Raw genomic sequence first — 177,028 nt, forward strand, 5'->3', positions numbered from 1 at the left:
CGTCGCGGCAGATGAATTTCAGCCGCGCGTTGCGCATCAGGACACCCGGCAGCAGGCCGGACTCGCAGAGGATCTGAAAACCGTTGCAGACGCCGAGCACGAGGCCGCCCTTGGCCGCATAGTCGCGCACCGCGTCCATCACCGGCGCCCGTGCCGCAATGGCGCCACAGCGTAAATAATCGCCGTAGGAGAAGCCGCCGGGCACCACCACGAGATCGGTGCCAGAAGGCAGTGACGTCTCGGCGTGCCACACCATCGCCGGCTCGCTGCCGGAGATCAGCCTCAGCGCACGCGCCATGTCGCGCTCGCGGTTGATTCCGGGAAAGACGAGGATGGCGGCTTTCATGGCAGAGGTTCCGACGGTGGCGGGAATCGGGCTGGCCAACAGGCCATTTCGCGAAGAGACATAACCATTTGACGGGGATTTTACCAGTGCTAGCCTCGGCAGAGGGCCTTGTACACAGGCCATGCACATCGGTCGGCGACAGCGCCGTTTGCCGATCAATCGCCCGGGATTGAAGCCATGAACGTCCCGTCGCTGCCCACCTCCCCCGCCGAGCCGGTCTCCGCCGAGGGTGTCGTCGCGGCCGGCGCCTATGTCGACGGCCGGCGCGTTGCCAATATCGCGATCAGCGAGGCCTCGAGCTGGCGGGGCAAGCCCGGCCACGTGGTCTGGATCGGCCTGCATGAGCCGGACATGGCGCTGCTCAGCGCGGTGCAGAAGCAGTTCGACCTGCACGAGCTCGCGATCGAGGACGCCAACCACGCCCATCAGCGTCCGAAGATCGAGCAATATGGCGAAGCGCTGTTCATCGTGGCGCGCACCGCGCAATTGATCGAGGGCCGCATCGCCTTCGGCGAGACCCATATCTTCGTCGGCGAAGGTTATCTGGTCTCGGTGCGCCACGGCGCTTCGACGTCGTACACGCCGGTGCGCGAGCGCTGCGAGAGCTGCCCGCGGGCGCTGGCCCGCGGCGAGGACTACATCCTCTACGCCATCCTCGATTTCATCGTCGACAATTACTCGCCCGTGCTCGAGAGCATTCACGACGAGGTCGAGGGCATCGAGGATGACGTGCTGTCCAAGCCGCTCAGCAAGGCGCAGATCGAGCGGCTCTACATGCTGCGCCGCGACCTGCTGCGGCTGCGTAACGCGATCGGACCGCTGGTGGAGGTCTGCCGCCGGCTGGAGCACGACGAGCTGGCGATGGTGCGGCAGGCCATGCAGCCGCTGTTCCGCGACGTCACCGACCACGTCCGCAACATTCAGGAGCGCATCGATTCCATGCGCGAGGTGCTGGCCTTCGCCTTCGAGGCGAGCCTGCTCGTCGGCCAGGCGCAGGAGACCGCGGTGTCCAAGAAGCTCGCCTCCTGGCTCGCGATCATCGCCATCCCGACCGCGCTCGCCGGCATCTACGGCATGAACTTCAAGCACATGCCGGAGCTGGAATGGGAGTACGGCTATTACATGCTGCTCGGCTTGATGCTGACGGCGTGCACCACGCTGTACTTGCGTTTTCGCAGCGTCGGATGGCTGTGAGCAGTCCTGCTCACCCGAGCAGTTCCACGCGATAGTTCTCGATCACGGTGTTCGCCAGCAGCTTGTCCGCGGCGTCCTTCAGCGCGGCTTCCGCCTTGGCCTTGTCTGCGCCGGCGAGCTCGATGTCGAACACCTTGCCCTGGCGGACGCTGGCGACGCCGTCGACGCCGAGCGACTTCAGCGCGCCTTCGATGGCCTTGCCCTGCGGATCGAGGATGCCCGTCTTCAGGGTAACGGTGACACGTGCCTTCACGTCAAGATTCCTCTTCAGCTCTTCACCAGCACCGGGCCGGAGCCCTGCGGACGCTCGTTCTCCATCAGGATGCCGAGGCGCTTTGCAACTTCCGTATAGGCTTCCAACAGACCGCCGAGGTCGCGGCGGAAGCGGTCCTTGTCGAGCTTCTCGTTCGACTTGATGTCCCACAGCCGGCAGCTATCCGGCGAGATCTCGTCGGCGACGATGATGCGCATCATCTCGTTCTCGAACAGGCGGCCGCACTCCATCTTGAAGTCGACGAGGCGGATGCCGATGCCGAGGAAGAGGCCGGTGAGGAAGTCGTTGACGCGGATGGCGAGCGCCATGATGTCGTCGATCTCCTGCGGCGTCGCCCAGCCGAAGGCGGTGATGTGCTCTTCCGACACCATGGGATCGTTGAGCTGGTCGTTCTTGTAGTAGAATTCAATGATCGACCGGGGCAGCTGGGTGCCCTCCTCGATGCCAAGGCGCTGCGACAGCGAGCCGGCGGCGACGTTCCGAACCACCACCTCGAGCGGCACAATCTCGACCTCGCGAATCAACTGCTCGCGCATGTTGAGGCGGCGGATGAAATGGGTCGGCACCCCGATGTCGTTGAGGTGCTGAAACAGGTACTCCGAGATCCGGTTGTTGAGGACACCCTTGCCCTCGATCACCTGATGCTTTTTCGCATTGAACGCGGTGGCGTCGTCCTTGAAGTGCTGGATCAGGGTACCAGGCTCCGGGCCTTCATAGAGAACCTTTGCCTTGCCTTCATAAATGCGACGCCGACGGCTCATGGGGATGTACCGTGTTTTGTTGAAATCCATGTATTTGGTGTGCTCCGATTACCAGGATTTATGACCCACAGCGGAGCTGCCGTGAACGGCCCGGAACCCATCCATAAACCCTTGGAAACAGAACGGGAACCAAGCATTCAGGCAACCTATCCGATTGGCTGTCCGAGCACAATCGATCCGGCCGTCCGGCGCCAACTTATACCGTCTTGCCTGCGGCTTAACGGCCCGTTGTTTTGCCGATTCGTGCTATCTATGTAGGCATGCACCCGGGGCGCCGCAACGGAAGGCTCCCGCACCATTCAGCAGGGGATTTGGAACAAGGCATGAGCGAGTTCGACAAGCGCCAGGAAGGCTTCGAGAAGAAATACGCCCTCGACGAGGAGCAGAAGTTCAGGGCGGAGGCCCGCCGCAACCGGCTGCTCGGGCTGTGGGCGGCTGAAAAGCTCGGCATGTCCGGCGATGCCGCCACGGCCTATGCCAAGGAAGTGGTCGCGTCCGACTTCGAGGAGGCCGGCGATGCCGACGTCGTGCGCAAGCTGGCGGCCGATTTCGCCGCCAAGAACGTCGCCGTCACCGAGCAGGCGATTCGCGCCAAGATGAGCGAGCTGCTGGCGGTCGCGGCCGCCGAGGTGAAGGCGGGGAAATAAGCGCCCGCGCATCCCCCCACACACACCGTCATTCCGGGGCGGCTCGCAGAGCCGAACCCGGAATCTCGAGATTCCGGATCGCCGCTGACGCGGCGTCCGGAATGACCCCAAACCTCACTCTTCCTTGAAACCGTACTCCGGCACATTGCCGCTGGCGCCGTAATATTTGTACGGCAGGAACTTGCCGCTCATGGTGATCTTGACGCGGTCGCCCTTCGGGTTGGCGACGCGCTCGATCCCCATGTCGAAGTCGATCGCGGACATGATGCCGTCGCCGAACTCCTCCTCGATCAGCGCCTTCCAGGCCGGGCCGTTCACCATCACCATCTCGTAAAAGCGGTAGATCAGCGGATCGGTCGGCGGCATCGGCGTGCCGGTGCCGCGCATCGGTACCTCGTTGAGCATCGCGACTTCCGCCTTCGACAGGCCGAACAGCTCGCCGGCATTGGCGGCCTGAGGCTTGGTCAATTTCATCTGGCCGAGGATCGCGCCCGTGATCAGCACCTCGGAATAGCCGCCGATCTTGTCGCAGATGTACTTCCAGCTCCAGCCCTTCTCGCGCTTGATGTCGAGCAGCTTCTCGGTGAGGTCTTCGCGTTTCATGTCTGGGTCTCCTCTTCAGGCAGTGAGTCCGGGACTGGGCCCGGGTATCCAGGTCTGTCTTTGCTCCTCGCCGTTCGAGGCGATCGTCAGCCCGGGCTTGCCGATGTGCACCACCGGCACGTTGCGCGGATCGTGACCGGGTGTCTCGGCCGTGAAGGTCTTGCTGCGCGTCACCAGGAAATCGATGATGTGGTTGCGCAGCGCGTAGTAGAGCGGATGGCGGTGCAGATCGGTGCGGCCGCGATCCCGCGGCAGCGGGTTCTGGACCACCTCGGCGAGCACCGCGCCGGGCCCATTGGTCATCAGGAAGATCTTGTCGGCGAGATAGATCGCCTCGTCGACGTCGTGGGTGATCATGAACGCGGTCTGCCCGGTCTCCAGGCAAATGCGCCGGACCTCGTCCTGCAGCGTGCCGCGCGTCAACGCGTCCAGCGCCGAGAACGGCTCGTCCATCAGCATCATCTTCGGCGTGATCGACAGCGCCCGCGCGATGCCGACACGCTGCTTCATGCCACCCGACAGTTCCGAGGGCCGCTTGTGCTCGGAGCCGGTGAGACCGACGAGATCGATGAAGCTCTGCGCGTGCGCCTTGACCTTGGCACGGTCCCAGCTCCGCCATTTCGAGCTGACGGCGTAGGCGACGTTGCCGAGCACGGTGCGCCAGGGCAGCAGCGCATGGCTTTGGAAAATCACGGCGCGGTCGAGGCTGGTGCCGGAGATCGCCTGGCCGTCGACGATGACCGCGCCCTCGCTCGGCGCATCGAGGCCGGCGAGGATGTTGAGCACCGTGGTCTTGCCGCAGCCGGAATGGCCGATCACGCAAGCGAACTCGCCGCGCGCCATCGACAGCCACAGATTTTCGAACACGGTGGTCGTGGCGCCGCCTGCGCCGGGATAGCGCTTGGCGATCGCTTCGATGGAGATGAACTTGTCGGACACCACGCCTACTCCGGAAACGTGACCATGCGCGTGAAGCGCGCCAGGATCTGGTCGAGCAGCATGCCGACGATCCCGATCAGCAGGATCGCGATGATGACGTTGGTGATCGAGAGGTTATTCCACTCGTTCCAGACGAAATACCCGATGCCGGTGCCGCCGACGAGCATCTCGGCGGCGACGATCACGAGCCAGGCGATACCGATCGAGATGCGCATGCCGGTCAGGATCGTCGGCGCGGCTGCGGGCAGGATCACGGTGAAGGCGCGCCTGACGGTGCCGACCTCGAGCGTGCGCGCGACGTTGATCCATTCCTTGCGCACGCTGGCGACGCCGAACACGGTGTTGAGCAGCATCGGCCAGATCGAGCAGATGAAGATGACGAAGATCGCGGAGATCGAGGAATCCTTGATGGTGTAGAGCGCGAGCGGCATCCAGGCCAGCGGCGAGATCGGCTTCAGCACCTGGATGAAGGGATCGAGCGCCTTGCTGAGCAGCGGCGACATACCGATCAGGAAACCGAGCGGGATCGCGACCAGCACGGCCAGCAGATAGCCGGTGCCGACGCGCGCGATGGAATAAGCGAGCTGGATGCCGAGGCCCTTGTCGTTCGGTCCGTTGTCGTAGAACGGCCGCTTCAGATGCTCCCACAGCTTGGCGCCGACATCGAGCGGCCCGGGCATGGCGGACTTGCCTTGCGTCGCGGTCAGACCCATCAGCTTGGCATATTCGGGGCTCATCGTCGCCGCGGTTCCGGTCGAGCGCGTGGCGAGATGCCAGATCCCGAGAAACGCGGCGAGCAGCGCGATCGAGACGAGGCCCGCGCGGAGACGGAGGGACGATGTGGTCATCTCCCTCTCCCCGCTTGCGGGGAGAGGGTTGGGGTGAGGGGGGCTCTCCGCGAAGGAGGTGAGAATTGGACTCGCGGAGAGCCCCCCTCACCCGATCGCTTCGCGATCGACCTCTCCCCGCAAGCGGGGCGAGGTGAAGAAAGAACGACACAGCTTCTCACGACGCCTTCCTGATCTTGAAGCTCGCCACGTAATCCTCCGGCTTGGCCGGATCGAAAGTCTTGCCCATCACCGCGAACGATTTGTAGGCGCTCGCCGGTGGCGACAGGCCCATCTCGGTCATCAGCTTCTTGGTATCGGTTGCCAGATACACCTGCTCGGCCACGGCCTTGTAGTCGACGTCGCCCTTGATCTGGCCCCAGCGCTTCATCTGCGTCAGCATCCAGACCGCAAAGGACTGCCAGGGGAACGGATCGAAATCGACGCGCTTGGCGTCGGTCTTCACCCCGCCGAGGCCGTCGGCATAGGTGCCGGTCAGGACCTGCTCCAGCACCGTGACCGGCGCGTTGATGTAATTGGCCGGCGCGATCGCTTCCGCGATCTGCTTGCGGTTCTCCGCCTTGGAGGCGTAGGCCGTGGCATCGACGATGGCCCGCGTCAGCGCCGCAAAGCTGTTCGGCGCACTCGTGATGAACTCGCGGCTGGCGGCAAAGCTGCAGCAAGGGTGGCCGTCCCAGATCTCCTTCGACAACAGGTGCATGAAGCCGACGCCGTCATAGATCGCGCGCTGGCAGATGTTGTCGGGCGCCAGGAAACCGTCGATGTTGTCGGCGCGCAAATTCGCCACCATCTCCGGCGGCGGCACCGAGCGCAGCTGCACGTCGGTATCGGGGTCGAGACCGTGTTCGGCGAGATAATAGCGCAAGAGGTAATTGTGCATGGAATAGTCGAAGGGGATGGCGAACTTCATGCCCTTCCAGTCCTTCGGATCGCGCTTGTCCTTGTGCTTGGTCGCGAGCACGATGCCCTGCCCGTTGATGTTCTCGATCGCAGGCACCGCGAACGGAATGGCGTTGGCACCCAGACCGAGCGAGATCGCGATCGGCATCGGCGCCAGCATGTGGGCGGCGTCGTATTCCTTGTTGATGGTCTTGTCGCGGATCACGGCCCAGCCGGCGGTCTTGACCACCTCGACGTTGAGACCGTGCTTGGAATAGAAGCCCATCGGCGCCGCCATGATGATGGGCGTGGCGCAGGTGATCGGGATGAAGCCGACCTTGAGATCCTTCTTCTCGGGGGCGCCTCCTTGCGCAAACACCTCGGTCGCCGTCTTGAGCGGGAAGAACTGCGACAGTGCCGCGAGCGCAGTCGATGCACCGACCGATTTCAGGAAAGCACGCCGCGCCACGTCCTGGGGAAACATCGCGCGCATCACGGCGGAGGCGACCACGCCCTCGTAGCGCTTTTCCTCGCTCTCCACCGGCTCGCAGCGTAGCGCTGCCGCCTGCTCGTGCTCTGCAGCAGAACGATGCTGGCCGCAGGCGCAGCCGGCTCGAAGGTTGCGATCGGGATCAAACGGATTGTCGAACGTGGACATCGGCCCTCCTGCGCGTCGTTGCAGGTGTAATTACGCAAGGAGCATGCCACGGCCATCACAGCGGCCAGTGCCTTGAGGACGCAGCATTTTCAGTCACGCTTGGCCGCTACGAAAACTCGTGATAAACGAGATTTCGTAGTTCAATTACGAGATTTCGCAATGGCAACGACGCCAATGCCGGCCCATGACGATACCGCCGAGGCCCTCGACCCGCGCGTGGCGGCCTTCGAATCCTCGGTCGAGGCCACGCTTCTGGTCGATCCCTATGATGACCTTATCGTTGACGCCAATCCGGCTGCCTGCACCCTGCTCGGTTATGACCGCGTCCTGTTGCGACAGACCAAAGCCAGCGCCCTGCACGCCGGCCAGCTTCCTGCACTCACCGTGTTCACCCAGGCCGTGCTGCACAAGCGCGCCTACTGGACCACGGCGCTGACGCCGCGTCACGCCACGGGCCAGGAGCTCCGCCTCGAATATTCAGGTTGCCTCGTCAGCCATGGCGACCGCACGCTCGTGCTGCTCACCCTGACCGATCTCGAAACGCGCCGCCGCCGCAATGTCGATGCCGCGGCCGAAGACCACATGCGCGGCGGGATCGCCACCTGGCAGCGGGTCGAGCGGGTGTTCCAGGACATCGAGCGCGAGAACCAGCTGATCCTGCGCGCCGCCGGCGAAGGCATCTACGGCGTGAACGCGGAAGGCAAGACCACCTTCGTGAACCCGGCGGCCGAGCGGATGCTGGGCTGGACCGCCGAGGAGCTGGTCGGCAAGGAAATCCACCCGATCGTGCATCATACCCATCACGACGGCCGGCACTATCACAACCATGACTGCCCGATCTACGCGGCGTTCCGCGACGGCGCCGTGCATCAGGTCGACGGCGAGGTGTTTTGGCGCAAGGACGGCTCGCCGGCCTGGGTCGAATACACCTCGACCCCGATCCGCGATCGCGGCGTCGTGGTCGGCGCCGTCGTCGTGTTTCGCGATGTCAGCCAGCGGCGCGAGTCCGACGAGAAGCTGCACGCAGCCCTTGCGGAGGTCGATCGCCTGCGAGAGCGGCTCGAGCTGGAAAATGCCTATCTCCAGGAGGAAATCCGCATCGAGACCAATCCCCGCGGCATCATCGGTGGAAGCGAGGCGATCCAGAAGACGCTGCGCCAGGTCAAGCTGGTGGCGCCGACCACCGCGGCGGTGATGATCACCGGCGAGTCCGGCACCGGCAAGGAGCTGATCGCGCGCGCCATCCACGAGGCTTCGGGCCGCAGCGACCGGCCGCTGATCCGGGTCAATTGCGCCGCGATCCCGCGCGAATTGTTCGAGAGCGAGTTCTTCGGCCATGTCCGCGGCGCCTTCACCGGCGCGACGCGCGATCGCATCGGCCGGTTCGAGCTCGCCGACGGCGGCACGCTGTTCCTCGACGAGGTCGGCGAGATCCCGCTCGAATTGCAGGGCAAGCTGCTGCGCGTGCTGCAGGAGGGCCATTTCGAGCGTGTCGGCCAGGAGCGCACGCGCGCCGTCGACGTCCGCGTCATCGCCGCGACCAACCGGGACCTCAAACAGGAGGTGCAGCGCGGCCGCTTCCGCGAGGACCTCTATTTCCGCCTCAACGTGTTCCCGATCGAGACGGTGCCGTTGCGCGAACGGCGCGAGGACATTCCCCTGCTCGCCCAGCATTTCCTGACGCGCGAGAGCAAGGCATTGAAGTCCAACCTGCGCCTGTCGGAAGGCGATGCACGCCGCCTGATGCGCTACGACTGGCCCGGCAACGTCCGCGAATTGCAGAACGTGATCGAGCGCGCCGCGATCCTGTCGCAGAACGGCCGCTTGCGAATCGATCTGCCGGACTCCTCCGGCGCGCAGCCTCGGACCGGCGCGGCACGCCAGACGACCGATGCGCGCCCCGCGATCATGACCTCGTCCGAAATGCGCGATCACGAACGCGCCAACATCCTGGCCGCGCTCGATGCCTGCGCCGGCAAAGTGTTCGGCCCCGGCGGGGCGGCGGAGATGCTGGATATCAAACCGACGACGCTGGCCTCGCGGATCAAGGCGCTTGGGATCGCGCCTCGTCCGCCGCATGCGGCCCATCCTTCGAGACGCCCGCCTTAGGCGGGCGCCTCAGGATGAGGACAGAGTGCGCGGCAACGGAAGCAACAGACACCGATGCCACTTAGCCTCTTCCCGAGGAGACCGCGAAGCGGTCGTCTCGAAGGACGAGGCGCGCGCTCAGGCCGCCTTGGTCGTGACGCCGGATGCAATCGGCAAGCCCTGCTCGATCGGCAGCGACGGATCGCGTGACCATTCGTTCCAGGAGCCGAAATACATCCGTACGTCCTTCACGCCCGCGTTCTTCAGCGCCAGGAACGTGTTCGAGGCACGCGCCCCCTTGAAGCAGTAGAGATAGACCGGTGTCGCCGGCGTGATGCCGACGGTGGCACATTCCGCCAGGATCTCGTCCTTGGACTTGAAGCGCGGGCCTTCGGCAGTCGGCTTCATCATGCGGTACCATTCCAGCCACACCGCACCGGGGATGCGGCCTTTGCGCGGGCAGAAATCCTTGCCGTACGGAGACGAGCTGTCGCCGATCCATTCGTCGACGTCGCGCACGTCGAGGATGGCGATGCCGGGCTTGCCGACTGCGGCGAGCATGGTCTTGGCGTCGATCAGGATCTCGCCGGCCTCCGGCACGATCGCGAACGAGGCCTTCGCCGGCGCCGGCACATCCTTCGTCACCGGTAGACCCGCGGCGGCCCACGCGTCGAAGCCGCCGTGCAGCACCTTCACCTTGGGATAGCCGAGCATGGTGAGCAGATAATAGCCGCGGCAGGACTGGCCGAAGCCGGAATTCATCGACTGCTCGTAGACCACGGCCGTCTCCTTGCCGGAGAGGCCGGCGGCACCGAAGGCGTCGGCGAACTTGGTCTTCAGCTCGCTGATGCCCTCGGGCGTCGAGGTCGCAAGAAAGGTGAAAATCTCATGCACGTTCACGGCACCCGGCAGGTGCCCGGCGGCATAGGCGTCGGGATTGCGGGTGTCGATCACGACACACGGCTCCGTCTTCAAGAGATCGGCAAGTTCGCTGGCAGAGATCAGAACGTCCGTCATTGGCAGCCTCTCCGTTGAGGTTAAGTGGTCTTCTGGGGTGGACTCGTGAAGCTCAGGAATCAGCGAGCATCTTGCGCAGCTGCTTGGTGGCCGGCGTGACGATCGCGACGAAATAGGCCTCGCGCAGGCGCCGCTGCGCGCGGTGGCTCTTCAAATAGCCGCGCGCGCCACAATGCAGCATCGCCGCATGCGCCGCCGCGACGCTGGCTTCGCCGGCGCGCAAGCGCAGCGCGATCACCTTGCGCCAGTAGGTCTCCTCCTCGTTGTAAGGATCGCGAGCCAGCGCCATGGTCTCGGCCTCGATCTCGGCGGCGAGATCGCCGAAATGCACCGGCTGCTGCGGCAGAAAACGGTTGATATGGCCGAGGGGACCATCAACCTCGCCCATGATGTTGATGCAGTCCTTGATGAGGCCGAGCGCCATGCCGGCCTGCAGCAGGATGAAGCCGGCGCGGATCTTCTTGACGAAGGGCCCGGCGGGATCGGCGAGAATCAGCTCGTCCGGCACGAAGACGTCGCGGAACTGAACGCCATAGGTGCCGGTGCCATCCATGGCGAGGAACGGCTTGCACGGCGTCAGCGTGATCGCAGGATCCGAGCAGTCGGCCAGGAACATCACGGTGCCGGGCTCGCCGCTTGCGATGCCGGGCTCGCCGTTTGCGGTGCCCTGATCGTCCTCACGCTCGAAGATGGTGCCGAAATAATGGTCCGGGCCGAGATTGGAGACCCAGGGCAGCGCACCGCGCACGATATAGCCGCCCTCGACCTTGCGCCCCTTCAGCTTGAGCTTCTCGATGCCGAAGAAGCTTTTCATCGGGTTGGAGAGCCCGGTGCCGCCGAGGACGCGGCCGGTCGAGAAGGCATCGCCGAAGCGTTTCGCCAATTTCATATTGGTCGAGTTGGCGGCGTACCAGACCAGCGTGTTCTGGCACCAGGCCATGAAGGCGGTCGCCCCGCAGACCTCGCCGATCGCCGCCATCGCCTGGATGGCGCAGCGCAGATCGGCAGGACCTTCGTGGGGCACGTGACTGCCCCAGGCGCCGACCTCGCCGAACTTCCGCAGCACCTCGACCGGATAGACCGAACCGTCGTCGATGCCGGCGGCGAGCGGGGCGAGCTGCTCCCGCGCGATCCGCGCCACCTCGCCTGCAATGGACGGTGCGGGCTGATCCAGAACGTCGACCCGCGATAAAGCCAGTGAACCCATGATCGTCTCCCGCACCTTGTCCTGATTGCCGCCTGCTAGATGCCGACCTCGAGATTGACCGGCCGGGTGAAGGTGTTGGCGACCGGCGACCATTTCTTCACATGGGCGACCAGGGCGTTGATCTCGTCCTGCGCGATGCCCTCGCATTCCATGTCGACCTTGACGCGCACGTCGGTGAAGCCGACCGGCTTGTCCGAGGTGTCGCCGGTGCCCCAGACCGCGGTGATGTTGAGGTCGCCTTCGAGTTCGAGCTCGAGCTTGTTTACGATCCAGCCGCGGTGCACGGCGTTGGCGTGCAGGCCGACGGCAAGGCAGGAGCCGAGCGCGGCAAGCGAGGCTTCCGATGGATTGGGCGCGGTGTCGTCGCCGAGCAGGCCCGGCGGCTCGTCGACGATGTAGGGCGGCAGGTTGCGGATGTAGTTGGCGTGGCGGAATTTTCCTTCGGCGACCGTCTTGCATTTCAAGGTCTTGACGACCTTCGGGTTGGCCTTGCCGCTCGCAATCAGTTGCTCGAGGCCATTCTTGTCGATGGGCGCAAGGCACCCCGTCAGCACTGTCTTTTGAACGACGGCAGTCATCATCTTCTCCCTGGCAGAAGTGGAAATCGGCAGGATACCGAACGGTCTGTTTCCTTGCATAGGCCGTGCCAAAGGCGGCCGAAAACGAAATGCGAAGCATTGGAGCCGCTTAGCGACGACTGCCTGCGGATTGATCAGCCCCCTCCTGCTCAAAGCCGGAGCAGATGACTGAGCGGATGCGAATCTTTTCAGCGCTGAACAGATGCGGCTTGCTGATGCGATGCAGCTGCGATTAAGTTGCAGCCCATGGCAAAGACGTCATCGAAGAAGAACGCGAACTCGCCCCACGCCGGCGCAGGCGACGACGAATCCGCGCGTGGGCGCCTGCTCAGTGCCGCGACGCATCTGTTCTGCAAGAACGGCATCAACGCCACCGGCATCGATGCGATCATCGAAGAAGCCGGCACCGCGAAGACCACGCTCTACAAATTGTTCGGCTCCAAGACCAATCTCGTCAACGCGGTGCTGGAGAGCGAAGGCAAGCAGTGGCGCGAATGGTTCATCGCCGCCATGGAAGAAGGCGGCGGCGACGCGCAGGCCAAGCTCACGCGCATCTTCCCGGCGCTGAAGAGCTGGTTCGCGGAGGAGCGCTTCTACGGCTGCCCCTTCATCAACGCGGTCGGCGAGCACGACAAGGACGCCAAGCAGTTCCGCAACATCGCGCTGAAGCACAAGAAGATCGTGCTCGGCCACATCGAGAAGCTCGCCGGCGAGCTCGGCTCGAGCGAGCCCGCCGTGCTCGCCCATCAGCTCGGCCTCCTGATCGATGGCGCGATCGTCGCGGCGATGATCTCGCGCGATCCGGGCGTGGCCGACACGGCGGCGCTCACGGCAGGCCCGCTGCTTGGCCAGTCCAAGGCGAAGAAGAAGCGCGCGGCGGATCAGCTGGAGGCGGTGTGATCGCCCCCCATGTAGCCCGCATGAAGCGCAGCGGGATACAGGAGTCCGATTGGGCTCCACTCGCTCACGGGCTACCAAGATTTTGTAGGATGGGCAAAGGCGCATAGCGCCGTGCCCACCATTCCTCCGTGACGGATAGAGATCGTGGGCACGCTCCGCTTTGCCCACCCACCGAAACCTTCGCGCGACGAAACCTACGCGCTCTCCGCCATCATCCCCGCAAGCCGCACCAGCTCCGCCTCGAGATCCCGCTCCACATCGGCCGCCCTGATCTCCAGCACGCGATAGTCCCGTGCCTCCAGCCACGTCCGCCGTCCCGCTCGGTCGGCCGCGATCGCCTCGCCCTCGCCCGGGTTGACCAGCTCGATCGCGATCCGGTGCGGGAAGGAGACGAAGTCCGGGATGTGGCGGCCGACCGGGGTCTGGCGCTTGAACCCGCCTGCGAAGCGGCGGTCGCGGGTCAGCGCCTGCCAGAGCAGGCGTTCGGCGTCGGTCGGATTGCGCCGGAGCAGGCGGGCAAGGCCGCGCACGGTCGAGGCGCTGTCGGAGACGCCGCCGCCCTGCCCGTGCTCGGCGAGAAGCGCGCGCAGTCGCGTCGCCTGCGCGCCGTCGAGCACGCCGCCCTTGGCCGGGCCCTTGCGCCCCTCCGCGATCGCCATCACCACCCCATGCAGGGTGTGCATGTCCTGCTTGGTCGGCTCCATCCGGGCGAAGATGTTGCGCAGGTTCACCAGCATGGTGTCGCGCTTCTCGGCCGGACGCAAAAACTCCACCTTGTCGAGTTCGCGCACGAGGTTGTCGAAGAAGGCCTGCATCTGGTGCTGCGAGGCGCGCTCGGAGCGCTCCGGCATGGCGTGCGGCAGCTCGCCCGACGTTATCCGCTTGAACCATTCATAGCCGACCAGCAGCACGGCCTGGGCGAGGTTGAGCGAGGCAAAGCCCGGATTGACCGGGAAGGTGATGATACGGTTGGAGAGTCCGACCTCCTCGTTGGTCAGCCCCCAGCGCTCGCGGCCGAACAGGATACCGGCCTTGCCTCCCGTGGCGATGTGCCCGGATATTTCGGCGGCTGCCGCTTCCGGCCCGACCACGGGCTTGGCCTGGTCGTGGGGGCGCGCGGTGGTGGCGAACAGCAGATCGAGGTCGGCGACCGCCTCTTCCACCGTGCCGAACAATTCGACCTTCTCCAGAATGTGGTCCGCGCCGGCGGCGGCGCGCTGGGCGGCGATATTGGGCCAGCCGTCCCTGGGGTTGACGATGCGCAGGCGGCTCAGGGCAAAATTGCCCATGGCGCGCGCGGCCATGCCGATGTTTTCGCCGAGCTGCGGCTCGACCAGGATCACGATGGGACCGTCGAGGGAAAGTCCCGCCTTGCTCTTGTCAGTCCCCGACATCTCGCTTCGCTTTCACTCTTGGTCTCAAGGCCTTGGCAAGGCGCTCTCAGGAATTGATTCAAGCCGGCCTTTCAGGCTCGCGTCGGGCCGGCCGGGTTGTCCGCCTGTCGTTTGCCTGTCCTGACAAAATTCTCAAGGGAAATAACGGGTTGGATTCGACTTTTGAATCTCGCCTGAAACCTCACCCCTGCCCGTCCGGCGCGGCCCGGCGCGCTCCCCATCTGTGGGGGCCGGATCGGCTAAAAGTGCATAATCCCTTGGCTTTCGCCCGTCGCGGTCCGGTGCTAAGAGGCGGCGGATATTCACGTTGGCGCCGACGGCGCCGTTCCCAAGAGGGCTTCCCCGATCATGGCAAAAATCAAGGTATCCAATCCCGTCGTCGAGCTCGATGGCGACGAGATGACCCGGATCATCTGGCAGTACATCAAGGACAAGCTGATCAACCCGTTCCTGGATGTCGAACTGCTCTATTTCGACCTGGGCATGGAGCACCGCGACCACACCAACGATCAAGTCACGATCGACGCGGCCGAGGCCATCAAGAAGGTCGGCGTCGGCGTCAAGTGCGCCACCATCACCCCCGATGAAGCCCGGGTGAAGGAGTTCAACCTCAAGCAGATGTGGAAGTCGCCGAACGGCACCATCCGCAACATCCTCGGCGGCGTGATCTTCCGCGAGCCGATCATCTGCAAGAACGTGCCGCGCCTGGTTCCCGGCTGGACCAAGCCGATCATCATCGGCCGCCACGCCTATGGCGACCAGTACCGCGCCACCGACTTCAAGTTCCCGGGCAAGGGCACGCTGTCGATGAAGTTCGTCGGCGAGGACGGCACCGTGATCGAGAAGGAAGTGTTCAAGGCGCCCGGCGCCGGCGTCGCCATGGAGATGTACAATCTCGACGATTCCATCATCGACTTCGCCCGCGCCTCGCTGAACTACGGCCTGCTGCGCAACTACCCGGTCTATCTCTCGACCAAGAACACGATTCTGAAGGTCTATGACGGCCGCTTCAAGGACATCTTCCAGGACATCTACGACCGCGAGTTCAAGAAGGAATTCGAGGCGAAGGGCCTGACCTACGAGCACCGCCTGATCGACGACATGGTGGCCTCGGCGCTGAAATGGTCCGGCGGCTATGTCTGGGCCTGCAAGAACTACGACGGCGACGTGCAGTCCGACACGGTCGCGCAGGGCTACGGCTCGCTCGGTCTGATGACCTCGGTGCTGCTCACCCCCGACGGCAAGACCGTTGAGGCCGAAGCTGCCCACGGCACGGTGACCCGGCACTACCGCGAGCACCAGAAGGGCAAGGAGACCTCGACCAACTCCATCGCCTCGATCTTCGCCTGGACGCGCGGCCTCGCCCACCGCGCCAAGCTCGACAACAATGCCGAACTCGCCAAGTTCGCCAACACGCTGGAGAAGGTCTGCGTCGACACCGTCGAGGCCGGCTACATGACCAAGGACCTCGCGCTCCTGGTCGGCGCCGACCAGCGCTGGCTCTCGACCACCGGCTTCCTCGACAAGGTCGCCGAGAACCTGACGAAAGAGCTGGCGTAAGCCGCCAGCAACTCCGCCCGTCCGGGCCGGAATCACCACGGGCCGCGCCTCAAAGCGCGGCCCGTTTGCTGTTCAGGCCACTCAGCGGTCCGTGTCTTCCTGCTCCGCCTGCGCCAGCTCCGCCAGCGCGAGATCGCCGGTGTCGGCGAGCCTGGCCTTGGCGGTGGTGTGGACGTGGTCGGCGAGCGTCGGCATGCGCGCGATCAGCGCGTGGAAATCCTGGGCGTCGAGCACCAGCAGGCGCGTCTTGCGCGTCGCCGTCACCGTGCCGCTGCGCTTGGTCTTGTGCAATAGCGCGATCTCGCCGAAGAAAGTGCCGTCGCTGAGCCGCACATGCTGGCTCGGCAGCGCGATCTCGACCTCGCCGGCGGTGATGAAATACATCGACGACGCCGCGTCGCCCCGCCGCACCAGGACCTCGCCCTGCTCGACGGTGCGCGCGCGGAGCAGCCGCATGATGTCGGCGATCTCCGCGGCCGACAGATGCGAGAACAGCGGCACCCGCGCCAGCATGCCCCAGGTGACGACGAAGTCGCGCCGCTTCACCTCCTCGGCGAAGGCGGTGGAGATGATCGCGACCGGCAGCGCGATCATGGCGAAGCCGCTGATGATGGCGAAGGTGGAGACGAACTTGCCGAGCGGCGTCACCGGCACGACGTCGCCATAGCCGACGGTGCCGAGCGTCACGATCGCCCACCACATCGCCTGCGGGATGGTGCCGAGCTTGTCCGGCTGCACGTCGCGCTCGATGGCGTAGAGCAGCGAGGCGAAGGTCAAGACCGCGCCGATCAGGATCACGATGCAGCCGATCAGCGCCCGCCGCTCGGCATGCACGGCGGCGAGCAGCGAGCGCATCGCCGGCGAATAGCGGACCAGCTTGAAAAACGGCAGCACGCCGAGCGCCGCCAGCGTCGCGTGCCGGCCGGTGGCCAGAGCGATGGCCGCGGGCAGGAACGCCATGAGGTCGATGATGCCGAGCGCCGAGAAGGCATAGCCAAGCCGGTCGGACAGCGCGGACCCCTTGCGCTGGGTATGGCCGGCCACGGTCCACATCCGCGCGACATATTCCAGCGCGAACACGATCACGGACAGGATGGTGATGGCTTCGAACAGCGTGCCGAACCGCGCGTCCAGCTCCGGCACCGAGGCGAGGACCATCGCGATCACATTGAGCACGATGACGCCGATGATGATCTGGATGAAGCGCGACCCGGCCGAATAGGCCAGCGGGTCGTGCTCCAGCAATTCGTAGAGGCGATCCCTCATGTTGGGATCGCCAAGCCCACGTCCTCGCGGAACGGGGCTCATGGCTTCACGCGCCTGCCATCGCTTTTTCGATGGCCGCCAGCGCCTCGGTCGCCCTCGCCCCGTCGGGGCCGCCGGCCTGCGCCATGTCGGGCCGGCCGCCGCCGCCCTTGCCGCCGAGTGCCTCGGAGGCGACGCGCACCAGGTTGACGGCGTTGAAGCGCGCGGTGAGGTCGGGCGTGACGCCGACCACCACACCGGCCTTGCCGTCCTCGGTGACGCCGACGATCGCGACGACGCCGGAGCCGATCTGCTTCTTGCCGTCGTCGGCAAGGCTCTTGAGATCCTTCATCTCGATGCCCTCGACCGCGCGGGCCATCAGCTTGACGTCGCCGACCTCGCGCACGCCCGAAGCCGCGCCATTGCTGCCGATGGATGCACCGCCGCCCATCGCCAGCTTCTTGCGCGCATCCGACAGCTCGCGCTCGAGCTTCTTGCGCTCCTCCATCAGCGCGGCGATGCGCGCCGGCACGTCGTCGAGGGAGGTGCGCAGCTCGTTCGCCGCGCTCTTCGCCAGCGCCATGGTGTCGTTGGCATGCCTGCGCGCATAATTGCCGGTCAGCGCCTCGATGCGGCGCACGCCGGACGCCACCGCGCTCTCGCTCGTCAGCGTGATCAGGCCGATGTCGCCGGTGCGCTTGACATGGGTGCCGCCGCAGAGCTCGACCGACCAGCCGAGCGCGTTGGCGCCGCGCTCGCGCGCCGTCCTGCCCATCGAGACGACGCGGACCTCGTCGCCGTATTTCTCGCCGAACAGGGCGCGGGCCCCCGCCTCGCGGGCCTCGTCGACGCCCATCACGCGCGTGGTGACCTCGTCGTTCTCCAGCACCACCTCGTTGGCGATGTCCTCGACACGGGCGAGCTCCTCCGCCGTGATCGGCTTCGGATGCACGAAGTCGAAGCGCAGGCGGTCCGGCGCAACCATCGAGCCGCGCTGGGCGATGTGGTCGCCGAGCACCTGGCGCAACGCCTCGTGAATGAGATGCGTCGCCGAGTGATGCGCGCGGATCGAGGAGCGGCGGGAATGATCGACCTCGAGCTGCAGCGCGGTGCCGAGCTTCACTTCGCCCTGCTCGACCTTGCCGATATGGACGAAGAAATCGCCGAGCTTCTTCTGCGTGTCGGTGACGCGGAACTTGATGCCGCCCTCGCCCGTCAGCACGCCGGTGTCGCCGACCTGGCCGCCTGACTCCGCGTAGAACGGCGTCTGGTTCAGCACGATCGCGCCGGTCTCGCCGGCCTTCAGGCTGGTGACCTCGGCGCCGTCCTTGACCAGCGCCGACACCACGCCCTCGGCGCTCTCGGTCTCGTAACCCAGGAATTCGGTGGCCCCGAGCTTCTCGCGCAGCGGGAACCAGATCGCCTCGGAAGCCGCCTCGCCCGAGCCCTTCCAGGACTCGCGCGCCTTGGCCTTCTGGCGCTCCATCGCATCGGTGAACGCGGCCTGGTCGACGCCGATGCCGCGCGACTTCAGCGCGTCCTGCGTCAGGTCGAGCGGGAAGCCGTAGGTGTCGTAGAGCGTGAAGGCGACATCGCCGTCGAACATGTCGCCCTTCTTCAGGCTCGCGCTCTTCTCATCCAGAATGGCGAGGCCGCGCGAAAGCGTCTTGCGGAAGCGGGTTTCTTCCAGCCGCAGCGTTTCCTCGATCAGATTCTCCGCGCGCATCAGGTCGGGATAGGCCTGGCCCATCTCACGCACCAGCGCCCAGACCAGCCGATGCATCAGCGGCTCTTTCGCACCCAGCAGCTGCGCATGGCGCATCGCACGGCGCATGATCCGGCGCAGCACGTAGCCGCGGCCCTCGTTCGAGGGCAGCACGCCGTCCGCGACCAGGAAGGCCGAGGAGCGCAGATGGTCGGCGATGACGCGGAACGAGGCGACATTCTGCTCGGTCGGCCCGCTGCCGAGCGCGGACGAGGTCGCGTCGACCAGATGGCGGAACAGGTCGGTCTCGAACACGCTCTCGACGCCCTGCAGAATGCAGGCCATGCGCTCCAGGCCCATGCCGGTGTCGATCGAGGGACGCGGCAAGCCGACCCGCTCCTCCTTCGTCACCTGCTCGTATTGCATGAACACGAGGTTCCAGAATTCGAGGAAGCGGTCGCCGTCTTCCTCCGGAGAACCGGGAGGCCCGCCCCAGATGTGCTCGCCGCGGTCGATGAAGATCTCCGAGCACGGGCCGCACGGGCCGGTGTCGCCCATCGCCCAGAAATTGTCCGAGGTCGGAATGCGGATGATGCGGTCGTCGGAGAAACCGGCGATCTTCTTCCACAGGCCCGCCGCCTCGTCGTCGGTGTGGTAGACGGTGACGAGCAGCTTGTCCTTCTTGAGCCCGAACTCCTTGGTGATCAGCTTCCAGGCGAGCTCGATCGCCCGCTCCTTGAAGTAGTCGCCGAACGAGAAGTTGCCGAGCATCTCGAAGAAGGTGAGATGGCGCGCGGTGTAGCCGACATTGTCGAGGTCGTTGTGCTTGCCGCCGGCGCGCACGCATTTCTGCGAGGTCGTGGCGCGCTGGTAAGGCCGCTTCTCGACGCCGGTGAAGACGTTCTTGAACTGCACCATGCCGGCATTGGTGAACATCAACGTCGGATCGTTGCGCGGCACGAGTGGCGAGGAGGCCACGATCTCGTGGCCGTTCTCGGCAAAGAAGTTCAGAAAGGTCGACCTGATCTCGTTGACGCCGCTCATGTTCATCCAATCGGGTGTGCTTGGACCCGCTTCTCGCCATCCAAACCGTAACGTTAAGGCTGATATCTGCGGGCCAAAGCGCTTTTAGACAAGGCCAGCTTTCCTGTCCAGAAACTGTGCAAGCAGATCAGAGGGTTGCCGCATCCGCTCAATTCCCGTTGCAATCCCGTTGATAGGACATGCGGACGCGTTGACAGGCTTGGCCGCCCTGTGGTCTGTACCCATCTGTATCGACGGCCACGTCGGGAGAGACCGGCTTTAGGCAGCCGGCGCCGAAGGAGCAACCGCCCCGGAAACTCTCAGGCAAAAGGACCGCGTGGCTTTGACAGCATCTGGAAAGAGGCGCCGACGGGTCTAGGCCCGGACTGCGCCCGCCGACGGGATAATACTCTCAGGCACAGCGACAGATGGGGCTTCGACTGGTTTGTCTCGGGGAATCGTCCCCGGGGAACCGCCGAGGGCCCCTGTGATGCCAGTACCCGACGACCAGAAATCTCTCCGACATACGCCCCTCCACGCCCTGCATGTGTCCCTCGGCGGCAAGATGGTGCCGTTCGCTGGCTATGACATGCCCGTACAGTACCCTGCGGGCGTGCTGAAGGAGCACCTCCATACCCGAGCCTCCGCCGGCCTGTTCGATGTCTCCCATATGGGTCAGATCGCGCTGCGCCCGAAATCGGGCAAGGTCGAGGACGCCGCCCGCGCGCTGGAACGGCTGGTGCCGCAGGACATCGTGGCGATCGCGCCCAACCGGCAGCGCTACGCCCAGTTCACCAATGAAGACGGCGGTATCCTCGACGATCTCATGGTCGCCAATTTCGGCGATCACCTGTTCCTGGTCGTCAATGCCGCCTGCAAGGACGCGGACGAGGCGCATCTGCGGGCGAATCTCTCGGGCGACTGCGTCATCGACCCCCTCGCCGACCGCGCGCTGATCGCGCTGCAGGGCCCGAAGGCCGAAACGGCGCTGGCGACATTATGTGCAGCGGCGCCGTCCATGAAATTCATGGACGCCGGTCCGCATGAGGTCGCCGGCATCAAGTGCTTCGTCTCGCGCTCCGGCTATACCGGCGAGGACGGGTTCGAGATCTCGGCTCCCGCCAGCGATGTCGAACGCCTCGCCAAGATGCTGCTGGACAATCCCGACGTGCTGCCGATCGGCCTCGGGGCCCGCGACAGCCTGCGGCTGGAAGCCGGCCTCTGCCTCTACGGCCACGACATCGACACCGCCACCACGCCGGTCGAGGCCGCCCTGGAATGGTCGGTGCAGAAGAGCCGCCGCAGCGGCGGCGCGCGCGCCGGCGGCTTTCCCGGCGCGGAGAAAATCCTGGCGCATTTCGACAACGGCGCGACCCGCCGCCGCGTCGGCCTGCGTGCCGAGGGCCGTGCGCCGGTGCGCGAGGGCGCGCTGCTGTTTGCCGACGCCGATGCGCGCGAGCCGATCGGACAAGTCACATCGGGCGGCTTCGGCCCGAGCCTGAATGCGCCGGTGGCGATGGGCTACGTGCCCACCAATCTGAGCGCGCTCGGCACCAAGCTGTTCGCCGAGGTGCGCGGCCAGCGACTGCCGCTCGCCGTCGCCGCCATGCCCTTCGTCAAAAACACCTACAAACGCTGAGGACTCGAAATGACCACGACGCTGTACACCTCCGACCACGAATGGCTGGCGATCGACGGCGATGTCGCCACCGTCGGCATCACCGACTACGCCCAGCAGCAGCTCGGCGACGTCGTGTTCGTCGAGCTGCCCAAGATCGGCCGGAGCTTGAAGAAGGCCGAAGCCGCTGCCGTGGTGGAATCGGTGAAGGCAGCCTCCGACGTCTATGCGCCTGTTACAGGCGAAGTGCTCGAGGCCAACGAGGCGCTTGCCGCCGAGCCGGCGCTGGTGAACTCGGATGCGCAGGGCGCGGCCTGGTTCTTCAAGATCAAGATTGCCGACAAGAGCGAGCTCGGCAGCCTCATGGATGAAGCCGCCTACAAGGCGCATACGGCTTAAGATGAAGAGAACGGCCGCCCCATACTCGGTGTCATCGCCCGCGCAGGCGGGCGATCCAGTACGTCGCGGCCCATCGGCTCTATCACGAACGCCTGCGTTTACTGGGTGCCCCGCCTTCGCGGGGCATGACAGCAACTCCTAGCGAGGACCCATGATGACCGCGCACCGCAAGACCAACGGCGACACCGCCGCCAGTTTCGTTCGCCGCCATATCGGCCCCTCGGCGCGCGATGTCACCGCCATGCTCGAAACCGTCAGCGCCAAGAGCGTCGACGCCCTGATGGCGGAAACGCTGCCCGCTTCGATCCGGCAGGCCGCCCCGCTCGATCTCGGCAAGCCGCTCAGCGAGACCGAGGCGATCGCGCATATGGCCGAGCTGGCGCGACAGAACCAGGTCTTCACCTCGCTGATCGGCCAGGGCTATTCCGGCACGATCCTGCCCGCGGTGATCCAGCGCAACATTCTGGAGAATCCGGCCTGGTACACCGCCTACACACCCTACCAGCCCGAGATCAGCCAGGGCCGGCTCGAGGCGCTGCTCAACTTCCAGACCATGATCTGCGACCTCACCGGGCTCGATGTCGCCAACGCCTCGCTGCTCGATGAAGCCACCGCGGCGGCCGAAGCCATGGCGCTGGCGGAGCGGCACTCGCAGGTCAAGGCAAAGGCGTTCTTCGTCGACAAGGACGTGCACCCGCAGACGCTCGCGGTGATGCGCACCCGTGCCGAGCCGCTCGGCTGGAGCCTGATCGTCGGCGACCCCCTCACCGATCTCGACAAGGCGGACGTGCTCGGCGCGCTGCTGCAATATCCGGGCTCATCGGGCGCATTGCGCGACCTCAGGCCTGCGATATCGGCGCTGAAGGCCAAGGGCGCGCTCGCGATTCTCGCCGCCGATCTCTTGGCACTGACGCTGATCGCCTCGCCCGGTGAGCTCGGGGCCGATATCGCGATCGGCTCGGCGCAGCGCTTTGGCGTGCCGATGGGCTATGGCGGACCGCACGCGGCCTATATGGCGGTGCGCGATGCACTGAAGCGCTCGCTGCCCGGCCGCATCGTCGGCCTCTCCGTGGATTCGCGTGGGGCACCGGCCTATCGCCTCGCGCTGCAGACCCGCGAGCAGCACATCCGCCGCGAGAAGGCGACCTCCAACATCTGTACCGCCCAGGTACTGCTCGCCGTGATCGCCTCGATGTACGCGGTCTATCACGGCCCCGAGGGCCTCTCGCAGATCGCGCGCAACGTGCACCGCCGTGCCGCCGTGCTGGCGAGCGGTCTGCGCAAGCTCGGCTTTGCGCCGCAGTCGGAGGCCTTCTTCGACACGCTGAGCGTCGATGCCGGCGCCAGGCGCGCCGAGATCATCGCGCGCGCGGCCGCCGAGAAGATCAATCTCGGCGTCGGTGAAACTGCCTTGCGCATTGCGCTCGACGAGACCACCACGCCGGCGACGGTCGAAGCGGTCTGGCGCGCCTTCGGCGGAACGCTTGCCTATGCCGAGATCGACGCGACCACGCGCGAGGCGCTGCCGGAGACGCTGAAGCGCACCACCGCGTTCCTCACCCATCCGGTGTTCCACGCGCATCGCTCCGAGACCGAGATGCTGCGCTACATGCGCAAGCTCAGCGATCGCGACCTCGCGCTCGACCGCGCGATGATCCCGCTCGGCTCCTGCACCATGAAGCTGAACGCGACCACCGAGATGATGCCGCTGACCTGGCCGGAATTTGCGACGCTGCACCCGTTCGTGCCGCGCGAGCAGGCGAGCGGCTATCACGCGCTGTTCGCGCGGCTGGAGAAGTGGCTGTGCGACATCACCGGCTATGACGCGATCTCGCTGCAGCCGAACTCGGGCGCGCAAGGCGAATATGCCGGGCTTTTGGCAATCCGCGGTTACCATGCCGCGCGCGGAGAGACGCACCGCAAGATCTGCCTGATCCCCTCCTCCGCCCACGGCACCAACCCGGCTTCGGCCGCGATGGTCGGCATGGACGTGGTGGTTGTGTCTTGCGAGAAGAACGGCGACGTCGATGTCAATGACTTGCGCGCCAAGGCCGAGAAGCATTCCAAGGATCTCGCCGCGGTCATGATCACCTATCCCTCGACCCATGGCGTGTTCGAGGAGCATATCCGCGAGATCTGCGACATCGTGCACGGCCATGGCGGCCAGGTCTATCTCGACGGTGCCAACCTCAACGCGCAGGTCGGCCTTTCCAGACCCGGCGATTACGGCGCCGATGTCAGCCATCTCAACCTGCACAAGACCTTTTGCATCCCGCATGGCGGCGGCGGCCCCGGCATGGGCCCGATCGGCGTGAAGGCCCATCTTGCGCCGTTCCTGCCCGGCCATCCCGCGACGAATGCTGAAGCGCCTGTCGGGCCGGTCTCGGCCGCGCCGTTCGGCTCGGCATCGATCCTGACCATCTCCTACATCTACATCCTGATGATGGGCGGCGAAGGCCTGAAGCGCGCGACCGAGATCGCGATCCTCAACGCCAACTACATCGCAGCGCGCCTCGATCCGCACTTCCCGGTGCTCTACAAGAACGCCAAGGGCCGTGTCGCCCATGAGTGCATCGTCGATCCCCGTCCGCTGAAGGTGACGTCCGGCGTCACCGTGGACGACATCGCAAAGCGCCTGATCGATTACGGCTTCCACGCCCCGACCATGAGCTTCCCGGTGCCGGGCACGCTGATGATCGAGCCGACCGAGTCGGAATCGAAGGCCGAGCTGGACCGCTTCTGCGATGCCATGATCGCGATCCGCAAGGAGATCGCCGAGGTCGAGGCCGGCCGCTTCAAGATCGAAGCCTCGCCCTTGCGTCACGCCCCGCACACCGTGCACGACATCGCGGATGACGATTGGAAGCGCGCCTACACCCGCGCTGAAGGCTGCTTCCCCCAGGGCGTCTCGCGCACCGACAAATACTGGAGCCCGGTGGGCCGCGTCGACAACGTCTACGGCGACCGCAACCTGGTGTGCTCCTGCCCGCCGGTGAGCGACTACGCGCAAGCTGCGGAGTGAGCTTCGTAGGGTGGGTTAGCAGGCGGCGGCGCGAAGCGCCGTCCGTCGGCGTAACCCGCCACGTCTGCTTCCGCGGAGACAATGTGGTGGATTACGCCTGCGGCTAATCCACCCTACAACCTGACATAAGGCTCAATCAACAACCGGCTTTCGCGATCCCATCGCCAAAGCCGTTCGTTGGTGAGAAGCGTGCCACCCCACCAGCGACGAATCGGATTATGACGCGGGAAGTCCTCTTGTCCCGCCAGCACCGCCGTCCCGAAATCGGTGAGTGACATCACGGATTGCTTATATTGCGCGAAACGGCGCGCATCGTCATGCATGTCGAGCGTGAATGGCCCCTCGTCGAGCCCGGCTACGGCCGGTACCGGGCATCGCGCGAGCCCGTCGAGCAGGACTCCGACTTCCCAGTAATCGTACACGCGCCGCTCGTTGCGCTTCTGATGACCCGGGAAGACATCGAAGGGCTGCACGCCGCCAGGCGCGATCAACTCCAGCATTCGCATCTCAGTCGCTCCAAGACCGGTGGTCACGCCCGGGAGTTCCTCGAGCAGGTCGAGGGCGCAACGCTCGAGTTGCGGAAGCAGGCTCAAATCCATCTCGATGAGCTCGAACCAAGTCTGCGGCGTGGACGCGCAATAGGCTCGCCATGCCCGACCGGCCAGTTCAACGTGATCCTGCGTAATTCTTGCAATTGGAGGATTCAGCTTCGCAAGTTGCTCCGGCGCGAGATCACCCACGGCAAAGTCCAGACGACGTATCGAGAGCTTGGAAACTGCCGCTTCCTCGGTGCCGCAATAATCGAGCAGCCAGAGCAGAAGCAATTGTGCGTTCGGCTCTGGTCCCATCCACAGTTCGGCCGTGTCGCATTCGGACAACAGATCGATCAGTCCGCGCCCCCTCACCCCAGACCTTTCCAGGAGCCAAACCGGCGTATCGTCGAGCCAGTGCAGGCCATTTGGATGAGCCACGCGCGGGGCGAAGAATGCCTCGCATTCCGTTTCGGAGAGTAGCGGTCCCCCGACCATGCGACGCTCGATCGCAATGACCAGGTCGGCAAGGCCGGCCCGTTGTATGGCGCCGGCGGCGGACGAGTCTGTCGTCACAATAAGCCGCGTCACGTCGGCCTCCTCAGGGCTTCGTCAGGACAGGGCCGTAGCGCCACAGCCGATCGTTGGTCAGATGTGTGCCGCCCCACCAGCGATCGATTGGATTATAACGGCTGAAATCCTCCTGATGGGCCAGTACAGCCTTACCGAATTCGGTCAGCGACAACCGGCTGCGGAGGTAAACCTTGTGCCGGGCTCCGAGATTGCCAAGGTCGATGATGCGTAATTCTTCGCCGAGCCCGGCCACAGCTGGCTTGGGGCCGAGGGCGAGGCCTTCGAGCAAATATCCCAGTTCGACCTCACCCCACACGTAAGTGCCCCGTAGCGAGCGTAGATGGAACAACGCATTCGTGTTTGCATACCAATGGAGCATCTCCAGAAATCGAATCTCGGTCGCACCTAGTCCGGTCAAAGGAGACGGGAGCTCTGCCAGAAGCTCGAGCAAGGCTGGCCGCAGCATCAGCAACGCGCTCAGATCGCGGTGAAGCAGATCGATGCAGGCCTCCGGGGTCGGCCCGCGGTAGGCCGACCATGCCAACTGCGCGATCTCGAACTCCTCCGCACCGACGTCCCCGACGGAAATATGGCGTTCGCCCTCAACGAAATCATAATCGGGACCAAATATCAGGTCGGAGTTCAGCAATCGCAGCCTGAGCTTCAGCGCCAATGCAGGATAGCTGCCGAGGTAATCAAGCAACCAGACCAGTTGCAGCTGGTCGCGGGCAGTCGCTCCAAACCAGAGTTCGATCTCGTCGTAAAGCTCGCAAAATTCAGCCAGCGACAATTTGCGACGCTTGGCGTCGCGGGGCCAGCGGACCCAGTCCGACCAATGTTCGGCATGGCCAAGCTCTGCGGTGTAGGCAGCCAAATAAGCTGAGAGCTTTTCCACCTGCGGGAGCGGTCCCCACTCAAAACTAAAATGGAACGGGATGACGATCTCGGCCAACCCCGATCGAACGAGATCACTCCCGCCGCCCCACCCGGTCAAGATCAGCCGCTTCATCGCACCACCTGATAAACGCAAGGCAAAACGAAAACGGGCACCGAAGACGTCGGCAACTCAACGTCTTCAGCGCCCGCTCCTCGCGAAAAACCTGGCTGTCTAAGATTTACTCGTCCGTCGGCTCCTCGCCGTCGGCGTCGCGCTCGGGCGTGCCGGCCAGGATCTGCTCGGCGATCAGGCCGGAGTTCTGGCGGATCGCGGTTTCGATCTTGGCGGTGATGTCGGGGTTGGCCTTCAAGAACGCTTTCGAGTTCTCGCGGCCCTGGCCGAGCCGCTGGCTGTCATAGGAGAACCAGGCGCCCGATTTCTCGACGATGCCGGCCTTGACGCCGAGGTCGAGGATCTCGCCCATCTTGGAGACGCCCTCGCCGTACATGATGTCGAACTCGACCTGCTTGAACGGGGGGGCCAGCTTGTTCTTGACCACCTTGACGCGCGTGGTGTTGCCGACCACCTCGTCGCGCTCCTTGATCGCGCCGATGCGGCGGATGTCGAGGCGGACGGAGGCGTAGAATTTCAGCGCGTTGCCGCCGGTGGTGGTCTCAGGCGAGCCGTACATCACACCGATCTTCATGCGGATCTGGTTGATGAAGATGACCATGGTGTTGGACTTGTTGATCGAGGCCGTGAGCTTGCGCAGCGCCTGGCTCATCAGACGGGCCTGCAGGCCCGGCAGCGCATCGCCCATCTCGCCTTCGAGCTCGGCCTTCGGCACCAGCGCCGCGACCGAATCGATCACCAGCACGTCCACCGCACCGGAGCGCACCAGCGTGTCGCAGATCTCCAGCGCCTGCTCGCCGGTGTCGGGTTGCGAGATCAGGAGCTCGTCGATGTTGACGCCAAGCTTGCGGGCATAGACCGGGTCGAGCGCGTGCTCGGCGTCGATGAAGGCGCAGATGCCGCCCTTCTTCTGCGCTTCCGCCACCGTATGCAGCGCCAGCGTGGTCTTGCCCGAGGATTCCGGCCCGTAGATCTCGACGATGCGCCCCTTGGGCAGGCCGCCGATGCCGAGCGCGATATCGAGCCCGAGCGAGCCCGACGACACCGCCTCGATGTCCATGGACCGGTCGTTCTTGCCGAGCTTCATCACCGAGCCCTTGCCGAACTGGCGCTCGATCTGGGAGAGCGCGGCAGCCAGAGCTTTACTCTTGTCCATGGAAGATCCTTCGACGATACGCAGGGCAGTGGCGGACATTGGGTCGTGCTCCTTATGGCGAGGATTCGCGTGAGGGACAAACAGTTGCGAGGCGGCGCGGCGATAAAAGCAATGTACCCTATTTGTTCCAGGTTCGCAATATGTTCTTTTTGGAATTTGGCGGCTGGCCGCGCTTCTGCCCCTACCCCCAGGTTGAATTCGGGACGTCCTAATTCCCGGTGGTGGCTCGTCGCAAGCCAGCAGCCCCACAACGTAGATCCTGCATTCTGGCCGGAACGGTGAACGTTCCGCGGACGCGGTTGCGGCCCGATCCTGGTCGACCTTCATCAGCCGGCTCGTGCCTGCGCGTTGTGCGCACAACTGAACAGACGCCGTTCCGTTTATGGATCCTAATCGATCATCACCACGCGCGGGACCGCGGCGACGATCGATGATGAAACCCCGATTGCGCTGCCGCCTTCCGCGCACGGACAGGATCGTGCCATGCTCAAGCGGCGACGCTTCAAGCAACAACTGACCCTTCAAGACCGGCTCTCCGCATGGGTGAAGCAGATCAAGGAGGACGCCGCCAGCCTGCCTCCCGGCCCCGAACGGGACGCCCTCCTCAAGAAGGCGCGCCAGGCCGAGTTGGCAAATCATCTGCACGACTGGGTCAAATCGCCCGGGCTGCAACCGCCGAAATAGCGGCGCGGCCGCAACATCCCGCCCCGACCGAAGCTGACGCGCATCGAAGACGCATGCCTGGTCGTCATAAATTCGCAATCCTGCGGCACCGAACCTTTTCGCGGTCTCAGGCCTTCTCCAGGGCGAGACCGTAACTCTGGGGATCTCAGTCATGACGGACAACGAGCATCGCGAAACAATCGGGCGCAAACCTCTGCCGCAGGCGGCGCATGAGGAGATGATGAAGTTCGAGCGCAAGGAAAACGAGTTCCGCAGGAAGGACCGCGAAGAGCGCGCCAGCGAACTCCATCTTCCCCTGAATGAAATCAAGATCCATTAGAGCCTGAAGGGGGCCGGCTTCGAAACCGACAACGTCCCGCCGGCTGACGCTTTGGTCGCCGGTCGGGATCGACCGACCCGCGCGACGGCGCGACATCGCGGGGAACGGCCCGCATGGCCCCTAGCGAGTCGCGAGCTATAACGGTATCTAAACACCGCACTCAAGCCACTGAAAGAACAACAGAATTTCCATGCGGCCTACTGTGCATGGGGTTGTTTTCCAGTTTTGAGATTGGCGGCAGGCCGTGCCCGCGATCGCCGCAGGACACGAGCACCGGCAGTGCCTGCCTTACAGCAGCGCCAGCAGCACGAGGCCGATCACCAGCACCACGAAGCCAGCCGCTGTCGCGGCGGCGAACGACCGCTCTACGTTATCCATGATGCCACCCCGTAGTCGGCGTGCCACGTTTCCCCCATGACTGCGCCGAACGGTCTGAAATCTTGCCGACCTGTGTGACCGCAGTTGTGCGAACGGATGTCGAAATTGGGACCGGTGCGGGGCCAGTCTGCGGCCTCGGCCACCGGGCGTGGAAACCTGCCGCCTGTCAGGCTGCCGTAAGCGGAGCCGGCTAGGATGATGCGGCTCTGGTGTTGCAGCCCAGCACCTCGGCCTCCAACAACTCTCTGCCCCGCTTGGCTCTCCCCAGGCGGGGCTTTTTCATACCTGGCTGCCGGCTCGCGGATCCCTCTCCTCGCGGGTCAGGCGCAGCGCGAAGGCGCGGATCGCAGGCGCCGCCAGGAGCACGATCGGCAGCATCGCGGCCCAGGCGATCAGCCACGACGCCATCCAGTGACCGACGAAGATCGCCGCGCTGCCCGCGGGCCAGCTGGCGATCCCGGCCGCGATCAGCGAAGTCAGTCCGGACTGGATGATCCCGAAGACGAAATGACTGTAGCGGCGGGGAATGCCGAGCATGACGGACCCATGTTGCTTGCCGTCATCAGGGCAAGCAAGGCACATGCCGCCGCGCGCATCGGCAACGTTGGCAGGAGCCGGTCTGCGTCGCGTATCGCGCGGCGCAACACCCGCAAACGGATGCAGCCCAGGAACTCTGTTCTTGGTCGGAGAACCACGGGGTAACTGTCCGTCAACCAACAGATTTTCCTTGCCGTGGGAATATGATGACGACCAACTTGTTTGCGATCTTGGAAGTGAATCGTGGGAGGTCACCATGAATCACAGGGGCATCGAATTCACCGTCGCCAAGACGGCGATTCCCGGAATCTGGCAATGGCAGTTCCGCATCGGCGATCAGATCAAGACGGGCAAGACCGAGACGAAAATCGATCTGCTCGCGATCCGGCGCGTGCAGCTGCGGATCGATCGGGAGCTGAAGCGATCGGCGGGGCAACGGCCTGAACCGGCCGGATAGCGCCGCGCTGATCGCGCGTGGGGCGTCTGCACTGCACCGGCGGGGGGCTGGCAGGCCCCTCGCCCCGGAATCATCCGTAGCCGCCCGGAATTGATCTGACGCTGGTTTGGGATTGGACTGCGCGCGCCCGTGGCCTTGGGGGCGAGGCCGTCACGCGCGATCGGTGCCAGCCATGCCGCTCTATTTCTTTCGTATCCGGAATGGCCGTTATTCCGGCTGCGCCGACCAGGCGACGGAATTCGCCGATCGCGATTCGGCCTGGAAAGAGATGACCAATGTCTGCGCCGACATGACCGCCGGCATTGCCCGCAAGCTCCAGGAAAATTCCGAATGGCACATGGAGCTGCTGGACGAGGCCAAGGAGCCGATATTCCGGATCCGCATCGTCGCCGAAACGCTCGACTAAAGCGCGATGCGATTAGGATGAATCGTCATCGCGCTTTAGGTTGTTGTTTAAGCATGATCTTTTCGGAAAACCGCTGCGCACTTTTCCGGATCATGCTTTAGCAAGAGCCCCTCGGGCAGGCCGGCTTCAGTCCGCGCTGGGCAGCCGCCGCATGGTGAATTCGATGTCGCCGCCGGGCAGTTCGCGCCAGGTCTCGACCGCGCTCATATAGCCGGCCTTGGGGTAGCGGGCGAAGAAGGCCTGCGCCCGTTCCCGCGCCGCCGCGCGCGGCAGCGTGAAGGTCTCGCGCAGAAAGCCGTCGCCGATCGTTTGGACGGGCTTGCCGGGCGCCTTGCGCCGGCGCGCCATCCGCTCGGCGAGATCCCGCGGACGATCGGCCATGTCCTGCCCTCCTCTACGCGCTACGCTCAGAGGCAAATGTAGGGCGTGGGCCCGCCGAAGAGGAGTCCTGTCCGAAGGCCTGTGCCGCCCCCGGACGAAGCTGTCGTCAGTTGGCGGCCGTGCCGCTCTTGGTCTTCTTCGGCGCGCTGGTTGCGGCCGATGCCTTCGGCGCCGCCGGCTGCTTCGGCGGATCGGCGCGCATGCCGCCCCAGGGATCACTGGACGACTTGGAATCCGGGATTTTCTTCAGCGTTTCCTTGTAGGCCTTCTCGCGCTCGGCCTCGAGCGCCTTCTCCTCCGGCGTCTTGCTCGGGCCGTCCTGCATCAAATTGATATTGGGCAATTGCGCATAGGCAGGTCCCGCCAGCGCTGCCAGCAGCACCGCCGCCATACGGAAAAGCTTCATCGTCTACTCCTTGATCATCCATGAGGCAGGGATCGCCCGCGCCGGGGCCGTTCGGGGCCGCTAGAGCCGATCCGACCGGCAAGATTTGGGCCCATGCAGCCAATCGTCCCAGATCGGGCCGCATCTGGTGCACCCGCTCAGCGCGAGGCCGAGCGCGATCATACAAAAGACGAGGACACACCGACGCAACATCATCCACCCGTTCCCAAGCGAGGCATCATACCGGGCCAAGTCAGGCATTTTCAAGCCGACGGGACCGCCGCGAGACCGGGTGACTTTGCTGCGCCGATGCGCTCACAATGGGACGAAACATCCGGCAATACAGGAGAGCGCGACAGCAATGCAAAGGCAGCCAGACGCCGAATTCGGCCTCCCCGACGCCAGACGCATCCTCGGCGAGGTTTTTGCGCCCTGGGTCCAGGATCTCAACCTCGCGGTCGAGCGCCTCGAGCACGCTCAGCCGGCGGACCAGCCGGACTGGCAGCCGGGCGCGCTTCTGCGCATGCCGTTTTCGGAGCGGTTGTGCCGCAACGGCGGCGTGGTCTGCGGCCAGGCCCTGATGGCGCTTGCCGACACCGCGATGGTGATCGCGATCCTTGCAGCCAATCGCGGCTATCGTCCGATGACGACGGTCGACCAGACCACGCATTTCATGCGCGCGGTGTCCTCGTCGGACGTACTGGCGGACGCGCGCGTGGTGCGGCTCGGGCGCACCATGAGCTTTGGCCGCGTCACGCTGCTCTCGGCGAGCGACAACAAGCCGGCCGCGATGGTGTCCAGCGCGTTCGCGATGCTGCCGGGCTGATCGAAAAAGCGAGAGCCGCGTGAGCGCCAAGCGCAGCGCGGCTCTCCATCACGATCGCATCGAGGCAGCAGACATCGAGGCAGGAGACATGGAGGCAGCAGACCCAGGCGCGACCGCAATCGCGCTTCGGTCCGCGCGCTTCGCGTTACTTGCCGAGCACTTCGTCAGCCGCCGTGACGATGCTGGCTGTCGGATTCTTTCCGCAATAGGCACCAAATTTCTTGGCGTTCGCGATGAACACGTCGGTGTCGATGATCGCGTTGTCCTCGTCGCCCTTGTACCAGCCGTCCATCCAGGTCAGCACGACCTGGATGTTGTCTTCGCCGCTCTCGAGGAACTGCTTGCAGCTCATGGTCGAAAGGTCCCATTTGACGGCGTGGGCGGGCATCGACGACAGCGAGAGCGCAGCGGCGAACAGAAGCGAAAGCGTGGTCTTCATCGGAATCTCCATCGGCGCCGTAACGCCATAAAAGAAAGGCTTGCGGGGGAAATCGGCGGAGAGGCTCTCCGCTCGAACGTCGTAAACGAAGTCTGAAGCGCCGTGCGAGCAGCGCCGATATTGAGTTTAGTTCAAAGTAATTTCTATGCATTACTCCATAATCATCGTGATGGACCGACGCCGATGATCGAGAAACGTACAGCGCAGCGTCACCGTGTTTTCAAGGGTGGAACGATCACCTTCGAAAACAACGGCATCGCCTGCACGGTGCGGAACATGTCGGCCGGCGGCGCGGCGATCGACCTCGACGCTCCCGTCACGTTGCCGCAATCGTTCACGCTCTCGATCGCGCGCGACGAGTTCGTACGGAATTGTCGCACAGTTTGGCGCAGTGACAAGCGCGTCGGCCTCGCCTTTGTGCAATAGCGCGCGCGATGTGAACGAGCGTTCGCATCGCATCCACAAGGCGATGATGATTGCGCGGCACGACGACGGCAACGCCAGCGCGGGCTTGCGGTCGCGGCCGCCTCGTCGTCGATCCCGCAAGTGAGGCGGCGCCGCCGGGCGCCCCGCCTGTTCTATCTCACCTTCTTGGCCGGCTCGCTGGGGCGAGCCCCACCCCAAGGGTCGTATTTGTCCTTCGGCTCGGGAATGCGCTCGAGCGCAGCCTTGTAGGCTTTCTCGTCGACCTTGGGCCCGTTGTCCACCGGCTTGGCCGCGTCCTGGGACGGCCGCCGGCCCTGCGCCTGCGCCGAGGCAGCCGTCAGTGCCAGCACGGCGGCCGCGATGACCAAAATCCTCATCGGTGCAATCCCCTTCGTCTGGGGTACAAACTAGCCCGCAAACGCGGAATAGCAAATGCCGCGGGTTCTAGGGCTTGTGGAGGCCTCAGCAAATCTTGATCGGCAAGGACTTCGCCGGACCGCATTCGTGCCTATCTGTTGGCCCGCAGGGGACTTTCACGGATGTTACGGATCATTGCTCATGCCGCGCTGCTCGCCGGCGCGCTCGCGCTTGGTGCCTGCGGCTTTGCCGACAGCCGCGCGCCGGTGCCTGAGTTCATGCGCATGAAGGAGGCCGAGCAACCGCCACCCGAAGCGCCTCCCGACGTCAAGCGTGTGGTGCGAAGAGATCGATGTGGTTTTCCTCGCCACCTCCTATCCGCGCGAGGTGCACGTCGCCCCGCCCCATCGCGAGCTGCGCGGACCGGGCTGGACCGCCTGCGTCCGCGCGCAGCTCACCTCCGCAACCGGCACCTCGCTGGGCGCCCAGACCTACATCGTGACGATCAACGGCGGGAAGGTCGTGGACCGCCGGCGGGCGGAAGCCGACGACATCTGCGGGACCGAGACATACGAGCCGGTCTAGCGCATGATCCGGAAAAGTGCGCAGCGGTTTTCCGAAAAGAGCATGCTCAAACAACAACCTAAAGCACGATGACGAATCATCCTAATCGCATCGCGCTTCAGGAACCGTCGCCACCCGCCGGTTCCGGGAAAAACGGGCATCGCGGCGGGGAACGATCGCCGCCTCCCCTTCTTGTTACCGCCGAGGGCAGTTTCGAGGAGGACATGATGAAGACATTTGCGATTGCGCTGTTGGCGGGCGTGGGCGCCTTGGCAGCCGTCTCGGGGGCGAAGGCTTCCGATATCTACACGACCAGCGAATACACCAATCCGGATCTCGTTCAGCAGGTGCGGCTCGTCTGCGACGACGCCGGCCGTTGCTATCGCACGCGCAGCGGTTCGCGCGTGATCGTGCGCGATTCCTACAACTACATGCCGCGCGAACGCTATTACGAGCGCCGCACCTATCATCGCGACTGGGATGACGGTCCGCGCGCCGGCGTCGGCATTCGCGCGCCTGGCGTCAGCGTCGGCGTTGGCGTCGACGACCGCTGGTAATCCGCGAAGGCTTGATGGTTCGGGACCGGACGAGACTATTCGCCCGGTCCCGTTCGTATGCCTCTACGAGGTGACCGCCGTCATGCGACGGTCGATTGCTGCTGGAACTGCTCGTACGCCGCGATCGCATCCGCAGCGTACATCAGCGAGGGGCCGCCGCCCATGTAGACGGCCATGCCGAGCGTCTCCTCGATCTCTTCGCGGCTCGCGCCGAGCTTGACCAGCGCCTCGACGTGAAAGCCGATGCAGCCGTCGCAATGTGCGGCGACGCCGAGCGCCAGCGCCATCAGTTCCTTGGTCTTCTTGTCCAGCGCGCCGTCACGCGTGGCGGCCTGGGCGAGTGCGGAAAATCCCTTCATCGTATCGGGAATGTCGCTGCGCAGCTTCTTCAGGTTGGCGGAGATGTTTCTGGTGATGTCGACGTAGTTCTTGTCCATCGGACCCTCGTTAGCTGGATTTGGCGGTGGTCGGAGCCTCGCGCGGCGCGCGCAAGGCGATGTAGATCGCGGGAATCACCAGCACGGTGAGCAGCGTTGACGAGGCCAGCCCGAACAGCAGCGAGATCGCCAATCCCTGGAAGATCGGATCGAGCAGGATGGTCGCGGCCCCGATCATGGCCGCAAGCGCGGTGAGCAGGATCGGCTTGAAGCGGACCGCGCCGGCCTCGAGCACCACCTCGCGCAACGACTTGCCGTCCCCGCCGCTGTGCCTGATGAAGTCGACCAGCAGGATCGAGTTGCGCACGATGATGCCGGCGAGCGCGATGAAGCCAATCATCGAGGTCGCGGTGAACGGCGCACCCAGCAGCCAGTGCCCGATCAGGATGCCGATCAGCGTCAGCGGAATCGGCGTCAGGATGACGAGCGGCAGACGGAAGCTCCTGAACTGGGCGACGACCAGCACGTAGATGCCGAGGATGGCCGCACCGAAGGCGGCACCCATGTCGCGGAAGGTCACCCAGGTGATCTCCCATTCGCCGTCCCACAGCAGCGTCGGGCGCGACTCGTCCGATGGCTGGCCGTGCAGGCTGATCGCAGGCTTCGGCAGCTTGCCCCAGTCATGGGCATCGACACGATCGGCAACCGCGAGCATGCCGTAGAGCGGCGCCTCGAAGCGTCCGGCGAGCTCGGCCATCACCATGTCGGCGAAGCGGCCGTCGCGGCGGAAGATGGTCGGCGAGCCCTCCTCCATGGTCGCCTTGACGACCTGACCGAGCTCGACCACCGTCTTGCTGCCGGGCAAGGTGTTGGCCGGCACCGGCGTCGAGGCCAGCGCCTCGTCCCAGACCAGATCGCGCTTTCCGAGATGCACCGCGATCTCGATCGGGTTGCGGTCCTCGCCGCGATGCGAATAGCCGATCGAGGTGCCGCCGAACAGCGCCTGGATGGTGTCGTAGACGTCGCGCTGCTCGACGCCGAAGAATTCGAGCCGGTCCTGGTCGATCGAGAGCCGCAGCCGTGGCCGCTTCTCGCCGATGGAATCGTCGATGTCGACGATGAAAGGCACTTCCGCGAAGACCTTCTTGAGTTCCGCCGCGACCGCACGGCGCGTGGTCGCATCGGGACCGTAGACCTCGGCGAGCAGCGTCGACAGCACCGGCGGCCCGGGCGGCACTTCGACCACCTTGATGCTGGTGCCCGCGGGCGGATCGAGCGCCTTCAGCTTCTCGCGCAGCTCGAGCGCGATCTCATGGCTGGCGCGCTTGCGCTCGCCGCGCGCAGCCAGGTTGACCTGCACTTCGCCGAGCTCGGGCCTCTGGCGCAAATAATAGTGCCGCACCAGACCGTTGAAATTGAACGGCGCCGGCGTGCCGGCATAGGATTGCAGCGAGGTGACCTCCGGCAATTGCCGCGCGATCGCGGCCGCGCCGAACAGCGTACGCTCGGTCGCCTCCAGGCTCGCGCCTTCCGGCAGGTCGACGACCACGGCGATCTCGGACTTGTTGTCGAACGGCAGAAGCTTGACCGTCACCGACTTGGTCGCAAACAGCGTCATCGACAGCAGCGTCGCGATGCCGACGCCGAGCAGGAAGATCCAGGCCGACCGCTTGCTCCGCACGATCGGCGTGGCGAAACGCCGGTAGAGCCGGCCGAGCCGGCCTTCGTCGTGCTCCGCGTGCGCTGAGACAACCTCGCCCCTCGGCGCGAGCTTGAGCATCAGCCAGGGCGCGACCACCATCGCGACGAAGAACGAGAACAGCATGGCGGCCGACGCGTTCGCCGGGATCGGCGCCATATAGGGGCCCATCAGGCCCGACACGAACAACATCGGCAGCAGCGCGGCGACCACGGTCAGCGTCGCGACGATGGTGGGGTTGCCGACCTCCGCCACCGCCTCGATGGTGGCCTGCAGGCGCGGCCGGCCGTCGCGCATGCCCCAGTGCCGCGCGATGTTCTCGACGACGACGATGGCGTCGTCGACGAGAATGCCGATGGAGAAGATCAGCGCGAACAGGCTGACGCGGTTGATGGTGTAGCCCATGAGGTTGGCGGCGAACATCGTCAGCAGGATCGTCGTGGGAATCACGACGAACGTCACCAGCGCCTCGCGCCAGCCGATCGCGATCGCGATCAGGACGACGATCGAGACGGTCGCAAGGCCGAGGTGGAACAGCAGCTCGTTGGCCTTCTCGTTGGCGGTCTCGCCGTAATCGCGCGTCACCGTCACCCGGACGTCCTCGGGGATCAGGCGCGACTTCAATCCTTCGAGGCGCCCCGCGATATTCTCGGACACGACGACCGCATTGGCGCCGGCCCGCTTGGCCAGCGCCAGGCTGACGGCGGGCGTGCGCGCCCACTGCCCGGCGGCCCCGCGCGAATCCGTCCAGACGCGATGCTCGATGGTGCTCGGACCGACGACGACAGAGGCGACGTCCTTGACGTAGACCGGCCGGCCGTCGCGGCTCGTGATCAGCAATAGTCCGATGTCGGGAATGCCGGACAGCGTCTGCCCCGCCGCGACGCCTCGCACGATGCCGGCATCGCGAACCTGACCGGCCAGGAACGAGCGGTTGGCGTCCTTGACCTTGGCCACGAGCTGCTGAAGCGTGACGCCGAACAGCGACAGCTTCTCCGGATCGGGCTCGACCCGGATCTGTTGCGCGGCGCCGCCGGATATGTAGGTCAGACCGATATCGTCGACCTTCATCAGCTCCGCGCGCAGCTTGTCGGCGAGCTCGTACAGATCCTTGTCGGTCCAGCGGCTGGCAACCTCCGGCTTCGGCGACAGCGTCAACACCGTCACCGCGACGTCATTGATGCCCCGGCCGACGATCAGCGGTTCGGGGATGCCGACGGGAATGCGGTCGAGGTTGGCGCGGATCTTCTCGTGCACCCGCAGGATGGCATCCTCGAACTTGGTGCCGACCAGGAAACGCGCGGTGACCATCACGCGGTCGTCCTCGGTCTGGCTGTAGACGTGTTCGACGCCGTCGATGCCCTTGACGATCGATTCGAGCGGCTTGCTCACCAGCTCCACCGCGTCGGGCGCGCGCAGGCCGTCGGCATTGACGCGGATATCCACCATGGGAACGCTGATCTGCGGCTCCTCCTCGCGGGGGATCGCCACGACGGCGATCAGCCCCACGACCAGCGCCCCGATCAGGAACAGCGGGGTCAGCGGCGAAGCGATGGTCGACCGGGTCAACCGTCCTGACAGTCCGAGATTCACGGCTTCACCAATTGGTCGCCGGCCTGGATGCCCGACAGGATTTCGAGGCCGTCGGGAAGCGAAGGCGTCGGCATGTCGCGGCCGCGCTGCACCGGCACGTCGACCGTCACGTCGCCTTTCCGGAGCCGGACATAGTCGATGCCGAACCGGGTCGTCACATAGCCCGAAGGGATGACCAAAGCCGTCCGCGTTCCCGCGGCGACCCAGACCCGCAAGCGGTCGCCGACGAAATATTCGCCGAGCCCCTCGACGGTCGCATCCGCGATAACGCGCCCCTCCTCGATCTGAGGATAGACGAGGTCGATCACGCCCCATTTCGAGGCCTCTCCCGCCAGCTCCGCGCCATCGACGCGGACCTTGTCGCCGGCCTTGAGGAAGCGCGCGTGGCGCTCCGGCACGCGCAGCCGCAGCTTAAAGTTCTGCTGGGCGACGGTCACGATCGGATCGCCCGCGAGCACGACGGATCCCACGGTGATCAGCCGTTTCAGCACACGCCCGTCCGCCGGCGCGAGCACCTGTCCCTGGTTGAGCTGCTCGTTGATGACGGCACGCTCCGCGGACCTGGCGCGCAGGCCGTTGTCGGCGACGTTGAGCGCGGTGCGCTGCTCGTCCAGCTTGATCCGCGGCAGGATACCGCGCTCGACCAGCCCCTCGGTTCGGGTGAAGTCGAGTTGCGCCTGGTTGGCCTGCGCCTGCAACGCCTCGATCTGGGCGTCCAGCGATTTCATCTGCAGCACGAGTTTCTCGTCACCGATGGTCGCGATCGCCTGGCCGGCGGCGACGCGATCCCCTTCACGGACCTTGAGCTGAGCCACCGTGCCGCCGATGCGTCCGCGCGCGGGCACCACGCTGGTGCTTTCGACCGTGGCGAATACCGCCTTCTCGTCCGCGATCGATTGCCGCGCGACCACGAGTGTTTCGGCTGCCGTCGCGGGTGTTGCAGACCAGCCTATCGCCGCGAAAGCAGCCAGCAGGCCCAAATATCTCGCCATATATCGCATGGGACTCTTCCGTATCACGACCAAAGCATCACCACGCCGCGGCGCAGCTCATTTCATCCGCATCGGAGAGAAGCGTGTTGATCCTGGTCAAGGCGCCCTTCCCCGAACTCTCGTAGGTCTGCTCCTGGCGGACTTCGGTGCGCAGAACGCTTGGTAGAGCGTCTTCAAGACCTCACGCGCCGGTTCGCTGGCGATCGAATAAAAGATCGTCTGCGCCTCGCGTCTGGATGCGACCAGGCCATCCTTGCGAAGGAGCGCAAGATGCTGGGAGACCGTGGAGTCGCGCAGGCTGAGGAACTCGGCCAGCTCGCCGACCGACCGCTCGCCGTCGATCAGCTGACAGATGATGAGCAGACGGTGACGGTTCGAGAGCGCCTTGAGCAGCTCGCTCGCCTGATCCGCCGCCCGCTCCATGACATCGCTATTTATTTTCATACTTGCGTATATACGAAATTACGAATATATAGTCAAGCGCTGCACGACGGCCGGAACTAAATCGGCGGAGCGGCCTGGTCCAACGGAGGATACCCATGGCGGAAGTTGTCGTAATCGGAGCCGGTCTGAGCGGAACGCTGATGGCCTATGAATTGCTGCCCCAGTTGCGAAAGGAGGACCGCCTCAGCGTCATCTCGCAAGGCACGGTCTATCATTTCGTGCCCTCGAATCCGTGGGTGGCCGTCGGCTGGCGCAAGCGCGAAGAGATCGAGATCGATCTCGCCGACGTCATGAAACGCAAGGGCGTGCGGCTGCTGACGCAGGGCGCAAAGCGCGTCCAACCCGGGGAGAACCGTGTCGAGCTCGGTGACGGCACGTCGATCGACTATGATTATCTGGTCGTCGCGACCGGTCCCGAGCTGGCGTTCGACGAGATTCCGGGTCTCGGGCCGCTGGGCCATACCCAGTCGATCTGCCACGTCGATCACGCCGCGCATGCCCGTGACGCCCTGGAGAAGCTCGCGGCCAATCCTGGCCCGGTCGTGATCGGCGCTGTCCAGGGCGCCTCCTGCTTCGGGCCGGCCTACGAGTTCTTGTTCATCCTGGAAACGGAGCTACGCCGGCGGAAGCTGCGCGACCGGGTGCCGATGACGTTCGTCACCTCGGAGCCCTATATCGGCCATCTCGGTCTCGACGGCGTCGGTGATACCAAGGGGCTCCTGGAAAGCGAGATGCGCGAGAAGCACATCAAATGGATCACCAACGCCCGCGTCGACAATGTCGCCCCCGGCGTGATGTCGGTGGAGGAATTTGCCGACGACGGCACGTCTCGCAAGGCTCATGAGCTGCCATTCGCCTATTCGATGATGTTGCCCGCCTTTCGCGGCGTCGAAGCGGTGCGCGGCATCGAGAAGCTGACCAATCCGCGCGGCTTCGTCATCGTCGACAAGCATCAGCAGAACCCGGCCTTTCCCAATATCTTTGCAGTCGGCGTCTGCGTTGCGATCGCGCCGGTCGGCGCGACGCCCGTGCCGGTGGGCGTGCCCAAGACCGGCTTCATGATCGAATCCATGGTGACGGCGACCGCGATCAACATCGGCGCCCTGCTCCACGGCAAGGCGCCGACGGCGCAGCCAACCTGGAACGCGATCTGCCTCGCCGACTTCGGCGATTCCGGCGTCGCCTTCCTCGCGCAGCCGCAGATCCCGCCGCGCAACGTCAATTGGTCCTCCAAGGGCGAATGGGTGCACTTCGCCAAGGTCGCCTTCGAGAAATACTTCCTGCGCAAGATGCGGCGCGGCGAGAGCGAGCCGTTCTACGAGCGATTCCTGCTCGACAGGCTGAACATCGCCAAGATCAAGGAGGTACGAACCGGCACATGAGCACGACACGCCAGATCGTCTGCGGACATTGCGGGCGCATCAACCGCCTGCCCGCCGAGCGCGCACCGGACGGTGCGCGCTGCGGCGCCTGTCACCAGCCGATGTTCACCGGCCAGCCGATCGAGGTGGACGAAGCCGCCTTCGGCCGTCACGTCGCCAGCAACGACATTCCCGTGCTCGTCGACGTCTGGGCACCATGGTGCGGACCCTGCCGCGCCATGGCCCCGATGTTCGCGCGCGCGGCGCAACAGCTCGAGCCCGGCGTGCGACTGTTGAAGCTGAATTCAGACAACTCACCCGCCTTGTCGTCGCAGTTGAGCATCAGCGGCATTCCGACGCTGCTGCTGATGCACGGCGGCCGCGAGATCGCCCGCCATTCCGGCGCGATGGATGCGCGCAGCATCGTCGCCTGGACCGAAGCCAACCTGAACCGTTCGTAACGTCGCAAGATCAAAAAAGGAGCCTGCCATGAATGTCGATAAAGCCGTTCTCGCGTTTGCGGGATTCGTCGTCCTGCTCGGTCTCGCACTGGGCACCTATGTGAATGCGTATTGGTATCTGCTGACGGCGTTTGCCGGACTGAACATGCTGCAGGCCTCGTTCACGGGCTTCTGCCCGGCCGCGATCGTGTTCAGGAAGCTGGGCCTGAGCAGCGGCTGCGCGTTCTCCTGAACGCGCGCGGATGCAGCCTGTAATGCGGGGGAATTTGCCATGACCGACGACACCTTCATCGAGGGGCCTCTCTACGAGAAGCGTAGAAAGGTCTATCCGCAGTCGGTCCACGGGCCGTTCCGCCGCATCAAATGGGCGATCCTCTGCGTCACGCTCGGGATCTATTATCTCCTGCCGTTCGTGCGCTGGAATCGCGGGCCCGGCCTGCCCGATCAGGCCGTGCTGATCGATCTGCCGCATCGCCGCTTCTATTTCTTCTTCATCGAGCTGTGGCCGCAGGAGGTGTATTACTTCACCGGCCTGCTCATCCTCGCGGCGATGATGCTGTTTCTGATGAACGCGGTCGCGGGGCGATTGTGGTGCGGTTATCTGTGCCCACAGACGGTGTGGACCGACCTGTTCTATGCGGTCGAGCGCTGGGTCGAGGGCGACCGGCGCGAGCGCATGCAGGGCGACAAGCGCTACTGGACGTTCGACCACATCCGAAAGGTCGCGCTGAAGCATTTTCTCTGGATCATGATCGCCTGGTGGACCGGCGGCGCATGGGTGCTCTATTTCGACGATGCGCCGACGCTGGTGAAGGAGCTCGCGACCTTCCAGGCTCCGTTCATCGCCTATCTCTGGATCGGGATCCTGACTGCAACGACCTATGTTTTCGCCGGCCACGCCCGTGAGCAGATGTGCATCTACATGTGCCCGTGGCCGCGCATCCAGGCGGCCTTGACCGACGAATGGGCGCTCAACGTCACCTATCGCCGCGACCGCGGCGAGCCGCGCATGTCGGTGAAGAAGGCAGAAGCTGCCCGCGCCCATGGCGATTTCGCCGGCGATTGCGTCGATTGCCACCAGTGCATCAATGTCTGCCCAACAGGCGTCGACATCCGACACGGCATCCAGCTCGGCTGCATCCAGTGCGGCCTGTGCATCGACGCCTGCGACAACGTCATGAGCGAGATTGGCCGGCCCAAAGGTCTGATCGGCTATGACACCGACATCAACATGCAGCGCCGTCGCGAGGGCAAGCCGCCGATCTATCGCATCGTCCGCGCGCGGACGGTGATCTACGCCGCGGCGATCGCCATCGTCGGCAGCATCATGCTGTACACGCTGGCCACGCGCGCGACCATGGACGTCAACGTGCTGCACGAGCGCAATCCGCTGTTCGTCCAGCTGTCGGACGGCGGGGTCCGCAACGATTACACCGTGCGCATTCTCAACAAGGGCGCGCAGCGATCGTTCGCGATCGAGGTCTTCGGGCTGCCCGGCGCGGCCATTCGCGTTGCCGGCATCGAGGCCGCGCCCGACGGCAAGCCCGTCGTCGAGGTCGGGCAGGACCAGACCCGCGAGGTCCGGCTGTCGGTGCAGGTCGGGCCCGCCGACCTGCCGAAAGCCTCGCGCGATCTCGAGGTCACGATCACCGATACCGCCGGCGGTGGCCGGGCGAGCGCCCGCGACCATTTCTTGCCCGGTGACAAGTAGGGTCTGGATTGAGCATCCGGCAACGGATGCTCAATGAGACGTTAACATTACCGTTCGAATTGAGACGGCGCGCCAACGGTATTTTCCAATCTTTGCGCTAAGCATGGCCCCGTGACGCAGGCTTTGCCCGCGCATGAACGGGACGAGGGGACGTGGTCGACATCGCGCAGCAGGCAGCGATTCATCCGGCATCCGCAAAGGACGCCGCGGCCGCGCGCGTCCCGCTCACTACGATCGACCCCGGCCAGTGGCGCGCCCTCGCCCAGCGCGCGGTCGAGCCGAACGGTTATTACCTGCCCGCCTGGGCGCTTGCCGTCAGCGCCACCGCGCGGAGCCGCACCAACGCCTCTGCACTGCCTGCATTCGACAAGACTTCGTCGCGGCTGATCGGACTGATGCCGGTGATCTCGCTGTGGCGGGCCTGCAAGATTCCCCTGCCCGCCCTGGTGAGCGCGCACCCCTACGGCACGTTGTGCAGCCCGCTGATCGATCGCGACGCTCCGATCGAGGCAGCCACGCAAGTGTTGCAGGATGCGCGCAAGGCCGGCGCACATGCGCTCGTGCTGAACGACGTCGCGCTCGACGGCGCTGCGATGCATGCGCTCAAGCAGGCCTTGAGCCGCGACGGACTGAAGCCGCGCATCCTGTCCTCCTACCTCCGCGCCAGCCTCGACGCGACCCAGGACGACGAAACGCTGCTGCGCGACGCGCTCGGCAGCAAGAAGCTCAAGGAGCTGCGCCGCCTGCGCCATCGCCTCGAAGAGCACGGCCCCGTTGCGTTCGACGTCGCACGCCGGCCCGACGAGATCGGGCCCGCGCTTGAAACGTTCCTGCAGCTCGAAGCCAGCGGCTGGAAGGGCAAGCGCGGCACCGCGCTGGTCCAGCATGCCGGCGATGCGGCCTTCATCCGCCGCGCCGTGCCGGCGTTGGCGGAAACCGCGCAGTGCGAGATCATCACGCTTCGCGCCGGCACGAGGCCGGTGGCGGCCGGCATCGTGCTGCGCCACCAGGATCGCGCCTTCTTCTTCAAGCTCGGCATCGACGAGCGCTTTGCCAGATATTCGCCGGGCGTGCAGCTCACACTCGAGCTCACCCGCCATCTCTGCGCCGATCCCGCCATCGCCAGCGCGGATTCCACCGCAAGCGCCGACCATCCCATGATCAACCCGATCTGGCGGGGACGTTTCGCGATCGGCGACGTGCTGATCCCGCTGCGGCGGCACGATCCGGTCGTGGCGCTCATTCACGGAGCACTGGTGGGCTTCAACACCGCGCACGAGACCGCGCGACGCCTGGTTCGCCGCCTCCGCAGATAAGCGAACGCTATTCCGCCGCCTGCGCGTTGATCTCCGCCGAGACCTGGCGGATGGCGCGCGCGAGCAGGTTCGGATCCTGCGCGCCGGAGACCGCGTATTTCTGCGCGAAGACATAGGTCGGCACGCCGGAGATACCCTTCTCGGCGGCCTCCTGGGCGTCCGCCGAGACGCGCGCGACGTCCTCGTCGGTGGCAAGGCGCTTGCGCACGTCCTCGGCATCGAGGCCGATATCGGCGGCCGCCTGCACCAGCACGTTCACATCGGTGAGATCGCCGCCGTCGCGGAAATACAGCTCCATCAGGCGCTGCTTCATCTCCGGCGCCTTGCCGATCGCCTCCGCCCACAGGATCAGACGATGGCAGTCGGTGGTGTTGGGCTGACGCGCGACGAGCTCGGGCTTGTAGACGAGGCCCTCCTCGCTTGCGGCCGCAACGACACGCCCCGCAATGCCCTTATAGGCCTCGACCGAGCCGAACTTCTGGGTGAGATAGGCCTCGCGGCTGATGCCCTCGCGCGGCACCCACGGATTGAGGAAGAAGGGGCGGAAATTGAGCTTGACCGGGACATCAGGAACGAGCGCCAGCGCGCTCTCGATCCGGTGCTTGCCGATATAGCACCAGGGGCACACCACGTCGGAGACGACGTCGATCTGGAGCGGTTTCAGCGTGCTCATGTCAGGCGCCTCCTTCGGGCGGGTCACGGGTTCGCCGGAAGATAAGCCGAACCGGAGGAGGCGCAAGGCACCCCTCCTGCATGGCTCACGACTGCACCTCTGCGGTTATTGTGACGGCTCCGGCCCGCCGGGATACTCGCGGTCACGATCAAGCCCCGGGATCAGGAAGGAGACCGCGATGAGCGCCATTTTCAAGCCGGACGGCCGTCGGTTCCGGGCCACGGAGCACGCCGGCGGGCCGTGGTCGCCGGACATGTTGCAGGGTAGCGCCACGACTGCCCTGATGGCCCGCGAGGTCGAGCGTCTTGCCGTCGATTCCGGCTTTGCGGTGCGGCGCCTGACCTTCGATTTGTGGCGACCGGCGGGCCTGTGTGCCTTCACGACCGTCGCCGAATTGCTGCGCGACGGCCGCAAGGCGAAGACCTTGCAGGTGCGGCTGATGGACGGCGAAACCGAGATCGGCCGCTGTACGGCGCTGCTGACCGCGCCGAGCGGAGAATCGCCCGCCGATCCTTTCGCAAGGGCCGCGGCGGTCGACAAGGCGCCCGAGGCGGGTGTGCCGCCGCCGGCCTTCGCACAGAAATGGAGCCGCTATTTCCAGAACGTCACGGTCCGGCTGATCGAGGGCGCGCTGGAGAAGCCGGGACCGGCGGCCGCCTGGATGCGGCTTGATGCCCCGCTGGTCGAGGGCGAGCCGAACACGCCGCTGCTGCAGGCGGTGCAGGCCGCGGACTTTTCCAGCGGCGTGGCGCAGATCGTCGACATGCGCGACTGGACCTTCATCAATCCCGAGATCAGCCTCTATTTTTTCCGCCCGCCGGAGGGCGAATGGATCCTGATCCGCGCCGCCACGCGCGTCGGCGCCAACGGTGCGGGCCTCACCTCGGCGACATTGAGCGACCGCAAGGGGCCGTTTGCCGAGGTGATGCAGGCCATGAGCTTCGAGCGGCGCGACGCCGCGCAAGCTCAGGCGTCCTGAGCCGCGAGCGCGACCAGGGTGGCCTCGGACCCGGCGTCCGCCGGCATGAACATCTCGACGCGAAGCTCCTGCAGCGTCACGTCCTGCGGCGTGCCGAGCGTCAGGACCGCGCCGATCAGGCCGATGCCGACATCGCCCTTGCGCAAGCGCACCTCGCAGAGCGGCCCTGGAACGGCGTGATCCCCGATCCCGACTGCGGGAAGCTCCGGCAGCCGCATCAATTCACGCCAGGTCGATTGCAAGGCCTCATCGAGCGGCGCGGCCATCGCTTCATGGCGCGCCCGCGCCAGCAGCGCCGCCGCGACGCCCGGCCAGTTCTCGACGAACGGCTTGATCTCGTCCGGCGCGAGGAACATCCGCATGTGGTTGAGCGGCCGCTGCATGCGCTCGGCGCCAAGCAGCATGGTCATCAGGCGCGATGCGGCGGCATTGGCCTGCTTCACGTTCCAGCGCCGATCGGTAACGATCGCGGGAAACGGCTCGTGCCGCCGGAGCAGAAGATCGATGGCACGTCGCGCGTCGGCAAGCTCGGGCGCGGCGAGATCGCGCTCGCCAAATTGCCGGGCGAAGCCGCCGGCCTCGAGCAGAGCATTGCGGTCGCGCAGCGACAAATCGAGAGCGGATGCAAGCTGCAGCAGAATGTCCCGGCTTGCTGCCGCCTTGCCGGTCTCGACATAGCTCAGATGCTTGATCGAGATGCCGGCCTCGAACGCCAGGTCCGCCTGGCTCAAGCTGCGTCGCGTGCGCCAGCCGCGCAGGAGATCGCCGACAGGGTTGGCCGGCCGCAAGCGCCGGAACGCGCGTGTATCCATCCCGGGGATTATGCGGGGGCGGCTACCGTCTGTAAACGCCGCTATGACAGCCTGGCCGCCATCTGCTTGAGCCGTTCGGCGGTGCGCTCGTCCGCCGGGAAGAAGGTTTCCAACGCCAGCTCCGACAGCGTGATGTCGACCGGCGTGCCGAATACCATGGTGGTGGAGAAGAAGCTCAGGATCTCGCCCTCGTGGCGCAGCTTGAAGGGGATCGCGACATTGTCGCTCGACAATGGCCCCGCTCGCGCCGGAATCGGATAGCTCTTGAGGTCGTTGTAGAGCTTGATCAGCTCGGGGTCCGCGGTCGCCTCGCATTGCCGGTGCAGCCGCTCCAGGAGGTGCCCGCACCACTCCGCGAGGTTGACCGTACGCGATGCCAGCGCCTCGGGATGGAAGGCGAGCCGCAGCACGTTGACGGGCTGGCCGAGCAACCGCTTGGGAATGCCGTCGAGCAGCGGCGCCACCATGCGGTTGGCCGACACCAGGTTCCAGTGCCGGTCCACTGCGAGCGCGGGATTGGGCTCATGGGCTTTGAGCACGAGATCGATGGCCTGGCGGGCTGATTTCAAGGCAGGATCCTCCAGGGGCCGCTGCTGGAATGCCGGCGCATAGCCGGCCGCGACCAGCAGCACGTTGCGCTCGCGCAAGGGTACGTCGAGGCGTTCGGCGAGCCTCAGCACCATGTCGCGCGAGGGCGCGGCGCGGCCGGTCTCGACGAAGCTTAAGTGACGCGCCGAGATTTCGGCTTCGCCCGCGAGATCGAGCTGGCTCATGCGGCGGCGCTGCCGCCATTCGCGCAAATGGTCGCCGATATGGACCGGTTGGCTGCGTTCGGTACGTGCCGTGGATGCATGTGCGTTCATGACTGAAAATCTAGCATGCAGGTGCCGGCCCTTCCATTACCTGCGAGGTCATGATTTCCGTCCCCTCTTGACTGCGGACGCGCGCACACTCTCTAAACTAATTTCAGGTGCCGGGCGCCGGCGAGCCCGCCGCCGGTCGGGCTTGCGGCAGGCCGGCGCGGTCGACGATCAAATCAGTGAGACCCGCCCCCAGCCACATGCCGCCGAGCACGAGCCAGGCGGTGAGCGCGAAGACCGAGGCGCCGGTCACGCCGGCGCCGACCGCGCAGCCGCCGGCGAGCATCGCGCCGAACCCCATCAGCACCGCGCCGAGCAGGTAACGGCGCATGCCGAGCCCGTCCGAAAATCCTTCCAGCTTCAGCTCACCCGCATGCGCCGCTGCGGCGAATGAGCCGAGGAACACGCCCGGAACAATGCCGAGGTCGAAGCCGAGCCGGAGCTGCGAGCTGTTCAGGACCAGCATCAGCAATTCGGCCGACGGTCCGCTGAAGGTGAGGCTCTTCAACGTCACCGGCGCGAACGAGGCCTGCGACAGCTGGTAGGTGAAGAGCCAGCCGGCCACGACGGCCGCTCCGGCCGCGAGCGCGGCGAGGATCAGCCGGCGCGGCAGCCGGCTGCGAAAGGCGAAGGACAGCCCCGCAATCAGCCACACGCCTCCGAAGGCGAGCTTCTCGGGCGTGCCGGCGCCGAACATCGCCATGATGTCGCGCGACGGGCCGCCGTCGACCAGCCACAGATTGGTCACCCACTCGCGCGCAGGCGACAACAAGCCGCGATAGGAAGCCTGAGCCGTGACCGCGAACACCAGGCCCGACAGCAGCGCCCTGAGATTGCCGTTGGCCGAGAGCACGAGCAGTCGGCTGGCGCAACCGCGCGCCAGGATCATGCCGCAACCGAACATCACCCCACCGGCCAGCGCACCGGAGATGCTGCCCTGCTGCGCAAGCTGGCGCGCCTCGGACACGTCGAGCCAGCCGAGCGCGACCAAACCTTGCGTGCCCACCAGCGCGGCGGCGAAGGTCAACAGCCACACTGCAAGGCGCGGCCCGCCCGCGCCGCGGGAGAATTCGACGGCGGCTGCGCGCAGGCAGAAGCGGCTGCGCTGGGCGAAGAATCCAAAGAGACCTCCGACCAGGAGGCCGCCCAGCCATGAAAGACGGTCTTCCCCCATGAGATCGATGAGTGTCGTCAGCACGGCCGCCTCGGCATTCCCTGGACTTGCCAATCTATCGCGAGGCGCGGCCGTGCTGTATGAGCGAGATCAAGCCCGGCGCGCCGCCCCACGCCCGTTCAGGGACGCAGATCGGCATGTCCCTGCTGTTGCGGCTCGGCGAGCCGCACCACGCGCTACGTGGTCCCGCCTAGCGTGTCTGCTTGATGAACTCGGCGATGCGGTCGGCGACGTCTTCCGCGAACAGGTCGCGGAAGAAATGATCGGCATCCTCGATTGTGTCGAGCTGCACCCTGCCGCCGCTCGAACCGGCCAGCGGCGCGAAGGATGCGGCCACATCCGGCACGACACTATCCTTGGTCGCGGCGAGCACCAGCACTGGCAGCTTCGCGCGCACCACGAGCGCCGCGGTGTCCTGGCCGGCGTCGGCACTGTAGAACGAGGCAAAGGACCGCGCCGTGACCACGGCATTGCGGCAATAGATGAAGCCGGGTACGTCCATCCACTCGCCGCCGCGCCCGGCCGCGACCGCCTTGGTCGCCTGCTCCAGCAACGGCTCGAGCGGCTTGCCATAGGTCTTGGCGTAGGAGGCGCGTAAATCGGCCTCCGCCTTTGCGGTCACCGGCGCCAGCAGCACCGCACCCGCCGCCGCAGGCGTTTCGTTCCCCGCCAGATAGCGTGCAACCTGGTTGCCGCCGCGCGAATGACCGAGCGCGAAGACGAGCCGCGACATGCCTTTCGCACGTGTCACCCAGGCGCCAATCTCGGCAACCGCATCGTCGGTGAGGTAGTCGTGCCGCACCGCACAATCATACATGCCGTTGCGGCGATCGAGCCCCAGCGACAGCGTATGCGCAAGCGAAGCAATACCGCGCTGCTCCAGCGCCTTGGCGAGGACCTGGATGACCTCCATGTCCTTGTGCGCGAGCGTGCCATGGGTCATCACGACGAGCGGTGTGTCCGGCGTCATCGCGTCAGGTGTCCGGAGCGTCGCGAGCGTCGAACGACCGGCGACCGACAGTTCAAGCTCCTGCTCGGCAGCGCTCGCAGGCCCCGCGAGCGCGAGCAAGACCGTCAGCCCCATCAACCATCGCATCGGCGGCGTCTCCTCATGGCCGGACAATTGTCCAGTTCTTTTCGGCAAGATCCATCAGCGCGGCAACCCCGACCTGGGCGACGCTGACGCCTTCGAGCAGCGGAGGCCGCCTGCCCTCCTTCGCCGCCAGCGTCTCCAGCGTGTTGCCGCAGGCGATGAAGCTCACATTGGGCATCGATTTCAGAAAATTCACCAGGCGCTCCTTCACCGGCGAACGGTCGTCGAGCAGCATGTCGAGGCCGCCATTGAAGGCGACCACCGCGATTTCGACGTCCTCGCCCTGCCCGGAATAATGCCGCGAGACGTTGGCCGCAACATCGAGGACCGCGCGCATCTTGACCGGGTCGTCGTCGCTGATCTGCAGCGCGAGCCTGTGAGGCTCAGGAGCCTGGGCCGCGGCCGGCGAGATTGTGATCAGCGAGCCGACAGCGAGAGCCGCATGCAGAAGTGTGCGGCGGCTCGCCCGGCCGCGTCTCACTCCACGCCCCGCGACTTCTTTTCCTTGCCGTCCTCAGGCGTCACGTCGATGGCGGCAGCACGCCCGGTAATCTTCACCGGGGCGATGCAATTCTTCATGCAGGGGTCTTTCTGCCAGAACGACTTCTCGCTGCTGGCGCGGTCGTCCATCACGAAACCCTGCTCGTTCGGCATCTTGATCGTGGCAAGGGTCTTCTTGTTCAGCTCGAAGTTCTGATCGGTGACGACGTCGTTGAGATAGAGGACGTAGGCGACCAGCGCATAATATTCGTCGACGGACAAGGAGCCCGTATTGCCGTAAGGCATGGCGTGCCTGATATAGTCGAACACAGTGGAGGCGTAGGGCCAGTACGAGCCCACCGTCTTGACCGGATTGTCCGAGGTCAGCGAGCCCTTGCCGCCCGCCAGCACCGGCCAGCGGCCGTTGCCCTCGCCGAACTCGCCGTGGCAGCTCGCGCAATTGTCCATGAACAGCTTCTCGCCCTGGGCGGCGGTGCCCTTGCCTTCCGGCAGGCCTTGGCCGTCGGGCCGCACGTCGATATCCCAGCCACGGATCTCCTCCGCGGTCGGCGCGCGGCCGATGTGGTAGCGCGGACCACTCTTGGCATCCGCCTTCTGCTGCGCAAACGCTGGGGCGCTCAGCGCGCAGGCGAGCAGCGCAGCTGCAATGAGCTCAAGCGACTTCGACATTCTCGACCTCACCATTGGCCTGCACATGCCAGGTCTGGATGCCATTGTTGTGATAGATGGAGTCGACGCCGCGGATCTTGCGCAGCTCGGCCTTGCTCGGCTGCACGTATCCGGTCTCGTCCTGGACGCGCGATTGCAGCAGCAGCGGCTCGCCGTTCCAATCGAATTCGTAGTAGAAGCGCGTCAACGCCTTGTCGAGAACCGGGCCATCGAGCCGCGCCGGCCACCAGTTGCGGCCACCGTCGAGCGAGACGTCCACGCGCTTGACCTTGCCGGCGCCGCTCCAGGCGAGCCCCGAAACGATGGTGAAGCCCTTGCCGTGCCTGATCGGCGCCTGCGGGCTCGGGCTCGTGATCACGGACTTCGCGTCCATCGACCAGGTGAAGCGACGCGCCTTGCCGTTCGGCATGAGGTCCGTGTATTTCGACGTCTCCTCCCGGGTGTGCCAGGGCTGGTCGCCGACCTTGATGCGGCGCAGCCACTTGACCCAGAGATTGCCCTGCCAGCCCGGCACCACGAGGCGCATCGGATAGCCCTGCTCGGGATAGAGCGCCTCGCCGTTCATCTTGTAGGCGATGATGCAGTCGTCGAGGGCCTTCTCGATCGGAAGGCTGCGATCCATCGCGGCAGCATCTGCACCCTCGACCAGCAGCCACTTGCCGTTGGTCTTGACGCCGGCTTCTTCCAGCAGCGTGCGCAGCGATACGCCGGTGTACTGCACGCAGTGGATCATGCCGTGGGTGAACTGGCAGCCATTGAGCTGGGCACCGCGCCATTCCATGCCCGAATTCGCCGCGCATTCCATGAAGTGGATGCGATTGACGCGCGGGTAGCGCTTCAGCTCCTCCAGCGTGAGGATCAACGGGCGCTCCACGAGCCCATGGATCATCAGGCGATGATCGGCCGGATCGACCTCGGCGATGCCGCCGTGATGCCGCTCGAAGCAGAGACCGTTCGGGGTGATGATGCCTTCGAGCTCGTGCAGCGGCGTGAAGCTCACCGAGGATTCGCGCGAGGCGGTCAGCCATTCGACGTCGCGCCGGACCACGTCCTTCTCGAATTTCGACGGCTTGCCGTACGGGCGCACGGCGACGCCCTCGCCGAGCGACTTGGTCCATTCAGGAACGTTGGGCGGCTGGTTGGCGGGATTGCCGGCTCCCGCCGCGGCGGGCTTGGCGAGCACCGACGCCGCGACGCCGGCACCAGCGGCGAGGAAACTGCGTCGGGATTGCCGGGAACTGTCCATCTTCGACATCGCTTCTCACGCTCCGGTAACTTTGACGGCCCGGTTGGGTTCGAGCCGAACGGTTTTCTGTCGCATCAGGTAGTTCGCGACGACGTCCCAGATCGGCGGCCCTTCGGTTCCTTCGTTGACGCTGGCCCAGCCCGCGACCTGGTATTCCCTCGCGGGATCGATCGGCGCGCCGGTCTTGACCATCTGCATGTCCGAGATGCGCTGCCCCTGCGGCTTGGTGACATCGATCGCGTAAGCAAGTCCGCCGATCCGCACCATGTCGCCGCCCTGCTGGTAGTAGGGATCGACGTTGAAGAGATTGTCGGCGACGTCCTCGATGATCTCCTTCAGCCGCGCGCCGGTCATGCCCATGCGGTAGACCGCGGGATAGGTGATCGCGGTTGCGTTGGTGACGTCCTCGAAGGTGATGTCCTGCCCCGGCAGCACGCTGGTCCCCCAGCGGAAGCCGGGCGACAACGCGATCTCGGCGTCGCGCTCCTGCAGCAGCGCCTGGCAGATCAGATCGTCGAACGTGCCGTTGAAATTGCCGCGCCGGTAGAGCAGCGAGTCGGTCTTGCCGAGCACCTTGGCGAGATCGGACGCGAACGGCTTGCGCACCTCGGCGATCTTCGCCGCCATCTCGGCGTCCGCCGCGATCACGTCGGAGAACAGCGGAATGAGCTTGTACCTGTAAGCCTTGACCTCGCCGTCGCGGACATCGAGATCGAGCCGCGAGACGAACTTGCCGGAGGAGCCCGACGCGATCAGCAGGGTCTTGCCGACCTTGACGGCCTCCGGCAGCGCGTCATGAGTATGTCCGGTCAGGATGACGTCGATGCCCTTGACGCGGCTTGCGAGCTTGCGGTCGACGTCGAAGCCGTTGTGGGAGAGCAGCACGACGAGCTGCGCGCCGCCCTTGCGCGCCTTGTCGACCTGCGCCTGCACATCCTCCTCGCGCACGCCGAACGACCAGGTCGGAACCATCCAGCGCGGATTGGCGACCGGCGTATAGGGGAAGGCCTGGCCCAGCACCGCGATCTTGACGCCGCCGCGCTCGATCATGGTCGAGGCCTCGAACGCCGCCTCGTTCCATTCGGTGTCGCGGATGTTGAGGCCGAGGAACGGAAAGCCGAGGCCTTCGATGGCCTGCTTGACCCGCTCGGTGCCGTAGGTGAATTCCCAATGTCCGGTCATGGCGTCGGGCTTGAGCAGCGCCATGCAGTCGATCATGTCCTGGCCGCGCGTCTTCAGCGAGGACCACGAGCCCTGCCAGGTGTCGCCGCCGTCGAGCAGCGCGACCTTGTCGCCGCGCTCGGCGCGGATTGCCTTGATCACGGTCGCGGCGCGATCGAGGCCGCCGATCCGGCCATAGCTTTTGGCCAGTGCCTCGAAATCCTCGGAGGTCAGGGCGTAGGCCGCCGACGAGCCGGGCGCGATCCCGAAGCGCGTCAAGAACTCCTTGCCGGTGACGTGCGGCGGAAGCCCCTTGGCCTCGCCCACCCCGAGATTGGTCGAGGGCTCGCGGAAATAGAGCGGCATCAGCTGGCCGTGGATATCGGTCACATGCACCAGCGTGACGTTGCCGAGCGGCTCGAACGCCAGCAATTCCTTCTCGGTCAGGCGCTGCTGGGCGACCGCCCGGGTCAGGCCGGAGCCGACACCGCCCGAGAGTGCCGCCGTTGCCGCGGCGACCTGAATGAACTCGCGGCGAGAGATCATGCGCAAGACTCCTGCAAGCTCATCGTTTCAGTTGCGCACCGAGGGCGTCTCGACCGGCAACCCGATGCCGCGCCAGGCCACATAGAGCTCGAGCGCGAGGAACTCGTCCGAAAGCGGCTTGAACGGCTCGGCGCGCACGTCGAACATGCAGCCTTCGAAACGCTCATGCAACGGCACCAGGCGCTGATCGCGCAGCCGATAGGTCGGAAAGCCGTTGGTCTGCCCCTGGCTCAGGAAATCGGCGCGCATGAACTTGCCATTGTTGCGCTCGTGGCAGGATTCGCAGGCCAGATCGAGCTGGCCGTAGCGCGTGTAATAGATCTGCTTGCCGCGCTCGAACCAGGACGACATCGGCCCGTCGGTCTTCACCGAGACCTTCATGCCGTGCGACTGATAGCGCACGAAGGCGGTCATGTCGGTCAGCTCCCGGGATTTGAATTTCCAGGGCTCCGCCTTCATGTGCTCGCTGCGGCAGATGTTGATGCGCTGCTCGATATTGACCGGCTTCTTCAGCTTGTCGTCCCATTTCGGCATGGCGGCGCCGACGCCCTTCATGCCGGTCTCGGCCTCGCCGTGGCAGCTCACGCAGGACTTGCCCTCGCTCCCCTCGACCTTCTTCCAGGCCTCCGCCGCGCGCTCCACGGCGAGGAATCCGGGATTTTCCAGATCGTCGTCCTGCAGCGCGCGGGTCTCCTTGCTGCGGAACTCGTAGCCGGAGATGATGGTCTTGAAGACGTGGCCGGGCGGCGCCGCGATGCCCTTGCGCTCGGCCTCCTCCGCGGACGCGAGCGTCGCAACCGATGCGGCGGCCACGATCGCAGCGGCCAACCCAATATATCGTGGCGCCATTCGAGCCTCCCTCAATGCGCGATGCGCATCATGCCTTGAGCGCGATCTTCTCTTCGGCCGTGATCACCGTGCCGTCGTCGTCCGTCCAGGAGAATTTGAACGTGCCGGCCTCGTCGATCCTGGCGTCGAACTGGATGTAGGGATTGGCCGAGATCGCCGGCTCCAGCGCGCAGGCGAACACCGGCTTGCCGTTGAACTCGCAGGCGAACTTGTTGATGATCTTGCGCGGAATGGCCTTGCCCTGCGCATCCTTGCGCTGGCCCGATTCCATCACGTGCGAAACCAGGGTCTTGATCTGGATGACCTCGCCCTTGGCGGCTTCCTTCGGAAGCTTGATGCGCGGTTTGTCTGCCATCTGTCTTCTCCTAAGCCCTTAGCCGCCGCAGCCGCCGATGGTGACCTTCACGGTCTTCTGCTCCGTGAACAGCGAACCGTCGCTCATCTTCGCGATCGCAACCACGTTCTGCGTGGATGCGAGCCGGATCCGGATCGAGGCTTCCGCCTTGCCCGACAACGACGTGAACGACAGCGTCGCCACGCCCGCATTCGGGTTGCCGTCCGCGACGATCAGAACGTCCTTGACGTAGGAGTCCGCGGTCATCGGGCTCTCGATGTTGATCGAGAGCGGCACGGTGTTGCCGTTCTCGGCAATTTCCGGCAGGTCGAGCGAAATCTTGCCCTTGGCCGGCTGCTTGCCGCCGGTGAACTTCTCGATCCACTTCGCCGCGTCGTTCGAGACCTCGGCATCGGCCGCCATCGGCATCAGGGTCAGCATGACGAAGCCGCCCCCGAGCGCAAATGCCTGCCGTCGATTGATGGCCTTCATTTCTAATCCTCCTCGCCGTCAGTTCAGCGTCTTGAGAAAAGCGATGACGTCCTCGACCTGCGCGGCCGTCAGAATGGACTTGCCGACGAATTCCGGTCGCACCCGGCTGAGGCCCTCGTTCCTGAAGAACGCGGGCATGACCGTGTTGGTGAAGATGCGCTTGGGGTCGGCGATGATGAGGCGCAATTGGGCCTCGCTGTAGCGGCCGGCGACACCGTCGAGCGACGGGCCGAACTCGCCGTGAAATTCCTGGGATTTCAGGCTGGTGACCTGATGGCAGGCCAGGCAATTGCCGAGCGTGCGCGTCAGGAACACCTTCTTGCCGGCGGCGGCATCGCCAGGCGCGCCGGTCAGGGATTTCGGCAGAGAATCATCGACGACGTCGAGCTTGATCGGCTCCTGCGCACAAGCGCTTCCGATCGTGAGACACCAGGCAAACGCAGCTGCAAGCGAGCGCCGCATGTTTCCTACCCCAGGGATGGCGAGGTGACGCCCGCCTCGTTCGTGACGGACCCGACGATCCATCACATTCATTTATTATGATATGTTGATGTCTTTGATCGCGTCAAGACATATTTGCGCGCGGCGTCGGACTAGCCGCTGGTGGCGAGGAAGTCCTTGAACGAGCCGCGCTCATAGGCGCGATCCCGCACGAAACGAAACATCGCGAGAAAATGCGGCGGCTTCAGATAGCCGGGCGCCCGAGCGACCTCTCGCGCCATCGGCTCCCGCTTTTCGATGCCGCTGGACGATGGCGGAAAGAACTGGAACGTCGGGGTGAACCTGATCCCGTATTTCTGGGCAAGGTCCTTCTCGGACAATTCCTGGCGGTCGAAGTCCGTCACCTTGCGGGATCCGACCAGATTGAGCTGGAGAACCTCGAAATTGTCGCGGATGTAGGTCGCAATGCCGGCATCTGCGAAATTCACCAGATGCGTTTCACGGCAATAGGGACAACCGCGCAACTCCCACATGATGGCGAGGCGCTTGCCGTTGGCGGCAGAGCTGTCGAGGTCCTCGCGCAGATCGAGAAAGCTCTGCAGAAACCAGGGCTCGTGATAGAGCCCGTCATCTCCGAGCGCGGGTTCGGCCACGGCCTCCCCGCGGCTCGCGGCGAGTGCGGCGCCCGAAGCCAATGCCAGAACATCTCGCCGCGTCGGCCTGAAGAGGTGCATCGGGAATTTCAACCTTGGACAATATTGCGGGTCGAGGCAGCTCTATTATAATATTCGAATACTCGAATGTAACAAGGATTTCCGATCTTGCGCTGCATCATGGTGCTGTTGGCGTGGTTGATCTCCGGAACGCTCGCGCTGGGCGCCGAGGGCGACAGCGCGAAGGATTTCGCAGCGGCGATGGAGCCGATCATGGCCAATCTGCGCACCGCCGCGAGCTATGCACGGACCGGAAACATTGCGCTGGCGCAGATGGAAATCGAAGAGGCCACAGCTACCTGGAAGCAGCTCGCGACACATACGCCCTTTCCCCACCCTCCTTACGCGCCTGTCGCGCTGACGGAATTTCTCGGTCGAGGCGGCGAGCGTCTTGGCGCGGCCGCGCGCGCGCTCGACGGCGGGGACGTGGTCGCCGCCGGACGAGAGTTGCTCCTGCTCCGCCGGTCGTTTCACGAGCTCAGGCGTCGATCCGGCCTCTACGGCCTTGCCGATTGCGTCTTCGAAATCGCACCCGCGATGGACAAGCTGCGCGTTGCGGCCACGCATTATGGCGAGCATCCCGCCCCGGCACGGGCCGAGGATACCATCGCCAGCGCAAGCGCATTCCGCGACCGTCTGCAACGCTGCAACGATTGGGCCCGGGCGGACGTGGCGGATACAAGTGAATTCCGCCGGCTGATCGACGGCGCGATCGCCAGCAGCACCGAGATCTCCCATGCGGCGATGGCCGGAGACGGGCCGCTCGTCCATCGCTACCTGATCGAGCTGCAGTCTTACGCGCAGCTTCTCGATTTCCGCTTCGGCTGAAGCGTGATGGTCAACCGATGCTGGTCAATGCAGGGAAATGCTCCAGCAGCCATTCCGAGACGGCCGGCATCAGCCCGGTCAGGAACATCAATCCGGTCGCGACCAGAAAGGCGCCCATCGTCTTCTCCACCATGGCCAGGTGCCGGCGGGCGCGCCCGAGCGCGGCGACGAAGCGACCGGTGAAAGCGGCAGCGATCAGGAAGGGAATGCCGGTCCCTGCCGAATAAGACAACAGCAGCAGAGCCCCCCTGGCAGTGGTGTCCTCGGACCCCGCCATGAACAGGACGGCCGCGAGAATCGGACCTGCACAGGGTGTCCAGCCGAACGCGAACGCCAGCCCCATGACGAAGGCGCCTGCAACGCCGGCGGGCCGGCTCTCGACCTGCAGCGTTGCGCTGCGATAGAGCAGCGGAATCCTGAGCACACCGAGAAAGTGCAGACCCATCAAGACGATCAGGAGGCCCGCGACGATGCCGAGCGTCGAGATATGGGCGGAGATGAAGCGCCCCGCAATCGAGGCGGTCGAACCCAGCGCCACGAAGACCAGGGAGAAGCCGGCTACGAAAGCCAAGGCAGAGACCAGGATGCGCGACCGCAATGCGGGCTGCCCATCGGAGAGATCCGAGACCGAGACCCCGGCCATGTAGCACAGGAACGGCGGGACCAGCGGCAGGATGCAGGGCGACAGAAACGACAACAGGCCAGCGACAAAGGCCGCACCAAGCGTGACATCCAAGGTCATTGTCCCCACCTATTACATATGCGAATTTAATGATATAAAGAACCAGGGAAGTCCAGAGGTCCGGAGGTCAAGGCGCGGGATGAGCCGACACGTCGCATTGCTCTTGGCATTGCTCCTGGCCGGCATCACGCTGGCGCTGCCGGCGACGGGATCCCGCGCGGCCGAACTGGTCATGTTCGAGCGGGCCGGTTGCGTCTGGTGCGCCCGCTTCGACTCCGAGATCGCGCCGATCTACGGCAAGACCGAGGAAAGCCAGGCCGCGCCGCTGCGCCGCGTCGACCTCGGCCGCCCCCTGCCCGCCGATCTCTCCGGAATTGATCCGGGTGCCTTCACGCCGACCTTCGTCGTGGTAAAAGAGGGTCGGGAGATCGGCCGCATTCGCGGCTATCCGGGCGATGCCTTCTTCTTCGGCCTGCTGAACCGCATCCTGACAGGTTCGGGATCGACGCCGGGCAGGTCGTGACCAGTGATGCCTATGAGGAACTTGACGCGATGCCGTTGCCAAAGCTGAAGGAGATCGAGGGCTCCGCCGAACTCGAGCAGATGATCGAGAAGGCGCGCGAGGCGAGCGACATGCTCAAGGCGCTGTCGCATGAATCCCGCTTGCTGCTGCTCTGCATCCTCGCCGAGGGCGAGAAGTCCGTGACCGAGCTCGAGCAATTCCTCGGCGAGCGGCAGTCGACGGTATCCCAGCAGCTCGCACGGTTGAGGCTCGACCGTCTGGTCACCACCCGCCGCGACGGCAAGACCATTTACTACAGCCTCGCCAGCGAGGACGTCCGCAAGATACTGACCGCCGTCTACGACGTGTTCTGCGAGCCGGTGCGCCGGCGGCGCCGGTAATTATCCGCTCTGGCTTTCCGCAAACCCTCCGGCGCAAGCTGCCCGGAACGGCAACAAACATCTCCGGGAGGAATGCTGAACCCGTCGACCATAGCGTTTGCATGCGGGCTTGCAGCCGGCGCCGTGCTCGGTGTCGCGGGTCGCGCGGGACGATTTTGCACTCTGGCGATGCTCGAGGATGCGTTCTTCGGGTCGGATTTGCGTCGGCTGAAGTCCTTTGCGCTGGCTGCGGCCGTGGCGCTGCTGGCGACCCAGGCGCTCGCCGAGTTCGGCATCGTCGATCTGTCGCGGTCGATCTACCTGACGCCGTCGCTCGGGCTTGGCGGCGCGATTCTGGGCGGGTTGACGTTCGGCATCGGCATGGCGCTGGTCGGCACCTGCGGCTTCGGCACGTTGGTCCGTGTCGGCGGCGGAGATCTGCGCGCCATCGTGGTCTTTCTTGTGCTCGGCCTCTCGGCGCTCGCAACCATGCGCGGCATCACGGGCGTGCTGCGCATGATGCTGATCGAGCCGTTGTCCCTGCGGCTCTCCGAGGGCAGCGACCAGACGCTGACCTCGCTTCTCGGTGCGGGAGGCGCGCTGCGCGCGTTCCTCGTCGTCTCGATCGCCACGGCGCTCGCCGTCTGGGCTCTCGCGGACGGCAGGCTGGTGCGATCGCCGCGACTGCTGGCCTCCGGCCTTGCCGTCGGCGGCGCGATCGCATTCGGCTGGTTCGCGACCGGCTGGCTTGCCGATGACGAATTCGACTCGGTCCGCGTCTCCTCGCTCAGCTTCGTCGCGCCGCTCGGCGACACCATCCTCTACATCGCCACCTTCTCCGGGGCGCGGCTGAATTTTGGGATCGGTTCCGTCGCCGGCGTCGTGGCAGGCTCATTCGCCGCAGCGATGCTGGCGCGCGGCTTCCGTTGGGAGGCCTGCGACGACGCACGCGAATTGAAGCGTCACATGACCGGCGCGCTCCTGATGGGCATCGGGGGCGTCATGTCGATGGGATGCACGATCGGCCAGGGATTGACCGCGTTCTCGACCCTCGCCGTCTCGGCGCCGATCACCCTACTGGCGATCGCCTGCGGAGCCCGACTCGGGCTCGAGTTCACGATGACCGGCGAATGGTTGCCGGCTCTGCGCAGGCTGTTTGGCGTCTCGACGTAGCCGGGACCACCGGGATTTCTCGCGAATTGCGAGCAGCGTCGAACATCCCAAGACTGTCCTGAATAGCGATCTGCCTTACCCCTGAGGTAATCGAATTGGCCCGCGGGCCGGCGCATCTTCGGTTCTACAGGAGATGACCATGATCGCGCTGCTGCTCTACCGGACCATCGCAGACCACCTTGTTCCCTGGGCCCTGGCGCTCGCGACCCGCATGCTGGCGCGCAGCCTCAACATGCCCGAGCCGCTGGTGCATTCGACCGGCGATTACGTGGTCGCACAGGTCATCGCCTTCGAGCACGGCGTCGGCAGAAGCCTCTGCCCCTACCGTCTCGCCCGCCGGCTCCGCGCCTGGTGGCGCGGACGGCCGTGAACTCGACCTCACCCCACAAGCAAGGAGACCGACCATGATCGTTGCATCCACTTTCCTCCGCCGCGCCCTGCTGGCCGATGCCGTCTTCAGCGGCGTCGCCGCCCTCGGCTTCGCCTTCGGCGCGAGCACCTTCGCTGCGCTGTTCAACCTGCCCGAGGCGCTGCTGCGCGAGACCGGTCTGTTCCTGATCGCCTACGCCGCGCTGGTCGGCTGGCTCGCTTCGCGCGCCGCGGTGGCGAGGGCGCTCGTGCTGCTGGTCGTGGTCGGCAACGCGGCCTGGACCGTCGGCAGCATCGCGCTGCTGCTCTCCGGCGCGGTGTCGCCGAACCTCGCCGGCGAGCTCATGGTCGTCGCGCAGGCAATCGCCACGGGCGTGTTCGCAGAGTTGCAATATGTGGGCTTGCGAAGGAGCGGGAGCGTGGCGGCGGCGTGAGGCCAAGTCACCGTCAAGTCACCGTCATTCCGGGCTGGTGCGCGAGCACCAGACCCGGAATCTCGAAATTCCGGGCTCGATGCTGCGCATCGCCCCGGAATGACACCTGACGATGCGCTCCTTACGTAGCATGCCAGCGGAGCTGGAAGCGCAGGCTACGCCGGCGCGCGGGCCTTGCCGACGGCGTGACCGTTGAGCTTCTTGTTGGCGGCCTTGTTCTTGAGGCCCTTCGCGCCCGACTTCTCGGCCTTGCGCTCGCTGCGCGCCTTCACCTTGGCACGTTCGGCCCGCGCCTCGGCGCGCAGCTTCTTGCGCTTCTTCTCGCAGGAATCGCACTTGCAGCCGATCGGCTTCAGATAGGCTTTGAAATAATCGGTGCCGTAATCGTAGTTGATCTCGTCGCCCGGCTCGATGTTCTTGATGGCGCGGATGAACACCTTGCGCTCGCGCGGCCGGACGTCGGACTCGGCGTTGGGCCGGCAGGAATGATTGATGTAGCGGGCAAGATTCTTGCGCACCGACCCGTCGATGGTCCAGCGGCCGTTGAGCTCGAACAGGTACTTGTTCTCGATCTCGTCGTGCGCTGGAATCCGCGAATCCAGGATCGGTCCGAAATAGCGGATGATCCTTGTGCCCTTCTTGATCGGCTTGGTGGCGAAGAGGCCGAGTCCGGTCTTGGAGCGGCCGACACGATAAGGTTTGTTCGAGATGGCTGGCATGATCGAGAGAATGAGGACGCGAACGAGGCTGGAGAAGCCCAAGCGAAGCCGCTCTTCTAGAACGATTCCGCGGCGCTGTCAGGTATATCCCGTCGCAGTTTGAACCTTGCCCACAATCAAGACGTCTGATGGGACGAAGTTCCCACGCCCTCGAGGCCTCATGATGAACCACGCCAGCATAGGTCTTGCCGTCTTGATGACCTGCATCGGCCTGAACAGTGCCGACGCCCAATCCGTGGGCAGCATCTACACCTCGACGGCGCCAAAAGATTGCCGCCAGATCGGTAGAGCCAGCGAGCTCGACGGCAGTACCGCGCGGGCATGTCCGGGCAAGAGCGGCCTCCTGGTGCTGGTTGCCGAGGACGATCTTCGCGAAATCGTCTCGGTCGGCCGCAATCGCAAGCAAGCCGCCGAGGAACCGGCCGCCAAGGCCTGGTTCGCGCCGTTCAATTGGTCGGAGAACACGATCGAATGGCGCGCGGTGGGCGCAAAGCCGTTTGCGATCATCCAGCGTTGGCACATTGCCGACAACAGCGATCCCGACAAGCAGGGACGGCCGAATACCAAAGCCATGCTGGTCGTGACCCGGCTGCCGCCCGGCCCGGTCTGCCACGTCGCCTATGTCGATGCGATCGCCAATCCCACCGCCAATGAGCTTGCGCGCAAGGCCGCGGACGATTCCGCCCGTGGCTTCGCTTGCGGCAAGGACGAGGTGAAGATCATCGGCACGCGCGGCCGCGCCGTCGAGCTTGCGACGATGCGCTAAAGCATGATCCGGAAAAGTGCGCAGCGGTTTTCCGAAAAGATCATGCTTAAACAACAACCTAAAGCGCGATGACGATTCATCCTAATCGCATCGCGCTTTAGGCGCCCCAAACGGCGCTATACAGGATGCTTCGGGGACACGGGCGCGGTCAGCATCGCCTCGAGCAGGCGCTCGGCCGTGGTCCCCTCGGGCAACCGCCCGAGGATGTCCTCGAGCCGTCCGTCGAGCAGCAGCATGGTGAAGCCGTGCACCATCGACCAGGCGCGTGCGATGGCGGCGCCCTGGTTCAGCGTCAGCGTGTCGCCGCTGATCTGCTCCTGCCGCATCGCGCCGATGGCATTCGCGAGCCCGGCAAAGGAGGCTTCGGCGGCCTCGTGCAGCGAGGGCCTGGAATAATCCAGCCGCTCGGAGCGGAACATGATGCCGTACATGCCGGGATGAGTCTGCGCATAGGCGACATAAGCCTTCGGCCGCGCCAGCGCGGCTTCGAGCGGCGTGGCGGCGGCATCGCAGGACGCGGTCATCGCCGCGTTGAACTGCCGGAAGCCCACGGCCGCGAGCTCGCTGAGGAGGCCGGTGAGATCGCCGAAATGGTGGGTGGGCGCGGCGTGCGAAACGCCCGCCTCGCGTGCCACCGCGCGTAGTGTGAGGCCCGCGAGCCCGTCGCGTTCCAGCACCCGTTCGGCGGCCTGGAGCAGCGCCTCGCGCAAGGCGCCGTGATGGTATGGCGCCTCAGTTTTCGCGCTCGTGGTACGGCGTGCCGGACGCGATGCCGCGGTCGACGTCGTTTTTCTGGAGGCACGCGGCCTTCGTGCGGCTTCGCTCTTGGTGTCGGTCTTGATCATTTGCAAGCTATATGACGCAATATTGACAGTGTAAAGATTTCGCTTGACCGGATTGGCAATCGACGCTATTTGATCTTTACGATGTAAAGATACGGAGGATATGCCCGTGCAGCACGACGCCATTGCCGAGCGCCGGAACAATATCGCGCCGATCCCGTTCGAGGCGGACGCGCCATTCCTGACGATCATCGGCGAATTGCCGCGGGATCTGAACGGCACGCTCTATCGCAACGGTCCCAATCCGCAGTTCTCTTCGCCCGGCGCGCATTGGTTCGTCGGCGACGGCATGCTGCACGCCTTCCACCTCGAGAACGGCCGCGCCAGCTACCGCAACCGCTGGGTCCGCACGCCGAAATGGCTTGCCGAGCACGACGCCGGCCGCGCTTTGTTCGGCGGCTTCGGCCGCAAGCTTCCGGATGCCCCGGCTGATCTCACCGACGGCGGCGTCGCCAACACCAACATCATCTTCCATGCCGGCAAGCTGCTTGCGCTGGAAGAGGCGCATCTGCCGACCGAGATCGAACCGGGCACGCTGGCGACCCGCGGCTATCACAACTATCAGGGCCGCCTCGCCGGCAGTTTCACCGCACATCCGAAGATCGATCCCATCACCGGCGAACTGGTGTTCTTCGGCTACAACGCCGCCGGGCCGTTGACCTCTGCCCTCTCCTACGGCTCGATCGATGCTTCCGGCAAGGCGATTCGCTTCGAGCGGTTCGAGGCGCCCTATGCCAGCATGGTGCACGACTTCATCGTCACCGCGAACCATGTGCTGTTTCCGATCCTCCCCATTACCGGCAGCATGGAGCGCGCAATGAGCGGGCGGCCGCCCTACGCCTGGGAGCCGGACAAGGGCGCCTATGTCGGCGTGATGAAGCGCAGCGGCGCGGCAAAGGACATCGTCTGGTTCCGTGCCGAAGCCTGCTACGTCTTCCACGTCATGAACGCGTGGGAGGATGACAATCGCATCGTCGCGGACGTCATGCAGTTCGAGGAAGCGCCGCTGTTTCCGCATCCCGACGGTCGGCCGACCGATCCGGAGAAGTCGCGCGCCCGGCACTGCCGCTGGACGTTCGACCTCTCAGGCAATACCGACCGCTTCCAGCAGACGTATCTTGACGATCTCACCGGCGAATTCCCCCGCATCGACGACCGCCGCGCCGGGCTGAAGAACCGTCACGGCTGGTACGCCTGCGCCAATCCGAAACTGCCGATGTTCGGCGCGCTTTCCGGCGTCGTCCATGTCGACGGCAATGGAAGGCGGCTCGGCCATTATCTGCTGCCCGCCGGCGACACCATTTCCGAACCTGTGTTCGTCGAGCGATCGAAGGATGCGACTGAGGGCGACGGCTGGCTGCTCGCGGTGATCTGGCGGGCGCGAGAGAACCGCAGCGACCTCGCGGTGTTCAACGCCACCGATGTCGAGGCGGGTCCCGTCGCGCTGGTGCAGCTCGGCCACCGCGTGCCCGATGGCTTTCACGGCAATTGGGTGGGCGCGCAGTAGCGCCCGTCACTCCGGGGCGTCCCAAAGCCACAGCACGACGTGTCACCAAGGAAGCACCGCATGCAGATGCCCGCAATCGCCGCCCACTTCCTGGCCGTGATCGCCCTGATCTGCGCCGTCGCTGCCCTCCATATGATCCAGCTGCGGCGGAGCGGCCAGGTCATCTTCAACGGCGGCATCCTGTTCGCCCTCGGCCTCGCGATCGCCTGCGCGCTGCCGGTTTTGTCACACCTGCCCTGGGCCGAAATCGCCGCAGAGGTGTCCGACCAAACGACTGCGGCCATTCAGCTTTTATACGCCGCCTACGTTATTTTGACACTGTAAAGATTTGACTTGACCCGGCGCCGCTCCTGAACTATCGATCTTTACATCGTAAAGATTCACCTGACCGAGGTGGCCCATGGCGATCTTCCTGATCCTCGCGCCCTACGGCGTTTTCACCTTTCTGATGCTGGTGACGTCGGCCGCCTCGAGCGTGTTCGCGGCCTCCGCGATCTGCCTCGCAACCGTCGCGATCGATGTCGTGCGTGGCCGCTCGGTGAAGACCCTGGCCGCAGGCTCGGCGGTCGTGTTCGCCGCCATCGGGCTCTACCTCGCGCTGGTCGATCCGCAGTTCGGCGCGCTCGGCGTCAAGCTGTCGGTCGACATCGGCATCCTCGTCATCTCGCTCGGCTCGATGCTGCTCCGCCGTCCTTTCACGCTGCAATATGCGCTGGAAGCGGTGCCGGCCGAGACCGCGGCGATGCCCGGCTTTCTCCATGCCAATTACGTCATCACCGGCGCCTGGACCGCGGCCGCGCTGTTGATGGCGGCCGCCAATCTCGTGCTGATCTACGTCCCCGGCCTGCCGCTCTGGTCGAGCCTTGCAGTCGCCTTCGCCGCTCGGAACAGCGCGGTTTACTTCACAAAATGGTATCCCGAGTATCGCCAGATCAAGTACGGTACGCCGGCCCGCGCATTGCCGAACGCCCGCTGAACAGGACTGCCGATGAAGGTCGTATTCGCCCGCCTCGCCTCCGATCTCTTCTCCGCCATCCTCTTCCTGGTCATCTATCTCGTCACCGACAACGTCATCCTGGCAACGTCGGTGGCGATCGCCGGCGCGGTCGCGCAGGTGATCCACGCGCGCATCAGGGGGCAGCACCTCAATTACATGACGTATGCGAGCCTCGCGCTCGTCGTCGGCCTCGGCACGATCACGCTGCTGACCAACGATCCCCGCTTCATGATGGCCAAGCCTTCGATCGCGCATTTCGCGATCGGCTTCATCATGCTCAAGCGCGGCTGGATGCTGCGCTACATGCCGCCGATGGTCGTCGAGGCCGTTCCGGAATATGTGACGGCTGCGGGCTATGCCTGGGCCGCGCTGATGTTCGTGCTCGGCGCCGGCATGATCGTCGTCGCATCGACCGGCGATTTGAAGCTGTGGGCGTTCTACCTCACGGTGGTCGCAGGCGGCGGCAAGATCCTGGCCTTTGCCGTTCAATACGTCGTTCTGCGCCTCATCGTCACCAGCCGCCGGCGCGCCGCCGCCCGCGCCTAAATGCCCTATTCGGGCGTTAGGCAGGAGCTGCGAGTTGGGTTATAGGCTCGCTCGGGACTGACCGCGGATCGTCGCGGTCCGCCGGGATTTGTTCGGGAGACGGGAATGGCCGTAGACGGCAACTGGAATCTGACCATGACGACGCCGATGGGCGAGCGCCAGGCGACGCTGACCCTGCTGAGTTCCGGCGGCACGCTGACGGGCACGCAGGGCGCAGAGGGCAACACCGCAGAGATCTTCGACGGCACCATCAGTGGCGACGCCGTCAACTGGAAGGTTTCCATCACCAATCCGATGCCGTTGACACTCGAGTTTATCGGAAAGGTCTCCGGCGACAGCATGAGCGGCGAGATGGGCATCGGCCCGATGGGCAGCTTTCCGTTTACGGGCGTACGGGCGTAACGCCGCGGCTTCGGCACATGCCCAACATCCGCCTCGTCGCGGCGACGTTGCTGTGTGTCGCAGCATCGGTGGCGGCGCACGCGGAAGACACCGAACCGGCGTGGCGCGCAAGCGCGCTCGCCATGGTGCCGGCAGGCTACGTCGCCGGCCTCGCCTATCGCACGGAAAGTGCGACCGGTTATCTCGCCGTCTATCCCGCGACATCGAACGATCCGAAGACGCCGGCCAGCGTGTTTGCCGCGCGTCAGAGCCTCGTCGTCACGCTGACGCCGGATGCGACGCGCGCGGTCTCAGCCGAATTGAAGCCGCGCCCCGAGCCCGATGACGACGACAGCGATTTCGCAAAACTGCACGCCGAGCTCGCCGAAAAGCGCTCATCGCTGCCCGAGGGCGCCGAGCCCTGCGCTCTCGGCGCCTGGTCCATCGACCAGGATCCCAAAGGCCTCAACGTGCGCGCCGAACCGTCGGTGCAAGGGCGCGTGCTCGGCACGCTGCCGCCGCCCTACCGGCTCAAGCTCGGCGGCGCCGAGAACACGCCCGACGGCGGCTGGCTCACCGAATTCCGCATCATCGGCTTCAAGAACGGCTGGTTCCTGATCGAAGGGGCCAAGCCACCGGGCAAGGACTACGAGGACGAGAAGCGATACCCACGCAGCGCGCCAAAGCCCTATGCCGGGCGTGGCTGGGTCGCCTCCAACAAGGTCGGCGCCAACTACGCCAATGGCGGCACGCGCGCGGGCGGCCTGTTCCAGGCGCCCTTCGTCGACGCCAAATGGATGCCGGCGCAGCGCGAACTCGGCGGCCCGATCGACGCCGACGGCGGGCCGAAGCGGCTCTTGGCCTGCAGTGGCTTCTGGGGTCTGGTCGAGAGTCACGATGGCGTGCGCGGCTGGTGGCGCGCGCTGTGCTCCAACCAGGTCACGAATTGCAGTTGAGTGTTCTCCCTCGCCCCGCTTGCGGGGAGAGGGTTGGGGTGAGGGGGAGTCTCCGCAAGGACGGAGACAGTCGGACTCGTGGAGAGTCCCCTCACCCGGACTTTGCGCCACGCGCAAAGTCCGACCTCTCCCCGCAACCGGGGCGAGGTGAACTAGCCTCAGCCCAAGTTCAGTTCCTTGAAGAAGTCATTCCCCTTGTCGTCGATGATGATGAAGGCGGGGAAGTCGACGACCTCGATGCGCCAGATCGCTTCCATGCCGAGTTCGGGATATTCGAGCACCTCGACCTTCTTGATGCAGTGTTCGGCGAGATTGGCCGCCGCGCCGCCGATCGAGCCGAGATAGAAGCCGCCATACTTCTTGCAGGCCTCGCGCACGGCGGGGGCGCGGTTGCCCTTGGCCACCATCACCATCGAGCCGCCGGCGGCCTGGAACTGGTCGACGAAGGAATCCATGCGGCCGGCGGTGGTCGGACCGAACGCGCCGGAGGCGTAGCCTTCGGGCGTCTTGGCGGGCCCGGCGTAATAGACCGGATGGTTCTTGAAGTAATCCGGCAGCGGCTCGCCCTTCTCCAGCCGCTCACGCAGCTTGGCATGGGCGCTATCGCGCGCGACGATCATGGTGCCGGTCATCGAGACGCGGGTCTTGATCGGATATTTCGAGAACGTCGCCAGAATGTCCTTCATCGGCTGGTTGAGGTCGATCTTGACCACCTCGCCGCCGAGCGACTGCTCGACCTGCGGCAGGTATTGTGCCGGGTTGTGCTCGAGCTCCTCGAGATAGATGCCGTCCTTGGTGATCTTACCGAGCACCTGGCGGTCGGCCGAGCAGGACACGCCGAGCCCGATGGGAAGCGATGCGCCGTGACGCGGCATGCGGATCACGCGCACATCGTGGCAGAAATATTTGCCGCCGAACTGCGCGCCGACGCCGAGCGACTGCGTCATCTTGTGGATTTCCTTCTCCATCTCGACGTCGCGGAAGGCGTTGCCGTCAGGCGAGCCGTGGGTCGGCAGCGCATCGAGATAGCGCGCCGAGGCAAGCTTCACCGTCTTCATGCAGAGCTCGGCCGAGGTGCCGCCGATCACGATGGCGAGGTGATAGGGCGGGCATGCGGCGGTGCCGAGGGTCAGGATCTTTTCCTTCAGGAACGCGAGCAGCCGGTCCTTGGTCAGCACCGAGGGCGTTGCCTGGAACAAAAAGCTCTTGTTGGCGGAGCCGCCGCCTTTCGCCATGAACATGAACTTGTAGGCATCGTCGCCCTCGGCGTAGATCTCGCACTGCGCCGGCATGTTGTTGGCGGTGTTCTTCTCCTCGTACATCGAGAGCGGCGCGACCTGCGAGTAGCGCAGATTGCGGCGCAGGTACGCATCGCGCGCGCCTTCCGAAAGCGCCGCCTCGTCGTCGCCGTCGGTGATGACGTTGCAGCCCTTCTTGCCCATGATGATCGCGGTGCCGGTGTCCTGACACATCGGCAGCACGCCGCCGGCCGCGATGTTGGCATTCTTCAGGAAGTCCAGCGCGACGAACTTGTCGTTGGGGCTGGCCTCATTGTCCTCCAGGATGGCACGGAGCTGCTTCAGATGGCCGGGGCGCAGGTAATGGTTGATGTCGCCGAAAGCCGCCTCCGACAGCGCCCGCAGCGCCTCGCGCGACACCACCAGCATGTCTTTCCCCAGGACCTTCTCCACCCGGACGCCCTCGGACGAAATCTTCTTGTAGGGGGTTTCGTCCTTGCCCAGCGGGAACAGGGGGGTGTGCTTGTAGGGAGGAACGGGCTTGGACTGGTCGGGGAAGGCGGTCGGGGCGTTCATGGGCGAATCCGGGGTTTGGGGCCACGCACGGGCCCTCGCATAGAAGCGTTCTAAGCCCATTTTGGATGGAAAAGGAAGGGACCGGGACGCATGAGAGGGGACGGCGCGGGCGTTTGGGAAGGCGTAGCGCAGCACGTGGAAAGGCCGGACCCCACCCTTGCGCTTCGCGTCCGCCGACGCTTGAATGCGCGCCCTAAGGGGCTTTTCATCATGACATTGAAACTAGACGTCCGCGGCGCGATCCTGGTCGCCGCCGCCATCACCGGCCTTGTGACCCTCACCTCGCCGGCCCGGGCCGACCGCTGCGATGACAGCGCCAAGGAACTGGCGAACCAGGTCGACCGCCTGAAGGTGAATTTCCGGGCACGCAACGTCGTTTACCTCTCGCACCCGGCGGCCAAGGAGCTGTCGGTCGCCTGCCGCGGCGACAAATATTCCATCGAGCTCTATGCCAAGGGCGATCGCAAGCCCAAGCCGGAATTCTACGGGCTGGTGGGGTCGATGGCGGCAATCGTCTTCACCGTGACCAAGGACGACACCACGACCGGCGCGACACGCTGCCTGAAGCGCATGGGCCTGCTCCGCGGCGACAAGGTCAGCATGCGCTATCGCCGGCTCAACATGGAATGCACCCGCACCAAGACGGAGGCTTCCATCGCGATCACCCGCGGCAAGGACGAATAGGCGGCGGCTTTCTCCCTCTGCACTTGCTGCGCACACAGTGCACATGTTGCGCGTCGCTGCTCGCCACGGACTCCGTCATTGCGAGCGAAGCAATCCAGAAATCTCTCCGCGGAAACAGTCTGGATTGCTTCGTCGCATCAGCGCAAGATTGCTACGCAATTTTGTCGCGAGCTCCTCGCAATGACGAGGAGAGATTTGTCATCGCCCTCATCCAGCTAGATGAAGCGCGAGAACAGCCCATCCCCACGCAATCCCTCGCATTTTAACGATTGCCTTGAAGGAATTTTCGCGCCTCGCAGGGCAGGCTCAATTGTTTCCATATGTGAGGATTTGCGGATGAAGGTTTCTACCGTAGCACCGCCGCCGATCGCGATCGTGGTTCCCAGCTACGACACGACCAAGCAGCAGGACGACCAGACCAAGGTCAAGGACGAGGATCCGACCTTCAAGCCGCAACCGCCCGCGCCGCTGCCGCCGGGTCAGGGCACGCGGATCGATCAGCTCGCCTGATCAGGCTTGCCACGGACGGGCCCGATCCGGTTGATCGGGCCTTTCGCACGTCCGGCCGCATCTTTGCCGGATAGCTGCACCAACATCGTGCGCCGCTCACCCGGGACCTGCGCATGATCGCACGCCTGCTGTTGCAGAACACGGTCTTCGTCGTCGCCATGGGCGCGGTGCTGTTCGTATCCGCGGGAACACTGCATTGGCCGTCGGCCTGGACGTTCCTCGCCACCTCCGCGCTCCTCGGCCCGCTCTGCGGCTGGTGGCTCTACCGGATCGATCCGGCGCTGCTGGCCGAACGTTTGCGGCCGGTGCTGCAAAAGGATCAGCCCGCCGCCGACAAGATGTTCATGACGGCCTTCGTCTTCGTGATGCTGGCCTGGCTGGTCGTAATGGGGCTTGACCGGCGCTTTCAATCCTCCGACATGTCGACTGCGTTGCAGGCGCTCGGCCTCGTGCTGTTCCTGGCCTCGACACTGTTCACCATGTGGGTCTTCCGCGAGAACTCATTCGCCGCCCCCGTGGTGAAGCTGCAGACCGAGCGTGCGCAGCACGTGATCTCGACCGGTCCCTATGCCCATGTCCGCCACCCCATGTACAGCGGCATGGTGCTGTTCTTCGCCGGCCTCCCGCTGCTGCTGGGGTCGTGGTGGGGACTTGCGATGCTGCCGCTCTTCGTCGCCTTGTTCGCGGTCCGCATCTCCATCGAGGAGCGCACGCTGCGCGAGGGCCTGCCGGGCTATACCGACTATGCGGCGCGGGTGCGCTATCGCCTCATGCCCGGCGTCTGGTGAGGGCTGATCCTTTTCCCGTCCGAACCGCTAGCCGTCCAGCTCGCGGTAGCGGCGGAAGATGCCCTGCTCGTTGAAGGGAATGCGGCGCGGGCTTGCGAGATAGGCCTTGATGTTCGGCCGCGCGGCAATGCGGTCGTGCAGACCGACAAGGCCCGGGACATCCGCTTCGAATGCCTTCATGCGCTTGGGAAAGGCATAGCGCAGCCCCGCGACGAGCTGGAACAGCGAGAGATCGACATAGGTCAGGCGGCGACCGCTGACATAGGTGCCGCCGCTCCCGTCGAGAAGCCGCTCGAAATAGCCAAGATATTTCGGTACGCGCTCGTCCCAGAAGTCGGCCGTGCGCTTCTTCGCCGGTGCCTTCTGGTCCTCATAATAGAGCGAGGGTCCGAGCGGATGATGGGTGTCGTGGATCTCGACGACGAAGTCCGTGATCGTGAGCTGAAGCTGGTGCACCCAGAGCTTTCCGGCCTCCGTCTTCGGCGCAAGCCCATGGCGGGCGCCGAGATAGAGCAGGATGTTGGCGGTCTGGCCGATGACGAGCTTGCCCGCTTTCAGGAACGGCGGCGCAAAGGGCGGCGTGCCCTTCTGCGCGTCCATCATCTTCATCATCGCCGCCGTCCCGCGTGCTCCGCGCGCGACATCGACGTAAGCCGCGCCTGCCTCCTCCAGCGCCAGCCGCACATATTCGCCGCGGCCCTGGATCTCGGGCCAGTAATAGAGCTCGTATTTCATGGGAAGGGTCCGTGCACGTGGGAGCGATCGGACCAATGTAGCATGCGGCTGGAGGTTCCGGCAGGGCGAGACGGATGTGCGACATCCTCCGTCATTTGCGCGTAGCGACTTGCCCGCCGAAGCGTTGGCGACGGCGGAAGCAATCCAGATTGCCTCTGCGGAAAGACGCTGGATTGCCTCGTCGCTTCAGCGCAAAATTGCTACGCAATTTTGTCGCGAGCGCCTCGCAATGACGGAGGCTCGCAATGACGGAGGAAAGAGCTCCGCCCGTCAGTTCAATTCGCAGCGAAACAATACAGCAGCCCGTCGCCGCCGGTGCTCCTCAGATCGGCCTGCGAGCAGCCACCATCGGGACCGCGCGAGGGGTGCGAGCTGTTCCAGGACTTTGACGGTTCGTCGTCGCGCAGGCCCTTGCGATCGGCGTGGCCGACCACCGCCGCACCTTGCGTGCTCGACGTCCAGTTCTTGCAGGTCTTGTCGTCCCCGGCGGCGAACGCGGTGCCGTCGGGTTGAGTCCCCGTCAGGATGTCGTGCCGGTTCGGCGTGTCACCGCTGCCGTTGATGACCTCACCCTTCTCGCTGAGGGCCGTCTGCTTGGTGAGGTTGTTGGCGGGACCGTGCAGCTCGGCGACGTCCTTGGCAATCACCGCACCCTTGGCATTCTGCCACGGTCCCTTGCCGATGCGGTCGCGGGCGTTGACGGCCGGCTTGCCGTCGGCGGCCTGCGTCGAGAGATAGGCGCGCCAGGTCTTGGCGCCGGCGCCGGAGGCCTGAGCCAGCTTCTGGCACTGCGCGTCGGCTCCCTCCAGGCCGCCGAGATCGGCGCCCTTGCCCGGGCCGCTGGAGGTCACGAAGAAGGTCATGTCGGCCGACTGCGCCTGCGCCGACGGTGCCGCAAGCCATGCGAGCGGGACCGCGGCGAGCGCGGAAATAGCCAGGGATCTCTTGATACGGATCATCTTGTCCTCCCGTTCTGTTTGTCGTTGGCCGCCAGATTTCAACCCGGTGCGCCCGCACTTATTCCGATGCCGCGATGCAGGGGGCACAAAAGAAAAGGCGCCGTGCCGAAGCACGACGCCCTTGTCTTCAATCGCGTTGCGATCAGTTGGTCTGCTGGATCGCCGACAATTCCCAGCCGCTGCCGGGCCGGCGGGCGAACGTCCAGACCTCGGTGACTTCGCCCGGCTGCTCGCTGCCGGCGACGAGCGTGCCGCTGTTGCGGTCCAGCGTCTTGTCGGTGAGCGCGAAGCGCAGCGCCACCGTGGCGTAGTCGGTCTCGCCTTCGCGCCAGGCTTCGGCGAGGTCGCCCTGCAGCAGCTTGACGTTGGTGACCTTGTTGACGACGTTGCGCGCACGGTTCTGGGCGAGGTCCTGGTCGAAATAGGAGACCATCTCAGGCGTCGCGAGCGTGTGCAGCTTGGCCACGTCCTCGTTCGACCAGGCCGTCTGAACCTCGCCGAGCAAGCGCTCGAACGACTCGTAATCGTCCGGCTTGATCTCGAGCGGCGCGTTGTTGGCATTGGCGCCGAAACCGAAGCCGCCAAGACCACCGCCAAGACCGCTGCGCTGGTTCGCCTGCGGTCCGGGAGCTGCGCCCGCATCGGCATTGGCATAGGCCGCCTGCGGCGAGTGACGGCGCTGCCACCAGGACATCGCCAGCCGCACCACCAGCACCACGAGCACGATCTGGATGATCAGGCCCAGGATCGAGGACAGGCCGCCGAGACCGCCGAACAGGCCGCCGCCGAATAGCATGCCGAGCAGGCCGGCGCCGAGGAAGCCGGCCGCAAGGCCGCCCATGAAACCGCCGGCGCGGCCGAACAGGCCGCCGCGCGCGGGCGCGGCAGCAGCCGAGTTCATGCCTGCGCCCGGTTGGGTGTAGGTCCGGTTGAACTGCGAGGCCGAGCCCGGCGCCGTCGTGGTCGGGGGCGGAGCGGAATAGGTGCGCGAGCCGCGTGACCCCGACGAGGAGCCGCCGCCGACGCGCGCGTCCGCGGACGAGATCGCCAGTGCAGTCGGCAGCGCAAGCGCCAGCACGACAGCGATCGTCTTGAAGAGACTGCGGGAGCGTAGCGAGAAATTCATGTTCGTTTCCCAAATCCCCGGCATGGGGATGTGCGCTTAAGATGGGCAGACTTGCCGAAAAGTGAAGCCGGTTTCGGAACTTGTGGCTGCGGCCCTCAGTCGCGGGGATGTGGCAAAAGCCCATATTGGACGGGGATTTGGCCGTGGAAGGGAACCGTGGTCACCAGTTACCGGCGGGGGTGGGGATGCGCACCGAGCGCGCGCCCTCACCCCTGCTTCGTCATTGTCTCCTTCACCGCCGCCACGAGCTGGCTGAGCGTGAACGGTTTCGGCAGGAAGTCGAACTGCTGGCCTTCGGGCAGGCTCTTCTCGAAGGCGTCCTCGGCGTAGCCGGAGACGAAGATGAACTTGATGTCGGGGTTCTTCTCCCGCATCGCCTTCAGCAGCGTCGGGCCGTCCATCTCGGGCATGACGACGTCGGAGACGACGAGATCGATGGCCCCGCTCTGCTCCTCCAGCATCTCCATGGCTTCGACGCCGTTCTCGGCCTCGACCACGGTATAGCCGCGCGAGCGCAGGCCGCGGGCATTGAGCGCGCGCAGGCCCTCCTCGTCCTCGACCAGTAGGATGGTGCCCTGCCCCGTGAGATCGGTGCGCGGCTTGGCCTCGACGGAAGCGGCTTCCTTCGCGGCGCCATTGGTCGCGCTGGCGACAGCCGGCTGCTCGACCTGCACCTCCGGCTCGGCGTGATGGCGCGGCAGGAAGATGTGGAACGAGGTGCCCTGCCCCGGCTCGGAGTCCACGTAGATGAAACCACCGGTCTGCTTGACGATGCCGTAGACCGTCGACAGGCCGAGGCCGGTGCCTTTGCCCACTTCCTTGGTCGAGAAGAACGGCTCGAAGATCTTGTCGCGGATGTCGGCGGGAATGCCGGTGCCGGTGTCGGCGACCTCGATCCGGACATAATCCGCCGCCGGCATGCCCTTGTAAGCAAGCTTGCCAGCGTCCTCGGTGGTGACGTTGGCGGTACGGATGATCAGCTTGCCGCCGTCGGGCATGGCGTCGCGCGCGTTCACCGCGAGGTTCACGATCACCTGCTCGAACTGGGAGACGTCGACCTTCACCGGCCAGAGATCGCGGCCGTGGACGAGGTCGAGCTTGACCTTCTCGCCGATCAGCCGGCGCAGCAGCATGGTGAGATCGCTCAGGGCGTCGCCGAGATCGAGCACCTGCGGCCGCAGCGTCTGGCGCCGCGAGAACGCGAGCAGCTGCCGCACCAGGGTCGCGGCCCGCGTCGCATTCTGCTTGATCTGCATGATGTCCTGGAACGACGGGTCGGTCGGCTTGTGCGCGTTCAGCAGGAAGTCGTTCGCCATCATGATGGCGGACAGCACGTTGTTGAAGTCGTGGGCGATGCCGCCGGCGAGCTGGCCGACCGTCTCCATCTTCTGCGACTGGTTAATCTGGTTCTCCAACGCGCGCCGCTCGGTGGTCTCGAGCATGTGCACGATGGCGGTTTCCGCGTCGTTCTCGGCCGAATCGACCGGCGTGACGAAGAACTGGCCCCAGCGTTCCTTGGCCCCTTCCAGCGCCACCTCGACCGGCGCGATGTCGGCCTGGCCTTCGGCGGCCTGGTTGATGGCCGCGATCAGGAGGTGGCGGTCGCGCGCATTGACCGCGCGGAAGATCGACTTGGAGGCGCTGTCGAGCCCCAGCGCCTGACCGAGCTTGGCGTAGCGGGCATTGGCGCGCACGACGTTGCCGCCGCGGTCGACGGTCGCGATCGCCATCGGCGTATGGTCGAAGAAGCGCATGAAGCGCACTTCGGCGGCGCGGTCGGGATCGCTGCGCTCGTCGCGGGCGCGGCTGATCACGAGCGTGCGCGACGGCCCCGGCGCGCCGTCGGCGCCGAAGGCGAGCTTGTGATAGAGCCGCACCGGCATGGTCTTGCCGGTGCGCATGCGCAGGTCGATGTCGAAGACTTCCGTCTTCACCTCGCCCGGCACCGCCACGATCGACGTCAGCAGCGAGGCGCCGTCGCCGGAGACGATGTCGGTCAGCTTGAGGCCGCCCGAACCGATCTCGGCGAGGTCGTAGTCGAGCCAGTTCGCCAGCGTCGCGTTGACATAAGCGAGCTCGCCGGCCGGATTGACCGAGAAGAAGCCGCACGGCGCGTGATCGAGATATTCGATGGCGTGCTGGAGCTCCTGGAACACGTCCTCCTGGCGCTCGCGGTCGCGGGTGATGTCGGCGATCGACCATACCGCGTATTTGGCTTCGCGCTTTTCAGTGCCGAGCGGGCGAACGCGCATGCGCAGCCAGCGGCCCTGGCTGCCGTCATGGCCGGAGATGCGCACCTCCTCCTGCTGGCGCTTGCCCTCGCGCGCGGCCTTCAGCAGCCGGAACACGGCTTCGGAGACATCGGGATTGCCGATGAAGACGCGTTCCACCGGGCGCACGTCCTGGGGGCCGCTGGCACCGGTCAGCGTCAGATAGGCGGCATTGGAATAGACCACGTGGCCGCGGGCATCGGTGACCGCGAGCCCGTCGAAGGCATGATCGGAGATGCGGCGAATGATGGGATCGTCGAGATTGCGGTCGGCGAAGCGGATGATGCCGGCGGCGAAGGCGAACAGGTTGAACAGGCCGACCATCGCCAGCACGGCGAGGACACCGAGGATATAGGGCTGCGCCTGCACCCGTCCGAGCGTCATCAGTCCGACGGCGACGGCGACGAGGCCGGCGGCCACCAGCAGCACCAGCGCAATGCTGCCCGACCGCGGCGACGGCTCGTGCGCCGCAACGGGCTCGCGTGTGAGGTCGTGGTCGGTCTCGGCGGTCATCTCAAGCTGGCGCGGCCTGTCGGCAGAGAATCAACGCGCCACGGGGCGCGTGGGGTCCTCCCTGCCTGAATCGGACCCTGAGGTGCAAGGGCAGCAAGGCCGAAAGGTACGCTGATTCCCAGATTACGGCCACTTCCGGTACTTTTCGGGTGCTTTATCCCCGCCCCGCGCCAAATCCGCGTTTCAGCCGCATGACGTAGCCGATCACTTCGGCGACCGCGTGGTAGTGCTCGGTCGGGATTTCCTGGTCGATCTCGACGGTGGCGTAGAGCGCGCGGGCCAGCGGCACGTTCTCCACGATCGGGATGTCGTGCTCGCGCGCGATCTCCCGGATCTTGAAGGCGAGGTTGTCGACGCCCTTGGCGACGCAGATCGGCGCCGACATGCCGCGCTCGTAGGACAGCGCCACCGAATAGTGGGTCGGGTTGGTGATGATCACCGAGGCCTTGGGAACCGCCGCCATCATGCGCTTCTTGGCGCGCTGCTGCCGCAATTGCCGGATCTTGCCCTTGATGTGCGGGTCGCCTTCGGACTGCTTGAACTCTTCCTTGATCTCCTGGAGCGACATCTTCTGCCGCTGGAACCAGCTGCGATACTGGAAGAAATAATCGGCGATGGCGATGACCGCGAGCGCTGCGACCACCGCGCCGAGCAGATGAATGGTCATGCTGGTGCTGGCGTCGAGCATGGCGGCCGGGTCGAGCTTGACCATCGCCTCCATGCGATGCCGCTCCGGCCACAGGATCATGGTCATGACGACGCCGAGCGCGATCAGCTTGCCGAGACCCTTCAGGAAATTCGCCGCCGCCTGCTTGCCGAAGATGCGCTTGAAGCCGGCGCCGGGCGAGATCTTGCTGAATTTGGGTTTGAGGGATTCGGCCGACCACACCAGGCGGTGCTGGAGCATGTTGCCGGCGATCGCCGCCAGCACCAGCATCAGCAGGGGTACGCCGACAGCGGCCAGCAAGGCGAATTCGATCTGCTGCATCAGCGCGAGCAGAGCCTTGCCGTCGGTCTTGATCATCCAGGAATTGGCGAGCAAATTGCGCATCGGCGTCAGCAAGCCGCTGCCCACCGAGCCCGAGAAGGTCGACACCACGAGCGTGCCGCCCGCCATCATGAACCAGGTGTTGATCTCCTGGCTCTTGGCGACGTCGCCGCGTTCGAGCGCATCGTCCAGACGCTTTTGCGTCGGGTCTTCTGTTTGACTCTCTGGATCGTTGTCTTCTGCCATCGATCTATCGCGACCTGAGCGGCATCAATTGGTGCATGACACCGATGAAGTAGTCCAGAAAGGTGCCCATCATCGCGGTGAGCACCACGGCGAGCACCAGGAAGCCCGCGAAGATCGAGAGCGGCACGCCGACGAAATAGACCTGCATCTGCGGCATCAGCCGCGCCAGCACGCCGAGGCCGATGTTGAAGACGAGGCCGAACACCAGAAACGGCCCCGAGAGCTGCAAGCCCAGGCGAAACGCGGCGGCAAAGGCACGCGTGGCCAGCGAGGCGACGTCGCCGCTCGACACGGTCTCGCCCGGCGAGAAGATGGTATAGCTGTCGTTCAGCGCCGCGATCACCAGGTGATGGCTGTCGGTGGCAAACAGCAGCGTCACCCCCAGGATGGTCAGGAAGTTGCCGACCAGCACCCCCTGCTGCCCCAGGGTCGGATCGACCGATGTGACGAAACCGAGCCCCATCTGCTGCGCGATCACCGATCCCGCGACCTGCAGCGCCGACAGCGTCACGCGCGCGGTCGCGCCCAGCACGATGCCGATCGCGATCTCATGCAGCATCAGGACCAGGAGCGGCGCCAGCGAGCCCATGTCGACCTGGTAGGCGTTGCGATGCAGCGGCAGGATGATCAGCGTGAGCATCAGCGCGATCGACAATTTGATCCGCGTCGGAATATTGGTCTCGCCAAGCCCCGGCAGCAGCATCACCATCGCGCCGACCCGGGCGAAGGCGAGCATGAAGGAAGCGGCGAGCGCCGGCAGCAACGAGACGTCGATGCGCATAATTGCTGCATCTTGCCTCAGCCGCCGATGATTCGCGACGAGATCCGCAGCATGTGGGAATGAAGCGCGTCGGCCATGAACGGCAGCGCCAGCAGCATCGTGGCAAAGATGGCCAGGATCTTCGGCACGTAGATCAGGGTCTGCTCCTGGATCTGCGTCAGCGCCTGGAACAGCGACACGACGACGCCGACCACCAGACCGACCACCATCAAGGGGGAGGACACGATCACGATCGTCCAGATGGCATCGCGCGCGACGTCGAGGGTTTCGGGGCCGGTCATCTTCGATTCTCACTTCCGGTATTTTCGTCATTCCGGGGCTCGCGAAGCGAGAACCCGGAATCTCGAGATTCCGGGCCCGGTGCTTCGCGCCGTCCCGGAATGACAACGGTGATCAGATCGGCATCTTCATGATGTCTTCGTAGGCCGCGATGACGCGGTCGCGGACCGACACCAGCGTGGACACCGCGACGTCGGTGTCGGCGACCGCGGTCACCACGTCCATCACGTTGGCCTTGCCGGAGGCCATCGCGACCGTCTGTGCATCCGACTTGCGGCCGGATTCCATGACGCTGCCGACGGCGTCCTTCAGCAGCGAGGCAAAGGATTGCCCGCTGGCCTCGCTGCCTTTGCCGGCACCGGCGCCGCTGTTTTCGAGCACCCGGGCAAGGTTGGCGTAAGCATTGGCGGCGATTGTCGGTGATGCCATGGCTCAATTGTCCTGTTCAGCTCTTGAGGATGTCGAGCGTGCGCTGGATCATCCGGCGCGTCGCACTGATGATGTTGAGATTGGCCTCGTAGGACCGCTGCGCGTCGCGCATGTCGGTCATCTCGACCACCGAGTTCACATTGGGGTATTTGACGTTGCCGGTGGCGTCCGCGACCGGATTGTTCGGCTCGTATTTGACGCGGAAGTTCGACTGGTCGGGCTTGATCCTGCCGAGGGTGACGACCTGCGCGTCGAGCGTGCGGTCGAGCGCGGAGGAGAAGGTCGGAACCTTGCGCCGGTAGGGGTCGCCGCCGGGGGTCTGCGCGGTCGAATCCGCATTCGCGATGTTTTCCGAGATCACCCGCATGCGGCCGGCTTGCGCCCGCAGACCGGAGGTCGCGATCGCCATCGAGCGGGCAAAGTCGCTGCTGTCATTGGCCATGATGCGCCTCCTCTAGCTGTTCTGTTCCCGGATCATGCGGCTAGGCCTTGCCGATCGCGGTCTTGAGCAGGTGCAGGCTCTTCGAATAGAGCGAGGTCGCCGCCGCGTAGTCCATCTGGTTGCTGGCGGCCTTCATCATCTCCTCTTCGAGATTGACGGCGTTGCCGGCAGGGCGGGTTTCGAAGCCCGCGTTCTTGTTCTGGTCGAATACGGAAACCGCGCCTGACGGCGTCATGTGCGAGCCGCTGGTGCGGGTCAGCGCGAGGGGGCCCATCGAGCCCGTGACGGCCCCGCTCTTGTCGAGCTTCGGCTCGACCAGGTCGCGCGGCCGGAATTTGGGCGTGTCGGAATTGGAGACGTTCTCGGACAGGACGCGCTGGCGTTCCTGGTGCCACTGCATCTTGGTGCGAAGCGCCGACAGTACCGGGAGGTCGTTGATGGACATCGTCGCGGCTCCTTCCGCCTGGTACGGACCTCGAGGTCCGCAGCTAGGCAGAATTTGCCGCGTGTATGGTTAACAGCCGGTTAAGGGACCCTCGCCGGATGTCCCCGGGCGGGACACGATTCCGTCGCTCCCGTGATTCGACGCCGCCAAAAGCAGCATTAACCCAACCGTTTGGCGGGCCGTGCACAGCCCAAGAAGTCGTTTTGGATCGAGCGATTCATGGGTTATTAAGAGTTGGGGACGGCAAAACTTGCCGTGGGACGTTAAGAAATCGCAGTTTGGGGCATCGTAGGCCGGTGGTTGGCGTATCCGACCATGGGCACGAGAGCAGCGCCATTTGTCGGGGACTAGTATGCAAGGCAGCCCTATCACCTTCATCGTCGCGTTCATCGTCGTTCTGGCGTTGATCGGCGTCGCTGCCTGGCTGGTTCGCCGATTCGCCACCAGCCGGCTCGGCGCCAACACCCAGCGCGGCAGGATGCCCCGGCTTGCCGTGATCGATGCCGCCGCGGTCGACGGCCGGCGCCGCCTGGTGCTGGTCCGGCGTGACAATGTCGAGCACCTCCTGATGATCGGCGGCCCCACCGATATCGTGGTCGAGCCCAACATCGTTCGTGCCGCGCATGGCCGCGATCAGCTCCCCCAGCGTCCCAACGCCGCCGAGCCGCCGCGCCTTGCCCCGATGCCGGACTCCGGCGGCTGGGCCGACGAGGCGCCGCGGCCCGAGCTGCTCGATCATCCCGAGCCGCAAATGCCCGAGCCGCCGCCGCGGCCTTCGCGCCCGTCCTTCGCCGACGAGGTGCGCCGGCCCGCCCCCGCGCTGGCCGAACGCCGCAGCGATCCCCTCGCCGGCTTCACCGCCGATGCGATCCCGCCGCGCCCCGAGCGCGAACCGCGGCCCGAGCCGCTGCCGCCGCGCGTTCCGCGCAGCGAGCCGCCGCTGATGCCGAGGCCGCCGCGCCAGAGCGAGCCGATGAAAATGCCGCCCGTGCGGGCCGAGCGCGCCGCTGCACCGCCGCCTCCTCCGCCGGCTCCGCCCGTTCCGCCGCCGGCACCCGCCGCGGGTCCGTCCAGCGCCGAGCAGAACCTCGCGGAAATGGCACAGCGGTTAGAGGCCGCGCTGCGCCGCCCCGCCGGCGAAACGGTCGCGCCGCCCGTCGCGCCGGAGCCGCCGGCCGCTCCCCCGCGGGCCGCTCGCAGCGAGCCGGCGGCGCCGCCGGCCCCGCCGCCGAAGCCGGCCGCGGAGAAGACCAGCTTTGAAAATCTCGAAGACGAGATGGCCTCGCTGCTCGGCCGTCCGAAGCCATCTTCGTGAGGCTGCCGTCCCTCCCGCGTAGAGTTGTTTTCCTTTCTGTCCTGTTAGTCGCGGCCTCGCTCGCAGGCCTTGCGCATGCGCAGGACATCAGCATCAATCTCGGCGGCGGCGCCGGCGGTGGCGGCGTCACCGAGCGCGCGATCCAGCTCATCGCGCTGCTCACCGTGCTGTCGATCGCACCGTCGATCCTGATCATGATGACGTCGTTCACGCGCATCGTGGTCGTGCTGTCGCTGCTGCGCACCGCGCTGGGCACGGCGACCGCGCCGCCGAACTCGGTGATCATCGCGCTGGCCATGTTCCTCACCTTCTTCGTGATGGGCCCGGTGCTGCAGAAATCCTACGACGACGGCATCCGCCCGCTGGTCGCCAACCAGATCGGCGTCGAGGACGCGCTGCAGCGCGCCTCCGTCCCGCTGCGCGGCTTCATGCAGAAGAACGTGCGCGAGAAGGACCTCAGGCTGTTTCTGGATCTGTCGGGCGAACCGGCGCCGGCCACCCCCGACGACCTCGCGCTTCGCATCCTCGTCCCCGCCTTCATGATCTCCGAGCTGAAGCGCGCCTTCGAGATCGGCTTCCTGTTGTTCCTGCCCTTCCTGATCATCGACCTCGTCGTCGCCTCGGTGCTGATGTCGATGGGCATGATGATGCTGCCGCCGGCAACGATCTCACTGCCGTTCAAGCTGATCTTCTTCGTGCTGGTCGATGGCTGGTCGCTGGTGGCGGGAAGCCTGGTGCAGAGCTACGGGGGGTGACGGCGAGCTCGGCACCACGTCGCCGCCGCATCCTCTCCGCCACCGGGATTCACTTCCGGCCCCTCCCGTCATTGCGAGGAGCCCTTGCGACGAAGCAATCCAGGCTGCGCCGCGGGAAGATTCTGGATTGCTTCGCTTCGCTCGCAATGACGGAGAATGTCGAGCCGTCACGGGCCGCGCTTCGCGCGGACGGCGCCTACCGCGTCATCCTGATCTGCCGCACCACGGGAATCGTGGGCAGTGAGCCGGTGTGCTCGGCTTCGTCCTTGGCATGGGGTGGGGCTGGTGCGCGGGCGGAGGCGTCGGGGAAGCGCTGCTTCATCTCGCGCAGGAAGCCGTCGAGCGTGTCGACGCTGGCGGCGAGCTTGGCGATCTCGGCGAATTCGGCGCTGGAGGCCGCGGCCGGCTTGCTGGCGATGTCGAAGGCGAGACGGTCGGCGCTCTCGCTCATCAGCGGCGCGTATTTCTCGCGGAAGCGCGACAGGCCGATCGAGTCGTCGGCGAGCGCATAGCCGACGGCGGCGCGGATGATGTCGCTCTTCTCCACCGCGTTGAGCGGCTTGAAGTCGCGGAAGCGCTCGCCGTAATAGAGCTCGATCTGCTCGGCGGCCTCGCGCCAGCGCCGTGCCGCCCAGAAGATGTCGGAGCGCAGGCGGAGCACTTCGCGCCCGGCGACGTTGGAGACGATGTCGAGCGCCAGATCGTGACGACCGACGTCGCTCTGCGCGCGCGCTTCCAAGAGCAGGCGCTGCTGCCTGAGTTCGCCGGAGAGATCGCTGATACGGCTTGCACGCAGTGCGGTGATCGCCATGTCGGGCTTGCGGTTGGCGAGATAGATCATGGCAAGACGCGCGGCGACCTGGGCACGCGCGGCGCCTTCGAGGCGATGGTCGACCTGATATTGCAAGAGCTCGGCGGCCTGGTCGAGCAGATCGATCGAGGCAAGACGGTCGGCGAGCCGGCGGATCAGCTCGTCGCCGCGGCGGCCGATCGGCGTCAGCTCGCGGAACTCGTAGAACATGCCGAGGGCTTCGACCGGCGGCAGCTCGTCACCTTTCGGTCCCAGGAAGATCTGCGTGAACAGCTCGGAGGCGAGGTCCTGCGCCTGGCGGGAGGCTTCCGCGTTGGGCTGGAGCCTCGTCGCGGTGCGCGCCGCGGTGAGCGCGTCGCGGTAGCGACCGCTCTCGGCATACATCCGCGACAGCATCTGGAGCGTCTTGACCTCGATCGAGTCGCCGCGCCAGGTCATGGAAAGGGTCTCGAGTTCGCGCAGCGCGTCTTCCTTGCCGATCTCGTCGCGCTTCTGACGCAGCGCGATCTCGAGCTGCTTGGCTTCCGCCGCCGCCGGCCGGTCGGCCGAGGCGGCTGCGAACTTGTAGTCGTCGAGCGCGTCCTTGTCGTGGCCGAGCGCCTCGGCGAGCCGGCCGCGCAGCACGGCGAAGCCGGGCGCGGCCTCGGGCGAGACGCCGACCACCTCGAGCTCGCTGCGGCGCTTGGAGGCGCCGGCATAATCCTTCACCTCGAGGGACGCGCGCATCGCGTCCATCGTCACGATACGCTGGATGTCGAGCGGCAGCGAGGCGATGGCGAATTCGACGTTCTTGAACTTCTCGCGCGCGTCCGCCCATTTGCCCTGGCGCGCGAAGGCGAGCGCCTTCCAGAGCTGGGAATCGTGGCTGTTGCCGATCACGGGATTGGCGAGGTCCTTCAGGCCCTGCGCCGGCCGGCCGATCAGGATGCTGGCGATCGCATGCATGATCAGCGCGCCGCTCTCCTCCTTGTTGAGGGGATCGGCCAGCATCACGTCGGTGACGGCCTTGGCCTCGTAATACATCGCACGCGACATGTAGAACTGCGCGAGATCGAGCCGCGGCAGCGAGCGCAGCGCCGGCTCGACCGCCGCGATCGCCGACATCAGTTCGCTCTGGCGCGCCATGAAGTTTTCCGACTGGCCCCTGCGCCAGCCTTCGGGGCTGAAGACCGGGCGCACCGCGGTCGGCGCCCGCTCGGCCGCGATGTCGACCGGCGACAGCGTCAATCCGCCCTTCTTGCCGAGGATCACCTTGTCGGCGCCGACCTCGACGCCGATCTCGTCGAAGTTCGGCCGGATCGCGATGCCGTGCGCGGATTCCAGCAGCGAGAGATCGACGAGGTCCTGCCGCTTGATGAAGCCGCGCACCGGCCGCTGCGCGGTGACGACATAGAGCGTGTCGCCGGCGTCGGGGTCGGTGAGCTTGTGCAACTGGCCCGGGTTGGCGAAGGGGATCGCGATGTTGGCAAGCGCGGGGTCGGTGATGTTGCGCGATATCATCAGCGGCAGCGGCGTCGACTGGATCTTGTCGGCCAGCGTCAGAAGCCAGTTGGTCTCCTTGCCGACCTCCTCGCTCGCCAGCGAGTAGACCAGCGGACGGGTGAGACGGATGCGCACCGCCTGCCCCTTGTCGAGAGGGACGCGCCCGACCTCGCCGATCATCGCGCCGCCCTTGGTGCGGATCGCCTCGACGTCGATCGGCTTCGGCGTATCGAACACCAGCCAGACGGTATCGCCGCGGCGGAACGCGGCCGCTGCCGTTGCGACCTGAATCGGGAACGTCACGCGCAAGCCGTCGCTGTCGCGACGCGCATCGACGCCGGCGACCGTGGGCTGCGGCGCAGGCTTGACAGTTTCCTTGGCCGTTTCTTTGGCGGCTTCCTTGACCGGCTCCTTTGCGGCCTCCTCGGCCGGCGCGGGCCTGGCCGGTACGGTCGCAGCTTCGGCAGCTAGGGGCGCCGGTTTCGCAATTTCCTTCGCGACCTCCTTGGCCGCCTCCGGAGCGCGCGCCGCCTCGGTCGCGGGAGCCGGCGCCGGTTTCGGCGCTTCGGCCGGCGGCATCGCCGCCGGCGCCTCCGGCTTCACCTCGGGCCTCACGTCGATCTTGGCTTCGCGCGCGATCGTCTCGGAGGTCGGCGGCACGATCTCGCGATGAGCGTCCTTCGGCTTCTCAGCCGCCGGCTTGTCGGGCGACGGCTGAGGTCCGTGACCTCCAGGCTTCATCTGCGTGAGCGCCGCCTCGGGCGTCGCGGCAATCTTGCCCTTGTCGGGCTGGAAAGACACGTCGACGATGTAGTTCTTCTCGTCGCGGAACGAATGCACGTCGGAATCGCCGATCAGCGCGATCTCGACATTGGTCTGGTCGATGTCGGCCTTCTGCTTGATCGAGGCAACGTTTGGCGGCGCCGCGACGACCGCGTCCGCCAGGTCGAAATTGAGGTTGGCATTGAAAGCCAGCGTGAGCTTCTGCTCGTTGAGCACGGAGGAGACGCCGACACCGTCGGGCATCTCGAACACGAAGCGCACGAAGGTCGGCTGCACCGAGGCACGCACGCGGATCGCCGGACGCTTCTTGGTCTCGGCCGCGGCGCGCTGGGCGCGCAGCGCGCGCTCGGCGATGCGCGCACGCTCGGCGAGTTCCTTGACGACGTCCATCGGCAGGCTCGGCGGCGGCCCCTTCCAGCCCTCGGGCAAAAGGTCGATGAAGGTGCGCTCGCCGGCGTTCATGGTGTTGACCGTGACGCGCCGCGCCAGCGACAGGCGGATGGCGGTGCCATCGGGATCGCGGCGCGCGGAATTGATGTAATCGGGGGCGCCTTCCGGCACGCGGTCGACGGGAACCTCGACGGGCCGGTCGAAGCGGATGATGAGGATGGAACCCGCGGTCGCCACCTCGGAGGGAACGTCCTCGCCGAGCTTGATGACGAGGCGGGCAAAGCCGCCGCCGGCCGAAAAAGTCGCCTCGCCCCTGACGGGATCGGCCGCCCGGACCGGCGCACCGAGGCCGATCAGCAGGCAGACCGCCAGCATGCCCGCCGCGCGGACATGACGCGACAGGCCCGGCGCGAAAGCGCGGGCTCGCGACACAAATCCAGCGGCAGCCTCTCGCGCCATTGGCGGCATTTCTTCCGTTTCGACGGTCGACGCCGGTCCTGACGCCGGCCCCTGCCCTCGACTGTAGGTCTCGCCAATTAAGGACTTGTTAATGCTAAATCTTGATCTGCTCTGGGGGCTGCACGCCGTGCCGCATCGAGCGTCGACGGATCCGCTGGATCTGAATTTGAGACGCCGATGGTTAAGGACTTGTTAACGCCTACACGACGGTGCTGTCGCGGATGGTCAGTCCCTTCGCGGCACCCCATAGCGGACAAAGGCTTCGTCAATTGCAGCATCGATCCTCTTGGCCGCGGAGATGTCGCTATGGCCACCGTCTGTGTCGCCCAGCTTGAATCGGGCAAGCCCTCGGCCGTACAGCGCGCTGGCAAGCTTGGGCACCAACCGCAGCGCCGAGTTGTAGTCATCTATAGCCGCGGAGAATTGCCCCATTTTCAGATTTATAAGAGCTCGCGAGTCGTATGCTGCCGCGTTGTTTGTTTCCGATCGAAGCACAATATCGCAGTCTTCCAGCGCAGCCTGTAAGGCGCCAAGGACGGCGCGGGTCCAACAGCGGCCGCTCCGCGCCGCCTCCAGCTTCGGATCAAGGCGAATTGCCTCGTCATAGTCCCGCGCCGCACGGTCGAACGCGTTCGTCTTCAAGTAGGCTGCCGCGCGGTTGGCATAGGCAGCGCCATAGTTCGGGTTGAGCTTGAGCGCCTCCTCAAGAGCGCCGATCGCTAGATCGTTCGCGCCAGTTCTCAGATAGGCCACGCCGAGGTTGTTGAAGGCTTTCGCATAGTTCGGGTCAAGCCTGGCCGCTTCGAGGAAATCCTTGATCGCGCGTTCGTAGTCGGCTTTAGCGCTATAGGCATTCCCCCGGTTGTTGTAGGCGATAACGAAGCCGTTCACCGCTCCCTCGCCCGCTTCGATGAACGCCGTGCAGCCATCGATCCGAGCTTCGGGCGACACGCGGTCTGAGCTGTTACACAGTTCGACGTTCTTGAGGGAGCTGCCCTTCTTCGGCTTCTGCGCCCAGCCAGCCGAACTGGACAGCACAATGATAAGAACGAGCATCACCGCGTTGACGAAACCGGCTCTTGCGGTCATTGCCACACCAAAATCCCACTCCGACAGCGAGCGAAGCACCGATCTTGATTTCTGCCCGGCCGGCGCTGCGGCATCAAGACGGCTTCGGACCAGGCCAGTTTCTCAGCATCCCCGACAGATGTTGAGCCTGCGATTGCTGCTTCGATCGGGCTCCGGCGCCGCGGATGTCGGCGGCTTCTTCAGGAGCTTGCTCTTGCCCTCTTCGATCAAGGTAGAGAATCTGACCGACCCATCATCCGAAATCTCGATATGCGGCGTCGTGCCCCGGATCCCGAGCGTGGCGACGGGGGTATCGACCTTCATGTCGCCTGTCTTTGCGACGCCGCCTGCAACAAAAGTGAACGTTCCCTTGGCGAGATTGAATAGGCTCGCATTGGACTTGCCGGCCGGCTCATATACATAATGATCCAGCACCATGCGGGCGTTGCTCGATAGATTGAACGAGCTGCCGTCGGTAAAATTGATGCCGACTCGGCCGTCGGCCCCGGTCTGCACCACATCACCAAGATATACGGGGTCACCGGTGTTGGCCCGGCCGGGGTCGCTCGCAACATTTGCCTGAACGATCACTGCGCCCGCATGTTCGATGGTGACCGAGCCTGTGGCCGCTACCACCTTCCCAATCGGTTTCGGTGACGCGGTAGCGACGGCGGGCTTGGCGGAATCGATTTGCGCTCGAGCCGCACTCGGCAAGAAGCAGGCAAGCGCCACAACAAAGACGGTCGCCAGAGCGGCTATCGCAGGTCTGCACATGATCCCCCCTTTCTGAGAAGATCTTGCCGCTATCGGCGGTCCATTTTTTGAACCGCGCAACGCCGTCGCAATAAATATAATTATTGTTTAATCTTATTAACCGGACTACCTTATATCCAGCGTCAAGCGAGTGCCACAAATTAAATACATCTCGTTTGTCCATTTAATCACATTGGCGGGAGGGGCACGGCGGGGAATGGCGGTACGCTTCGTTGTCCCCGGCACAATGCGTCTCTCCCTCTCAGACTTGATTTTTCGGCGGGCAAGCCTTCGGGGCTGCCGGCGCTAGGAAATTTTGTGCCTTGGCGAGGAACCCCGAGCAAGGCGGCACGCCGAGCCTGAAACGATCACCCAGGCGAGGGCGAGCCATGTTAGTTGCTTCCGGCATCCAGGCTGATAACGGGGCCGCCATGGCCCTGCCCGCCGAATTCATCGGCCATATTCATACGGTGATCGGTCGCTGTACGCTTACGCGAGCGAGTGGCATCGCCACACAAGCGGTAGCTGGTGCGCCGATCTACAGGGGCGACGTGCTGGAGAGCGATGCCGACGGACAGATCACAATTCGCTTCATCGACGGTACTTTTTTCAGCATCGACTGCGGCACTCACGTTGAGCTGAGCGAGTTCGTCCTCGACGTCGAAGGCATGCCACTCGCAGCCCTGTTCGACGTGACACGAGGGAGCTTCAGTTTCGTCCCGGGCCGGCTGGCAAAAGGCGGGGCGCTCCAGGTGAATACGCCCATTGCAGGCATTCGCGCCCGGAGCCACGCGGGGGGGTTCGGGATGCTGACGCTGGCAGCATTGACTTTCTCGACCGCGCAAGATGCCGAAGCCGCGGATCCGGATGTCACTTTCCTGGATGACGATTCCATTACCTACAAGGACCTTGCGCACGGCGCATTCGAGCTCGTGACCAAGGAGCGGATCCCGCGACACATCATCGTCGAAGATCCCGGCGAGACGATCGTCCTCAAGAAGGTGGGCTCCACCATCAGTATCAACCAAGTCGCGAACACGGCCGCTCGCATGGACGAGTTGCGCGCCGCTCAGCAGGACGTGCTCGCCAATCTCACAGACGGGCAAGGTCCACGCGGATCGAGCACACCACCCTTTGTCAAATCGCTGTCACTGCAGCCAATCAATTTCATTCCATCCGATGCGCCTGCGCCGCAGAACCTGCTGGCCCCCGTGTCACCATTCGCTATTCCCATTCTCGACCCTGTGCCGCCGACGCTCAGCACCGGAGCGGGGCCAACCGAGCTCGATACGGTGGTGTTTGATACATTCGCTCCGACGAGCGGAGTTTTCACCGCCAGCAGCACCAGCAGCGGCGCCAAGCTGACCTTTGGGGTCATTGGGGCGGCCGCCAACGAGACGATCCTCGAAGGAGTGACATACGATCTGTCAAAGCCAGGTCCGTACGGGACGCTCTACGTCAACAGTACGAGCGGCGCCTACACGTTCGTGCCCAACAGCGTCGCGATCAACGCGCTGAAATCGCCCTCGACCGACGGTTTCGTTATCACGGTTTCCGACGGCCTCACCTCCGCGAGCAAGACGTTCACAATCACCGTCAACGGTGTCAACGACGCTGCAATCATCTCCGGCAATACGACCGGTTCGGTCGTCGAGGCCGGCGGCATAGACAATGCCGCGCTTGGCACGCCGATTGCGACCGGCACCCTTTCTGACACCGACGTCGACGATCCGCCCAATACGTTCACGGCAGTGAGTTCGCCAACCACGAGCACCGGTGGCTATGGCACCTTCACGATGACGACGTCCGGCGTGTGGACATACACCTTGGACAATGCCGATCTCACAGTGCAGCGGCTCAACGCCGGCGACACGCTCACCGACACCTTTACGGTGACCACGATCGGCGGCACCGCCCAAGTGGTGACGATCACGATCCACGGAGCCAGTGACGCCGCGATCATCTCCGGCGCGACGACCGGTGCAGTGATCGAGGCTGGCGGTCTCGCCAATGCTAACCCTGGCACGCCGACCGCGACCGGCATCCTCACCGACACAGACGTCGACACGACTGCAAATGCTTTCACGGCAGTCGCCTCGCCAACGGCGAGCACCGCCGGCTATGGCACCTTCACCATGACGACAGCCGGCGCTTGGACCTACACGCTCGACAATGCCAACGCCGCGGTGCAGGCGCTCAATACCGGCGAGACACTGACCGATACGTTCACAGTCACCACACTGGACGGAACTCCCCAAGTCGTGACGGTCACCATCCATGGCACCAACGATGCGGCCATCGTTTCAGGAACCACGGCCGGTTCGGTGACTGAGGCGGGCGGCATTGCCAATGCGTCACCCGGCAGCCCGAGCGCAACTGGCACGCTCTCTGCCGCCGACGTCGACAATGCGCCTAACACCTTCGCCGTGGTGAGTTCACCCAGGGCGAGCACGAATGGTTATGGCACTTTTACGTTAACCGCCACGGGCGTGTGGACCTACACGCTCGACAACGCCAATGGCGCGGTGCAGGCGCTCAATGTCGGCGGCACGCTCACCGACAGTTTCACGGTCACGACCCTCGACGGCACGCCGCAGGTGGTGACGATCACCATTCAGGGCAGCAACGACGCGGCCCTCATTTTTGGCACCACGACCGGCTCAGTGACCGAGGCAGGAACCTTCTCATCTGGCGCTCCGATCGCGACGGGCACGCTCGCCGATACAGACGTCGACAACGCGCCGAACACGTTCACCGCAGTCTCTTCGACAGCAAGTGACGGCGGGTACGGTACCTTCACGATGACCGCGGCCGGCGTATGGACTTACACTCTTGATAATAACAACAGCGTGGTTCAGGCGCTCGATGTCGGCGACATGTTGACCGACACATTCACGGTAACTGCCATCGACGGTACGACGCAGACGGTCACCGTCGCCATTCATGGCGCCAGCGACGCTGACCCCAACGATTTTGATAATTTGGCCACCGGATCTGCAGTGATCTCCGATCCACCCAACGTGTATGGAACGCCCGGGAGCGAAACCATTGCCGGCGGCGGCGATGAAGGTCAGATCATCTACGCAGGGGCCAGCAGCGACACCGTCAACGGGACCGGCAAAGCCGACGTCCTCTATAGCGGCTCGGGAAATGACACGATCAAAGGCAATGATGGGGATGACACCATCTACGGCGGCTCGGGCAGCGATACAATCAACGGCAATAACGGCAGCGACACCATAACCGGTGGATTTGGTGCGGATCAACTCACCGGCAGCAATGGGAACGACCGCTTCGCTTATTTGTTCGTAGCCGATTCCAACGCAAGCCAGTTCGACACCATCACCGACTTCGCCTCGGGGGCCGACAAGATCGACTTGACTGCTCTTGGCGCGCTTGGGTTTGTCATATTGGCCTTGAGCTCAACCAGCACGGCCGTGCCGCCACATACGATCGCCTGGCTCTATGACAGCGCGGCGAATGAAACGATCGTGTACGTCAATCCAACCGACGAGACCCTGCACATCGGCGATTCCGCTCTGCTCGAAATTCATTTGCAGGGGATTGCAACGATCGACGCGTCGGACTTCATCATGGCGCCGGCGGCGGCACCTGTGATGGCGGTTTCCGGCGAACTGCTCGACCTCACCGCAACCGCGCAGAGTGACGCAAGCGCTGAGGCGACGACCGCCTCCGGAGTCTCGTCCGATTTCGGCAGCATCGACGGCACGCTTCTCGCGGCGGAGAGTTCGACGATCCAATCGACCGAGGCGGTCTACAGCCTCGATTCGAGCTGGGACCAGATCGGACGGACCGAATATTCCAGCTTCTCCAGTTCAGACGAAGTGCAAACGCTCGCGATCGAGCCGCTGCGCAGCGACGCGGCACCTCCCTCGGCCGGCGCACTGGCGGTGATCGTGCAGCAGATCGTCACACACACGGAGACCGGCTTTATATTCGACAACCTGACCGGGCTCGACGCGGCCTCAATGGCTGGCAAAAGCGGCGCGATTGCAGCGAGCGGCCAGGTGCCCGGCATTCCGGTCGCCATGCTGAATTCCGTCCATGACGCTGCCGAACACCACGCCGGAGGCAGGTTTGCACCGGGGAGCGATGCTGACGACGGCACCTTGCCACCGGGAAGCGCCGCCAAGGCGGCTCATGCCCATGATCATGCCAACGATGAAACGGCAGACACGACGCTCAACCCAAGCCTCCTGAAGTCAGCGAGCGGCGGCGCCAACCATTTGCCGTCAAGCGAGGCGGAGCAGCACACCCCGTCCCAGGGAGCGTCCGGATCCAAGCCCGCCAATCCGCAGCAGCTCGGCGGCTCGTTCCAGTTTACAGATGACGCTTCGCCGGGCTCGCTGCACAGCGCAGTGTTGGAGCATCCCTCGGACTTCGTCGGTCAGCACGGGCAGGCTGAGGGATTCCATGGGTCCGAGCTGGCGTTCATGCCTGAAACGTCGCCATCCGATGCTGACCCACCTCACGGGGCAGGAACAGTTCACGGCCATGTGTTGCACGATCTAATCCTATGACGCTCAAGTCGATTGCCTCTTCAGTGTTGCATGTCAGCGCCTTCCGGCGCCGAGGAGTTCTGTTCGTCGAGAGAAGAGTCTTCCTCGTAGCCGTCGTCAACTTCTGGCGGAGCTGAATGCTGATGGCTCAGGGCGGATGTCCACGCGGATGTCATCGCCGCTATGAGCAGCCGGTTGACGGCCTCAATGACGCGTTCTGCTGCGGACGAGTAGTTCATGGCCTTCTCCTGCGCTGCCGATTGCGAATGGCCGAAGCGTAGGACCGCGCCTTGAGCGCCACTGTACGCCAGTTCACACCTGCGCGCGTCAACTCATCGCAGTCTCAGAGGGTGCCCCCTGGTTCGACTGCATCCGCCGCGGGAGTTCGATCTGTCGGCTGATGAGTTGCCGGGCGCGCGCTCACAACCTGCGGGAGGTTGCGGTCCGCGCGCGACTCTGAATCAGATGTGACCTCGGCGATGCGAATCGCATTGGTTAGCTTCGGGGGTAATCAATGAACGGAGAAGCCGGTTGCATTGTGTGTAGCAGGGCAAGAGCCGTCGTCGCGATCGTTCCGATTGCCAGAGGATATGCCCTGAAAACATTTGAGTGCTCCTGTTGCCATAGCACGCTGCAGCTCGTGACTCGCGTCACGGAGGCGCCGCCGATCAAGCAGCAGGTAGATATTCTTCCTCGGGTGGAGAAGCAGTGGCGCCCGCCTGCTCGGAGGGGGCAACAGGTCTTCGTGAATTAGGCACGCAAGGCGTCTCGCTGGGATTCAGTCGAACGACCACGCCACAACGCGACCGGCCACGATAGCACTGTTCGCCTCGCGCCCTCAATTCGGCTTTTGCGTCGGCTTGCCGTCGATCTTGGGCAGCTCCGCGGCCGAGGCCGATTGATCGCCGCCGCCGTTGGCGCGGCGCGCCATCTCGACCGTCAGCTTCTCGGCGGCCTCCGACGACATCAGTCCGAGGATGTCCGACATCTTCCGCGGCGCGATGGCCGAGGCGATCTCGATCAGCACGCCCATCTCCAGCCGGTCGAACACCCGTGCGGCGTCCTTCGGCTTCATGCCCTCGTACATGGTGACGAGGCCCTTCATGCGCTGGGCTTCGGCGGCCTTCTGCTCGGCCTGCGTCGCGGAGATGCGGGTTTCCACCGCCTTCATCTCCTCGACCTTGCCTTCGATGCGCTTCTCGGCCGATTTGAGCAGGCTTTCGCGGATGTCGATCTCGCGTTGGCGAGCCTCGATCTCCTGGCGGCGCGCCTGCAACCGCTCGAGGATCGCGCGCTCGGAGGCCGAGACCTGCGGCTGGGCTTCGTCGACCTTGACCACGGTGCCTTCCGGCTTGGTCTCGGGCGCGGCCGGCTTGGGCGCCTCCTTCGGCGCGCCATGGGTCGAGCCGGTGATGATCTCCGGCTCCTCGCGGCCGGTCGGGAAGTTCAGATTCTCCTGCGCCCAGGATTTCTGGTTCGGCTTGTAGTCGAACACATAGCCGCCATTGATCGCGAGGCCCGCCACCTTCAGCGTGGCGAGGCCTGCGACGGCAACCAGGACGACTGGAATGACGCGGATGTTACGAAAGGATTTCATACCCTGACTTCATGCGGCAAGACCGTTGGACCGTCGGCGCTCGGAGAAGGCTTCGGCCGCGGCCGCCACCGCCTTCGCGGTCGAGGGCTTGGCGATGGGCGCGGCAACCGCTTCCGGATTGGTGACGGGGCGCGCGGCGATCGCGATTTTGGACAGGCGCCGCACCACGTTGTCGGCTTCGCCGAGCTGCTTGTAGAGCTGGTCCGACATCTGCGTCGCCGCGGCGAGCTGACTGCCGAGATTCTCGTTGACGTCGCGCACGGCGAGCTTCAGCCCGCCGATCGCGCGTTCGGCGATCTCGGTCGCGGTGATCAGCTCGCCGATCACCGCCTTCAGCGAATGCTCGTCCGCCTTCAGCCGCGTCAGCCGCTTGTTGAGCATGACGCAGTAGACGATCGTCAGCATCAGCAGGATAGCCACCAGCGTCTCGATCGCCATTCCCAGGGAGTGGTTCATGGGGCCTCCATCATCTTGTTCTGCTCGTCCACCTTCTCGAACATCGCCAGTGTCGTACTTGGCTTGCGCAAGGGTTTCGTCACGCGGATCGCGACGCGGTCGCCGACCCGGCCCATCCGCCCCTCGGTCAGCGTGACGTCGCCGCAGCGTACGGTGACGTTGGCGTCGGCGCGCATGTCCAGCGGCAGTGTGTCGCCGACCTTGAGCCGCATCAGCTGCTTGAGCGGGATCTCGGCCTCGTAGAGCACGGCATCGACGGCGATCTCGGCCTGCACGATCTCGGTGGCGAAATGACCTTCCCAGACCGGGTCGCGGCCGAACTTTTCGCCCATGAACATCTGGAGCAGCACGCCCCGGATCGGTTCGATGGTCGCATAAGGCAGCAGCAGCTCGATGTTGCCGCCGCGGTCTTCCATGTCGATGCGCAGGCGCACCAGGATCGCGGCATTGGCGGGACGGCTGATCGCGGCGAAACGCGGGTTGGTCTCGAGCCGGTCGATCGTGAAGGTCACCGGCGACAGCGGCCGGAACGCCTGCTCGGCGTCGGCCAGCACCACCTCGACCAGCCGCTTGACCAGCTCGGTCTCGATCGTGGTGTAGGGCCGGCCCTCGATGCGGAGCTGGCTGGTGCCGCGGCGGCCGCCGAGCAGCACGTCGATCATCGAATAGATCAGGTTGGAATCGACCGTCGCCATGCCGAAGTTTTCCCACTCCTCGGCCTTGAAGACGGTGAGGACGGCGGGCAGCGGGATCGAGTTCATGTAGTCGCCGAAGCGCACCGAGGTGATGCGGTCGAGCGAGACTTCGACGTTGTCGGAGGTGAAATTGCGCAAGGACGTCGTCATCAACCGCACCAGGCGGTCGAAGACGATTTCGAGCATCGGCAGACGCTCGTAGGAGACCATCGCCGAATCGATGATGGCGCGAATGCCGGAATGGTCGTCGAGCGTGACGTCGCCGACGGTGAAGCCGAGGAGATTGTCGATCTCCTCCTGCGACAGCACCCGCTCGCCGGAGTTCTTGCCGGTTCCGAGATCGCGGCTGCCGTCCTCGACCATGGCCGCCCATTGCAGGGCCATGGTCTCCGACAGCTCGTTTTCGGCGGCAGCCTTTGCGGCCTCCGCGGGATCCTCGGAATCGAGCGACGCCTCCCATTGGGCGGCAATCGCATCCTGGTCCATTTGCTCGTTGCCGGCCATGACGCTAGCCCGTTGCCTTCCGCAGCGCCATCACTGGACCACGACTTCCTTGAACAGCACCGCGCTGACCTGGATCGGGGCGACCGCGGCGTTGACGCGCTTGGTCAGCTCCTCCTTGAGGCGGAAGATGCCGGCGGACCCGTTGAGGTCGGAGGGGCGCAGCTCGCGCACATAGGTCTGGAAGATGTCGGTGACGCGCGGCATCGTCGGCTTGATCGCCTCGATCTGCTTCTCTTCCTTCAGCTCCAGCACGATCTTCAGCCGTAGATATTGCACGCGCTCGCCCGGCGCGCCGGCGAGATTGACCGTCATGTCGGGGACGTCGACGAAGGCCGGCGGCTTCGGCGGCGGCGCGACCTCGGCATGATGCTCGGCGTCGCCGTGGCGGAAGAAGAAGAACCAGGTCGCAGCACCGCCGCCGAGGATGGCGAGCAGGCCGACGGCCATGATGATGAGCTTCAGCTTGTTCTTCGGCGGAGCGCCTTCCGCGCCCTCGGTGGCTGCGCCGCCTTCCGCTTCATTCTCTGCCATGGTCGCCGCGCCCGGATCTCTCAAAGGGGTCGAAAGAGCGAAGGCTCAAGACAGTGACGCGATACAAATGCCCCGGCGCAATGCGCTCCTTTTCATGGCAAACGCTACGGTAATAATGGTTAACGGAATCTTTCGATCGGGCTTCCGCTAGGAAAAATCTGCCGGGCAGACATGGCTAACAGAACCTTTCTGCCGCCCTTCCGCGCCCCTCGAAAATCACCAACACATTGAAATCGCGAATCTTTTCAGGTTGGCACGGCTTTCGCTGAGAGAGGGCCGAGACCCACCGGTTTGGGAGAACCTGAAGGTCTCGTTCACGGGGTCCGCCAAGGCGCTTGGGAGAGCGAAATGGCAGATCCCCCTCAGGGGAGATTTCCGATGCAGAACGCGCTTCTGGTCGGCCTGTCACGGCAGATGACGTTGGAACGGCAGATGGATGTCATCGCCAACAACGTCGCCAATGCCAACACCAACGGCTTCAAGGCCGACCATTCGCTGTTCGAGGAGTTCCTCAACTCGAACGCGCGTGAGGACAATTTCATCGGTGCCGACCGCCGTGTCTCCTATGTGCAGGACCGCGGCACCTTCCGCGATGTCGGCCCGGGGCCGATGGAGATGACCAAGAACCCGCTCGACATGGCGATCAGCGGCGACGCCTATTTCGCCGTGCAGGTCAATGGCGGCGAGCGCTACACCCGCGACGGCAAGTTCTCGCTCAACTCTACCGGCCAGCTCGTCACCTCCGACGGCAACCTCGTGCTCGGCACCGGCGGCCCGATCACCTTCCAGCCGACCGACCACGACATCAACATCGCGCCGGACGGCACCATCACGGTGCTCGAGGGCACCGCCAGGACCGATTCGATCCGCGGCAAGATCCGCATGGTCTCGTTCGACGATCCGGCCAAGCTGACCAAGCTCGGCGCCAATCTCTATGACACCGGCTCCGCGACCCCGCTGCCCGCCACCAAGTCCACTGTGGAGCAGGGCTACATCGAGAAGTCGAACGTGAATTCGGTCGGCGAGATGACCCGCATGGTCGAGGTCATGCGCAGCTACACCGCCATCGCCAACCTGCTCCAGCAGCAGAGCGACCTTCACAAATCGGCGATCGAGAAGCTCGCCGACGTTCCGGCCTGATTGAGGGAGAACTGAGATGCAGGCACTTCACACCGCAGCGACCGGAATGGCGGCACAGGAACTCAACGTTCAGGTGATCTCCAACAACATCGCCAACCTGCGCACCACCGGCTTCAAGAAGCAGACCGCGGCGTTCCAGGATCTGATCTACGAGCACGTGCGCCGCGTCGGCGCGCAGGCCTCGGACCAGGGCACCATCCTGCCCGTCGGCGTCGACATCGGCGGCGGCGTCAAGACCGTCGGCACGCCGCGCAGCATGACGCAGGGCACGCTGTCGCAGACCGGCAACGATCTCGACCTCGCGATCTCCGGCGAAGGCTTCTTCAAGATCCTGATGCCCGACGGCACCTACCAGTACACCCGCGACGGCACCTTCCAGATGGACAATCAGGGCCGCGTCGTCACCGCCCAGGGCAACCCGGTGCAGCCGACCATCACGATCCCGAACAACGCCTCCGGCATCAGCGTGAGCGAGCAGGGCCAGGTCTCGGTGACGCTGCCGGGCTCCTCGACCTCCTCGATCGTCGGCCAGATCGGCGTGACCCGCTTCATCAACAAAGCGGGCCTGCAGCCGGTCGGCAGCAACCAGTTCACCGAGACCCCCTCGTCCGGCCCGCCGCAGGACGGCACCGCGAACGGCGAGGGCTACGGCAAGATCACGCAAGGCAGCCTCGAGCAGGCCAATGTCGACGTCGTCTCGGAGATGAGCGACCTGATCGCCGCCCAGCGCGCCTACGAGATGAACGCCAAGGTGATCAGCGCCGCCGACCAGATGATGCAATCGACCACGGCGCTGTTCCGCTGAGGCCAAGACTGAAGCAATGACGATGATCCGCGCCACTCTCGCCACCATCTCCGCCCTGCTCGCGCTGGCCTTGCCGGCCGCGGCGGCGGACGATTTCATCGCCGCCCCGGCGCTGCGCGCAAGCGTCACCGTGACCTCGGACGTGGTGCGGGTCGGCGATCTCATCGACAATGCCGGCTCGGCCGCGACGATCCCGGTCTACCGCTCGCCCGATCTCGGCACCACCGGCACGCTGACCGTCGGCCAGGTGCTGTCGGTGCTCCGCGCCAAGCAGGTGATCGGCGTGATGACAGGCGACATCAAGGAGGTCCAGGTCACCCGCCTCGCCCGCACGCTCGCGGGCAAGGACCTGGAGAACGCCGTCGCCTCGGCGCTCGAGCGCCGCTTCGGCCTCGGCGATGCCGCCAACATCACCGTCACGTTCGACCGCGGCGTCACCGAAATGCGGTTGGACGCCGCCAACAGCGGCGCGCTGCAGCCGGTCACAACCCGCTACGATGCCCGCAGCGGCCGCTTCGACGTCGCATTCGAGATCGCCAACGACAACAATCCGACCCCGACCAAGCTGCGCTTCGCCGGTACCGCGATCGAGACGGTCGAAGTGGCCGTGCTGACGCGCGACATCGACCGTGCCGACACGCTGAAGTCCTCCGACGTCGCGCTGGAGCGCCGGCCGAAGGCCGAGATCACCGGCGAGCCAGCCTCGCGCGAGCGCAGCGTCGGCATGCAGCTGCGTCGGGCGATGCGGGCAGGCATGCCGCTTCGTGCCGCCGACATCGTCAAGCCCGACTTCGTGGTGCGCGATCAGAGCGTGACCATCATCTACCAGGCGCCCGGCCTCTATCTCACCACGCGCGGCAAGGCGATCGAGAGCGGTGCCGAAGGCGACACCGTCGGCGTGCTCAATCTGCATTCCAAGCGCACGCTGACCGGGGTAGTCACCGGCCGCGGCCAGGTGACGATCCAGGGCGCGAGCCAGTCCGCGCCGATGACCCCCGCGGTCGAGCAGACCTCCTCGCTCCAGCGCGAAACGCCCGCTCCCGCGGCTGCGGCCGCAGCCCTCGCCCGGAGCCTGGTCGAGGCGCCGACCTCACCGGCCCAGATCGCCCAAGTCCAGATGAACCAAGCCCAGCTTCCACAAGTTCGCCTCTCGCAGGCTCCAGCCAAGTCAGAGTAAATCATGTCCACGTTCAGTCCGGCTCTCCGTCTTCGTCGCATCGCGATCTCTGCCCTGCTGCTGGCCTCTTGCGCGCTGGGCGGCTGCTCGTCGATCGACCGCCTGTCGCAGATCGGCGAGCAACCGAAGCTGTCGGCCATCGAGAATCCGACGGCACAGCCCGGCTACAAGCCGGTGCAGATGCCGATGCCGAAGCCGGAAGTCGCCTCCTACAATCCCAACTCGCTGTGGCGCAACGGCAGCCGCGCCTTCTTCAAGGACCAGCGCGCCCGCCAGGTCGGCGACATCCTGACCGTGACCGTGAACATCACGGACAAGGCCAACATCGAGAACGACACCTCGCGCAGCCGCACCAACAAGGAAGATTCCGGAATCACGGACTTCATTGGCTCGCAAACGATCACCCAGGCCAACAAGATCCTGCCCGGCCGCATCCTGACCGCCGACTCGACCTCGTCCAGCGAGGGCAAGGGCAGCGTCGACCGCAAGGAGGCCCTGCAAACCAACGTCGCCGCCGTGGTCACCCAGGTGCTGCCGAACGGCAACCTGGTCGTCGAAGGCAAGCAGGAGATCCGCGTCAACTTCGAAATTCGCGAGCTGATCGTGGCCGGCATCGTGCGCCCTGAGGACATCCAGAGCGACAACACCATCGACTCCACCAAGATTGCCCAGGCCCGCATCGCCTATGGCGGCCGCGGCCAGATCATGGACGTGCAGCAGCCGCGCTACGGCCAGCAGGTCATGGACGTGCTGCTGCCCTTCTAAGCCTCTCCCGAGCTCCCACATCGTGTTCGCGAACCTAGGCGCGAACGACGATGTACGACGCGGCCTCCGGTAGCTCCCCTGCCGGAGGCCGCATGTCTTTTGAGCGGTGTGCCGTAGCGGCCGCGGGAGGTCGCACCATTGCAGCAAGATCGCTGCTCAACCACTGTCATTGCGAGCGAAGCGGTGCAATCCAGCATCTCTCCGCGGAGAGATTCTGGATTGCTTCGTCGCAACGACTCCTCGCAATGACGGCGGAGAGACCCTCCACCCTCACGTAAACTCCACCTCCACCACGCCCAGCCCGTCCAGCTCCATCCGCACCTTGTCGCCGGCCTTGAGCCACAGCGTCTTGACTAGGCTGCCCGTCAGCACGAGCTGCCCCGCATGAAGACCCTTGCCTTCGGCCGCGAGATGGTTGGCGAGCCAGGCGAGCGCGTTATGGGGGTGACCGAGCACGTCGGCGCCGGTGCCCTGGCTGACCTCCTCGCCGTTGACGATGGCGCGGCCCTTGACCGCTTTCAGATCCGGCACCGACGAGCGGGGCACGGACGGCCCCAGCACGCAGCCGGCGGCGAAGAAATCGTCCGCGATCAGCGTCGGGGCGCCCATCGTCTCCCACTTCACGTAACGGTCGTCGACGATCTCGATGGCGGGATGATAGGCCTCGACCGCCTCGCCGACCCATTCGGCCGTGAACGGCGCTTCGCTGGCGGCGAGGTCGCGCTTCAGCCGCACCGCGATCTCGCATTCGACCCCGACCCGGACATAGTTGGAGGCGGCCAGCTTGGCGCCGCTGTCATGCACGCCCTTCTGGAACACGCCGCCGCCGCAAGGATGCGGGATGCCGATATAGTCCTGCATCACCTGGCTGGTGCAGCCGATCTTGTAGCCGACCAAAGGCCCGGCATGCGCCAGCAGCAGATCGTGCAGCGCGCGCTGGACCTGATAGCCCTCGGCCTCATCCATGGGCGGACGCTCCAGCGCCGCGAGCGGCGCGTGGTTGCGGCGCGCCAGCGCGATCGCCTTCGCGGCTTGGAGAATCCTGTCCATCGGCGCCGCCTCCCACGCTACGCATTCAAGGGCGGCACTTCAGCATTCCCGCCCGGGCGTGACAAGCGCCGGTCGGCGCTCGTCCGGGTCGATTACGGGATCTCCCGCCCGCTTAAGGAAATATTGAGTTGGTCCGGTATTTATGGAGCCACGCGCCAGCCCTACGCGCCCGCGCGGCACGAGACCCTGATTGCAGCGATGCGTGAAGCCGCTGCGCCGCCGTCTCAAGTTGCCGGCCGATCTCCTTGATGCGACTCGCAAAACGTCCCGCACCTGAAGTGAAGCCTGTTTCTCATGCGAATTCACGTGAGCACGGAGGATTCGACTCTAGCCCATTGATCGCGATTCATTTTTCGCGGTCCCTGCAATCGGTCTCGCACGACAATCGCGTTGTGGCGCAGGAACGCGCCACAACGCCGAGTACAACGGCATCGCGTCCGTTAATTGCGTCCAAGCGCGATGCGGATGGCGACCTCGACCGGCGAGTAATCGCCCTCCCTCCGCTCCAACCGGTATGGCTCGGCGAGATGCAGCGGCGGCTGCGCCAGGAAGCGCGGTCGCGTTCCCCGATGCTTCTGCGCGGCATGAACCAGGAAGGGATGACAGAGATAGACTGTCCCGGCCGCGCCGGTCGCAACCGCAACCGGGCAATCGGCTCCCATCCGCTCCAGCATCATGTGCGCCCGACCCGCATCGCCGGCGGGCGCCAGATAACGCGCCATCGGCAGATGCGAACCGACCCGGATCCGCGTCGGCGCATCGTCGTCACCGACATCGGAGAACAGGAACAGCAGCAGCAGCGCCCGCCCCCGCGAGGTGACGTTGACGCGCCAGGCCGAGAAATCCTGCGCCGCGTCCGGGTTGCAGCCCTCGCCGGGAAAGCTGAGATCGACGTGCCAGCCATCGTCGCCCGGATCGTCCGGATGGGGAAAGCGCACCGGAAAGGTGCCGATATCGCGTCGCGGCCGCCATCGTCCCTGCCCGACGATCTGGTCGAACGCGGCATGCAGCACTGCGGTGTTGATGGCATCCCGGAACGGCGGGTCGCCATAGTACGGCAACCGCACCACAGGCCGGGTCCAGCTTGCGGGGTCGTGCTCGCTGCATGGCAGATCGCGCCACATGATGGCACGCGCCGCCTCGGCCAGGTCGGGCGGAAAGGCGTTGTCGATCCGAATGAAGCCGTCACGAATGAATTGGTCGATCTGCGCGTCGTCCAACACGCGGGGATTGGTCGTCATGATGATCTCTCGATGTCTCGCCCAGCCCGCGTCGTCCGCTCGCTGCGGAACCGGCCGGGTCGATCGCTGGGGAATCCGCAAGTCGCGCTCGCGGGACGCAATGCCTCCGCGGCGGAGGCGCCTGCGCTCAACCCAGGAAGAAGATCGATGCGATGTTGGAAGTGCAAATCATCATGGCGGCGCCAAACTACGCGCCGGATGGGCAACATTCAAGCGGCAGGCAAACGCCGGACGCGGTGCGAAACCGCGCACCTTCCGCCACAAAACAAAAGAGCCGCATCGCTGCGGCTCCGCCTTTATTCGTCGCGATAAACCTTCTCGCGTTTCTCGTGGCGCTCCTGCGCTTCCACCGACAGCGTCGCGATGGGCCGGGCCTCGAGCCGCTTCAACGAGATCGGCTCTCCGGTTTCCTCGCAATAGCCGTAGGTGTTGTCCTCGATGCGCTGGAGCGCGGCGTCGATCTTGGCGATCAACTTGCGCTGGCGGTCGCGGGCACGCAGCTCGATGGCACGGTCGGTTTCGGACGATGCCCGATCGGCAAGATCGGGGTGGTTGACGTTCTCCTCCTGCAAAGCTTGCAGCGTCAGCTTGGACTCTTTGAGGATCTCATCCTTCCAGGCGAGGAGCTTCAAACGGAAGTACTCCTTCTGCCGGTCGTTCATGAAAGGCTCTTTTTCGGTCGGTCGGTAGTTTTTCAACTTTTCCAAGGGCGGCCTATCTGTCTAAGCAACGACTCGCAACGGAAACAGGGTCCGTTGAACCGCGCCTTATATAGTGGCCTCATGTGACAGACAATATTTCCCTGAGAGTCTGGCCGCCACCCCCAAGTCCTTGCACAGGAAGGTTTATCCTGGAGGGCTCGGGGGCGGCCGAAGGCTAGTAGCCGACCGTGAAACGCTGCCTCGGATGGGCCGGGCGCTCGATCTCGTCGGCAAGCGCGATGGCGTAGTCGACGAAGGTGATCCAGCTCTTGCCGTTCGCATCTGCGAGAAGCTGGTCGGTCCCGAGCCGGAACTTGCCCGTGCGCTCCCCCTCGACGAACAGCGCGGACGGCGAAATGAAGGTCCAGTTCAGCTCCTTCTCCTGCCGCAACAGGTCGAGGAAGGCCGCGCCTGCCTCGGCTTCCGCCTTGTACTGGGCCGGAAAATTGGGAGTCGTGACCAGCTTCACGCCCGGCGCGACCTCAAGGCTGCCGGCGCCGCCGACCACGAGGTAACGGCCAACTTTGGCGTCCTTTGCCGCGCCGATCAGCTTGTGCGCGTCGCTGGACAGAAAGTGCACGGAACTCACGGCGACGTCGTGGCCGGCCCACAGCCTGGCAAGGCCGGCTTGGTCGAGCACGTCCCCCTTGGTCGGCGTGACATTCGGCAGGGCCGCGATCCTCTCCGGGTTCCGGGCGATGGCGGTGACCGCGTGGCCGCGGCGGGACAGTTCCTTGGTGATCTCCGACCCGGCCCGGCCTGATGCGCCGGCGACTGCGATTTTCATTGGAAGGCTCCATTGCTACTATGGTAACTAATGGAGACTAGATATCGCAAAGAATGCTGGTGTTAAGAGAGCACTTTGTGCTTACCTGATTACGCGAGGGTAACCCGGAGGGCGTAACCCAGCCGACCGACACCCGAACCGCAAGCGACGACCGAACCAACTCCGAGGACCGACGATGAAACCCGACGTCTATGCGGCGAACTGCCCCACCCGCCAAATCCTCGACCGCGTCGGCGACAAATGGGCGGTGCTGATCCTCTTGCTGCTGCGCGAGCAGCCGATGCGCTTCAATCAGCTGCGCCGCACCATCGAAGGCATTTCGCAGAAGATGCTGAGCCAGGTTCTCAAATCGCTCGAACGCGACGGCCTGCTCAGGCGCCATGCCATCGCGACCGTGCCCGTGACGGTCGAGTATTCGATCACGCAGCTCGGGCTGACGCTCGCCGGCGCGGTCGATCCGCTGCGCGATTGGGCCGAGCAAAATCTCAAAGACGTTCTCGCCGCCCAGCGCCGCTACGACGCGCGGCAGAACGAGGAAGCGGCGTAGGGCCACGAAGAAAACGCTATGGGAGTTCCGTCATCCTGAGGTGCGAGTGGCGCGATGCAAAAGCATCGCGCCGTGGGCCTCGAAGGATGGACGGCCGAGATGCAGCCGGGCCGTCGCCCTTCGAGGAGCGCTGAAGAAGCGGCCACCTCAAGGGTGACGGATAACGTTCTACGCCTGCCCGGCCTTCGCCAGCTCGACCTCGACGCGGAGCTCGATCTCGGCCAGCACCGCATCGAGACCGGCATCGCCCGAGGACGATTTCAGGTTCGCTGCGGCATCCCGCAGCCGCATCACGGTCGAGGCGTCGAGATTGCCGGACAAGAGGCCCATCTTGAGATCATCGAGCACGTCGAGCGCAGTCCTGCCGCGCGCGACCGAGCGCTTGCGGCGCTCGACCGGATCCTCCGCGACACCTTGCAGGGCCAGCAGCCCATCGATGTTGGCGGCGGCCTTCGGTGCGGCAGCGCTCCGGGTCTCCTGCGCCGACGAGGTGTCGGGCAGCACGAAGGTGCCGGAGCCGGTCCGCCTGGCCTGGCTGGCCGGCGTTCCAAGCGTGGTGCCGTTCGGTCCGTAGATGCGCATCGGAGGGAATCCGGGTGATCGATGCCGTCACCTTCGCCGTCTTATGGTTAACGGGGCGTAAACAGCCCGGCAAAATCTGCCGACGGGCGGCAGTTTCGCTCCTCAGGGACAACGCCGGCTGACACCGGTCGAAACAGATTTATTCAACCTATTCAGCCACCTAACCTTGCTGCCCCGGCTTGGCATAGCCCTCGCAAGGACAGCGTCGGACCAGCTCGTCATGGGAGTGTCGTGCAGGTCTTTCCGATTTGAGGGGCCTCGGGGGGCAGAGGATGCCAGGCGTTCGTTGGGTGAGGATTATCGGGGTGGCCTGCGCGGCGCTTTCGGCGCTGGCGCTGTCGGTCGCTCCGGCGGCTGCGACCTCGCGCATCAAGGATCTCGCCAACATCGAAGGCGTGCGGCAGAACCAGCTGATCGGCTATGGCCTCGTCGTCGGCCTCAACGGCACCGGCGACACTCTCAACAACATCCCCTTCACCAAGCAATCGCTGCAGGCGATGCTCGAGCGCATGGGCGTCAACATTCGCGGCGCCACCATCCGCACCGGCAACGTCGCCGCCGTGATGGTGACAGGCAATCTGCCGGCCTTCGCCACCCAGGGCACGCGCATGGACGTCACCGTCTCCGCGCTCGGCGATGCCAAGAACCTGCAGGGCGGAACCCTGCTCGTCACCCCCCTGTTAGGTGCCGACGGCAATGTCTACGCGGTCGCGCAGGGCTCGCTCGCGATCTCCGGCTTCCAGGCCGAGGGCGAGGCGGCCAAGATCGTGCGCGGCGTTCCGACCGTGGGACGCATCGCCAACGGCGCCATCATCGAGCGCGAGATCGAGTTCGCGCTCAATCGCCTGCCGAACGTGCGCCTGGCGCTGCGCAACGCCGACTTCACCACCGCCAAGCGCATCGCGGCCGCCGTCAACGACTATCTCGGCGTCAAGACCGCCGAGCCGATCGATCCCTCGACAGTGCAGCTCTCGATCCCGCCGGAGTTCAAGGGCAACGTCGTTGCATTCCTCACCGAGATCGAGCAGCTGCAGGTCGACCCCGATCTGGCCGCCAAGATCGTCATCGACGAGCGCAGCGGCATCATCGTGATGGGCCGCGACGTTCGCGTCGCCACCGTCGCGGTGGCGCAGGGCAACCTCACGGTCACCATCTCCGAGAGCCCGCAGGTGAGCCAGCCCAACCCGCTCTCGCGCGGCCGCACCGTGGTCGCACCGCGCAGCGCCGTCACCGTCACCGAGGACGGCAAGAAGCTGGCCGTCGTCAAGGACGGCGTCTCGCTCCAGCAACTGGTCGACGGCCTCAACGGCCTCGGCATCGGCCCGCGCGACATGATCAGCATCCTCCAGGCGATCAAGGCCGCCGGCGCGATCGAAGCCGACATCGAGGTGATGTGATGCAGACCAGCACGATCAACACGCCGCGCCTCGCCACCTCCTCGGCCTTTTCGGTCGAGAGCCGCAACGGCCGGCCCGATTTCGACCTCGCCAGCGCCCTGCAGAAGGTCTCGCCGAAGCAGCAGGCCAGGGCGCAGAAGACCGCCACCGATTTCGAGGCGATGTTCCTCAACAGCATGTTCTCGCAGATGACCTCGGGCCTGAAGGGCGAAGGCCCGTTCGGCGACACGCCCGGCACCGGCGTGTGGCGCTCGATGCTGACCGAGCAATATTCCAAGAACTTCGCCCAGGCCGGCGGCGTCGGCGTCGCCAGCGAGGTCTACCGCACCCTCATCATGCAGCAGGCGAAAACAATCCGCACGGCATAAGGTCAAACGAGATGAACCACTTCAACGCCTCACGTCAGCCGATGCCGGCCCAACGCCCGAACATTGCGCCGGGCAGCGCCGAGGCGCGCAAGCTCGCCGAAGACCTGATGGACGCGATGAGCGCCCTGCTCGGACTGATCGAGCGCGAGACCGAGCTCGTTCGCGCCGGCAAGGTCCGCGAGGCGATGACGCTCGAGAGCAAGAAGCAGGAGCTGTCGCGAAACTATGTCGGTGCCGTCAGCGAGTTGAAGGCGAACCAGGCGCAGCTGGCGAAATCCGCCCCGGAGCTGCTCTCGACGCTGCACCGCCACCACGACGCATTCCGCGCCATGCTCCAGGTCAACCTCACCGTGCTCGCGACCGCGCACGCCGTTTCCGAAAGCGTCGTGCGCGGCGTCAATGCCGAGATCCAGAAGCGCAACGTGCCGAACACCTATACGGCCGCCGGGCGGCGCGCAGCTCCGGGCCCGCGCCACATCACCCCGCTCGCGGTCAGCCGCTCGCTCTGAACGCGCACGAAAACAACCGACAATTTTACGAAAAACCGCGCGGCGATTTCGTCGCGCGGTTAGGCACGTTTGTTGACCGGGTCTTCAGTCCTGGCGTTCCATGGTTGCGTTACGAGAGGGGTTGGGATTTGACTCAATCAAGGCAACCAGGAGGCTGCCATGAGTACAGATTTCAGCATCAGGCCGGTGGGGATCCCGGCCCCCGTGCAGATCGTAGCGGCGTCCAGCGTGGCGGCGAACGAGGCTGTGCAAACCGATCTTCCGGTGAGCCAGACGGTCGCCGCGGCGGATACGAGCGCCCCCGTGCGCAATGATCTGCCGAACCACGAGAACATCTCGCGCCAGGTCGTGTTCGATCAGGCGGCCGCATCCTTCGTCTTCCAGGTCGTCAACGACAGGACCGACGCGGTGGTCAACCAGTTCCCCGACGAAGCGATGCTGCGCCGGCGGGCCTATTTCCATGCATTGGATATGAAGTCCGAGTCCTCGCGTCCGCTCAGCACGGACGTCAGCGCCTGACGATCGCGTGTCGGGATCGCGGGATCGGTGACGATGTTCTGCTCCGCGTCTGACCGGCACCGGTCAGCGTGAAATTCGCATTGCCGAAGCACAACTGCGTATCTTGATCGTCACCCGCCCCGATAGTGGGTGCAAGAATGCCCGCGATGTCGGCCATCACGAGCGCCCGTCACGGCCGCCCGGACAGACCCGCAGCGATATTGCGGTTGATCTCGATCAGCGGACGGAAGTGATCGAATTGCGGGCTCATCTGGAGCGCGGCGGTCTGGCTCAGCACGAACACGCTGATGTTGGCGATCTTCTGCCTGACGTCGATCGGCTGCGGGTTGTTGTCGCGCATCGCTTCGCTCAGGAAGATGGTCCAGAGCTTGCGGTTGAACATCAGGGCCTGCATGGTCTGCTCGCTGAGCGGATCGGCGTTGTTCACGGCGTCCTGGAGCTTGTTCGCGGCCTTGAGCAGAGTCTGCGCCTCGATGTCCCGAGGAGATGCGGTGGTCGTTGCAACACGCGCATAAGCCGAGGCAGCGGAATTCGACATCAATCACACCCTGGAGGTTACCTAGCGCGTTGTACGCGCTTAAGGATTTCTTTCCCAACCCTAGGCAGCACCGCTTAAGATTTGCTTACGTGTGTGCTTGGAAGCACTCCGGATAATTACGGGTCGCGGAGCTCTTCGTCAGCGCAACGCTAGATCCACGCACGCACGATGTAAATTCGCTTTGCGTGATGCGCGCCGATCTCAGCTAATCCTGTCTTAGCGATCTCCCTCAAAAGAACGGCGGAGCCTTGGCCCCGCCGCGAAATCTCGAGTAGCGAGCTTGCGCGCTCGAATTAGCGAAGCAGCTGCAGCACGCTCTGCTGCGACTGGTTGGCCAGCGACAACGCCGAGACCGCGATCGACTGGCGGGTCGACAGCGCCTGGCTGTTCGCCGCTTCCTCGTTGGTGTCGGCCAGCGTCAGGTTGGCCGAGCCGGTCTGCAGCACGTTGATCAGGTTCTTGGAGAAATCCTGACGCACCTGCACGATCGACAGGTTCGAACCGAGTGTCGAGCCTTCCGAGCGCAGCGTGCTCGAGGCCGCGTTCAGGCTGGCCAGCACCTTGTTGGTGGCGCCGTTGTCGATGAAGTCGACGCCGTTGACGAGATTGCTGAGGCCGAGGCCGGCGGCATTGAACACCACGCCGTTGATGCTGAGCGTCGAGCTGCCGGTCTCGTTGAAGACCAGCTTTAGCGTGTCGCCGTTGAGCAGGTTGACGCCGTTGAAGGAGGAGTCCTGCGAGGTGGTGTCGATCTGGGCCAGGATGTTGTTGAACTGGTTGACCAGGTTGGAGCGCGCGGTCTGCGCCACCGGGTCCTGGATCGGCGGCTGCGCCGTGGTGAAGGCCAGGACGCCAGTGATCGTGCCGCCGACGGCGCCGCCGGCGAGCGTCGAGCCGAGGGTCGAGGAGGCGTACTCGTTGACGGTGGTCACCGTGAGCACGCCGTTGGCATCGATCGTCGCAGTCAGATGATTGGCCTGCAGCTGCGCGTTGAGCTGGTCCAGCGTCTTGACGGTGCCGTTGGTGCCGTCGCCGAAGGTGACGTTCACCGGCGTGCCGCCGTTGAAGGACGTGAACGTCAGCGTCTTGCCGCTGATGCCGCCGACGCCGGAGGTGCGGGCCGCGGTGAAGGCGGTCGCCGTTCCCGTGTTGCCGCTGAGGCCGAAGGCGCTGAGGGCATTGCCGGTGCCGGTGATCGAGAGATCGGCATTGACGCCGGTGGAGAGCGCGAGCTGTCCGCTGCTGTTGACCGACGACGGGATCTGGCCCGCCGTGGTCGACAGCGTTGCCGCCCCGTTGAAGATGCTGGCCGTCTTGACGCCGGTCGCGAGGTCGACCGCGTTGAGCAGGTCGGTCAACGTCGCGCTCTGGATGTAGACCGTCGAGTTGCCGTTGCCGTCGGTGACGATGTTGCCGCTGACGCCAAAGCCGGTGGCGACGCTCGCAGCCGATTGCGGCGTCTGCGCGTTCTTGAAGGTGATGGTGTGGCCGTCGATGTTCAGCGTCGAGCCGTCCTGAACGAGCGTGCCGAGCGAACCCGCCGTGGTCGAGCGGTTCGCGGTCACGTTCGCGTTGCCCGCGCCGGTCGCGGAGGTCAGACCGAGCGCCTTGAGGAAATCGGCCTTGCCTGTCACGCTCAGATCAGCACCGGTCGAACTCTTCAAGGTCACAGCGCCCGCCGTGATTGACGACGCCACCTGAAGTGTGCCGACGGGACCGGCCGCGCCGCTGACGGCGATGGTCGCCGCGCTCGCGCTGATGGTTGCGGTCTTGACGCCGCTGGCGAGGTCGATCGCGGTGAGGACGTCGTTGATGGTCGCCCCTGGCGCAGCCGCCGTTCCCTCATAGACGATCGAATTGCCGTTGCCGTCGGTGGCGATATGGCCGCTTGCGTCCAGACCCCAGCCGGTCGGCTGCGTGGCCGGCGCGACGCCGGTGCGGAAGGTGATGGTCTTGCCGTTCACCGTGATGGTGTCGCCGTCCGCGGGCGGCGTGCTGAACGTGGTGGAGGCCGTGGTGCCGAGCAGCGTCGCAGTGCCGGACAGCGCGGTCGTGCCGTCGGCGGCGAGCGCTGCCGTGCCGGTAAAGGTGCCGGCGCTCGAGCCCAGCGAGGCGCCGAGCGCGGCGGTTCCCGTCACCGGGGTCACGCCGCCGGCGGCGCCGGTATAGAGCACGTTGCTCTTGGCGGTCGCGCTCGCATAGGAGGTCGTGCCGCGCAGGTCGGCCGGCGTCGCGCCGGGAATGGTGGTGGAGACGTTCGACTTGGTGGAGTAGCCGACCGTGGTCTGAAGCGCCTGGTTGGCGATCGATTTCGCGCTGTCGATCAGCTTCTGCAATGAGGTGATGCCGGTATTGGCGGCCTGCAGCACCTGGACGCCGTTGTTGATGCCGTCGAGCAGGTTGCTGATGTCGCTCGCCCGGTTGTCCAGCCCCTGCGCGGTGAAGAAGTTGGTGGGATTGTCGAGCGCCGTGTTGACCTTCTTGCCGGTCGCCAGCCGCTCCTGCGTCGTGGCCAGCAAGTCGGCCGTCGACTGCAGCGACAACAGGTTCTGGCGAACTGACGCCGAGAGAACGATGTTGGACATTGGCGAGTCTTCCTCTTGAACCGGATACGAATCGGCCGCTCGGGTCTGCAAAGCGGGCTTTCGTCCAGTTTTAGGAGGTGTCCTTTAAAGTATGGTTAACGCCGGCTTAAGCGATAGGGTTAATGCCGGATGAACGCCTCCGCCCGCCTCCGGACGCAAAAAAGAGCGGCGGGGCAAAGGGCCCCGCCGCTCGATTTTATTCAGTGATTTCAGTCGTTTATTAGCGGAGCAGCTGCAGCACGCTCTGCTGCGACTGGTTGGCCAGCGACAGCGCGGAGACCGCGATCGACTGGCGGGTCGACAGCGCCTGGCTGTTGGCCGCCTCGACGTTGGTGTCGGCCAAGGTCAGGTTGGACGAGCCGGTCTGCAGCACGTTGATCAGGTTCTTGTTGAAGTCCTGACGGATCTGCACCACCGAGAGGTTCGAGCCGAGGCTGGAGGCTTCGGAGCGCAGCGTGCTCGAGGCGGCGTTGAGGTTGGTCAGCACCCTGTTGGCGGCGGCGTTGTCGATGAAGTCGACGCCGACGGTCAGCGAGGCGAGGCCCAGACCCTTGGAGTTGTAGGTGACGCCGGTGATGTTGAGGCTCGACTTGCCGGTCTCGTCGAACACCAGCTTGAGCTGGTCGCCGTTCAAGAGGTTGACGCCGTTGAACGAGGAGTCCTGCGAGGTCGTGTCGATCTGGTTCAGGATGTTGTTGAACTGCGACACCAGATTGGCACGCGCGGTCTGGGCGACGCCATCCTGGACGGGGGTGGAAGCCGTCGAGAAGGTCAGCGCCGAGGTGAGCGTGCCGCCGATCGCACCGCCCGCCGCCGTCGATCCGAGCGTCGAGGACGCGTAGTCGTTGGACGCGGTGATGGTCAGCAGGCCGTTGGCGTCGATCGTTGCAGACAGGTTGTTGGCCTGAAGCTTGGTGTTGAGCTGATCGAGCGTCTTGACCGTGCCGTTGGTGCCGTCACCGAAGGTGACGTTGACCGCCGTGCCGCCGTTGAAGGAGGTGAAGGTCAAGGTCTTGCCGGCGATGCCGCCGATGCCGGAGGTGCGGGCCGCGGTGAAGGCGGTCGCGTTGCCGGTGTTGCCGGCGAGACCGAACACGTTCAGCGCGTTGCCGGTGCCGGTGATCGACAGATCGGCGTTGACGCCGGTCGAGATCTTCAGCTGGCCGGACGTGTTGATCGTCGAGTTCGACTGGCCGGTCGCCGTCGCCAGGGTCGCGGTACCGTTGGCAGCGATCGTCGCGGTCTGCACGCCGGTGGCGAGGTCGATCGCCTTCAGCACGTCGTTGACCGTGCCGCCCTGCAGATAGACCGTCGAGTTGCCGGCGCCGTCAGTGAGGACGTTGCCGCTGGCGCCAAAACCTGTCGGAACGCTCGGAGCACCGGTCGAGCCCGGGATCGGCGCGTTCTTGAAGGTGATGATGTGACCGTTGACGTTCAGCGTCGAGCCGTCCGTGAGGGTCGCTCCCAGCGAGGCCGCGCTCGTGGTCCGGTTGACATTGACGGTGGCATTGCCGGCACCGGTTGACGTCGTCAGGCCGAGCGACTTGAGCAGGTCGGCCTTGCCGGTGACGCTCAGATCCGCACCCGTCGAGCTCCTCAACGTGACGGCACCGCCGCCAACGCTCGAAGCAGTCTGGTTGAAGCTGGTCGCGATCGTCGCGGCACCGGCGCTGATCGATACCGTCTTGACGCCGCTGGCCAGATCGACCGCGGTCAACAGATCGTTGACGGTCGCAGCCGGAGTGCCCGCCGTGCCGAGATAGACGGTGGTGTTGCCGTTGCCGTCGGTGACGATGTTGCCGCTGACGCCCGAACCGGTCGGAACCGCGCTCGATGCCGGAGCCGAGCCGCTGCGGAAGGTGATGGTCTTGCCGTTCACGGTCAGCGTGTCGCCGTCGGCGGGCTGGGCGTTGCTGGCAAGGCCGGTTGCGGTCGTGCCGTTGGTGGCGATCAGGGTGATGGCGCCGGTCAGGGCGGTGGTGCCGTCGCCGGCCGTTGCCGCGGTGCCCGTGAAGGCGCCGATGGTGGCGCCGAGCGTCGTGGTGCCGTTCGCCGCCGTGGTGCCGCCGGCGGTGCCGTTGTACAGCACGTTGCTGCTCGCCGTCGCGCTGGCGAAGCTCGTGGTGCCGCGCAGGTCGGCCGCGGTCGCACCGGCGATCGTGGTCGAGACGTTGGACTTGGTGGAGTAGCCGACCGTGGTCTGCAGCGCCTGGTTGGCGATCGACTTGGCGCTGTCGATCAGCTTCTGCAGCGAGGTCAGGCCGGTGTTGGCGGCCTGCAGCACCTGCACGCCGTTGGCGATGCTATCGAGCAGGTTGTTGATGTCGCTGGCGCGGTTGTCGAGCGACTGAGCGGTGAAGAAGTTGGTGGGATTGTCCAGGGCCGAGTTGACGCTCTTGCCGGTCGACAGACGGTTCTGTGTGGTGGCGAGAAGATCGGCGGTGGACTGGAGAGAGAGCAGGTTCTGACGAACCGACGCAGAGAGAACAATACCGGACATGACTCTTACCCTTCTGGCTTACGCGTCTTCGTTCGATCGCTTCGGATCGAGTGACGGGGCCAGCGTGCCGCGACATGGCTAACAAAGGGTGAAACAAGCATCGCCTGCATAAGCGCCGGTTCACCATAAGCGCGGACAAGGCACCGATGGCAATCGGCAATCGGCCTGAAATCATTGGTATTTCTTCGCGCTTACGCTCCATTAACCATAACCGCTGGTTACTTTTTCGAGCCCCGCCTGCCTTCTCGAAAATCTCGAGCCCAAAGCAAAAAAAGCGGCGGGGCCGAAGCCCCGCCGCCGGATCCTGCTTGCGATGTCTGCCGCTTGTTAGCGGAGCAGCTGGAGCACGCTCTGCTGCGACTGGTTGGCCAGCGACAGCGCGGAGACCGCGATGGACTGACGGGTCGACAGCGCCTGGCTGTTGGCCGCCTCGACGTTGGTGTCGGCCAGGGTCAGGTTGGACGAACCGGTCTGCAGCACGTTGATCAGGTTCTTGTTGAAGTCCTGACGCACCTGCACGATCGTCAGGTTCGAACCGAGGCTCGAAGCTTCCGAGCGCAGCGTGCTCGACGCGGCGTTCAGGTTGGTCAGCACCTTGTTGGTGGCGGCGTTGTCGATGAAGTCGACACCGCCGGTCAACGCGGCGAGGCCCAGACCCTTGGAGTTGTAGGTCACGCCGGTGATGCTGAGGTTCGACTTGCCGGTCTCGTCGAACACCAGCTTGAGCTGGTCGCCGTTCAAGAGGTTGACGCCGTTGAACGAGGAGTCCTGCGAGGTGGAGTCGATCTGGTTCAGGATGTTGTTGTACTGGGACACCAGATTGGCACGCGAGGTCTGGGCAACCGTATCCTGGACGGGGGTGGAAGCCGTCGAGAAGGTCAGCGACGTCGTCAGCGTGCCGCCGATCGCACCGCCCGCGGCCGTCGATCCGATGGTCGAGGACGCGTAATCGTTGGTGGTGGAGACCGTCAGCAGGCCGTTGGCGTCGATCGTCGCCGTCAGGTTGTTGGCCTGGAGCTTCGAGTTGAGCTGATCGAGCGTCTTGACCGTGCCGTTGGTGCCGTCGCCGAAGGTGACGTTGACCGCCGTGCCGCCGTTGAAGGAGGTGAAGGTCAAGGTCTTGCCGCTGATGCCGCCGACGCCCGAGGTGCGCGCCGCGGTGAACGCGGTCGCAGTCCCGGTGTTGCCGGCGAGGCCGAGCGCGTTCAGCGCGTTGCCGGTGCCGGTGACCGACAGGTCGGCATTGACGCCGGTCGAGAGCTTGAGCTGGCCGGAGGCGTTGATCGACGAGTTGGTCTGGCCGGTGGCGGTCGCAAGCGTCGCGGTGCCGTTGGCGTTGACCGTCGCGGTCTGCACGCCGGTGGCGAGGTCGATCGCCTTCAGCACGTCGTTGATCGTGCCGCCCTGCAGATAGACCGTCGAGTTGCCGGCGCCGTCGGTGAGGACGTTGCCGCTCGCACCATAACCGCTCGGAACGCTCGGAGCACCGGTCGAGCCCGGGATCGGCGCGTTCTTGAAGGTGATGACGTGACCGTCGACGTTCAGCGTCGAGCCATCCGCAATCGTCGCACCGAGCGAGGCCGCGCTCGTGGTCCGGTTGACGCTCACGGTGGCGTTGCCGCCGCCCACCGACGTGGTCAGGCCGAGCGACTTGAGCAGGTCGGCCTTGCCGGTGACGCTCAGATCCGCACCCGTCGAGCTCTTCAGCGTGACGGCACCGCCGCCAACGCTCGAAGCAGTCTGGTTGAAGCTGGTCGCGATCGTCGCGGCACCGGCGCTGATCGATACCGTCTTGACGCCGCTGGCCAGATCGACCGCGGTCAACAGATCGCTGACGGTCGCAGCCGGCGTGCCCGCCGTGCCGAGATAGACGGTGGTGTTGCCGTTGCCGTCGGTGACGAGGTTGCCGCTGACGCCCGAGCCGGACGCAACCGCGGACGAGGCCGGAGCCGAGCCGCTGCGGAAGGTGATGGTCTTGCCGTTCACCGTCAGCGTGTCGCCGTCGGCGGGCTGGGCGTTGCTGGCGAGGCCGGTCGCGGTCGTGCCGTTGGTGGCGATCAGGGTGATGGCGCCGGTCAGGGCGGTGGTGCCGTCGCCGGCCGTAGCCGCGGTGCCCGTGAACGAGCCGATGGTGGCGCCGAGCGTGCTGGTGCCGGTTGCCGCCGTGGTGCCGCCCGCCGCGCCGCTATACACGACGTTGCTGCTCGCGGTCGCGCTCGCATAGGACGTCGTGCCGCGCAGGTCGGCCGCCGTCGCACCGGAGATCGTGGTGGAGACGTTGGACTTGGTGGAGTAACCGACCGTGGTCTGCAGCGCCTGGTTGGCGATCGACTTGGCGCTGTCGATCAGCTTCTGCAGCGAGGTGATGCCGGTGTTCGCGGCCTGCAGCACCTGCACGCCGTTGGCGATGCCGTCGAGCAGGTTGTTGATGTCGCTGGCGCGGTTGTCGAGCGACTGTGCGGTGAAGAAGTTGGTGGGATTGTCCAGGGCCGAGTTGACGCTCTTGCCGGTCGAGAGACGGCTTTGGGTGGTGGCGAGAAGATCGGCGGTGGACTGGAGAGAGAGCAGGTTCTGACGAACCGAGGAAGAGAGAACGATACCGGACATTGAGTGTTACCCTTCTGGTACGCAACGCAACAAAGTTCGATTAGGATTAATCGATGTCCGGGACGGTGAACGCAGACGGCTAACAAAGCATGAAGCGTGTCGCTCCAGTCCTTCCGCGGATTCACCATGTGTGCGTTCGGAGCCTGATCGTGCTCACCCATATCGTCATGATAGGATGATGCTTTTTGCTGCGGCGACGAGGCATTTGCGACTTGTCAACCATAACTCAGAGTGAGCAATTCGCTGTACTCGGACGGCATTGTTGCGACATTGCCGAGCGGCATTCTGATGCCGGCGCAAAAAGAAAGCGGCGGGGCCGAAGCCCCGCCGCCGGATCTTGCTTGCGATGTCTGCCGCTTGTTAGCGGAGCAGCTGCAGCACGCTCTGCTGCGACTGGTTGGCCAGCGACAGCGCGGAGACCGCGATGGACTGACGGGTCGACAGCGCCTGGCTGTTGGCCGCTTCGGTGTTGGTATCGGCCAGGGTCAGGTTGGACGAACCGGTCTGCAGCACGTTGATCAGGCTCTTGTTGAAGTCCTGACGAACCTGCACCACCGAGAGGTTCGAACCCAGAGCCGAGGCTTCCGAGCGCAGCGTGCTCGACGCGGCGTTCAGGTTGGTCAGCACCTTGTTGGTGGCGGCGTTGTCGATGAAGTCGACACCGCTGGTCAACGCGGCGAGGCCCAGACCCTTGGAGTTGTAGGTCACGCCGGTGATGCTGAGGTTCGACTTGCCGGTCTCGTCGAACACCAGCTTGAGCTGGTCGCCGTTCAAGAGGTTGACGCCGTTGAACGAGGAGTCCTGCGAGGTCGTGTCGATCTGGTTCAGGATGTTGTTGAACTGCGACACCAGATTGGCACGCGAGGTCTGAGCCACCGTATCCTGGACGGGGGTGGAAGCCGTCGAGAAGGTCAGCGACGTCGTCAGCGTGCCGCCGATCGCACCACCCGCGGCGCTCGATCCGATGGTCGAGGACGCGTAGTCGTTGGTGGTGGAGATCGTCAGCAGGCCGTTGGCGTCGATCGTCGCAGACAGGTTGTTGGCCTGGAGCTTCGAGTTGAGTTGATCGAGCGTCTTGACCGTGCCGTTGGTGCCGTCGCCGAAGGTGACGTCAACCGCCGTGCCGCCGTTGAAGGAGGAGAAGGTCAAGGTCTTGCCGGCAATGCCGCCAATGCCGGAGTTGCGGGCCGCGGTGAACGCGGTCGCAGTCCCGGTGTTGCCGGCGAGGCCGAGCGCGTTCAGCGCGTTGCCGGTGCCGGTGACCGACAGGTCGGCATTGACGCCGGTCGAGAGCTTGAGCTGGCCGGAGGCGTTGATCGACGAGTTGGTCTGGCCGGTGGCGGTCGCAAGCGTCGCGGTGCCGTTGGCGTTGACCGTCGCGGTCTGCACGCCGGTGGCGAGGTCGATCGCCTTCAGCACGTCGTTGATCGTGCCGCCCTGCAGATAGACCGTCGAGTTGCCGGCGCCGTCGGTGAGGACGTTGCCGCTCGCACCATAACCGCTCGGAACGCTCGGAGCACCGGTCGAGCCCGGGATCGGCGCGTTCTTGAAGGTGATGACGTGACCGTCGACGTTCAGCGTCGAGCCATCCGCAATCGTCGCACCGAGCGAGGCCGCGCTCGTGGTCCGGTTGACGCTTACGGTGGCGTTGCCGCCGCCCACCGACGTGGTCAGGCCGAGCGACTTGAGCAGGTCGGCCTTGCCGGTGACGCTCAGATCCGCACCCGTCGAGCTCTTCAGCGTGACGGCACCGCCGCCAACGCTCGAAGCGGTCTGGTTGAAGCTGGTCGCGATCGTCGCGGCACCGGCGCTGATCGATACCGTCTTGACGCCGCTGGCCAGATCGACCGCGGTCAACAGATCGCTGACGGTCGCAGCCGGCGTGCCCGCCGTGCCGAGATAGACGGTGGTGTTGCCGTTGCCGTCGGTGACGAGGTTGCCGCTGACGCCCGAGCCGGACGCAACCGCGGACGAGGCCGGAGCCGAGCCGCTGCGGAAGGTGATGGTCTTGCCGTTCACCGTCAGCGTGTCGCCGTCGGCGGGCTGGGCGTTGCTGGCGAGGCCGGTTGCGGTCGTGCCGTTGGTGGCGATCAGGGTGATGGCGCCGGTCAGGGCGGTGGTGCCGTCGCCGGCCGTAGCCGCAGTGCCCGTGAACGAGCCGATGGTGGCGCCGAGCGTCGTGGTGCCGGTTGCCGCCGTGGTGCCGCCCGCCGCGCCGCTAAACACGACGTTGCTGCTCGCAGTCGCGCTGGCGAAGCTCGTGGTGCCGCGCAGGTCCGCCGCCGTCGCACCGGCGATCGTGGTGGAGACGTTCGACTTGGTGGAGTAGCCGACCGTGGTCTGCAGCGCCTGGTTGGCGATCGACTTGGCGCTGTCGATCAGCTTCTGCAGCGAGGTGATGCCGGTGTTCGCGGCCTGCAGCACCTGCACGCCGTTGGCGATGCCGTCGAGCAGGTTGTTGATGTCGCTGGCGCGATTGTCGAGCGACTGGGCCGTGAAGAAGTTGGTGGGATTGTCGAGGGCCGAGTTGACGCTCTTGCCGGTCGACAGACGGTTCTGCGTGGTGGCGAGAAGATCAGCGGTGGACTGGAGGGAGAGCAGGTTCTGACGAACCGACGCGGAGAGGACGATACCGGACATGACTCTGTTACCTTTCTGGTAAACGACGCTACTGTTACACGTCTGCTTGGATCGCGATTGACCCAGCGACGGCGGACGGTGCCGCCGAGACCTCTAACGAAACATGAAATGAAACCCGCGCTTTTGCCCGGCCGCGCGTGATTCGGTCCGGGACGCCGCGCAAATCGCTGCGCCGCCACACGGGTGCACCTTTGAAAGCATTGAGCTTTTTGGCGCGAGCGGCGGGAATTTACAACTCGTTAACTAGTTGCGAGCGAGAATCACGCCTTGATAGGCCGCAACGAACGCTCGGTTACGAAAGCGTTGATGGAGAACAGGCATGGCCCTCAAGGTCGAGCTCAGACCGCACGAACGCATCATCGTCGGCAACTGCGTGATTACCAATACGGACCAGCGTGCCCGTCTCCTGATCGACGGCGACAACGTGCCGATCCTGCGCGAGCGCGACATCCTCACGCCGGAGACCGCCGATACGCCGGCCAAGCTCGTCTATCTGGCGGTGCAGCTCATGTACATCTCGCCGGATCCGCAGACCCAGCACGGCACCTATTTCAACCTGGTGCGCGATATCGTCACCGCGGTCCCGAGCGCCTGGCCGATCATCGAGGCCATCAACAACAACATCCTGAACGGCGACCTCTACCGGGCGCTAAAGGACGCCCGCAAGCTGATCGCCTATGAAGAGAAGCTGCGGAGCCAGTTCGAGGCCACCCATCCAAAGGCTGAAGCGGCCAAGGACGACGTGAGCTCCGCCGCCTGACCATTGGGCTTCCGCGCGGCCACGCCACGCGAACGAAGCCGTCCCGCAAACAAGAACGGCCCCGGATCATCTCCGGGGCCGTTCTCGTTTGAACCACGCGCGTGCTATTGCGCCGCGAGCGGCGGCGCCTCGACCTCGATCACGCCGTCGCCGCACCGCCGTCCGCCAAACTCCAGCACCGCCGCGACCAGCACATCGATGTCCGCCTCCTCGGTGCGGTGATTGACGATCGCGGCGCGGATCGCAAACTTGCCGTCCAGCGTCGTGCTCGACGGCGCCGCCACTCCCGACTCCTGGATATCGGCGACGATCTCGCGGTTGACCGCGTCGTCGGCAAGGTAGCGGAAACAGACGATGTTGAGGTTGACCGGAGCCAGCAATTCCAGCCGCGGTTCGGCCAGCACGCGCGCTTCGAGATACTTCGCCAGCGCACAGCTTCGCGCGATCGTCGCACCCAGCCGGTCGATGCCGAACGTCTTCAGGGTGAACCACGTCTTCAGCGCACGGAAGCCGCGCGACAGATCGGGGCCGAGATCGCAGGGCCAGATCGCCCCCGCCGCAAGCCCCCTCGCCCCGCGGCGCAGATAGGCCGCGGGCTGCGCAAAGGCCTGCCGATGCTGCTCGCCATCGCGCACCAGCAGGAAGCCGGCATCGTACGGCACCTGTCCCCATTTGTGGAAGTCGAGCGCAATGGAATCGGCGAGTTCGATGCCGCCGAGCAGCGGCGCGAGCTCGGGCGAGAAGATCGCAAGCGCACCGAAAGCACCGTCGACGTGAAACCAGATTCCCTCCTCGCGGCACAGCTCCGCGACGGCCTTGAGATCGTCGATCGCGCCAATGTCCACCGTGCCGGCAGAGGCGACGACCAGGAACGGCTTGAAGCCGACCTCGCGATCGACGGCGATCTGCGCGCGCAGCGCGGCAACGTCGATGCGATGATCGGCATCGACGCCGATCTTGCGCAGCGCATCGGTGCCGAGCCCGGCAATGTCCATCGCCCTGGAGACGCAGCCATGCGCGGCCTGCGAGGTATAGGCCGTGAGCAGCGCACCGTCATTGCCGATGCCGTATTGGCGCGCGAGCGCGCCGAGCGCAGCCGTGCGCGCCACCAGCACCGCCATCAGATTGGCCATCGACGTGCCCGTGACGAAGATGCCGCTCGCGCTGTCCGGAAAGGCGAACAGGCGGCGCATCCAGTCGACGATCTGGCGCTCGACCTCGATCGGCATGTGGTCCCGTCCGCCGAGATTGGCGTTGAGGCCGGCGGCGAGCATGTCCGCGAGCATGCCGACCGCGGTGCCGCCGCCATGCACCCAGCCCATGAAGCTGGGATGGACGTTGCCGGTCGCATAGGGCGCGACGTGCTCGGCGAATTCGCGATAGACCTCGGCGAGGTCGCTCGCCCCGCGCGGCACGTCGGCCTTGAAGGCCGCGCGGACGTCGTCGGGGATCGGCTGCCAGACCGGACGCGTCCGGACGTTGGCGATGCCGTCGATCGTCTCATCGAGCATGCGATGGGCGAGCGCGCGAAATGCGCTCCAGTCCTGCGGGTCAAGCGAGGTGTGCGCGACGGAGCTTTGCGCGTTGCGGACGATCTCGTTCATGTTGCACTCCCCTCGCCCGCTCTTGCATGCCGCGACAGCATTGCCGCGAACGCCGCGAAGATCTTGCGCATCTGCGGTGGCTTGTAAGGAAACACCGCCGGCGAATCCATGTTGTGCACGACGGCGGTGTTGTCAGCTTCGAAGACCAGGAGCTCGTTGTCCTGGTTCTCCGCGCAATCGACGATGAAATAATCGAGGCCGACGCGCCTGCTCATCTCGTCGAGCGCGTTCCTGTGGCGCGCCGCGAAGGCGTGGTCGAAGTCGCGCATGAAGATCGCCTCCTCCGCACGCTTCTCCTCGCTGAATGCCATGTTGGCGTTGAGGTACCAGATATCCCAGCGGTCGGCGATCGCCATGTGGCAGGCGTAAGGTTTGCCGTCGACCATCGCGAGACGATATTTGCGATAGAGCCCGTCGGGATTCACATAATCGACGAAACGCGCGACGAAGAAATCCTGCTCCTTACGCTCGGCAAGATAAGATGCGAGCGCCGCCGTATCGTCGAGCTTCGCGAGCCCGACGCCGGCATGCGAGCCGCGCGGCCGCGCGATCATCGGAAAGCGCAGTTCACCCGCGATGTCCTGGCAAGCGATCTGCCCGCTCGAGAGGTCCGACAATTGCGCGCGCGTCGCGTGGATGGTCGCGGGAATATCGAGACCCGGCACGCCGGCCAACAGCCGATGCAGCTTGTCGCGATCCAGATTGCCGATGCGATCGGGACGATTGAGCAGCGGTCGCGGCCAATGCGGCGCGGCCTTCCCGATCAAGGCGAGCGCCTCGCGGCATTCCTCGGAATCGGAAGCGACCACGATCGCGACGTCGTGCTCCGGCAAATTCTCCGGCAGGCCGACGCCCTTGACCACGTAGAGCGTCAACAGCTCGATGTCGGAGCCTTCGAGCAGAAAATCGATCGGCGTGTTGCCGCCCATGTCGATGTCGGCCGCAAGCGCGAGCACGCGCAAGCCGGGCTTCGGAGCGGCAATCGGCGTGCGAAACAATTGATGGAAGGCCAACACCTCCGACTGGATCGCAAGCCCCTGATCCTTGTCGCCGAGAAGCTGGGCGATCAACGACAGATCCAGTCCTTCGCCCGCCAGCGCCGTCCCCGCCGCGATCCGCGCCACCAATTGGTCGCGCAGCGGATGCAGATCGACACCCTCGAAGGCCTGGCGGGTCAGCTGCGCAAAGCCGATGCGATCGGCATAATTCGCCGCAATCATGCCGATCGGCGCGGAAAGCGGATGCTGCATCTCACACCTCGAACGCGGAGTTTACCGGCGCGGCGGCGACTGCGCCACGGTCGAGCAGCAGCTCGATCTTCACCAGCACATGGGCGATGCGATCGAGAATTTGCTGCACGTTGCGTTGCGCCTCTGCCGTATCAGGCGACCAGGCCTCGGTCACGAGCCGGGCGCCGACGCAAAGGCGCAGCACGGCCTGCGGTGCCGCGTCCTGCCGCTCCAGGCGGACCGGCTGACCGATCAGGCAGCGCTGCGCGGCGACCTGTCGGTCCGCCGCGGTGCCGCTGAACGCCTCGCTCATGTCACGCGCCAACGCCTGATGAATGGCGTTGGTCTCGGCGGTCGAAACCGGCTTGCCGCCGCGCAGCAGCATGAACGGAAAGATCGTAGTCTGTGCAAATTCCTCGTCATCCGCGTCGACGGTGTTGGTCGCGGTCGGGACGGAGCGAAGCGACGGCGACAACGCGATCATGCTGTCGATGCCGGCGGCGAGCTCGGCGAGCATCTTGGCACGGAATGCGCCGGGCACGGCGTAATAGCCGCCGATCTCGGCGAGCGCCGCCTCCCAGCGCAGCCATTGACCGAAGTTCGGACGGCGCTCGAAGCGCGAACGCAGCATCGTCCAGGCCATCGGCCAATCGCAACGATCGGCATAGTCGAAGATGCCCGGCGCGATCCCCTCGATCCGATCGAGCGACCGCGACAGGCCCTTGGGCACCAGCAACGCACCGCTGAACGCAGGCCCACCGAAGAATTTCGAGCCTGAGATCAGCACCATATAACCGCGGTCGAGATAGGAGCGCAGCCGGCGGAGACCGAGCCGCGCCTGACAGGCGTCGACGACGATTTGGACCTTGCGCGGCCAGCGCCGCGCGATCTCATCGAGGCAGGCCGCGCTCGGTGCGCGCCAGCCGAGCTTCGATGCATCCATGATCTGAAGCAGCACGGGCGCGCCTTGCGCGATCGTGGCTTCGACCGCACGCAGCACCGCGACATCGGCATCCCCGCGCATTGCAATCGCGGGGCCTGGCTCCAGCAGCGGCAACGCGAGACAGGCGCCGGCGAGCCCCGCAACCGCGCCGTCCTTGCGAACCGCAAGGCCGCTCGCCGTCATGGAGCTGAAATGGTGCCCGCGCGCGGTATGGATCGTCCCGCTTCCGGTCTGGTCGGCGCCGACCACGATCGTCACCGGCGGCGCCCCGAGCACCGCGCGCGCCAGGAACAGGGCGTGAAGCTGGGAGTCCGTGCCGGAGGGCGAGAACACGATTTCGACGCGCGGTGGAAGCTGGAGGTGGCCACGCAGCTCGTTCCGCATGTCCTCGCAGCGCGAGTCGAAGGCGACCTCGACTTCGTCGAACAGGCATTTGTGCATCAGCTCTTCGCGCGCCAGCGCGACGCGGTCATAGGCAGCCTGCGAGATCGTCGACGCCGTCGAGGAGGCGAAATTCCAGACCTCCGGCTCCGGCGCGGCCGCGCAGCCATACACGTTGAGCCGGTCCCCGGCGTCGAGCGCCAGCCGCGGATCTCCGCCCGAGACGAGCAGCGTGTCGAGTGGTGTGAAAAGATCGCGCAGGTGGTAACGCGAACCGCTGTCGGATGCGCGTTCCGGTCCTGACAGGCGGGATGCGCCGGTGCTCATCCCGGAAGGCTCAGGCGGCATCGGCCGCCGCCCCTGCGGGCGCCGGTGCGAATTGCGAGGCGATGTCGCCATGGAACACCGACGGTCCGACGTGATCGAGCGAGCTCTGGATGTCCGCCCAGATCTCGCCGCCGATGTCGGTCCAGCGCTTGCAGAAGGCGAAGTCCTCGGAAAGATAAGTGCCGGTCGCCGGATCGATCATGCATTCGAACAGCGCGAAGCGGTTTTGGCTTGCGACCAGCGCGTCGTGCGAATGCTCGCGGAAGAACTGCAGGCTTGCATAGTCCGGGTGACGGCACATCGCCTCCAGCGCGTGGCGCCGGATCATCAGGAAGCCGGTGCCGGCATAGCGCACGCGGGTGAAGCCGTTGACGACGACGATGCGGTCGGGATCCTCGATCTCGAGCACATAATCCAGCGAAGCCGCGGGCACGTCGGTGCGGCCCGACTGGATCGCCCGCGCGGCCTTGTCCCAATTGACCCGCTTGATCGGATAGCAGCCGGCAACGACGTCAGCGCCGCATTCGATCAGCCGGAACACCTGCTCCGGCTTGAAGCCGATATCGGCGTCGATGAACAGGAAATGCGTCGTGTTGGGATCGTCCAGGAACATCGCGACCAGATTGGCCCGCGCGCGGGTGATCAGCGCGTCGCCGTCCCGCAGCAGCACCTTGAGCTCGAGATTGGACATGCCGTGAACGGCGCGCTGGAGCGCGAAGATCGAGCTCGCATAGATGCTCGACACCTGCCCGCCGAAGCATGGCGTTGCCACCACCAATTGCATCTTGTCCGACATCGGCAGCTCCGCCCCGCTCCAATCCTCACCAAGAGGTAAAGAGGCATGGTTAACGGCGCCTTAACGCGCCCTCACAGGAACTTGACGAGCGAGAGCTGCGCGAGGTTCGAGGTCACCTGGTAGGACGCCTGCAGCGCGTTCTGCAGCGCCAGGATCTCGCTCGCGACCTGGTCGGGCGAGGCCGATTCGGCCTGGTCGATGATGGTCTGGAGCTGCGCCTTGGCCTGGGTCTGGCGCGTGGAGGCGTCCTTCATCGTGTTCTGGGCCATCGCGATGTCGGTCTGGATGTCCTCGATGCGCTGCTGACCCGGCTGCTGCGTCAGCGCCTGCGTCACCCGCAGGCTCAGCGCGGAGACCTGCCCTCCCGAATACTGCCCGGTCGGCGAGGTCGAGAAGGTCCCGAACACCGCGATCGCCTGCAATTGCCGGCGGATCGCGTCCTCGTTGGCCTGGGCGCCATACTGCACCGTGACGGAATCGTCGACCCGCGCCATCGCGGTCGAGCGCGCCGAGCCGGGCCCGTCATTGCCCAAGTACCATTTCACGGTGTTGGCCGAACCGTTGACCAGCGTCGTCGCCGAGCTCGCCGGCGAGGAGCCGACCCGCAGCGGCGGCTGCGTGGCGGTCACGGGCGTCGCGCCGAAACCGAGCGAACCCAGCGCGCCGGTATTGGAGCTGGTGATGTTGAGGCTCGCCGCATCGTCGGTGTTGATCGTGATCGAGCCGCCGTGGACCGTCGAGGGCTTCGACGTCCCCGTGATGGCGTCGATCTTGCCGAGCAGGGTCTGGATGCTGTCGGTGACGTTGAGCTGGCTGCCGGTCGCGCCCGAGGCTACGAAGGTCAGCGTGGTGCCGTTGACGGTGATGGTGTCGCCGGCAACGAAGCCCGGCGAGATCGAATCCGAGGGGCTCGCCCCGGACAGCGCCGTAGCGCCGGTGACGGGCGCCGGCGTCGCCGCCTGGTTGTTGACCGGCGTGCCGATCGCGGAGCTGGCGGTGTTGAAGAAATTGTCGCCGGCGACGATCGCGGATGCCGCGACCAGCGAGGTGTTGGCGAGTTTCGTGATCGCGGTGTTCAGCGCGGTATTGAGATTTGTCGCGGTATTGGTCGGGTTGACGGGGGTGCTCGCATCGATCGCGAAGCTGCCGAGCGGCGTCGGCGTCGCCGAGGATGCGGTCAGATCGATCTGCTCGGTCGTGCCGTCCGGCAGCGTGAACTGGATGCTGAGCTTGTCGCCGTTGTTCGGGTTGACGCCGTTGAGATCGACCGAGAACGACACCGGCGAGCCGCTCGGGCCGGTGACGGTCGCGCCCGTCAGCGTCGAGGAGACCGCCTTGATCTTGAGGCCGAACGGCGAGCCCGCGACGTCTTCCGACACCTGAATCGAGCTCGGCGTCGGCTGCGTCTGCACCAGACGGCCCATGCCGTTGGCCCCTAAGTCGGCGGCCTGGCGCTCCGCCATCACCGTCTTGAAGCCCGCCTGCGTCGTGGTGCCGTTGATGATGTCGCCGGCATCCGTAACCGACTGCGTGTTGACGGCGGTTCCCGAGAACAGATAGCGGTTGCCCGTCTGCGTGTTGAGGACGCCGACCATCGAGCCGAACTGGGCCGCGGCGGTGTTCTGCGCGATGGTCTGGCCGTTGACGTTGAGATCCTGCGCCGTGTTGGCGGAGCCCGTCTGCACCGTGCTGCGGATCTTGGTCAGCGACTGCAACGCGGTATTGGCGAGGTTGATGCTGACATTGACGTTGGTGATCGTGTCGGTATAGGCGGCGATGTTGGAGAGCTGCGCGCGCCCGGCGATCGCGAAGCCCTCGTTGGTGCCCATCCCGGCATAATTCTGCGACAGCTTGCCGGTCGAGAGCTGCGTCGACAGGTCGGTGAGCTGCTGGTTGATGTTTCGGATCTGCGAGCCGAGAACCGACGAGGCGTAGTTGATGCTGCTGATCGACATGTTTCAGAGCCCTGTTACTTGTTACCCTTGAGCCTGGAGCAACGTGTTCATCATGCTTTGCACCACCGACATCACGTGAGCGTTGGCGGCATAGGCATTCTGGAGCTGGATCAGGTTCGACATCTCCGAGTCGAGGTTGACCTTGGCGGTGGAGTCGAACTTGGCTTGCAGCGTCGAGACCACGACGCTCTGGCCCTGCTGGAGCTGGGTGGCCTGCGTCGAGGCGTTGGCCTGCACGCTCAGGAATTGCTGCAGAAAGTTCGAGACGCTGCCGGTGAACGGCTGGCCGGCCGAGCCGAGGCCGCTCTGCGGCGAATAGGAAAACACCGCCGAGGTCAGCTGCGAGTAGAGATAGTCCGAGCGCGTGGTGTCGCCCGCGGGCGTCACCGGCGAGGTGTTGTAGACCGACATCCTGGTCGGGTCGGCGACGAGCTGCGTGTTCACGGCGATGCGTCCCGCAAGGCCGGTCATCTGCGAGCCCGAGGCGGTGATCGCGCCGGTGTAGAGCGCCTGTCCGCCGTCGGTGAACAGCGGCAGCTGCGGATTGCCCGAGGTCAGCGACGAGATCGTCTTGCTGATCGAGGCCGAATTGACCTTGGCAAGCCCGCTATTGTCGTCCGTGATCCGCAGCGTCGTGGCGGTGGCCGGCGACGGGGCTGCGGAGAACGTCAGGTGCGAGCTCGACAGCGCCGTGTTGAGCGCCGAGGCGATCGCGCCAATGCCCCCGGAGAAGTTCACGCCGATCCTCATCGGGTTGGCGTTGGTCGCATTCTGCAGCGGCAACGCCGCCGGATCGGTGACGTTGACCAGCGTGACCTGACGCTGCGTATTGGTCGCCGTGTCCGTGTAGGTGAAGGTCGCGGTGTTGCCCGGCAGCGCACCGGCAAGATCGAGGTCGAAGCCCGCCGGAGGACCGGAGACGGTGCTGCCGGCCGTGGTCTTGTCGGAGAGTGCGCTCGACATCGTCGCGGCGAGCTGGTCGATCTGGTTCTGCGCCTGCACCAGCGTCTCGTCGCGCAGCTTCAGATCGGCCGCGATCTGGCCCGACGAGACCACGTTGTTGGCGATGACATCGAGCTGCGAGCCGTTCGGCAGCTTGATGGTCAGCGCGCCGACGCCCGACTTGGCCGGGTCGATGTTGTAGAGCGAGGTCGCCGACAGCGTGCCGGCCGAGGCAAAGGAGAATTGCGAGGCGAGCCCGGCGCCAACCAGCTGGATGCCCGTCGTCGTGTAGATGTTGGCCTGGTTCGAACCGTCGACGGTGACGCGGACGTCGACATATTTCGACAAGGTGTTGATGGCCTGGTCGCGCTGGTCCATCAGCGTCGCGGCCGAGGGGTCGTTGGCCGACAGGCCCTGCAGCTTGGTGTTGATGTTGGCGACCTGCTGCATCGCGGCGTTGGCGGCCTGCGCCGAGGTGCCGAGATCCTGCTCGACGTTGGAGCGCAGCGACTGGATGCCCTTGGTGGTGACGTTGAGCTGCTGCGCCAGCGCCTGCGCCGCGCCGAGCGCAACGGTCTGCGCCGACGACGCACCCGAGCTGGTCGACAGCGCCTGCAGCGCCGTGGTGAATTTGTTCAGCGCCGTTTCGAGCGTGCCGCTGTTGCCGGGCGTACCATAGACGTTCTGAAGTTGCTTCAGAATGCTGGCCATCTGGTCGGCATAGCCGCTGCCGCCGGTTTCGGTGCGCAGCTGGTTCAGCACATAGGCGTCGAGCTCCCGGCTGACGCCTGTCGTCATCGCCGTCGAGCCGAAGTCGCCGGTGGTGACCTCGATCTGGTTCGGCGTCTGGACGACGTAACCCGGCGTCTGCGAATTCGCGACGTTCGAGGAGACGATCGAGAGAGCGGCCTGGTTGGCACGCAGACCGCTCATCGCACTGGCGAGGGCTGAACTCAAACCCATGTTACTTGCCGCCTTTGGTTACGTTACGCGCCGATCAGCGCAACACGTTCAGGAGATCCTGCACCATCGAGTTCGCGGTCGTGATCACCTTGGTGTTGGCCGAATAGGCCTGCTGGGTCACGATCAGCTTGGTGAATTCGTCGGCGATGTCGGTGTTGGATCCCTCCAGCGACGAGCCGCTGATTGTGCCCGAAGCGCCGTCGATGGCGTCACCCGACTGCTCGGTCGCGGCATAGGCGCCGCCGTCCATCGCCTTCAGGTAGTTGGTGCCGTTGAAGTGCGACAGCTGCACCTGGGCGAGGTTGAGGTTCTGGCCGTTGGAGAAGGTGCCGACCACGATGCCGTTGTTGTTGACGGCGACCGAGCGGAGCTGGCCGGCGGCATAGCCGTTCTGCGTGATGGTGTTGATGGTCACCGCGCCGCTGGTGCTGGCATATTGCGTCAGCCCGCCCGACGAGATGTTGAAGGCGACCGAGCCGAGCGACTGACCGCTGACGCTGACGTTGTTGATGGTGATGCCCGAACCGCTCGGCGAAGTCAGCGAGCCGTCTGCGGCAAAGGTGAAGGCCTGCCCGGTATTGACCCAGCCGACCGTCGTGCCGGTCGCATTCGGATCGGTCTGGTAGAACAGGTTCCAGGTGTCGGAATGGCCCGCGCCAAGCGAGGCGCTGTCGGTCTTGGCCCAGCGCAATTGCAGGTTCACCGGCGTGCCGGCGGCGTTGTAGGCGGTCACCGCGCCGCCGCTGATCGATTCCTTGGTGAAGGTCGAAATGTCGTTGCCGATCACGCCGCCCGTGCCGGCGGTGCCGCCGCCGTCGCGGTTCTTGGTGATGGTCGAGGTGAAGCCGAGCGCGGCGAAGGCAGCGCTGTTCGAGCTGGAGACCGAAAGGTTGGAGACCGTGCCGGTGTTCAGCGTGATCACGCCGCCGCTGCTGACCGACGATCCCGACGCGCCGGCCAGCGCGTCGATCTTGCCGAGCAGCGTCGTGATGTTGTCGGTGACGTTGATCTGGTTGTTGCCCACGGCGCCCGCGGCCATGAAGGTCAGCGTCTGACCATCGACCGTGATGGTATCGCCGGCAGCGAAGCCGGACGAGAGCACCTGGGCGCCGCCGGCCGTCGCCGTGCCGCTCAGAACCGTGGCGCCCGAGATCGCGGGCGAGGACAGCACGTTGCCGCCACGGGTCACGCTGCTGATGCCGAGCGCGGTGGCTGCCGTGCCGCTGCCGACAGCCACGTCGGTGCCGGTGCCGCTGGAGATCACGATGTTGCCGCTGGCGGAGAGCGAGGCCGTGACGCCGGCGCCGCCGGCGGTCTGGATGCCGTTCAGGATGTCGGACACAGTCGCCGTCGTGCCCGCGCCGAGGCCGATCGTCGTGTTGTTGCCGACGGTCGAGACCGTGGTGCCGCCGTTGAAGGTGATGGTGTTGCCGTTGATGGTCAGCGTCTGGCCGCTCAGCGCGGTGAGAATGCTGGAGGCGAGATGCGTGCCGACCGTGTTGTCGAGGGACGTGGTGGTCGAGGCCACCGCAGACGAATTGTTCTGGAGCGCGACCGTGCCCGTTGCCGTCGTCGACGAATAGGCCGAGCGGATGTTGCCGGTGGCGGCGGCGCCGGAGACCGTCGCATTGGTGTAGGGCGCGGGCGGCGTGCCGACCGGCAGCGGGTTGGCCGCGAAATCGGACGGGTTCAGTCCGCCGGCCGCCAGCAGCGTGCCGGCCGCGGCGGTCGTTTTCGCCACCGTGTTCGGCTGGGTCGGCAGGTTCGCAGCGTACTGGATCGAGGTGGTCGCCTGCGCCGGAATGAAGTTGTTCTGGAATTGCAGCACGTTCGCGACGCTGCCGGTCGGGTTGCCGGTCTTCGGGTCGACCGTGACGCCCATCAGGTAATAGCCGGCGCCGTTGACGAGATTGCCGTTGGCATTGAGCTGGAAGTCGCCGCGCCTGGTGTAATAGGTGACGCCGGTGAACACCGGCACGTTGTCGACGACGCCGCTCGCCTTCTGGATCGAGAAGAAGCCGTCGCCGGTGATCGCCATGTTGGTGGCGACGGTGGAGCCCGAGATCGTGCCCTGCGTGGTGATGGTGGCCTTGGCGTTGGCCGTCACGCCGCCCGCGACCTGCTTGCTCGGCACCGAGGAGTCGGGAATGAGATCGACGAAGCTGGTCCCGATGCCCTTGTAACCGGTGGTGGATGAGTTCGCGATGTTGCCGGAAATGTTCTGCAGCGCGTAGGACTGCGCCTGCAGGCCACCCACCGAGGTGTTCATTGCATCGAAGATACCCATAACTTTGTCTCCAAATCCGATCTCGGCGGCCGGTCGACCATGGCCGCAGTCGGGGGAGACCGTCGCAAGGGCTATGCCAATGCGGGTACCCTCATGAAATCAACGACTTAATGAAAAAGCCCCGGCCTGACGACCGGGGCACAATTGCCGGGACCGGCAACAATTGCCGGGGCCTTCGGTCATTCCGGGGCGGTCCGCAGGACCGAACCCGGAATCTCGAGATTCCGGATTCGATGCTGACGCATCGCTCCGGAATGACTCCAGGGCGACTTACGTCGCCGACGCCGCCGCGGGATGGAAGACCAGCCCGAAACCGTCGATGCAATAGCGCAATCCGGTCGGCTTCGGACCGTCGTCGAAGACGTGGCCGAGATGGCCGCCGCAGCGCCGGCAATGCACCTCGGTGCGAACCATGCCGTAGGCCCGGTCTTCGGTCTTGCCGACATTGCCCTCGATCGGCTGGTAGAAGCTCGGCCAGCCGGTGCCGCTCTCGAATTTGGTCTCGGACGCAAACAGCGGAAGGTCGCAGCCGGCGCAGGCGAAGATGCCCTTGCGGTGCTCCTTCAGCAGCGGGCTGGAGCCCGGCCGCTCGGTGCCGTGATTGCGCAGGATCTCATATTGCTGCGGCGTGAGCTGGGCGCGCCATTCAGCCTCCGTCTTCGTGATCTCGAACTTTTCCGCAGTCTTCTGGCCGGCCTCGGCAGGCGTTCCCCTCAGCCAGCGGAAGGCCCCAAGGCCAAACAGGCCGGCGGCAGTCGTCAACAGGATGCGGCGGTCAAACATCTCATTCTCCGTGCGGGAGCTCCACGCCCTGAGATACGGGCTTGAACGGCCGAAGTTACACGTTCAGGCGGAATTTTTCGCGGGTCTAAAGCATGATCCGGAAAAGTGCGCAGCGGTTTTTCGAAAAGATCATGCTCAAACAACAACCTAAAGCGCGATGACGATCACATCGCACTTTAGCGCGAAACGTCGGCCTCGTGCGCGGCCGGTTCCCCCGCCCGCTCTTCCGCTTGGACCGCAGGTTTCGGCGCCGGGGCCAGCCGCGGCCTGACGCCGGGCGGCGGGCGGCGCGGACCGGTGCCGGCGGCCCGGTTGGCCTCGGCAAGACGCGCCTCGCGCTGGCGATCCTTGACCCTGGCACGCTCGCGGTAGCGGGCGAGCGAGCCCGCGGCGGCGGAACTCGCCCTGCCCCAGATCCCGACCAATTGGCCTGCGACCCGTCCGGTGGCGCCGCCCGCCCAGACCAGCTCGAACGGCGAGAACAGCTTCCAGCGCTCGTCGCCCCGCAGGATGCTGCGCGCGATCATCTGCCCGGCCATGGCCGAGGTGTTCATGCCCTGGCGGCCGAATCCGCTCGCCACCCACAGGCCTTTGCGCAACTGGCCGATCTGCGGCATGCCGTGCACGGTCTGGCCGGTGGCGCCGCCGAACATGTCCGTGACCTCGACATTGCCGAGCGCTGGAAAGATCGTGCGGATCCGCCGTCTGACGGCGCCTGCAAAGCGCTGCGGACGCGCGGCCCAGGTGGTCTCCGGGCTCTCCCACATCAGCCGGTCGCCGTCGACGATGCGGAAATGATCGACACCGTCGGTGTCCATCACCGATCCCTTGAAGGCGATGATCTCATGCACGCGCTCGCCGAGCGGCGCGGTGATTCCGGCATAGCGCCAGACCGGCAGCAGCGTCTCCGACAGGCGTCTCAAGGGCGCGCCGAGATGGATGTTGCCCGCGAGCACGATGTGGGTGGCGCGCAGCCGCGCCGAGGGCGTGACGATGCGTTTGCGGATGCCGGAATGATCGATGCTGACGACCGGCGTGTCCTCGAAGATGCGGGCGCCGGCCCGCCGCGCCAGCGCCGCGAGGCCGTGCACATATTTGTGGCCGTCGACCTGGAACGCCTTGGGATAATACACGCCGTGGAAATAGCGATCGGTCTTGAGCACCTCGCGGACGCGATCGACCTGCCAGCCTTCGACCTCGGTGTCGAAATCCTCGTTCAGCATCTGCAACCGGCTGATCAGCCGGTCGCCGGCATCGACGTTCGAGACCTCCAGCACGCCCTCGCTTCTGGCGATCCCCGGCATGTTCTCTTCCGTGGCGTTGGCCCGGACGAACTCGGCGCCCTGCTTCGACAGCGTCCACAATTCACGCGCGTCCTCGAAGCCGATGCGCTCGATCAGATCGGTGAGCGGCAGCGCAAAGCCCGGCATCACCGTGCCGAGCTGGTTGCCGGACGCGTTCCAGCCGATGTGACGGCCCTCGAGCACCGCGACGCTGGCCCCTAACCGGGCCGCCTCCAGCGCGACGGTGAGCCCGGCCAGCCCCGCACCGATGACGCAGATGTCGGCGTCAAGGTCGAACGACAGCCGCGTGCGGTCGCGAAAGCCGGCTTCGTCCTCGGACACGCTTGTGTAAGTCTCGCTCATGCCGTTTTCTTATTAAAGGACCCACCGGGCGCCTGTCACCTTGTCCTCAACCGGCGCCTGTAGATTATTCTGGACGGGGAACGATTCGAGAATGCCATGCGCCGTTTGATGTTGCTGCGTCACGCCAAGACCGAGACTGACGCGCCGAGCGGCCGTGACCAGGACCGCCGGCTCGACGAGCGCGGCTACAAGGATGCTGCCCGGATCGGCGACTGGATCGCCAACCATCCGCCCTTCCCCGATACCGTGCTGGTGTCGCATGCCGTCCGGGCGCGGCAGACCTGGGACATCGCCTGGGAGGCGATGAAGGACCGCGTCCCGGCGCCGCAGGTCGAGATCCTGCCGGAACTCTATGGCGCCGATCCCGCGCAGATCCTGGACTGCATTCGCACTGCAACGGCCCCGGCCGACCCGAAGCAATTGCTGCTGGTCGCCCATAATCCCGGCATGCACGAGGCCGCGCTCATGCTGATGGGCGGCGGCGATCCGGCCGGCGCCAAGGCGCTCGCCGACAATCTGCCCACTTCGGGACTTGCGATCTTCGACTTTGACGTCAAGGATTGGGCCGACGTGGCCTACCGCCGCGGCAAACTGGTGCTGTTCACCAGCCCCAAGCTGCTTCGATCGGGATGAGATGCGTGGCCCGCCGTCTCGGCCGACCGACCTAACGCGATCAAGGGCCGAAGATTGGAGGCGCAGATGTTCAAGTCCATCCTCGTGCCCATCGACCTCGCCGACACCGATCTGGCCAAGCCGGCGATCGCGACCGCGGCAACGCTGTCGCAGACCTGGAGCGGCACGGTGCGGCTGCTCAACGTGCTGCCGATGACGCCGGTGATGCTGGCCGAATACGTGCCGGCCGATTTCGACGAACAGCAGCGCCAGACCTCGGAAGAGGCGCTCGCCATCGTTGCACGCGAATCCGGCATCGAGCGGGGGCGGATCTCCAGCGTGGTACGCCAGGGCGGCATCTACCACGAGATTCTGGAGGAAGCCGCGCAGATAAAGGCCGATCTGATCGTGATGACCTCGCACCGGCCGGCGATGCGCACCTATTTCCTCGGCTCCAACGCCGGCCACGTCGTGCGCTACGCCAAATGCTCGGTGCTGGTCGTGAGGCACTAGGTGGCGCAGCGGACCATGGAGGCAGCGCGTGCGCAGCCGATGGTCTCGTGCCCCGGACGCAGCGCAGCACCTCTTCAGCGGTGCGCTGGAGAGCCGGGGCCCATGCATTAACACGCGCTGCGGCTTCGGCGAGCGGCAAGTTCGTAGAGCTGATACTTGGAACAGTTCCCTGGTTGGAACGTTGACCGTCATCGCCGCTCGGCTCTCGGCTATCATCGGTGATGAGAACGCCTGATCGCGCTCCCGCCCTCACGGAAAGGAACGCGACATGCAACGTCGCCGGTTTACACACACAAAATCGCTCAAAGAGCGACTCCTCGAAGAGGCCACAAAGCTAAAAGAGGAGGCGAAGCTACTACCGCATGGCCCGTTGCGGGAAGCTGCAACGAAAAGGGCCCGGCAGGCCGAGATAGCGGCACATATGGATGATTGGCTCGCCTCCCCGGGCTTGGGATCTCCGAAGAAGGACGAGACATCGGGCCCGGGCTAGCATCTGGCCCGCAACAGACTGGCGCCAAAGCTTCTTGAAGGCAGTTGTCTGAAGATCCGGCGTGGACGCGTGCAGGTGCGGCGCGTGCGCGGAAGAGTGAAGGCGTTTAACAAGAAGACCGATCAGATTCGAGCGTACAGGAACCAACCGACGACGCCCTCGTTTGGAATGCCTGCAACATTTCTCATTTGCTCTGAGGCATCGTGCAGACCCTTATGAGGTACTGCCAATGACCTTGCTGCAAACTCCTTCACCTTCGCTCGTCTCCAGCTGCCTCAGCGCCGTGAGGCGATATCCCGCGCTTGCCGCCGTTACTGGGGCCGTAACGGTGATGGCGGGGGCCGCCCTCATCAATCGGCAGCTTGCCAGGAAGGCACAACGCGATAATCCGCCACAGGGACGGTTCATCGAGGTCAATGGCGTACGTCTGCACTATGTGGAGCGTGGCAACGGCCGCCCGCTGGTTCTCTTTCACGGCAACGGCAGCATGATCCAGGACTTCGAGTCGAGCGGCTTGATTGATCTGGCAGCTGCAAACTATCGGGTTATCGTCTTCGACCGCCCGGGATTCGGACACAGCTTGCGGCCCCGCAATGCGGTTTGGACCCCTGAGACGCAGGCAGATCTGTTCAAGGAGGCACTCGGCCGTCTGGGCGTTCAGCGCGCAATTGTGCTTGGACATTCATGGGGAGCGTCGCTCGCAGTGGCGCTGGCGATCAGGCATCCATCGCTGGTCGAAGCATTGGTGCTGGCGTCGGGATACTATTTCCCGACCGCCCGCACCGACGCCGCGGCCTCTTTGGCACCTGCAATCCCTGGACTCGGCGATATCATCAGTTACACCGTATCCCCGATCTTCGGGCGGCTGATGTGGCCTATGATGTTGCGCAAACTATTCGGCCCGCGCGCAGTCCCCGAGAAATTCGCCGACTTTCCCAAAGCAATGGCTGTACGACCAGCACAGATGCGTGCCAGTGCCGCAGAAGCGGCCTTGATGGTCCCGGCGGCCTTTGTCGCTGCGAAGACCTATAGCGAACTCAGGATGCCCACGATCATCATCGGCGGTGAGGATGACCGTCTGATCGACATCGAAAAGCAATCGGTCAGGCTCCACGAAGAGATCAAGCAGAGCAAACTGCACCGGATCGCCGGCGTGGGCCATATGGTCCATCAATCTGCAACGCCCGATTTGATGGCGGCCATCGACGAAGCCGCTGCCGCGACATTGCACTAGACAATGGGTCCAGCGAATGCTGGCGAGCACCGCGCCCTCCGCTGCCGGACTGGTCGGACGCGGCATAATTCGGTGATGGGATGTGGCTTCGCGTTGCGGCACTTGGCATTGCGTCCGGCCGCCTGCATAGCCATCTTCTCTTCAGGGATGCGGCAGACGGACCAGTCGCAGCGATGCCGACCTGAGTTCGAGCCGACACGACTCATGCGGCGGCCAATTCCGGTCAGCGCAGTTGGAGCCGAGGCCTAAGCATGCAGATCCGGGTCGGCTTCGACATGGTCTACGACTTCCCGCAATTTACGCCATTGATTGCGATGGTCGGAACGCATTTCACGCGGGCATCCGATGTTGTCGTGCCGGATCACCTCATCACCTCGCCTTCTGTTCCGATCACGCCCTACCGCGACAGCTTCGGGAACTGGTGCAGCCGGATCGTCGCGCCGCCCGGCCGCATGCGCCTTACCGCCGATGGAACGGTGCGCGACAGCGGCTTGCCCGATGTGATCGCGCCTTCAGCTGCGCAGCACGCGGTCGAGGATCTTCCATCGGACACCCTGCTCTATTTGCTCGGCAGCAGGTATTGCGAAACAGATCGGCTTTCCGACATCGCCTGGAAGCTGTTCGAGAAAACGGCGCCCGGCTGGCCGCGCGTCCAGGCGATCTGCGATTTCGTTCACCATCACATCGCGTTCGGATACGAGCACGCGCGGGCGACCATGACGGCATGGGAGGCCTTCAACGAGCGGAAGGGCGTCTGCCGCGACTATGCGCATCTCGCCATCGCGTTCTGCCGCTGCATGAACATTCCAGCGCGCTACTGCACCGGCTATCTCGGCGACATCGGCATTCCGCCGCCGCACGCCCCCGGCGACTTTGCAGGTTGGTTCGATGCCTACCTTGGCGGCCGCTGGTACACCTTCGACGCACGCAACAACACGCCGCGCATCGGCCGGGTCCTGATCGCCCAGGGCCGCGATGCGGCGGATGTTCCGATTGTTCATATTTTCGGACCGGGCGAGCTGATCAGCTTCAAGGTGTGGACCGATGAACTGGTGTGAGCCGCCGGTCCGGGTCAATTGCGCGCAGCAAGACGGACGAGATTGACCTCGCTAATTGGCAAGGTGGGTGCTACAAGCCAGCCATCACCGCGCGCTTCCTGGCTGTTATCGGTGACTGAGAGCATCGCGCTCCCGCCTCCACCCGAAAGAAGGCGGTCAGATGTCCGATTTGGTCAGATTCGACATTCGTGAGTGGCTCGTGCCACCTTTGCTGGTGCCTATTTTCCTCGTGCTGCTGATCGCGATCGTGGCCGTTCTCTAGCAGCAGGTCCGTTCGATCGACCTGCGCCAAAACGCGGGCGCGGCGCTTCAGCCAAGACGCGAGCAGAGTCGCGAGCAGAGACGCGAGCCGAGACAGGAGGCGGGAATGGCAAACACGGCAATCATCAGAGATGCCTACGGCGTTCCGGCGGTTTTCGTGGGTTCGAAGACAGGCCGGGACGATGCTCCCTTTGTTTTCGTCAGGGTCGGCGACGAGGAGCGCAGGATGCGCTGGTCCGAATGGGATGCTCTGCCGGCCTGGACCGGCGAGCGTCCGACCTGGGCGAGCAGAACCAAGTGAATACGGAGTGCTCGGCATGACGACGGCTCGAACGAGCACATGGACCGCAGCGCTTTTGCTGGCAGCGGCCCTGTGTACACCCGCGCCCTCAGCTTCTGCCGCGGAGCCGAACTGCCGTGCGATCGAAAGCACCAGCGCGCGCCTCTCCTGTTACGATGCGGCATTTCCGCCCAAAATGACAAGTCCCGCCGAAGCCCGCATCGGCTCATCGTCAGGCTACAAGGATCCTTTCCTTGCGGAAGAAGCCCGAACCGCCGCGAAGCTGAAGAACATTTGCCGCGGCTGCTGAGTTCCACAGACAGTTCCTGCGCGGAAACGAAATAAAGCGCTCGCTATCCAACAGATAAAGTCGCATTGTCTCGGCACCGCCGAGCGGCCCGTAGCATCTATCGGTGGTGTGAACGCGAGTTGCGCTCCCGCTTACCCCCGCAGCGGAGCATGAAAATCTTGGCTCGACGATCCCCAGAACCATCATCGACATTCGAATATCGCCTGGCGCAAGAAGCACTCAACCTTCGCCAGCAGGCCAAAGGGATGCCCGCTGGTATCCGCCGCACGGAGCTTTTGCGAAAGGCCGGGCAGATCGATGCTGCCGGAGAGGTCAACAAGTGGCTGACCTCGCCGGGACTATTGGCGCCACGGTAGGGCTTCGTCTCCAACAGGCTGAACCTACGCCGACCCCGTAGAGACCAACTGGTATCGGGATTTTACTCTCACCCTCCCGGGGCTGATCAGCCGCCGCCTGCGCTTCATTTCAAGCGGGCGGCGCTTTTGCTTGTGGCGGCGGGCCCTTTGCGGGGACCGCCCCGCAACCGGACGTGATTCCCAAGTGCCTTCCGGCACCGAGGCCACAATCCCTTGCGTTGCCCGACGGGCAAAACACCCAATCCATCGGTCAATCCGCGCTGCCAAAAACATTCTTCTTTACCGAAATTCGGAAATGACGTATGTGTCGCGCAACCCGGCCCAAGGAAGAGGGCGTATCGCGATCGTCACGAACGCGGGCCGGGCGGCGGTGGACGCCGATGGCATCGGCGCGAAGGGTTTTGCAGGGCGGAGAGCCGTGAGCGAAACGTCTCGCGCACACGACCGGTGCGATCGGCGTACGGCAAAATCGTGTGGTCCTGACGCCCGGGGTCTGGCGTCAAGTCTTGCGGTGATGTGGCGGCCCGACCGGGCACGCGCATCGATCAGCCGCAAGGCGACGGGGGCAATAGTGCAACGCTCCCCGGGGAGAGCACGACATAAGCCGTAAAGCCACTGCGCAGGGAAGGCCGGGATGTCTCCGGTTGCCCTGTTCTCCGCTATGCACGAAGCACACGCAGTCTGCTCTTGGCATGGCGGTCCACGGGAGCCAACCGGCTCCCGGCCTTCCCTGCGCCCTCTTTCAATTGAGGGTGAGGCGACCAGGCAAAACTCGGGCGAAACAAGCCGCGAGGATGCGACGCTGTGTCCGCATGAAGGCGAGTACGTTGCAAACCCTATGCATCACCGTCACCCTGAGGTGCGCGCGCTGCGGCGCGATAGCGTCGCAGAGCAAGCCTCGAAGGGCGACGGCCCCGCCGCACCAGCTCGGCCGCGCATCCTTCGAGGCTCCGCATGCGATGCATCCGCATCGCACGCCTCGCACCTCAGGATGACGGGTCGATTATTGTCGCGGCGAAGAGAGTCTGACGGTGTTGAGACGTATGCGCGGAACACTGAGCTCTCGTGCCCCGGACGCAGCGCAGCGTCTCTTCGACGATGCGCTGCAGAGCCGGGGCCCATGTCGCAGCGAGCTCACGGCCTGCCGGGTCCCGGCTCTGCGCAGCAGCGTAAGAACGCTGCAGCGCGTCCGGGACACGACAGCTCACAGATACCGCGTCAGCTCGGTCCTGACCTGTCCGTAGACCGCGTCCTCGATCTGGCTGCGCGTGATCCCGATGTCGCGCAGGGCGCGGTCGTCGAGCTCGTTCAGCGTCTTGACGGCGGAGCGGCGCTCCAGGCGGTCGAACAGCGCATAGGCGGCGTTGGCGAGCGTGCTGAAAAAGCCGCCCGAGGGGGATGGGCGAAAGCTCCGCCCGGCAGTTTGCGAGATCGTGGTCATTTTTCTTCTCCGGCCTGTCGTTCCGCGCGGCGAAGCAAATGCCGTTGGCGCGGACGCTTGTGAGCGCCTGCACCTCATTTGCCGTCGGATTGCTCTCGCTCTCCTCGGCTCAATCGCGGACCTTGATGGAACCTAAATGCTTCAGTACACTGCTCGGAGCAAGTAAAACATTGCTCTCGGTGCAATAATGTCCAAGTTCGAGTACGTGAAGCTTGCCGATGCCATTGCCTCGGATATCTCTAACGGCACGTTAAGGCCCGGCGACCGGCTGCCGCCGCAGCGCAATTTTGCCTATGACCGCGGCATCGCGGTCTCGACCGCGAGCCGGGTTTATACCGAATTGCTTCGCCGCGGCCTCGTGGTCGGCGAGGTCGGCCGCGGCACCTTCATCTCCGGCGATATCAGGCGCGAGGTCGAGACGCTGAGAGAGCCGGCCGAGGCGCGCATCAATTTCGAGGTCAATTACCCGCTGCTGCCGCAGCAATGGGCGATGATCGCCAAGAGCCTTGCCGGGCTTGAGCGCGTCGATGCGCTCGAATCCGCCCTGCGCGTCTCGACCAGCACCGGCACCAAGAGCGCGCGCAACGCGGCCGCCGCCTATCTCGCGCGCAAGGATTTCGCGCCGCAGGCCGAGCAGATCGTGTTCACCGCCAACGGCAAGCAATCGCTCGCGGCCGCGCTCGCCGCGCTCGTTCCCACCGGCGGTCGCTGCGGCGTCGAGGCGCTGACCTATCCTTACGTCAAGAGCATCGCGGCGCGGCTCGGCATCACGCTGGTCCCGATTCCGATGGACGAGTTCGGCGCACGGCCCGATGCGATCCAGAAGGCGCATCGCGAGGCGCATCTGTCGGCACTGTATCTGCAGCCGATCATCCAGAACCCGCTCGGCGTCACCATGAACGCGACGCGGCGCGCCGACATCATGCGCGTCGCCGAAAAGCTCGACCTCACCATCATCGAGGACGCGGTCTACGGCTTCCTCGCCGACGACACGCCGCTGGCCGCGCTCGGCCCGGACCGCTGCATCGTGATCGACAGCCTGTCCAAGAAGGTCGCGCCCGGCCTCGCGCTCGGCATCCTCGTGGCGCCGCCGCGCTTGCGCGAGAGCGTGATGAGCGCGGTCCGCACCGGCGGCTGGATCGCCTCCGGCCATGCGCTTGCGGCCGGGCAGCGGCTGATGGCCGACGGCACCGTCGCCGAGCTGACGCGCTTGAAACGCATCGATGCCTCGCGCCGTCAGCAGACCGTGGCAAGGCTGCTCGCCGGCTACCAGCTCGCCGCCGACCCGCGCTCCTATCATCTGTGGCTGACGCTGCCGCCGCACTGGCGCTCGCAGACCTTCGTCGCGGCCGCGGCACGGCGCGGCATCGCCCTGACGCCGTCCTCCACCTTCGCCATCGCCCACGGCCACGCCCCCAACGCGGTGCGCCTCGCCCTCGCCCCGCCCACCTTCGAGCAGCTCGATTCCGGCCTGCGCACGATCGTGTCGCTGCTCGGCACCAAGGAGGAGGATTTCGACTCGACGGAGTAGCTCTCAAGCCTCCGGCCATTCCGCGATGAAGCCCTTCGCCTTGTACGGCTCGATCTTGGCCCATTCATGCAGCATGCGGCGGCGAAATTCGGCATCGGTATGCCAGAGCGCACGCGGCGTCGCGAAGCTGTCGACGGTGAGCAACATCTTCTCGACCTCCGGCCAGTGCCGATACAGCGTCATCGGGTAGCGCCGCGCGGTCCAGGTATTGCCGAGACAGATCACGCTGCGAATGTTGGCAAGGCCCAGCGCTGCATCGATGATCGGCAGGGAGAAGATCACGTTCTCGCCCGTATTCATGGCGCGATGCTCTTCGAGGACAAGTTCCGCCGGAATGCCGGCCGCAATCATCGCCGCCTTGATGATCGAGCACTCTGATTGCTCCGAGCCCGGTGTCACACCACCGCTGACAATCGCCCAGCGGAAATAGCCTTCGCGCCACAGCCGTGCCGCGGTATCGGCCCGCAACGTGTCGTCCTCCCGAGTGCCGAACACGAACAACAGATCGGCCGGCACGAGCGGCGTCTCGATCAGATGCGTGCGGTTGATCTCGGCGATCTCATCGGCGGTCGGCAGACGAGCACCATTGTCCCTGGCTGACATGGGCCGCACGATGCGGCAGCGGCGCACGGCTGCGAACTCACGTTTGATTGCGGCCGGTTGCAAAGCTACGGCAGCAGCGCCTCGGGCAGCCGCGCCAGGGTATAGGAGCGCGGCTGGTTGCGGCGCACGAAGCCGCCGACCTGCCAGGCAAACAGCGCGGCAAAGCCGAGGATGAACAGCGCGCCGGCGAACTCGCCGATCGCCAGCGCGCGGATCAACAGGCCCGCCATCGCGACCGTCAGCATCGCCAGGGATGCCAGCACCGCCGCATAGGCCGTGCGGCCGAGTCCCGACGTCAGCACCGCGCGGCTGCCGGCTTTGGCCATCCGCGCATGCAGCTCGACGATGAAGGCGCGAAAGCCGTTGTCCTGCGGCGCCATCAGCGCAGCGGTCTGCCAGCTCGTCGACAGGATCGCGATGCGGCGGCCGCTGCCGTGGGTGATATCGGCGCGAAAGCGGTGCTGCTGCATCGACACCGGGCGGAACGACAGCCGGACCGCGCTGATCTCGTCATAAGGCCACAGGCCGGACCTGCCGCCAATGTGCCACGACAGCCCCTGCTCCGTCAGCGCGAAGCGATGCGCCGAGCCGATCAGCGACGCCTTGTAGGCATAGCTCGTGACTGCCGCAGCCTCGGCTTTCGAACCCTGCATCCCGACAATCGATCCCGTCCGCGCTATCGCGCCCGCGATCCGCTTGCGCGATCGCCCTCGCCCATCCTACAAGCGAGGCATGGTTGAGACGACCTTTTTTCCGCGCCGTCTGATTCTCGGCGCCGCAATGATCTCCGGCGTGCTGCTGGCGCTCGCGGTGCACATGCTGGGCGCGCGCTACGGGCTCGACCTCGGCGGGCTCTGGCGCTCCGACTCGGCCGAGTTCATCCCCGCGGGCGCGGCGATCGCCTGGTGGCTGATCGCATCGGTCGGGTTTTCCGGCGGCTATTTCACCGCGACGTTGATGCAGAGCGCGGTGTCCGGCCAGATCCCGCAGCGGATGCGGCAGTTCCTGATCGCGGTCGGCGTGCTCCTGCTCGCGGGGGCGGGTCAGGTGGCGGCCGCGCCGAGCCCGATCCCGACCGTCTCGGGCGTGCTGGCCGGGCTCGCAGCGCTCTGCCTCGGCGCCGTCATGGCGTTTTGCGGCGCCCATTTCGCGCTGCGCCGCGGCTGATCTCGGACGCGCAGTCGTCGCCGCTCACGTCGCGCGTGCGTGCGCACCGAAGCCGATCACCGCCGCGGCTCGATCATGACCGAATGATGATGCAGGACATGCAAGCGCCGCGCGGATGGCCGCGCGGCGCCTTCCTCGTTCAGCATTAGGCCTAGCTCGCCGCGCGCAGGTTGACCTTGCTTTCGGCAAGGCTCGTCAGTTTCTTGTCGGTCGCCTTTTCCTCCTCGAGCGTCTTGGCGAGAACGCTGGCGCAATCGTTGCGGCCGAGCTGCTTGGCCCAGGCGATCAGGCTGCCGTAACGGACGATCTCGTAATGTTCGGCGGCCTGCGCCGCGTTGATCAGCGCGGCGTCGAGCACCGCCTTGTCGGCGACTTCGCCGGCGGTCTCATCGGCTTCCTCGATGATGCCGTCGATCGCCGGACAGTCGACCGCCTTCACGGCGACGCCGTGCATCTTGAAGACTTCCTCGAGCCGCGCGACGTGCTGCTTGGTTTCCTCGAGGTGCGTCAAAAAGCCCTGTTTCAGCTGCGGATCAGTGGCCTTGCTCGCCATCTTCGGAAGCGCCTTGGTCAGCTGCTGCTCGGCGTAATAGATGTCCTGGAGCTGGTGCACGAACAGGTCGTTCATGGTCTTGATGTCTTTTGTGAACAGTCCCATCGGTCCGTCCTTTTCTTTCTGGAACACGAAGGCAGCGGCCTGCACGAAAAGCCGCTCATTCCGCCATGTTCGGTTGCTGATGAGGCCCAACGAACGCGCGACATCGACGTTCCAAAAATCACCCGCAAGAAACACCCGTATGGCTTTTGCGCTGGAACAATGCGGAGGGCGCCGGGATCTGAAATCACAGGCCCCATACGTACCGCACGAGCCCGGCGGTTTCGCGACTCATATGCTTAACGCGCCTCCGATGTGAACCGCGTATGACAAAGTTGCCGATCCGACGCAGAACCTCTTGTTGTCAAGGGCTGCACAAGCCGCTGTTTTTGCCTTAAATGAGCTGGATCATGCCTAGCGATCGATGCCTGCCTTTGGCGATGATCGCACCCGACCGGCCAAGCCTGGCCGGTCGGTCTTGCCCCCACCGGGAGGATGAATGCACGGACTGCTGCCCGCGTTGAAGCGCGGCTTCAAGAGATGGATCGGCTGGCGACGGCTTGGCGTTGCCGCGAGCATCTTCATCATCGCGTTCGCGATCACCACGCTGGTGCGGACCCTCAAGGGCATCGATACCGGGGTCATCCTGACGGCGTTGACCGAGATCCCCCGCGGCAGCATCGGGCTCGCGGCGGTGTGCGTCTTTTTCGCGTTCTGCACGCTGACCTTTTACGATTTTTTCGCACTGCGAACGATCGGCAAGAAGCACGTGCCCTATCGCATCGCGGCACTCTCGAGCTTCACCTCCTATTCGATCGGCCACAACATCGGCGCCACCGTCTTCACCGGCGGCGCGATCCGCTTCCGGATCTATTCGGACTACGGATTGAACGCGATCGACGTCGCCAAGATCTGCTTCCTGTCGGGCCTGACCTTCTGGCTCGGTAACATCTTCGTGCTCTCGATCGGCTTGGCGATCCACCCGGATGCGGCGTCCTCGATGGATCAGCTTCCCCCATCGATCAACCGGCTGATCGCGCTCGGCGGCCTTGCCTCGATCGGGGCCTATCTCGTCTGGCTGTGCATGGGCGAGAAGCGGCGCGAGCTTGGCCAGAAGGGCTGGAAAGTGGTGCTGCCCTCGGCCCCGCTGACGCTGGTGCAGATCCTGATCGGTGTGGTCGATCTCGGCTTCTGCGCCATGGCCATGTACCTGCTGATGCCGGCCAATCCGCCGATCGACTTCATGTCGCTCGCCGTGGTGTTCATCCTGGCGACCCTGATCGGCTTTGCCAGCCATGCCCCCGGCTCGATCGGCGTATTCGATGCCGCCATGCTGGTGGCGTTGCCCGAGTTCGGCCGCGAGGAGCTCCTGGCGACGCTCTTGGTATTCCGCATCCTCTATTTCGTGATCCCGTTCGGCCTCGCCATCTCCATCATGGGCACGCGCGAGCTCTGGATGAACGTGGTCGAGCCCTGGCAGGAGCGACGGCGGCTGGCGGAGGCCTGTGCGCAGGCCAATCTGCCCAAGGAGGTGACGCCGATGGAACGCGAGCGGTTGCTGCGGCAGGCCAATAGACGCTGAAGCAGCCAGCCCGGACCAAAGGGTTGCGGGCGGCGGCGCAATGCTCTCTTATTTCCGCCTCAACTTTGCCGTTGAAGACGCGGGCCATGATCCCTGTATTGCTCCGTACTCTCTCCGCCAGCGCCCTGCTGCTGGCCGGACTTTTGACCGCTTTGCCGGCCGAGCGCGCCGCCGCGCAGGACGCCGGCCCCCTGCAGATCACTTGGGAGGTGCGTAACCGCTTCCGGCTGTTCCGCGAGGAGCGCGACTTCCTGCTCCATGTCGAGAATGCGCGTAACCGCAGCATCCTGGCCGCAGAGCAATCGCTGGAGCTCCAGAGCGAAGGCCGCGGCTGGGCTCGCAACATGGTCAACCGTCTCTGCATCGACCTCCAGGGCCGCGTCAACCAGCCCTGCACCCGCGACAACACCAAGGAAAACTACCTGACCCCGATCGACCATCCCGTCACCGTGCGTCTCGTGGGCGCGGTGCCGGTCGGCGCCACCTGCGCCTGGTCGTTCGACGACGGCGACGGCCCGCAGCAATCGACCTTCGACTGCGCCGAGCCGATCAACTTGCGCGTCCGCTACGGCAAGCAGACGGTCGCGACCGTCGATGTCTCCGCCGGCTCCGATCCGACCCAGCGGGTCCAGACCGAGATCCAGGTCCGCGACATCTTCGTCGCCGGCCTCGGCGACAGCATCGCCTCGGGCGAGGGCAATCCGGACCGGCCGCTGGCGCTGTCCGACGAAGGCTTCTGCTTCCGCTCCTATCTCGGCACCGCTGGCGCGCAGTACTACCGGCCGAGCCGCCACGGCTTCAAGGGCGGCCGCGCTTGCGAGGCGCCGGATACGCTCGCGAACTGGCAACGCTATAGCGCGCTCTGGTTCAACGCACCGTGCCACCGCTCGCTGTACAGCTACCAGACGCGCACCGCGTTGGCGCTCGCGGTGCGCTACACCCACATCGCCGTGACCTACCTGCCGCTCGCCTGCACCGGCGCCAGCATCGGCGACGGCCTGCTCGGCTCGCAGCGCGCCCGCGAATGCCCGCCCGGCAAGACCGGCGTCTGCAACACCAGCGTGAACGCGCAGGTCGCCGAGCTGCGGGAGGCCCTCACCGCGGCGAAAAAGCGCCAGCCCGACCGCACGCTCGATCTCGTGCTGTTGTCGGTCGGCGCCAACGACGTCTATTTCTCCGGCCTCGTCGCCGACGTCATCGTCGACACCGCGACCGAGCGGGCGCTGTTCCGCCGCTCCGGCGTGATGGCGAGCGTCGACGATTCCCGCGATGCGCTGGCGCGCGAGCTGCCGCAGGACTTCGTCAAGCTGCGCGAGGCACTGAAGCCGCTGGTCGGCGGCGACCTCTCGCACGTGGTCTATGTCTCCTACGCCAACCCCGCGCTCGCAGAGGGCGGCGTGCCCTGCCGCGGTGGCCGCGCCGGATTCGACATCCATCCCTCCTTCAACGCCGACCCGCAGCGGCTCGCCCGCGTCTCGACTTTCGTCGACACCGAATTCCTGCCGCAGCTGAAGGGGCTCGCCACCTGCACAAGCGGTGCGCTGTGCCGCGATCCCGAAGCCGACCGCATGACCTTCGTCGATGCGCACCAGGCTGCGTTCGCCGATCACGGCTTCTGCGCGCATTCCGGCAACGATCCTGAATTTGACCGCACCTGCTTTGCCGAGAATGGCCAGAGCTTCAATCCCGATATCGTGAGCGCAGCGAGCCAGCCGATGCTGTGCGGCCGCGGCGCCTCGGAATATCGCGCCTACCTGCCCCGCGCGCGCTGGATCCGCGACGCCAACGACAGCTATTTCGCAGCAATGACCTATCCGCAGGGCTTGCCGGCCGCGAGCCAGCCGACCGACATTCACGATGCGACCTGGGGCGTGCTCTCCGCCGTCTATGGCGGCGCGGTGCATCCGAGCGCGGAAGGCCACGCCGCGATGGCGGATGCCGCCCTGCCGGCCGCAAGTGCCGTGCTCGGCCTCGATGCCGTGCCGCCGAACGTGACGCGCGGATTCCTGCCGCAGCTGCTGCCGAGCGGGCGGCAGTAGAAGCAAGGACGAGATTACTCCACACCATCATTGCGAGCCTCGCGAGCACCTTCGCACTCCGGGTGTCATCGCCCGACTTGATCGGGCGATCCAGTACGCCGTGACGATCGTGATGACCGGATAAGCCGCGGCGTACTGGATTCCCGCCTTCGCGGGAATGACAGCTGAGTGGGCGGCATCGTCTCGCGCATCAATGTCGCTTGCAGATTTCTTCGCGCCAACATCGTCTCCCAGCTGCCGTTCCATCGATCCAAAAACGGCATCGATCGATACCCGTTTGAACTTGGACACGCCGCGGCGTGCGCCTCTACGACTCGTGAACGTTCCTCCTGAGGGCTCCCATGGGAGCTTGACCAGGCAACTCAACGGCGGCCCTCAAAAGCCGCCGTCTTTGTTTTTGGAGGTGATCGATGCTAGAAGTGCCGGGGAAACGCCTTATTCATCTAAGGCATGTATCGATGTTCGACCTCAACCAGCTCCGCTGTTTCGTCACGGTGGCAGAGGAACTGCATTTCGGCCGCGCCGCCGCGCGGCTGAACATGACGCAGCCGCCATTGTCCCGGCAGATCCAGGTGCTCGAGCACATCATCGATGCGCCGCTTCTGGAGCGCACCAGCCGCTCGGTCCGCCTCACCCCCGCCGGGCGCAGCTTCCTGCCCGAGGCGCGGCGCATCCTCAAGCTTGCGGAAAGCGCCTCGCAGGTCGCCCGTCGCATCGCGCTCGGCAAGATGGGCTCGTTGAAGATCGGCTTCACCGCGGCCGCGGCCTATGGCTTCCTGCCCGAGCTGGTCGCCGCCTGCCGCGCCAAGCTGCCCGAGGTGGACTTCTCGCTGAAGGAGATGGTGTCGGGCGATCAGTTCGAGGCGCTGACCTCGGGCCAGATCGACGCCGGCCTGCTGCGGCCGCCGATCGCGCGGCCCGAGCTCGCCAGCCGCCGCGTCGTCGCCGAGCCATTGCTCGCCGCGATCCCGAAGAAGCATCCGCTGGCGAATGCCGAAAGCATCACCATCAAGGATTTCGACGATCAGCCCTTCGTGATGTATTCGCCCTATGAGAGCCGCTATTTCCACGATCTGCTGGTGGCGCAATTCAGCCGCGCCGACGTGCTGCCGCGCTATGTCCAGCATCTCAGCCAGATCCACTCGATCCTGGCCATGGTCCGCGCCGGCCTCGGCCTTGCCATCGTGCCGGCCGCGGCCGCGGGCCTGAAGATCTCCGATGTACGGCTGCGGCCGCTGAAGCTGAAGGGCCGCGTTCCGGTCGAGCTGTTCATGGTCTGGCGCCGCGAGGACGAGAATCCGCTGCTCTCGGCGCTGGTCAAAATCGCCGGTGAACTGTCCTCCGCGGAGGTGGCGGAGGATTGATGCTCAATCCGCATCGGTCGATATAGGCTTTGGCTTGGACCCGCATCGAACGGTCTCTTAAACCACGGCGCATGGACGCGCAGGCCTTTGAGGCTCCCCGTCCTCCACAACACGCACGAAGGGAACAGCGCCCGTGAGCAAGATGACCCCGCAGGAGATGGCCCAGAAGATCGGATCCGGCCTCCTGTCCTTTCCCGTCACGCCGTTTAAGGCCGACTATTCTTTCGACGAAGCGACCTACCGCGCCAACATGGACTGGCTGTGCGGCTACGACGTCGCCGGACTGTTCGCCGCCGGCGGCACCGGCGAGTTCTTCTCGCTGACGCCGACCGAGGTTCCTGAAGTCGTGAAGGTTGCCGTCGAGGAGACCAAGGGCCGCGTGCCGGTGCTCGCCGGCACCGGCTACGGCACCGCGATCGCCCGCGAGATCGCTGTCGGTGCGGAAAAGGCCGGCGCCGACGGCCTGCTCTTGCTGCCGCCCTATCTCACCCATTCCGAGCAGGAGGGCCTCGCCGCCCATGTCGAGGCGGTGTGCGCCTCCGTGAAGATCGGCGTCATCGTCTACAACCGCGACAACGCCATCCTCCAGCCCGACACGCTGGCCCGCCTTGCCGAGCGCTGCCCGAACCTCGTCGGCTACAAGGACGGCATCGGCGACATCGAGCTGATGACCCGCGTCTACACCAAGCTCGGCGACCGCCTCACCTATGTCGGCGGCCTGCCGACCGCGGAGACTTTTGCGCTGCCCTATCTCGACATGGGCGTGACGACCTATTCGTCCGCCGTGTTCAACTTCGTGCCGGAATTCGCGACCCATTTCTACACGGCCGTGCGCAAGCGCGACCACGCCACGATCCAGGCCGGCCTGAAGAACTTCATCCTGCCGCTGATCGCGATCCGCAACCGCAAGAAGGGCTATGCGGTCTCGATCATCAAGGCCGGCATGAAGGTGATCGGCCGCGACTCCGGCCCGGTCCGCCCGCCGCTCACCGACCTCACCGAGCAGGAGATCGCGGAGCTGACCGCGCTGGTGAAGAATCTGCCCGCCATCCGATCGTCACAACAGGCTGCAGAATAGGACGACAATAGCGAGGAGCGTAGGATGGCCCTGACTGAGATTTCCGGCGCGCCGGTCGCCGGCGCACCTGTCGTCACGGCGATGCAGGTGATCCCGGTCGCGGGCCGCGACAGCATGCTCCTCAATTTGAGCGGCGCCCACGCGCCGTTCTTCACCCGCAACATCGTCATCCTCACCGACAATGCCGGCCACACCGGCGTCGGCGAGGTGCCGGGCGGGCAGAAGATCTGGCAGACGCTGCAGGACGCCCGCGATCTCGTGATCGGCAAGACCGTCGGCGCGATGAACAACATTCTCGCCGACATCCGCACGGCCTTCGCCGATCGCGATGCCGGCGGCCGCGGCAAGCAGACGTTTGATCTCCGCGTGATGATCCACGCGGTCACCGCCGTGGAATCCGCTCTCCTCGATCTGCTCGGCCAGCATCTGGGCCTGCCAGTCGCCGCGCTGCTCGGCGAAGGCCAGCAGCGCAGCAGCGTCGAGACGCTCGGCTATCTCTTCTTCGTCGGCGACCGGCGCAAATCCAAGCTGAACTATGTCCAGGGCGAGACCGGCAAGGCGGAATGGTTCAACCTTCGCCATCAGGAGGCGATGACGCCTGAGACCGTTGTGCGGCTCGCGGAAGCGACCCACGATCATTACGGCTTCGCCGACTTCAAGCTCAAGGGCGGCGTGCTGCGCGGCGAGCAGGAGATCGAGGCCGTCACCGCGATCGCCCGGCGCTTCCCGAACGCCCGCGTCACGCTCGACCCCAACGGCGCCTGGTCGCTGGACGAGGCGATCAGCCTCTGCAAGGGCATGCACGGCATCCTTGCCTATGCCGAGGACCCCTGCGGCGCCGAGGCGGGTTTCTCAGGCCGCGAGATCATGGCCGAGTTCCGCCGCGCCACGGGGCTGCCCACCGCGACCAACATGATCGCGACCGATTGGCGCCAGCTGTCCCATGCGCTGCGCCTCGGCGCTGTGGACATTCCGCTGGCCGATCCCCATTTCTGGACCATGCAGGGCTCGGTGCGCGTCGCCCAGACCTGCCGCGACAACGGCCTGACCTGGGGCTCGCACTCCAACAACCATTTCGACATTTCGCTGGCCATGTTCACCCATGTCGGCGCCGCCGCCCCCGGCAAGGTCACCGCGATCGACACCCATTGGATCTGGCAGGACGGCCAGGCCCTGACCAGGGAGCCGCTCCAGATCAAGGGCGGCAAGATTGCGGTCCCGGACCGGCCGGGACTAGGTATCGAAATCGACAGAGCCGCTATCGATGCCGCGCATGACCTCTACAAGCAGCATGGACTTGGCGCCCGGGATGACGCTATTGCCATGCAGGACCTGATCCCCGGCTGGACCTTCGACGACAAGCGTCCCTGCCTTGTACGGTAAAACACTCTGGAGGAAACGATGACTGCGATCCTGAAGAACTTCATCGGCGGCGAATGGGTCGACGGCTCCGGCGTCACCAGGAACATCAACCCCTCCAACACCAACGACGTCGTCGGCGAATACGCCAAGGCGGACAAGGCGCAGACCGAGAAGGCGATCGCCGCCGCCAAGGCCGCCTTCCCCGCCTGGGCGCAATCGACGCCGCAGGCGCGCTTCGACGCGCTCAACAAGATTTCCCTCGAAATCCTCGCCCGCAAGGAAGAGCTCGGCCGCCTGCTCGCGCGCGAGGAAGGCAAGACCCTGCCGGAAGGTATCGGCGAGGTCGCCCGTGCCGGCCAGATCTTCGCGTTCTTCGCCGGTGAAGCGCTGCGCCTGATCGGCGAGAAGGGCGCCTCGGTGCGTCCCGGCCTCGACGTCGAGCTGACGCGCGAGCCGATGGGCGTCGTCGGCATGATCACGCCCTGGAATTTCCCGATCGCGATCCCGGCCTGGAAGATCGCCCCGGCGCTCTGCTACGGCAACACCGTGGTGTTCAAGCCGGCCGAGCTGGTGCCCGGCTCGGCGCATGCGCTGTCGGAGATCATCACCCGCTCCGGCATTCCCGCCGGCGTGTTCAACCTCGTGGTCGGCTCCGGCTCGGTGGTGGGCCAGACCCTGCTCGATCACCCGGATGTGGCCGCGATCTCCTTCACCGGCTCGGTGCAGACGGGGCGCAAGATCGCGCAGGCCTGCGTGCTCTCCAACCCGATGAAGAAATTCCAGCTCGAGATGGGCGGCAAGAATCCGCTGGTCGTGCTCGACGACGCCGACCTCAAGACCGCCGTCGAGGTCGCAGTCAACGGCTCCTATTTCTCGACCGGCCAGCGCTGCACCGCCTCCTCCCGCCTGATCGTCACCGAAGGCATCCACGACCGCTTCGTCGCGGCGATGGCCGAACGCCTGAACAGCCTGTCGGTCGACGACGCGCTCAAGGCCGGCGTGCATATCGGCCCCGTGGTCGACCAGAGCCAGCTCGACCAGGACCTGCGCTACATCAAGATCGGCCAAGATGAGGGCGCCAAGCTCGCCTACGGCGGCGAGCTGCTCAAGCGCGAGACCCCCGGCCATTACCTGCAGCCGGCGCTGTTCACCGAAGCCAACAACAACATGCGCATCGCGCGTGAGGAGATCTTCGGCCCCGTCGCCGCCGTCATCCGCGCCAAGAACTACGAAGAGGCCCTCGCGATCTCCAACGACACCGAATTCGGTCTCGCCTCCGGCATCTGCACCACCAGCCTGAAATACGCCTCGCACTACAAGCGCAACAGCGAGTCCGGCATGGTGATGGTCAATCTGCCGACCGCCGGCGTCGACTATCACGTGCCGTTCGGCGGCCGGAAGGGCTCGAGCTACGGCGCCCGCGAACAGGGCTCCTACGCGCGCGAGTTCTACACGACGGTGAAGACGGCCTATACGTTCCCGGGCTGATCGGCTGACTACGTAGGGTGGGTTAGCGCAGCGTAACCCACCTCTTCTTTTTCTGCGGACCGAGACATTGGTGGGTTACGCTGCGCTAACCCACCCTACAAATCCCGGAGTCCTCCATGGACCAGGACGTCGCAGCGAAAGAGCAGCCCCGCTACATCAAGCTCAACGAGCGCGACAATGTCGCGATCGTGGTCAATGATTTCGGGCTTCCCGCCGGCTCCCGCTTCGCCAGCGGACTGACGCTGCGCGCCTTCGTGCCGCAGGGGCACAAGACGGCGCTGGTCGACATCGCGCAAGACCAGCCGATCATCCGCTATGGCGAGATCATCGGCTACGCGCTGTCGCCGATCCGCGCCGGCGAATGGGTGGACGAGGCGCGCATCCGCATGCCGGAGGCCCCCGACTTCGACAAGCTCGAAATCTCCACCGCCGTCCCCGCCCCGCTGCCGCCGCTCGAAGGCTTCACGTTCGAGGGCTATCGCAATCCCGACGGCTCGGTCGGCACCAAGAACATCCTCGGCATCTCCTCCTCCGTGCAATGCGTCAAGGGCACGATGGAGTATGCGGTCAAGCGCATCCGCGCCGAGCTGCTGCCGAAATACCCCAACGTCGATGACGTCGTGCCGCTCACCCACGCCTATGGCTGCGGCGTCGCCATCACCGCGCCCGATGCGGTGGTGCCGATCCGCACGCTGCAGAATCTCGCGCTCAACCCGAATTTCGGCGGCGAAATCCTCGTCGTCGGCCTCGGCTGCGAGAAGCTTGCGCCCGAGCGGCTGGTGCCGGAGGGCGTCAGCGATGCCATCGTGCGGATGCAGGACGAAGCCTTCGACGGCTTTGGCGCGATCGTCGATGCGATCATGACCCAGGCCGAGGCCCGCTTGAAGGTACTCAACGCCCGCAAGCGCGAGACCTGCCCGGCCTCCGATCTCGTCATCGGGCTGCAATGCGGCGGCAGCGACGCCTTCTCCGGCGTCACCGCCAATCCCGCCGTCGGCTTCGCCGCGGACCTCTTGGTGCGCGCCGGCGCGACCGTGATGTTCTCCGAGGTCACCGAGGTGCGCGACGCCATCCAATTGCTCACGCGGCGCGCGATCAACGAGGATGTCGGCCGCGCGCTGGTGCGCGAGATGGCCTGGTACGATTCCTATCTCGCCCGCGGCGGCGCCGACCGCAGCGCCAACACCACGCCCGGCAACAAGAAGGGCGGCCTCGCCAACATCGTCGAGAAGTCGCTCGGCTCGATCGTCAAGTCGGGCTCGTCGGCCATCACCGGCGTGCTCTCGCCCGGCGAGAAGGCGACGCAGAAGGGCATGCTGTTCGCGGCAACGCCCGCTTCGGACTTCATCTGCGGCACGCTCCAGCTCGCCTCCGGCATGACCTTGCAGGTGTTCACCACCGGCCGCGGCACGCCTTACGGTCTTGCGGCAGCGCCCGTGATCAAGGTCGCCACCCGCAGCGAGCTCGCGCGGCGCTGGAAGGACCTGATCGACTTCGACGCCGGCAGCATCGCCACCGGCGAGAAGACCATCGAGGAATGCGGCTGGGACCTGTTCCGCCTGATCCTCGATGTCGCCTCCGGCCGCACCAAGCCATGGTCGGACCGCTGGGGCATCCACAACGACCTCACGCTGTTCAATCCGGCGCCGGTGACCTGAGCGCGGACGAGCCGGCTTCACTATCCCCCGATCAAGTGCATGTCACCGAACGTGACCGGCAGGCTGCGCGTAATGAGGTCGACGACGGCCGCACGCAGGCGTTCGCTCGGCGCAGAACCGCCCAGCGCCTCGTCGACCGGCCCGCTCGGACCGGCCAGTGGCACGGTGCCGGTGTTGTCGAGCGGCGCGGCCGCCCGCTTCTCGATCACGTTGAACGACTTGCCGTCGATGATGCGAACTTCGTACAGCGCGTGGATCAGGCCGTAATCCGCGAGCAGCGTCCGGTATTCGGCAAGGCCAACGCCCTCGACGTTGCGGCCGTTTCCAAGTTTCGACCGCGCCCGGGTGATGACGATGTACGCGTCCAACCCCTGCGGGGCGACGTCGCTGCGAACCAGCTCCTTGAACGGATCGCTGCGCAAGAGATTGACGGGCGCAACCGCCGAATCCCTGATCGCAGCAAACGCAGCGCGCCTGTAGGTCAAGGGCTGCACGCGAAAGCGTCCCTCCAGCAGCCTGGTCGCCTGCTGGACGATCAACTCATCCAGCGCCCACGCGCTGATCGGCAGGCTTTGCGCGGTGGTGCCCAGTCGGGTCAGACCGGCTTGCGTCAGGCTCATCTCCTCGCCGAGGGCGGAGACGATGCCGACCGTCTTGATCGCCTGAATACGACTCGCGCGCGTCTCGAATGCCGCGGCGGCGCCGAGCGCGACGCAAGCGGCCGCGAGGCCAATCCAAAGAAATGCAATGCGGCGCATGGCGAGCTATCGAATCCTGAAATCGAACGAATAGGACGCGCCGAGGCCGACGGTGGTCTGGCTCGACGACCCGCGCAGCTTCACCAGCGGACTGTCCGCGGCATCGCCGAGCAGCTTCTCGTATTCGACATAGGCGTGGACCTCCCATTGCGGATTGATGCGATAGGAGATCTGGCTGCCGAAGCCGACCGAGTGCGCGCCGCTCTTCGCGTCGTACATCGGCAATCCCGAGGCCAGTGCCTGCGCCGCATCGACGCCGAAGTAAGGCGCGGTCGCCTTGGTGCTCTTCCAGGTGAAGCGCGGACCGGCCGAGATCGTCAGCCTTTGAATCAGCGGCACGATGACGTCGGCGGAAATGTCGGCGACCGTCCCGGTGTGCCCGCCGATGCCCTGGCGCAATTCGCCGCGCAAGCGTAGCCAGTCGACCGGATAATATTCGACGAAGCCGCCAAGCTCGTAGGCAGCCTTGACGTCGCCAAGGCCGATCAACTCGGCATATTTGTCGGCCTTGCGCGAGGCGACGTATTTGAAGGCAGGTCCCGCGCGAAAATTACCGACGTCGAGCAGCGCGATGCTGGCGCTGTCGCGCGGTCCGCGAAACTGATCGATCGATCCGGCGCGACGAATCGAAAAGATCGGGATCGGCATCAGCTTGCCGTTCTTCGATCCGACGAAGTCAGGCATGTACTGCCCGCCGATGCCGACCATGACGGTCCAGTTTCCGGAGGGCGACGGCAGCATCGGCAGGTCGAACGGCGGCGCCGGCAGCGTGAACGCGGTCTGCGCCACGGCCGGTTGAGGGATCGTCAGCGTTGCGCCGAGTGCGGCAAGCACGGCGGTCGTCAGCCGCGCATTCCCCGAGAGGCGGAGAGCGGCTTCGTCAAGATGCATCATTAGGGGGCCCCGTACCGGCCTTGGAGGCTGGTCGACTGAGTGGTTCGAGCCCCAGCATGTGGTCCGGCAAAATTGCCCCAAGATTGCAAGGCGAGAGCTGCTGGCCGATCCGCTGCCGCCGTGTGCCGGTCGCGGCCCGCCGAACCGACATTGCCCGAACATTGCCGCGAGACCTGCTTGCGTCAAAACTTTGAGCGGCAGCACCGGCCAGCGCCCGCGTTCCTGCCTTTTATTCGCCAAGCTGGCTGCCTTAATGGGAACCCTGCGAGAGCCGAAACGCCAGACTTCGGCCCGGGAGCGTCACGCTCAGGGGTGTGTTGCCCCAGCAGAGTCAAGGACGACCCCCGCGTGCGTTCCCTCGTGATCGAAGACGAACCGCAGATCGGCGCCTATGTCAGCCGCCTGCTCGGACAATTGCACGGAATCGTCGACATCGTCGGCTCGATCGCCGATGCCCGTCAGGCGCTCGACAACTTCAAATATGATCTCGCGATCGTCGATCGCATGCTGCCCGACGGCGACGCGCTCCAGGTGGTCACGGCGCTGAACCGGTCGCCCGACCGCCCCGCGATCATCATGCTGACGTCCCGGGACGCCAAGGAGGACGTCGTCGACGGCCTCAACGGCGGCGCCGACGACTATCTCGGCAAGCCGTTCGAGCCGCAGGAACTGATCGCGCGGGTGCGCGCCGTGTTGCGACGACCCCGCCTGCTCGCGCCCTCCGTGCTCTCGCTCGGCAATGTCGAGCTGCATCTCGGCAGCAACGAAGTCGTGGTCGCTGACAGCAAACTCCTGCTGCGGCGGCGCGAGGCGCTGATCCTCGCTGCCCTCTTGATGCGCCGCGACCGCGTCATCACCCGCGCCGCGCTGATCGAGGAAATCTACGGTTTCGACGACGAGATCGAATCCAACACGCTTGAAGCGCAGGTCTCGCGCCTGAGGAAGAAGCTGGCCGCATTCGGCGGCGACGTCGAAATTCGGAGCATGCGAGGCATCGGCTACATCCTGCGGCTGGCAACACCGCGATGAAATCGATCGCCCGGACGTTTGCACTGTCGCTCGGCATTGCCGCCACGGCGATCTTCCTGACCATGCTCGGTATCTTCATCTGGCGGTATCCGACCGAGGAACGCGAGTTTAGATCCTGTCAAGTTGTGGCCGCCGTTCTCGATCGCGCGACAGTGATCGAAGGGCAAAAACTGACGGTACGTTCGACTCCTGCCCTCGAGGAACTGAAAGCGGACAGCCCAAACCTCTGGTATGTCGTGTCCGCGGGCGACCTGCTCAGCGAGTACGGCAGCGAACATCGGCCCGCCCTCCCCTTCGTGTTTCCTTACCACGGGCCCGTCGGTTCGTCCGTCTTCAGCACGCTCGACCAAAACAGCACCTTCTGTCTCTCCGCGGTGCAACGGGGCTCGTTGCGGCTCGCGATGATGGTCGGCGAGCCTCAGGTGCGCTTTGGCCGTATTGCAAGGACGTTTCTCCTCCGCAGGGTCTTTTCGATCATGCTGGTGGCGCTGGCCTTCGCAGCCACCGTCGCGATCGGTTCGGCGCTTGCTGCGCGTTTCGTCTCGCGCGGCATCGAGCGGGTCGCGCGTCGCGCCCTCGCAATCGATCCGTCGGCCCCGCAGGGCCTGATCTCGTTGTCCGAGGTCCCGCGCGAGCTGAAGCCGCTGGTCGCGGCCTTGAACCGCGCCTTCGGCGAGATCGACGCCTATATCAGGATGCAGCGCCGCTTTCTCGGCAATGCCGCCCATCAGCTCCGCACGCCGCTGACCCTGCTGCGCGCCAAGATCGACGATGTGCCCGATCCGGCTCTGAAGGCCGAGCTGGTGCGCGACGTCCGCCGGCTGACCTCGCTGGTCTCGGCCATGCTCGACCTCGCCCGGCTGCAAAATCATGCGATCGAGAAGCGCCCGATCGATCTCGCGCAGATCACGCTGGATGTGCTGGCCGATTTCGGCCCCTCGGCGCTGGACGCCGGCATCGAGCTTGCGCTGGAGCAGGACGGCAAAGGTCCATTCGTGGTACAGGGCGTCGACGCTGCGATCCGCAGCGCGCTTGCCAATCTCGTCGGCAATGCACTCATCCACGCCCGTGGCGCGCGACGCATCGTCGCCACGCTCGACCGCAACGGCATCTCGATCTACGACGACGGCGCCGGCCTGCCGGACGGCGTCGAGCAAGGGCTGACCGAACCGTTTCAGACCGGCAATACAGCAGGCGACGGCGCCGGCCTCGGCCTGTCGATCGTCCGCGAGATCATGGCCGCCCATGGCGGCGAGCTGGTCATCTCCTCCGCGCCCGGTCACGGCACGACCATGAGCCTGCGCTTTCCCGTGACCGCAGTGCCGGCCAGATCTCCACGCCGGGAGCTGCAGACCGGCTAGCTGCGAGCGGCGTCGATCGATGCCGCGAAACCATCCGGAAACATTGACGCGGAAAACTTCGTCGCCGTTTCATCCTGTCGCATTACGCAATCAAATAGGTTCGTGCACGGACACACGATTGTTCGCACGCGAGCGAACCTCTTCCTGCATCGTCACGACCAAACCTCCGATTGACATCTTCAACGGAGATTTTCCAATGCGTCTTCTCACCATGATCGTCGTCGCCGGCGCCTTGGTTGCGAGCTCGACCAGCGCGTTTGCCGGTGAGCTTCCCTCTTACGAAGTGAATTCGTTGCCGATCTCGGCGACCCAGGTGCAGGTGCTCGGCGGCGCCGGCGTCGAGGAGCAGTCGGCCGCCCCCACCATGATCGTCGCCGGCATGCCCGCCTCGCCCGCCCAGGTTTCGGTGCTGTCGCCCCGGGTCAAGCAGCTTGCGAGCGCGGGTTCGGGAAACCAGGCGCGCTAAACCTCTACTTCGCTTGCGGCGCCTGCATCGGATGCGGGCGCCGTCAGCGTTTTCAGGTCATGCTGCCCGGCATGAAGCAGCGCACGCGCGGATGACCGTCGATATAGTGCTTCCACACCATGGTGCGACCGATCTTGTTCGGCACGGTGATCACGGCACCGTCGGGCACCACCACCCATTCGTCGTCGATGCGGACGCGGAAGCGGCCGCGATCGGACTCCCAATCGACGTCGGCAATGACGTAGCCGTCGGCGTCGGTGCAGCATTGACCGAACTCGCTATGCAGGCTTTCGAACCAGGGCTTTAGCGGTGAGTTGGCGTAGCGCCCGTCGTCGCGCGCCTGTGCCGAGAATGTCAGAAGCACCGTCGCGCCCAGCAGCGTCGCTGCGCACAATCTTGAAAATTTCATCTCGTCGTCCCGCGATCAAAATGATCCGTGCGGGGGACGACTACGCCATCGGTTGTCCGCGCCTTGAATCAGGCGTGGCACCGGCGACTCGTTCCCCCGCCAGCTGACGACAACTATGCAAATCCGCTGCCAACGCGCATTCCGGGGAATTACTGCCGCACGGCGCAAAACCATGCGCCTTTCGGCGGACGCGGCCTAGGATCAAAATCCGGCGCCGAGAAGATGGCGCTGAGAAATACCGAAACCGGCCTATTGCTTGGCCGGCGCCATCATCGAGCCGCCGCTCTTCTTCGGCGCCGGTGCCGGCGGCTTGGTGGTCGCGGCTTGGGCGGGCAGATATTTTGCGACGATGGCGGGATCGACCTGGGCGATGTTGGCGTCAGGCAGACGCGTCCAGGTCTCATCCTTGCCGAGCAGCGCGATGCCGAGATAGCCGCGCAGGGTCAGGGTCTGGCCGTCGGGACTGACCTTCATGTTGGCCTTCCAGATCTGGCCATCGCGCGGATTGAGCACGTTGCCGCCTTCGTACTTCAAGCCTTCGCGCTTCATGTTGCGGACGAAGGAGATGCCGAGCACCGGCGCGTTCTTGCGGTCATCGGTGCACTTGCTGCAGACCTCGTTCGGATCGTCACCGGGGCGCGGGAAGGTCTTTGCGATCACGCCTTCGAAGATGCCGTTGCGTTCGACGAAGAGAAACCATCCGACCGTCTTGCCGTCTTCGACCTTCTGCCACAGGCCCGCCGCCGTGGGCTCGGCGGTCTGCGCCGCAGACGGTGTCACCGTCGCGAGCGACAACGCGAGCGCGAGGAAGGAGAGCAGCCGAAAGCTGGAGAAATTCAGCATTAGATCACCTTGCTATTCCACGACCGGAATGGCCGCAGACTACGGCGATTTCGCGAACTGTTCCAGCACCAGAAACATGGGGCATTGCTTCCCGCCCCGTTGCCGTCAGTTGACTCCCAGCTTCTTTTGCAGGCTGGAGGACGAGGTGGTGTATTGGAACACGAGCCGCTTCTCCGGATAGACGTAGCGATGGGCTTTTTGCGACATCAGCGCGCCCTCGTGGAAGCCGCACAGGATCAGCTTGATCTTGCCGGGATAGGTGTTGATGTCGCCGATCGCGAAGATGCCCGGCACATTGGTCTCGAACGCGGATGTTTCGACCGGCACCAGATTGTTCTCCAGCGCAATGCCCCAGTTCGCGACCGGACCGAGCTTCATGGTCAGTCCGAAGAACGGCAGCATGGTGTCGCAGGCGATTTCGGTGATGCTGTTGTCATTGCCCTTGACGGTGGCGCCGGTGAGCTTGCCTTCGGCGCCGGAGAGTGCGGTGACCTGGCCGAGACGGAGATCCATCTTGCCGTCGGCAACCAGCGCGCGCATCTGCTCGACGCTGTGGGGCGCGGCGCGAAACTCGTCGCGCCGGTGCAGCAGCGTGATGCGCTTGGCGATGGGGTGCAGATTGAGCGTCCAGTCGAGCGCGGAATCGCCGCCGCCGACGACCAGCACGTTCTTGTCGCGGAACGTTTCCATCTTGCGTACCGCGTAATGCACCGAGGTGCCTTCATAGGCCTCGATGCCCGGCACCGGCGGACGCTTGGGCTGGAACGAGCCGCCGCCGGCCGCGATCACCAACACCTTGCACTCGAACACCTTGCCCGCATCCGTGGTGCAGCGAAACAAGGGATCGCCGATCTTCTCCACGGTCTCGACCATCTCGCCGAGATGGAAGGTCGGATGGAACGGCTTGATCTGCTCCATCAGCGCGTCGGTGAGGCCCTGCCCCGAGACGTGCGGAATGCCGGGAATGTCGTAGATCGGCTTTTCCGGATAGAGCTCGGCACACTGGCCGCCGACCTTGTCGAGGATGTCGACGAAATGCGCCTTCATGTCGAGAAGGCCGAGCTCGAAGGCGGCGAACAGACCGCAGGGGCCGGCGCCAATAATCAGCACATCGGTTTTGATCGCGTCGCTCATGTCGTCTCTTTGTCTGTCGCTATCTGTCGGACGGCGCCCTTTGGGCCGAGGTGACCGCGCTGGGCCGAGGTGACCCCGCCTGTCTAGCCAACGGGGATGGATCAGGGAAGGCATAAAAGCGGGAGCGCCCCGCGGCCGCGCCCACTTGCCGGGGCAGGATAACTGGGCTGTAACGAGCAAGATATGACGGAGATCAATCGGTGAACGCACCAAGTCGCCTCGATACGACGCCGCGCCTGGAGGACTTTCCCTACCGCCTCAGCGACAACGTCCGCTTCGGCGATCTCGATCCCAACCAGCACGTCAACAACGCGGTCTACGCCACCTATTTCGAGACTGGCCGTGTCACCCTGATGAAGCTGCCGGAATACGGCCTGACGCCGCCGGGCCTCGCCTGGATCATGGTGCGCCTCGACATGCATTTCCGCGCCGAGCTGCATTGGCCGGGCACCATCGAGCTCGGCCTCGGCGTCGTCAAGCTGGGACGCACGTCCGTGACCTTCGAGCAGGTCGTGTTCTCGGAAGGAAAATGCATCGCCTCGGCGACGTCGGTCGGCGTCTTGCTCGACGAGGCGACGCGCCGGCCGGCCCCGCTGACCCCTGAGGTGATCGAGAAATTCAGACCCTGGCACAAGCGCGGCATCGAGGTCGCGCCGCCGAGCAGCTAGACTAGTCTTGTCGAGGGACGATCAGGCCTGACGTTCCGGCGTCGCCACGACGAGACCGTCGAGATCGTCACTGACCTTGATCTGGCACGACAGGCGCGAATTCGGGCGCACGTCGAAGCCGAAGTCGAGCATATCCTCTTCCATCGGCGTCGGGCTGCCGACCTTCTCGCGCCAGGCTTCGTCGACATACACATGGCAGGTCGCGCAGGCGCAGGCGCCGCCACATTCGGCCTCGACCCCGGGAATGCTGTTGCGGATCGCGGCTTCCATCACGGTTGCGCCGTTCTCGATTTCCACCGTGCGGGTTTCGCCCTTGTGGTCGACAAAGTGAATCTTGGCCATGTCTGCTCGTGTTGCCGCGGTGCTGGGAATGAAGGAGGGTCCGGGCTGTCCTATAACGGGTCGATCAGCCCGGCGCCATAGGGTTTTGACGCGAAGTGAATGCCGCTTTGCGGCAAGAAAATGCGTCAAAACAAGAGGCCAAAACAAGAGCCCGGTGTCCGGCTCGGCGCCATGGTATCAAGACTTCAGGATCGCCTCGATGGCGGCGCGGGTCTCGGTCACGGCCTCCTTCAGCGCGGCGAAGGCGTGGCGCTCGTTCTGGCCGATCTGGATCGCGGTCTCCAGGCTTGCGGCGGCGTCGGCCACCGCAAAGGCGCCGATCCCGCGCGCCGACCCCTTGAGCTTATGGGCAAGCGCGCCGGCCTCGGCCGGTAATCCCGCCATCGCCGCGATCAGGTGGACCGCCTGCTCGGCGAACATGGCCAGCACTTCCTGCTCCAAATCCGCATCGCCGAGCGTCATCCGGGAGAGATGGTCGAGGTCGAGCGGGCTGTCTATGGGGGCAAGCGGGGGCGAAGGCATCCAGTCCATCCGTTGCAGTTCAGGCGTCATGGCGAAAGGCCCCGGCATCGCGCGACGGTTCCGCCGGTCCGGCGGTGACTTCGCCTCACCCAAGCATGGAAATGGTTAACGAAATGTTTGGGGTCAGAGACGCAGTTCCGCCCGCTTATTGACGAAAAGTTGCCGCAATTGGCCGAGTCCGGTGGAGAATTTCATTTATTGCTAAGGCGTTACGGCGCGATCCTGTTAACGATGATTAAGAATGTCTTAATCGCGGGCATTTCATTCGCGACGCTCTGCCAATAGGATGTTTCGGAAATTGGCGGACAAGCCGTCCGGGTGGGGACGGCTCGGAGATCCGCGCAAGCGGCATGATCCGGTCTGTGGGCTTGCGCAGGGCGCAGGGCTCGCGGGGGGACGCGTACAAGTAACGAGGGCTCGGACTGAACATGGCGAACACTCCGAAAAAGGTCAAAGACCCCACAGAAGTCGCGCTTTCTGCAATCCAGGAAGCCCTCAACATCAGCGACACCGCTGCGGACACCAGCCGCAACGCCGCGATGCGCAACGAGACGGCGCCCCCGGTGACGCCTCCGGCCTTCGACGAGCCGAGCTTCGAGCCGCGCCCTGCCGCCAACGAACGCTCGACCGTGTTCGACCCGGTCGAGGAGCCGCGCGCTTCGCGTCGCGCCGCCAATGACGACCGCGAGACCATCGGCCAGCTGCTGCAGGCGCTGCAGAAGGGCCGCCCTGCCCGCAGCGTCTATACCTTCGCCACCATCTTCGCCGGCGTCTGGCTCGCCGCCTGCGCCGCGCTGACGTTCGGCTTCCTGCCCTCGATCCAGGCCGCCATGGGCCAGAGCGGCGGCGTGCTCGTCATTGCCGGCCTGATCGCGATGTTCTTCGCGCCGATCATGCTGTTCTACTTCCTCGCCAGCCTGGTCTGGCGCGGCCAGGAAATGCGCATGATCGCCCAGGCGATGGCGCAGGTCGCGATCCGCTTCTCCGAGCCCGAGGGCTCGGCCTCCGATTCCATGGTCACCGTCGGCCAGGCCATCCGCCGCGAAGTCGCGGCGATGGGCGACGGCATCGAGCGCGCGATCGCGCGCGCCGGCGAGCTCGAGACGCTGGTCGCCAACGAGGTCGCCGCCCTCGAACGCGCTTATTCCGACAACGAGGTGCGCATCCGCGCCCTGCTCCAGGACATCGCGCACCAGCGCGACAACCTGGTCGGCCAGGCCGAGCAGGTCCGCAGCGCCATCTCCGGCGTGCAGATCGATTTGCGCCACGACATCGCGCTGATCTCGGACGCGATCGCCTCGCGCGTCGACGAGGTCGCCAAGTCCATCACCGGCGCGCTGGAAGAGCGCGGCGCCCACATCACCAGCGCGCTGAGCAATGCCGGCGACAACATGATCCTGGCGCTCGGCGAACGCGGCGGCGACCTGCTCGACCGCCTCGAGGAGGCCAGCAACGAGACCACGCGCGCCGTGCTCGACGCCAGCGAGCGGCTGACCACCAGCCTCAACTTCAAGACCGGCCACGTCCACGACGAGTTCGTCGACCTCGCCGACCGCGTCCACGAGATGCTGAACGAGCGCATCGACCGCATCACGGGCGAATTCGAACAGCGCTCCGCTGCGATCGTCGACGGCATCTCCGAGCGCACCGAGCAGGTGCACGACAGCCTGAAGAATTCTTCCGACTCGCTGCTGCTCGAGCTCGAGCTGCGCTCCAACGACCTTTCCGCCAAGATCGACGACGCCGGCAACCGCCTCGCCAGCCAGATCATGACGAGCGGCGACAAGGCGAGCGAGGCGCTCGACGCCACCGTCAACACCCTCGTCGCCAAGGTCGTCAGCCAGACCGAGACCGCGCACGATTCGCTGTCGCTGCAGATGAGCGCCTTCGACGAACTGGTCAGGAACCAGGGCACCGAGCTGGTCGAGAAATTCGCCCGCGACTCCGGCACGCTGGGCGCCCTGATCACGCGCCACATCTCCGAGTTCGACCGCACCGTGAAGACCTTCGGCGGCGAGATCGTCGAGCGCATGGGCCAGCGCACGCAGGACATCCACGAGTCGCTGAAGACCTATGTCGACAATTTCGACACCCGCTTCACCGCCAACGGCGGCGAGATCACCGCGATCCTCGACCAGCGCCTGGCGCGGTTCGAGACCACCATCGGCGACCGCGTCAGCAATTTCGACGCCTCGCTGAACGGCAAGATCGCCGGCCTCGATTCCACGATCGAAGGCCACATCAAGACCTTCGACGAGCAGCTCGGCGGCCGCGTCACCGCGCTCGAACAGTCGTTCGACAGCCGCGCGAGGTCGATGACTGAGACGATTGACGGGCGCATCAACACGCTCGCCTCGTCGCTGACCGACGGCGCCGCGCAGGCGATCCAGTCGATCGACAGCCGCCTCACCCACCTGACGACCTCGCTCACCGAGGGCGCATCGCAGGCCGTCGAAACCATCGATGCGCGCCTCAACCACCTCACGAGCACGCTGACCGACGGCGCGTCGCAGACCATCCAGTCGATCGACACCCGTCTGACCCACCTCACGACGACGCTCACCGGTGGCGCCTCGCAGGCGCTCGAGTCGATCGACAGCCGCCTCACCTACCTGACCACCACGGTGACCAACGGCGCCTCGCAGGCCGTGCACTCGATCGACACGCGCCTGACGCTGCTGACCTCGACGCTCACGGACGGCACCGCGCAGGCGATCGAAGCGGTCGACCGCCGCATCACCGGTGTCACCGAGATCATCGACGGCCGCAGCATGCATCTGACCGAGACGGTCACCGCGCGCTTCCAGGAGATCCAGCAGGCCATCGAGACCAAGGTCGGCTCGGTCGCGAGCGACATCGACGTGCGCGTGGCGCAGTTCGAGGACCTGCTCGGCTCGCGCGTCGAGGCCGTTGCCGGCCGCATCGAGAGCAGCGGCCGCCAGGCCAGCGAGGACATGATGTCCCGCGCCGAGATGATCTCGACCGCGATCCGCTCGCACGTCGAGGACGCCGAGCGCTCGCTCACCAACCTCGTCGTCAATACCAGCGAGACGATCCAGACCGGCGCGCGCGCCGCCCAGCAGTCGCTGATGACGGTCTCCTCCGACGTCAACGCCCAGCTCAAGATGACCTCCGCCGAGGTCGAGCGCGCACTGACCGCGGCCGGCACCGGTTCTGCGAACTCGATCCTGAGCAGCGCCCGCGAGGCGCAGTCGACCCTGGTCGCGGCATCGGGCGAAGCCTCCAACCAGATCAAGGGGCTCGCGTCCGACGTCGAGCGCACGCTGTCGGCGGCAGGCTCGGCCACCGCAGCCTCGATCCTGGCCGGCGCCCGCGAGGTGCAGACCACTCTCGTCACAGCGTCCTCGGACGCGGCCAACCACGTCAAGACGCTCACCGCCGACGTGCAGCGCTCGCTGTCGCTGGCCGGCACCACCACGGCGGAATCGATCACCGCCGGCGCCCGCGACGCGCAGAGCGCGCTGATCGCGGCCTCGACCGAGACCGCCAACCAGATCAAGGCGCTGTCCTCGGACGTGCAGCGTTCGCTCACCATGGCCGGCACCTCGACGGCCGAAACCATCATGAGCGGCGCCCGCGAAGCCCAGAGCACGCTGGTCACGGCATCCTCGGATGCGGCGAACCAGGTCAAATCGCTCGCGGCCGAAGTGCATCGTTCGCTCTCGCAGGTCGGCCAGTCGACCGCCGAGACCATCACCACCAGCGCTCGCGACGCCCAGAGCACCCTGCTTACGGTCTCGGCCGAACAGACCAGCCAGGTCCGTTCGCTCGCGGCCGAGATGCAGCGCGCGCTGGCGACCGCCGGCGGCGCCACCATCGAGGCGCTCACCAGCGGCGTGCGCGAGGCCCAGGGCACGCTGATCACGGCTTCCACCGACGCGGCGAGCCAGATCAAGTCGCTGACCACCGACATCGAGCGCACGCTGACCGCAGTCGGCGCCGACACCGCCTCGACCATTCTCAACAGCGCCCGTGAGGCCCAGACCTCGCTGACCTCGACCTCGGCGGACGCCGCGAGCCAGATCCGCACGATCTCGACCGAGATCGAGCGCACGCTGAGCGCGGCCGCCGCGAACGCCACCAACGACATCCAGACCAGCGCGCTCAACGCCCAGAACGCGCTGATCTCGGCCTCCAACGAGGCGAGCTCGCGGGTCAAGTCGAGCTCGGCCGACGTCGAGCGTTCGGTGCTCGCCGCCAGCTCCAGCTTCGGCCAGGCCATGACCGGCAAGACCGACGAGATCGTCACCTACGTGCAGCAGCAGGCCGACCGTCTGTCGAACATGATCGACGCCAAGCGCGGCGCGCTGGTCGACGCGATCGGCTCGAAGACCAGCCAGCTCACACTCGACATCGACCGCGTCACCTCGGACGCGCTGAAGTCGATCGAGACGCGCGGCCAGGCCTTCTCGCAGACCATGATGGGCAACGGCTCGGAAGTCGCCCGCACCATCAACGCGGCGAGCGAGATCGCCACCAGCGCGGTCGGCAAGTCGCTCAAGGATCTCGAGCTGGCCTCGCGCTCCGCGATCGACCAGTCGCGCCAGGTCTCGGTCGCGGCCGTCACCGAGATGCAGGAGACCAGCAAGATCCTGCGCACCGACACCGTGGCGCTGTTCGAGCGTCTGCGCGAAGGCAACATCCTGCTCCAGGAAGTGCTGACCGGTGCGCACGATAACCTCAACTCGCTCGAGCGGGCGCTGGTGACGCGCGTCGCCGACTTCGTCTCGGCGATGAACGACGTCACCTCGCGCAACGGCGCGGCGACGCAGAACCTGGAAGAGCAGCTCAACGTCTTCAACAGCAAGACCACGAAGGCGCTGCAGGATCTCGGCGAGCTGTCGACCCAGTTCGACGCGCACGGCAAGGCACTGGTCGAGGCCGCTCAGGTCGTCGAGCAGAGCAACAAGAACACCACCGCCTCGCTCGCCGAGCGCAAGCAGGCGCTGGAATCGCTGGTCACCACGATCGACCTGCGCACCGCCGATCTCGACCAGCGGCTGTCGCGCTTCACCGGCCTGCTCGATGAATCGCTGGCCGCGGCCGAGGAGCGTGCCCGCGATATCGCCCGCGTGGTCGCTGAGACCGCCGGCGCCGGCTCGGCCGCGATCACCCGCCAGTTCGAGGCGGTGCGCGTGGCCTCCGAGGAGGAGCACCGCCAGACCATCGAGGCGATGCACGACATCTACCGCCAGACCACCGACGAGGCGGACGCGATGTTCAAGCAGTCGACCGAGAAGTTCACCAACCTCGTCGCCAGCATGAAGCAGATGGCCCTCGAGATGCACAACGAGCTCGAAGCCACCCGCAACGAGCTGCGCCGCGGCGTGCTCGAGATGCCGCAGGAGGCCGCCGAGAGCACCGCGCAGATGCGCAAGGTGATCGTCGACCAGATCGAGGCGCTCGCCGAGCTCAACCGCATCGTGGCCCAGCACGGCCGCGGCCTCGACGTCACCACGGCGGGCCGCGCCTCCGTCGCCGTGCATCGCCAGGAAGAGCCGATCATGGCCGTTGCGGGCACTCGCGCGACCGAGACCCGCATGCGCGACACCGGCAGCGCCTCCACGCTGCCGCCGCCGGACCTCGGCATGCCGGCCGCGCGCCGCACCGAAGCGCCGCCGGTCGCGCCTGGCGCCAATGATCCGGGCCGTGACGGCTGGCTGTCGGACCTGCTCAGCCGCACCGACGCCAATCAGGGCGCCCCGACCGGCCGTGAGGCTCCCCGTGGCCGCCCCGCGCCGCAGCCGCAGGCCCCGCAGGCCAGCAGCAATCCGCTGGAATCGCTGTCGCTCGACATCGGCCGGCTGATGGACCGCAACCTCGCCGCCGAGATGTGGGACCGCTACCAGCGCGGCGAGAACAAGGCGTTCACCAAGCGCCTCTACACGCCCGCCGGCCAGAAGGCCTTCGACGAGGTCGCCCGCAAGTACCGAGCCGACCGCAACTTCAAGGGCACGGTCGACCGCTACGTCGCCGAGTTCGAGCGCCTGCTCGACGAAGTCGCCCGCGACGGCCGCGGCCCGCAGGAGCTGCGCAGCCACCTGACCTCGGAGACGGGTCTGGTCTACACGCTGCTGGCGCATGCGGCCGGACGGCTAGGGTGAGCGAAGCTCGCGAATAACGAGTGGCGAACAGCGAATGAAAAACGGAGGCCTCGCGGCCTCCGTTTTTGTTTTGCATCCTCGCTCCCGTGCCCCGGACGCAGCGCAGCGCCCCTTCGGCGGTGCGCTGCAGAGCCGAGGCCCATGGCGCGGCATCGCACGGTGCGGTCCTCTGGGTCCCGGCTCTGCGCAGCAACGCAAGAGCGTTGCGCGTCCGGGACACGAGGCAGCGAACTTACTCGCTCCTACTGCCGCCGCGGCGGCGCGGCCGCCGGCTTCGGCGGCTCGGGCGGCGGCGGTGGGGCGCTGCTGTTGCTGGCGCCGAACAGCACGCGGGTCGGGTTGCGGTCGAAATTGTTCACGGCGCGGCTGATGTCGCCGAGGGTGCGGCGGCCGTCGGCCATCAGAGCGCCGGAACGCTTGTCGAAATCGTCGGCGAGCTCGCGGATCGACTTCACCGCCTGGAACAGCTCGCCGCCGTCCTTGCCGCCGGCGAGGGTGTTGAGACCGAGCATGAGGCTGTCGGCCTTGAGCATGACGCCGTCGACCTTGGCCATCACGCCGTCGATCTTCTCGGAATTGCGCGCGAGCGAATTGGTGAAGGTCTCCAGATTCTTCAGCGAGTTCTTCACCGATTCCTGATTGTCGGCGACGATCTTGTTGATGTTCTGCAGCGTGCCGCGGATCGCCTCGGTGACGTCCTGCAGCTTGTTGGGATCGGCGGTGAGCGTCGGGATGCCGTCCTGGTCGAGCGGCGGCGGGGCCGCGGCCTCGTCGCCGCCCTTGAGCGAGATCGCGGCGACGCCGGTGAGGCCCTGGAATTCGAGACCGACCAGGGTGTCCTTGCGGATCGGGGCGTTGTTCTCGATCATGGCGAGTGCGACAACCCGCCGCGGATTGTCGAGCTTCACCGAGACCACCTCGCCCACCCGGATACCGTTGAAGTTGACGCTGCCGCCGTTGCGCAGGCCCGCCGCCGGGCCCTCGAACACGACGCGCAGGGGGCTGCGCTGCTTGGTGGTGTGCAGCGACTGAAACCACAGCACGAAGCCGATCGCCGCGGCGATCACCGCCAGCGTGAACGACCCGATCAAGACGTAGTTCGCCCGCGTTTCCATCAGGTGCTCCGGCTACTCATCCCAGCTACTCAAGTCATGACCGCGCGGGCGCGCTTGCCATGGAAATACTGCCTCAACCAGGGATGCTGCGAGGCCTGCATGTCGGCGATCGACCCTGCCGCAATGATCTTACCGTTCCCTAAAACGGCGATGCGGTCACATGCTGTGTAAAGGCTGTCGAGATCGTGGGTTACCATGAAAACCGTCAGCCCCAAAGTGCGTTGGAGCGTCCGGACCAGCTCGTCGAAGTCGCCGGCGCCGATGGGATCGAGGCCCGAGGTCGGCTCGTCCAGGAAGACGAGGTCCGGATCGAGCGACAGCGCCCGGGCCAGCGCCACGCGCTTGATCATGCCGCCGGAGAGCTCGGAGGGAAAGCGCTCGGCCACTTCCGGCTTGAGGCCGACCATGGCGAGCTTGGCCATGGTGATCTCGTCCATCAGCCGCTGCGAGACCCGCAAATATTCGCGCATCGGAAACTGGATGTTCTGCCGCACGGTCAGCGAGGAGAACAGCGCGCCCTGCTGGAATAGCACGCCCCAGCGCCGCTCGACGCTGCGCCGCTGCGAGGTGCTGGAGGAATCGAGGTCGACACCAAACACCTCGATCGAGCCTGCGACCTTCGGCACCAGGCCGATGATGGTGCGCGTCAGCACCGACTTGCCCGCGCCCGACGGGCCGACGAAGCCGAGGATCTCGCCGCGCTTGACGTCGAGGTTGAGGCCGTCGAGCACGCGCGTTTCGCCGAACTGCACGGTGATGCCGCGGACGCGGATGATGGGATCCTGGATTTCGCCGACCATCGTCACATCCCGATCGAGGCGAAGAAGATGGCGAACACGCCGTCCATCACGATGACGAAGAAGATGCCCTTCACCACCGAGGCCGTGGTGTGCTGGCCCAGCGATTCCGCGCTGCCCTGCACGGCAAGCCCTTCGACGCAGGCGACGATGCCGATCACGGCGGCCATGACCGGGGCCTTCACGATGCCGACGATGAAATGATCGATCGAGATGGCGTCGCGCAGCCGCAGCAGGAAAGCCTCGGGCTCGACGCCACCGTAGAGCCAGGCCACGAGCCCGCCGCCATAGAGCGCGGCCATGGCGCCGAGGAAGGCCAGGATCGGCAGCGCCAGCACCAGCGCCATCATGCGCGGCAGCACCAGCACCTCGATCGGATCGAAGCCCATGGTGCGCAGCGCGTCGATCTCCTCGCGCATCTTCATCGAGCCGAGCTCGGCGGTGTAGGCGCTGCCCGAGCGGCCCGCGACCATGATCGCGACCAGCAATACGCCGATCTCGCGCAGCACCAGCACGCCGAGCATGTCGACCACGAAGATGTCGGCGCCGAACCGCCGGAAATGGAAGATGCCCTGCTGGGCGATGATGCAGCCGATCAGGAAGGTGATCAGCACGATGATCGGCACCGCGCGCCAGCAGACCTGCTCCATGTGGTGCACGGTCGAGGTCAGGCGGAACGAGCGCGGATGGATGAGAACGCGAAACCATGCCGCGAGCACGGCACCGAGCATGTCGACGAGGCCCGCGACCGTCCCGCCGACGCCGGCCACGGTCCGGCCGATCTGCTCCAGCATGCCGGCGATGGTGATCGGACTGCTGTCGACCACGGCCCCCGCCCTGACCCGCCGAACCTCGTCGACGAGGCTGGAATAATTGGCGGACAGCCCCGCGATCTGCGCCTCGACGGCGCCCTGGGTCAGGCTGCGACGCAGCCGCTCGATCAGCCAGGCCCCGAACGTGTCGAGCTTGGCGACTTCGGAGACGTCGATGAAGATGCTTTGGGGGCTGCCGGCGAGCTTCTCGGCGTCGGCCACTATCCGTTCCAGCACCGGCGCGAAGCTCGCGGTCCAGGTCCCAGTGGCGCAAAGTGCCAGCGCGTTGCCCTTGGCAATCCGTTCCAGCTTCGGATCGCTGTTCAAGATGTCCGCTCCCGTACCGGGGCGGAGAAAATCAGAGAGTTGCGCACGCGCCCTTACCCAGAGAAGGTATCCCCAAGTGGTTAATGTTAGTTGCTAGAGGTAACTAGCAGGTTCAGATTTCGCCAGAGTTCAAAATGACTTCCATGAAATTTGCGTCCCTGGCGGCGCGAATCGAGCGCTTCCCGATCGCGGGCAGTTTTACCATCAGCCGCGGAGCCAAGACCGAGGCCGTGACCGTCATGGTGGAGGTCAGCCGGGACGGGGTGACCGGCCGCGGCGAGTGTGTGCCCTATCCCCGCTATGGCGAGACGCCGGAGGCGACGCTGGCGGCCATTCAGGCCATGCAGGAGGCGTTCGCCGACGGTATCTCGCGGCAGGCCCTCCAGGCCGCCATGGCCCCCGGTGCGGCCCGCAACGCCCTGGATTGCGCCCTGATCGACCTCGAGGCCAAGGCGGCCGGCTTGCGCGCCTGGAACCTGCTCGGGCGCCCGGTGCCGGGCGAGCGCACCACCGCCTACACGATCTCGTTAGGGACCCCCGAGGCCATGGCCGCCGCGACCGCCAAGGCGGCGCACCGGCCGCTGCTCAAGATCAAGCTCGGCGGCGACGGCGATCCGGAGCGGATCGCGGCGGTGCGCAAGGCCGCGCCCGAATCCGAGCTGATCGTCGATGCCAACGAGGCCTGGACCGAAGCCAAGCTGGAAGCCAACCTCGCCGCCTGCGCCGCCGTCGGCGTCACCCTGGTGGAGCAGCCGCTGCCGGCGAGCAGGGACGAGGCGTTGGCGCGGATCAGGCGGCCGCTCGCGGTCTGCGCCGACGAGAGCGTGCATGACCGCTCCTCGCTTGCTCCCTTGCGCGACCGCTACGACGCCGTGAACATCAAGCTCGACAAGACCGGCGGCCTCACCGAGGCGCTCGCGATGGCCGATGCGGCGCAGGCGCTCGGCTTCGAGATCATGATCGGCTGCATGGTCGCGACATCGCTGTCGATGGCCCCGGCCATGCTGGTGACGCCGCAGGCGCGTTTCGTCGATCTCGACGGCCCGTTGTTGCTGGCACGCGACCGCGACCACGGGCTGCGTTACGACGACAGCCTGGTCTATCCCCCGGACGCCTCGCTCTGGGGCTGAGCCATGAGCCGGTGCCGCGCCGACCAGATCAGGAGCGCGCCGCCGGCGGCCATCGCCGCCATGACGTAGTACAGGCCGTCGCCGATGCGGGCGTAGATCGCGCCTGACGCGATCGAGGTGGTGGCGCCCAAGAGGCCGTTGCAGGCGGCGTAATAGCCCTGCCCTCGCGCGATCTGATGCGGCGGCACGCGCTGCACCAGGAGATTCATCGTGCCGACGATGGTCATGCCGAACGTGAAGCCGTGGCCAAGCTGGACGATCGCGAGCAGCGCCAGCGGCGGCTCGTTCGCGGTGACGATCCAGCGCACTACGGCGCTTAAGCCGCCGATCGCGATCATGGTGGAGGGATGCAGCGAGAAGCGCGGCGACAGCGCGAACACGACGATCTCCGCGATCACGCCCAGCGTCCACAGCCCCGCGATGGTCAGCCCACTGATCCCATGGAGCTGCCAGTTGATGGCCGAGAACGTGTAATAGGCGACGTGGCTGCCCTGAATCAGCGCGGCCGAGACGATGATCGCCCAGAAGCCGGCGTCGCGCAGCAGCGCCTTGCCGGCATGCCTCTCCGTCGTCTTGCGCCTGAGATCGTCGAGCGGCTGAAGCATGAGGCTGGCTGCGACCGCAACGACGGCCCACGCGACGATGATCCAGATCAGGTCGCGCGCGGCGATGCTGTCGATGAGATAGCCGCAGGCGAGCGAGCCGGCGGCGAACGCCGCCGAGCCCCACAGCCGCAAGGGTCCGTAATCGAGCTCGTAGCGCGCGACGCCGCGCAGCGCATAGGCATCGGTCAACGGCATCGTCGGCGTCCACATCATGCAGGTCAGCGCGTAGATCAGGAACAGCGCCAGCGGCTGCTGCTGCAGGCCGACCGCCGTAAAGCCGATCGCGGTCGCCAGCACCGACACCATCATGGCCGCGCGGATCGCCTGTCGCTTCTCGGCAAAGGCGGTCACTTGCGGCAACGTGGTGAAGCGGGTGATCGCCGGCAGCGCGTTGATCAGCCCGATCCAGGCCGCGTCGATGCCAATCGCCTTCAGCCATACCGGAAAGAACGGCAGATGCGTGCCCGAGACCGCGAACACGGCCGAATAGAACAGGGCGAGGCTGACGGCGAATCGCCGCTTCCTCGATGCCGCGATGGGGATTTGTGATTCGGACTGCATCAAACCAATTGCGATTCGGTCGATATCGTGGTGATCGTTACAGTAACGCGTAGTGATTTGCGCGACGAGATCGTCATGGCCAACGAAGCATTCGCCCTCTCGCCCATGTCTGCCCGCGCGGCCGAGCCGAACGAGCAGGATTACGACGCGATCCGCGAAGCCTTCATGGAGACGGCGCGCGGCCGCTGGTTCCTTGGCGAATACGCCAAGCGCAACCGCAATGCCGACACGCGCATGGTGCTCGACGCGGTCGCGAAGATCGAGGAAACCCTTGCAGCGCAGCGGCAAGCCGTCGTCGAGGACCGCCTGCCCGAGGCACTGGTCGAGATCCGCCGCGCGATCCGCGAGGCCGAGACCATTGCGCTTGCCGCGTTCGACCCCGCCGCGATCGAGGCGAGCCTCGCGCCGATTCCGCGCGGGGTGCGCATCATCAAGGAGATCTCTTGGCGCTGGCGCGAGATCGGCGCCGACGGGCGCATCTGCGACCTCATTGATTCGCAGCTCGCCTCGATCGAGGCCGCCTGCGGTCAGGCCCAGGCCATTGATCCCCGTGTCGAGCTCCGGATCGCGTTCGATCTGCTGAAGGACCGGGTCGAGCAGACCGAGGGTGGCGCAACGAAGCAGGCGGCGGCTCCGGCTCCGGCGCAGGAGGCGCCGTCATCCGTCGCCGAAGCGCCTGTCGAGACCGCGCCGGAGGCGATGGCCGGCAAAGCACCCGTGGCGTTTACGGAGCCGCCGCAGGACGCCGCAGCCGAGCCGGAAGCGGCCATGGCAACGGCCGGCGTTGCCGAAGCGTTTGCCGCTTCGGAGCCGGCACTCGAGGCCGCCGCGCCGGAGAGGCCGGCCGAAAGTCAGATGGCCGTCGAAAGCCGGATCGCCGTTCAAGACATCGCGCTCGACCAAGTCGCGCCTGAGACTAGCGCGCCCGAGGATGCAGCGCGTGACGACGTTTCGTTTGAAGCGCCGGCCGCTGACGCCGTCGCGGAGGCCGCTGACGCATTCGCGCTCGACGCGGCCGCGCAGGCCGAGGACGACGCCGTGCTCGAGGCCATCGCGCTGGAGATGGCCGCGCCCGATCCGGAGTTCGACGAGATCATCGCAGCGGCCGAGATGGAGGCGGCCGTTCCGGAGCCGAGGCTCGCGGAGACCGCAGCGCCCGTCGCCGCCGAGCTGCCCGAGCCGATTGCGCCTCAGCCGGTCGTCGCTCCCGTGGTCGAAGAGCCCGCCGACGCGCCGATCGCGATGGACTCGCTTGCACGCCTCACCGATGCCATCGCGGAGGCCGCCGCCGAGGTGATGGAGCAGCAGGCCCCGGCCATGGCGGCCAGTGCCACCTTCGCCGCAGCCCCGGCCACGACGCTGCCGACGCCCTCGCCCGTGCCGGAGCCCTCGCTCGGCGCCACCATCCTCGCCAGCGGCATTCTGCAAAAGCCCCGCG

Annotated in this window: 169 protein-coding genes and 1 riboswitch (1 of these 170 running past the window's edge); of the genes, 73 read left to right on the forward strand and 96 right to left on the reverse strand. The window is 65.4% G+C overall.

Annotation, left to right across the window (positions count from 1 at the left end; translation table 11 throughout):
- Positions 1-346 carry the 5' portion of a phosphoribosylformylglycinamidine synthase subunit PurQ gene (gene purQ / locus AC066S_RS20965; RefSeq protein ID WP_478270502.1) on the reverse strand. The gene continues 356 nt to the left of window position 1, outside the view, so 346 of the gene's 702 nt are visible here — the first part of the coding sequence; it begins with the start codon at positions 344-346; its stop codon lies beyond the left edge, outside the window.
- Between the two features lie 177 nt (positions 347-523).
- On the opposite strand from purQ, the gene AC066S_RS20970 reads away from it, so the two are divergent.
- Positions 524-1,540 (forward strand): magnesium and cobalt transport protein CorA, encoded by a 1,017-nt coding sequence (locus AC066S_RS20970; protein WP_478270503.1) that lies wholly within the window; start codon positions 524-526, stop codon positions 1,538-1,540.
- Positions 1,541-1,550: 10 nt separating this feature from the next.
- On the opposite strand, the gene purS is transcribed toward AC066S_RS20970, so the two are convergent.
- Both purS and purC read right to left on the reverse strand, forming a co-directional pair.
- A complete protein-coding gene (gene purS / locus AC066S_RS20975) occupies positions 1,551-1,793 on the reverse strand; it encodes a phosphoribosylformylglycinamidine synthase subunit PurS (protein ID WP_008135030.1) in 243 nt (80 codons plus the stop codon).
- 14 nt (positions 1,794-1,807) lie between these two features.
- Positions 1,808-2,575 carry a phosphoribosylaminoimidazolesuccinocarboxamide synthase gene (gene purC, locus AC066S_RS20980; protein ID WP_173015815.1) on the reverse strand — a complete coding sequence of 256 codons (768 nt, stop codon included), beginning with the start codon at positions 2,573-2,575 and terminating at the stop codon, positions 1,808-1,810.
- A 323-nt stretch (positions 2,576-2,898) separates the two neighbouring features.
- Here purC and AC066S_RS20985 point away from each other — a divergent pair, with 323 nt between their 5' ends.
- A complete protein-coding gene (locus tag AC066S_RS20985) occupies positions 2,899-3,222 on the forward strand; it encodes a DUF1476 domain-containing protein (protein ID WP_126260855.1) in 324 nt (107 codons plus the stop codon).
- A 114-nt stretch (positions 3,223-3,336) separates the two neighbouring features.
- Here AC066S_RS20985 and cynS read toward each other — a convergent pair whose 3' ends face one another.
- The 4 genes from cynS to AC066S_RS21005 all read right to left on the reverse strand — a co-directional run bounded on the left by cynS (position 3,337) and on the right by AC066S_RS21005 (position 7,149).
- Positions 3,337-3,825: a cyanase gene (gene cynS / locus AC066S_RS20990; RefSeq protein ID WP_135169167.1), complete on the reverse strand. Its 489-nt coding sequence runs from the start codon at positions 3,823-3,825 to the stop codon at positions 3,337-3,339.
- A 15-nt stretch (positions 3,826-3,840) separates the two neighbouring features.
- A complete protein-coding gene (locus AC066S_RS20995) occupies positions 3,841-4,764 on the reverse strand; it encodes an ABC transporter ATP-binding protein (protein WP_126260854.1) in 924 nt (307 codons plus the stop codon).
- Between the two features lie 5 nt (positions 4,765-4,769).
- Positions 4,770-5,612 (reverse strand): nitrate ABC transporter permease, encoded by an 843-nt coding sequence (ntrB, locus tag AC066S_RS21000; RefSeq protein WP_126260853.1) that lies wholly within the window; start codon positions 5,610-5,612, stop codon positions 4,770-4,772.
- Between the two features lie 157 nt (positions 5,613-5,769).
- Complete coding sequence (locus tag AC066S_RS21005) at positions 5,770-7,149, reverse strand: CmpA/NrtA family ABC transporter substrate-binding protein (RefSeq protein WP_126260852.1); 1,380 nt, start codon at positions 7,147-7,149, stop codon at positions 5,770-5,772.
- Between the two features lie 159 nt (positions 7,150-7,308).
- On the opposite strand from AC066S_RS21005, the gene AC066S_RS21010 reads away from it, so the two are divergent.
- A complete protein-coding gene (locus AC066S_RS21010; protein ID WP_478270504.1) occupies positions 7,309-9,258 on the forward strand; it encodes a sigma 54-interacting transcriptional regulator in 1,950 nt (649 codons plus the stop codon).
- 117 nt (positions 9,259-9,375) lie between these two features.
- Here AC066S_RS21010 and AC066S_RS21015 read toward each other — a convergent pair whose 3' ends face one another.
- From AC066S_RS21015 to AC066S_RS21025, 3 genes are read right to left on the reverse strand one after another with little or no spacing between them, the layout of a single operon-like run.
- Positions 9,376-10,254: a sulfurtransferase gene (locus AC066S_RS21015; RefSeq protein WP_478270505.1), complete on the reverse strand. Its 879-nt coding sequence runs from the start codon at positions 10,252-10,254 to the stop codon at positions 9,376-9,378.
- Between the two features lie 52 nt (positions 10,255-10,306).
- Positions 10,307-11,461: an acyl-CoA dehydrogenase family protein gene (locus tag AC066S_RS21020; protein ID WP_478270506.1), complete on the reverse strand. Its 1,155-nt coding sequence runs from the start codon at positions 11,459-11,461 to the stop codon at positions 10,307-10,309.
- Between the two features lie 35 nt (positions 11,462-11,496).
- Complete coding sequence (locus tag AC066S_RS21025; protein ID WP_126260848.1) at positions 11,497-12,039, reverse strand: OsmC family protein; 543 nt, start codon at positions 12,037-12,039, stop codon at positions 11,497-11,499.
- Between the two features lie 246 nt (positions 12,040-12,285).
- Here AC066S_RS21025 and AC066S_RS21030 point away from each other — a divergent pair, with 246 nt between their 5' ends.
- Positions 12,286-12,939, forward strand: coding sequence for a TetR/AcrR family transcriptional regulator (locus tag AC066S_RS21030; protein WP_478270507.1), 654 nt, complete (start codon positions 12,286-12,288; stop codon positions 12,937-12,939).
- A gap of 194 nt (positions 12,940-13,133) precedes the next feature.
- On the opposite strand, the gene AC066S_RS21035 is transcribed toward AC066S_RS21030, so the two are convergent.
- Positions 13,134-14,333 (reverse strand): TrmJ/YjtD family RNA methyltransferase, encoded by a 1,200-nt coding sequence (locus AC066S_RS21035; RefSeq protein ID WP_478270508.1) that lies wholly within the window; start codon positions 14,331-14,333, stop codon positions 13,134-13,136.
- A gap of 348 nt (positions 14,334-14,681) precedes the next feature.
- On the opposite strand from AC066S_RS21035, the gene AC066S_RS21040 reads away from it, so the two are divergent.
- Positions 14,682-15,893: an NADP-dependent isocitrate dehydrogenase gene (locus AC066S_RS21040; protein WP_126260843.1), complete on the forward strand. Its 1,212-nt coding sequence runs from the start codon at positions 14,682-14,684 to the stop codon at positions 15,891-15,893.
- A gap of 81 nt (positions 15,894-15,974) precedes the next feature.
- Here AC066S_RS21040 and AC066S_RS21045 read toward each other — a convergent pair whose 3' ends face one another.
- Positions 15,975-17,201 (reverse strand): cyclic nucleotide-gated ion channel, encoded by a 1,227-nt coding sequence (locus AC066S_RS21045; RefSeq protein WP_135169161.1) that lies wholly within the window; start codon positions 17,199-17,201, stop codon positions 15,975-15,977.
- A gap of 4 nt (positions 17,202-17,205) precedes the next feature.
- Complete coding sequence (gene alaS / locus AC066S_RS21050; RefSeq protein WP_478270509.1) at positions 17,206-19,887, reverse strand: alanine--tRNA ligase; 2,682 nt, start codon at positions 19,885-19,887, stop codon at positions 17,206-17,208.
- A gap of 233 nt (positions 19,888-20,120) precedes the next feature.
- Positions 20,121-20,211, forward strand: a riboswitch (glycine riboswitch).
- A 145-nt stretch (positions 20,212-20,356) separates the two neighbouring features.
- Between alaS and gcvT the strand changes: the two genes are divergently transcribed.
- The 3 genes from gcvT to gcvP all read left to right on the forward strand — a co-directional run bounded on the left by gcvT (position 20,357) and on the right by gcvP (position 24,905).
- Positions 20,357-21,505 (forward strand): glycine cleavage system aminomethyltransferase GcvT, encoded by a 1,149-nt coding sequence (gcvT, locus tag AC066S_RS21055; protein WP_126260840.1) that lies wholly within the window; start codon positions 20,357-20,359, stop codon positions 21,503-21,505.
- A 9-nt stretch (positions 21,506-21,514) separates the two neighbouring features.
- Positions 21,515-21,883, forward strand: a complete 369-nt coding sequence (gcvH, locus tag AC066S_RS21060) for a glycine cleavage system protein GcvH (protein ID WP_478270510.1) — start codon at positions 21,515-21,517, stop codon at positions 21,881-21,883.
- A gap of 154 nt (positions 21,884-22,037) precedes the next feature.
- Positions 22,038-24,905, forward strand: coding sequence for an aminomethyl-transferring glycine dehydrogenase (gene gcvP, locus AC066S_RS21065; protein WP_478270578.1), 2,868 nt, complete (start codon positions 22,038-22,040; stop codon positions 24,903-24,905).
- A gap of 113 nt (positions 24,906-25,018) precedes the next feature.
- Here the strand turns inward: gcvP and AC066S_RS21070 are convergent, their stop codons facing one another.
- From AC066S_RS21070 to recA, 3 genes are all read right to left on the reverse strand, one after another.
- Positions 25,019-26,026 carry a hypothetical protein gene (locus tag AC066S_RS21070; protein WP_478270511.1) on the reverse strand — a complete coding sequence of 336 codons (1,008 nt, stop codon included), beginning with the start codon at positions 26,024-26,026 and terminating at the stop codon, positions 25,019-25,021.
- Positions 26,027-26,036: 10 nt separating this feature from the next.
- Positions 26,037-27,017 carry a DUF1835 domain-containing protein gene (locus AC066S_RS21075; RefSeq protein WP_135169156.1) on the reverse strand — a complete coding sequence of 327 codons (981 nt, stop codon included), beginning with the start codon at positions 27,015-27,017 and terminating at the stop codon, positions 26,037-26,039.
- Between the two features lie 106 nt (positions 27,018-27,123).
- A complete protein-coding gene (recA, locus tag AC066S_RS21080; RefSeq protein WP_126260835.1) occupies positions 27,124-28,212 on the reverse strand; it encodes a recombinase RecA in 1,089 nt (362 codons plus the stop codon).
- Between the two features lie 444 nt (positions 28,213-28,656).
- Between recA and AC066S_RS21085 the strand changes: the two genes are divergently transcribed.
- Both AC066S_RS21085 and AC066S_RS21090 read left to right on the forward strand, forming a co-directional pair.
- A complete protein-coding gene (locus AC066S_RS21085) occupies positions 28,657-28,857 on the forward strand; it encodes a hypothetical protein (protein WP_126260834.1) in 201 nt (66 codons plus the stop codon).
- A 151-nt stretch (positions 28,858-29,008) separates the two neighbouring features.
- The gene (locus AC066S_RS21090; protein WP_164718981.1) at positions 29,009-29,176 is read left to right on the forward strand and encodes a hypothetical protein; all 168 of its coding nucleotides are present in this window, start codon (positions 29,009-29,011) and stop codon (positions 29,174-29,176) included.
- A 657-nt stretch (positions 29,177-29,833) separates the two neighbouring features.
- Here AC066S_RS21090 and AC066S_RS21095 read toward each other — a convergent pair.
- The gene (locus tag AC066S_RS21095; RefSeq protein ID WP_478270512.1) at positions 29,834-30,091 is read right to left on the reverse strand and encodes a DUF2798 domain-containing protein; all 258 of its coding nucleotides are present in this window, start codon (positions 30,089-30,091) and stop codon (positions 29,834-29,836) included.
- A gap of 256 nt (positions 30,092-30,347) precedes the next feature.
- On the opposite strand from AC066S_RS21095, the gene AC066S_RS21100 reads away from it, so the two are divergent.
- Positions 30,348-30,548, forward strand: a complete 201-nt coding sequence (locus tag AC066S_RS21100) for a hypothetical protein (RefSeq protein ID WP_126260947.1) — start codon at positions 30,348-30,350, stop codon at positions 30,546-30,548.
- A 172-nt stretch (positions 30,549-30,720) separates the two neighbouring features.
- Positions 30,721-30,954, forward strand: coding sequence for a DUF6894 family protein (locus tag AC066S_RS21105; protein ID WP_126260833.1), 234 nt, complete (start codon positions 30,721-30,723; stop codon positions 30,952-30,954).
- A 126-nt stretch (positions 30,955-31,080) separates the two neighbouring features.
- Here the strand turns inward: AC066S_RS21105 and AC066S_RS21110 are convergent, their stop codons facing one another.
- Positions 31,081-31,335, reverse strand: coding sequence for a hypothetical protein (locus tag AC066S_RS21110; protein WP_135169154.1), 255 nt, complete (start codon positions 31,333-31,335; stop codon positions 31,081-31,083).
- Between the two features lie 106 nt (positions 31,336-31,441).
- Complete coding sequence (locus AC066S_RS21115; RefSeq protein ID WP_126260831.1) at positions 31,442-31,741, reverse strand: hypothetical protein; 300 nt, start codon at positions 31,739-31,741, stop codon at positions 31,442-31,444.
- A 340-nt stretch (positions 31,742-32,081) separates the two neighbouring features.
- Between AC066S_RS21115 and AC066S_RS21120 the strand changes: the two genes are divergently transcribed.
- Positions 32,082-32,546, forward strand: a complete 465-nt coding sequence (locus AC066S_RS21120) for a PaaI family thioesterase (protein ID WP_478270513.1) — start codon at positions 32,082-32,084, stop codon at positions 32,544-32,546.
- Between the two features lie 145 nt (positions 32,547-32,691).
- Here the strand turns inward: AC066S_RS21120 and AC066S_RS21125 are convergent, their stop codons facing one another.
- Entirely contained in the window at positions 32,692-32,985 is a 294-nt protein-coding gene (locus tag AC066S_RS21125) for an HdeA family protein (protein ID WP_164718979.1), read from the reverse strand.
- Between the two features lie 120 nt (positions 32,986-33,105).
- On the opposite strand from AC066S_RS21125, the gene AC066S_RS21130 reads away from it, so the two are divergent.
- Positions 33,106-33,411, forward strand: coding sequence for a PilZ domain-containing protein (locus AC066S_RS21130; protein ID WP_235885065.1), 306 nt, complete (start codon positions 33,106-33,108; stop codon positions 33,409-33,411).
- A 152-nt stretch (positions 33,412-33,563) separates the two neighbouring features.
- Here AC066S_RS21130 and AC066S_RS21135 read toward each other — a convergent pair whose 3' ends face one another.
- A complete protein-coding gene (locus AC066S_RS21135; RefSeq protein ID WP_126260827.1) occupies positions 33,564-33,788 on the reverse strand; it encodes a hypothetical protein in 225 nt (74 codons plus the stop codon).
- A gap of 334 nt (positions 33,789-34,122) precedes the next feature.
- Between AC066S_RS21135 and AC066S_RS21140 the strand changes: the two genes are divergently transcribed.
- Together AC066S_RS21140 and AC066S_RS21145 are read left to right on the forward strand one after the other, a co-directional pair.
- On the forward strand, positions 34,123-34,353 hold the full coding sequence (locus AC066S_RS21140; RefSeq protein ID WP_478270514.1) for a hypothetical protein: 231 nt from the start codon (positions 34,123-34,125) through the stop codon (positions 34,351-34,353).
- 203 nt (positions 34,354-34,556) lie between these two features.
- Positions 34,557-34,889 carry a hypothetical protein gene (locus tag AC066S_RS21145; protein ID WP_126260825.1) on the forward strand — a complete coding sequence of 111 codons (333 nt, stop codon included), beginning with the start codon at positions 34,557-34,559 and terminating at the stop codon, positions 34,887-34,889.
- 80 nt (positions 34,890-34,969) lie between these two features.
- On the opposite strand, the gene AC066S_RS21150 is transcribed toward AC066S_RS21145, so the two are convergent.
- The 4 genes from AC066S_RS21150 to AC066S_RS21165 all read right to left on the reverse strand — a co-directional run bounded on the left by AC066S_RS21150 (position 34,970) and on the right by AC066S_RS21165 (position 39,994).
- Positions 34,970-35,326 (reverse strand): carboxymuconolactone decarboxylase family protein, encoded by a 357-nt coding sequence (locus AC066S_RS21150; RefSeq protein WP_126260824.1) that lies wholly within the window; start codon positions 35,324-35,326, stop codon positions 34,970-34,972.
- Between the two features lie 10 nt (positions 35,327-35,336).
- Entirely contained in the window at positions 35,337-38,558 is a 3,222-nt protein-coding gene (locus AC066S_RS21155; protein WP_478270515.1) for an efflux RND transporter permease subunit, read from the reverse strand.
- Positions 38,555-39,550: an efflux RND transporter periplasmic adaptor subunit gene (locus AC066S_RS21160; protein WP_478270516.1), complete on the reverse strand. Its 996-nt coding sequence runs from the start codon at positions 39,548-39,550 to the stop codon at positions 38,555-38,557. The genes AC066S_RS21155 and AC066S_RS21160 overlap by 4 nt, the downstream gene beginning before the upstream one ends.
- A gap of 96 nt (positions 39,551-39,646) precedes the next feature.
- Positions 39,647-39,994, reverse strand: coding sequence for an ArsR/SmtB family transcription factor (locus tag AC066S_RS21165; RefSeq protein WP_478270517.1), 348 nt, complete (start codon positions 39,992-39,994; stop codon positions 39,647-39,649).
- Between the two features lie 95 nt (positions 39,995-40,089).
- Between AC066S_RS21165 and AC066S_RS21170 the strand changes: the two genes are divergently transcribed.
- The 5 genes from AC066S_RS21170 (at position 40,090) to AC066S_RS21190 (ending at position 44,843) form a co-directional block, all read left to right on the forward strand.
- The gene (locus tag AC066S_RS21170) at positions 40,090-41,376 is read left to right on the forward strand and encodes an NAD(P)/FAD-dependent oxidoreductase (protein ID WP_478270518.1); all 1,287 of its coding nucleotides are present in this window, start codon (positions 40,090-40,092) and stop codon (positions 41,374-41,376) included.
- A complete protein-coding gene (trxC, locus tag AC066S_RS21175) occupies positions 41,373-41,816 on the forward strand; it encodes a thioredoxin TrxC (protein ID WP_478270519.1) in 444 nt (147 codons plus the stop codon). Before AC066S_RS21170 ends, trxC begins: the two co-directional genes overlap by 4 nt.
- A gap of 28 nt (positions 41,817-41,844) precedes the next feature.
- Entirely contained in the window at positions 41,845-42,048 is a 204-nt protein-coding gene (locus AC066S_RS21180) for a YgaP family membrane protein (protein ID WP_028181089.1), read from the forward strand.
- A 39-nt stretch (positions 42,049-42,087) separates the two neighbouring features.
- Positions 42,088-43,527, forward strand: coding sequence for a cytochrome c oxidase accessory protein CcoG (gene ccoG, locus AC066S_RS21185; protein ID WP_135169146.1), 1,440 nt, complete (start codon positions 42,088-42,090; stop codon positions 43,525-43,527).
- 152 nt (positions 43,528-43,679) lie between these two features.
- Entirely contained in the window at positions 43,680-44,843 is a 1,164-nt protein-coding gene (locus AC066S_RS21190; protein ID WP_478270520.1) for a GNAT family N-acetyltransferase, read from the forward strand.
- A 7-nt stretch (positions 44,844-44,850) separates the two neighbouring features.
- Here the strand turns inward: AC066S_RS21190 and AC066S_RS21195 are convergent, their stop codons facing one another.
- A complete protein-coding gene (locus AC066S_RS21195; RefSeq protein WP_135169144.1) occupies positions 44,851-45,516 on the reverse strand; it encodes a DsbA family oxidoreductase in 666 nt (221 codons plus the stop codon).
- Positions 45,517-45,694: 178 nt separating this feature from the next.
- Here AC066S_RS21195 and AC066S_RS21200 point away from each other — a divergent pair, with 178 nt between their 5' ends.
- On the forward strand, positions 45,695-46,495 hold the full coding sequence (locus AC066S_RS21200; RefSeq protein ID WP_478270521.1) for a thioesterase family protein: 801 nt from the start codon (positions 45,695-45,697) through the stop codon (positions 46,493-46,495).
- Here the strand turns inward: AC066S_RS21200 and AC066S_RS21205 are convergent.
- From AC066S_RS21205 to AC066S_RS21270, 14 genes are all read right to left on the reverse strand, one after another.
- Positions 46,483-47,307, reverse strand: coding sequence for a helix-turn-helix domain-containing protein (locus tag AC066S_RS21205; protein ID WP_478270522.1), 825 nt, complete (start codon positions 47,305-47,307; stop codon positions 46,483-46,485). The genes AC066S_RS21200 and AC066S_RS21205 overlap by 13 nt on opposite strands.
- Positions 47,308-47,348: 41 nt before the next feature.
- Positions 47,349-48,170: a helix-turn-helix domain-containing protein gene (locus tag AC066S_RS21210; RefSeq protein WP_478270523.1), complete on the reverse strand. Its 822-nt coding sequence runs from the start codon at positions 48,168-48,170 to the stop codon at positions 47,349-47,351.
- 103 nt (positions 48,171-48,273) lie between these two features.
- A complete protein-coding gene (locus AC066S_RS21215; protein WP_126260812.1) occupies positions 48,274-49,365 on the reverse strand; it encodes a YeeE/YedE family protein in 1,092 nt (363 codons plus the stop codon).
- Between the two features lie 166 nt (positions 49,366-49,531).
- Positions 49,532-50,437: an alpha/beta hydrolase gene (locus AC066S_RS21220; RefSeq protein WP_478270524.1), complete on the reverse strand. Its 906-nt coding sequence runs from the start codon at positions 50,435-50,437 to the stop codon at positions 49,532-49,534.
- Positions 50,438-50,450: 13 nt separating this feature from the next.
- A complete protein-coding gene (locus tag AC066S_RS21225) occupies positions 50,451-50,915 on the reverse strand; it encodes a DsrE family protein (RefSeq protein WP_135169140.1) in 465 nt (154 codons plus the stop codon).
- The gene (locus AC066S_RS21230) at positions 50,912-51,604 is read right to left on the reverse strand and encodes a c-type cytochrome (RefSeq protein ID WP_164718978.1); all 693 of its coding nucleotides are present in this window, start codon (positions 51,602-51,604) and stop codon (positions 50,912-50,914) included. The genes AC066S_RS21225 and AC066S_RS21230 overlap by 4 nt, the downstream gene beginning before the upstream one ends.
- On the reverse strand, positions 51,588-52,859 hold the full coding sequence (gene soxC, locus AC066S_RS21235; protein WP_478270525.1) for a sulfite dehydrogenase: 1,272 nt from the start codon (positions 52,857-52,859) through the stop codon (positions 51,588-51,590). The genes AC066S_RS21230 and soxC overlap by 17 nt, the downstream gene beginning before the upstream one ends.
- Before the next feature lie 6 nt (positions 52,860-52,865).
- A complete protein-coding gene (gene soxB / locus AC066S_RS21240; RefSeq protein ID WP_478270526.1) occupies positions 52,866-54,557 on the reverse strand; it encodes a thiosulfohydrolase SoxB in 1,692 nt (563 codons plus the stop codon).
- A gap of 27 nt (positions 54,558-54,584) precedes the next feature.
- Positions 54,585-55,406, reverse strand: a complete 822-nt coding sequence (gene soxA / locus AC066S_RS21245) for a sulfur oxidation c-type cytochrome SoxA (protein WP_478270527.1) — start codon at positions 55,404-55,406, stop codon at positions 54,585-54,587.
- 28 nt (positions 55,407-55,434) lie between these two features.
- Positions 55,435-55,761, reverse strand: coding sequence for a thiosulfate oxidation carrier complex protein SoxZ (gene soxZ / locus AC066S_RS21250; RefSeq protein WP_135169136.1), 327 nt, complete (start codon positions 55,759-55,761; stop codon positions 55,435-55,437).
- Positions 55,762-55,779: 18 nt separating this feature from the next.
- On the reverse strand, positions 55,780-56,232 hold the full coding sequence (gene soxY, locus AC066S_RS21255; protein ID WP_478270528.1) for a thiosulfate oxidation carrier protein SoxY: 453 nt from the start codon (positions 56,230-56,232) through the stop codon (positions 55,780-55,782).
- An 18-nt stretch (positions 56,233-56,250) separates the two neighbouring features.
- Positions 56,251-56,694 (reverse strand): sulfur oxidation c-type cytochrome SoxX, encoded by a 444-nt coding sequence (gene soxX / locus AC066S_RS21260; protein ID WP_126260803.1) that lies wholly within the window; start codon positions 56,692-56,694, stop codon positions 56,251-56,253.
- A 131-nt stretch (positions 56,695-56,825) separates the two neighbouring features.
- A complete protein-coding gene (locus AC066S_RS21265; protein WP_478270529.1) occupies positions 56,826-57,407 on the reverse strand; it encodes a SoxW family protein in 582 nt (193 codons plus the stop codon).
- A gap of 8 nt (positions 57,408-57,415) precedes the next feature.
- Positions 57,416-57,601, reverse strand: a complete 186-nt coding sequence (locus tag AC066S_RS21270; protein ID WP_478270530.1) for a hypothetical protein — start codon at positions 57,599-57,601, stop codon at positions 57,416-57,418.
- On the opposite strand from AC066S_RS21270, the gene AC066S_RS21275 reads away from it, so the two are divergent.
- Positions 57,600-58,214 carry a hypothetical protein gene (locus AC066S_RS21275; protein WP_478270531.1) on the forward strand — a complete coding sequence of 205 codons (615 nt, stop codon included), beginning with the start codon at positions 57,600-57,602 and terminating at the stop codon, positions 58,212-58,214. The genes AC066S_RS21270 and AC066S_RS21275 overlap by 2 nt on opposite strands.
- A 10-nt stretch (positions 58,215-58,224) precedes the next feature.
- Here the strand turns inward: AC066S_RS21275 and AC066S_RS21280 are convergent, their stop codons facing one another.
- Positions 58,225-58,956 carry a cytochrome c biogenesis CcdA family protein gene (locus tag AC066S_RS21280; RefSeq protein ID WP_478270532.1) on the reverse strand — a complete coding sequence of 244 codons (732 nt, stop codon included), beginning with the start codon at positions 58,954-58,956 and terminating at the stop codon, positions 58,225-58,227.
- A gap of 79 nt (positions 58,957-59,035) precedes the next feature.
- Between AC066S_RS21280 and AC066S_RS21285 the strand changes: the two genes are divergently transcribed.
- From AC066S_RS21285 to AC066S_RS21305, 5 genes are all read left to right on the forward strand, one after another.
- Entirely contained in the window at positions 59,036-59,419 is a 384-nt protein-coding gene (locus tag AC066S_RS21285) for a thioredoxin (RefSeq protein ID WP_478270533.1), read from the forward strand.
- Positions 59,420-59,448: 29 nt separating this feature from the next.
- Entirely contained in the window at positions 59,449-59,799 is a 351-nt protein-coding gene (locus AC066S_RS21290) for an ArsR/SmtB family transcription factor (RefSeq protein WP_028137430.1), read from the forward strand.
- A gap of 72 nt (positions 59,800-59,871) precedes the next feature.
- On the forward strand, positions 59,872-60,951 hold the full coding sequence (locus tag AC066S_RS21295) for a YeeE/YedE family protein (protein WP_478270534.1): 1,080 nt from the start codon (positions 59,872-59,874) through the stop codon (positions 60,949-60,951).
- A 139-nt stretch (positions 60,952-61,090) separates the two neighbouring features.
- Positions 61,091-61,321 carry a hypothetical protein gene (locus AC066S_RS21300; RefSeq protein WP_478270579.1) on the forward strand — a complete coding sequence of 77 codons (231 nt, stop codon included), beginning with the start codon at positions 61,091-61,093 and terminating at the stop codon, positions 61,319-61,321.
- Between the two features lie 34 nt (positions 61,322-61,355).
- The gene (locus AC066S_RS21305) at positions 61,356-61,754 is read left to right on the forward strand and encodes a hypothetical protein (protein WP_135169130.1); all 399 of its coding nucleotides are present in this window, start codon (positions 61,356-61,358) and stop codon (positions 61,752-61,754) included.
- A 155-nt stretch (positions 61,755-61,909) separates the two neighbouring features.
- Here the strand turns inward: AC066S_RS21305 and AC066S_RS21310 are convergent, their stop codons facing one another.
- Positions 61,910-62,473: an SET domain-containing protein gene (locus tag AC066S_RS21310; protein ID WP_126260943.1), complete on the reverse strand. Its 564-nt coding sequence runs from the start codon at positions 62,471-62,473 to the stop codon at positions 61,910-61,912.
- Positions 62,474-62,636: 163 nt separating this feature from the next.
- Here AC066S_RS21310 and AC066S_RS21315 point away from each other — a divergent pair, with 163 nt between their 5' ends.
- Positions 62,637-63,239, forward strand: coding sequence for a hypothetical protein (locus tag AC066S_RS21315; protein ID WP_164718998.1), 603 nt, complete (start codon positions 62,637-62,639; stop codon positions 63,237-63,239).
- Between the two features lie 116 nt (positions 63,240-63,355).
- On the opposite strand, the gene AC066S_RS21320 is transcribed toward AC066S_RS21315, so the two are convergent.
- Positions 63,356-64,084 (reverse strand): TetR/AcrR family transcriptional regulator, encoded by a 729-nt coding sequence (locus tag AC066S_RS21320; RefSeq protein WP_478270535.1) that lies wholly within the window; start codon positions 64,082-64,084, stop codon positions 63,356-63,358.
- A gap of 106 nt (positions 64,085-64,190) precedes the next feature.
- Between AC066S_RS21320 and AC066S_RS21325 the strand changes: the two genes are divergently transcribed.
- From AC066S_RS21325 to AC066S_RS21350, 6 genes are all read left to right on the forward strand, one after another.
- Entirely contained in the window at positions 64,191-65,588 is a 1,398-nt protein-coding gene (locus AC066S_RS21325) for a carotenoid oxygenase family protein (protein ID WP_478270536.1), read from the forward strand.
- A 60-nt stretch (positions 65,589-65,648) separates the two neighbouring features.
- Entirely contained in the window at positions 65,649-65,912 is a 264-nt protein-coding gene (locus tag AC066S_RS21330; RefSeq protein ID WP_126260794.1) for a hypothetical protein, read from the forward strand.
- 76 nt (positions 65,913-65,988) lie between these two features.
- Positions 65,989-66,564, forward strand: a complete 576-nt coding sequence (locus AC066S_RS21335; RefSeq protein WP_478270537.1) for a hypothetical protein — start codon at positions 65,989-65,991, stop codon at positions 66,562-66,564.
- A 12-nt stretch (positions 66,565-66,576) separates the two neighbouring features.
- Positions 66,577-67,131 carry an inner membrane-spanning protein YciB gene (locus tag AC066S_RS21340; RefSeq protein WP_478270538.1) on the forward strand — a complete coding sequence of 185 codons (555 nt, stop codon included), beginning with the start codon at positions 66,577-66,579 and terminating at the stop codon, positions 67,129-67,131.
- A gap of 105 nt (positions 67,132-67,236) precedes the next feature.
- On the forward strand, positions 67,237-67,533 hold the full coding sequence (locus AC066S_RS21345) for a hypothetical protein (protein ID WP_028181202.1): 297 nt from the start codon (positions 67,237-67,239) through the stop codon (positions 67,531-67,533).
- A 17-nt stretch (positions 67,534-67,550) separates the two neighbouring features.
- Positions 67,551-68,468, forward strand: a complete 918-nt coding sequence (locus AC066S_RS21350) for an SH3 domain-containing protein (protein WP_478270539.1) — start codon at positions 67,551-67,553, stop codon at positions 68,466-68,468.
- Positions 68,469-68,626: 158 nt separating this feature from the next.
- Here AC066S_RS21350 and AC066S_RS21355 read toward each other — a convergent pair whose 3' ends face one another.
- Positions 68,627-70,282 (reverse strand): fumarate hydratase, encoded by a 1,656-nt coding sequence (locus tag AC066S_RS21355; RefSeq protein ID WP_126260790.1) that lies wholly within the window; start codon positions 70,280-70,282, stop codon positions 68,627-68,629.
- A gap of 210 nt (positions 70,283-70,492) precedes the next feature.
- On the opposite strand from AC066S_RS21355, the gene AC066S_RS21360 reads away from it, so the two are divergent.
- From AC066S_RS21360 to AC066S_RS21370, 3 genes are all read left to right on the forward strand, one after another.
- Positions 70,493-70,966, forward strand: coding sequence for a hypothetical protein (locus AC066S_RS21360; protein ID WP_126260789.1), 474 nt, complete (start codon positions 70,493-70,495; stop codon positions 70,964-70,966).
- 336 nt (positions 70,967-71,302) lie between these two features.
- A complete protein-coding gene (locus AC066S_RS21365; RefSeq protein WP_164937146.1) occupies positions 71,303-71,476 on the forward strand; it encodes a hypothetical protein in 174 nt (57 codons plus the stop codon).
- 113 nt (positions 71,477-71,589) lie between these two features.
- The gene (locus AC066S_RS21370; protein WP_478270540.1) at positions 71,590-72,264 is read left to right on the forward strand and encodes a methyltransferase family protein; all 675 of its coding nucleotides are present in this window, start codon (positions 71,590-71,592) and stop codon (positions 72,262-72,264) included.
- A gap of 27 nt (positions 72,265-72,291) precedes the next feature.
- Here the strand turns inward: AC066S_RS21370 and AC066S_RS21375 are convergent, their stop codons facing one another.
- The 10 genes from AC066S_RS21375 to flgB form a co-directional block, all read right to left on the reverse strand.
- The gene (locus AC066S_RS21375; RefSeq protein ID WP_135169121.1) at positions 72,292-72,999 is read right to left on the reverse strand and encodes a glutathione S-transferase; all 708 of its coding nucleotides are present in this window, start codon (positions 72,997-72,999) and stop codon (positions 72,292-72,294) included.
- A gap of 275 nt (positions 73,000-73,274) precedes the next feature.
- On the reverse strand, positions 73,275-73,958 hold the full coding sequence (locus AC066S_RS21380; protein ID WP_478270541.1) for a lectin: 684 nt from the start codon (positions 73,956-73,958) through the stop codon (positions 73,275-73,277).
- 142 nt (positions 73,959-74,100) lie between these two features.
- Positions 74,101-75,108 carry a Tim44 domain-containing protein gene (locus tag AC066S_RS21385; protein WP_126260785.1) on the reverse strand — a complete coding sequence of 336 codons (1,008 nt, stop codon included), beginning with the start codon at positions 75,106-75,108 and terminating at the stop codon, positions 74,101-74,103.
- A gap of 182 nt (positions 75,109-75,290) precedes the next feature.
- Positions 75,291-77,867: a cell cycle histidine kinase CckA gene (cckA, locus tag AC066S_RS21390; RefSeq protein ID WP_126260784.1), complete on the reverse strand. Its 2,577-nt coding sequence runs from the start codon at positions 77,865-77,867 to the stop codon at positions 75,291-75,293.
- 154 nt (positions 77,868-78,021) lie between these two features.
- Positions 78,022-79,101, reverse strand: coding sequence for a flagellar biosynthesis protein FlhB (flhB, locus tag AC066S_RS21395; RefSeq protein WP_126260783.1), 1,080 nt, complete (start codon positions 79,099-79,101; stop codon positions 78,022-78,024).
- A gap of 4 nt (positions 79,102-79,105) precedes the next feature.
- Positions 79,106-79,882 (reverse strand): flagellar biosynthetic protein FliR, encoded by a 777-nt coding sequence (gene fliR, locus AC066S_RS21400; protein ID WP_478270542.1) that lies wholly within the window; start codon positions 79,880-79,882, stop codon positions 79,106-79,108.
- Between the two features lie 17 nt (positions 79,883-79,899).
- Positions 79,900-80,163 (reverse strand): flagellar biosynthesis protein FliQ, encoded by a 264-nt coding sequence (gene fliQ / locus AC066S_RS21405; RefSeq protein WP_007612284.1) that lies wholly within the window; start codon positions 80,161-80,163, stop codon positions 79,900-79,902.
- A gap of 112 nt (positions 80,164-80,275) precedes the next feature.
- Positions 80,276-80,590, reverse strand: a complete 315-nt coding sequence (gene fliE / locus AC066S_RS21410) for a flagellar hook-basal body complex protein FliE (protein WP_097658032.1) — start codon at positions 80,588-80,590, stop codon at positions 80,276-80,278.
- A gap of 16 nt (positions 80,591-80,606) precedes the next feature.
- A complete protein-coding gene (gene flgC / locus AC066S_RS21415; RefSeq protein WP_478270543.1) occupies positions 80,607-81,032 on the reverse strand; it encodes a flagellar basal body rod protein FlgC in 426 nt (141 codons plus the stop codon).
- Positions 81,033-81,072: 40 nt separating this feature from the next.
- Positions 81,073-81,477 carry a flagellar basal body rod protein FlgB gene (gene flgB / locus AC066S_RS21420; protein ID WP_126260780.1) on the reverse strand — a complete coding sequence of 135 codons (405 nt, stop codon included), beginning with the start codon at positions 81,475-81,477 and terminating at the stop codon, positions 81,073-81,075.
- A gap of 352 nt (positions 81,478-81,829) precedes the next feature.
- On the opposite strand from flgB, the gene AC066S_RS21425 reads away from it, so the two are divergent.
- Both AC066S_RS21425 and fliP read left to right on the forward strand, forming a co-directional pair.
- The gene (locus AC066S_RS21425; protein ID WP_126260779.1) at positions 81,830-82,792 is read left to right on the forward strand and encodes a flagellar biosynthetic protein FliO; all 963 of its coding nucleotides are present in this window, start codon (positions 81,830-81,832) and stop codon (positions 82,790-82,792) included.
- Positions 82,789-83,547, forward strand: coding sequence for a flagellar type III secretion system pore protein FliP (gene fliP / locus AC066S_RS21430; RefSeq protein WP_126260778.1), 759 nt, complete (start codon positions 82,789-82,791; stop codon positions 83,545-83,547). Before AC066S_RS21425 ends, fliP begins: the two co-directional genes overlap by 4 nt.
- A 196-nt stretch (positions 83,548-83,743) precedes the next feature.
- Here the strand turns inward: fliP and AC066S_RS21435 are convergent, their stop codons facing one another.
- The 3 genes from AC066S_RS21435 to AC066S_RS21445 all read right to left on the reverse strand — a co-directional run bounded on the left by AC066S_RS21435 (position 83,744) and on the right by AC066S_RS21445 (position 89,314).
- The gene (locus tag AC066S_RS21435; RefSeq protein ID WP_478270544.1) at positions 83,744-87,472 is read right to left on the reverse strand and encodes a tetratricopeptide repeat protein; all 3,729 of its coding nucleotides are present in this window, start codon (positions 87,470-87,472) and stop codon (positions 83,744-83,746) included.
- 225 nt (positions 87,473-87,697) lie between these two features.
- Positions 87,698-88,600, reverse strand: coding sequence for a tetratricopeptide repeat protein (locus AC066S_RS21440; RefSeq protein ID WP_235885061.1), 903 nt, complete (start codon positions 88,598-88,600; stop codon positions 87,698-87,700).
- A gap of 63 nt (positions 88,601-88,663) precedes the next feature.
- Positions 88,664-89,314 (reverse strand): FecR family protein, encoded by a 651-nt coding sequence (locus tag AC066S_RS21445; protein ID WP_135169117.1) that lies wholly within the window; start codon positions 89,312-89,314, stop codon positions 88,664-88,666.
- Positions 89,315-89,682: 368 nt separating this feature from the next.
- Between AC066S_RS21445 and AC066S_RS21450 the strand changes: the two genes are divergently transcribed.
- The gene (locus tag AC066S_RS21450) at positions 89,683-93,834 is read left to right on the forward strand and encodes a VCBS domain-containing protein (protein ID WP_478270545.1); all 4,152 of its coding nucleotides are present in this window, start codon (positions 89,683-89,685) and stop codon (positions 93,832-93,834) included.
- Positions 93,835-93,854: 20 nt separating this feature from the next.
- Here AC066S_RS21450 and AC066S_RS21455 read toward each other — a convergent pair whose 3' ends face one another.
- The 5 genes from AC066S_RS21455 to fliL all read right to left on the reverse strand — a co-directional run bounded on the left by AC066S_RS21455 (position 93,855) and on the right by fliL (position 97,596).
- A complete protein-coding gene (locus AC066S_RS21455) occupies positions 93,855-94,052 on the reverse strand; it encodes a hypothetical protein (RefSeq protein ID WP_478270546.1) in 198 nt (65 codons plus the stop codon).
- Positions 94,053-94,651: 599 nt separating this feature from the next.
- Entirely contained in the window at positions 94,652-95,410 is a 759-nt protein-coding gene (locus tag AC066S_RS21460) for a MotE family protein (protein WP_126260774.1), read from the reverse strand.
- Between the two features lie 9 nt (positions 95,411-95,419).
- Complete coding sequence (locus AC066S_RS21465) at positions 95,420-95,866, reverse strand: DUF6468 domain-containing protein (protein ID WP_126260773.1); 447 nt, start codon at positions 95,864-95,866, stop codon at positions 95,420-95,422.
- On the reverse strand, positions 95,863-97,065 hold the full coding sequence (gene fliM / locus AC066S_RS21470) for a flagellar motor switch protein FliM (RefSeq protein ID WP_126260772.1): 1,203 nt from the start codon (positions 97,063-97,065) through the stop codon (positions 95,863-95,865). Before fliM ends, AC066S_RS21465 begins: the two co-directional genes overlap by 4 nt.
- Before the next feature lie 30 nt (positions 97,066-97,095).
- A complete protein-coding gene (fliL, locus tag AC066S_RS21475) occupies positions 97,096-97,596 on the reverse strand; it encodes a flagellar basal body-associated protein FliL (protein WP_126260771.1) in 501 nt (166 codons plus the stop codon).
- Between the two features lie 378 nt (positions 97,597-97,974).
- On the opposite strand from fliL, the gene flgF reads away from it, so the two are divergent.
- Genes flgF through flgH form a run of 4 tightly spaced genes read left to right on the forward strand, consistent with a single transcriptional unit; the run spans position 97,975 to position 101,483 of the window.
- Positions 97,975-98,736: a flagellar basal-body rod protein FlgF gene (gene flgF / locus AC066S_RS21480; protein ID WP_126260770.1), complete on the forward strand. Its 762-nt coding sequence runs from the start codon at positions 97,975-97,977 to the stop codon at positions 98,734-98,736.
- A 16-nt stretch (positions 98,737-98,752) separates the two neighbouring features.
- Positions 98,753-99,541 carry a flagellar basal-body rod protein FlgG gene (gene flgG / locus AC066S_RS21485; RefSeq protein ID WP_126260769.1) on the forward strand — a complete coding sequence of 263 codons (789 nt, stop codon included), beginning with the start codon at positions 98,753-98,755 and terminating at the stop codon, positions 99,539-99,541.
- Positions 99,542-99,563: 22 nt separating this feature from the next.
- Complete coding sequence (gene flgA / locus AC066S_RS21490; RefSeq protein WP_478270580.1) at positions 99,564-100,718, forward strand: flagellar basal body P-ring formation chaperone FlgA; 1,155 nt, start codon at positions 99,564-99,566, stop codon at positions 100,716-100,718.
- 3 nt (positions 100,719-100,721) lie between these two features.
- The gene (gene flgH / locus AC066S_RS21495; RefSeq protein ID WP_478270547.1) at positions 100,722-101,483 is read left to right on the forward strand and encodes a flagellar basal body L-ring protein FlgH; all 762 of its coding nucleotides are present in this window, start codon (positions 100,722-100,724) and stop codon (positions 101,481-101,483) included.
- Between the two features lie 270 nt (positions 101,484-101,753).
- Here flgH and AC066S_RS21500 read toward each other — a convergent pair whose 3' ends face one another.
- From AC066S_RS21500 to AC066S_RS21515, 4 genes are all read right to left on the reverse strand, one after another.
- Positions 101,754-102,533 (reverse strand): 2-keto-4-pentenoate hydratase, encoded by a 780-nt coding sequence (locus tag AC066S_RS21500; RefSeq protein WP_126260766.1) that lies wholly within the window; start codon positions 102,531-102,533, stop codon positions 101,754-101,756.
- A 440-nt stretch (positions 102,534-102,973) separates the two neighbouring features.
- Positions 102,974-103,774 carry a phytanoyl-CoA dioxygenase family protein gene (locus tag AC066S_RS21505; protein WP_478270548.1) on the reverse strand — a complete coding sequence of 267 codons (801 nt, stop codon included), beginning with the start codon at positions 103,772-103,774 and terminating at the stop codon, positions 102,974-102,976.
- 296 nt (positions 103,775-104,070) lie between these two features.
- Positions 104,071-104,436, reverse strand: coding sequence for an RNA polymerase-binding protein DksA (gene dksA, locus AC066S_RS21510; protein ID WP_085966600.1), 366 nt, complete (start codon positions 104,434-104,436; stop codon positions 104,071-104,073).
- Between the two features lie 214 nt (positions 104,437-104,650).
- Positions 104,651-105,262: an NAD(P)-dependent oxidoreductase gene (locus tag AC066S_RS21515; RefSeq protein WP_478270549.1), complete on the reverse strand. Its 612-nt coding sequence runs from the start codon at positions 105,260-105,262 to the stop codon at positions 104,651-104,653.
- Positions 105,263-105,437: 175 nt separating this feature from the next.
- Between AC066S_RS21515 and AC066S_RS21520 the strand changes: the two genes are divergently transcribed.
- Complete coding sequence (locus AC066S_RS21520) at positions 105,438-105,809, forward strand: winged helix-turn-helix transcriptional regulator (RefSeq protein WP_126260763.1); 372 nt, start codon at positions 105,438-105,440, stop codon at positions 105,807-105,809.
- A 168-nt stretch (positions 105,810-105,977) separates the two neighbouring features.
- Here AC066S_RS21520 and AC066S_RS21525 read toward each other — a convergent pair whose 3' ends face one another.
- On the reverse strand, positions 105,978-106,391 hold the full coding sequence (locus tag AC066S_RS21525; RefSeq protein WP_126260762.1) for a flagellar assembly protein FliX: 414 nt from the start codon (positions 106,389-106,391) through the stop codon (positions 105,978-105,980).
- Positions 106,392-106,663: 272 nt separating this feature from the next.
- Between AC066S_RS21525 and AC066S_RS21530 the strand changes: the two genes are divergently transcribed.
- The 4 genes from AC066S_RS21530 (at position 106,664) to AC066S_RS21545 (ending at position 109,184) form a co-directional block, all read left to right on the forward strand.
- Positions 106,664-107,788: a flagellar basal body P-ring protein FlgI gene (locus AC066S_RS21530; RefSeq protein WP_126260761.1), complete on the forward strand. Its 1,125-nt coding sequence runs from the start codon at positions 106,664-106,666 to the stop codon at positions 107,786-107,788.
- Positions 107,788-108,156 (forward strand): flagellar assembly peptidoglycan hydrolase FlgJ, encoded by a 369-nt coding sequence (flgJ, locus tag AC066S_RS21535; protein ID WP_164718973.1) that lies wholly within the window; start codon positions 107,788-107,790, stop codon positions 108,154-108,156. Before AC066S_RS21530 ends, flgJ begins: the two co-directional genes overlap by 1 nt.
- An 11-nt stretch (positions 108,157-108,167) precedes the next feature.
- The gene (locus AC066S_RS21540; RefSeq protein WP_126260759.1) at positions 108,168-108,665 is read left to right on the forward strand and encodes a hypothetical protein; all 498 of its coding nucleotides are present in this window, start codon (positions 108,168-108,170) and stop codon (positions 108,663-108,665) included.
- 159 nt (positions 108,666-108,824) lie between these two features.
- Positions 108,825-109,184 carry a hypothetical protein gene (locus tag AC066S_RS21545; protein WP_126260758.1) on the forward strand — a complete coding sequence of 120 codons (360 nt, stop codon included), beginning with the start codon at positions 108,825-108,827 and terminating at the stop codon, positions 109,182-109,184.
- A 169-nt stretch (positions 109,185-109,353) separates the two neighbouring features.
- Here AC066S_RS21545 and flaF read toward each other — a convergent pair whose 3' ends face one another.
- The 5 genes from flaF to AC066S_RS21570 form a co-directional block, all read right to left on the reverse strand.
- Positions 109,354-109,722 carry a flagellar biosynthesis regulator FlaF gene (flaF, locus tag AC066S_RS21550; protein ID WP_008554779.1) on the reverse strand — a complete coding sequence of 123 codons (369 nt, stop codon included), beginning with the start codon at positions 109,720-109,722 and terminating at the stop codon, positions 109,354-109,356.
- Positions 109,723-110,015: 293 nt separating this feature from the next.
- Positions 110,016-112,307: a DUF1522 domain-containing protein gene (locus AC066S_RS21555; protein ID WP_135169111.1), complete on the reverse strand. Its 2,292-nt coding sequence runs from the start codon at positions 112,305-112,307 to the stop codon at positions 110,016-110,018.
- A gap of 220 nt (positions 112,308-112,527) precedes the next feature.
- Positions 112,528-114,807 (reverse strand): DUF1522 domain-containing protein, encoded by a 2,280-nt coding sequence (locus AC066S_RS21560; RefSeq protein WP_126260756.1) that lies wholly within the window; start codon positions 114,805-114,807, stop codon positions 112,528-112,530.
- Positions 114,808-115,134: 327 nt separating this feature from the next.
- The gene (locus tag AC066S_RS21565; RefSeq protein ID WP_478270550.1) at positions 115,135-117,414 is read right to left on the reverse strand and encodes a DUF1522 domain-containing protein; all 2,280 of its coding nucleotides are present in this window, start codon (positions 117,412-117,414) and stop codon (positions 115,135-115,137) included.
- 360 nt (positions 117,415-117,774) lie between these two features.
- Positions 117,775-120,054 carry a DUF1522 domain-containing protein gene (locus AC066S_RS21570; RefSeq protein WP_478270551.1) on the reverse strand — a complete coding sequence of 760 codons (2,280 nt, stop codon included), beginning with the start codon at positions 120,052-120,054 and terminating at the stop codon, positions 117,775-117,777.
- A gap of 319 nt (positions 120,055-120,373) precedes the next feature.
- On the opposite strand from AC066S_RS21570, the gene flbT reads away from it, so the two are divergent.
- Positions 120,374-120,814 carry a flagellar biosynthesis repressor FlbT gene (gene flbT, locus AC066S_RS21575; RefSeq protein ID WP_126262042.1) on the forward strand — a complete coding sequence of 147 codons (441 nt, stop codon included), beginning with the start codon at positions 120,374-120,376 and terminating at the stop codon, positions 120,812-120,814.
- A 104-nt stretch (positions 120,815-120,918) separates the two neighbouring features.
- Here the strand turns inward: flbT and AC066S_RS21580 are convergent, their stop codons facing one another.
- From AC066S_RS21580 to AC066S_RS21620, 9 genes are all read right to left on the reverse strand, one after another.
- Positions 120,919-122,418, reverse strand: coding sequence for a pyridoxal phosphate-dependent decarboxylase family protein (locus tag AC066S_RS21580; protein WP_478270552.1), 1,500 nt, complete (start codon positions 122,416-122,418; stop codon positions 120,919-120,921).
- Positions 122,415-123,668 carry an ATP-grasp domain-containing protein gene (locus tag AC066S_RS21585; RefSeq protein ID WP_478270553.1) on the reverse strand — a complete coding sequence of 418 codons (1,254 nt, stop codon included), beginning with the start codon at positions 123,666-123,668 and terminating at the stop codon, positions 122,415-122,417. The genes AC066S_RS21580 and AC066S_RS21585 overlap by 4 nt, the downstream gene beginning before the upstream one ends.
- A 1-nt stretch (position 123,669) precedes the next feature.
- Entirely contained in the window at positions 123,670-125,319 is a 1,650-nt protein-coding gene (locus AC066S_RS21590) for a hypothetical protein (RefSeq protein WP_478270554.1), read from the reverse strand.
- Positions 125,309-126,094 (reverse strand): hypothetical protein, encoded by a 786-nt coding sequence (locus AC066S_RS21595; RefSeq protein WP_478270555.1) that lies wholly within the window; start codon positions 126,092-126,094, stop codon positions 125,309-125,311. Before AC066S_RS21595 ends, AC066S_RS21590 begins: the two co-directional genes overlap by 11 nt.
- A 71-nt stretch (positions 126,095-126,165) precedes the next feature.
- On the reverse strand, positions 126,166-128,049 hold the full coding sequence (locus AC066S_RS21600) for a flagellar protein (protein ID WP_478270556.1): 1,884 nt from the start codon (positions 128,047-128,049) through the stop codon (positions 126,166-126,168).
- A 21-nt stretch (positions 128,050-128,070) separates the two neighbouring features.
- Positions 128,071-129,954, reverse strand: a complete 1,884-nt coding sequence (gene flgK / locus AC066S_RS21605; protein ID WP_478270557.1) for a flagellar hook-associated protein FlgK — start codon at positions 129,952-129,954, stop codon at positions 128,071-128,073.
- A 34-nt stretch (positions 129,955-129,988) separates the two neighbouring features.
- Positions 129,989-132,241 (reverse strand): flagellar hook-basal body complex protein, encoded by a 2,253-nt coding sequence (locus tag AC066S_RS21610; protein WP_126262049.1) that lies wholly within the window; start codon positions 132,239-132,241, stop codon positions 129,989-129,991.
- A 270-nt stretch (positions 132,242-132,511) separates the two neighbouring features.
- Positions 132,512-133,024: a peptide-methionine (R)-S-oxide reductase MsrB gene (msrB, locus tag AC066S_RS21615; protein WP_135171592.1), complete on the reverse strand. Its 513-nt coding sequence runs from the start codon at positions 133,022-133,024 to the stop codon at positions 132,512-132,514.
- A 176-nt stretch (positions 133,025-133,200) separates the two neighbouring features.
- Positions 133,201-134,670, reverse strand: a complete 1,470-nt coding sequence (locus tag AC066S_RS21620; protein WP_478270558.1) for an NAD(P)/FAD-dependent oxidoreductase — start codon at positions 134,668-134,670, stop codon at positions 133,201-133,203.
- Between the two features lie 96 nt (positions 134,671-134,766).
- On the opposite strand from AC066S_RS21620, the gene AC066S_RS21625 reads away from it, so the two are divergent.
- The 6 genes from AC066S_RS21625 (at position 134,767) to AC066S_RS21650 (ending at position 139,784) form a co-directional block, all read left to right on the forward strand.
- On the forward strand, positions 134,767-135,303 hold the full coding sequence (locus AC066S_RS21625; protein WP_135171590.1) for a SixA phosphatase family protein: 537 nt from the start codon (positions 134,767-134,769) through the stop codon (positions 135,301-135,303).
- A 66-nt stretch (positions 135,304-135,369) separates the two neighbouring features.
- On the forward strand, positions 135,370-135,795 hold the full coding sequence (locus AC066S_RS21630) for a universal stress protein (RefSeq protein ID WP_126262053.1): 426 nt from the start codon (positions 135,370-135,372) through the stop codon (positions 135,793-135,795).
- A gap of 719 nt (positions 135,796-136,514) precedes the next feature.
- The gene (locus AC066S_RS21635; protein ID WP_164719140.1) at positions 136,515-137,519 is read left to right on the forward strand and encodes an alpha/beta fold hydrolase; all 1,005 of its coding nucleotides are present in this window, start codon (positions 136,515-136,517) and stop codon (positions 137,517-137,519) included.
- Between the two features lie 251 nt (positions 137,520-137,770).
- Positions 137,771-138,577, forward strand: coding sequence for a transglutaminase-like domain-containing protein (locus AC066S_RS21640; protein ID WP_126262055.1), 807 nt, complete (start codon positions 137,771-137,773; stop codon positions 138,575-138,577).
- Between the two features lie 367 nt (positions 138,578-138,944).
- Complete coding sequence (locus tag AC066S_RS21645; protein WP_126262056.1) at positions 138,945-139,139, forward strand: hypothetical protein; 195 nt, start codon at positions 138,945-138,947, stop codon at positions 139,137-139,139.
- Between the two features lie 438 nt (positions 139,140-139,577).
- Complete coding sequence (locus tag AC066S_RS21650; protein ID WP_126262058.1) at positions 139,578-139,784, forward strand: hypothetical protein; 207 nt, start codon at positions 139,578-139,580, stop codon at positions 139,782-139,784.
- Positions 139,785-140,988: 1,204 nt separating this feature from the next.
- On the opposite strand, the gene AC066S_RS21655 is transcribed toward AC066S_RS21650, so the two are convergent.
- Positions 140,989-141,225, reverse strand: a complete 237-nt coding sequence (locus AC066S_RS21655; RefSeq protein WP_478270559.1) for a DUF1127 domain-containing protein — start codon at positions 141,223-141,225, stop codon at positions 140,989-140,991.
- Between the two features lie 187 nt (positions 141,226-141,412).
- Between AC066S_RS21655 and AC066S_RS21660 the strand changes: the two genes are divergently transcribed.
- On the forward strand, positions 141,413-142,756 hold the full coding sequence (locus AC066S_RS21660; protein WP_126255831.1) for an aminotransferase-like domain-containing protein: 1,344 nt from the start codon (positions 141,413-141,415) through the stop codon (positions 142,754-142,756).
- Positions 142,757-142,759: 3 nt separating this feature from the next.
- Here the strand turns inward: AC066S_RS21660 and AC066S_RS21665 are convergent, their stop codons facing one another.
- Entirely contained in the window at positions 142,760-143,359 is a 600-nt protein-coding gene (locus AC066S_RS21665) for a YdcF family protein (RefSeq protein WP_478270560.1), read from the reverse strand.
- A gap of 65 nt (positions 143,360-143,424) precedes the next feature.
- Positions 143,425-144,012, reverse strand: coding sequence for a hypothetical protein (locus tag AC066S_RS21670; RefSeq protein WP_126255829.1), 588 nt, complete (start codon positions 144,010-144,012; stop codon positions 143,425-143,427).
- A 79-nt stretch (positions 144,013-144,091) separates the two neighbouring features.
- Here AC066S_RS21670 and AC066S_RS21675 point away from each other — a divergent pair, with 79 nt between their 5' ends.
- Positions 144,092-144,526, forward strand: coding sequence for a hypothetical protein (locus AC066S_RS21675; RefSeq protein WP_126255828.1), 435 nt, complete (start codon positions 144,092-144,094; stop codon positions 144,524-144,526).
- Between the two features lie 151 nt (positions 144,527-144,677).
- Here AC066S_RS21675 and AC066S_RS21680 read toward each other — a convergent pair whose 3' ends face one another.
- Positions 144,678-145,184 (reverse strand): YciE/YciF ferroxidase family protein, encoded by a 507-nt coding sequence (locus AC066S_RS21680; protein ID WP_126255827.1) that lies wholly within the window; start codon positions 145,182-145,184, stop codon positions 144,678-144,680.
- A gap of 436 nt (positions 145,185-145,620) precedes the next feature.
- On the opposite strand from AC066S_RS21680, the gene AC066S_RS21685 reads away from it, so the two are divergent.
- From AC066S_RS21685 to garD, 7 genes are all read left to right on the forward strand, one after another.
- Positions 145,621-146,703, forward strand: a complete 1,083-nt coding sequence (locus AC066S_RS21685) for a lysylphosphatidylglycerol synthase transmembrane domain-containing protein (protein ID WP_126255826.1) — start codon at positions 145,621-145,623, stop codon at positions 146,701-146,703.
- 86 nt (positions 146,704-146,789) lie between these two features.
- Entirely contained in the window at positions 146,790-148,742 is a 1,953-nt protein-coding gene (locus AC066S_RS21690) for an SGNH/GDSL hydrolase family protein (protein WP_478270561.1), read from the forward strand.
- Positions 148,743-149,200: 458 nt separating this feature from the next.
- Positions 149,201-150,106, forward strand: a complete 906-nt coding sequence (locus AC066S_RS21695) for a LysR family transcriptional regulator (protein WP_478270562.1) — start codon at positions 149,201-149,203, stop codon at positions 150,104-150,106.
- Between the two features lie 133 nt (positions 150,107-150,239).
- A complete protein-coding gene (gene kdgD / locus AC066S_RS21700; protein WP_135171585.1) occupies positions 150,240-151,184 on the forward strand; it encodes a 5-dehydro-4-deoxyglucarate dehydratase in 945 nt (314 codons plus the stop codon).
- A gap of 24 nt (positions 151,185-151,208) precedes the next feature.
- Complete coding sequence (gudD, locus tag AC066S_RS21705; RefSeq protein ID WP_478270563.1) at positions 151,209-152,567, forward strand: glucarate dehydratase; 1,359 nt, start codon at positions 151,209-151,211, stop codon at positions 152,565-152,567.
- 18 nt (positions 152,568-152,585) lie between these two features.
- Positions 152,586-154,034, forward strand: a complete 1,449-nt coding sequence (locus AC066S_RS21710; RefSeq protein ID WP_478270564.1) for an aldehyde dehydrogenase family protein — start codon at positions 152,586-152,588, stop codon at positions 154,032-154,034.
- A gap of 116 nt (positions 154,035-154,150) precedes the next feature.
- Positions 154,151-155,692 carry a galactarate dehydratase gene (garD, locus tag AC066S_RS21715; RefSeq protein WP_478270565.1) on the forward strand — a complete coding sequence of 514 codons (1,542 nt, stop codon included), beginning with the start codon at positions 154,151-154,153 and terminating at the stop codon, positions 155,690-155,692.
- Between the two features lie 20 nt (positions 155,693-155,712).
- On the opposite strand, the gene AC066S_RS21720 is transcribed toward garD, so the two are convergent.
- A complete protein-coding gene (locus AC066S_RS21720) occupies positions 155,713-156,450 on the reverse strand; it encodes a hypothetical protein (protein WP_478270566.1) in 738 nt (245 codons plus the stop codon).
- A 6-nt stretch (positions 156,451-156,456) separates the two neighbouring features.
- Entirely contained in the window at positions 156,457-157,344 is an 888-nt protein-coding gene (locus tag AC066S_RS21725) for a MipA/OmpV family protein (protein WP_478270567.1), read from the reverse strand.
- A gap of 348 nt (positions 157,345-157,692) precedes the next feature.
- On the opposite strand from AC066S_RS21725, the gene AC066S_RS21730 reads away from it, so the two are divergent.
- From AC066S_RS21730 to AC066S_RS21740, 3 genes are all read left to right on the forward strand, one after another.
- A complete protein-coding gene (locus AC066S_RS21730) occupies positions 157,693-158,373 on the forward strand; it encodes a response regulator transcription factor (protein WP_478270568.1) in 681 nt (226 codons plus the stop codon).
- Positions 158,370-159,734 (forward strand): sensor histidine kinase, encoded by a 1,365-nt coding sequence (locus tag AC066S_RS21735; protein ID WP_478270569.1) that lies wholly within the window; start codon positions 158,370-158,372, stop codon positions 159,732-159,734. The genes AC066S_RS21730 and AC066S_RS21735 overlap by 4 nt, the downstream gene beginning before the upstream one ends.
- A gap of 196 nt (positions 159,735-159,930) precedes the next feature.
- Entirely contained in the window at positions 159,931-160,200 is a 270-nt protein-coding gene (locus tag AC066S_RS21740) for a hypothetical protein (protein WP_164718392.1), read from the forward strand.
- Positions 160,201-160,252: 52 nt separating this feature from the next.
- Here AC066S_RS21740 and AC066S_RS21745 read toward each other — a convergent pair whose 3' ends face one another.
- The 3 genes from AC066S_RS21745 to AC066S_RS21755 all read right to left on the reverse strand — a co-directional run bounded on the left by AC066S_RS21745 (position 160,253) and on the right by AC066S_RS21755 (position 162,586).
- Entirely contained in the window at positions 160,253-160,609 is a 357-nt protein-coding gene (locus AC066S_RS21745; protein WP_478270570.1) for a hypothetical protein, read from the reverse strand.
- A gap of 249 nt (positions 160,610-160,858) precedes the next feature.
- Positions 160,859-161,452: a DUF2147 domain-containing protein gene (locus AC066S_RS21750; protein ID WP_135171576.1), complete on the reverse strand. Its 594-nt coding sequence runs from the start codon at positions 161,450-161,452 to the stop codon at positions 160,859-160,861.
- Between the two features lie 105 nt (positions 161,453-161,557).
- Positions 161,558-162,586 (reverse strand): NAD(P)/FAD-dependent oxidoreductase, encoded by a 1,029-nt coding sequence (locus AC066S_RS21755; RefSeq protein WP_126255812.1) that lies wholly within the window; start codon positions 162,584-162,586, stop codon positions 161,558-161,560.
- A 200-nt stretch (positions 162,587-162,786) separates the two neighbouring features.
- Here AC066S_RS21755 and AC066S_RS21760 point away from each other — a divergent pair, with 200 nt between their 5' ends.
- Positions 162,787-163,254: an acyl-CoA thioesterase gene (locus AC066S_RS21760; protein WP_135167338.1), complete on the forward strand. Its 468-nt coding sequence runs from the start codon at positions 162,787-162,789 to the stop codon at positions 163,252-163,254.
- Positions 163,255-163,275: 21 nt separating this feature from the next.
- On the opposite strand, the gene AC066S_RS21765 is transcribed toward AC066S_RS21760, so the two are convergent.
- Together AC066S_RS21765 and AC066S_RS21770 are read right to left on the reverse strand one after the other, a co-directional pair.
- Positions 163,276-163,596 (reverse strand): 2Fe-2S iron-sulfur cluster-binding protein, encoded by a 321-nt coding sequence (locus AC066S_RS21765; protein ID WP_126255810.1) that lies wholly within the window; start codon positions 163,594-163,596, stop codon positions 163,276-163,278.
- 177 nt (positions 163,597-163,773) lie between these two features.
- The gene (locus AC066S_RS21770; RefSeq protein WP_478270571.1) at positions 163,774-164,148 is read right to left on the reverse strand and encodes an Hpt domain-containing protein; all 375 of its coding nucleotides are present in this window, start codon (positions 164,146-164,148) and stop codon (positions 163,774-163,776) included.
- Positions 164,149-164,546: 398 nt separating this feature from the next.
- On the opposite strand from AC066S_RS21770, the gene AC066S_RS21775 reads away from it, so the two are divergent.
- On the forward strand, positions 164,547-170,243 hold the full coding sequence (locus tag AC066S_RS21775; RefSeq protein WP_478270572.1) for an apolipoprotein A-IV repeat region-like domain-containing protein: 5,697 nt from the start codon (positions 164,547-164,549) through the stop codon (positions 170,241-170,243).
- 242 nt (positions 170,244-170,485) lie between these two features.
- On the opposite strand, the gene AC066S_RS21780 is transcribed toward AC066S_RS21775, so the two are convergent.
- The 3 genes from AC066S_RS21780 to AC066S_RS21790 are packed head-to-tail and all read right to left on the reverse strand — an operon-like array spanning position 170,486 to position 173,294.
- Positions 170,486-171,358, reverse strand: coding sequence for an MlaD family protein (locus tag AC066S_RS21780; protein WP_126255807.1), 873 nt, complete (start codon positions 171,356-171,358; stop codon positions 170,486-170,488).
- 29 nt (positions 171,359-171,387) lie between these two features.
- On the reverse strand, positions 171,388-172,158 hold the full coding sequence (locus AC066S_RS21785) for an ABC transporter ATP-binding protein (RefSeq protein WP_126255806.1): 771 nt from the start codon (positions 172,156-172,158) through the stop codon (positions 171,388-171,390).
- Between the two features lie 2 nt (positions 172,159-172,160).
- The gene (locus tag AC066S_RS21790) at positions 172,161-173,294 is read right to left on the reverse strand and encodes an MlaE family ABC transporter permease (RefSeq protein WP_126255805.1); all 1,134 of its coding nucleotides are present in this window, start codon (positions 173,292-173,294) and stop codon (positions 172,161-172,163) included.
- 134 nt (positions 173,295-173,428) lie between these two features.
- On the opposite strand from AC066S_RS21790, the gene dgcA reads away from it, so the two are divergent.
- Positions 173,429-174,424: an N-acetyl-D-Glu racemase DgcA gene (gene dgcA / locus AC066S_RS21795; protein ID WP_478270573.1), complete on the forward strand. Its 996-nt coding sequence runs from the start codon at positions 173,429-173,431 to the stop codon at positions 174,422-174,424.
- Here the strand turns inward: dgcA and AC066S_RS21800 are convergent.
- A complete protein-coding gene (locus AC066S_RS21800; protein WP_478270574.1) occupies positions 174,394-175,590 on the reverse strand; it encodes an MFS transporter in 1,197 nt (398 codons plus the stop codon). The two genes, dgcA and AC066S_RS21800, sit on opposite strands and share 31 nt — an antisense overlap.
- A 75-nt stretch (positions 175,591-175,665) precedes the next feature.
- Between AC066S_RS21800 and AC066S_RS21805 the strand changes: the two genes are divergently transcribed.
- On the forward strand, positions 175,666-177,028 hold a 1,363-nt coding region (locus tag AC066S_RS21805; RefSeq protein WP_478270575.1), incomplete at its 3' end, for a hypothetical protein.

The sequence above is a fragment of the Bradyrhizobium sp. CFUWI genome (assembly GCF_056429085.1).

Excerpts from the sequence above, each read along its gene's own strand:
- AC066S_RS21640 (WP_126262055.1), top strand. The coding sequence starts at position 137,771 with ATGCAGATCCGGGTCGGCTTCGACATGGTCTACGACTTCCCGCAATTT.
- AC066S_RS21645 (WP_126262056.1), top strand. The coding sequence starts at position 138,945 with ATGGCAAACACGGCAATCATCAGAGATGCCTACGGCGTTCCGGCGGTT.
- fliR (WP_478270542.1), bottom strand. The coding sequence starts at position 79,882 with ATGCGCATCGACGTCTCGTTGCTGCCGGCGCTCGCCGCTTCCTTCATG.
- AC066S_RS21630 (WP_126262053.1), top strand. The coding sequence starts at position 135,370 with ATGTTCAAGTCCATCCTCGTGCCCATCGACCTCGCCGACACCGATCTG.
- flgK (WP_478270557.1), bottom strand. The coding sequence starts at position 129,954 with ATGGGTTTGAGTTCAGCCCTCGCCAGTGCGATGAGCGGTCTGCGTGCC.
- AC066S_RS21565 (WP_478270550.1), bottom strand. The coding sequence starts at position 117,414 with ATGTCCGGTATCGTTCTCTCTTCCTCGGTTCGTCAGAACCTGCTCTCT.
- AC066S_RS21085 (WP_126260834.1), top strand. The coding sequence starts at position 28,657 with ATGCTCAAGCGGCGACGCTTCAAGCAACAACTGACCCTTCAAGACCGG.
- AC066S_RS21465 (WP_126260773.1), bottom strand. The coding sequence starts at position 95,866 with ATGAACCACTCCCTGGGAATGGCGATCGAGACGCTGGTGGCTATCCTG.
- flgA (WP_478270580.1), top strand. The coding sequence starts at position 99,564 with ATGATCCGCGCCACTCTCGCCACCATCTCCGCCCTGCTCGCGCTGGCC.
- AC066S_RS21520 (WP_126260763.1), top strand. The coding sequence starts at position 105,438 with ATGAAACCCGACGTCTATGCGGCGAACTGCCCCACCCGCCAAATCCTC.
- AC066S_RS21655 (WP_478270559.1), bottom strand. The coding sequence starts at position 141,225 with ATGACCACGATCTCGCAAACTGCCGGGCGGAGCTTTCGCCCATCCCCC.
- AC066S_RS21285 (WP_478270533.1), top strand. The coding sequence starts at position 59,036 with ATGAGCCGACACGTCGCATTGCTCTTGGCATTGCTCCTGGCCGGCATC.
- AC066S_RS21335 (WP_478270537.1), top strand. The coding sequence starts at position 65,989 with ATGGCGATCTTCCTGATCCTCGCGCCCTACGGCGTTTTCACCTTTCTG.
- AC066S_RS21210 (WP_478270523.1), bottom strand. The coding sequence starts at position 48,170 with ATGAACGCACATGCATCCACGGCACGTACCGAACGCAGCCAACCGGTC.
- AC066S_RS21735 (WP_478270569.1), top strand. The coding sequence starts at position 158,370 with ATGAAATCGATCGCCCGGACGTTTGCACTGTCGCTCGGCATTGCCGCC.
- AC066S_RS21625 (WP_135171590.1), top strand. The coding sequence starts at position 134,767 with ATGCGCCGTTTGATGTTGCTGCGTCACGCCAAGACCGAGACTGACGCG.
- trxC (WP_478270519.1), top strand. The coding sequence starts at position 41,373 with ATGAGCACGACACGCCAGATCGTCTGCGGACATTGCGGGCGCATCAAC.
- AC066S_RS21685 (WP_126255826.1), top strand. The coding sequence starts at position 145,621 with ATGCACGGACTGCTGCCCGCGTTGAAGCGCGGCTTCAAGAGATGGATC.
- AC066S_RS21270 (WP_478270530.1), bottom strand. The coding sequence starts at position 57,601 with ATGATCGGCTCCATCGCCGCTGCGAAATCCTTCGCGCTGTCGCCCTCG.
- AC066S_RS21505 (WP_478270548.1), bottom strand. The coding sequence starts at position 103,774 with ATGACGACCAATCCCCGCGTGTTGGACGACGCGCAGATCGACCAATTC.
- AC066S_RS21675 (WP_126255828.1), top strand. The coding sequence starts at position 144,092 with ATGGTTGAGACGACCTTTTTTCCGCGCCGTCTGATTCTCGGCGCCGCA.
- AC066S_RS21695 (WP_478270562.1), top strand. The coding sequence starts at position 149,201 with ATGTTCGACCTCAACCAGCTCCGCTGTTTCGTCACGGTGGCAGAGGAA.
- AC066S_RS20985 (WP_126260855.1), top strand. The coding sequence starts at position 2,899 with ATGAGCGAGTTCGACAAGCGCCAGGAAGGCTTCGAGAAGAAATACGCC.
- soxB (WP_478270526.1), bottom strand. The coding sequence starts at position 54,557 with ATGATCTCTCGCCGCGAGTTCATTCAGGTCGCCGCGGCAACGGCGGCA.
- AC066S_RS21010 (WP_478270504.1), top strand. The coding sequence starts at position 7,309 with ATGGCAACGACGCCAATGCCGGCCCATGACGATACCGCCGAGGCCCTC.
- AC066S_RS21530 (WP_126260761.1), top strand. The coding sequence starts at position 106,664 with ATGCCAGGCGTTCGTTGGGTGAGGATTATCGGGGTGGCCTGCGCGGCG.
- AC066S_RS21290 (WP_028137430.1), top strand. The coding sequence starts at position 59,449 with ATGCCGTTGCCAAAGCTGAAGGAGATCGAGGGCTCCGCCGAACTCGAG.
- AC066S_RS21585 (WP_478270553.1), bottom strand. The coding sequence starts at position 123,668 with ATGCAGCATCCGCTTTCCGCGCCGATCGGCATGATTGCGGCGAATTAT.
- AC066S_RS21720 (WP_478270566.1), bottom strand. The coding sequence starts at position 156,450 with ATGCGCCGCATTGCATTTCTTTGGATTGGCCTCGCGGCCGCTTGCGTC.
- AC066S_RS21015 (WP_478270505.1), bottom strand. The coding sequence starts at position 10,254 with ATGACGGACGTTCTGATCTCTGCCAGCGAACTTGCCGATCTCTTGAAG.
- flgJ (WP_164718973.1), top strand. The coding sequence starts at position 107,788 with ATGCAGACCAGCACGATCAACACGCCGCGCCTCGCCACCTCCTCGGCC.
- AC066S_RS21045 (WP_135169161.1), bottom strand. The coding sequence starts at position 17,201 with ATGAGCCCCGTTCCGCGAGGACGTGGGCTTGGCGATCCCAACATGAGG.
- AC066S_RS21450 (WP_478270545.1), top strand. The coding sequence starts at position 89,683 with ATGTTAGTTGCTTCCGGCATCCAGGCTGATAACGGGGCCGCCATGGCC.
- AC066S_RS21500 (WP_126260766.1), bottom strand. The coding sequence starts at position 102,533 with ATGGACAGGATTCTCCAAGCCGCGAAGGCGATCGCGCTGGCGCGCCGC.
- flgB (WP_126260780.1), bottom strand. The coding sequence starts at position 81,477 with ATGTCCATCAACGACCTCCCGGTACTGTCGGCGCTTCGCACCAAGATG.
- AC066S_RS21740 (WP_164718392.1), top strand. The coding sequence starts at position 159,931 with ATGCGTCTTCTCACCATGATCGTCGTCGCCGGCGCCTTGGTTGCGAGC.
- dgcA (WP_478270573.1), top strand. The coding sequence starts at position 173,429 with ATGACTTCCATGAAATTTGCGTCCCTGGCGGCGCGAATCGAGCGCTTC.
- AC066S_RS21280 (WP_478270532.1), bottom strand. The coding sequence starts at position 58,956 with ATGACCTTGGATGTCACGCTTGGTGCGGCCTTTGTCGCTGGCCTGTTG.
- AC066S_RS21135 (WP_126260827.1), bottom strand. The coding sequence starts at position 33,788 with ATGAGGATTTTGGTCATCGCGGCCGCCGTGCTGGCACTGACGGCTGCC.
- AC066S_RS21165 (WP_478270517.1), bottom strand. The coding sequence starts at position 39,994 with ATGAAAATAAATAGCGATGTCATGGAGCGGGCGGCGGATCAGGCGAGC.
- purC (WP_173015815.1), bottom strand. The coding sequence starts at position 2,575 with ATGAGCCGTCGGCGTCGCATTTATGAAGGCAAGGCAAAGGTTCTCTAT.
- AC066S_RS21035 (WP_478270508.1), bottom strand. The coding sequence starts at position 14,333 with ATGTCGGGGACTGACAAGAGCAAGGCGGGACTTTCCCTCGACGGTCCC.
- AC066S_RS21365 (WP_164937146.1), top strand. The coding sequence starts at position 71,303 with ATGAAGGTTTCTACCGTAGCACCGCCGCCGATCGCGATCGTGGTTCCC.
- AC066S_RS21300 (WP_478270579.1), top strand. The coding sequence starts at position 61,091 with ATGATCGCGCTGCTGCTCTACCGGACCATCGCAGACCACCTTGTTCCC.
- AC066S_RS21360 (WP_126260789.1), top strand. The coding sequence starts at position 70,493 with ATGACATTGAAACTAGACGTCCGCGGCGCGATCCTGGTCGCCGCCGCC.
- gcvT (WP_126260840.1), top strand. The coding sequence starts at position 20,357 with ATGCCAGTACCCGACGACCAGAAATCTCTCCGACATACGCCCCTCCAC.
- AC066S_RS21305 (WP_135169130.1), top strand. The coding sequence starts at position 61,356 with ATGATCGTTGCATCCACTTTCCTCCGCCGCGCCCTGCTGGCCGATGCC.
- AC066S_RS20970 (WP_478270503.1), top strand. The coding sequence starts at position 524 with ATGAACGTCCCGTCGCTGCCCACCTCCCCCGCCGAGCCGGTCTCCGCC.
- AC066S_RS21075 (WP_135169156.1), bottom strand. The coding sequence starts at position 27,017 with ATGAAGCGGCTGATCTTGACCGGGTGGGGCGGCGGGAGTGATCTCGTT.
- AC066S_RS21180 (WP_028181089.1), top strand. The coding sequence starts at position 41,845 with ATGAATGTCGATAAAGCCGTTCTCGCGTTTGCGGGATTCGTCGTCCTG.
- AC066S_RS21555 (WP_135169111.1), bottom strand. The coding sequence starts at position 112,307 with ATGTCCAACATCGTTCTCTCGGCGTCAGTTCGCCAGAACCTGTTGTCG.
- gudD (WP_478270563.1), top strand. The coding sequence starts at position 151,209 with ATGGCCCTGACTGAGATTTCCGGCGCGCCGGTCGCCGGCGCACCTGTC.
- AC066S_RS21770 (WP_478270571.1), bottom strand. The coding sequence starts at position 164,148 with ATGACGCCTGAACTGCAACGGATGGACTGGATGCCTTCGCCCCCGCTT.
- AC066S_RS21800 (WP_478270574.1), bottom strand. The coding sequence starts at position 175,590 with ATGCAGTCCGAATCACAAATCCCCATCGCGGCATCGAGGAAGCGGCGA.
- AC066S_RS21665 (WP_478270560.1), bottom strand. The coding sequence starts at position 143,359 with ATGTCAGCCAGGGACAATGGTGCTCGTCTGCCGACCGCCGATGAGATC.
- AC066S_RS21680 (WP_126255827.1), bottom strand. The coding sequence starts at position 145,184 with ATGGGACTGTTCACAAAAGACATCAAGACCATGAACGACCTGTTCGTG.
- AC066S_RS21690 (WP_478270561.1), top strand. The coding sequence starts at position 146,790 with ATGATCCCTGTATTGCTCCGTACTCTCTCCGCCAGCGCCCTGCTGCTG.
- flgC (WP_478270543.1), bottom strand. The coding sequence starts at position 81,032 with ATGGCCAATGACAGCAGCGACTTTGCCCGCTCGATGGCGATCGCGACC.
- AC066S_RS21295 (WP_478270534.1), top strand. The coding sequence starts at position 59,872 with ATGCTGAACCCGTCGACCATAGCGTTTGCATGCGGGCTTGCAGCCGGC.
- AC066S_RS21745 (WP_478270570.1), bottom strand. The coding sequence starts at position 160,609 with ATGAAATTTTCAAGATTGTGCGCAGCGACGCTGCTGGGCGCGACGGTG.
- AC066S_RS21765 (WP_126255810.1), bottom strand. The coding sequence starts at position 163,596 with ATGGCCAAGATTCACTTTGTCGACCACAAGGGCGAAACCCGCACGGTG.
- AC066S_RS21380 (WP_478270541.1), bottom strand. The coding sequence starts at position 73,958 with ATGATCCGTATCAAGAGATCCCTGGCTATTTCCGCGCTCGCCGCGGTC.
- recA (WP_126260835.1), bottom strand. The coding sequence starts at position 28,212 with ATGTCCGCCACTGCCCTGCGTATCGTCGAAGGATCTTCCATGGACAAG.
- AC066S_RS21310 (WP_126260943.1), bottom strand. The coding sequence starts at position 62,473 with ATGCCAGCCATCTCGAACAAACCTTATCGTGTCGGCCGCTCCAAGACC.
- soxZ (WP_135169136.1), bottom strand. The coding sequence starts at position 55,761 with ATGGCAGACAAACCGCGCATCAAGCTTCCGAAGGAAGCCGCCAAGGGC.
- AC066S_RS21355 (WP_126260790.1), bottom strand. The coding sequence starts at position 70,282 with ATGAACGCCCCGACCGCCTTCCCCGACCAGTCCAAGCCCGTTCCTCCC.
- AC066S_RS21230 (WP_164718978.1), bottom strand. The coding sequence starts at position 51,604 with ATGTCGAAGTCGCTTGAGCTCATTGCAGCTGCGCTGCTCGCCTGCGCG.
- alaS (WP_478270509.1), bottom strand. The coding sequence starts at position 19,887 with ATGAGCGGCGTCAACGAGATCAGGTCGACCTTTCTGAACTTCTTTGCC.
- flhB (WP_126260783.1), bottom strand. The coding sequence starts at position 79,101 with ATGGCAGAAGACAACGATCCAGAGAGTCAAACAGAAGACCCGACGCAA.
- flgG (WP_126260769.1), top strand. The coding sequence starts at position 98,753 with ATGCAGGCACTTCACACCGCAGCGACCGGAATGGCGGCACAGGAACTC.
- AC066S_RS21750 (WP_135171576.1), bottom strand. The coding sequence starts at position 161,452 with ATGCTGAATTTCTCCAGCTTTCGGCTGCTCTCCTTCCTCGCGCTCGCG.
- AC066S_RS21375 (WP_135169121.1), bottom strand. The coding sequence starts at position 72,999 with ATGAAATACGAGCTCTATTACTGGCCCGAGATCCAGGGCCGCGGCGAA.
- AC066S_RS21220 (WP_478270524.1), bottom strand. The coding sequence starts at position 50,437 with ATGCGATGGTTGATGGGGCTGACGGTCTTGCTCGCGCTCGCGGGGCCT.
- soxX (WP_126260803.1), bottom strand. The coding sequence starts at position 56,694 with ATGCGGCGCTCGCTTGCAGCTGCGTTTGCCTGGTGTCTCACGATCGGA.
- AC066S_RS21650 (WP_126262058.1), top strand. The coding sequence starts at position 139,578 with ATGAAAATCTTGGCTCGACGATCCCCAGAACCATCATCGACATTCGAA.
- fliL (WP_126260771.1), bottom strand. The coding sequence starts at position 97,596 with ATGGCAGAGAATGAAGCGGAAGGCGGCGCAGCCACCGAGGGCGCGGAA.
- AC066S_RS21125 (WP_164718979.1), bottom strand. The coding sequence starts at position 32,985 with ATGAAGACCACGCTTTCGCTTCTGTTCGCCGCTGCGCTCTCGCTGTCG.
- AC066S_RS21445 (WP_135169117.1), bottom strand. The coding sequence starts at position 89,314 with ATGTGCAGACCTGCGATAGCCGCTCTGGCGACCGTCTTTGTTGTGGCG.
- AC066S_RS21345 (WP_028181202.1), top strand. The coding sequence starts at position 67,237 with ATGGCCGTAGACGGCAACTGGAATCTGACCATGACGACGCCGATGGGC.
- AC066S_RS21570 (WP_478270551.1), bottom strand. The coding sequence starts at position 120,054 with ATGTCCGGTATCGTCCTCTCCGCGTCGGTTCGTCAGAACCTGCTCTCC.
- AC066S_RS21145 (WP_126260825.1), top strand. The coding sequence starts at position 34,557 with ATGATGAAGACATTTGCGATTGCGCTGTTGGCGGGCGTGGGCGCCTTG.
- AC066S_RS21610 (WP_126262049.1), bottom strand. The coding sequence starts at position 132,241 with ATGGGTATCTTCGATGCAATGAACACCTCGGTGGGTGGCCTGCAGGCG.
- AC066S_RS21785 (WP_126255806.1), bottom strand. The coding sequence starts at position 172,158 with ATGGTCGGCGAAATCCAGGATCCCATCATCCGCGTCCGCGGCATCACC.
- AC066S_RS21710 (WP_478270564.1), top strand. The coding sequence starts at position 152,586 with ATGACTGCGATCCTGAAGAACTTCATCGGCGGCGAATGGGTCGACGGC.
- AC066S_RS21460 (WP_126260774.1), bottom strand. The coding sequence starts at position 95,410 with ATGAAATCCTTTCGTAACATCCGCGTCATTCCAGTCGTCCTGGTTGCC.
- AC066S_RS21600 (WP_478270556.1), bottom strand. The coding sequence starts at position 128,049 with ATGTCGATCAGCAGCATCAACTACGCCTCGTCGGTTCTCGGCTCGCAG.
- AC066S_RS21330 (WP_126260794.1), top strand. The coding sequence starts at position 65,649 with ATGCAGATGCCCGCAATCGCCGCCCACTTCCTGGCCGTGATCGCCCTG.
- AC066S_RS21005 (WP_126260852.1), bottom strand. The coding sequence starts at position 7,149 with ATGTCCACGTTCGACAATCCGTTTGATCCCGATCGCAACCTTCGAGCC.
- fliE (WP_097658032.1), bottom strand. The coding sequence starts at position 80,590 with ATGGCATCACCGACAATCGCCGCCAATGCTTACGCCAACCTTGCCCGG.
- AC066S_RS21265 (WP_478270529.1), bottom strand. The coding sequence starts at position 57,407 with ATGCACCTCTTCAGGCCGACGCGGCGAGATGTTCTGGCATTGGCTTCG.
- AC066S_RS21160 (WP_478270516.1), bottom strand. The coding sequence starts at position 39,550 with ATGGCGAGATATTTGGGCCTGCTGGCTGCTTTCGCGGCGATAGGCTGG.
- AC066S_RS21515 (WP_478270549.1), bottom strand. The coding sequence starts at position 105,262 with ATGAAAATCGCAGTCGCCGGCGCATCAGGCCGGGCCGGGTCGGAGATC.
- fliQ (WP_007612284.1), bottom strand. The coding sequence starts at position 80,163 with ATGACCGGCCCCGAAACCCTCGACGTCGCGCGCGATGCCATCTGGACG.
- AC066S_RS21545 (WP_126260758.1), top strand. The coding sequence starts at position 108,825 with ATGAGTACAGATTTCAGCATCAGGCCGGTGGGGATCCCGGCCCCCGTG.
- cckA (WP_126260784.1), bottom strand. The coding sequence starts at position 77,867 with ATGACCGCCGAGACCGACCACGACCTCACACGCGAGCCCGTTGCGGCG.
- dksA (WP_085966600.1), bottom strand. The coding sequence starts at position 104,436 with ATGAACGACCGGCAGAAGGAGTACTTCCGTTTGAAGCTCCTCGCCTGG.
- soxY (WP_478270528.1), bottom strand. The coding sequence starts at position 56,232 with ATGAAGGCCATCAATCGACGGCAGGCATTTGCGCTCGGGGGCGGCTTC.
- AC066S_RS21090 (WP_164718981.1), top strand. The coding sequence starts at position 29,009 with ATGACGGACAACGAGCATCGCGAAACAATCGGGCGCAAACCTCTGCCG.
- msrB (WP_135171592.1), bottom strand. The coding sequence starts at position 133,024 with ATGTTTGACCGCCGCATCCTGTTGACGACTGCCGCCGGCCTGTTTGGC.
- AC066S_RS21755 (WP_126255812.1), bottom strand. The coding sequence starts at position 162,586 with ATGAGCGACGCGATCAAAACCGATGTGCTGATTATTGGCGCCGGCCCC.
- fliM (WP_126260772.1), bottom strand. The coding sequence starts at position 97,065 with ATGGCCGGCAACGAGCAAATGGACCAGGATGCGATTGCCGCCCAATGG.
- AC066S_RS21425 (WP_126260779.1), top strand. The coding sequence starts at position 81,830 with ATGCAAGGCAGCCCTATCACCTTCATCGTCGCGTTCATCGTCGTTCTG.
- AC066S_RS21040 (WP_126260843.1), top strand. The coding sequence starts at position 14,682 with ATGGCAAAAATCAAGGTATCCAATCCCGTCGTCGAGCTCGATGGCGAC.
- AC066S_RS21020 (WP_478270506.1), bottom strand. The coding sequence starts at position 11,461 with ATGGGTTCACTGGCTTTATCGCGGGTCGACGTTCTGGATCAGCCCGCA.
- soxC (WP_478270525.1), bottom strand. The coding sequence starts at position 52,859 with ATGTCGAAGATGGACAGTTCCCGGCAATCCCGACGCAGTTTCCTCGCC.
- ntrB (WP_126260853.1), bottom strand. The coding sequence starts at position 5,612 with ATGACCACATCGTCCCTCCGTCTCCGCGCGGGCCTCGTCTCGATCGCG.
- AC066S_RS21205 (WP_478270522.1), bottom strand. The coding sequence starts at position 47,307 with ATGGATACACGCGCGTTCCGGCGCTTGCGGCCGGCCAACCCTGTCGGC.
- AC066S_RS21560 (WP_126260756.1), bottom strand. The coding sequence starts at position 114,807 with ATGTCCGGTATTGTTCTCTCTGCGTCGGTTCGTCAGAACCTGCTCTCT.
- AC066S_RS21095 (WP_478270512.1), bottom strand. The coding sequence starts at position 30,091 with ATGCTCGGCATTCCCCGCCGCTACAGTCATTTCGTCTTCGGGATCATC.
- AC066S_RS21370 (WP_478270540.1), top strand. The coding sequence starts at position 71,590 with ATGATCGCACGCCTGCTGTTGCAGAACACGGTCTTCGTCGTCGCCATG.
- AC066S_RS21620 (WP_478270558.1), bottom strand. The coding sequence starts at position 134,670 with ATGAGCGAGACTTACACAAGCGTGTCCGAGGACGAAGCCGGCTTTCGC.
- AC066S_RS21385 (WP_126260785.1), bottom strand. The coding sequence starts at position 75,108 with ATGCCGGGGATTTGGGAAACGAACATGAATTTCTCGCTACGCTCCCGC.
- AC066S_RS21025 (WP_126260848.1), bottom strand. The coding sequence starts at position 12,039 with ATGACTGCCGTCGTTCAAAAGACAGTGCTGACGGGGTGCCTTGCGCCC.
- AC066S_RS21725 (WP_478270567.1), bottom strand. The coding sequence starts at position 157,344 with ATGATGCATCTTGACGAAGCCGCTCTCCGCCTCTCGGGGAATGCGCGG.
- flgF (WP_126260770.1), top strand. The coding sequence starts at position 97,975 with ATGCAGAACGCGCTTCTGGTCGGCCTGTCACGGCAGATGACGTTGGAA.
- AC066S_RS21195 (WP_135169144.1), bottom strand. The coding sequence starts at position 45,516 with ATGAGCACGCTGAAACCGCTCCAGATCGACGTCGTCTCCGACGTGGTG.
- AC066S_RS21635 (WP_164719140.1), top strand. The coding sequence starts at position 136,515 with ATGACCTTGCTGCAAACTCCTTCACCTTCGCTCGTCTCCAGCTGCCTC.
- AC066S_RS21540 (WP_126260759.1), top strand. The coding sequence starts at position 108,168 with ATGAACCACTTCAACGCCTCACGTCAGCCGATGCCGGCCCAACGCCCG.
- AC066S_RS21340 (WP_478270538.1), top strand. The coding sequence starts at position 66,577 with ATGAAGGTCGTATTCGCCCGCCTCGCCTCCGATCTCTTCTCCGCCATC.
- AC066S_RS21030 (WP_478270507.1), top strand. The coding sequence starts at position 12,286 with ATGGCAAAGACGTCATCGAAGAAGAACGCGAACTCGCCCCACGCCGGC.
- AC066S_RS21105 (WP_126260833.1), top strand. The coding sequence starts at position 30,721 with ATGCCGCTCTATTTCTTTCGTATCCGGAATGGCCGTTATTCCGGCTGC.
- AC066S_RS21525 (WP_126260762.1), bottom strand. The coding sequence starts at position 106,391 with ATGCGCATCTACGGACCGAACGGCACCACGCTTGGAACGCCGGCCAGC.
- AC066S_RS21660 (WP_126255831.1), top strand. The coding sequence starts at position 141,413 with ATGTCCAAGTTCGAGTACGTGAAGCTTGCCGATGCCATTGCCTCGGAT.
- AC066S_RS21320 (WP_478270535.1), bottom strand. The coding sequence starts at position 64,084 with ATGATCAAGACCGACACCAAGAGCGAAGCCGCACGAAGGCCGCGTGCC.
- AC066S_RS21775 (WP_478270572.1), top strand. The coding sequence starts at position 164,547 with ATGGCGAACACTCCGAAAAAGGTCAAAGACCCCACAGAAGTCGCGCTT.
- flbT (WP_126262042.1), top strand. The coding sequence starts at position 120,374 with ATGGCCCTCAAGGTCGAGCTCAGACCGCACGAACGCATCATCGTCGGC.
- gcvH (WP_478270510.1), top strand. The coding sequence starts at position 21,515 with ATGACCACGACGCTGTACACCTCCGACCACGAATGGCTGGCGATCGAC.
- AC066S_RS21780 (WP_126255807.1), bottom strand. The coding sequence starts at position 171,358 with ATGGAAACGCGGGCGAACTACGTCTTGATCGGGTCGTTCACGCTGGCG.
- AC066S_RS21580 (WP_478270552.1), bottom strand. The coding sequence starts at position 122,418 with ATGAACGAGATCGTCCGCAACGCGCAAAGCTCCGTCGCGCACACCTCG.
- AC066S_RS21455 (WP_478270546.1), bottom strand. The coding sequence starts at position 94,052 with ATGAACTACTCGTCCGCAGCAGAACGCGTCATTGAGGCCGTCAACCGG.
- AC066S_RS21590 (WP_478270554.1), bottom strand. The coding sequence starts at position 125,319 with ATGCCGCCTGAGCCTTCCGGGATGAGCACCGGCGCATCCCGCCTGTCA.
- AC066S_RS21435 (WP_478270544.1), bottom strand. The coding sequence starts at position 87,472 with ATGGCGCGAGAGGCTGCCGCTGGATTTGTGTCGCGAGCCCGCGCTTTC.
- garD (WP_478270565.1), top strand. The coding sequence starts at position 154,151 with ATGGACCAGGACGTCGCAGCGAAAGAGCAGCCCCGCTACATCAAGCTC.
- AC066S_RS21595 (WP_478270555.1), bottom strand. The coding sequence starts at position 126,094 with ATGTCGGACAAGATGCAATTGGTGGTGGCAACGCCATGCTTCGGCGGG.
- AC066S_RS21315 (WP_164718998.1), top strand. The coding sequence starts at position 62,637 with ATGAACCACGCCAGCATAGGTCTTGCCGTCTTGATGACCTGCATCGGC.
- cynS (WP_135169167.1), bottom strand. The coding sequence starts at position 3,825 with ATGAAACGCGAAGACCTCACCGAGAAGCTGCTCGACATCAAGCGCGAG.
- gcvP (WP_478270578.1), top strand. The coding sequence starts at position 22,038 with ATGACCGCGCACCGCAAGACCAACGGCGACACCGCCGCCAGTTTCGTT.
- AC066S_RS21120 (WP_478270513.1), top strand. The coding sequence starts at position 32,082 with ATGCAAAGGCAGCCAGACGCCGAATTCGGCCTCCCCGACGCCAGACGC.
- AC066S_RS21170 (WP_478270518.1), top strand. The coding sequence starts at position 40,090 with ATGGCGGAAGTTGTCGTAATCGGAGCCGGTCTGAGCGGAACGCTGATG.
- soxA (WP_478270527.1), bottom strand. The coding sequence starts at position 55,406 with ATGGCGCCACGATATATTGGGTTGGCCGCTGCGATCGTGGCCGCCGCA.
- flaF (WP_008554779.1), bottom strand. The coding sequence starts at position 109,722 with ATGTCGAATTCCGCTGCCTCGGCTTATGCGCGTGTTGCAACGACCACC.
- AC066S_RS21350 (WP_478270539.1), top strand. The coding sequence starts at position 67,551 with ATGCCCAACATCCGCCTCGTCGCGGCGACGTTGCTGTGTGTCGCAGCA.
- AC066S_RS21670 (WP_126255829.1), bottom strand. The coding sequence starts at position 144,012 with ATGCAGGGTTCGAAAGCCGAGGCTGCGGCAGTCACGAGCTATGCCTAC.
- AC066S_RS21150 (WP_126260824.1), bottom strand. The coding sequence starts at position 35,326 with ATGGACAAGAACTACGTCGACATCACCAGAAACATCTCCGCCAACCTG.
- ccoG (WP_135169146.1), top strand. The coding sequence starts at position 42,088 with ATGACCGACGACACCTTCATCGAGGGGCCTCTCTACGAGAAGCGTAGA.
- AC066S_RS21200 (WP_478270521.1), top strand. The coding sequence starts at position 45,695 with ATGAGCGCCATTTTCAAGCCGGACGGCCGTCGGTTCCGGGCCACGGAG.
- AC066S_RS21110 (WP_135169154.1), bottom strand. The coding sequence starts at position 31,335 with ATGGCCGATCGTCCGCGGGATCTCGCCGAGCGGATGGCGCGCCGGCGC.
- AC066S_RS21115 (WP_126260831.1), bottom strand. The coding sequence starts at position 31,741 with ATGAAGCTTTTCCGTATGGCGGCGGTGCTGCTGGCAGCGCTGGCGGGA.
- flgH (WP_478270547.1), top strand. The coding sequence starts at position 100,722 with ATGTCCACGTTCAGTCCGGCTCTCCGTCTTCGTCGCATCGCGATCTCT.
- AC066S_RS21100 (WP_126260947.1), top strand. The coding sequence starts at position 30,348 with ATGAATCACAGGGGCATCGAATTCACCGTCGCCAAGACGGCGATTCCC.
- AC066S_RS21275 (WP_478270531.1), top strand. The coding sequence starts at position 57,600 with ATGGCCAATCTGCGCACCGCCGCGAGCTATGCACGGACCGGAAACATT.